Here is a 226584-nt window from a genome sequence, read left to right as displayed (position 1 = left end):
GGAATGACCACCGCAGCACCGAGCAGCAGATAATCGCCGACGCTGCCGAGCGCTGCGAAACCAGAGTGCCAGAGATCGAGGAAGAAATTCCGGACGGTGTAGAGGATACCGTACGGTGTCCAGCCGAACATGGTCATCAGGAACCCGACGATCACGGACACCACCAGGAGCTTGACGATTATCCGGCCGGGCGTATCGCCCAGAAACTTGTTCACTCCATCGGCCATAGCCTGCAATTCTCCTGTTTTTCTTCACATAGGCTGCCATGGCCGCTGCTGCAAGCCGCCAACATTGGCGACTACTCTGCCGTCAAATCGCCGCTTGCCATTTCTACACTTGCACGCGACAAGCGCATGAAGCCCAAACCGCCGGCAGGCGGCGCCTAATCGAGACCCCGGACCATGATGCTCAACCAGCTTTCCTCCGGCGATCTCATCGCCGACCGCCGCGCCGAATATGCGCATATGCTCGCCGATAGCGGCGATCATATGGATGCGGCCGATCTGATGACCCAGGCGCTGGAACTGGTGCCCGATTGGGCCGCCGGCTGGTTCCGTCTCGCCGACTATGAGGAAAAATCCGGCCGCAAAGAGGCGGCGGTCAACGCCTTGCGCAAAGTTCTCGACCTCAATCCGGAGGATATCTTCGGCGCTGGCCTGAAGCTCGCCCTTCTCGGCGGCGCTGAAACGCCCGACCAGCCATCCAGCCTCTATGTGGCGCAGCTGTTCGACGACTATGCCGACCGCTTCGACAAGGCGCTTGTCGAAAAGCTCGATTATACCGTCCCGGAAAAGCTGGCCGCCCTCATCACTGACCATACGGGTGATGCGCGGTTCACAGATGTGATCGATCTCGGTTGCGGCACCGGCTTGTTCGGCGAGCGCATCCGCGACAGAGCGGATCGCCTGGAGGGTTTCGATCTTTCCGCCAATATGCTGGCGAAGGCGCAGGATAAAGGCCTTTACGATCACCTTGCCCAGGCCGACCTTTCTCTGCTGCCGGAAACATCCGGGCTGTTCGCCGGACTGCCGGAGCGCCGGGCCGATCTCCTGAGCGCCGCCGATGTGCTGATGTATCTCGGCAATCTCGACAGCGTCTTCATCATTGCTTCAGCCCTTCTCGGCAGCAAAGGCCTGTTTGCCTTTTCGGTCGAGGATGCCGATGCAGACGGCGATTTCATTCTGCGGCCATCGCTGCGCTACGCCCATTCGGAAACCTACGTTCAGGACCTCTGCAAGCGCTTTGGGCTCGATATTCTCGCCGTCAGCAAAACCGCCATTCGCAATGATGGCGGCAAACCGGTCTTCGGCATTCTGTTCCTTACGCGCGCATCGGCCTGAGCGCAGTTTTCTTGCGAAGTTGTAATAGGTCAGTATTGCTTACATATTTTGCTTGATTGAAACAGGCAGAATCCCGATAATTGCTGCACTGCACACAGACACCGCTGTCGAAGAGACTGCCGGTGCACTTGCACCTTCATTTTTTCTTTTCATCGCCGTTCGGGCTGACCCGGGCGCTGGTATCTGGCCGTCTTCGGAGATCGTGACATGAGCATTATCAATGCCCTTGGCTTCTTGAATACCAGTGCAACGCGCCATACGCCAGTTGAAGACGTGCAGGGCATCTTTTCGGGCAGCCTCGTCGCCGCCCTTGGCCTCTATGTATTGGCCAGTGCCGGTCTTCTGACGGGCAGCACCGCCGGTGTCGCCTTCCTTCTGCACTATGCGCTCGGCATCAATTTCGGCCTGGCGTTCTTTGTGCTCAACCTGCCGTTCTTCTACCTGTCGTGGAAGCGTCTCGGCATGGCCTTCACGGTGAAGACCTTTATCGCCATCGCGATTACCTCGCTGTTGACCAACGTCCAGACACAGGTGTTCCAGATCGCCAGCATCCACCCGGCCTGGGCAGCGCTTCTTGGCGGTCTTCTCCTGGGGTATGGCGTTCTGGCGCTCTATCGCCACCGCGCCAGCCTCGGCGGCGTCGGTATTCTCGGCATCTATATGCAGGAGCGTTTCGGCATTCGCGCCGGTCTGGTGCAGCTTGCCATCGATCTCTGCGTGCTGGCCGTTGCGTTCTTCGTCACCACGCCACCGGTCGTGTTCTATTCGGTGCTCGGCGCTGTCGTGCTCAACCTGTTCTTGACCATCAACCACCGCGCCGACCGTTATATCGCTTTGTAACGACATCGGTCTCTCAGGCGGGGAGACCGATCGAGCGAAGCAAGGTGGCGAGGGGCATGCAGGTTTTTCAACGAACCTGCCGGCCACAGCATGGGCAGCACTGGCTGCCCCTCGCCCAACCTTTTCCATGGTCTGCAGGTGGTGAAAGCGGGACATCCGATCCCGCATTCTGGCGCCGCACCCTCACCGGGCGCGGCGCCATTTTTGTTTGATCAGGCGGCCTTTGCCACCTTGTCGATCGGATGCTGCGAGCGGAAGCTGACAGCCAGCCGGTTCCAGACATTGATGGCGCCGATCGCGACCGTGATGATGGTGATCTCGGTTTCCGAGAAATGCTCCTTCAGCGCATTGAAGACATCGTCCGGCACGCCCGTCTGGGCGATATTGGTCACGGCATCGACCCAGCCGAGCAGCACCCGTTCGCGGGCGTCGTAAACAGGCGATTCACGCCAGACGCACATCATGTTGATCCATTGTTCGCTCAACCCGGAATGACGCGCTTCCTTGACGTGCATGTCGACGCAATAGGCGCAGCCGTTGATTCGAGAGGCGCGCAGCTTGATCAGGTGGATGAAGCGGCGCTCCAGGCCGGAATTCTGCACGTAAGTTTCGAGAGCCAGCGCGGCCTTGAAGGCTTCCGGCGATGCTTTGGTCATATCGAGACGCGGGTGCATGGTCTTCTCCTTTGATGAGGGCTCAGCGAGCCGTTTTGCGTTCGTGGATTTCAAGGAAGGCGCAGCCTCTTGCTGCGATCGATCCGTCGTCGATTTCGGCCAATTGCACGCCGAGATCGGCAACCGTGGTCTTGGCCAGTTCCGCCCTGTAGACACGTTCTGCCCTCAGCATGGTGGCCGAGATATTGCAGGGCTTAGAAAAGAAATGATTGGCGACGGGGTTTGGACCCCGCTGGCGGATTTCGCCGCACCGGAAGGCCGGCGCGGAACCTTCGACGGCAAGCACGATATCGAGCAGCGTGATCTTCCCCGCCGGCCGTGCCAGCCGGTATCCACCCTTCGGGCCGGGTACCGTATCGAGAATGCCGGCGCCCGATAGCGACTGCAGATGCTTGAGCAGATAGCTGGTCGACACACCATGAAACTCGGCGATCGCGGCGGCGGAAAGCACACCGCCTTCAGTGAGGCCGGACAGCATGGCGACGCTGTGAATAGCCTGCTCGACCCCCTCCCCCATCTTCATGGCCTTGCCTCCTTTTTCTATCGTGGACAATTTATATCCACGATTATTCGGGACGTCAAGCGGAGAAATCCGCGACAAAGCTTGCGTTCGCAAAAGCGGCGGATAGAAAGGCAAATTATACGCGACTGGAGACTGCGACGATGATGGCAACACCTGCAAAATCAGCCCTGGCGGCATTGACGAATTCGAGCGCCGAGCGCCATTCCATCGTCGATGATGCGCAGGGCGTGATCTCCGGCAGCATGCTGGCCGTGCTTGGCATCACGCTTCTGTCGAGCGCAGGCCTCTTGACCGGCGGCACGCCGGGTATCGCTTTTCTGGTCCACTACGCAACGGGTTTCAGCTTCGGCGCCTGCTTCTTTGCCGTCAACCTGCCGTTCTACTATCTGGCCTTCCGGCGCATGGGCCTTGCCTTCACCGTGAAGACCTTCATCGCTGTCGCGCTGACATCGGCCATGTCCGAGGTTCTGCCCCGCGCTCTGGGGATCACTCATGTCGATCCGCTGATCGGCGCGCTGTTCGGTGGGCTTGTGGTCGGTGCAGGCCTGCTCGCCCTCTTCCGCCACCGCGCCAGCCTCGGCGGCGTCGGCATTTTGGCGCTTTACCTTCAAGATCGTTTCGGCTGGCGCGCCGGCTTCGTACAACTTGGTTTCGACGGCGCCATCGTCGCCTGCTCGTTCTTCCTCGCCAGCCCATTCATCATCGCCTGCTCGATCGCCGGCGCCGTCGTCATGAACGTCACGCTGGCGATGAACCACCGCAAGGATCGCTACATCGCGATGTAACCGGCTAGGGGGCTGCTACGGCAAGGCAACGGCTTGCAGAGCGGTCGCAACCACCGCATCGCCAAACTCCAGCGACACCGGGCGGTGCCCGACCAGCAGCCGGAAGAACACCGGCCCGTAGATCATGTCGAGCAGCGCCTCCAGATCGATCGGCCGGGTGATCTCGCCGCTTTCCAGAGCCTGCTCCAATATGGCCCGGCCGGCATTCCGGCTCGACAGGATCACCTGATTGCGGAATGCCCTGGTGAATTCGCTTTCCGGGTCCGCGGCGGCCAGCGCCATGGTGATCTGGCGCCCGCGCGTGCTGGCAAATGCCGTCACCAGTCCGCGCATCTGCGCACCGAGTGCTGCCTGCGCCGTCGCACCCTCCACCTCCGTATCCGGCAACGAAGTGACCAAGAGCGCGGCCATCGCCAGCTCCTGCGCATTCGCCCAGCTGCGATAGATCGTCGGTTTGCCGACGCCGGAGCGGGCCGCCACAGCCTCGATCGTCAGGCGGCCAAAACCTTCTGCCATCAGGATATCATGGGCAGCCTCGAGCGCCCGCTTCTGCGCGGCCTCGCTCGGCGGACGTCCCCGTTTTTTCGGTATCATGTTTGTATCTTGACTCATATCATTACGATACGTAACGTTAATATACGATCCAGTCAAGGAGGAGCATCCGATGCCGACAGTTGCCCGCAAAGTCAGTGCCTATTTCGTCGTGAAGAATGCCGCCCAAGCCATCGAGTTCTACAAGAAGGCCTTTGGCGCCGAGGAAATATTCCGAATGACCGACCCTGCCGATGGGCGGATCGGCCATGCCGAACTGCGCTTCGGCGAAACCGTGATGATGCTCGCGGATGAATATCCCGACTTCGGCGCCCTGTCGCCCGACACGATCGGCGGATCGCCGGTAACGTTTCATATCGACACCGGCTCGACGGATGCAGCCGTAGAGCAGGCTCTCGCGGCCGGAGCAATGCTGCTGCGCGCCGCCACCGATCAGAGCTTTGGCGAGCGTGTCGCGCAGGTGCTCGACCCCTTCGGCCATCGCTGGATGCTGTCGCAGACGATCGAGCAGGTCACACCGGAGGAAATGCAGCGGCGCTGGAACGATGGGGCATCGGCATAAAGACTGGCCGAGCTCACTTCAGCCGCGAGACATCCCGAACAGCAGGCGTGACGGCACGCATGGTCGACCGCAGACCCGTTACCCGTGCATGCTATCCGGTCCGGGATCGCCGCCCGCTGCTGCGATGGACATCCGGCGCAGATAGTGGGTCCAGCCCTTTTCGTGGTTCGCACGCTCCTTCTCGTCGGGCAGGCCGCTGTGGGAGAGACGCACCAGCGTGCCGCCGTCCTTCTCGATGAGGTCGATCTCGATCAGGCCGGAACCGGGCGGCACCGTGTCGTGTCCCTCCCAGCCAAAACTGTAGGCCAGGCGGTGCACCGGAATGACTTCGGTAAATTGGCCTCGGGCTGTCTGTTTCTCATTCATGCTGAGCAGATAGATACCGCCGGCATGCGGCTCGACCGTCGCTGAAGTCCCCATCCAGCGCAAAATCTTGTCGGGGTCAGTCAGAAACGCAAAGACCGTAGCCTGCGGCGCTGCGATCTGGATTTCACTGCGAAGTGTTTCCGTCATCGGGATGACCTTCCAGTTCTGGACATGATGGCATTCTAATGGGTTCAATCTAAGCCAAGCCGGGCGGTGTGCAAGAAGCAAAATCTCGTGACAGGAGGCTGGCACCATTGCATGATGTCCCCATGCGATTGCCGTCTGCTCTTTCCTTCCTGATTGATGAGGCAATAGATGCGCCTGATGGTGATGCGTTCCTGACGTCACTTGCCGCACGGCTGGCCGCCGATGGCTTGCCGCTCACTGGCGGCGCGCTCACCCAGGCAGCGCCCCACCCCGTCATCGAGCGGCGCATCTGGCTCTGGCGGGCGGATACCGGACGGGTGATCGAAGCGCTGGGTTTGGCCGGTCCCCTCGACCCCGGCCCTGCCCAACCAACCAATATCGCCCGCAATTGGCTGGGCAACCTTGGCGCCGGTAGCGTTCAGGAGGATTTCGCTGGCGGCCGGTCCGATGGGGCGATGCTGTCCTGGGTGGCAGACCGCCCATTCAGCGAGACAGAGACCGAACTGCTGCGCGAAGTCGCGCGCTTTGCCGCAGCCCCGCTTGCACTTCTCGCCGCCCGCTCGACCCTATCGGCACTGCTGACAACCTATCTCGGCCGGCGCAGTGCGGCACAGGTTCTGGCCGGCCGCATGCGCCGCGATCCCGGCGAAACAATCCGGGCGGTGCTGCTGTTTGCCGATCTGCGCGGCTTCACCGAATTGTCAGAAACGACTGATGGGAAAGACGTGATCGCAGCCCTCGACGCCTGGTTCGACCGTGTCGCCGGTGCCGTCCATGCGTTCGGCGGCGAGGTGTTGAAATTCATCGGCGACGGCGTGCTGGCAATCTTCCCGATCGGCGAACGTGACGCTGCTGCAGCCTGCGACGCAGCTCTACGCGCAGTTGCTGCCGCCCGCGCCGGGATGGACCATCTCCAGACCGTCCGCGCAGCACAAGGCGCTCCGCCTCTATCATTCGGCGTGGCGCTGCACCTGGGCAACATGCTTTGGGGTAATATCGGCACGGCCGACCGGCTGGACTTCACCGCCATCGGTCCCGCCGTCAACCTCGTCAGCCGGCTGGAAGGCCTGTGCCGGCCGCTCGGACACACGGTACTGGTCTCCGGCGCCTTCGCGGCAGAAACAAAACAGCCGCTAATCCCGCTCGGGGAGCACGGCCTGCGCGGCATCGCCGCTCCATGCGCGGTGTTTACGCCGCAATCGTGAGCGGCGGGACCGGCGGCATCACTGCAGGCCGTCATGCCTTTTCAGCTGATCGATCGCATTCAACGCGTCATAGGGCGACCAGCCCGCATCGACGGCTGCTTCCACCAACCTGTTTTCCACTTCCCGCTCAAGCCTCTGATAGAGCGGCTCAAGCGCCTCCTGCACTGTCAGGATGTGCTGATCTGGCGGAATGACGGTTTCACCACGTGCGGACGACGGCATGCCCCTCTCCCTTTTTGACTGGCTCTCTTTTATTTTGGCGTGAAACTCTCAACGCGGGGAGAGCGGAAACGTTCCCTTGCAGGCGCAAGATTTCTCAAACTCAGTCCGATCGTTCGTCCGGCATGGTCAGAGAAGCCCGGCATCGCAAACCCGGCTCTTCAAATCCACCATATTTGATCTACATTTGTTCGCGTGAACCAGATCGATTCCATTCTGCGCGCTGAGACGCAAATGCTCCTGCCCCCACCTTTCCTGCGCTGGTTCGCGGAAAAGGGCTGGCAACCGCGTGCGCATCAGCTGGAGCTTCTTTCCCGCGTGCAGGGCGGTGAGAGCATGCTGCTGATCGCCCCGACCGGCGCTGGCAAGACGCTGGCCGGTTTCCTGCCATCGCTGGTCTCCTTGACAGAACGCGGAAAAATTCCGCCGGGCTCCGCCTTCACCGGCATTCACACGCTCTACATCTCGCCCTTGAAGGCGTTGGCCGTCGATATCGAGCGCAACCTGATGAAACCGGTCGGAGACATGGGCCTGCCCGTGCGCATCGAAAACCGCACCGGCGATACGCCCGCCGCCAAGCGCCAGCGCCAGAAACTCAACCCGCCGGATATCCTGCTCACGACACCAGAACAGGTGGCCTTGCTGCTCGCCAATGGCGAAGCCGAGCGGTTCTTCAAAGACCTGAAATACGTGGTGCTGGACGAGCTGCACTCGCTGGTCACGTCCAAGCGCGGACATCTGCTCTCGCTCGGTCTTGCGCGCCTGCGCCAACTCGCCCCCAGCATGCAGGCCATCGGCCTGTCCGCCACCGTCGCCGACCCGATGGACCTGCAGCGCTGGCTGGCGCCGCAAAAGACCGGCGAAAATAATCATGCCGGTCTGATCACCGTCACCGGCGGTGCCCGGCCGGAAATTTCGATCATGCGCACCGACGAGCGCGTGCCTTGGGCCGGGCATTCCGCCGCCTACGCCATCGGCGATATCTACCGTGCGATCGGGGAGACGAAGACCACGCTTTTGTTCGTCAACACCCGCAGCCAGGCCGAACGCGTCTTCCAGGAGCTCTGGACCATCAACGACGATAATCTCCCGATCGCGCTGCATCACGGTTCGCTCGATGTCGGCCAGCGGCGCAAGGTCGAAGCGGCGATGTCGGAAAACAAGCTGCGCGCCGTCGTCGCCACCTCCACGCTCGACCTCGGCATCGACTGGGGCGATGTCGATATGGTCATCCATGTAGGAGCGCCGAAGGGCGCCTCGCGTCTTGCCCAGCGCATCGGCCGCGCCAATCACCGCATGGACGAACCGAGCCGCGCCATCCTGGTGCCTGCCAACCGTTTCGAGGTAATGGAATGCCAGGCGGCATTGGACGCCAACTATATCGGTGCGCAGGACACGCCGCCTGTCGGCAAGGGCGCGCTCGACGTGCTGGCCCAGCACGTGCTGGGCATGGCCTGCGCCGCCCCCTTCGATCCGCTGGTGCTCTACAGCGAAATCACCAGCGCCGCCCCTTATGCATATCTATCCTGGGAAACCTTCGAGCGGATCGTCGATTTCGTCGCCACCGGCGGCTACGCGCTGCGCGCCTATGAGCGCTACGCCAAAATCCGCAAGACACCCGAAGGTTTTTGGCGCGTGTCCAATCCGCTGATTGCCCAGCAGTACCGGCTCAATGTCGGGACGATCATCGAATCCCCCATGCTCAATGTGCGCATGGTCAAGCACAACGCCCGTGGCGCCCTTGGGCGCGGCGGCATGGCACTTGGCAAGGTCGAGGAATATTTCATCGAGATGCTGTCGCCCGGCGACACCTTCCTGTTTTCCGGCAAGGTGCTGCGCTTTGAGGGCATCCGCGAAAGCGAGTGTCTGGTCAGCCAGGGATACAAGCTCGACCCCAAGGTTCCCTCCTACAATGGCGGCAAGTTTCCGCTCTCCACCTATCTCGCCCAGCAGGTGCGCAAGATGCTGGCGGACCCGAGCCGCCATTCGAACCTGCCTGAACAGGTGCGCGACTGGCTGTCCCTGCAGAAGGACATCTCGATGCTGCCGAAGGAGGACGAGCTGCTGATCGAGACTTTCCCGCGCGGCAGCCGCCACTACATGGTGATCTACGCCTTTGAGGGGCGGCTCGCCCACCAGACGCTCGGCATGCTGCTGACCCGGCGGCTTGATCGCGCCGGGCTGAAGCCGCTCGGCTTCGTCGCCACCGATTATTCGCTGGCTATCTGGGGGCTGGAGGATCTGGGCCATGCTTTCAGCACAGCAAGTCCGCAGCTTGCCGACCTGTTCGACGAAGACATGCTGGGCGACGACCTTGAAGCCTGGCTCAACGAGAGCTTCCTGTTGAAACGCACCTTCCGCAATTGCGCCGTTATCGCCGGGCTGATCGACCAGCGCCATCCCGGCAAGGAAAAGAGCGGCCGGCAGGTGACGGTTTCCGCCGATCTCATTTACGACGTCTTGCGCAGCCATGAGCCGGATCACATCCTGCTCGAAGCCACCCGCAACGACGCATCCACCGGACTTTTGGAGATCGAACGGCTTGGCGATATGCTGTCACGAATCAAGGGCCATATCACGCACCGCCCGCTCGATCGCATTTCGCCACTGGCCGTTCCGGTCATGCTCGAAATCGGCAAGGAAGCCGTCAATGGCGATGCGCAGGACTTTTTGCTTGCCGAAGCCGCCGACGAACTGTTTGCGGATGTGACGGCCACGGCATCGCCATAAACCTTGGTCAGACACTGAAAATAACGCCGCGCCGGAACCCCTATGCACCGCATCGTCCATGCCATTTCTGCCCTTCCGGACAATCCGGCATTGTCGGCCCGCATCGTCGTCAACGGTGTCATCGGCGTCTGCGATCCGCTCGGCGGTCTCTATCTGCCTGACCTCGACACCCTCGTGGTTTCCGATCTGCATCTGGAAAAGGGCTCGGCCTTTGCCCGGCGTGGCATGATGCTGCCGCCCTACGATACACTCGCGACGCTGCGCATTCTCGATGCCGTCATTTCCCGGCATAATCCGAAAACCGTCATCAGCCTGGGCGATAATTTTCACGACCGCGTCGGCTCGGCGCTGATGCCCGAGCTGTTTCGCGCCATGATCGAAACCATGGCGCGCGGCCGGGAATGGATCTGGATCAACGGCAACCACGATCCCGACGGCACCACCGGCCTGCCCGGCTCATCCATGGACGAGCTCGACCATTCCGGCCTGGTCTTCCGCCACGAACCGGCGCTGAACGCGACCGCGGGCGAAATTGCCGGCCATCTTCATCCATCTGCTACCGTGCGCCGCCGCGAAAAATACATGCGCCGCGCCTGCTTTGCCACCGATGGCCGCCGCCTGATCATGCCCGCCTTCGGCGTCACCACCGGCGGCCTCGACCTTCGCCACCAGGCCATGCGCGGCCTCTTCGACCACCAGAGCCTTGTCGCCCATATGCTGGGACGGGACCGGATCTATTCGGTGCGGTTTGCCAATTTGCTGGGGTGACCGGCGGCTTTCACTCCAGCATCGTTTGTGATAACTATTAACAACAGTTATCATTTCGTGCCTGAGGCTCCCAATGGCAAGCTTTGCATTGAACGAACATTACGAGCGCTTTATTCAGGCGCAACTGGAATCCGGCCGTTACAACAACGCCAGCGAAGTCGTCCGCGCCGGCTTGCGGATGCTGGAAGACTTCGAAGCCGCACGTGAACGTTGGCTGCGAGAAGAAATTCCGTCACGCCTCCAGGATGTCCGCGTGAACCCAGATCAGGCAATCTCACTTGAAGATGCTTTTTCCCGGTTGAAAGCACGACATCAAGCCCACATCGCCAAGACAAAATAGGCGATGCAATACAAGGTTCTTCTCCACCCCAAAGCCGAAGAAGAGCTAAACGTGCTCTACGACACTCTTGCCGAGAAAGCCGATCCAGTTACCGCCTGGAATTTTGTCACCGGCATCCACGCTTTCTGTTCCAAACTCTCTGATTTTCCGGAGCGCGGCACAGAGCGTGTCGAACTCGCGCCGGGGCTGCGCGTCATCGGTTACAAGAGACGGGTCAGCGTCGCCTTCACAGTGCAGAATGAAAACGTGATCATTCTCGGCATTTTCTACGGTGGCAGAAATTTTACCGCCGAGATTCTGGAGGAACGCCTGTAGAAAGACGCATTCAGTTTAATCGAAACTGCGGCGCTTGCTCCATCAAGACGGCGCTACGTCATATTTCTTCGCAGTAGCACGTAGCCGGTCGGTGTGATCATAAATTTGATCAAGAGAATCGATTATCAATCGCTCCTCACTCTCCCCATCAAACAGGCCTATGTATTTGACTGAGCGATTGAACCAAAGGCGCGCGAGGGGCTTCCTGTTGTTGTTATCAAGCAATATCCCGCAATAGGTCTTCTGGTCGCGCATCACCACGCGCTTGGAACTGACGGTGTCCCGAACGATCGCTTTCACGATCATGTAACCTTCGCGCTCTTCCTCCGTGGTGACAACCTCGGGATCGTCTGCGACGGGCTCGTCAATCTTTTCGATCACCTCAACCGTGTCGGCAAGCGCGCTCGACAGGCGGTTTTTTACCGTATCCATGATGACTTCCCGGAATGCGGTACGGACCACGCCGGTAAACATTTCGCGTATCGGTGCCGTCATCCGCCCTTCATAAATTCCGCCGGCAATCATGCGCACAAATTCTTCGGAGGGTTCTTCGACAAGCTTGGAAATGACCTGCTTGACGCCAGAGGTGTATTTAAGCCGCTCTGCGGTCGCGAGAATGGCCGAAACATCGAAGGAGGCCTTCTCGAACTTTCGGAGTTCCACCACGATACTGGCGTTGAAATCGGTGATGTCGAAAACGAAGAATGGGCGTGTATCCAGCTTATTGGGTGCTTCAAGATCTGTGTAGAAATTGAATGTCCGGCCATTTGTCAGGATGGCAAATTTTGCATTGGTCACGCTGAAATATCGATAAAGCTGATCCAGATGTTTTTTCTCAAGCGCAACTGAGATCGGCTTACATTCGATAAGAATGCGAATTTCGCTATCGATCTTGATTGCGTAATCGACCTTCTCGCCTTTCTTGCCAACAGCATCTGCGGTAAATTCCGGGATGACCTCGCTAGGATCGAAAACATCGTATCCTAGCGACCGCAGGAACGGCAAAACGACGGCAGTCTTGACCGCTTCCTCCGTTACCATCGTGCTTGAATGAGATTTCACACGCTCAGAAATGGCGCGCAGACTTTCCTCGATCGAACTCATGCATCCCCCACCCGTTATTCGGGTAGAGTTGCCGAACTACAAGCCAAGGTCAAGCGCCAGAATTTATAAAAGCGGGCTCCATCATCCGTTCCGGCGGCATGCCGGCCTGCTCAAAACGCTTTAAACGCAAGCGTCTTCAATGACCGGCTGAACAGCTGAGATCTGGTGGACCGCGCAGCACCTTACGTCGTTGGGCAGTATCTCGGCGACAAGCCGATGGAGCCGCTCTACGAACTTTTCCTCGTCACCCGATCCACTTCCCCAACACCCCAAATCACCTTGAAATACCGCTTGCAATCTGCAATCGGATTATTCATCCTGAGCCAGTTTTTAACAAGACTGGGTTGGGAGGAATGACCATGGCCAAGCTGTGCATCTGGAATCTTGTGACGCTTGACGGCTATTTCGAAGGCGCTGAAAAATGGAATCTCGAATTTCACGGCCGCGCCTGGGGACCGGAACTGGACGCTCTATCGAAGACGTTCGGCACGACAACCGAGATGCTCGTCTTCGGCCGCATCACCTATGAGGGAATGAAGGCCTATTGGACGACGGCGGACGAGGACAGCGTCGTCAAGGACTTCATGAACGGCCTGCCGAAGCTCGTCGCCTCGCGGACCATCACGGAGAGCGACTGGAACAACACGACGGTCACCGCCGAGATCGTCGAGGACTTGCGGCGGCTAAAGCAGACCGCGACGAAACCGATCCGCGTCTTTGGCAGCGCCGAACTCTGCGACACCCTGCTCAAGGCGGGTCTCGTCGATGAGATCATGCTGTGCATCGTCCCCGTGCTGCTGGGCAAGGGCACGCCGTTCTTCAAGCCCGGCCGCGACAAGACAGCCTTGAAACTTGCGACCACATCGACGACCGCCGCTGGAGCGACGATCCTCACCTACGAGGTTGAAAACGGCTGAAATGTCAGAACGCGTTGAACGTCAGCGTCGTCAATGACCGGGTGATGCCAGGCACCGTGGCGATGTTGTCGTTGATGAACTTGCCGATATCCTGCTCTTCATCGACATAGACCTTGATCAGAAGGTCGTAATCGCCGCTGGTCGAATACATCTCCGAGACGATCTCTTTCTTGTAGATCACGTCGGCGACCTCATAGGTCTTGCCGGGGGCGCATTGCAGCTGGACGAAAATCGGCTTCATGGCTCAGTCTCCTGATGTTTCGATCGCAAATAGCCTGTTTTCCTGAAGAGGCAAAGCGGGATCCGGTTAATCCCTGCGGAAGACGATGCTCGCCAGCCAGCCCGTGATGACAGCGAGAAGCACCGCTACCAGACCGTAGAGAAACGGCTGTTCGTGTGCTGCGGCGGTGATCGCCTGCTCCAGACCGGTCTTGACGACACGCAGTTCCAGCGCCTTGGCGGCAACGAAAAGGCCGTCGCGGAACAGATAGGCGCGTACGATATGCGAACCGTTCGGCACGTCGGCCGGCAGGCGTAGCGACGCCTTGAACAGGCTGGAGCTGATGAACTGCACGCCGCCGGGATCACGCTGGTAGACACCGGTGGTTTCCCGTAGCCGCCGGAACGCGTCGCGGAATTCGGTGAGGTTGCTGCCGTCGCCGATAAAGCCGACCGGCGTCAGCGGCATATGATCAACGCCGATACCCATATTGTTCATGTCGCCGGGCGGCGCGATCGTCTCGATATCGCGCGTGCTCGACAGGGAATAGGATTCCGGCACCTTTTCGAAGGTCATCGAATTGGTGTTGATCCAGATGCCGAAGACGCGCTCCTTCTTGCGCACCGTCGTATTTTCCTTCGGTCCTTCCAGCGCCACGACAATGTTGTATTTGCCCTGTGCCAGTAGCCCCGGATCGGCACCATCGATGGCGCCAAAGATCGTCAGGTCGGCGCCACGGAAATCCGAGGTGATGGCGATCTCGTCGGTGGAGATGCCGATATCCAGCTTTTCGGTGAAGTCGATCGGTTCCGCCTGCACGGCAAGCGGTGCGGCAAACAGAAAACCAGCAAAAAGCGCGCGCGAGAAAATCCGCATCAGAAGCCGAGCCCCGCGGATACGATCGAATAGACTTCCTGCGGCGGGATCACCAGTTCGATGGCAAGACGGATGCCGACGGCCAGGACCAAGAGCGCCAGCAAGGCCCGCAGCTGCTCGCCGCGCAGTTTCTGACCAACGCGCACACCATACTGTGCGCCGATCACACCGGCGATCATCAACACGAAGGCAAGCACGATATCGACGGTGTAGTTGGCCGTCGCCTGGACGATGACGGTATAGGCGGAGACGAAAATGATCTGGAACAGCGAGGTGCCAACGACGACATTGGTCGGGATACGCAGGAGATAGATCATCGCCGGCACCATGATGAAGCCGCCGCCGACGCCCATCACCGATGTCAGGATACCGATACAGAAGCCCAGCACGGCGATCGGGATGACGCTGAGATAGATCTTGGACTTCTTGAACCGCATCTTCAGCGGCAGGCGGTGAACCCAGTTGTGATGGCCCGGCCGCCTCAATGTCACCTGTTCGTTCTTGGCCGCCCGGCGCAACGCCCGGATGCTCTCCCACAGCATCAGCGAACCGACCGAGCCGAGGAGCACGACATAGGCGAGCGAGATGACCAGATCGAGCTGGCCGATGCGGCGCAGTAGCGAAAACAGCCAGATGCCGACCGTCGCGCCGGCGAGACCGCCGCAGAGCAGCACCGTCCCCAGTTTGATATCGATCGTGCCGCGCCGGAAATGGGTGATGGCGCCGGAGATCGAGGATGCGACGACCTGGTTGGCACCGGTGGCAACGGCAACGACGGGTGGAATATTGTAGAAGATCAGAAGCGGCGTGATCAGGAAGCCGCCGCCGACACCGAACATGCCGGACAAAAAGCCGACGGCCGCGCCCATTCCGAGGATGATGAAAATGTTCACCGACAACTCTGCAATGGGCAGATACACCGTCACGGCCAGACCTCTAAATATGCCAATAGCCCGCAAGGCGGGCGGAAAACATCAAAGTGGCAAGTGATTCACCACGGGAGATAAGGAATGGAACAGTCTTGAAAACCAATTGTTAAAATCGTGAATTCAACGTCGTTCCGTCATGCGCCCCGGGTTATTGCCTGTCAACCTTTTGCAGGCCTTAACCCTAACGCGAAGCACGTCCCGGTGTCCGGCCGGTCTGCGGCATTATTGCGGCCGCAGACGCCGTTCTGAGCCGCGACAGATCAAATCGCCGGCCTGTGCCCGAATGGGCACAGCATACCTTAGCCGTTCCGCTTCAAAAGTTCCTTGACCAGCGCGTCGGTGATCTGCCCGGTCGGCTCCTGGTTGATCGATTTCTGGAAGGCCTTGATCGCAGAGACGGTCTTCTGACCCATCTCGCCATCCGGCTTGCCGGCGTCGAAGCCGTTATTGTTGAGGATCGCCTGGATATTGCGCAGCGCCTTCTTCATATCAACCGAGGCGGTCTTCGTGCCCTTGCCGACCCAGGTATCCGGCACGTCGACCGAGTTGGCCTTGGCGTCGAGCGGCGTCAGCTTCCAGGCGTCGAATTTCGCCTTGGCGCTTTTCAGCTGGTCGGGCTTCAGGGCCTTGCCGACTTCGTCACGCTTCTGGCCGGCATCGGCGTCGCCGTCACGGGCAGCGATCGAGAACCACTTGTAGGACTCTTCCAGATCCTGGCTCACCCCGTTGCCGCGCGCATAGAGGATGGCGAGGTTGAACTGGCTGTCACGGATACCGCGATCGGCGGCCATGGAAAACCACTTGCCGGCACCGGCGAAATCGGGAGCGGCGGCACCGCCACTGGCCAGCATCACAGCAAGATTGTGCATGGCGCTGGCATTGCCCTTTTCGGCGGCCTGCAGGTAGAGCGCCCGTGCCTTCGCCAAGTCACGGTTAACACCGGTGCCCTTTTCGTAGAGGCTGGCGAGACGATATTCCGCAGGCGTGACGCCAGCATCGGCAGCGCGCTGATACCATTTCGCCGCCTGGACGAGATCGGCCTTGACGCCACGGCCTTCGGTATAGACGGCACCGATTTCGAACAGTGCGAGCGGATCACCCTTCCTGGCAGCGTCGGCTAGTGCCTCGGGCTTGATGTCGGCGGGAACGGTCAGCGCGGCGGCGTCTGCGGCAGGCTGGGCCGCTGCCGTGCTGGCCGCGTCCTTTGCCGTATCCAGACCCGTTGCCGTTTCCGGTGTAGAACCTTCGATGAGCGGCGCCAGCATCCGGCTGTCGACCGCTCCGGTTTCCGGCATGGCCTGCGCAGCATCCGGCAGCTTGGCTTCCGGCTGTGCGGTTTCGGAGACTGAGGTTTCCGGTGGCATCGCCTGCGACGCAGGCCCCTCCAGCTGTCCTATCGTCTGGCCTTCGGCCTGCGGCTGCAACGCGGTGAGCGGCTCGACGTCGTTATCGGCGCCTTCTGTCACAGGAGCCACATTCGCCATTGCCGGTGTTTCGCCGGCCATCGGCATTTCGTTGCTTACCGGCTGCTCGATGGCGGCCACTGGCGCATCGACAGGCGCCTGTTCACCGCGGATCAGCGTGTTGACCAGCGGATAGGACATGATCGCCAGAAGCACGGCGCCGACCGCCATCAGGATGGGACGGCGATTGCGAGAAAAAGCGCCGATCGGGGATGCGCTGGCGCCGCCCTTGCCGCGGTTCATCGTATCGACTTCTTCGGCGGCCTGCTGCGCGGCGCGGCGGGCAGCAGCGATAAAGTCCGCCTTGTCCGTTTCGCTCGGCGGCGCGTTGCGGCCACTCTGGCCAGCACGAACCCGCTCAAGGATCTTCTTGACGTCCGGCACGCCGGAACCCGGCTCCAGCAGCTGGTTGGCCACATCCGGCTCGATGGCGTCAGCCGCATCGATCGACGGTGTCGGGTCGATCACCTGGCGTTCGACGGCGCGAACAGGCTCCGCCCGCTTGCCGGTAAACCGCTTGGCAATCCCGGCAAGAAGACTGGGCTTGCTGGTAGAAACCGGCGCAGTCTTGATATCGCTCGGATGCACGGCCGCCTGCTCGGCGACGACGGCAACGGCTTCCGCCACCTCTTCACGCGATGGGTTGGCAGGCTCCGCCTCGGTGGTAAGCCCGTGCATGTCGCGCTTCAGGTCTTCGTAACGGCGTCCAAAATCAGCTTCGGCGAAGGGATCGTCCTGCGTCTCGAAAACCGGTTGTGTGGCGCGGGGCATCTGCGCCTGGCTGTCTTGGCCGCGCGAACCGAAGGCGCGGGGTGCGTCCTGTTCCTGGCCACGCTCTTCCAGCCGCTCCAGCTTTTCAGCGATATGAACCAGCGTTTCGTGCAGGGCTTCGAACGTGCGCGCCGTACGCTCCTCGCTTGAGCGGCTCATGTCTTCCAGAACCTTGAGATCGTCGGCAAGCGCCGAGATCGCCGCCATGTCCGTTCCGCCGGAAGCGGTCTGGCCCATGCCGTTCTTCGAATAGGCTTCCATCACCGCTTCGGCCGCCTGGCGGGCTGCCTCGATGATGTATTCGTCGCTGGTCGCCAGGTAATCCTCGAGCGCGCTCATCCGGCCTTCGAATTCGGCAGGGACAGCAGCCGGCGCCATTTCGCGCGGCAGGCTGACAAGGCTCGACAGGTTGGCGATCTGGTCCTGCAGGCTGCGCAGGATTTCGCTGTCGTCATAGGGAGCCGCGTGGGTTTCCTCGAGGCGGATGGCGATATCCGCCAGCTGGCCTTCGAGCCGGTCGAAACGGGCATCGCCGACATAGGACGTCTGCGGCGCGTCCAGTTGGTCGATCCGGCGGGCGAGATCGTCGAGACGTTCGGCAAGCGCATCATTGACCGAGCCCTGGTCGAGCGCGTCGATCTTACGGGAAATATCGGAGAGGTATCCGGTCAGGTCGGGCTGAGCGGAAGCCTTCTGCGAGCGCTCCAGCATCAGCGACAACTGTTCAAGGCGCTCTTCAAGGCGTACGGCGGCCTCTTCGTTGGCCAGTTCCTCGACACGGGCCGTCAGAGCCTCGATGCGCGCACCGACGCCATTGTCAGCCGGCCGTTGCAAGCTGTCGATCTGGCGGGACAGGTCGGCGAGACGGCCTTCGACGCGGGTGACGCCAGCGTTGTCTGGAACCGCAGCACGGCCGCTGGCAACAATCGCGCGGCTGATTTCGTCGAGACGTGCATCCAGATCGGCAAATTGCGACGCCATCTGGCGATCGTCCGGCTGCATATGGCGGCCGATCATTTCGATCGCCTGCGCGACCGAGATCAGCTTGTCCTCCAGAGCATGAATGGCCGGGCCGCTGTTCATCGAGCCGATCTGCGACTTGATTTCGTCAAGCCGGTAGGCGAGTGCCACCAGTTCATCGTCGCGGTTGGTATCGAAGGCATTCATCCGGTCTTCGACGCCAGTCCAGCGCGTTTCCATCCGATGAACGCTGTCCTCGCGGGCAAGACCATCGATCATGACGCGCAGTTCGTCGAACTCGACCTTCAGCGCATCGGCCTGCGACGGCGATGCCTGCCGGCCGAGCTGGTTGATGCTGTCGGAAAGGCGCTGCAGATCGCTGCGGATATCCTCCGCCATCGTCTGGTCCTGCGCCGCATCTGCGGTGATGCCACGGATTTCGGCGCGCAGCGTCGTCATCTCGCGGGAAAGTCCGTCAGCAATGTCCTTCTTCAATTCCTGACGCAGGCCAACCAGCGCCTGAGCAATCTCGGCCATGGCCGGATCAGGGCGCTGCGGTTCACTGCGGTATTGTTCAGAGCGCAGCGGCTCGCTGCGAACAGGCTCCGGACGCTGGCGAACGGTTTCCTGGCGCAGGCTCTCTGGGCGCAGGCCTTCCGGGCGGATCGGCTCACGGCGGAACGGCTCGCTGCGATAAACCTCGTTGCGCAACTGTTCGCTGAGCGGTGGGGCAACCGGCAGCTCGCGGCGGGGCTGGACTGGTGGCTGGAACGCCGGAACACTGCGCTCTTCATAGGCGCGTAGTTCCGGACGTTGCTGGACGCGGTCTCGGATGACGTCGCGCTCCCGCACAGGGTCGCGTTCGCGAACGACGTCACGGTCACGAACGGCATCGCGTTCCCGCGTGGCCGTCAGTGTCCGCTGCCGCTGCATGATTTCGGTGATCGGATCGGCAACCGCGGCTGGACCATCGGTCAGGTCACGGCCCCGCGGATCACGCCCAGCCGTTCCCATCAATCCTTCGATACGCGCTTCCAACCCCTCGATCGTGCGGTTCAACGCGTCGAGGGACGACCTGTCGCCATAAGACTGGGCGCCGGGACGTGGAGTATTTGATCGCGATCCGTTCATCGTACTTCGCCTCTTTCATCGGCCTTGATCGGAATCCGGGCTTCAGAAAGGCAAATCCCCGCCTTCCGGGAGTTCCGGTACCGATCCGGACAGAGCTACAACGACGCGAGAACAAAACTATTGCAACTGTGACCATCTCAACACGCACTTTCACGAAACGTGGTAAATAACCCGTTAACCTGACTGAAAATTTTTTAACGATTTGCGCGCATGCTGGCGCCGGGAGGCTTCCACATCACAGTTTCGGTACACCTGGGTCAGCGGACCCGGCGATCGATCAAATTTTGCCGCCCCGCAAACTTTGACGTTTACGCGCACGTCAAAGTTTTGTAGCATGATGGAAATTACATGGAGCGACCCAGGAGACGCTGCTCCATGACACGGTTACAGGTGAGGAACACGAGACATGCCCAGCTACAAGGCTCCGGTCGAAGACACGCTTTTCATTCTCAACGACGTTCTCGGTATCGAGCGCTACAACAACCTGCCCGGTTTTGCCGATGCAACGCCCGACATGATCGAGGCGATCGTCGGGGAAGCCGCCAAGCTTGCCGAGGAAGTGCTATTCCCGGTCAATCTTTCGGGCGATCAGGAAGGCTGCAAGCGCAGCGATGATGCGACGGTGACGACCCCGAAGGGCTTCAAGCAGGCCTTCGACCAGTACCGCGAGGGCGGCTGGCTCGGCCTGGCTGTTCCCGAAGAGTTTGGTGGCCAAGGCCTGCCCTATACGCTCCACACCGCAATCGGCGAATATATGTCTTCGGCCAATATGGCGCTGACCATGTATCCGGGCCTGACCCAGGGTGCCATCGCCGCCATCCTCGTGCACGGCACCGACGCGCAGAAGGCAACCTATCTGCCGAAGATGGTCGCCGGCGACTGGACCGGCACGATGAACCTGACGGAGCCCCATTGCGGCACCGATCTTGGCCTGCTCCGTTCCAAGGCCGTGCCGCAGGGCGATGGCTCCTACAAGATTTCCGGCCAGAAGATCTTTATCTCGGCCGGCGAACACGACATGGCCGACAACATCATCCATCTGGTGATTGCCCGTATCGAAGGCGCGCCGGAAGGGGTGAAGGGCATTTCGCTGTTCATCGTGCCGAAATTCCATGTCGAGGCAGACGGCTCCGTCGGTGCGCGCAACACCGTTTCCTGCGGTGCGATCGAGCACAAAATGGGCATCCACGGCAATTCGACCTGCGTCATGAACTATGACGATGCTGTCGGCTATCTCATCGGCACGGAGAACAAGGGCCTCAACGCCATGTTCGTGATGATGAACGAAGCCCGCCTCGGCGTCGGCCTGCAGGGACTGTCGGTCGCTGAAGTCGCCTATCAGAACGCCGCCAACTATGCGCGCGACCGTATCCAGGGCCGCTCGCTCTCCGGCGTCAAATCGCCGGACAAGAAGGCCGACCCGATCATCGTCCATCCCGACGTGCGCCGCACCCTGATGACCATCCGGGCTTTCAACGAAGCCGGCCGCGCCTTCACGTTGTGGACGGCACTGAAATCCGACATCGCCCATCGCGGCGACAACGACGCCGATCGCCAGGCAGCCGACGATATCCTCGGCCTGATGACCCCGATCCTCAAGGGCGTGTTGACAGACAAGGGTTTTGACCACGCCGTCATGGCGCAACAGGTCTTCGGTGGCCACGGCTATATCGAAGAACACGGCATGAGCCAGTATGTCCGCGATGCCCGCATCGCGATGATCTACGAAGGCGCCAACGGCATTCAGGCGCTCGACCTTGTCGGCCGCAAGCTGGCGCTGAACGGCGGCCGGGCCATTGCCGCCCTGTTCAAGGAAATCGGCGATTTCTGCGAGGAAAACCGGTCTGACGAAAAGCTGGTCGTCTACACCAAGGGCCTGAAGAAGGGCTTGAACGACCTGCAGGCGGCCACCATGTGGTTCATGAGCAATGCCATGGCCAAGCCCGACAATGCCGGCGCTGGCTCGACCGACTACATGCACCTCTTCGGCCTCGTCGTTCTCGGCTACATGTGGGCGAAGATCGCCAAGACGGCAGAGGAGAAGCTGGCTGAAGGCGCCGGCGACCGCGAGGCCTATTTGAAGAACAAGCTCATCACCGCGACATTCTTCATGGAACGCATCATGCCCGAAACCGCCTTGCGCAAAACCCGCATCGAAGCGGGTGCTGATACGACGATGGCGCTGGACGCGGCGGCGTTCTGATCATTGCTCAACCCCAGCGAAAGTTATATGTTGGTATAACTTTCGCATGGAGACGAAAATGGCTGTATCGACTTTACGCAATGTAGGCGGCTCGGTGATGATGGCCATCCCGAAACCTTTGCTGGACACTTTGGGACTTTCGGCAAACGCCAAGCTCGACGTGACCGTTGAGGACGGCAAGCTTGTGGCCGTTCCCAAGGCGCGGCCTAAGTACACATTGGAGGAATTGCTTGCCCAATGTGATCCGGATGCGACGCTTTCGATAGAAGATCAAGAATGGATGGATATCCAGCCGGTCGGCCGGGAAATCATCTGATGGAGCGCGGCGATATCTGGCATGTCGATCTGGAACCGACCAAGGGACGCGAGCAGGCCAAAGCACGGTACGTGCTGGTGTTGACACCACGCGCATTCAACCAGCTTGGCACACCGGTCGTGGCACCGATTACCAGCGGCGGTGAATTCGTCCGCATGCAGGGGTTCGCGGTGTCTCTATCGGGAGCCGGTACCAAAGCCAGCGGCGTTGTCCTTTGCAACCAGCTTCGCGCCATTGATCTGAAGGCGCGCAATGCGAAATTCTCGGAAACCGTACCAGACTTCATAACAGATGAGGTTCTGGCCCGGGTTTCGGCACTGTTTGAATAGACTTGACGAATGGAAGGGCGCTGACAAGCGCGCCCCATAGGGAGAAACAACAATGACCGACGTCTTCATTTACGACCACGTGCGCACGCCGCGCGGCCGGGGCAAGAAAGATGGCGCGCTCCACGAAGTGCCGACGCCGCGGCTCGCTGCCAAGGTTCTGCAGGCGCTGCGCGACCGCAACGGGCTCGACACATCCACCGTCGACGACATCATCATGGGCTGCGTCGATCCGGTATTCGAAGCCGGTGCCGTCATCCCGAAGGCCGCCGCCTTCGAGGCCGGGTATTCCAACAAGGCACCAGGCATGCAGATCTCGCGCTTCTGCGCCTCGGGTCTCGACGCCGTCAATTTCGCCGCCGGCAAGATCGCCGCCGGTGCCGATGACATCGTCATTGCCGGTGGCGTCGAGAGCATGTCGCGCGTCGGCATGGGCATGTCGGGCGGTGCCTGGTACATGGATCCGTCCGTCAACTTCCCCGGCTATTTCATGCCGCAGGGCGTCTCGGCCGACCTGATCGCCACCAAATACGGGTTTTCCCGCGATGACGTCGATGCCTATGCCGTCGAAAGCCAGAAGCGCGCCGGTCATTCCTGGGACAATGGCTATTTCGACAAGTCGGTCATCCCGGTCAAGGACCAGAACGGCATCGTCATCCTCGCCAAGGACGAGCACATGCGTCCGACGACGACAATGCAGAGCCTTGCCTCGCTCAACCCCTCCTTCCAGATGCCCGGCGAGATGGGCGGCTTCGACGCTGTCGGTATCCAGGCGCATCCGGAAATCGAGCGTATCAACTACGTCCACCATGCCGGCAATTCGTCCGGCATCGTCGATGGTTCGGCCGCCGTGCTGGTCGGCTCCAAGGCCGGCGGCGAGGCAATGGGCCTGAAACCCCGTGCCCGTATCAAACATTTCGCCAATATCGGCTCCGATCCGGCGCTGATGCTCACCGGTCCGGTCGATGTCACCGAGAAGTTGTTGAAGCGCGCAGGCATGACGATTGCCGATATCGACCTGTTCGAGCTCAACGAGGCGTTTGCCGCCGTCGTGCTGCGCTACATGCAAGCCTTCGACATCCCGCATGACAAGATCAACGTCAACGGCGGCGCCATCGCCATGGGCCATCCGCTCGGCGCCACCGGTGCGATGATCCTCGGAACCGTGCTCGACGAATTGGAGCGCCGTGGCCTGCAGACCGCGCTTGTGACGCTTTGCATCGGCGCCGGCATGGGCACAGCAACGATCATCGAGAGGGTCTGACGATGGCTGAGGCCACCCGTCGCACCGCACTTGGGCTGATTGGCCTCGGACTGCTGGCCATCGCCGGCTGCGTCTCCGAGGACGAAGGCGCCAGCGATCTGATCCTGACCGGCGATATCACCACTGTCGCCAATGGCCCGGTTCCGGCCGGAACCATAAAGGTCCGGCTGGAGGAGCAGGGCGTCATGGATGTCGCCGCCAAGCTGATTGCCGAAACCTCGGTATCCAGCGACGGCAGCGAGGCGCGCGTGCCCTTCGTGCTTAAAGTGTCAAAGCCGGATCTCGACAAGGCTGTCGATGCCGGTTTCAGTGTGCGCGTCGAGCGCGACGGACGGCTGATTGCCATCAATACGACCAAACAGCGTTACAGCGGCGGAGCGACCGTCTCGCTGCACATCGAACCCATTCTCTACTGAGGGGGAAAGCCATGACAACCTACACCAATTTCACCATCGAAACCGACGCCGACGGCATTGCGCTGGTTACCTGGAACATGCCCGACAAGTCGATGAACGTCTTCACCGTCGAGGTGATGAAGGAACTCGACGCCATCGTCGACCAGACCGTTGCCGACGCAGCCATCAAGGGCGTTGTCTTCACCTCGGGCAAGTCAACCTTCTCCGGCGGCGCCGATCTGTCGATGATCAAGGGCATGTTCACGTTCCAGGCCGAGCAGAAGAAGCTCGATCCCGACAATGCCGCCCAAAAGCTGTTCGACCTCACCGGCCAGATGACCGGCCTGTTTCGCAAGCTCGAAACCTCCGGCAAGCCGTGGGTGTCTGCCATCAACGGCACCTGCATGGGCGGCGCGTTTGAAATGTCGCTCGCCTGCCACGGCCGAGTCGCTGCCAATTCCAAGTCGGTGAAGCTGGCGCTGCCCGAGGTCAAGGTCGGCATCTTCCCGGGCGCCGGCGGCACGCAGCGCGTTCCGCGCCTCACCAACGCGCAGGACGCCCTGCAGATGATGACGACCGGCTCCTCGCTCACCCCGCAGCGCGCCAAGGCCATGGGCCTGATCCACGAGATCGCCGAACCGGCCGAACTGATCAATGCCGCCAAGGCGATGATCAAGAACGGCCTCAAGCCCGTCCAGCCCTGGGACGAAAAAGGCTACAAGGCTCCGGGCGGCGGCATCTGGACACCAGCTGCGGCCCAGCTCTGGCCTGCCGCATCCGCCATTCTCCGCCGCGAAACCTCCGGCAATTATCCGGGCGGTCTTGCCATCCTCAAATGCGTCTATGAAGGCCTGCAGGTTCCCTTCGATACCGGCCTGAAGATCGAGCAGCGCTACTTCACCGAAATCCTGCAGACCACCGAGGCCTTCTCGATGATCCGCTCGCTGTTCATCTCGATGCAGGAACTCGGCAAGGGCGCCCGCCGTCCGGCCGGTATTCCGAAGGCCGATTTGAAGAAGATCGGCGTCGTCGGCGCCGGTTTCATGGGGGCCTCGATCGCCTATGTCTCGGCCGCTGCCGGCATCGCCGTCACCCTGATCGACCGCGACATCGAAGCCGCCACCAAGGGCAAGACCCATTCGGAGGGCCTGGTGAAGGACTCCATCGGTAAGGGACGGCTAACGCCTGAACAGGGCGAAGCCCTGCTCGCGCTGATCACCCCATCGGCCGATTACAATGACCTCAAGGACGTCAAGCTCGTCGTCGAGGCCGTGTTCGAAGACCGCCAGGTCAAGAAGGACGTGATCGAAAAGGTCGAGGCGGTACTGGCCGAAGACGCCATCTTCGCCTCCAACACCTCGACCCTGCCGATCACCGGCCTTGCCAAGAATTCCAAGCGCCCGGCCCAGTTCATCGGCATCCACTTCTTCTCGCCGGTCGAGAAGATGATGCTGACGGAAGTCATCCTCGGCAAGGAAACCGGCGACACGGCGCTGGCCGTAGCCCTCGATTTCGTCGCGGCGATCAAGAAGACCCCGATCGTCGTCAACGACACCCGCGGCTTCTACGTCAACCGCTGCGTCTTCCGTTATATTCACGAAGCCTATGACATGCTGATCGAAGGCGTTCCGGCGCCAATGATCGAAAATGCCGCCAAGATGGCCGGCATGCCGGTTGGCCCGCTGTCGCTCAACGACGAAGTGGCGATCGACCTCAGCCAGAAGATCCTCAAGGCCTCGATCGCCGATCTCGGCGAAGGCTCCGTCGATCCGAAACACATGACGCTGATCAACACGCTGGTCGACGATCTCGACCGCCGCGGCCGCAAGAACGGCAAGGGCTTTTACGACTATCCGGCCAAACCGGCCAAGAAGTCGCTTTGGCCCGGCCTCAAGGATCTCTTCCCGCAGAAGCCGGCCGAAAGCTTCGACGTCGAGACGATCAAGCAGCGCTTCCTCGTCACCATCGCGCTGGAAGCCGCCCGCACCATCGAGGAAGGCATCGTCACCGATCCGCGCGAAGCCGATGTCGGCTCCATCCTCGGCTTCGGCTTCGCCCCTTATACCGGCGGCACGCTGAGCTATATCGACGGCATGGGCGTCAAGACCTTCGTGGCTCTCTGCGAAAAGCTGGCCGCCTCCTATGGCGATCACTTCCAGCCGACGCCGCTCCTCAAGGAGATGGCCGCAAAGGGCGAGACCTTCTACGGCCGCTTCGACCCCTACGCGGCAGCCGCCAAGGCCGCCTGACACCGGCAAACCCAAACTCACCAGACAGGCCCTCCGGGGCCTGTCTGACCTTTCCTCCGGCTCTTACGGTAAACACCGGTGGCCGCTCCGCCCCCGGCATCTGGCGTCATCCGGCCTCGTTGCCTATCTTTCCTCCATCAAAGGAGGAGACCAATGACCAGCGATACGCCCGGAAAACCGCAAAAGACCGTCAAGAAAACCGCCCCGGCCCAACAGGGCAAAACGCCGGCCGGACAATCCGGACGCGCCAAGCCTGCGGCGAAGAAACAGCCCACGGCGCCGCCCGCCGAAACCGGCACCGCATCCGCAAATCCGGTCCTCCTGTCAGGCGGCAATCCCCAGATCGCCAAGGGCGATGGCGACGCCCCCGTGCAAGCCTATATCGCCGCCATGCCCGGCTGGAAAAGCGACGTTGGTCACCGCCTCGACGCCCTGATCACCCGCACCGTCCCCGGCGTCCGCAAGGCCGTCAAATGGAACTCGCCGCTCTACGGGCTGGAAGACCAGACCTGGTTCCTCGGCCTCCATTGCTTTGCCAAATACATCAAACTCGCCTTCTTCCGCGGCACGTCGCTCACCCCCGTCCCGCCGGTCGATTCCAAGAACGCGGAGACGCGGTATTTTCATATTTATGAGGGGGATGTGCTGGATGAAGGGATGCTTGCGGATTGGGTGAGGCAGGCAAGCGCGTTGCCGGGGGAGAGGATGTAGGGGTACTGCCTTTGTTTCGCCGCCCCTTTCTTCCGTCATTCCTGTGCTTGTCACAGGTATCCAGTGCGCCGCGTCTGCGGCGCGGAAGACCTTTTTACTCGCCGCACGCATGAAGCCCTCCCACCGCGTAGACGCGCGGTGGCTGGATGCCTGTGACAGGCACAGGCATGATGGAGCTTGGGGAGGCGGTCGCGGATTAAACTGAACCCTTAGAGCGACCTTTTCCTCTCAAGGGCACCACCAGCGGCCACATCCCACCAAAACAACACGCCCTACTTGCCAGATCACCTCCCATGCCGCACCTTTTGCGCGATGAAAGGCTATGTCTACATCCTCGCCTCGAAGCGAAACGGCACGCTCTATACCGGTGTGACGAGTGATCTGCCGGGCCGGTTGTTCGAGCATCAGAAGGAACTCACCCCCGGCTTTACAAGTCGCTACGGCGTCAAGACGCTGGTGTGGTTCGAGGAATACGATCTGGTGACGACGGCGATCACCCGCGAAAAGACCATCAAGAAATGGCCACGCCAGTGGAAGCTCAACCTGATCGAGGCGATGAACCCTGGCTGGGAGGATATCGCCCATTATCTGCATGGGTTGTGAGTGGGCGCTTCGGTAGCCGAAGCAGACAGAGCAGCGCTTCCCGCAGGTGCCTCACACTCGGCTCTGTCTGTCGAGGCAACTCCCTCTCCTCCGTCATTCCTGTGCCCGTCACAGGAATCCAGTGCGCCGCGTCTGCGGCGCGCGAGACTCCCTTCGCGGAATAAGAGTCTTCCCGCCGCGCGGACGCGCGGCGGCTGGATCCCTGTGACGGGCACAGGGATGACGGAGATTGGGGGAGCTGCGCCTGCCAGGTAACCGGCCTCGAGGGGCCGCCCCTCTGCAAATGCCTGAAGCCCCCTCTAGCCAGACGCCGCACACGCGATACACTTACCGCCAAACCCAACCGGACCAACCCATGGACGCACCCACCGCCCCACACGCCTTCGCTACATCAGCCGAATGGGACATCTGGCTGGCCGCCCATCACGCCACCTCCCCCGGTATCTGGCTGCTGATCGCCAAGAAAAATGCCGCCGAGCCGCTGATCACTATCGGCGAAGCCCTTGATGCCGCGCTCTGCTACGGCTGGATCGACAGTCAGCGGAAGGGGTTTGACAAAGGGTCCTATCTGCAGCGCTATTCGCCGCGGCGGGGCAAAAGTCCGTGGTCGCGGTTGAATGTCGATCGGGTGGCGGCGTTGACCGAGGCCGGGCGGATGCAGGCGGCGGGTCTGGCGGAAGTGGCGGCGGCACAGGCTGACGGGCGCTGGGCGGTGGCCTATGAGCCGCAGCGCAACGCAGGTCTGCCGGAGGATCTGGCGGCGGCGCTCAGTGGCAATGCGAAGGCGGCTGCCGCCTTTGCAGCGCTCGACAAGACCGGCCAATACGCGCTCATCCTGCCGCTCCTGAAGGCGACGACCGCGCAGATCCGTCTCGCCCGCGTGGACAAGACGATTGCCCGGCTGACCGGGGACGAATAGCACCTGCCCCATCAGCCAAATGCCGCTGCCATCTGCACTTTCGGCAAAAATCCATCCCCGTTTATCCCCGGCCTGAAAAACCCGGCCATACTCTGTCTTGTCTCCGCCGCCGGAGTGTTTCGCGAGACGGTCGCGGGCAGGTGGAGGCCGGCGCCCTGGTTTGATCCGTAACGTGCGGCAACGGCCAGGGAGGTGAACGCCATGGTGGCTCTGTCCTTGGGCAGCACCGCCTATCAAGCCTCCCCCGGGCCGCCAGGTCCGGTTCGGTTCAGCCGTGCAAGTGGCAAGCCCGTCCCGAAAGGATGAGCGCAAATAAAGCCATGCAGCGAGGCGAGGCAACCACCTGTAGGGGCTGGACACCCCGAACGAACGCCGAAGGCCACGCGAGTGCGGAGCCACAGACTAAAACCACATATGAGGTTCCGCACTCGTGTGGGCTCTCCACGGATTTCAACACGGGCAGACATGCCGCGTGACCGCAAAAGCGTGTGCGAAGGAAAGGCGATATGAAGATCTGGACCGAGGAAGAGCGGCTTCGCTACGAGGCGGAACGGGATGCCGAGCCCTATATGCCTGGTTTCACCTGGGGCGAATATCACCGGTTGCCGGAACGCCAGCAGGAGCGCGAGAGCCAGAAAATATTCCAGATCGGCGCCAGCTCGCTTGGCTATTGGAAGACCTGCAGCCTCTCGCCCTGCCGCCGGGCAAAGGCCTGCCGGGGCTTTCTGTCGGAGGCGCAGGCGGCATCCGGCCACTATCAGCGGTACTTTCCGCCCTGCATCCGCGAAGGGACACACCGCCAGTCCGCCACCTTGAAGGAAATGCTCAGACTTGCCGGAGAGCCGGATGAGGCAGAGAACATATAAAAACCGCCGGCACCGCCGGCGGTCGAAGCTCGAAATGATGGCCGGGCGGCGGTTAGGCTCCCTGGATCGCCGAGACCTGCCAGTCGCCGCCGCGCTTGCGCAGGAACGTCCAGAGTTCGACGGTTTCCGACAGGTTGTCCGGGTCGCCCTCGACGACGCGGCCGGTGGCGCGGTCGCGGGTGACGTCGATGCTCTCGTAGCGCATCGCAACCGTGGCGTAGTCATCGCCGCCCTCGTTCCAGGATTCGGCCACGTCGCCCTGTACCAGATGCACGTCGCTGACCTCGTTCTTCAGGCCCTTGGTGGCATTGTCGCTCAGCTCTTCAGCCAGCCACGACATCGCTTCCGGCGTCGTCAGCTTGCGCAGCGTACCGTAATCTTCGGCAGCATAGGCAGCCTGAACCTGCTTCAGCATCGTCTCGAACTGGCCGAGATCGTCACCGGTAATACCAATCTCGTCCGTGGAACCATCGGCCATGCGCGGCTGTGCCGGACGGGCGGCAGCGGCGGCACCGCCACCGATCGACGGGATCTTGAAGGACGGCATGCCCGAACCAAAGCCGGAACCGGAACCCTGGCCCTGCGTGCCAAAGCCCTGCATTGGCGAGGCGCCGGCAGCGGCTTCACGCGGCGAATAGCCGGCCGGTGCGGCCGTCTGGCGGCTGCGGAAGAAGCGCATGGCAAGCATGACTGCGCCAGCAAGCAGCGCCATCTGCAGCAGCATGCCGAACATGCCGGCCATGCCGCCAAGGCCGTTGCCCATCATCATGCCGATCAGGCCGCCAAGGGCGAGACCGCCGAGCATCGAGCCCGCGAAGCCGCCGAAGAAGCCGCCCGGACGCTGCGCGCCGGGACGGGCCGCCTGGCCCATGTTCTGCTGGGCAGCGCCCGGCGTGGTCGCCTGGTTCTGCGGGGTCATCGTCCGGTTGATCGGCGTCGCATCCGCAGGCGCCGTGCGGGTCGCCGGCGGCTGGGAGAATGTGCGGGTGCCACGGCTGCCGAAGCTGCTGCCGCCACGGCGGGCCTCAGCCAGATCGACCACCGTCAGCATCACCATCGAAGCGACCGCAACGGTCGCAAGAACGCGTCCAACTCTAAACATGAAACCCAATCCTGTTGTTCACTCCCGGCCCGCAAGCGCGCGCCTCGTGGAAGACATATGGGGGCAATGGCCGGCGAATTGAAGGCTTTTGCGCTCGAGTTCACGGTAAAGCGGCCGTGCGATCAAGGATTTCGGCCCTCTCCGGCCACCGTATCATCCGGAATACAACGCTGTTGCGTGGTCGCACGGCTGTTGACGGCGCCGCACGCAAGACGGAAATGTCAACGGCGGACGAAACCGTGCGACAATGCCTTGATGACAGCATCGGCGATTGAAAGGCCAAGCGATGGGCAGCATAATTCCCGAAATTCATCTGGTCCGGCATGGGCAGACGGAATGGTCCCTGTCGGGGAAACATACCGGGCGCAGCGACATTCCGCTGACGCCGGCGGGTGAGGATGCGGCGCGGCGGATTGCCGCCCGGTTGGCCGGCCTTGCCTTTGCCGCCGTCTGGTCAAGCCCCTCGCGGCGCGCGTTCGACACCTGCACCCTTGCCGGCTTTGGCGCGAGCGCCGTCAAGAAGGCCGATCTCGCCGAATGGGACTACGGTGACTACGAAGGCATAACAACCAGGGAGATCCTTTCCGGCCACCCCGGCTGGCAGTTGTTCAGGGATGGTAGCCCGAACGGCGAAACGGCTGTTGATGCCGGTGCGCGGGCGGACCGGATCATCGGCGATATTCGCGCGGTCGATGCCCCGGTGCTGATCTTTTCCAGCGCGCATTTCCTCAGAACCCTCGCCGCCCGCTGGCTCGGCCTGCCGCCGCAGGATGGCGCCCGCTTCGTGCTGGATACGGCCAGCATCAGCGTGCTTGGCTATGAGCACGACCGGACGGAGCCTGTCATCCGCCGGTGGAACCAGACAGAGCCCGTGCCTCAGCCGATAAACGTGTCATAGAGCAGCTTGAGATTGAGCACGACGATGATCGAGGCGACGATCCAGGCGAGTGCTGCAACATATTTCGGGATGACGAAGGTACCCATCTTCTTCTTGTCCGAGACGAAGCGAACCAGCGGGATCACCGCGAAGGGCAGCTGCATCGACAGGATGACCTGGCTGAAGACCAGCAGTTCGGCTGTGCCCTTTTCGCCGTAGATCCAGGTGACGACAACCACCGGGACGATGGCGATGCTGCGGGTGATCAGACGGCGGGCCCATTGCGGAATGCGCAGCCGCAAAAAGCCTTCCATGACGATCTGACCGGCCAACGTCGCCGTCACCGTCGAGTTGAGGCCGGAGGCCAGCAGCGCCACGGCAAACAGTGTCGAAGCGATCCCGAGGCCCAGCAGCGGCGACAGCAGTTCGTAGGCCTGGCCGATCTCGGCAACGTCGGTGCGGCCATTGGCGTGGAACACCGAGGCGGCGATAATCAGGATGGCGGCGTTAATGAACAAAGCCAGCATCAGCGCGATCGTGCTGTCGGTCGTCGCCCACTTGATCGCATCGCGCTTGCCCTCGTCGGTGCGCTTGTAATTGCGGGTCTGGACGATCGAGGAATGCAGATAAAGGTTATGCGGCATGACGGTGGCGCCGATGATGCCGATGGCGATGTAGAGCATGGCCGGGTTGGTGACGACTTCGGTCGATGGCAGGAAGCCATGAAGGACGGCAGCGATCGGCGGGGCGGCGGCGGCAATCTGCACAACGAAGCAACCGGCGATGACGATCAAAAGCGCGATGACGAAGGCCTCGAGATAACGGAAACCCTTGTTCATCAGGAGCAGCAGCAGGAAAGCATCGGCTGCCGTGATCAGCGCGCCGCCAATCAGCGGGATGCCGAACAGAAGCTGAAGCGCGATCGCCGTGCCGATCACTTCCGCGAGGTCGCAGGCAATGATCGCCGCTTCGCAGGCAAGCCAGAGCATGAAGTTGACCGGCCGCGAATAGGTATCGCGGCAGGCCTGGGCCAGATCGCGGCCGGTGGCGATGCCCAGCCGGGCAGCCAGCGCCTGCAGCAGGATCGCCATCAGATTGGAGAGCAGAATGACCGTCAGCAGCGTGTAGCCGAACTGCGAACCACCGGCGATATCGGTCGCCCAGTTGCCGGGGTCCATATAACCAACCGAAACCATGTAACCCGGGCCCATGAAAGCGAGCAGGCGGCGGAACCAGACGCCGCCGGATGGCACAGGAATGCTGGCATTGACTTCGGGGAGGCTTGGCCGCGCGTCCTCCTCTGGACGGGAAAACGTCCAGCTTTTCTGCGGTGGAAGGGCGGCTTCGGAATTGGACATGCACGGTCTCCGGATGCGGAATGGGCTCTGTTGTCCAAAACCTATGCCAAGGCAAAACATTATGCAATAGGCTATATTTCATCGATTGTGCTTTTTTCAGTGAAGAAGAAGACACAAGGGACCGGAATGTGGAAGACGGGATAAATCATTATGAAAAATCCGAGCCCGTGTTATGAAACCTCAAAAGCATCGATTAAGAAACTCGAGAGGATATCACCGTTTTGCCGCGCCGCCCTGTTCCACGCACGGACCCGCTCCCAGACGCGGACATTCATTCCGAGGGCTTTCGGCAAACCCGCGAAGCACGTCGCGGTGCGCTGATCGAGGATTATGTCGAACTGATCGCCGACCTGATCGAGGATGGCAACGAGGCGCGCCAGGTGGATATCGCCGCCCGCCTCGGCGTGGCGCAGCCGACGGTTGCCAAGATGCTGGCAAGGCTTGCTTCCGAAGGACTGGTGTCGCGCAAGCCCTATCGCGGTGTGTTCCTGACCGAGGCTGGCCAGAAAATGGCACTTGAAAGCCGCGCCCGTCACCAGACGGTCGAGGCTTTTCTGCGCTGCCTCGGCGTCAGCCCGGAAACCGCCCGCATCGATGCCGAGGGCATCGAACATCATGTCAGCGTCGAGACGCTGGAAGCTTTCCGCCGCTTCATCGACAAGAAAGCCTAACCGGCCCGCAGACGCCGGCCGAAGCGTTCGCCCAGGATGATGATAATACCGGCCGAAAAGATCAGCGCCGCACCGAAGAAGACCTGGGAGGCGGGAATATCGCCCCAGATCAGGAATCCGAGCCCGAAGGCCCAGATCAGCGACGAATATTCGAACGGCGCCAGCACAGAGACCGGCGCCCGGCGCATGCCCTCGAACAAGGCATATTGCGCGATGCCGGCAATCATCCCCGTGCCCACCATCAAGGCGACATCGAGAAGGCTCGGCGGGACCCAGGTGACGACAACGGCTATGCCGGTGAACAGGATGAAGAAGCCGCTGGACAACGTCATCTGCACCAAGGTCACTTCCTGTAGCGCGGTCTTGCGCAACAGTACGGTCGAAATTGCCCAGAACACCGCTGCCTGCAACGCCAGCCAGACTGGCAGGGACAGCTTCATATTGCTCCCGAACGGATCGGTCGCCACCAGCACGCCGATAAAGCCGACAACGACGGCGATCCAGCGCAGCGGTGGCACGTGCTCCTTGAGGATCGGCACCGCCAGAATGGTGATCAGGATCGGGGCGGCATAATAGAGCGTCGTCAACTCCGCGAGGCCCAATTCGCGGGCTGCAGTATAGTAGGAAAGCCAGGCGGCCAAAAGCAGCAGATTGCGGAGCACCATTGGCTTCAGAACCGGCGAGCGCCACGAGCGGATGAGCAGCGGACCACGGCCGATCGCGGTACAGATTGCAAAGATCGTCACGCTGCGCACGAACAGGATCTGCCAGACCGGCAGCGCCACCACGAGCCATTTGACCGAGGCGTCCTGCAGCGTGAACAGGAAATAGGAAAAGATCGTCAGCAGAATGCCTGAAAGCACGGAGGTATTCACGGAGGGCTCCCGGGGTGCTGCGCAAATCGCGCGCGATCTGTGATATCGCGAGGCCAGCACACAAGGAAGAGGTTTGACAGCGCGTCGTGTGGCGAAAAATGAGGGCGCGCCGGAAAATAACGCCCGGTGAGATCGCCCGGCCTTGATTCAGACCATCTGGACCTTGAGCCTCACTGCCGTCCTGTCAAAGACCGATCACCGACAGCATGACAAAGGTGGCAAACAGCACGAAATGGGTCATGCCCTCGATGGCATTGGTTTCGCCGTCATTGAGGTTGATCGCGGCAACGATCAGGGTGATCGTCACCATCACCGTCTGCACCGGCGTCATCGCCATGATGAAGGGCTGGCCGGTATAGAGCGCGATGGCCTCCATCACCGGCACCGTCAGGATGACGGTGGAGAGCGAAGCGCCGAGCGCGATGTTGACGACGGCCTGCATCCGGTTGGCAAGGGCTGCCCGCATCGCCGTCATGATCTCAGGCGAGGCGGAAATGGCAGCGACGACGATTGCAGCCAGTACCGGCGGCGCACCGCTGCCTTTCAGGCCGGCTGTCAAAAGACCGGACATGATTTCGGCGAGCACACCGATAATGACGACACCGATGATCAGGATGGTGATGGACACCGCCACCGGTTCGTTCTCTGACGGGTGTTTTTCGCCACCTTCGCGCTTGGGATAGCTGTAGCTGAAAAAGTAGCTGTGCACGCCGACCTGCATCTTCAAAAACACCGCGTAGAGTGTGACCATAGCCACGATGGTGAAGGCGGAATAGAGGTGCCATTTTGCCTGCGGAACGAATTCCGGCACGATCATCGAGATACCCATCGCCGTCAGGATCATGACGCTGTAGGTGCGGCTGGAATCGTCATTATAGGATTGCTCGCCGTGTTTCAGGCCGCCGAGCAGCGCTGCGAGCCCGAGAATACCGTTAATGTCGAGCATGACGGCGGAATAGATCGTGTCGCGCACCAGGGTCGGCGATATTTCTTCGCCGCTCATCATGATCGCCAGGATGATCACCTCGACGAGAACAGCCGACAAGGTCAGAATCATCGTGCCATAGGGATCGCCAACCTTGGCGGCCAGCACTTCCGCATGATGAGCGACCCGCAATGATGCGAGCACGATGGCAAAGACCAGTACGGCCGCACCGGCAAGAGCCGCCATTTGCCCAGACTGAAGCAGCGCATGTTCGAACAGGAAACCTGCAGCCGCAAAAACCAGCGCTGCGCCCAGGAGAATTTCGGACTTCAAAATGGAGAACAAATGCGGCGCCTCGCAACCAGCAGGATAAGGTCTATCGGAGTATAGGCCGCATGTGGTGTATTTCAATCGGGACAGATGCAAGGGCGCCAGCGAAACGACAGGATTATTTTCCTTTCACACTTTACTCTCCGCCACATTTTGGCTAATCTGGATAGACAATCAATCGAGACAGCAAGAAGCCAGAACACCCAGGAAAGCGTCACGCTTCACCGCTCGCAGGATGCGCAACGATGTTTTCACATGACCGGATCTGGAGTGCGATCGATGCGCTCGCCGAACGGCATCAACTGTCCCCTTCGGGCCTCGCCCGGCGGGCCGGGCTCGATCCGACCTCTTTCAACAAGTCCAAGCGCCATTCCGCCGATGGGCGCGAGCGTTGGCCTTCGACGGAATCGATTGCCAAGGTTCTTGACGCCACCGGATCGACGATCAATCAGTTCATGGAATTCCTGCGGCCGGGGCCTGTTTCCAACGCCCTGCCGGAGGGCGCCTTTCCGCCGCAGACTGGCTCCATCCCCCTTCTCGGCTTTGCCCAGGCCGGGGCTGGCGGCTTCTTCGACGATGGTGGTTTCCCCGCAGGCCAAGGCTGGGACGTTGTCGAGTTTCCGGCAGCCCCCGGCACCAAGGCAGGCGTCTATGCGCTGGAAATCCAGGGCGACAGCATGTTGCCGCTCTATCGCGACGGCGATGTGCTGATTGTCGAACCCGGCGCACAGATCCGCCGCGGTGACCGCGTGGTGGTCAAGACCAACGAGGGCGAAGTCATGGCCAAAGTGCTGGTGCGCCAGACCCCGCGCAACATCGAGCTGCTTTCACTCAATCCCGAACACCCCAATCGCACATTCGAGCTCAGCGACGTCGAATGGGTCGCCCGCATCATTTGGGCAAGCCAATAGGACAGTTTTCCTGATGAAGCGGCACTTGCTTACCATCGGCGGCGGTTTGGCCGGAATTGCCCTGACCGTCGCTCTCCTGTTGACCGGTGCATCGATTATCCAGGGGCGGCAAGGTGCCGAGACCCAGGACTTCACACTTGAAACGCCCGACATCACCGATGTTCCTGATCTCGGTGGCGACGATATGAGCACCGGCGACCAAACGGTGGACAGCAGCGAACCGGCATTGGAAAATTCCGCCGGCAGTGGCGCCGTCAACGCTACGGGCGAATCCGAAAGCAAATCCGTTCGCGATATCGCTCCGGAGCAGTTCGGCCTGCCGCAGGAGGTCACGTCCCAACCACTGGAGCGCATCGAGCCCCGGACGCCTCTGTCACCGTCCATTGCAAAACCGGAATCGGCTCCCGCTGTTCTGCGCCATCCGGTGGCATTGTCGGCGGGCCTGATCCAGTTCGGCGACCGGCTGCTGCAATTGGACGGGATCGTGCCGCAAGCGTCTGACCGCATGTGCGGCGAAGCGGGCAAGACTTGGCCGTGCGGCGTCATCGCGCGAACGGCGCTGCGCAACTTCATCAGGTCTCGCGCGCTTTTGTGCAATGTCCCGGAAAAGGGGTGGCAGGGAACGCTGACCACCAGCTGCAGCCTTAACAACATCGATCCTGCCGCTTGGCTTGCCGAGCGCGGATGGGCAGAAGTGCCGGCGGGATCAGCGCTCGCCGATAAGGTGGAGGCAGCCCAAAAATCCCGTCACGGCTTTTTCGGAGACGACCCGCGCACGTTCAGTATTTATCCAGCACCACGGGAGGAAAAGACCGTGCCAGGAAGTGTGGACACAGACGCGAGCACGCTTGAACAGGGCTTGTAACCGGCAACGCCTGCCCATACCTCACATTACACCACAGCAGTACGGATATCCCATGCCTGACACCCTGAGCCATCACGAAGCCCTCATCTACGTCATGGTCATGATGTCGGCTGTCGATACCGCAATGACCGACAATGAACTCGAGCGCATTGGCAGGTTGACCAGCTTCCTGCCGGTGTTTGACGGTTTCGACCATGATCATCTGGTGCATGCGGCACGGGAATGCACAGCTCTTCTCGACGGCCCGGAGGGGCTGGACATCGCGCTTGAGGTCGTGCGTGAAGCCCTTCCCGCGCGTCTCTACGACACGGCCTATGCGCTGGCAGTCGAGATCGCCGCCGCCGATCTTTCCATCCGCCAGGAGGAAATACGGCTGCTGCAACTGTTGCGCGACCGGTTGGGGCTGGACAAACTGACGTGCGCCGCAATCGAGCGCGGTGCCATGGCCCGTTTCCGCAAGTGAACGAAGCGGGCTTCCGCTTCACGCCAAAGTGCGTTCACCTCGATCACCGTCCCGGTAGAATGGCCATCCGCGAGACGAGGATGGGGACTGCATGACGGTAGAGATATTGGGGTTCGGCGAACCTATCTGGCGCCTGACCTTCTTCGCGACACTCTTTCTGTCGCTTGCCGCACTCGAACTGCTGCATCCCCGGCTGGAACGCCCGGAGCTGATGCGCGCCCTGAAGGCCCGGCGCTGGTTCACCAATCTTTCCATCCTCGTCCTGTCATCGCTGATGCTGCGGATGATCTTCCCGGCCGCGGCCACCGGTGTCGCTCTCTACGCAGACGCCCACGGCTACGGGCTTTTGCCGATGCTCGGCTTGCCACCATTCGTCAGCGGCATCCTCGCCTTCGTCATTCTCGATTTCGCCATCTGGCTCGAGCATGTGATTTTCCACAAGGTGCCACTGTTCTGGCGCATCCACCGGGTTCACCATGCCGATACCGGACTGGACCTGACGACGGCGCTGCGCTTCCACCCGCTGGAAATCCTTTTGTCCGTCCTGTGGAAATCGGTTGTCATCCTGGCGATCGGCGCGCCACCGGTCAGCGTCCTGATTTTCGAGATCGTGCTGAATGGTGCAGCGATGTTCAATCATGCCAATCTGAAACTTCCCGCCCGCATCGATGGCATGTTGCGCCACCTGATCGTTACGCCGGACATGCACAGCATCCATCACTCCGCCGAGCCGGACGAAACCGACACGAATTACGGCTTCAATCTTTCCATCTGGGACCGGTTGTTTTCAACCTACCGGGAGCGATCGAGGCGTGCGCCCGAAGCCATGCAGATCGGGCTTTCACAATATCCCAACCCTTCGCCTGCCCGGCTCTTCTGGTCGCTGGTGCTGCCGTTTCGAAGAGAATGACCGCGCTTCAATAAATCCCGGCCGGGAAATAGCGCAGATAGATCTCGTTCAGCCGGCCCTTGCGGGACAGTTCCAGCAATGCATGGTCAATCGCCTGCGTCAGGGCCGAATCGCCCTTGCGGTTCATGATCGCCAAGCCCTCACCGAGAAAGCGTTGCGAGAAATAAGCGCCCTCGATCAGCGCGCAGCAACCGGCAGCATCGCTACCCGCCGTCCAGAAGGACAATTGCATGCCGTCTGAAAACACTGCGGCAACGCCCCCCTGCTTCAGGGCCGCCAGCATGGCGTCGCGGCTCGGAAATGAGCGCGCTTCGAGTTTTGGAAAGAACGCCTTGAACATCGCCTCATGCGTGGTACCCGTGACAATACCGACGGGCTTGCCCGCCAGTGATGCCATCGAAAGCGTGTTTCCCACCACCTGACGGTTGGCAGCAAACCGGGCCGGAAGCTTCATGAACGCCCGCGAAAAGGCAAACCGCTGGCGCAATTCCGAGCTGGTACCGATTCCGGCAATCACGGCCTCGCCTTGCCCGCCTTCCAGGGCCGGTTGTAACTCCGCGAAGGTCACGGCCTGGATCTGGCATTTGGCGGCGATGTCCAATTCCTGGCAAATCTCGCGGACCAGATCCACATGGAAGCCGGCAAGCTTGCCGGACTGGTCGATGAAATTGAACGGCGGGAAATCTACGGTTGTCAAAAACCGAAGGCGCGCCAGACCACTAAGGTCGGGCTTTGCGATGCGCTCCCGCGCGTCAAATAACATTGGCAGGTCGTGAACTCCGTCCGCAGCGCGTGACATGCGCGGGAAAAGTGCAACTGACAACACGCAAAGCGTGAAAATCCCGTAAAATTTTAGAGATGCACGGAATGCGCGTAACATTATGATTATTCCTGGGGCGAAATAGGGGGTATTGCCGCGCCGCGCGGCAATGGGGTTTCATGCGTCTGGAAGAATATCCGGACAATTCCGGAATGGCTACCAAGAATGAGCTGCCGGTCAGGCGATCACAGCCTGATGCCGCTGCGGAAAGATTCACGCCGGCGCTGAAGCAAGAGGGCCGCCTGCTCCTTCAGATGGGTATCGGCAAACCTTCGATCGCGCAGGCCATGCAACGCGCGCAAGCGCATGGCACGACCGTCGAGGAAGAGCTGCTCGCATCCGGTGAGATCGACGAAACCATCTGTTTCGAAGCGCTGGCGGAAACACTCGGGTTGGAATTCATGGCCACCATAGATTCCAGCCGGGTTCAGGACATAGAGGGGCTCGACACCCAGATCGCCCGGCCGGAGATCGTGCGGATCCACCATGCGAGCCGGCCGCCGGTCACCGTGATCGTTCCAACGCTTGGCCGGCTCGCCGAGCTTTCCGCACTTCTGCAGCGAACGCCGCTGCTGCGCCGGTCGCTCGCGGTGTCGACGCCGTCAGCGGTGCGGGAGGCCGCCTGGCGGGCCGGCAGTCAACGACGGGTTTCGGCGGTGACACGCTCGTTGTTTGAGACAGCGCCACTCCACAGTGCCCGCGTCACCTTCTGGGGCAAGCAAGGTTTTTATACCGGGATCGTTCTGTGCACCATGGTCGCGGCGGCAGTCGTCGCTCCGTTGGTCAGCATGCTGATCCTGCATATCCTGCTGACGCTGTTCTATCTTGCCAATTTCCTCGTGCGGCTCTACGCGCTCGTCTTCGCCTTGGTGCAGGAGCGCGGAGAGCGGCGGCCGGAACCACCGGACGATGCCGACCCGTTGCCGGTCTATTCCGTGCTCGTCGCGCTTTACAGGGAAGAAAACGTTGTGGCGCAGCTTGTTCACGCGCTCAACCAGCTCGAATGGCCACGCTCGCGGCTCGACATCAAGCTGATCTGCGAGGAGGACGATGCGGCAACCATCGCGGCGCTGAAAGCTTTGCGGCTGGCGCGTGAATACGAGATCGTTGTGGTGCCTGTCCACATGCCCCGCACCAAACCGAAAGCCCTGAGCTATGCCCTACCCGGGGTCCGTGGCACCTACTTAACGGTCTATGACGCCGAGGACCGGCCGCATCCAGGCCAGTTGCGCGAGGCCCATTCTGCGTTTGCGGCGGCACCACCGCGCGTGATCTGCCTGCAGGCGCCACTGATCATCACCAATGCGCGGCAATCCTGGTGGAGTGCCTTGTTTGCGCTGGAATATGCCGGGCTGTTTCGCGGATTGCTGCCGATGCTTTCCCTGACCGGCCTGCCTCTGCCGCTTGGGGGTACTTCCAATCATTTTCGCACTGCGGAACTGAGAAAGATCGGCGGTTGGGATCCCTATAACGTGACCGAAGACGCCGATCTCGGGCTCAGGCTCCATCGGCTTGGCTATCGCTCACGCGTCATCTTCAAGCCGACGCTGGAGGAAGCACCGGTTGCGCGGTCCGTGTGGCTCGGCCAGCGCACACGCTGGTTCAAGGGATGGCTGCAGACATGGCTGGTGCTGATGCGCAAGCCCGGCCAACTGGCCGGGGAGATGGGCTGGCCGGCCTTTATCGTCTTCCAGATCCTGATCGCCGGACTGCTATTGTCCGCACTCAGCCATCCCATCATCGTCGGCTTCCTCGCCTATCTGACCTGGCTGATGCTGGACGACAGCACGCATACGGAGGGGTGGCTGACCTTCTGGCTGTTTACCTGCGATATCGTCAATATTGCCGGCAGCTACGCGGTCTTCATTTCGCTCGGGCGAAACCGGATGAATACCCATGAGAAACGGGCGGTCGGCTGGCGTTGGATGTTCGTACCGCTCTACTGGCTGGCCATGTCACTCGCCGCATGGAAGGCCCTGCTGGAGTTGCGGACAAATCCGTTTTCCTGGAACAAGACACCGCATGTTCCGGTCAAAGACCACAGCGAAGAACCGTCTGCCTGAGAGACTATGGAGATTGGCTGGAAAGGCTTGAGAAAAAAGTGGAGCGGGTAGCGGGAATCGAACCCGCACGATCAGCTTGGGAAGCTGACAAGCTACCACTACATCATACCCGCCTTGCGCCCGAGGTTTCCACCAAGCACGGCTGCCTGTCAAGGCGGCAGCCGGTTTTCCGGACGGAATTTACTCCGAGCGGAAATGCTTGGAGAGTTTCAGCCCCTGCGCCTGGTAGTTGGAACCGAGACCGAGGCCATAAAGACCTTCAGGGCGCTCCATCATATGTTCATAGACCAGACGGCCGACAATCTGGCCGTGTTCAAGAATAAACGGCACTTCGTGGCTGCGAACTTCGAGAACGGCGCGGCTGCCTTTGCCACCGGCCGACACGTGGCCGAAGCCCGGATCGAAGAAGCCAGCATAATGGACGCGGAATTCGCCGACCAGCGGATCGAACGGCGTCATCTCGGCGGCATAGAGCGGCGGCACATGCACGGCTTCGCGCGAGACGAGGATGTAGAACTCGTCGGGATCGAGGATCAGTTCGTCGCGGCCGCGGCTGTAGAGCGGCTCCCAGAAATCGAAAATGCCATGTTCGGCCTTCTTGTCGACGTCAATAACTGCTGTGTGATGCTTGCCGCGATAGCCGATCAGGCCGTCGGCGCCGGTGCCCTTGAGATCGATCGACAGCGCGATACCAGCGCCCGAAACGTTCGGCTTTTCGCTAGCGACCAGCACGTCGCTCTCATGCAGCGCCAGCACTTCGGCTTCAGTCAGCAACGCATGGCCAATACGGAAGCGGATCTGCGACAGGCGCGAGCCGCGGCGGACGATGACCGGGAAGGTGCGCGGGCTGATTTCGAGATAGAGCGGGCCGGAATAGCCTGCCGGAATCTTGTCGAATTCCTGGGCGCGGTCGGTGATGACACGGGTGAAGATGTCGAGGCGGCCGGTCGAACTCTTCGGATTGGCCGAGGCCGACATTTCCGGCAGAAGATCGAGGCTTTCCATCAAGGGAACGATGTAGACGCAGCCGGTTTCGAGAACCGCACCTTCGGAGAGATCGATGACGTGCAGTTTCAGCCGGTCGAGCTTGTCGGCGACCAGATGACCGGGGCCTGGCATGAAGCTGGCGCGGACACGAAAGGCCTTGGAACCGAGACGCAGGTCGAGGCTGGCCGGCTGGATCTGGTCGGCGTCGAGCTTTGCCTCGCTTTTCAACCGTCCTGCATCAAAAAGCGCAGCAATAGCGCGATCGGCTAGAATGCCTGTGGCCCTGGTCATTTCCATCGTCCTCTTTGCCGCAACCGGCACGTCATAACCCAAATTGTCCCTGTGACATATCTTCTTGTTCACGGGAATTGACGCAAGCGCGGCTAATCAGTAAATACTGACTTATCCCGTGGTGATTTGGCCGGTCGGCTTGCAGCCACGTAAAACAAATAGCTAAAAAGGCCGGGTTTGAAACCGGCTTGCTTTACGCGGCCGGTTTTTTTGTTTTGAAAGAGACAATCGATGAGCAACAATTGGCGCCCCGCGACACAGCTCGTTCATGGCGGCACGACCCGTTCAAACCATGGTGAAACTTCCGAAGCCATCTTCATGACGCAAGGCTTTGTCTACGACAGCTCGGAAGCGGCGGAAGCGCGCTTCAAGGGCGAGACGGACGGCTTCATTTATGCGCGCTATGGCAGCCCGACCAACGACATGTTCGAAAAGCGCATGTGCATGCTGGAAGGCGCCGAAGATGCGCGCGCCACCGCATCCGGCATGGCTGCGGTCTCCGCCGCCATTCTCTGCCAGCTGAAGGCCGGCGATCACATCGTTGCTGCCCGCGCCCTGTTCGGCTCCTGCCGCTGGGTGGTGGAAACGCTGGCGCCGAAATACGGGATCGAATTCACGCTGATCGACGGGCGTTTCCTTGAAAACTGGGAAAAGGCCGTCAAGCCGAACACCAAGGTGTTCTTCCTCGAAAGCCCGACCAATCCGACGCTGGAAGTGGTCGATATCGAAGGCGTCGCCAAGATTGCCAACCAGATCGGCGCCAAGGTCATCGTCGATAACGTCTTTGCAACGCCGCTTCTGCAGAAGCCGCTGGAACTCGGCGCCCATATCGTCGTCTATTCCGCCACCAAGCATATCGACGGTCAGGGCCGTTGCCTCGGCGGTGTGATCCTTTCGGACAAGGAATGGATCAACGAGCACCTGCACGACTATTTCCGCCACACCGGCCCGGCACTGTCGCCTTTCAATGCCTGGACGTTGCTGAAGGGGATCGAGACCCTGCCGCTGCGCGTGCGCCAGCAGAGCGACAACGCTTCGCGCGTGGCCGATTTCCTCGCCGAGCAGAACCAGATCGCCAAGGTGATCTATCCGGGCCGCAAGGACCATCCGCAGGCCGACATCATCGCCCGCCAGATGAAGGGTGGATCGACACTGGTCTGCTTCGAGATGAAGGGTGGCAAGGATGCAGCCTTCGCGCTGCAGAACGCGCTGGAGACCGTGCTGATTTCCAACAATCTCGGCGACTCAAAGAGCCTGATCACGCATCCGGCAACGACCACGCACAAGAACCTTTCGGACGAAGCCCGTGCCGAGCTTGGTATTTCGCCCGGCACAGTACGCTTCTCCGCCGGAATCGAGGACAGCGAAGACCTAATCGAGGATTTCGCCCGCGCCCTGAAGTCGGTTCAGGCCTGATTTTTTTGGATTTTGTGAAACGCCCGTGTCTTTGGATGCGGGCGTTTTTCTATGCCCGCGTTTCGCCCTTGAAGCTCGCCCGCGCCAGCATGATGCGCGACAGCGCCGTATAAAAACAGACGAGCGCAAAGATAACGGCGATTTCGGAAAACCATTGTGGGAACAGACAAAACGCCAGAAAGACGGCGATGGTTTCCGTTGCCTCGGCAAGACCCGTGGTAAAATAGAGAGACTTCACGCCGCGTATATCGGTTGCGAGACCACGCTTTTCAGCCATGATCGAGAAGGCTAGAAAGCTCGCACCGTTGACATAAAACGACAGCAGCAGCAGCCCGCCGGCAAGACCGTTCTCATAGGGGTCTGCCAGAATGAAGGCGAACGGGATGAGGCCGTAGAAGGCGAAATCGAGCACAATATCAAGGAAACCGCCGAAATCGGTTTTCTGGGTCGCCCGGGCAACGGCACCGTCGAGGCCGTCACACATCCGGCTGACGCCGATGAGAATGAACCCCCAGACATAAGCGTCGAGAACGATAGCGACCGCAGCCGCCAGGCCAATCAGGAAGCCCGTAATCGTCACGGCATTCGCGCCGATACCACGCGCTGCAAAACTCCGGCCGGCGCGATCCAGCCAGGGGTCGAGCCGCTTCCTGAAATGACCGTCCAGCATGCTGTGCCCTATCCTTACAGTTTACCCTGCGCGTTATTCTTGACGAAACCATCTTGCTGTAGAATATCGCCTATAGACTAGAAAAGGGTTTGCATATGTACCGCGCGCTGACACGCGACATCGAGGTGACCGTCGAGCCTTATTATCTGGAGGAGCAATCTGATCCGGATGACAGCCGCTATGTCTGGGGTTACCGTATCCTGATCTCGAACCTCTCAGACGACACCGTGCGGCTGATGACGCGCTATTGGCACATCACTGACGAAAACGGCCAGGTGGACGAGGTCAACGGTCCGGGAGTCATCGGCGAGCAGCCGGTTCTGAACCCCGGCGATACCTACGAATATTCGTCAGGCTGCCCGCTCGACACACCCTCGGGTGTGATGTTCGGTCACTATTCGATGGAAACTGCGGAAGGCGAGTCCTTCACTGTCGATATTCCCGCCTTCTCGCTGGATTCGCCCGGCCAGAACCGGACGTTGAACTGAGGTCGCAGCTTTTTTACTGCGGCTTCACTTCTGTTGCCTCGAAGCGGTAGGTCGTCGAGCAGAACTCGCAGGTGACCGAAACCAGCCCGTCCTCAGCCGCATGATCGACATCCTCCTGGCTGAGACTTGCCAGGACATCGCGCAGCTTCTCACGCGAGCAGCTGCATTTGTCGAACACTGCCTGGGGCGGATAGACCTTGACGCCACGCTCGTGGAATAGCCGGTAAAGCAGCCGTTCCGTGCCAACGGTCGGATCGGTCAGTTCATCGGCATCGATGGTCTGAACCATGACACTGGCTTCACCCCAGAGATCATCCACCTCAAAACTATCGTCGGCGCCATCGCCGCCCGGAAGATCCCGCTGGCGCATACGCTCCAGTGTTTCCGGCAGAAACTGCGCGACCATGCCACCGGCCCGCCAGCGATGACGAGGCTTGCCGTTTTCATCGCGGTCAAGCAATTCGGCGACGCCGAGGCGCACCTTGGTCGGGATCTGTTCCGACTGGCGGAAATAGACACCGGCAATCTCTTCGAGCGAAGCGCCATCCAGCGGCACGATACCCTGGTAACGCTGCATATGCGTGCCCTGGTCGATGGTGAACGCAAGAATACCTTCGCCCAGCAGATGTTGCGGCTGGGTCAGGCCGTTCTTTTCGGCAAGCGCCAAGGCTTCCTCATTGTAACGGGCATAGGCGCGCACCCGGTCCGGCGTCGAGAAGTCGGCGACAACAAGATCGACCGGGCCATTGCTCTTGGTCTGGATGATGAGCTTGCCTTCAAACTTCAGCGAGGTTCCGAGAAGCACCGTCAGCACAACCGTTTCGGCCACGAGGCGCGCGACCGGCAAGGGATAATTATGGCGCTCGAGGATTGCGTCCAGCATCGGGCCGAGCTGGACCGCACGGCCGCGCACGTCGAGGCCCTCCACCTGAAACGGCACGACATGATCGTCGCCGGCAAAATCGAACTGGCCGAGGCCAAAGTCTGCTTCCGTCATCACTCTGCTCCTAGCCCCCGGACGTCTGCCCGCCGTATAGGCCGGGACGCTGTCCGATGCTTCTATTGATCCTGCGCAGGCCGGCTTTGTCCAGATCGTTCCTGAAAAAACGGCCGTTCGCGCCATCGCTTCCAATCAGGACAGCGACGCGGATGGATATTACTGAATACGAATGACCGGCAAAGGAGGACGTGCCACCTGCCGGTCATCAGCGTGTTGCATAGATCGTGTGCCGCTGGCCGGTTTTCAATATGCCGGGCAAGACCGCCAAAGCGCCGCGATCTTTCAGATTCGCTTTGCGCGCTTTAGGTCTTTGGTGGCGCATGCCGTTATCGCAAAACCGCTGCGCGCTTTTACGCACAGCTAGAGAGCGCCAAGGCACCACGCAAGAACGGATTTTTGCGCGTGCAGGCGGTTCTCGGCTTCATCAAAGACCACCGACTGTTTGCCGTCGATGACGTCGTCCGTCACTTCCTCGCCGCGATGGGCAGGCAGGCAGTGCATGAACAGCGCGTCCTTGTCGGCCTTCGCCATCAGCTGGGCATTGACCTGGAATGGCTGAAAAACGTTGTGGCCGCGGGCGCGGTGTTCCTGGTTCATCGACACCCAGGTGTCTGTCACCACGCAATGGGCGCCGTCTACAGCCTGATCGGCATCATGGTAGAGCTTGATCTCGCCGCCATTGTTGCGTGCCCAGTTGAGGATCTTGTCGTCCGGTTCCGAGCCGAGCGGCACAGCCATGTTCATCCGGTAGCCAAAGCGCGCCGAGCCTTCGATGAAGGAATGCAGCACATTGTTGCCGTCGCCGGTCCAGGCAATCGTCTTGCCCTTTACGGGGCCTGCATGTTCCTCGAACGTCATGATATCGGCCATGATCTGGCAGGGATGCGTCGCATCCGTCAGGCCGTTGATAACAGGCACGGTGGCGTGCTCGGCCAGTTCCAGCAGCCGGTTGTGATCGGTGGTCCGGATCATGATGGCATCGACGTAGCGGGACAGGACCTTGGCGGTATCACCGATGGTCTCGGCGCGGCCGAGCTGCATTTCGGTGCCGGACAGGAACAGTGTCTCGCCGCCGAGCTGGCGCATGCCGACATCGAAGGACACGCGGGTGCGGGTCGAGGGCTTTTCGAAGATCATCGCCAGCATCTTGCCGGCCAGCGGCTTTTCAGCTGTTCCGGCCTTGGTGGCAACCTTACGGACGCGCGCGTCCTCGATGATCGACCTCAGGTCGGCTGTCGTCATGGCAGAAAGATCGAGAAAGTGTCTGGTACCGGCCATTCTATTCAAAGTCCTGTGTTTTTTCAGCGTGTCAGTGGAGCGTCGTTCAGGCAGATGCCTGTCGTCGTTCCACGCTCAGCTGTTCGGCGGCGCGTTCAAGCCGCGCCAGGCCTTCACGGGCTTCTTCGGCCGTCGTCACCAGCGGCGGCAGCAGGCGGATGACATTTTCGCCTGCGGGCACCGCCAGCAGTTTCTCGGCGCGGATGGCCTTCAGGAGATCGGCAGACGGCACTTTGGCCTTGATGCCGAGCATCAGGCCTTCGCCGCGGATTTCCTCGATAATATCGGGGAAACGATCGGCAAGCGACGCAAGCCCCTGCCGGAACACCAGCGACACATCACGGACGTGCTGCAGGAAATCGTCAGCAAGGATGACATCGAGAACAGCATTGCCGACGGCCATCGCCAGCGGATTGCCGCCATAGGTCGAGCCATGGGTGCCGGCGACCATGCCGGAAGCCGCTTCTTCGGTCGCAAGGCAAGCACCGAGCGGAAAACCGCCGCCAATACCCTTGGCGACCGCCATGATATCAGGCGCGACGCCTGCCCACTCATGAGCAAACAGCTTGCCTGTCCGGCCGACGCCGGTCTGGACCTCGTCGAGGATGAGCAGCAGGCCGTATTCGTCGCAGAGGGCACGCAGTTCCTGCATGAATTCCTTTGGCACGGTGCGGATACCACCCTCACCCTGGATCGGCTCGATCAGGATCGCTGCGGTCTCTTCGCTGATGGCAGCCTTCAGGGCGCCCATGTCACCAAACGGCACCTGATAAAAACCGGGTGCCTTCGGGCCAAAACCTTCCAGGTATTTTGCCTGCCCACCGGCGGCGATCGTGGCCAGCGTGCGGCCATGGAAAGCGCCTTCGAAGGTGATGATGTGGAATTTCTCCGGGTTGCCTTTGGAGAAATGATAGCGGCGTGCGGTCTTGATCGCGCATTCCAGCGCCTCTGCGCCGGAGTTGGTGAAGAACACCTTGTCGGCGAACGTCGCTTCCGTCAGGCGGCGGCTGAGGCTCTCCTGTCCGGGAACTTCATAGAGGTTCGACAGATGCCAGACCTTCTCCGCCTGCTCTTTCAATGCCGACACAAGATGTGGATGCGCGTGGCCGAGCGAGTTAACGGCAACACCGGCTGCAAAATCGAGATAGCGGGTGCCGTCCTCGGCGATCAGCCAGACGCCTTCACCGCGCTCGAACCGCAGGGGGGCGCGGGCATATGTGTCATAAAGCGGCGTGGCATCGGCCATGGCGCATGTCTCCTCAAACCATCACGGCAATTGTATAATCGGCGTCGTCAACAGGGCTGTGACCAACCCATAAAAACTCAAAATGCCGCCTTGCGGCGGCAGGGGCACTATCTTCACTTCGCAGTGCGATGTCAACAAAAGCCCATGATTTCCGGCAATTCGCGTACATACAGCGCTCGCAATTTTTTTAGCCGGATACCCTTGCAAAAATGCCACGCATGGCAAGCAAGTTGGGGAAAACTCAGAAATTGATTCGGTGGGATTCCCCGGACTCTTGTCAGGGAGTCCCCCGGGCTCTACGTTAAGAAACAATTACTAGAACGCATGCGGCGGACCTAGTCACCAAAAGTGTTATCGCGTTTCAGCCTCGGATACTATCCAGGGCTCGGTGGAGGATTCGACCATCACCAACGCTGGGAATGGAGACAAGACCATGAATTGGACTGACGAGCGGGTCGAAAAACTCAAGAAATTGTGGGCCGAAGGCTTGAGCGCGAGCCAGATCGCTGCACAGCTCGGCGGCGTCAGCCGTAATGCCGTTATCGGCAAGGTCCACCGGCTCTGCCTGCCAGGCCGCGCCAAGGCCGGCGGCAGCACTGCAACGGCCCGTGCGAAACGCCCGGCACCGTCCGCTGCACCCCGCGCACCGAGCTACACCGCGTCGCGCATGACCGCTACCCGTACAGTGACACGCACCACGGGCGCGACTGTCATGAAGGAAGAAGTCGAAATCGGCGCCATCGAGGATCAGGAAACGGCACCGGCCGGCAACAACGTTGTTATTCCGATGTCGCGCCGCCTCGTCCTGACCGAACTCACCGACCGCACCTGTAAGTGGCCGATCGGCGATCCGATGAAGGAAGAGTTCCACTTCTGCGGCAACGATTCCCCGGATACATCACCTTACTGCACATTCCATGCAAAGCTGGCTTACCAGCCGTCCGGCGAGCGTCGCCGGGCACGCTGAGGCCAGTTCGGCCGTGCGTTTCGTCAACCCCATCCCGTTCGTCCGGGATATCAGCATCTCGAAAATCTTCTATTGCGAGATGCTGGAATTGGCGATCAAACAAGACTTCGGCAATTTTGTCATGTTTGAAACGGGATTTGCCATCCATGACGGCAAATCCCTGGAAACGACGGTCTGGGGACAGCCGTCAGCGGTCACCCAACCGTATGGCCGACACAATATCCTGCTCTATTTCGAACATGATAATCTGGATGGGCTTTTCGAGCGCATCGGCGGCAACGTGAACCTCATCCACCCCATCGAGACGCAAGCCTGGGGGCAGAGGGTCTTCCGCTTTTACGATCCCGACGGGCATCCCATCGAGATTGGCGAACCGCCCGGCAACGCCTGACGGTCCTTCATCATACGAAACTCAGCTTTCCAACGAATAGCCCGCGCCACGCACAGTGCGGATCACGTCCAGCATGTTGGAAAAGTTCAGCGCCTTGCGCAACCGTCCGACATGGACATCAACCGTGCGCTCATCGACATAGATATCGTGCCCCCACACACCGTCCAAAAGCTGCGAGCGCGAAAAGACACGGCCCGGCGAGGCCATGAAGAACTCCAGCAGGCGGAACTCGGTCGGTCCAAGACGGACCTCGCGGGTCTTGCGATGGACGCGATGGGTTTCGCGGTCGAGTTCGATATCGCCGCATTTCAGCAGCGTTGACAGCACTTCGGGTTTGGCCCGGCGCAACATCGCCTTGACCCGCGCCATCAATTCCGGCGTCGAGAATGGCTTGACGACATAATCGTCAGCGCCAGTGGCGAGTCCGCGTACGCGCTCACTCTCCTCGCCGCGTGCCGTCAGCATGATGATCGGCAGACGTTCGGTTTCCGGGCGCTGGCGCAGGCGACGGCACAGTTCGATGCCGGAAACGCCCGGCAGCATCCAATCGAGGATCAAGAGATCGGGAAGGCGTTCCTGCAGGCGCATTTCCGCCTCGTCGCCACGATTGATCGTATCGACTTCGAACCCTTCGGCCTCAAGATTGTATCGGAGGAGGACGCTGAGCGCCTCTTCATCTTCAACAACGGCAATTCTTGGCAACATTCAGTTCAGCTCCTTGGCTCCCGGCCGGTTGGCCGAAGGCTTGCCGAGCGGCTCCAACGGCCGCTCGCGCAATTAGTGCGTAAGAATTTACTTACTTTATCGCGCGATCAATTGCCGATCGCGCCGACCGTGTTGGCCGTGTCATCCTTCGGACGTTCACCGACGGGCTGAGCACCGGTTGCCATGTAGTAGATGGTTTCGGCGATGTTGGTGGCGTGGTCGCCGATGCGCTCGATGTTCTTGGCGCAGAACAGCAGATGCGTGCAGGGTGTGATGTTGCGCGGATCTTCCATCATGTAGGTCAGGAGCTCGCGGAACAGCGACGTGTAGATCGCATCGATCTCGTTGTCGCGCTCGCGGATGCTGTTGGCCTTTTCCGGCGAACGGGACGCATAGACGTCAAGCACTTCCTTGAGCTGAACGAGCGCAAGCTCGGCCAGATGCTCCAGGCCGCGCGCCAGCTGACGCGGCAGGCTGGCGGTCGCGACCGCGATGACGCGCTTGGCGTTGTTCTTGCCGAGATCGCCAACCCGCTCGAGATCGGCTGCAATGCGGATCGATCCCATGATTTCGCGCAGGTCGGCCGCCATCGGCTGACGCTTGGCGATGGTGACGATCGCCTTTTCGCCGATCTGGCGCTCGGCCTCGTCGAGAATGGCGTCGTCGGAAATGACCTTCTGGGCAAGCGCCAGGTCGGAATTGACCAGAGCGCGCACGGATTCGGCCACCATCTGTTCGGCCAGGCCGCCCATCTCGGAGATGCGCCGGGTCAGGTACTTCAGATCTTCGTCGTAGACGGAAGCAATGTGCGTAGACATGATTGTTTTTCCTTGCGATCACAATCCGGGTTGGAAGACTGCCACCCTGCCCTCATGGGAGGGTGGCGAAAGCGTCCTCAGCCGAAGCGGCCCATGATGTAGTCCTGGGTCCGCTGGTCATCCGGATTGGTGAACATCTTGTCGGTGTCGTTTTCCTCGACGAGATTGCCGAGGTGGAACATGGCGGTGCGCTGCGACACACGAGCAGCCTGCTGCATCGAGTGCGTAACGATGACGATCGTGTAGTTTGTGCGCAGTTCGTGGATCAGTTCCTCGACCTTGGCGGTCGCGATTGGATCCAGTGCCGAGCACGGTTCGTCCATCAGGATGACTTCCGGGCTGACGGCAACGGCGCGTGCAATGCACAGGCGTTGCTGCTGACCACCGGAAAGACCGGTGCCGGATTCATGCAGGCGATCCTTGACCTCGTTCCAGAGACCAGCCTTCTGCAGGCTCGACTCGACGATCTGGTCCAGCTCTGCCTTGGTGCGGGCGAGACCGTGGATCTTCGGACCGTAGGTGACGTTCTCGTAGATCGACTTCGGGAACGGGTTCGGCTTCTGGAACACCATGCCGACGCGGGCGCGGAGTTCGACGACGTCGATGCTCGGGTCGTAGATATCACCTTCGTCCAGCGTGATCTTGCCGGTCACCCGGCAGCTGTCGATCGTGTCGTTCATACGGTTGAGTGTCCGCAGGAACGTCGACTTGCCGCAACCCGACGGGCCGATCAGCGCGGTTACGGTGTTTTCACGAACGTTGAGGTTAACATCGAAAAGCGCGCGCTTCTCGCCGTAATAAACCGAAACGTCCTTTCCGATCATCTTGAAGGGAACAGTGTTCATTTTCTGGTCCAGCGCCTTTTCAACTGCTGCTTCTGACATCATGTTCATGTTTCTACCTCACTACCAGCGCCGCTCAAAGCGACGCCGCAACAGGATTGCGCCAAGGTTCATGACGACGAGGAAGATCAAGAGGATCATGATCGCACCCGAGGTCCGTTCGACAAATGCACGTTCGGCTTCGTTGGCCCACATGTAGATCTGGACCGGCAGAGCAGTGGAAGGGTCCATCGGCGAGCCCGGGTAATCGACTACGAAGGCCACCATGCCGATCAGGAGCAGCGGCGCCGTTTCACCGAGTGCATGCGCCAGACCGATAATGGTGCCGGTCAGGACGCCCGGCATAGCGAGCGGCAGGACATGGTGGAAGATTGTCTGCATCTTCGAAGCACCCAGGCCAAGAGCGGCCGAGCGGATCGACGGCGGAACCGCCTTCAGCGCTGCACGGGTGGCGATGATGATCGTTGGAAGCGTCATCAATGTCAGCACGAGGCCACCAACAACAGCAGCCGAACGGGGCATGCCGGCAAAGTTGATGAAGATCGACAGACCAAGCAGACCGTAGACGATAGAGGGAACCGCCGCGAGGTTGTTGATATTGACCTCGATGAGATCGGTCAGCCTGTTCTTCGGCGCGAACTCTTCCAGATAGATCGATGCCGCGACACCGATCGGCAGGGCAAGCACCAGGACGATCAGCATCATGTAGAGCGAACCGAGGGCGGCAACACCGATACCTGCAGCTTCAGGCCGGCTCGAAGCACCATAGGTGAACAGGCCGGTGTTGAACTGCTTGGCCATCGCGCCGGTCTCAGTCAGCTTTTTCATCCATTCGAGCTGCTGATCCTTCACCTTGCGGTTGGTCTCAGCAACGGTCAGGTCGATCTGGCCCTTGTTGGCGCTGTCGATATTGCCTTCCGCCAGAAGAGTGACGTTGGCGGTCGTGCCGATGATAGCCTGATCGGCAACGACCAGATCGCGCAGCTGGGTGCGGGCGCTGGCCGAAACCATGTCCGTCGCCTGTTTGACGAGCGGCTTGTTGGCCGGATCGATACCGAGCTCCTTGACCAGCGCATCACGCACCAGAAGCGGATAATTCGCCGTCATCAGCTTGGCGGGATTGGCGCCACGCTCGTTCTTCGGATCGATGATCTTCTCCGAAAACTCGATCGGCAAGGTGATCGCGGTCTGCTGGAAGGCCGTGTAGCCTTTGGAAACGACGGTCCATAGCAGCACGAACAGAAAGAACAGGCCGATCAGAATGGCCGTCAGGCCATAGGCCTTGAAGCGGCGTTCAGCAGCATAGCGCTTCTTGATGCCGATATCGCGTCTTGGCTGCGCTGCGCGCACGTAGGTGGACTGTACGGAGGATGTCATGTCGGTCATTCGTACTGTTCCCGATACTTGCGCACGATATAGAGTGCATAGATGTTGAGGCAGAGCGTGATGGCAAACAGGGTGATGCCGAGAGCAAACGCCACCAGGGTCTGTGGCGAGTTGAACTCGAGGTCGCCCGTGAGCTGATTGACGATCTTGACGGTGACCGTGGTCATCGCTTCGAACGGGTTGAGCTGCATGCGGGCTGCAACACCGGCAGCCAGCACCACGATCATGGTTTCACCGACAGCACGCGAGGCCGTCAGAAGCAGAGCACCGACGATGCCCGGCAGTGCTGCCGGCAGGATGACACGCTTGATGGTTTCGGAGCGTGTCGCACCGAGCCCAAGCGAGCCGTCGCGCAGCGAACGCGGGACCTGTGTGATGATGTCATCCGACAGCGAGGACACGAACGGGATCAACATGATGCCCATGACGAGACCGGCCGTGAGAACGCTCTGCGCCTGGATGAAGTTGACGTAGTTTCCGGTCACAAGACCATTTAACTGAGCGGAAATATCGCGCAGGAAAGGCCCGACCGTCACCAGCGCGAAGAAGCCGTAGACGATGGTCGGGATGCCGGCGAGAATTTCCAGCAGCGGCTTGGCAATGCCACGCACGACAGGCCTTGCATACTCGGCCATGTAGATGGCGGCGAACAGACCGACCGGCACGGCAAACAGCATGGCGACAAAAGCGATATAGAGCGTGCCGGCCAGAAGCGGCAACAGACCGAACTGCCCTTCCGTACCGCCGCTGCCGGCCGCCGAAAAGCGCGGGTCCCAGACCGTGCCGAAGAAGAACGTGCTCGGAGATACCGACTGGAAGAAGCGGATAGCCTCCGACAGCATCGAGCCGACGATCCCCACCGTTGTCAGGATCGCGATCGAAGAGGCCAGCAACAGCGTACCGAGCATGACCCGTTCAACACGGTTTCTGGCCCGGAACGGCGCACTGATACCGCGAATGGCAAAAACAGCGCCGGCAATAGCAATGATCAGCACGACCGCACTCATCATCCACCGGCTGCCATCCCTCAGGGAATTATAATGCTGCGCCGATTCAACCATATAGGGCTCGCCGGCATTTGCCATCGGCACACCCTTGGCGGCCAATGCATCCCGAAGATTGCTGGAGCCGCTGGTGACGGCCGCAAGTTCATCGGCATTCAAGAGCCTCAAACCGTTGGCAACCTGCATGACCTGACCGAGCATCAGTTCGGTTGTCGCAGCGCCTTGGCTCTGTACCGATTCCGGCAGAGCAGTGCGAACAGAATTTTCAACGAAGAACGGACTGGCGAGAAGCCAGAGGGCCAGAACGAACGCTGCCGGCAAAACTGCCCAGATGGCAACATAGACGCCGTGATAGCCCGGAAGAGAATGCAGGGCGGAAAGCTTGCCTTTGGAGCTGGCCATCGCCCGTGTACGTCCGGCAAAATATGCCGCAAGGCCAACGATCAAAATGATCAAAAGAATAAGAGAAGTGCTCATCGATATGTCCCCCCGGCTTTTCACTCATTGAAAGCCGGCAAATCCGCATACTCGGGATGTCCGGCACGGCAAAGCTGCCGTGCCGGGTTTTGCACTATATTAGAGCATGTTACCGTCGGTGAAGGCCTTGCGGTCGGCGTCGCGCTCAGCGTCGGGAGCAGGTACGAGACCATAGGCAGCCAGCGGGCTGTCCGGGCCGACCATCTGGTCGTCGAGGAAGAATTCAACATATTCCTTCAGGCCCGGGATAACGCCGAGGTGAGCCTTCTTGACGTAGAAGAACAGCGGGCGGGAAACCGGATATTCGCCGGAAGCGATCGTTTCGGTCGACGGAACGATACCGCTGACGGTCGCAACCTTCAGCTTGTCAGCGTTGTTTTCATAGAAGGACAGACCGAACACACCGATACCGTTCTTGTTGGAAGCGATACGAGCGAGCGTTTCCGTGTAGTCACCATCGATATCGATCGCCAGACCGTCCTTGCGAACGGCGATGCACTTCTTGGCAGCTTCCTTTTCGTCGGCAACCAGAGCCTTGATGGCAACGTCAGCGCCGGAGTCCTTGCAGCCGTGAGCCAGCATCTTCTCGTCGAAGACTTCGCGTGTGCCGTGCTTTTCGCCCGGGATGTAAGCGGCGATTTCAACGTCCGGCAGGTCCTTGTTGACTTCCGACCACTTCTTGTAAGGGTTGGCAACGAGCTTGCCGTCGATGACGAGTTCAGCGGCGAGAGCCAGGTAGATGTCCTTCGGAACGAGCTTCAGGTCAGCATTGCTGCTGTCCGTTGCGAAGACGATGCCGTCATAACCGATCTTGACTTCCTGAACTTCAGTAACGCCTGCCGCCTTGCAGGTTTCCAGCTCGCTGTCCTTGATCTTGCGCGATGCGTTGGCGATATCGATCGTGTCCGGGCCAACGCCCTTGCAGAATTCCTTGAGGCCGGCACCGGTGCCGCCGGATTCAACAACCGGGGTCTTGAAATCAGGGAAGGTTTCGCCGAACGTTTCGGCAACAATCTTTGCGTAAGGCAGAACGGTCGAGGAGCCGGCAACCTGGATCTGGTCGCGAGCAATGGCGACGCCTGCAAATGCGGCGGATGCAACCAGAGCTGCAACAGTAAGTTTCAAGGACTTCATCAGAATACTCCCATAATGGGCTTGTGTGGGTGCGCTTTTCACCAGCGCTCGCTTTCGCCGTGTCGATCGGCCGCCCTAGTTAGCGCCCGATGCCCACACCTTTTATGTCAACTTGACGAAACATTTGTGACAAGCCAACGATTTGAAATATTTCACTATTTTTGAAAAATGACTTTTCAGGCGACAGGTTTATGTCAAAACCTCACGGTAAAGACCGTGCCCTTGCCGACTTCGGACTGAACAAGCAGTCTGGCGCGATGCCTTGTGAGGATATGCTTGACGATTGCAAGCCCGAGACCCGTGCCTTTTTTCGATCGGCTGGCTTCCACATTAACCCGGTAGAATCGTTCGGTAATACGGGGAACGTGTTCTGCCGGAATGCCAGGCCCGTGATCGCGGACGGAGACTTCGGCCGGCGTACCTCCGCCGCCCGAAAGCGTAACCTCAACCTTTTTGCCCTCCTGGCCATATTTGCAGGCGTTTTCGATCAGGTTCTCGAAGACCTCCGTCAGCTCGTCACGGTCTCCCTGCACGATCACCGGATCATCGGGCACAATCAGCGAAATCTCCACACCGACGTCCTCGGCAAGCGGCCCGAGCGCATCGCGAACATGGCCAAGCAGCGGCGCCAGATTGATCGCCTCATCCGGTGCGATATGGGATTTAAGCTCCAGCCGCGATAGAGACAGGAGATCATCGACGAGCCGGCTCATCCGCGTCGCCTGCTCGTGCATGATACCGAGAAATTTTTCGTGCGCCTTCTGGTCGTTGCGCGCAGGCCCTTGCAGCGTCTCGATAAAACCGCGCAACGAGGCAAGCGGTGTTCTCAGTTCATGGCTTGCATTGGCAACAAAATCGGAGCGCATCCGATCGATCCGGCGCGCTTGGGAAATATCGCGGTACGACAGGATATAGAGCCGCTCGCCGGTCTTTTGACCGACTTCGGCCGGCGCGACCCGAACGATATAGACCGCATCAGACGGGAAGCGTTCCGAATGCTCGATCTGGTTGACCTTACCGGTAACAATGGTCTCGCGAACCATGTCGAGTATGCCGGGTGAACGGACGCGGGCCGACAGGTCCGTGTTTGGTGGGATGGTCCCGAAGGCCTTTTCTGCGGCCTGATTCTGCAACAGCACCGTTTCATCGGGCGCGATCACCAAAATCGGCGTGTCGAGCGCGTTGAAGACTGTCGCGAGCATATCGAGATCGGTTTCCTCCACAACAGACGGTGCAACCACGACCACAGGAACCGGCGGCTTAGGATCTGCGGAACGATTGAACAGGACGATCACCCACACGAGCCAGAACAGCAGCACGGCGGCCATATGGATACCGAAAAAAACAAGACCTCCGGCTGCGGCAATGGACAAGCCAATGCCCCATATCTCCGACCTGGCTGTCTGCTTCAGTCGTTCCCAGACTTTTATTGTATCTTTCAAGATCATCTCACGTGCACGGTGCAATTGACCGGTGATAGCGGAGGTTCATGACATGATTTTCACGGCATGCTTGAATTCGCAATGCAATTGTGGCCTCCTCCCGTGAAATCGGCGACCGGCCGTACAATATATTCAGCGAGGATACGTCATGACGGATATTCAGGAGAACAAGCCGGTCGAACTGGTGGTCAACGGCAAAAACCGGGTTTTCGACATCGACAATCCGAAGCTACCCGGCTGGATCGATGACAACGCACTGGCTTCCGGCGATTATCCTTATGAGAAAAAATTCGACGGCGACGAGTACGACGATCTGCTGGAGAAACTTCAGATCGAACTGGTGAAGGTTCAGTTCTGGCTGCAGGCAACCGGCAAGCGCGTGGTTGCACTGTTCGAGGGACGCGATGCCGCCGGCAAAGGCGGGTCCATTTATGCCATCCGATCCTACATGAACCCCCGCTCCGCCCGCGTCGTCGCACTGACCAAACCGACCGAAACCGAGCAGGGACAGTGGTATTATCAGCGTTACATCTCGCATTTCCCGACGGCTGGGGAATTCGTGATGTTTGACCGCTCCTGGTACAACCGCGGCGGCGTTGAACCGGTCATGGGCTTCTGCTCGCCGGAACAGCACAAGAAGTTCCTCGCGCAGACGCCACGGCTGGAAAAACTGATCACCGGTGACGACATTTATTTCTTCAAGTTCTGGCTGGATATTGGCCGCGAGATGCAATTGAAGCGGTTCCACGACCGGCGGCATGACCCGTTGAAGGTGTGGAAGCTTTCGCCGATGGATATTGCCGCATTGACGAAATGGGATGACTATACCGAGGCGCGCGACAGCATGCTGCGGGAAACCCATACCGACCATGCACCCTGGACCGTTGTTCGCGCCAACGACAAGAAGCGGGCGCACCTGAACCTGATCCGTCACCTTCTGAATTCGCTCGACTATGACGGCAAAGATGAGAAGGCAATCGGTAAGATTGACGACAAGATCCTCGGCTTCGGCCACGGCTTCGTGAAATAGCCGTGGCATTCGCCTGACAATCTGGTGACCGGCTTACTGACCGGGAAGAACCCGAACAGCATAGACACTGAGGCTGTTGCCGGCGCCGGTCACGTCGCTGTTGATCAGGATACGTCCCGGTGAACTCGGCGCAAGGCTGCGATCGAACGTCACCTGGAACAGCATGTCGTTCTTTTCCTCGTTCACCGTGAACCGGTGGCGGCCGCAATCGCCGAGCGAGGAAAAATCGCATTCGATGGAAAACTGCGTCTGCTTGCCGGTATCGGCCTGGACACTGAGCGCCACGGTCGATGTCTTGCCGGAAATCTGACCGAGCACTGACGCTGGAATCTCGATCGCCACGCTGCCATCGGCGTCCGCCGTCGCCGATGTGATGCGAAGACGCTGGCCACGCTCGTCGCTGACAGGGTCGGCTGCAGCCCGGCTGCCTGGCTTGACATTGCTCGCATCGGCAGGCGTGAAGACATCAACCCAATCGCCGGAAAACCCCGACTGCGGGCCGAGCGTCTTCAACCCCGCTGCACCGTCGAAATCCTCCGATTGTACCGTCGAAGGCGGATTGGCGACACGGGTATCGCGCTCCGCCGCCGTTTTCAAAAGCCCGCTGGTTTCAACCCACCAGGCCCCCATGACGACAGCGGCGACCAGGGTCGTGACGACCATGACAAACGAAAGAAAGCTGCCGCGCTTGCGCCGCCGGGGTTTTGCAGCCGCGGTTTCAGCCTTGGCTGCCTTTCCGCGCTTGCCGGCAGCCGGTTCAATGGGCGCTGCTTCGGCAACACGCGGTCCCTCGCGGCGCTCCGGACGCAAGCCCGCGAGCCCGCCGTCGGCGACGGGGCCGCTCGCTCGATCTGGGTTTCGTTCAGACGGCATGTGGATGTCGTGATCAAGCTCGGCTGACGGCACCGGGGTGCTGATGGTCTCAACGCGAACCGGTGGCGGCACGGATGCAGCTGCCTTCAGACTGGCGCGCTCCTTCAGTTCGATGGCGTGGATAACACCTTCAAGCCGGTGACGCTGCTGGGCGATCACGTCGGGATCGTGCACATCCTGCTTTTTGAGGCCGGCCTCCAGCGCGTTGCGCGCCGATTGATAGATGCGCGCGCGCGTTTCGGAATTCGCCCTCTCGGAGCGTTCCAGCGCCTGTCGGATAGCAGTTTCCAGTCCGCTCACTCTTCGTCCTTCGTGGTGCAGGCATCAGCGGCCTTGCAATCAATCATTCCTCACGGCCAACATCACTTACGAAACACGGCACGCTTTTGAATGTGTTAACAATTGGGTAACGGTTGACGCCTCGATCTGCAAGCCTTCAGCATCAAACGGGCGATCAGCGCCGGGGAAAACCCGATCGTTTTGGCCGAACCATGAGCACTGGCCACGGCAAAACGGCCTTGCAAAACACGAAGCCGCTGCTAAAGTTCTTACGTTTACGGAAACGTCAAAGTTATAACCGGGAGTGAACCTTGTCCCTGCCAGCCATTCTCAACGGCACGACGCGCCTGCCTGTCATCGCAGCGCCGCTCTTCATCATCTCGAATCCGGCCCTGACGCTGGCCCAGTGCAAGGCCGGCGTCGTCGGCTCGTTTCCAGCCCTGAACGCGCGGCCGGAAGCCCAGCTGGACGAATGGCTGGCCGAGATCACGGAGGACCTTGCGGCTTACAATGCGCGCAACCCCAGCAAGCCGGCAGCCCCCTTCGCAGTCAACCAGATCGTCCACAAGTCCAACAAGCGGCTCGAACACGACCTAATGCTCTGCGTCAAACACAAGGTCCCGATCGTCATTTCCTCGCTTGGCGCCGTGCCGGAGGTCAATGCCGCGATACACTCCTATGGTGGCATCGTGCTGCATGACGTGATCAACAACCGCCATGCCAATTCGGCCATTCGCAAAGGTGCCGACGGGCTGATCGCGGTTGCGGCCGGTGCCGGTGGCCACGCGGGCACGCTCTCCCCTTTCGCTCTCATCCAGGAGATCCGCACGTGGTTCGATGGACCACTGCTGCTGTCCGGCGCGATCTCAACCGGCGGCGCAGTTTTGGCGGCGCAAGCGATGGGGGCCGACATGGCCTATATCGGCTCGCCCTTCATCGCCACCACCGAGGCGCGCGCCAGCGATGCCTACAAGCAGATGATCGTCGACAGCAGTGCCAGCGACATCGTCTATTCCAACTCATTCACCGGCATTCACGGCAACTACCTCAAGCCCTCGATTGTCGCTGCCGGCCTGGATCCCGATCACCTGCCGGAAGCCGACCCGTCCAAGATGGACTTCGAGACGGCGACAACCGGCGCCAAGGCTTGGAAGGACATATGGGGCTGCGGCCAGGGCATTGGGGCCGTCACGGAAATTGCCCCGACAGCCAAACTCGTTGACCGGTTGGCCCACGAATATGGGGTAGCAAGGCAAAGGCTGGCGCTGTAAAAGGCGCCAATCCGGCTGTCCTGCGCTTTTTTCCTGTTCTGGAAACTGATGGCTTGAAATCCCCTCCGTTTGCAGGTATCAGCCCCTCACACATCGTTTCGCAGCTTTGCGCAACGCATGCTGGCCGCTTTAGCTCAGGTGGTAGAGCACATCATTCGTAATGATGGGGTCAGAGGTTCGAGTCCTCTAAGCGGCACCATTTCTTCTCCAAGACATAGCGAACACAAAACTGTGCGAAAGCTCCTTGGATTTCATATCGCGCTTGAACCGAGCTTTTAGGGTGTAACCGACGCGCTACGATCCGTTGGGCAGTTGGTAATAGGGATCTTCCCTATAGGTCGCACCGACATAACAATTTGTCCCGAAGCATCGAGGGCTTCTGCGGTCTCCTGTTTGAAGGTAGATCGGTTGGGGCCTGCCGCGATGATAATAGCGCGCGCCTTGCCCAACGTAATAAGCACGCCGTTCTACGACCACTTGCTCGCGATAAACGATCGGCGCGCGGGCTTCGTAATAGCTGTATGCGCCATCGTCAACGCAACCGGACAAGGTCGCGATGGATACTCCGAGGGCACCGAGAATCGTAACGAGCTTGCGTTTCATGCTTCCTCCAGAATGGAGAGATGGCGTGACCATGAAACATGGCAAGCCTTTCTGCCCAGCTATTTTCAGATTGCCTGTTTATCTTGAGATCGCAAACCACGCACAGATGTGAGGCGCGAAGTTCACGCAGCCAGCCAAAAAGGCACCGCCTCGCCCTTAAGAAACCGGGCGACACCTTTCCGTGTAGCGACACCCGCCCACATCTTTACATCCATCCCCTCATGCCCGCCAATCTCGCGGCCTCGTTTTCACCGCCAGGGCTGTTCAAATCGTTAATCTAAGGTTAATGCGGGGCGTAGCACTCAACCGGGATGTTCAAGCCCGGCACAAGCGACGCAACATATCTTGCCCTCACCTCCGGCATGATGCCGGGCAGCAGAGGACAATGACATGTCGAACATCATCGAATATTCAGCCGATTCCAATGACGCAGCCATCGCTCTTTTTCTGCAGGACGAGAATGGCGACAAGCTGACTGATATTCTGGTAGACGCCCTGGACGAGGCCTTCCGGATTTTGCGCGACGAACTGGTCTCGGGGCAGCTGAACTAGGCTTTCCGGCCAATCCCGGTTTTTCAGAACGCGCCCGATTTTTTCAAGAACGCGACTGACTCACGAATGTCTTACGTCACCTGTAGAGTGATCTCCTGGCACGCAGAGCATCAGCGACCGCAGCTCCATCGTCGAACATGGTTAATTTTTTAACTATTTTTCGGCTATGAGCGGAACGGTTCGGCGGAACAACCGTTGAAGCGAAAACCGGGAGGACCTTCGATGATCTTCAATCTGCTCATGACAAAGCGGGACACCGCCGAAGATACCGGCACCTATGCCGATGGCGCTTTCGAACGTCCGGCGATCGACGTGACGGCCACGCCACGCCGCATTCGTGGGCACGCCGCCCATCAGCGCGATTATGGCCGCGACCGGACGATTGAACCAATCCCCGCCGGATTTGCCTGAGGCTTACCCGGCAGGAGAGGCGTTTATTAGGAGGCCGCTCAGCCGCGTGGCTTGAGCTTCATGTGGCGGTTAACGTCCTTGTAGAGCAGGTAGCGGAATTTGCCTGGGCCACCAGCGTAGCAGGCTTGCGGGCAAAACGCGCGCAGCCACATATAGTCGCCAGCCTCGACCTCGACCCAATCCTGATTGAGCCTGTAGACCGCCTTGCCTTCCAAAACATAGAGACCATGCTCCATGACATGGGTTTCGGCAAACGGGATCACCGCGCCGGGCTCGAAGGTCACGATGGTCACATGCATGTCGTGGCGCAGGTCGTTGGGATCGACAAAACGCGTCGTCGCCCACTTGCCCTCGGTGCCTGCCATTGGCGATGGAGCGATATCGGCTTCGTTGAGGAAGAGCGGCGTTGGAACATCAAGCCCCTCGACGAATTCATAGGCCTTGCGGACCCAGTGGAACCGCACCGTCTGGCTGCTTGTATTGCGCACCGACCATTGGCTCGCAGGCGGGATGAAGGCATAACCGCCCGGACGCATCTGATGGGCTTGCCCATCCAGCGTCACCGTCAGTTCGCCCTCGACGACAAACAACACGCCTTCGGCGCTATCATCGAGTTCGGGCCGATCGCTGCCGCCGCCCGGTGCGACTTCCATGATATATTGCGAAAACGTCTCGGCAAACCCGGAGAGCGGACGGGACAGCACCCACAGCCGGGTGTTTTCCCAGAACGGCAGGAAGCTGGTGACGATGTCCATCATCACGCCCTTGGGAATGATGGCATAGGCTTCGGTAAAGACGGCGCGATCCGTCAACAGCTGCGTTTGCGCGGGCGTGCCGCCCTGCGGGGCGTAATAAGTGCGATTCATCTGCTTCCCTGAACTTTCGAATGGATCAGCCATGATGGCGGCGGGATGCCATCAGGCACAGTCAATCATTAGCGCAACGCGGCACGCAGATCACGCAGCAATTCCCTCCGATCTCTGGATTCACTTTCACGCAAGAGAAGGCAATCGCGTCGCTCGGACGCAGGTTGATGCCGGAGCGTGGATCATTCCGACTTTCTTGACAGCGGTGGCGAGAAGACCTGTTGTCCTCGGCGTTGCGCCCTCTATGCTGCAGAAGATCGATGGCCGGGATGGTAACATGGTGGAACGATGGGGAACGGTGGCTGAACTCTGGCGCTACCCCGTCAGTTCCTTGCGAGGCGAACGCATCGGGACAGCGCCGCTCGATACGCACGGCGTTCTCCATGATCGCGGTTGGGGTCTGATTGATGAGACCGGCAGCGTGGCGGCACCGGAAACCGAGCGGCGCTGGCGGTTCGTGCCCGATATGCTGGCCCGTATTGGCAAGACCGGCGTCGAGATCAGCACAGACGGTACCGAATGGCTGGCGGTCGCCTCCAAAGCAGCGACCGCTGCGGCTTCGGAACGTGCAGGTTTCCCGGTGACGTTCCGCCCCCTGGCGATCACGACGGAAACCACGAGCGCCGCGCAGGCAGCCCCGCGTTATGACCGTGGCCACCTGCATATCCTGACCACCGCGTCGCTCCGGAGCCTGGCAGACCTGTTATCGCCGGAAGCGCTGGTAGATGTCAGGCGTTTCCGGCCAAACATCGTCATCGATATGGATAGGGCCGAGGCGGGTTTTCCCGACCGGCAATTGATCGGCAAGCAACTGCGGATCGGCGACGCGCTGGTTGCAGTCAAGGAGCCCTGCGAGCGCTGCAGTTTCACGGCGCTGGCCCAAGGCGAATTGCCCTTTGCCAAGGACGTTCTGCATGCAATTGCCCGCCACGGCGGCGGCGGTTTTGGCGTTCTTGCCAGCGTGATCGAAACGGCGCCGATAAGGGACGGCGATCCGGTCCGTCTTATTTGATCATCTTGCTTTTTGGTGTCGGGATCGCCTGTGTCGGGGTTGTGACCTCGCGCAGCCATTCCCGCCAGATCGACACGAGCAGCGCCATCAGCACCGGCCCGACGAACAGACCGAGGAAACCCATGGTCTTGACGCCGCCGACAAGCCCGAAGAACGTCGGCAGGAACGGCAGCTTGATAGGCCCGCCGACCAGTCTCGGGCGAAGCGTCTTGTCGACGATGAACAGTTCGACGGTTCCCCATACGAACAGCGCCGCACCGGCCACGGGCGACCCGCTGGCAACGAGATAGACCGATACGAGCGTGAAACACAGCGGGGCACCGCCGGGAACCAGCGCCATCATGCCGGTGATGATACCAAGCGTGACTGGCGACGGAACGCCCGCCATCCAGTAAGCGATCCCCAGCACGATACCTTCGCCGATGGCGATGATGCCCATGCCAGTCACCGTCGAGCTGATGGTCAGGGGCACGATGCGCGAGACGCGCTCCCAGCGCATCGGCAGGATGCGTTCGCCGAGGTGATCAAGTTGGGCGACGAGTTTCTCGCCGTCGCGATAGACGAAGAAAAGCGTGATCAGCATGAAGAGAAGCGTCAGGATGGACTGAAACGCCGATGCGCCGACGACGAGCACGCCACGATAGATGTTGCCGATATTGGAGCCGCTGACGAGTTGCACCAATTCGCCGAGCGCACCGGGATGACCGACATATTTTGCCCATTGGACGCCCAACCAGACACCCAAACCCGGGACCTGCGTCAGCCACGCCGGCACCGCTGCCCCGGCAGCGTTGGTCTCGATCGCCCAGACAGCCCAGGTGTGGACTTCATCGACTGCATAGACCGCCGCAAGCGAGATCGGCGCGACAATGAATGAAATCACCGCGATGATGGCAATCGTCGCCCCAACGGTCCGATTGCCGCCGATGGCTCCGAGAAGACGGCGGTAGATCGGCCAGCTGGCAAAGCCAATGACCAGTGCCGCCAGCACCGGCACGAGAAAACCGTTAAAGAAATAGACGCCTGCCAGAAGGACAAAGACCAGCAGCCAGCGCGCGGCCGCAATCGGGCCGACAAGCGCCGAGCGCTCAGAGGCCGCGCGTCCAATCAGCCGCGGTTCCGACGACAGTTCGTCCCGTTCACGATTACTCAGTTGCAAAGAGTGTTCCTCCAGATGTCATCAAGATGACAGCAAAACTCACGGCTTGCCAGCATGTTTCCATTTGTTTCCGGCAGGCCGAGAAACATGCGGCATAGGTAAGTATGGGAGGATGGTCAACACAAGCGGATGACAAACGAATTTCATCCGCGGGGAACAGCGGCCAAATGCGACAAATTTACACGCGGCATTTACCGGGGAACGGCTGTTGCCGCCTTCGATCGATCCAGTGAGACGGACGACAGGAAGATACCGATACCGGCCACCGACATCATCGCCCCCACCAGGCCAGTCGACGTCCAGCCATAGCCGGCGGCAATGGACAGGCCGCCGAGCCAGGCACCGAGCGCATTGGCCAGATTGAAGGCGGAATGGCTGGCCGCAGCCGCCAATGTCTGCGCCTCGCCTGCCACGTCCATCAGCCGCATCTGGATGCCGGGCACCACGGCAAAGCCGCAGCCAATCAGGAAGACGTTGATCACGGCCATCCACGGCGTCGTCATGGTGAAATAGAACAGCACATAGGCGATGAGGTTGAAAACCAGCGCAATGCCGATGGCCGGCATCAGCTTCCAGTCGGCAAGGCGTGAGCCGACGATATTGCCAAGGATCATGCCGGCGCCGAAGACCGAAAGCATGATCGGGACGGTGCCAAGAGATATGCCGGCCACTTCGGTGAGGGCCGGAGTGATATAGCTGAAGACTGAGAACATGCCGCCGCAGCCGATGGCGCAAATGCCAAGCGTCAGCCAGACTTGGCTTTTGCCGAGAGCACCGAGTTCCTTCAGCGGCGTCGCGAGCGGATTGGCCTTGTCCTTTGGAACGAATATCCATGTCAGGATAACCGTCAGCACACTGATGGCGCCGACAATGGCAAAGGCTGCGCGCCAGCCAAGGGCCTGGCCAAACCAGGCCGCGAGCGGCGTGCCAAGCAGCGTAGCGACCGTCAGACCCATCATGACGCGGCCGATGGCACGCGCCCGCTGGTGCGGCGGCGCCATGCCGGCGGCAACCAAGGCCGCGACACCGAAAAAGGCGCCATGCGGCAGGCCGGCGAGAAAGCGGGCGGCAACCAAGAGACCAAAACTATCGGCGGCAGCGCTTGCAATATTGCCAAGCGCAAACAGACTCATCAATGCAAGCAGCACATTGTGTCTCGAAAACCGCGCGGCAAGGACCGCCAGCAACGGTGCGCCGACGACAACGCCGATCGCATAGGCACTGATGACATGGCCGGCAAAAGGTACTGAAACGGCAAAATCGCCAGCTACCTGTGGCAAAAGCCCCATAATGGCGAATTCACCGGTACCGATACCGAAACCGCCGACAGCCAGTGCCAGTTCTGCGCTGGACATGCCGCCCCAACGGGCAGCCGGAATGGAAGAAAGAGCGTCGTCTGACATAGGAAGACCTGCCTGGAGCCGCATTGGCTCGAAGGATTTTCGTTCTGAAATGGGAAGCCGAGGCAAAAAACGGGAGGAAGGCCTTGGCGCTATTGCACTGCAATATACGCTTTTACGCCTGCTCGCAAAGGGATTGATGCGGATAGGTACCGCGAAAACTGGCCTGACACACGCCGCTTATTGACGTTTACGTTAAGGTTATATAATTCGGAAGGCTCTTGATGGAGTACAATAAAAACTCCATCTTGATTGGGCGGAGAATCTGGAGGGATTTTTTCGCCCATACGCAACAGGCTTGCCGGAGACATTTTCGGACAGGTTTGCGCATGGAAAAGGGAGAGACGGCGCGCTTCGCCTTTGTAGCGCGGCGACGGATCGATGAGGGAGAGAGATGATGCCTGACACATTGATGCAGACCCCGGGCCCGCAAGCGGCCAAACCCTGGTTGCAATCCTACCCCCCTGGAATGCCGGCAGATATTTCTCCCCTGCCCTATAATTCGATCGGCGACCTTTTCGCGCAATCCTGCAAGAAATATGCTGATCGCGCCGCCTTTACCTGCATGGGCAAGACGCTGACATTCGGCGACCTCGATGCGCAGAGCAAAAAGATCGGTGCCTGGCTGCAATCGACAGGCCTTGCCAAGGGCGACCGCGTTGCGGTGATGATGCCGAACGTTCTGCAGAACCCTGTCATTGTTTTCGGCATTCTTCGGGCCGGCTATACGGTCGTCAACGTCAATCCGCTCTATACGCCGCGCGAACTCCAACACCAGTTGAAGGATTCCGGCGCCAAGGCGATCTTCGTTTTGGAAAACTTTGCTCATACCGTCGAGCAGGTGGCAGCACACACGGACCTGAAACACACCGTCGTCGCCACGATGGGCGATCTTCTCGGTCTCAAGGGCCTGATCGTCAACATCGTCGTGCGCAAGGTGAAGAAACTGGTGCCCGCCTGGTCGCTGCCGGGACATCTGTCCTTCAAGACCGTTCTCGCAAAGGGTGCCGGCCAAACACTCAAAACTGTCGACGTCAAACCGAGCGACGTCGCCTTCCTGCAATATACCGGCGGCACGACAGGCGTCTCCAAGGGTGCGACGCTGACCCATTCCAACCTTCTGTCCAACATGTCCCAGATGGGGCTATGGCTGGAAACAGCATTTCTGGACAAGAAGCGGCCAGATCGCCTGGTCTTTCTCTGCGCCCTGCCGCTCTACCATATCTTCGCCTTGACAGTGAATTCGCTAATGGGCCTAAGCACTGGCGGCGAGAACATCCTGATCCCCAATCCGCGTGACATCCCGGCTTTCGTCAAGGAAATCGCCAAGTACAAGATCAATATCTTCCCGGGCCTCAATACCCTTTTCAACGCGTTGATGAACAATGCCGAGTTTCAGAAGCTGGACTTCTCCGACCTGGCACTGACCTTCGGCGGCGGCATGGCCGTGCAACGCCCCGTTGCCGAACGCTGGGAAAAGATGACGGGATCGCCGATCAAGGAAGGCTATGGTCTTTCGGAGACCTCTCCGGTCGCCACCGCCAACCGGCTCGACGGCAAGGAGTTTACCGGCACGATCGGCCTGCCGCTGCCTTCGACCGATGTCGAGATCCGCGATGAGGATGGCAACACCTTGCCATCTGGCGAAATCGGCGAAATCTGCATCCGCGGCCCGCAGGTGATGGCCGGTTACTGGCAGCGGCCTGATGAAACCGAAAAGGCCATCTCGGCCGACGGCTTTTTCCGCTCGGGCGATATCGGATTCATGAACCCGGAAGGGCTGGTCAAGATCGTCGACCGCAAGAAGGACATGATTCTTGTCTCCGGCTTCAATGTCTACCCCAACGAGATCGAAGAAGTGGCGATGACCCTTGCCGGCATTCTCGAATGCGCGGCAATCGGCGTGCCGGATGAACATTCCGGCGAGGCCGTAAAGCTGTTCGTCGTCAAGAAGGACCCCAACCTGACGGAAGCGGAGGTCAAGGCGCATTGCGCTGCGAACCTCACCAACTACAAGCGTCCAAGGTTTGTCGAGTTTCGTACCGAACTGCCGAAGTCAAACGTCGGCAAGATCTTGCGCAAGGATCTGCGCGGGTAAAAGACCGCATCGACTTGCCAGAATGCTGCATAACCTCTATTTTAGCGGAGTGGTGGCCGGAGCGCTAACTCCAGCCACCGTTTGTTTATCTTAAGAAGTGGACCCGCACGGTCAATGACCAGCTCGTGCGGGTTTTTCTTATGCCAAACGTGATGCTAAATGGTCGAAACCACATAGATCACCTCCACATTCGAGGACAGGGCTGTGTCCTGCTACAGTCCGGGAAGCCCATCCGCCCGGATGCGCCAGCTGGCGTGACGTTGCTGCTTTCGCCCTCGAATGCGTTGAAGATTATTGCAATCTGACAATTTTACAACCTAAAGATGCCGCCATCCACGCGCGTTAAAAATGGGCGCAGCGGCTTTTTATAAGCGCGCTCTTGATTTGCCAGGGGCAAAGCGACTAGCTATCGCAACCTTTCCGCAATGCAAGGAACCCTGCCATGAGCGCGCTTGTCGAACAGCTGAAATCCACCGTTTCCGACACTAACGCAACAGACATTAGGGCTGCTTTCGCCAGAGATCCCAAGCGTTTCGCCAAATATAGCGTCACGCTTGACGACATGTTGTTCGATTACTCCAAATGCGCCGTCAACGAGAAGGTGCTGGACGGATTGGAAGCCATCGCCAAGGTCGCCAAGGTCGCTGAAAAGCGTGATGCTATGTTTGCCGGCGATATCATCAACATCACCGAAGGCCGCGCCGTACTGCATACCGCGCTGCGCAACCGTTCCAACACGCCTGTTCTGGTTGATGGTAAGGACGTGATGCCGGATGTGAACGCTGTTCTGGCGGCCATGGGCGTGTTTTCCGACGGCATCCGCTCCGGAACACTTAAGGGCGCGACCGGCAAGAAGATCACCGATGTCATCAATATCGGCATCGGCGGCTCCGACCTCGGCCCGGTCATGGCGACACTGGCGCTGGCGCCCGATCATGATGGCCCGCGCCTGCATTTCGTCTCCAATATAGACGGCGCGCATATCGCCGATACGCTGAAGCTGCTCGACGCGGAAACCTCGCTGTTCATCGTCGCCTCCAAGACCTTCACCACCATCGAGACGATGACCAATGCCGCGACCGCGCGCGCCTTCATTGCTGAAAAGCTCGGCGAACAGGCTGTCGGCCATCATTTCTGCGCCGTCTCGACAGCGCTCGACAAGGTCGCCGCCTTCGGCATCGATAGCGACCGCATTTTCGGGTTCTGGGATTGGGTCGGCGGGCGCTACTCGATCTGGTCGGCCATTGGCCTCCCGTTGATGATTGCCATCGGCAAGGACAAGTTCGGTGAATTCCTTGCAGGCGCGCATGCGATCGATACCCATTTCCGCACGGCCCCCTTGCGCGAAAACATTCCGATGCTGCTCGGCCTTCTCGGCTTCTACCACCGCAACGTGCTGGGCTACGCCACGCGCGCCATCCTGCCCTACGATCAGCGCCTCTCGCGCTTCCCGGCCTACCTGCAGCAGCTCGACATGGAATCGAACGGCAAGGGCGTGACGCTCGACGGTACGCCGGTCGACGGCAATTCCGGTCCGGTCGTCTGGGGCGAGCCCGGCACCAACGGCCAGCACGCTTTCTACCAGCTGATCCATCAGGGCACGAGCATCATCCCGGCCGAGTTCATGATCGCGGCCAACGGCCACGAACCGAACCTGCGCCACCAGCATCAACTGTTGATGGCTAATTGCCTCGCCCAGTCGGAAGCCCTGATGAAGGGCCGCACGCTGGAGGAAGCCAAGGCCCAGATGGCCTCGAAAGGCCTGGACAAGGACTTCATCGAGCGCATCGCGCCACACCGCGTGTTCAACGGCAACCGCCCGTCGCTGACCTTGGTCTATGACCAGATGACGGCTTTCACCTTCGGCCGCCTGATCGCACTCTACGAACACCGCGTCTTTGTCGAAGGCGCCCTGTTCAATATCAATTCCTTCGACCAGTGGGGCGTCGAACTCGGCAAGGAACTGGCGACGGGCCTGCTGCCGGTCGTCGAAGGCAAGGAAAGCGCTGCAGGCCATGACAGCTCGACCGCGGGGCTGGTTGCGGCCCTGTTGAAGGCTGGAAAGTAAAGCCGGCAATTCCGGCAGAACCGATGAATGCAGGCTGAACGCACAATTCAGCCTGCATTCGGACACAATGCGATATCCCTGACACTGCATCCTCAAGCCAGAGAAATCTCCGGCGGCGCACGGGTTCGGGGCTTAACGTGGAACACTATTTCTTCGATCTGCATTTCGGTAACGAACAGGTTGTCGATGAAGAAGGCGTCGACCATTTCGACGTCGGATCCGCCGTCTACTATGGCCAGACAATTGCCGACAAGATCGGCCGCGACAGCGATTATCGTTCGCTCACTGTCCATGTTCGTACTTACGAAGGCTCTCTTCTCGCCATTGTTGCCGCCTCGGCCGGACGCGGTTTCGAGCAGATGGCGCTGATGGGGCGATAGACGCCTAAAACTTCCCTTTTGCTGCGCTAGTCCTGGGCTCGTCCTCCCCAAAGGCGCGCTGCCATGTTTGTCAACATGGCCGATCATCCGCCTGTCATCGGAGCATGATCAAACGGCTGCAATGCAGCAGCCACCTGATTCGACGATCAGCCGGTGCTTCACGGCAGGTGACACAGCCACGTCGGGGCCTTTATGGAAAAAACCGTTCTCGTTGTTACCGATGCCTGGCACCCGCAGGTGAACGGCGTCGTGCGCACGCTTGATGAACTCGCCCGGTCCCTCAAGGAACAGGGGATCGCCATTCATTTCCTGACGCCCGAGCGTTTCGCCACTTTCCCTTTACCATTCTATTCCGACATCCGGCTGGCGCTGCCGACGCGGCGGCAGGTGGCTGACGAGATTGATGCGGTGGCGCCGGACTATATCCACATCGCCACAGAAGGCCCGCTCGGTCTTGTCGCACGCGGCATCTGCTTACGCCGGAAGCTGCCGTTCACGACGAGCTACCACACCCGGTTTCCGGAGTTCGTCAGCGCCCGGCTGCCGATCCCGGAAAGCTGGAGCTACTGGTGGCTGCGCCAGTTTCATAATTCCGGCGACGGCATGATGGTCGCGACCGCTTCGCTCGGAACGGAAATGGCCGCCCACGGCTTTCACAACATCAAGCGCTGGACACGCGGCATCGACACCACATTGTTCGATCCGGCACGCCGTCAGAACCTGCCATTCCCCCGCCCGATCTTCCTCAATGTCGGACGGGTGGCCGTGGAGAAGAACCTGCCCGCCTTTCTCGATCTCGACCTGCCGGGCAGCAAGATCGTCGTTGGAGATGGGCCTGACCTTGCTCTCCTGCGGCAAAAGTATCCGGACGTATATTTCCTCGGTAAGCGCCTGTGTACGGAACTGGCGACGATCTATGCGTCGGCTGATGTGTTCGTCTTCCCAAGCCGGGTCGATACATTCGGCAATGTCATTCTGGAGGCGCTCGCCAGCGGCTGTCCGGTTGCGGCTTTTCCGGTGACGGCACCGAAGGATATTCTGAGCGATGGCGGCGGCGCACTTTCCGGCGATCTCAGGCAGGCTGCCCTTGCCGCATTGACCCTGTCGCGAGAGGACGCGCGTAAAAAGGCGCTGACATACAGCTGGAGCGAATGCGCACGCCAGTTTTTGTCAAATCTCGCCAGTGTGCCGCATAGCGCTTTTGCCGGGCGCGGACGGAAGCTGAGCCAACAGCCAGAGAATTACAGCCCGATCTCGTAGCTCCACGGCGGGTTTGCCCCGGCGCGAGAAACGGTGACAGCGGCTGCTTTTGCACCGAGCGCCAGCGCGTCGCGGACAGCGCTTTCGCTGAGTGTGGCAACCTGCGCCTTAGTCAGGAGATTGTTCATCTTCAGCGATGCCAGAATGCCAGCATCGAATGTGTCGCCAGCACCAACCGTATCAACAACATCAACTTTTTCGCCGGGCACAGAAACCTTGCCGCGCGTCGTGTAGCCATCCGCGCCGTCGGCGCCCTTGGTGATGACGACGAGTTTGGGGCCACGCTGCAGCCACTTGGCCACCAACTCGTCATGCGTACCCTCTTCGCCGAACCAGTCGAGGTCTTCGTCGGAGAACTTGACGATGTCGGACATGGCCGCCATCCGCAGCATGCGAGCCTTGTGGGCCTCGGCATCCTTGATGAAGCCGGGGCGGATGTTCGGATCGAAGGAAATCACCCGCTTCTGATATTCGCGGGTCATCAGCGCTTCGTAAGTCGAGCCGCACGGTTCTGGAATAAGACTGATCGCACCAAAATGCAGCGCCTCGCAGAAATCACCGAGCGCTGGCAGGTGGTCCTTGGTGATCATCCGGCCAGCGGTATTCTCGTCGAAGAAGGCGTAGGTCGCTGAGCCATTGACCAGTTTGACGAAGGCAACGGTGGTGTGCAGCGACAACGTTGCGCAGGGGGCGAAATCGACATTGCTGGATTTCAGCGTCTCGCGCAGCATGTCGCCGAACATATCGTCGGAGAGACCAGTGAAGAAGCCGGTGGGGATGCCAAGACGTCCAAGCGCGATGGCCGTGTTGAAGATCGCCCCGCCGGAATAGGGAGCAAACGCCGTTTCGCCCGCCGTCGTCTGGCGTGGCAGCATGTCGATCAGGGCTTCCCCACAGCAAACGATCACGGCGACGTCCCTCCCATCATGGATGTTATTTCAATCGATTTAAGCCAAACGGCGCCGGATTTCCAGCACCGTTTTCAAGCGGTCGCGAGTTCGCTGACACCACCGTTGCGGCCGGACCATTCGAGCGGCGCATTGAGGAAGGCCTCGACCTCCGACAGCGTCTTTTCGTCGAACAGTTTCTGCTGCTTGGCAACCGCCAGCACATCGCGCCAGGTGGCGATATTGAGCAACGTTACGCCCTTGTCCTGCATCTCGCCGCGGGCTTGTGGGAAGATGTCGTAGTAGAACAAAGCAATCCCGTGATCGACCACACCACCGGCTGCGCGGATGGCGTCGATGAACTTGAACATCGAGCCACCGGCCGTCGTCAGATCCTCGATGACGAGAACCCGGGCGCCTTCCGGCATATGGCCTTCAATCTGGGCGTTCCGGCCGTGGCCCTTCGGCGCCTTGCGGACATAGATCATCGGCAATGCCAGGCGCTCGGCCAGCATCGCCGCGAAGGGGATGCCCGCCGTCTCGCCGCCGGCAATGACGTCGAACTGTTCGAAACCGGCTTCGCGCAACACGGTGGCTGCGGCGAAATCCATCACCGCTGAGCGGATGCGCGGATAGGAGATCAGCTTGCGGCAATCGATATAGACCGGGCTCGCCATACCGGATGCCAGCTTGTAGGGCTTGTCGGCACTGAAATGCACCGCCTTGATTTCCCACAGCATCTTGGCGACGAGTTCGGCCATCACGGCCTTGTCGGGAAAGGATGTCTGGATCATCGGCGGGGCTCCTGCAGTTCGGGATTTTTATCACCCGCCGCATAGCAGGTCAGGCCACGCAATGCCAGAGGCGGAGGGCGCAGCAGAGGCTACCGCGCCACCAAATTCAACCGTCCTGGCTCTCGCCCTGCTGCTGGCAGAAAGTGATGCGGTTGTTGAAAGGATCGATCACCCCGACCTCCAGCCCCCAGGGGGCCTTTGTTACACCCGGCTTCATGTAACGGTAATCCTTAGCGGCCAGCTCCGCCTGCAAAGCGGCCGCATCTCGGACACGGACGAAGACGCGCGCGCCGGGGCTTGCATCACCGGCGTGCTCGCTCAGATGCAGGATCATGTTTTCTCTGGTGACCTGGCAGTAGAGCGGGAAATTATCGCCGAAACGATGCTCCCAATCGAGCGTGAAACCGAGGAAGCCACAGTAGAATTCCATCGCCTTGGCCACATCGAAAATGCGGAAGATCGGGATCGGCGGCTCGATGCCGACGTGACCCTCCAGCGTCTGCGCTGGCCTGTCGGCCGTGTCGATCTTCGCCGACAGGATATTCCATTGATCATAGCCAAACTGGCTGGCGACAATCTCAAGGGCTTCGCTGTGGGAAAGGCTCGTGTTGCGGTCTGCAAAGGCCTGCTTGAGCACCTTTGCCATCAGTTTTGCATCGCGAAAATCGCGCATGGTTCATCCTCCATATGGTGGCAAACAGGAAGATCAGTGCCCGCTCTGCTGACCCGTTCGCCATCAACGCCAAACGGCAAGGATGAGGAAGGTTTGGGTGGATGCATTCACCATCGTGCCAAGGCACTGCGGGACGGCTGGCCGCATCCGGCCGAGCTCATTGTTAGGTGAAGTTTTTCCCGCGATCAAGCCTGTCCCTTCGCCGATCGCAAACCACTCTGCCATCGCTCCGATCATGGCACTGCACGACAGGCGAGACCGGCCAGATTAATTCTTGGTAAGCTTAAGCTACATTAGAAATAAGGACCATGATCCGGACACAAACCGGACACATACCTGTAGTTGAGGCGGACGTTCAACGCGTCGCTGAACGCCTGATGCCCTCCTATCATGAGGTTATCCGATGAAGATTATCAGCCTTGCCACCCTCGCCGCTCTTTCCCTTGCCCCCTTCGTCCTGTCATCCGCTGCAAATGCCATGAGCATGACGGATTGCAGCGCGAAATACAAAACAGCCCAGACGGCCGGTACGCTCAATGGGATGAAGTGGAACGACTTCCGCAAAGCCCAATGCGGGACCGATGCCGCCGCGTCCACCACGACACCGGCTTCCACAAAAATGGCTGCCAAACCGGCCGCGATGAATACCGACCAGGAACCTTCGATGGCCAATACGGAGAATATACCTGAACCGGCCAAGACCACAGCAAAGGCGCCGAAGGGCGTTGTGTTCCCGACCAAGGTCGATTCGAAATATTCGACCGAGTCTGCCGGCAAAGCCCGCATGCACACGTGCCTCGATCAATACAAGGCCGACAAAGCCGACAATTCACTCAATGGCCTCGCCTGGATCCAGAAGGGCGGCGGCTTCTACAGCATCTGCAATTCGAAGCTCAAGTCCTGACATGACCATGCCGGGTTCCTGGGGGCGGGCCTGCCTGCCTTCAGGAAACGGCCCAATGCAACGGGAACATCGGATCGAACACGGTAACCGTGCCGGCCTCGGTCTCGATCTTTTCCGGGAATGTGACAGCCTCTGCCTGCTTGCGCAGCGTGATCGTCTCGTCATTGACCGGCAAACCATACCACGCCGGACCATTCAGCGAGGTGAAGGCCTCCAGCTTGTCCAGCGCATCGTCCTGCTCGAACACATGGGCAAGGCAGCTCATGGTGTTGATCGAGGTGTAGATCCCGGCACAGCCACAAGCGCATTCCTTCAGCGGATCGACATGTGGGGCTGAATCGGTACCGAGGAAGAAACGGCCGTCGCCGGATGTCGCAGCAGCCCGCAGGGCAAGCCTATGCAACTCGCGCTTGGCGACCGGCAGGCAGTAGTAATGCGGACGGATGCCGCCGACCAGGATGGCATTGCGGTTGATGATCAGGTGATGAGTGGTGATCGACCCGGCAAGATTGGCCTTCGACGATTTGATGTAGTCGATGCCGTCCTTGGTCGTGACGTGCTCCATCGTCACCTTCAATTCCGGCAGGCGTGCACGCAATGGCTCGAGCACGGTCTCGATGAAGACCGCTTCCCGATCGAAAATATCGACTTCCGGTGTGGTGACCTCGCCGTGGACGCAGAGCGGCAGGCCGATCTTCGCCATACGTTCCAGCACCGGCATGGCATTTTCGAAATTGCGCACGCCGCCATGCGAATTGGTGGTGGCACCGGCTGGATAGAGTTTGACGGCCTTGATCAGGCCACTGGCATGACCGGCTTCGACATCATCCGGATTGGTACCCTCGGTGAGATAGAGCGTCATCAGCGGCTCGAAACGATCGCCCTTCGGCAGCACTGCCAGGATGCGCTCACGATAGGCCGTCGCATCGGCGGTGGTGACCACCGGCGGTACGAGGTTCGGCATGATGATGGCGCGGGCGAAGTGGCGGCTGGTATCGCCGATGACGCCCTTGAGCATTCCGCCATCGCGCAGATGCAGGTGCCAGTCGTCAGGACGGCGGATCGTCAGTTCGGTGACGGGCTGTGGGCTCATGACGGATTCTCCAGACGCAATCGTATTGCGCATGGGTTCGGGGCATGCGCTGACCGAAGGCTCCGATAGCATCATTGTGTGGCGGAAAACAATGATCGATTGACCGGATCAGGCCGTTTCGAAAATCTCGATGGCAATATCGGCAGGCCGGGAATTGTCGATGATCCGTTTGCCGTTCGGCAGATCGTTGCCGTAGAGCTTCCATTCGATGCCCGCCGCATCCAGCCCATAGTGAATCCAGCGCTGCCGCAGACGCTCTTCCAGAACCTCATAGGAGGGGCCGACGAAGATCGACAGATCGAACATGCCGTCGAGCCGCGACCACGGTGCCTCCTCGAGCAGCAGATAGTTACCCTCTGCCAGAATGATGCGCGTTTCCGGTGCGACCGGCCGCGCAGACGCGATGGCGATTTCCCGCGAGCGGTCGAACACCGGCACCAGTACCTCTTCGTCCGCCTTGCGCACCGCCGAAACGATATCGATAAAGGCGCGGACGTCGAAGGTCTCCGGCGCGCCCTTCCGCTTCAGCAAGCCACGCTCTTCGAGAATGCCGTTGTCCATGTGGAAGCCGTCCATCGGCAGCACGGCTGATTTTTCACCCCGGCGCGTCAATTCTTCCTGCAGCGCATCGGCAAGCGTGGACTTGCCGGCCCCGGGAGGGCCGGCAATGGCGACGATGAAACGGGACGACGTGCCCGCCTTCTCGACGATGCTATCCGCGATGGCGGCAAGCGTCATGGTCATGCGGCGATGGCCTCCGGCGGCACCTTGGCGCCGGTCATGAAGGCAACGGCATCCGACATCGTATAGTCCTTCGGATTGATGACGCAGAGACGTTTGCCAAGCCGATGAATATGGATGCGGTCGGCCACCTCGAACACATGCGGCATGTTGTGCGAGATCAGCACGATCGGCAGGCCGCGGGAGCGCACGTCGAGGATCAGTTCGAGAACTTTGCGTGATTCCTTGACGCCGAGCGCCGCTGTCGGCTCGTCGAGAATGATAACCTTGGAGCCGAAAGCTGCCGCACGTGCGACGGCGACGCCCTGGCGCTGGCCGCCGGACAGCGTCTCCACCGCCTGGTTGATGTTCTGGATCGTCATCAGGCCGAGCTCCGAAAGCTTGTCTCGGGCGATCTTGGCCATTTTCGGCCGGTCGAGCATGCGGAAGATCGACCCCATCGGCCCGGTTTTGCGAATTTCGCGGCCAAGGAACATATTATCGGCAATCGACAGCGCCGGCGAAAGCGCCAGGTTCTGGTAGACGGTTTCGATACCAGCTTCGCGCGCCTCCAGCGGAGACCGGAAGTTGACGACCTTGCCGTCAAGCCGGATTTCACCCTCGTCGGGATGAATCGCCCCCGAAATTGCCTTGATCAGCGAGGATTTACCGGCACCGTTGTCACCGATCACGGCGAGGATTTCGCCGGGATAGAGATCGAAATCGGACTGGTCCAGCGCAGTGACGCGGCCATAGCGCTTGACGATACCACGCGCCGTCAAGAGGGGTGCGGTGAGAAGAGGTTCCATCAGCCTGCTACCTTTCTGATCCACTGGTCGACGCCAACAGCCGTAATGATGAGGACACCGGTCAACAGGACTTTCCACTGCGGATCGGCGCCGAGCATGTTGAGGCCCATCGACACTACACCGACGATGAGAGCACCGAAGAGCGTACCGAGGATCGAGCCGCGCCCGCCGAACAGCGAGATGCCGCCGATAACCGCCGCCGTAATGGCCTGCAGATTGTAATCCGTGACAGCCCAGGACGGGGAAATCGAACCGTTGCGGCCAATCGAGACCCAGGCAGCAAGGGCTGCGATGGCCCCGGCAAGGCCGTAGACACCGAGAAGCACGCCCTTGACCCGGATACCCGACAGTTCCGCCGCTTCCGGATCGTCTCCAACTGCATAAACGTGGCGTCCCCAGGCGGTGTGGTTGAGTGCATACCAGAGCGCGATCACGGTGATCACCATCATGATCACACCAAAGGTGAACACGGCCGAGCCGAGCTTGAAGCTGGCGCCGAAGAGACCCAGCAGGGGTGCTGAGGCTTCGATATCGGCACGGCGAATGGTCTCGTTGGCCGAATAGATATAGTTGATTGCCGCGATGATATTCCAGGTGCCCAGCGTGACGATGAAGGGCGGCAGTTTCATTCTGGAGACCAGGAAACCGTTGGCCATGCCGCAGACGGTGCCGGTCACGAAACCGGCCAGAATGGCCAGCGGCGCAGGCATACCGTAGGTCACGGCGCAATTGCCCATGACAACGGCCGAAAGCACCATGATCACGCCGATCGACAGGTCGATGCCCGCCGTCAGGATGATCAGCGTTTGTGCAGCGCCGAGAATGCCGACAACGGCGATCTGCTGCAGGATCAATGTCAGAGTTCCCGCGGTGAAGAACCGCTCACCCTTGAGGACGCCGAACACGATGATGGAAAAGATCAGCACGATCGCCGGAATGGCGGCCGGTGTCGAATGCAGAAAATGTTGGATGCGCCGCAGAGGCGAACGATCTTCGAATGAAGCGACATTCTTGTCGCTCTGATCCAGTGTTTTTTCGAATTCCTGGACGCTTGTCATGACAACGCCTCCCTCCCAAGAGACCGGCCTACCAACCGGTTGTTGAAAAGGGCGGCCCTGAAACCGCCCTTCCATATTCATTCTGTGCCGAAAGCCCTAGGGCATCAACCCCAGCACTTGTCCGTGCCGGCCTTGACGTCGATCGATTCAACGCCCTTGGCAGGCTTGTCGGTGACGAGCGCTACACCGGTATCGAAGAAGTCCTTGCCCGCAGTCGGCTTCGGCTTGGTGCCGTCCTTGGCGTACTGCGCAATGGCTTCGATGCCGAGCGATGCCATCAGCAGCGGATATTGCTGTGATGTCGCACCGATGACGCCTTCAGCCACGGATTTAACACCCGGGCAACCGCCGTCAACGGAAACGATCAGAACGTCCTTTTCCTTGCCGACAGCCTTCAGGGCTTCATAGGCGCCAACTGCGGCCGGTTCGTTGATCGTGTGGATGACGTTGATGTCCGGGTCCTTCTGGAGAAGGTTTTCCATGGCGGTACGGCCGCCTTCTTCATTGCCGTTGGTCACGTCATGGCCAACGATGCGCGGATCATCCTCATCACCGATCTTGTTCGGGTCCTTCGGGTCGATGCCGAAGCCGATCATGAAGCCCTGATCGCGCAGAACATCGACCGTCGGCTGCGACGGAACGAGATCGAGGAAGCCGATCTTGGCATCCTTGGCCTTGTCGCCGAGCGTTGCAGCAGCCCAGGCGCCGATCAGCTTACCGGCCTGCAGGTTGTCCGTCGCAAAGGTTGCGTCGGCAGAGCCGGGCGGATCGAGCGGGGTATCGAGAGCGATGACAAGCAGGCCGGCATCCTGCGCCTTCTTGACCTGGTCGACGATTGCCTTGGTATCGGAAGCGGCAATCAGGATACCCTTGGCACCATCGGCGATGCAGGATTCAATCGCTGCAACCTGGCTGTCATGGTCGCCGTCGACCTTGCCGGCGTACGACTTCAGGTCAACGCCGAGTTCCTTGGCCTTGGCTTCAGCACCTTCCTTCATCTTGACGAAAAATGGATTGGTATCGGTCTTGGTGATCAGGCAGGCCGAAACACCGGCGGCCTGGGCGGGGGCTGAAAATACGACGCCAAGCGCCAGCGCGCCGAGAGCGGCGGAAACAATAGTCTTCTTCATGAAATCCTCCCAAGGATTGAAAAATGGCACCGGCGAGCCGGCCCTTCAGGCTTCGCCCACCGCAACATCTCCTCTGAGCGGGTGGCGCTTCCAGACACAAAACAAACATCAAAATGAAATGCTGTCAATAAATAAATCAAATTGAATTATTAAAAATCTATGCCATTCTCTGCGCAGAAAATGGGCATGCGCCTCTCGTGGTTGCAGCGCCCGCAAGCAACAAAATGAAAGGCGTGATCAGGAGGCCTGTCCGGAACAACCCAATCCGGATAGGAGATCACGCTTTAGGGAGGTAACGGGCATGACATCACAGGCCGGTTCTGGCGGTGCATCGACCGTCCCGGACGTCTTCGACCCCGGCGGTGGCGCCAATCTCACCCGCGTGCGCGCCTATAACGAGAGACTGGTGATGTCGCTGGTACGGCGTCACGGCAGCCTGTCGAAAGCCGATATTGCCCGGCGCTCCGGCCTGTCGGCGCAGACAGTCACCGTCATCATGCGGGCGCTCGAGAAGGACGACCTGCTGATCCGTGGTGAACCGGTGCGGGGCCGCGTTGGCCAGCCGTCAATCCCGATGCGGCTCAACCCGGACGCCGTTTACTCCTACGGCGTCAAGATCGGCCGCCGTAGCTGCGATCTCGTGCTGATGGATTTCGTCGGCAACATCCGCCTGCAACTGCACCAGACCCACGCCTATCCCATGCCGGACGATATTCTCTCCTTCATCGTCGAGGGCATACCGAAGCTCGAAAAGATGCTGACCGAGGAGCAGCGCGAGCGTATTGCCGGTGTCGGCATCGCCACGCCTTTCCAGCTGTGGAGCTGGGCCGAGGAGACCGGCGCGCCGCGTGAGGCGATGAACAGCTGGCGCGGCTTTGACCTGCGTGACGAAGTGGCAGCGCGGACCCATCACCCGGTGCTGATGCAGAACGACGCCACCAGCGCCTGCGGCGCAGAACTGATCTTCGGGGTCGGCTCCTCCTACCCGGACTTCATCTATTTCTATATCGGATCGTTCATCGGCGGCGGGATCGTGCTTAACTCCGCGTTGTTTTCCGGGCGCACCGGAACCGCGGGCGCCGTCGGCCCATTGCAGGTTTCCGACAAGAACGGCAAACCGCAGCAGCTGTTGAAGATCGCCTCGATCTTCGTGCTCGAAAATCTCCTTCGTGAAAAAGGCATCGACCCGAAACCGCTCTGGTACTCCGCCGATGAATGGATCGACTTTGGCGAACCGCTCGAAACCTGGATCCAGCTGACGGCCGCAGCGCTGGCGCAGGCCATCGTCTCCTCCGCTTCGATCATCGATTTCGGCGCGGCGGTGATCGATGGCGGCTTTCCCGGCTGGGTGCGGCAACGCATCGTTGCGGCGATCCGCAAAGCGGCCGGCGACCTCGATCTTGAGGGCGTCATCCTGCCTGACATCATCGAGGGTGCGGTTGGCGCCCAGGCCCGCGCCATCGGCGGCGCCAGCCTGCCGCTGTTCTCGCGTTATCTCATCGATACCAACGTTCTATTCAAGGAAACAGCCTGATGCTGAAAGGTCTGAACCCGCTTTTAAGCCCCGAGCTTTTGAGCACTTTGCGTGCCATGGGCCATGGCGACGAAATCGCCCTGGTCGATGGCAACTACCCTGGACAGGAACACGGCCGCCGGCTGATCCGGCTCGACGGTCATCATCTGATCCCGGTTCTCGACGCGATCCTGAGCGTCATGCCAATCGATGATTTCGTCCCTGAGGCCATCTTCCGCGCCACGGTCAAGCAGGATCGCGATGCACTTGATCCGGTGCACAAGGACATTATCGCCTGCTGTGCAAAATACGAGCCCAACCGGGCGGTGACACCACTTCTGGGACCCGACTTCTATCCAAGGGTCCGCGCTGCGCATACCGTCGTCCAGACCAGCGAACCACGGCTCTATGGCAATGTCATCCTGCGCAAGGGCGTGATCTATTCCTGACCAATCCTTCAACGACAGGCACAAAAAAGCCCGCCGATTTCTCAATCGGCGGGCTTTTCATTGTCAGGAACCAGCGGTCAATCAGGCGCGCTTGGCATCAACCGAGAGGGCACCGGCACCGAACGTGGCGACGAAGAGGAAGCCACCAGCCATTGCGAGGTTCTTCATGAAGTGGATGTCGTTGCCGGCGACCGAGAAATCACCGTGACCGATGAAAGCCGTGGCAACGCAGAAGAGCGCCAGAATGTAGGCGGCCGGGCGGGTGAAGAGGCCGAGGAGGATGGCGAGACCGCCGAGCAGTTCGACAGCGGTGACGATGATCGCCGTGACCATCGGGAGGGGCAGGCCCATGCTGCCGAAATAGCCGGCGGTGCCGCCGAGTGCCGTGAGCTTGCCGTAACCGGCGACGATGAAGAGGATGGACATAAGGATACGGGCGACGAGGAGGACTGCATTCTGCTGCATTGGGAGAGACTCCGGTTTGGGTTCGTTGTTGGCGACAGATTTATCAGCAATTCCAAATTCATCCAGCCCATTGGCCGGAGACAGATCGTTCACAATAAGTAGACGATCCATGTAGATCGTCAACCGAGCACGATTGGACGAGCATACCTTGCCCAGAGCATCATCAATTCCGACAGACTATTAACCGCAGATGCCCGGCATTCCTGGTTTTACGGTGTTTTTTGTTGCAACATCGGGAAGACTGCGAGAAGAATTTCAACGGGGTCGCAATGAATACGTGGATGGGGATTCAGTATGGGCGAAGTCAACAAAAGTCCCGCCTTCTGGCGTTCCTTTCCGATTTTCGAGGAATTCGACAAGGAGACGATTTCTGCGATCGCAGCACTTGCAACCTATCGTAAATGGACCTCGGGAACGGTTATTTTCCAGCGCGGCGATGAAGGCAATTACATGATTGCCGTTCTGTCCGGCCGCATCAAGCTGTCACTCATCACGCCGCAGGGCCGCGAACTCCTGCTGCGCCATATCGAGGCTGGCGCCGTCTTTGGCGAAATGGCCATTCTCGACAACCAGCCCCGCTCTGCCGATGCGACCGCGATCACGGCGACAGAGGGCTATGTCATCAGCAAGAAAGCCTTCCTCGATTTCATCACCCACACGCCGAACGCAGCTGAAGCGATCATACGTTATCTCTGCCTGCAGTTGCGCGATACCACGGACCGGCTGGAAACGATCGCGCTGTACGATCTGCATGCGCGCGTGGCGCGCTTCTTTCTGGCAACGCTCAGACAGATCCACGGCAACGACCTGCCGGAAAGCGCCAATCTGCGCATCGCTCTCAGCCAGTCCGAAATTGCCGGTATACTCGGCGCCAGCCGTCCGAAGGTGAACCGGGCCATTCTGGCACTGGAGGAAAGCAGTGCAATCAAACGGCTCGACGGCGTCATCGCCTGTCATATCGGCCGCCTGCAGAAGATCGCGGAACCGGAGGAGGAGTAACCCGTTGAAGAGTTTCCGCCTGTCCCGGATCAGGCCGCTTTTAGCGGGAGCGGTGGCCAGCGTGCTCGGTGCATTGCTGCTGTTCTTCTACGGTGGCCCGGCGCTCGAAACGCAGCGGGAACAGTTCTTCGATTCCCTCACCCAATGGGTCTCCGCACCGCAGTCCGATCAGATCGTCGTCATCGACGTCGATAGAAAATCGATGCAGCAGGTGCCGGACAAGAACTGGGGCCGGACGCAGACGGCCGATCTTCTGTCACGATTGGCAAAGGCTGGCGCCAAGGCCGCCGCCGTCGATTTCATCTTCAGCACGGCCTGCGATCCGGCAGAACCATCCAATGTCGCGCTGACACAGGCAATTTCCAGCATGCCTGTCATTCTCGGCTTCCTGATCGCCGATGGCGGGCCGGAACATCCAGCACCCGTGCCGCCGGTTGCGGTCAGAAAACCGGTGGCCATCCCCGAACTCTGGTTCATCAATGGCGCAGAAGCCTCCTGCAGCTTCCTGCAGACCGCGTCACATTCGGCAGCAGCTGCGTTTCTGGTCGGCGACGAGGATGCCAGAATCCGCCGCGTCCAGGCCTTCTCGATCATCGGCAACGATGCCTATCCCGCGCTGGGGCTTGAGGCGGCCCGTCTGGCAGCGGGAGGACGCACACCCATTCTCGGCGGACAACCCGTCTGGCTGAAACTCGAAAGCCGGCTGATCGAACTGGACGAGGATGGCAGCCTGCGTTTTGCGGCCAGTCCGATTGCCGCCATTGAGGCACGCACGGTGTCGGCAGGCGATGTACTGAGCGGCGACGTTGATGACGGGCGTTTCAAGGACAAGACAGTGTTGATCGGCAGCAGCCTACCCAATCTCGGCGGGCTGCGCTCCACCGCCTCCATGCCGCTCGAACCATCGGTGCAGATCCATGCCGATATCGCCAATGCCGTGCTGACCGGATTCATTCCCGAAAGGCTGGCAAAACTTCCCCTGTTCGAGGCGGCATTGGCCCTGATCGGTGGGCTTCTGGTGGCCTTCGTCGCCACCCGTCTGCGGCCGGTCACCTCGGTTGCCCTCGGTCTGCTGGCCATCTCCGGCACGATCGGCGCGGCCGCTGCCATCTATGCCGGTTCGGCCCTGCTGGTCGATGCCGTCGGCATCAGCCTTGCGCTGGTCTTCGTTCTGGTTGTCACCAGCACGCTGCAATTTGCCCGCGTCCGGCGGGCGGAATCCACGGCACGCAGCAAGTTCTCGCAATATCTGCCGCAATCCGTCGTCGCCCGCTACATCGACAATCCCGATGACGAGCGCGTGGCGGGGGAGGAACGCCCCGTGACCGCGCTGTTTACCGATATCGAGGGCTTTTCGACGCTATCCCAGAAGCTTCCGCCACGCGATCTCGTCACTCTGCTCGACATCTACTACGCCGAGGTCAACGGCCTGGTGGCCCAGTATGGCGGCATGGTCGACAAGGTGGTCGGAGATGCCGTGCACGCCTTCTTCAACGCACCGGAGGATCTGGACGATCACGTCAACAAGGCGATTGACTGCGCCGAAGCGATCCGGGCTCTGACGGAGGAGATACGCCGGCGGCAGGGTTTCGTCGACCATCAGTTCGGCCGCACCCGGATCGGCATCGAAACAGGGATCGCCGTGTTGGGTGAGGTCGGCGCCGGCGGCAAGCTGGATTATACGGCACATGGCGACTGCATCAATCTGGCGGCCCGGCTTCAGGAGGCCAACAAGTTCCTCGGCACCGCAATCTGCATCGGCCCGGAAGCAGCCGTCCAGAGCGGTCGCACGCTGCGCTCCGTCGGCATGCACGAAATCCGCGGTTTTGGCGAAATGGAACTTTTCACCAACGGCGCTTGAGGACGCTCAGCGCTTCAGGCCGACGCTGGCATAGGCCTCGACAATGCGGGGTTCCTTCCATTTCACGATTTCGTTCGGTGCATCTCCGGGTTTGGCTATTTCGATGCCTTCACCGGCACCGACCAGCCGCTGCACACCACCGGCATCCACCGCCACCTGGCCATGTTCGACGAAAACGGCAAAGACACCGCGATTGGGGCCTGCGAAAAACTTCGTCCCCCGCACGCCAATCATGCCGAACGTTGTGCGAAGTGCCAGATCGATCTTCGGCAGACCTTCCGGCCGGTCGAATACCATCTGCCCCATGCCGAGTTCCATCGTGCCGCCCTGGCCGGCAATGAAACTGTCGAGCAGAAGCTCCGTCTTGCTGCCGAGCAGGATGCGTGTGTCGCCGACGAGCGCCAGATCGGCAAAACTGTCGCTGCCGGTTGCGACAAAATCATTGTCCATGATCTGCCCGCCGGTCGCCAACCCCTCCTGCTTTTCCGCCCGTTTCAGATTGACCTTGCCGCGCACATCCGATGCCTTGCCGATCACCGTGCTTGCCTGGGTTGGTATGGCAGCAAGGCCGCCTGCGACCAGCGCGCAGCCGGCGATGAATGTCCGTCGTCCGATCAGGCCTTGCCGCAGCAGTTGAATGTCTGGCGTCATTGTCCTTGCTCCTTGTTCAAACAATCCGGTGCTCCGGCGAAAAAAGCGCGTCTGCGCGTGGAACGTCTCGCATCTGCGCTCGGATTTCGCTCTTCCCGGCGTTGTCCCCATCCTCCGATCCGGCGGCCCCAGGCGCTGTTTCCCGGGGAACAGCCGCAGACCGGCGCGCGCCATAAGGTGACACAAACGCCAAGGAGAACGCCATGAAAAACGGACCCAGCAAGCGCATTTCAGCGGTCAATGCCATCCTGCTCACAGCCGTCAGCTTGATTTCAGTCGCGGCCATCGCCATTCCCTCAGCCCGCGCCGCCTCTTCACTATTGCCCGCTGACCAATGCGACGCGGAAGCCGGCAGCGAACACGACCTGCAACGCAACTTCGTCTTTCGGCCGGTGGCGACCGAAGACCTGCGCATCGGCATTGCCCTCTCAGCCTGCCGCGAGGCCTACAATCAGGGCAGCGGCCCGAGGCAGACCTTTGAACTTGCCCGGGTGCTCCACGCCGCCGGCCAGCACGGTCAAGCCATGGCGATGCTGGAAAAGGCGGCCGAAGGCAACCATGCGATCGCGATGGTGAATTATGCCGTCATGCTCGGTGATCGCGGCGATCATGCATCGGAATTCGCGCTCTATCAGAAGGCCGCCGCCAGCGGAAATATCCTCGCCGCCTACAATCTCGGCGTTGCCTATCGCGATGGCATCGGCACATCCGCCAGCGGCGCACTCGCCACCCAATGGTTCGAGCGGGCGTCGGTGGCCAAGGACAATCTGGGCGCTTTCAACCTTGCCGTCATGCTGGACGAAGGCACGCAAATCCCGGAAGACAACCGCAGGGCCGCACAGTTTTACATGCTGGCTGCCGATCGCGGCAATGTCGATGCGATGATCAATCTCGGCATCATGCTGGAGAGCGGCGAAGGCATGCCTGCGGATACCGCCGCCGCCACGGCGATATTTGCAAGAGCCGCCGAAAAGGGTGACGCATTCGCCATGTCGAAGATCACCCAGCCGCAGATCGACACGGCAACAACCGCCAGCCTCAAGCCAAGCGAACAGGCCGCCCTTGTTTCGGCAAAGACCAGTCGCCTGAAGTGAGAAAGACTCACCGCGGAAGCGGCAAGTTGCCGTCTCATACCCCAGGCAGCAATGGCAGCCTGGAAGTTTAGCAATCCGCTGACGCCGCCGCGACAGCGGATCTTTCGTGCGAATGCCGCTAATCAGCGCAGCGCGCCTCGCCAATGGATCGAGCGGTTCAAAACCTGCTTGAATTCACGCCCTGATGAACCCTCCCAATTATGTTGCTTGACGGTCGCATGCCGCGCGGACACGGTAATGGTATTAATTAGCAAATTCTTTTTAATCGGATTTCCGGCAATGACGAAATTTATTGTGTTTACGGATCTGCATATGGTCCCGGAAGGCCAATCCATCATCGGGCTCGATCCCTTCCAGCGGCTCGCCGCCGGGATAGATCATGTCAACCGCTATCATGCCGATGCGGACCGGGTGATTGTCATGGGGGATCTCGCCCACCGCGCCGACCGGCCATCCTACGAGCGGTTGAAGGGCCTCTTGGAACAACTGGTTCCGCCACTCGCCATCACCATCGGCAATCATGACAACCGCGAAACGTTTCTCGATGTCTTTCCAAATGTCACGCCGGATGAGAATGGCTTCATTCAGGAAGTCATCGATTTTCCCGACTGCCGCACGGTGTTGCTCGACACGCTGTTTGCGCCGCCCTACGACTATCCGCGCAGCCATGCCGGTTTTCTGTGTACCCGGCGGCTGGCCTGGCTCGACCATCAACTGGAAAGCGCCGGTGATCTGCCGGTGCTGCTGTTCATGCACCATCCACCGCACGCCACCGGCTTTTCCGGCATGGACCTGATACGGCTGATCAATGAAGTAGACTTTTACGACGTGGTGAAACGCCGGGGCAATGTGCTGCACATTTTCGCCGGCCATGTGCACCGGACGATCTCGGGTTCCAGTCGCGGTATCCCGTTCTCGGTCTTCAAAAGCCCGGTCCACCAGCAACCGATGCCCTTCGATGCTCCCGATGCCTCGCTTTCCGTCGACGAACCCGCCGGCTATGGCATTGCCGTGCTGACCGATACAGGCATCCTGGTGCACACGGAAGACTATGAGATCGCGGTACGGGAAGCGACTGTGGCGTGACGGCCTGCCCCCCTTCTATTTCTCCCCTGCCTGCAAAGGAGGCCAACCGCGTATGACGCAGCCTTCCGCCCCTCCCCAATTCCATGCTAGGCTGGCTGCATGACCCTTGCCGTTCCCACCGATGATTTCGACTGCCAGAGTTGTGGCGCCTGCTGCAGCTATTCCGAGGATTGGCCGCGGTTCTCGCTGGAGACAGACGAGGAACTGGACCTTATCCCCACTGAATATGTGTCTGCTGATCTCGGCGGCATGCGCTGCGAGGACAATCGCTGTTCGGCGCTCGATGGCAAGCTTGGCGTCCATGTCGGCTGCAAGATCTATGCAGTGCGCCCGATCGTCTGCCGCACCTGCATGCCGGGCGACGACGAATGCCTGATGGCGCGTCACAAACTGTCGCAGAAGGTCCTGCTCTGACCCCGGATCATCCGGCTCGATTTCGATATGGCCGCACAGTGCGCGGTTTATGCGACTATATTCGGTGAAACATCCGGCATTGAACTCACTTTCCCGGATAGCTATCCGGAGATCTCTACCCTATTTTGCGCCCATGAATTCCGGGCCACGCAATGTGAGCCTGACAGCTTCGAAAAGGGACGATTTCGATGAGCCTGCCGCAGCCACACAAGACCTCCGAAACCCTGACTGCTCCCTTTGCCGATTTCGCGCCACCCATCGCCGAGCAGACAGCGCTGCGCCAGGCAATCACCGCCGCTTACCGCCGCCCCGAAACCGAATGCCTGCCGCCGCTGGTCGAAGCCGCGACGCTCTCCGATGACATTCGCACCCGCGCCAAGACGACCGCCCGCAAGCTGATCAGCGCGTTGCGCGCCAAGCACAAGGGCTCCGGCGTCGAGGGTCTGGTGCATGAATATTCGCTGTCGAGCCAGGAAGGCGTGGCGCTGATGTGCCTTGCCGAAGCGCTGCTGCGTATTCCCGACACAGCCACCCGCGATGCGCTGATCCGCGACAAGATCGCCGATGGCGACTGGCGTTCGCATATTGGCGGCGGCCGCTCCCTGTTCGTCAATGCTGCGACCTGGGGCCTCGTCGTCACCGGCAAGCTGACGTCGACCGTCAACGACCGCAGCCTGTCGGCCGCGCTGACCCGCCTGATCGCCCGTGCAGGCGAACCGGTGATCCGCCGTGGCGTCGACATGGCGATGCGCATGATGGGTGAGCAGTTCGTCACCGGCGAAACCATCGACGAGGCGCTAAAGCGCTCACGTCCGCTGGAAGCCAAGGGCTTCCGCTATTCCTACGACATGCTGGGCGAAGCCGCGACCACGGCTGCCGACGCCAAGCGCTATTATGCCGACTATGAAAACGCCATCCATGCGATCGGCAAGGCGTCCGCTGGCCGCGGCATCTACGAAGGTCCCGGCATCTCGATCAAGCTATCGGCGCTGCATCCGCGCTATGTCCGCGCCCAGACCGCGCGCGTCATGGCCGAACTACTCCCGAAGGTGAAGGCACTGGCGCTGATCGCCAAGAACTATGATATCGGCCTCAATATCGATGCCGAAGAGGCAGACCGCCTCGAACTGTCGCTGGACCTCTTGGAAGCGCTGCGCCTCGATCCGGCCCTTTCCGGCTGGAACGGCGTCGGCTTCGTCGTCCAGGCCTATGGCAAGCGCTGCCCGTTCGTTCTGGATTTCATCATCGATCTCGCCCGCCGCTCCGGTCACCGGATGATGGTGCGCCTCGTCAAGGGCGCCTATTGGGATGCAGAGATCAAGCGCGCCCAGATCGACGGGCTCGACGGCTTCCCGGTCTATACCCGCAAGATTTATACGGACGTCTCCTATATCGCCTGCGCGAAAAAGCTGCTGGGTGCCAAGGATGTGATCTTCCCGCAGTTTGCCACCCACAATGCCCAGTCACTGGCGACGATCTATGAAATGGCCGGCCCCGGCTTCAAAGTCGGCGATTACGAATTCCAGTGCCTGCATGGCATGGGCGAACCACTCTATGACGAGGTGGTCGGCAAGGCCAATCTCGACCGCCCGGCCCGCATCTATGCGCCGGTCGGAACGCACGAAACACTGCTCGCCTATCTCGTCCGCCGTCTCTTGGAAAACGGCGCCAACTCCTCCTTCGTCAACCGCATCGCCGATCCGGCCGTGTCGATCGACGACCTGATTGCCGATCCCGTCGATACCGTTCGCGCCATGCCGGTGATGGGCGCCCAGCACGAGCAGATCAAGGCGCCTGCCGATCTGTATGCCGGGCGCGCGAATTCCGCCGGTTTTGACCTTTCCAACGAGGCGTCGCTTTCAATGCTGTCGGACGCCCTGAAAGCCAGCGCGGCAATTGACTGGACCGCCGCTCCGCATCTCTGCGCCGAAGCAATCCGCGGCGAAAGCCGCCCCGTGCTTAACCCCGGCGATCACCGCGATGTCGTCGGCTCTGTCATCGAGACCGCCGAGGACGATGCCCGCCGCGCCGTCGAGATCGCCCGTGCCGAGGGCGCCAAGTGGAGTGCGGTATCGCCCACCGAGCGCGCCCAATGCCTCGTGCGTGCCGCCGATCTGATGCAGGCGCGCATGCCGACCCTGCTCGGCCTGATCGTCCGAGAGGCCGGCAAATCTCTGCCGAACGCCATTGCCGAGGTCCGCGAAGCCATCGACTTCCTGCGCTATTACGCCGAACAGGCAACCCGCACGCTCGGACCGGCGCATCAGGCACTCGGCCCGATTGTTTGCATCAGCCCCTGGAACTTCCCGCTCGCCATCTTTGCCGGCCAGATTGCCGCCGCCCTCGTCGCCGGCAATCCGGTGCTCGCCAAGCCTGCCGAAGAAACCCCGTTGATCGCGGCAGAAGGTGTCCGCATCCTCCATGAAGCCGGAATTCCGGCGGAAGCGCTGCAGCTGCTTCCGGGCGACGGCCGCGTTGGGGCCGCCCTTGTCGGCGCTCCGAACATTGCCGGTGTGATGTTCACCGGCTCGACCGAAGTCGCCCGGCTGATCCAGGCCCAGCTTGCCGACCGCCTGTCCACGTCTGGCCATCCGATCCCGCTGATTGCCGAAACCGGCGGCCAGAACGCCATGATCGTCGATAGTTCGGCCCTTGCCGAACAGGTCGTCGGCGACGTCATCGCCTCCGCCTTTGACAGCGCCGGTCAGCGTTGCTCGGCGCTAAGGGTGCTCTGCCTGCAGAATGATGTCGCCGATCGCGTGCTGACCATGCTGAAGGGCGCGCTGCACGAGCTGGATATCGGCCGCACCGACCGTCTCGCCGTCGACGTTGGACCGGTCATCACTGCGGAAGCCAAGGGCCTCATCGAAAAGCATGTCGAAACCATGCGCGGTATCGGCGCCAAGGTCGAGCAGATCGCGCTACCGCCTGTAACGGCGGAGGGCACATTCGTGCCGCCGACGATCATCGAACTGAAGCAACTCTCCGACCTCAAGCGCGAAGTCTTCGGCCCGGTGCTGCACGTGCTGCGCTACGAGCGCGACGATCTCGACCGGTTGATCGACGATATCAACGCCACCGGCTATGGCCTGACCTTCGGCCTGCATACCCGTCTCGACGAGACCATTGCCCATGTCACCAGCCGCGTGAAGGCCGGTAATCTCTACGTCAACCGCAACATCATCGGCGCGGTCGTCGGCGTCCAGCCGTTTGGCGGACGCGGCCTGTCAGGCACCGGGCCGAAAGCCGGCGGCCCTCTCTATCTTGGCCGCCTCGTCACCACGCCGCCGGTTCCACCGCAGCACAGCTCGGTGCATACCGATCCGGTCTTGCTCGATTTTGCCAAGTGGCTGGACAGCAAGGGCCTGAGAACCCAGGCACAGGATGCGCGGGAAACCGGCAGTCAGTCGGCGCTCGGCCTCACCATCGAGCTTGCCGGCCCGGTCGGCGAGATCAACCTCTACGCCCTGCATCCGCGCGGAAAAATCTTGCTCGTGCCGCAGACTGCCGATGGCCTTTACCGTCAGCTTGCTGCTGTCTTTTCCACCGGCAACACCGCCGTGGTCGACACAGTGTCCGGCCTCAAGGAGGCGCTGGCATCGCTACCGGCCACGGTCGCCGCCCGCGTCTCCTTCACTGCCGACTGGAGAATGGACGTGCCCTTCGCCGGTGCCCTGATCGAAGGCGAGGCGGAACGCATCCGCTCCGCCAACAAGCAGATCGCCGGCCTTCCCGGTCCGCTGGTTCTGGTCCAGGCAGCATCGACGGCCGAACTTTCCATAAACCCGGACGTCTATTGCCTCAACTGGCTTTTGGAAGAAGTCTCCACCAGCATCAACACGGCGGCCGCAGGCGGCAATGCGAGCCTGATGTCGATCGGGTGAAGATACTTACTGTCCGGATGGAAGCCAGCGAAGCTTCCATCCCAGAAGGTTCGTTGGGTTGCCGCCCTTCTCCCTCCGTCCTCCCCGCCCTTGTGGCGGGGAGGACGGAGATGAAGTCGTCACCCGTCCCCAACGTGCCCTCCAGAGCAATGTCCCTGTTGGCACCAAGCCACCCGATGCGCTATCACCGCGCAAACGGACCGGACAGATGTTCACGCTTCAACGTATCGAGACCCATACGCAGGAAATCAAGAAAAGCCGGTTTCACGCCGTCTGTGGCCCCGTGTCCAGCGAGCAAGCGGCCAGGGACTTCATCGCTGAACAATCCGACCTGACGGCCAGCCACAATTGCTGGGCCTTCCGCGTCGGCCAGACCTATCGCTTCAACGATGACGGCGAGCCAAGCGGCACCGCGGGAAAACCCATCCTGCAGGCCATTGATGGCCAATCGCTTGATCACATCGCCGTTGTCGTCATCCGTTGGTTCGGCGGCACCCTGCTTGGCAGCGGTGGCCTGATCCGCGCCTATGGCGGCACAGCGGCCATCTGCCTGCGGGCGGCGGAGAAGGTTGAGGTCATCGAGACTGTGTCCGGAACGGTCAATTGCGAATTTTCCGATCTGGCGCTGATCAAGGCTCGGCTAGCCGGGTTGGACGTGGGGATCAACACAGAAACTTTTACGGACACCGGCGCCGCTCTCACCCTGCTGATCCCCAAGAATGCGGCTCAGACGGCTGCCGCCATGATCCTCGACCTTAGCCGCGGCAGGGCAGTCCTTAGCTTGGACGATTGACGGATATCCCTCCAGTGTCCTTTCAATAAGGCTTTGAAAACAAGAATGCTTTTCCCCTTGTCGCATCGTCTTGAAAGATCGGCCGCTGGCCAGCCTGTCATATTCGGAATAGAAACGGCGGGTAAACAGAATTTTCCCACTCGAATGGGGCGGGATTGACGGAGCAACACGCTCCGTCCGGCGAGGATAACACCATGAAAAACAGAACTCTTGGCCGCACAGGTGCTGCCATTTCCGAAATCGGCTTCGGCGCCTGGCAGATCGGCGGCGCCTGGGGCGATGTTTCGGAGGAAGACGGCAAGCGCGCACTGAACGCTGCTCTCGATGCTGGCGTTACCTTCATTGACACGGCCGATGTCTATGGCGACGGCCGCTCGGAAAAGATCATTGCATCCGTGCTGAAGGAACGCGGCGGCGAAAAGCCCTTCGTTGCCACCAAGGCCGGCCGCCGGCTGAACCCACATGTGGCCGAGGGCTACACCGCTGCCAATATCGAAGCCTTCATCGACCGCAGCCTGACCAATCTCGGCGTTGAGACGCTCGACCTCGTGCAGCTTCACTGCCCGCCGACCGAAGTGTTCTACCGGCCGGAGATGTTTGGCGCGCTGGACGATCTCACCGTCAAGGGAAAGATCCGCAATTACGGCGTGTCGGTCTCCAATGTCGAGGAGGCGCTGAAGGCGATCGAATATCCGGGCGTCGCAACCATCCAGATCATCTACAACATCTTCCGCCAGCGTCCGCATGACCTGTTTTTCGCGCAGGCGCAAAAGAAGAATGTCGGTATCATCGTGCGCGTGCCGCTGGCTTCCGGCCTTCTGTCCGGCAAGATCACCGCCGACACCAAATTCGCCGATGACGACCACCGCAAATTCAACCGCAACGGCGAATTCTTCGATGTCGGCGAAACCTTTGCCGGCGTGCCGCTGGATGTTGCGCTGGAAGCCGTCGAACAGGTACGGCCGCTTGTGCCACAGGGCGCCTCGATGGCGCAGTTCGCGCTTGCCTGGATCCTCCAGAGCGAAGCCGTCTCCGTCGTCATCCCCGGGGCTCGCAACGAGGCGCAGGCCAAGGCCAATGCCGCCGCGAGCGAACTGGCCGCAATCCCGGCCGAAACGTTGGCAGCACTCGCCGATGTCTACGAACGCCTGATCAAGGTTCACGTTCACCAGAAGTGGTAAAACCGCAAGCCGCGCCGGTCTCCCGGCGCGGCTATACCAAGGGCACGCATAGTCCCTGTATCGTGTATGATTGACGACGGGCGCGCGGCGGGAGACGCAACGGATTTTTCCGGCTATAGCGACGCAGCCGAGGCGTTTCGTCACCGGTTGAACATTGACCTAACCGCCGGAGAAAAAAATGGCGTTTGATCCCATCAAAGCACTCACCAATTGTTCGGACGCGGAGTGCACGGTGCAGTTCTTGGTTGCCGGAAGTGCTGCTTCGGTGTTTCCGTCGCTGGAAGCAGCGGTAATCTTTGCCCGTGACAACGGCGGCGGCTGGAAAGACGTCGAGATCACCGTGCATCTCGACCGCGAAGACATCGTCTATGCCACAGGAAAAACCCGCACCCTGATCGAAGCTTTGCGGAAGAGCAGATAAACTCGATTTCCCGGTACGCAGCCTTGCGGCGATTTCCATCCGGCGGATATCGAGATTAGGCAGGAACGTAAGTCAACCTGATCACATCCTCGCCAATCCGGTCATTTGTCATAAGCCGGAGCCGCGGCCGCGGTCCGGCGAAATAGGGCTTGCCGTGGCCGAGCACGACAGGGTGCAGGTAAATTCGATACTCATCGATCAGGCCAAGTTCGGTGAGGCTTCGCGCCAAGTTTGGGCCGGCAACTTCGATCTCCCCGTCGCGCTCGGCCTTCAGCGCGCGGATCGCACCCTCAAGATCCCCCTCAACAAGCCTGGCATTGGGGCCGACCGACCTCAACGAGCGCGAGACGACCCATTTCGGCTGGTTCCGCCACGCCGCCGCGAAGGCGCGCTCCTCTGTGCCCCATTCAGGATGATCGTCGTCCCAGTAGCGCATGACCTCATATATTTGGCGACCGTACACACTGCCCGCCTGCCCCTGAGCCTCCTCGATGAAGTGGCGGAAGAGCGCAGCGCTTGGCCCGAACGCCGTGTGATCGACGTAGCCGTCCAGGGATTGATTCATTCCAAACACGAGCTTAGCCATACGCACCGCCCTTTTTGACGCGGCAACTCCCGCGCATCCTGATTGCGTTATGCAATCAGTTTAAGATAGATCGACTGATTTGATATCGCAATTGGTTTTTGGAATGCACAGGAATGCCTGATGCTCGGGCTGCCCGAGTTCATGATTAATTGCAGCGCCGTCGTCTGGAAGCGTCGGCCGGAAAAGACAATGAGATTGCGCGCATATCGACCGCGAAGATATTGTCGATGCCATAGGGGAATTCGCTCGCTGATCGAAGCGTTTGCGGCCGACGAGATAATCCGGATTTATCGGGCGCGCCGGAGTGCTGACAAGCTAAGGCAGCGTTTCGCCGTTAAGCGAAAACCATCTTGTCTTACCGATAAGTCGTTGAAAAGAAATGGTGCACCCGGAACGATTCGAACGTCCGACCCTCAGATTCGTAGTCTGATGCTCTATCCAGCTGAGCTACGGGTGCTTTGCGTTGCGGCGTTAACCGCTTGCGTGGCGATCCTCTAAAACGTCCAACAGGGGAATGCAAGCGAATTTCGGCAGAAATTTTCTTTTTTGATAAAACTACTCACTTATATCCTTGAAACTGTGGATAGATTTCAGCCGCAAAGCCTTTCCACAGCGCCACTTCACCCGAGTTGGGGCGGGAATTAAAAAATGTGCGGTCAGTGCCTGGCCTTTGAGCGGAAAGCATCGAGAGGCACAGGACGATCGGGCAATTCGATTCTGAACAGGGTTCCCGGCGTCGGCTTTTCCACCAGCGCGATGGTGCCGCCATGCGCGAGCACCAGTTCGCGGGCGATGGCCAGCCCCAGACCGGTGCCACCCGAGCGGGCGGAGCCCCTGAAGGCGGTAAACAGGTGTTCGCGCGCCTTGGGCGGCATGCCGGGGCCAGTGTCATCGACGGAGATGCTGACGACGCTGCCGGTGCGCAGCGCCGATACGCTGATCAGGCGTGGAGCCCCAACGTCGGCCGGGTCGTTCATCAGCGCCTGTACGGCGTTGCGGCAGATATTGTGGACGACGCGAAACAGCTGCTCGCTATCGGCATCGACCTGCAGGCCGTCGGGGATCTGGATCTGAAACTCGATCCCGGCATTCGGGTCTATCGCCAGCATCTCGCCGACATCGCTGACCAACGGCCGCAACTCGACGAACTTCCGATGCGGCTCCGGCTCGGTGGTGCGGCCATAAGACAGGACCTCGGTCGTGTAACCGACCGCACGGTCGATGGTGCGCAGCAGCGTTGGGGCAAAGCGCTTGACGATCGGGTCATCGACATCGGCGAGACGGTCCGAGATCAGCTGCGCCGACGCGAGGATATTGCGCATGTCGTGATTGATCTTCGACACGGCGAGCCCGAGATCGGCAAGGTTCTTCTGCTGCTTCAACGTCTTCTGCAATTGCTGCTGCATCGCCGACAGGTGCTGGCCAGCGATGGAAAGCTCGTCGCGGCCTGGTGAAGGCTCAAGCACGCGGGCCGGGTCGGCAGGTTCCGCCGCGAAATCCTGCATATTGGTGGTCATCCTGCGGATCGGCACGATCATCAGACGGTTGATGGCGAGAAAGATCAGCGCCGCCGTAAACAGCGAGATGACCAGCGACAGGAAAAAAACATTGCGCGAATAGACCAGCATCGCCTTGCGCAGGCTCGCGTCCTCCATCACCACCTCGATGATTGCATCGCTCTCGCCGACAGGACCATAGATGCGAATGATCTTGTCACCGCCGAACAACAGCGTGTCGAAGGCATCGCAGATGGCAGAGATCGGGGTCATCGCCGCGACATCATACTGCGCGTCGATTTCCGGTGGCATGTCCACCGCCGCGATCAGCCGCGATTCGTCCTTGCGCCTGAGAACGATGGCCTTGGTGCCGGTCGCCATCAGGGTTTCTTCTTGCACCGGCCGCGACAGCGTCACGCCCTGCATGCCATCGACCACCACGCCAGCCGCTGCCGCCGTGTTCAGCCTGTCTTCCATCCAGCGGATGCGCATATTGGCGACAGACGGCACGAAGATCAGAACTTCGGCCAGCATGACGAAGACGACGGTCAGAAACAGAAGCCTGCCGGAAAGGCCGCGAAAAAAGCCAACGCGGGCCGGTTGCCCCTGAAGGGCCGTGGTTGCTGTAATCTCTGCCGTCATGTCGTAGAATTCCATCGTCTCAGCCGAAACGTCTGAGCATGCGAATGATGGCCCGGACGAACGGCGTGCGTGTCAGGGGCGTATAATAGGCGATGACGGCCCGTTTTCCAATCTCCGTCATGGTCGGATAGGGCACGATGGCGTTGCGCACGTGCGACAGGCCCTGACCGTTGGCAATGATGACCGACCACATGTTGATCATCTCGGCCGCTCCGGCTCCGGTTATGCCGACGCCGAGAATCTTTCCACTCTTGCCGGTGATGATCTTGATCAGCCCTTCCGTGGCACGCTCCGCTTGCGCCCGGTCGTTCTCGGCATAGGGCCAGCGCAGAACATTTACCTGGCCATAGCGTGCCCGAGCCTCCTCCTCCCCGAGACCGACGGAGGCAATCTCCGGATCGGTAAAAGTCGCGCGGGGAACGATATCGCGGTTTTCGCGTGCTGGCAGCCGGAACAGGATTTCGCGCAGCACCAGCGACGCGTGATAATTGGCGGCATGGGTGAATTGCAGCCCGCCGGCCACATCGCCAATCGCATAGACCCGCCGATTTTGCGTTCGCAGGCTGCTGTTGACCGCAATGCCGGTTGCCGTAACGGCAATCCCCGCTGCCTCGAGGCCCAGCCCGGCGGTATTGCCTCGTTTCCCGGTCGCGACAAGCAGGGCGCTGCCGTCGATGGTGACCGCGCCAGCCTGCGTCTCGCATTGCAAGCGCAGACCCGATGCCGTCTTCTCGACAGACAGAGCCCGGCTGTTTTCAAAGATATCGATGCCCTCGCCGCGTAGCCGGTCGAGGGCGATGCCCGCCAGTTCGGGATCCTCCTTGGCAAGCGCCCTGCCCGCAGTGACAACCGTCACCTTCGCCCCCAGCCGCCGATGCGCCTGCGCCATCTCCAGCCCGACAGGCCCAGCGCCGATGATGACGAGATGCTGTGGAAGGCTCTTGAGGTCGAACAGGGTTTCGTTGGTGAGGTAATCGACATCGGCAAGGCCGGGGATCGGCGGAATGAATGTCGAGGAACCGGTGGCGATGACGAAACGGCGGGCGCGGATGGTCAATCCTCCAGCGGCGACAGCATCCCCGTCGATAAACCGCGCATCGGCCCTGATCACCCTCACGCCCATGGCGGTGAACCGCTCGGCCGAATCATTCGGTGCGATCGCATCGATCACCGAACGCACATGCGCCTGCACCTTTTGGAAATCGATCACCGGCTCTCCGGCGATGACACCGAATTCGGCCGCCTTTCGCACCGCATACGCGTGCTTTGCTGCGGCGATCAGCGCCTTGGAGGGCACGCAGCCGGTGTTCAGGCATTCACCGCCCATCCGCCCGCGCTCGATCAACACGACCGGCACGCCGAAGGCGGCAGCGCCTGCTGCAACAGAAAGCCCCGCGGAGCCCGCGCCGATCACGCAGATATCGGGGGAAAGAACCGTAGTCACGCCGTCAGTCTTTTCCACGATCGCCCGCCGCCTGCCGTTTTTCACGGGCAAATTGCACGAGAAGCGGTAACGCGGCAATGACAGCGAGCGCCATGAAGGCAAAGGTCAGCTCGGGTGTCAGAAAATCGGACAATTGCACGGGCCTGCCGTGTTCTGCCGCATCGCCGATCGCCTGCTCGAAACCGCAGCCAAGCCACGTATAAACGAACGTACCCGGAATGATGCCAACCAAGGTGGCCAGCGCAAAGGTACGCAGGCTGACGGCGAAGAAGGCGGGTGCGATATTGACCACGAAAAAGGGAAACACCGGCGCAAGACGCAGCACCAGCAGATAGCTGAAGGCATTGCGGCTGAAGCCGGCCGAAAACCGGTTGAGAAACGGCCCGGCCCGCCGCCGGAGAACATCGCCAAACACCGTGCGAGCGCCAGCAAAGAGCAGGCACGAACCGATCGTGGCTGCGATGACGACGATAACCCCGCCAGTCAGCCAGCCGAACAGGAAACCGGCAAAAATGGACAGCACCGAGGCCGCCGGAACCGACAACGCCACGACGGCGGCGTAGACGACGAAAAATAGTGAAACAGCCCGTAACGGATGACGGGCAACCATATCCAGCAGCATCTCGCGCTGATCCGCCAGCCAGTCGAATGTCACGTAGCGGTGCCATCCCAGCCCGTAGGCAAGGGTGAGGCCTGCAGCCAGCACGAGAAGCGGGGCAATGCGCAGCACCAGCGGCGGCCCTGCCGGCTCTCCCTGCCCTGTTGTGGTTTCACGGCCGCCGTCCACTGTCAGATGCTGCCTCTCGTGCTCGCTGTGTTCCATCGCTCAGCAATAGAAGGAAAGCACAGCCCGAACCAATAACGAATGATCAAGGTAAAAAACGTCGCCGTGATCGCAACGTAAAATCCCGCGGCGATACTGGATCGCCGCGGGATTGCTGTTCAAGTCCGATTGTATCCGACGGATCAGAATTCTTCCCAATTGTCCTTCGATACGGCAGCGCTGGCCGAACCGCCGCCAAAGGCGCGGGCGACGGTGCCCATCATCTTGCGGGCAGGCGAAGCGACCGGCCGGGTGTTTTCGCGCACCGGCGCGGCGACGACACGCAACGGCGCGCTGTCATCAAGCTTGAAGTGCGAGATCAGCCGCGCCAGGCTGTCGGCTTCCGCCGAAAGCTTGTGGGTTGCTGCGTTGGCTTCCTCCACCATGGCGGCGTTCTGCTGGGTCACCTGGTCCATCTGGTTGACGGCGGTGCTGACTTCGCCGAGACCGGTCGACTGTTCGCGCGCTGCCGTGGCAATCGAGTGGATATGGTCGTTGATGCTCAACACCCGTGTCTCGATCCGGCCGAGGACCTCTCCGGTCTCCTGTACCAGCTTGACGCCGGTTGCGACTTCCGAGCCTGATTTGGCAATCAGACCCTTGATGTCCTTGGCGGCGCTTGCGGCGCGCTGTGCCAGTTCGCGGACTTCCTGGGCGACGACCGCAAAGCCCTTGCCTGCATCGCCGGCACGCGCGGCTTCGACACCGGCGTTCAGCGCCAGAAGATTGGTCTGGAAGGCGATCTCGTCGATCACATTGGTGATCTGGCCGATTTCGCTGGAAGCCTGCTCGATCCGGCCCATGGCATCGACTGCCTTGCGCACGACTTCACCGGACTGGGCTGCACTCTGCTTGGCCTCGGTGACCATGACGGTCGCTTCCTGAGCGCGGTCGGTCGAGTTGCGCACGGCGGCGGTGATCTGTTCCAGCGCCGCAGAGGTTTCTTCAAGCGCTGCGGCCTGCTGTTCGGTGCGCTTGGACAGATCGTCGGCTGCGGAGCGCAGCTCCGACGAGTTGCCGTTGATCGAGTCCGTCGTGGTGCGAACTTCACGCAAGGTATTCTGCAGCGTCGACAGCGAGTCGTTGACGTTCTGCTGCAACTCGGCAAAAGCGCCCTGGAATTTGCCGTTCATAGTCTGGGTGAGATCGCCATTCGAAAGGCTGGCGATGACCCGTCGGGTCTCGTTGACGCCACTGTTGACGCCATCGACCAGTTCATTGACGCTCGCGGCAAAGCGGTTGAGGTCAGCGTTGCCGTAATCCTTGCTGATGCGCTGGGTGAAATCGCCAGCAGCGGCGGCCGACACCACGACTGCGATGCTGGACTGCAGATCGGCGCTCTTTTCACGCAGCGCGCTTTCCTGTGAATTCAGTTCGCGCACAGCCAAGCCATTGCGCTTGAACACTTCGACGGCACCGGCCATTTCGCCGATCTCATCCTTGCGGCCGGCAAACGGCACATTGGCATTGAGGTCGCCGTCAGCAAGCTGCTTCATCGTTCCCGTCAGTTGCAGGATCGGCTGGCTCAGCTGCTTGGTGCCGATGTAGAAGGCCGTTCCCGCACCGATAACAAGACCGAAACCGGCGGTGAGCAGAACCAGGAGGACCATGCGGCTCTCGATTGCATTGACCTCGTTCTGGATCGTATCCAAAGCCGCGCGGTCGGTATCGACGATCGCGTCGATCTCGGCCTGGAATGCCTTACGGTTGGCACGGTTGAGATCGTTATTGCCCTGCTCGTTGGCAGCCTGCGGCGAGACTTCCTGGCTGAGGCGGGCGGTTTCCGTGCGGAATGTGCGGAATTCGGCGGCGCGCTTGACGACAGCGTCGAAGGCCGGAACTTCCTCGGCAGGAACGGCCGGCTTCCACTCTGTAAGAAGAGCGTCGATCTTGTCGAGGTTCTTTACCAGGCCTTCAGCGAAGGGCTTTGATTTTTCCACCGTCGGCGCTGCGTAGATACCGCGCGCTTCCATGACGACGGCCGTCACCAGCCGGTTGAGATGCTCGCCGTTGAGGGCACGATCCGAGGCATTGTCGAACTGGACGAGCCTTGCGTTGTATTGTGTGATCACGGTCAACGCTATGCCCGTCACGACCACTGCGATCAAACTCATCACCCCAACGATGAGATAGATCTTGCCTCGAATTTTCATGGAATGCCTCTCCTCTGAACCGGCCACAGACCTGAAAAGGCAAGCGTACGGGCTCTTGTATTAAATGAGAGACTAAGACAGCGATGGTTAATGAAGCTCTGCGCAGGCCTGTATAATTCTACTAATCAGCCTTTAGCGGTTTGTTTATGCATCTACATTACCATATGCTAACTTTCAATTAAAAGTTGCTTTAAATAATTTAACGCAACCCGTTTCCAAATATGGAAAAGGCGCAAAACCCGGCCTCGGAGCAGCTTTTCAGCCCCGGCAATTGACTTTCGCGGCCCTTTGCTCTTATAAGCCGCCCACGTCCGGACAAGTCCCCTTGCCCTGTGCAGTGCTATGTCTGGAACGTAACGCTCCCTTGCTAAGAAGCAAACCCAAGAAGGGCCGCACACCGCGGTATTAAAATAAATGACGAAGCGTACCTATCAACCGTCCAAGCTTGTTCGCAAGCGCCGTCACGGCTTCCGTGCACGTATCGCCACAAAGGGTGGCCGCAAGGTTATCGTTGCCCGCCGGGCACGTGGCCGTAAGCGTCTGTCGGCTTAAGGCCGTCTGGCGCGTGCCGCGTCTTCGCGCACTAACCTTCGCGAAACCTGCATGCGCGGCTTCATGGTGCCGGAGCATCCTGCAAACGTTCGTCTGGACGATGGATGCTCCCACTCCAGGAAGGAGCGCGGGCGAATGACATCACCCAAGCCTAAATCAACTGCCGGGCGGCTGAAAAGCCGGCCGCAGTTTCTTGCTGTGCGCAAGGGAGAGCAGCGGAAGGGACCGTTGTTTCTTCTGGAAGTTCTCGATCGCGACGAGCCTGACACCGGGCCGCGCGTCGGCTTCACCGTCACCAAGAAGCATGGCAATGCCGTCGAACGCAACCGGATGCGCCGGCGCCTGAAGGAAGCCGTGCGGCTTTCCGCCGGATTTGCAATGAAGCCCGGACATGACTATGTGATTGTCGCCAGACGCGACCTTTTGAAAGCGCCCTTTGAGCGGATCGGCAAGACCCTCTGCGAGCGTATCGAAAGCAAGCAAAAATATTCACGGCCACCGGCCGGCTCCAGGAAAGAATGATGGAAAAAAACCGCAACTACTTCGTGGCGATCGGGCTGTCAGTGCTCATCCTGATTGCCTGGCAATTTCTCTACGTGAATCCGAAGATAGAGAAAGAACGGATTGCGGCGGAAGCCCATCAGAAGCTGACCCAGCAGAACCAGCCGGCCGCAACGCCTGCCGTTCCAGGCCAGGCACAGCCGGCCCAGGGCGCAGTCCCGGGCGCCGTTGAAACCCGCGACCAGTCGATCGCCAAATCCGCCCGTGTTTCCATCGACACGGCAGCGCTCAGCGGCTCGATCAACCTGACCGGCGCACGCTTCGATGACCTGAAGCTGAAGGAATACCACGAGACCGTCGACGACAAGAGCCCGCTGATCACCCTGTTCAGCCCCTCCGACACGCCGGACGGCTACTTTACCGAACTCGGCTTTATCGGCAACGAAGCATCCGGTACGGTTCCAGGCCCAACGACGGTCTGGACGGTCAAGAGCGGCGACAAGCTGACGACGACGACGCCTGTTGTTCTGACCTTTACCAACGAGAAAGGCGTGGTTTTCACCCGCACGATCTCGATCGACGAACACTTCATGTTCCAGGTCGCTGACACGATCACCAACGGCAGCGGCGCTCCGGTGTCGCTCTCCACCTATGGCCGCGTCACCCGCTTCAACAAGCCGACGACCCCCAGCGTCTACGTTCTGCATGAAGGCTTCATCGGCGTCATCGGCCAGCACGGCCTGAACGAAATCGCCTATAGCAAGGTGGAGAACGACGTTCCCGTTAAGCACGAAAAGGCAACGACCGGCTGGCTCGGCATTACCGACAAGTATTGGGCAGCAACCATCGTGCCGCCGCAGAACCTGGCCTATGAATCCAAGTACGAGCACTTCACAGATGGCCGCCCACGCTTCCAGGCGGATTACAAACAGGACGCCGTCACCGTCGCACCTGGCCAGTCCACAGAGCTGAAGACCCTGGTTTTCGCCGGTGCCAAACAGGTTCCGCTGGTTGATGGCTACGAGAAGTCATACTCCATTCCGCAGTTCGACCTTCTGATCGACTGGGGCTGGTTCTACTTCATCACCAAGCCGATGTTCAAACTGATGGACTTCTTCTTCCGTTATTTTGGCAATTTCGGCGTTGCGATCCTTCTGACCACCATCGTCGTCAAGGGCCTGTTCTTCCCGCTCGCCAGCAAGCAGTACGCTTCGATGGCGAACATGAAGAAGGTTCAGCCGAAGATGGAAGAGCTGAAGAAGAAGCACGGCGACGACCGCATGGCGTTGCAGCAGGGCATGATGGCCCTCTACAAGGAAGAGAAGATCAACCCGATCGCCGGTTGCTGGCCGATCCTGTTGCAGATTCCAGTGTTCTTCGCGCTCTACAAGGTGATCTACGTCACCATCGAAATGCGCCACGCACCGTTCTTCGGCTGGATCCAGGACCTTTCGGCGCCGGATCCGACCTCGCTGTTCAACCTGTTCGGCCTCCTGCCCTACGACGTACCGCATGCGCTGATGATCGGCGTCTGGCCGCTGATCATGGGTATCACCATGTTCCTGCAGATGCGCATGAACCCGACGCCGCCGGATCCGACCCAGGCGATGCTGTTCACCTGGATGCCACTGGTCTTCACCTTCATGCTGGCCAGCTTCCCGGCCGGTCTGGTGATCTACTGGGCCTGGAACAACACGCTCTCGATCACCCAGCAGGCTTTCATCATGAAGCGCCAGGGTGCCAAAGTCGAACTGATCGACAATCTCAAGGGATTGTTCACAAAGAAACCGAAACCGGCCAAATAGGCCGGAACGAGGCGAAAATAACAAACCCCGGATCGGCTGATCCGGGGTTTTTTCTTGGCCCAAAAGGCAGTCCCTTCATCGAACGCTACGCGGCTAGACCATGCGCTGCATTTCCTCACCCAGCCATTTGCGGAATTTCCGGGTCATCCGGTTCTCGTGACGCTGAAAGACAACCCGGTAGTGGCCGAGATCGACAGGACCGAAGCCCGGCAATACCACCAGCCCGCCTGACCGGATTTCACGCTCCGTCAAGAATGCCGGTGCCAGAACCATCCCCAATCCGGCAGTCGCCGCGTGCAAGGCCGCATCGTCTGTGTCGAACACATGCTGGATCTGGATGGCGCTGTGCTCGACGCCAAGTGTGCGGGTCCATAATGCCCAGTCCCAATTGTCCTGCGCACACTGAAGGGCTGGAACCTTCGAAAGATCACCGATCCCCTTATACCCTACAGCCACCAGCAGCGCCGGCGATGCGACGGGGCGGCTCATGTCGGCGGCAAGCCACTCCCCTTCCGCAGGGTTCGTGCCCGCGCGATGGTAGGAAATCGCAAGATCGCCGGAGCCAAGCGAGATGTTGGAACCGGTTTTCGTCTCGATGCGGACACGGGCTGCCGGATTCAGTGCCTTGAACCGCTCCAGCGCCGGGATCAGCCACCGAACGGCCAGCGAGATCGAGACGCGAACGACGATTTCGTTCTCATCGCGGCTCAGCGCCTCCGCTGATCGGTCTATGGCCGCGATTGCGGCGGCGGCATCGTCATGGAAGCGGCGGCCTGCATCGGTCAGAACGAGAAAATTGTGGCTGCGCTTGAAAAGCGCCAGGCCCAGTTCACCTTCCAGCTTCTTGATCTGATGACTGACAGCACTCGGGGTTACCCCGATTTCTCCTGCGGCTTGAACAATACTGAGATGGCGGGCTGTCAGCACGAAAGCCCGCACCGCATTCAACGAGATGTTTCGTTTGTTCTGCATCGAAAATACTCATTCAGAGCTCAAAAATCGAATTTGCGTTACCCCGTCGCCATTTGGCAAGAGTTTAGAGAGAAGCCATTGAAAGTTAAAGCCTTGCGGAAAAACGTGTTGAACTCGAATGCCGAAGCGATGATCTGGGTGGTTCTTGGCACGGCATTATTTTCTTTGATCTTTGCATCCGGGAAATTCGGCGGCGACAGCATGTCCGTGCTGCAGATTCAGTTCCTGCGTTATCTCAGCGGTTTTGCCACATTGCTTGCTGTCGTCGCCTGCAAACGCGACAGCTTGCGCGCCTATCGCAGCGCCCGGCCGTTTTCGCATGCCATGCGCGCGGCGTTCGGTGTTTCCGCCGGCTTCGCGCTGATCTACTCCTCGGCAGCCATGCCGATTGTCGATGCGACGGCGCTTGGCCTTCTCTATGTGGTTTTCATCATCCCGCTCGCCGTTCTCGTCCTCAAGGAGACCGTGACCAGGCAGCATATGCTCGGCATTACCCTCAGTTTCGCCGGTGCGGGTTTTATCATGGTGTCGCGCGGCGCTTTCACCCAGTTCGAGCCGGCCTATCTCGTGCCCGCAGCAATTGCCGTTCTCGGCGCCGCCCTGCTTGCCATTGAGGGCTTGATGATCCGCGTCCTGTCCCACGCCGACCGGCCGCTGACAGTGCTGCTTTATGTCAACGGCTTCGGCATCCTCTTCCTGGCTCTGCCTGCAGTGTTGACATGGAAAGCCGCATCCCTGTCCGCCATGGCACCGTTTCTGTTACTCGGCCCCATCGCGGTGGCGGCGCAATATTGCGTGGTGCGCGGATACCGGCTGGCGTCGCTGGCGATTGTCGGACCGGTGGATTATGCGTGGCTGGTCTTTGCCGCCCTCATCGGGTTTCTGTTTTTCAACGAAATCCCGACCACCGGCGTACTCGCCGGAACCGTAATCATCGCCCTCGGCGGCGTCGTGCTCGCCGTGATCAAACCCGAACAGGAAACCGCCCGCGCCGAAGATCGGTAATCATCCTCCCATCACAAGGCCCCAGATTTGCATCCGGGGCCTTTGTCTTGTTCTGGAGGCTGGCCGACGCTCAGGCGGCACGCGCGGCTTCCGCAACGGCGGCCTGAGCCCGCAACAGACGGCGCTCTTCCTGGGTCACGCCATCATAGCCCCAGGCGTCGGCCTCGATCTCGTCGACGACGACATAAGTGGCAATTGGCAGGTCCGGCCCAAGCACCTCTCTGAACATCGCTGCCACGGCGGCGACGAAACGCGCCTTTTCTTCATGCGTATTGGTGCCGCGGGTCACCTTGACGTCGAGATGGGCGGCAACCAGCACCGGCTCGCCCCCAACCGTCCAGCTACCCGGCTCAGCCACATCAACCCGGACGGCGGTGACTTCCGGCCGCTTGCGCATGATATCCACCATAAAGCCGGTGGCTTGCTTCTGGAGCTGCTGCATTTCACGTGCACCGACATGGGCTCCGGCAACCTGAATATGAAGGAAGGGCATGTGCGTTTTCCTTTGTTGGATTGTGTTGACGATCAGAGATTACTGCCGCACATTAGTTTTGAAAAATTGGATCTTCTAAACAATCAGTTTGGGAAAACAGAATGGTTTTACCGGTCAATCTCGACATGGACGTGCTGCGCACCTTCGTTGCGGGCGTCAATCTCGGCAGCTTTGCCAAGGCCGCCGATCGCCTCGGACGCTCCCCTTCGGCCATCAGCCTGCAATTGCGCAAGCTTGAGGAACAGGCGGGTCAGACGCTGTTCCAGAAGCAGGCGCGCGGGCTGGCGCTGACGGAAGCGGGCGACATTCTGATCGGCTATGCCCGGCGCATCCTAGAACTCAACGACGAGGCCCGCAGCGCCATGACCGGGCTATCGGCCATGCAGGGCTGGGTGCGGATCGGCCTGCCGCAGGATTTCGCCGAGACGTGGTTTCCGGGCCTGCTCGGCCGCTTTGCCCGGGCGCACCCGAAGGTGCGGGTTGAGGCCCGCGTCGATCGCGGTTCGGCACTGGCACAAGGCGTGGAACGCGGCGACCTCGACCTCGCCTTGACCTGGGGCCGCACGGGAGACGCCCATGCGCAGATCATTGCCACACGGCCTGTCGTCTGGATCGGGACTGAAGGGTTCAAGCGTGACGAAAGCGAACCCTTGCCGCTGATTGCCTTCGATTCCCCATGCACGTTTCGCAGCGCCGGTCTTCAAGCGCTCGACAGTGAAAAGATCGAATGGCGGCACGTCTTTGCCAGCCCCAGCCTTGGCGGCCTGTGGGCCGCGGTGACGGCCGGGCTCGGTGTTACCGTTCGCACCGCCGAGGGCGTTCCGCCCAGTCTGCGGGTGCTCGATCCCGCCATATCCGGCCTGCCCGCCCTCGGCGGCATCGAGCTTGCCCTGCACCGATCCGGCAGCGAACAGAGCCCGGCAATCGCGCAATTGCAGACCTTGCTCATCGAGGCGGTCACCGCCGGTTAAACATGCAGCACATCCAAACGGCGCAGTTTCCGTCGTGCGAAAAAGTTTGCGACAGGGCCTTGTCGCGAATGTTGGCGCATAGAGCACCCTTCGCTCCTACACTATCCGCATCGCCACCGGACATCCGCCATGTCGCAGCCTTCGTCCCTGCAGCAATCCGCAACCATCGGCCGGCAAAGCGCCACACAGGGCGCCGCACTGGTCCTCGGTTCCGCCATCGTCTGGAGCTTTGGCGGCACGCTCGCCCGCTTCCTGTCGATCGAGGACGGCTGGACCATCGTCTTCTGGCGTTCGTTCTTTGCCGCCGTCTTTCTGATCGGCTTCATGCTTCTGCGCGACGGGCCGCGCGGCACCGTCACGCTGTTTCGCAACATGGGTGTGCCGGGCATCGCCGTCGGGCTGTGTTTTGCCATCGCCTCGACCTCGTTCATCCTGGCGCTTGCCTATACCACTGTCGCCAATATCGTTCTTATCCAGGCTGGTGTGCCGCTGATCGCCGCGCTGATCAGCTGGATCGTTTTTCGCGAACGTGTCTCGCTCATCACCTGGCTTGCCATCGCCGCCGTGATATCCGGTGTGGCCATCATGGTCTCGGACTCCATGAACGGAACCGTCTCCCCGGTCGGCGATGCGCTGGCCATCCTGATCGCCTTCGTCTTTGCCCTCGCCACCGTCATCACCCGCCGCTACGCCCATGTACGCATGACGCCGGCCGCCTGCTTCGGCACCATTGTCGCTGGCACCGTCGCGGCAATCATGGCGTCGGGCCTCAGCGTCACCTTGCCGGAACTCGGTATCCTCGTCACGTTCGGCGCGCTCAACTTCGGCCTTGGCCTTGCATTCTTCGTCACCGGTGCCCGGCTGATCCCGTCCGCCCTCGCGGCCCTGCTCGGCACCGCCGAGACGATCCTCGCGCCGCTCTGGGTCGCCCTGATCCACGGCGAGATCCCGAACCTCAACACGATCCTCGGCGGAATCATCGTGCTGATTGCGCTTCTTTCCTATCTCGGCATCGAGATGTGGCGTCAGCAGCGCGCCTTAAACTGAGCAAATTCGTGAAAATCGCGAGTTTTCTTGACATGGCGGCCCAAAACCGTGAAGTCCTGAACAAAAGCAAGGACAGGACCGCCATGACAGACGCCACGCCGCAGGACGACAAGCCCCTTTTCGGGCGGCCATGGGTATTTATCCGCGGCGTGCCGTCGATGAAGTTCCTGCCACCGGAAGGTCCGCTGGAGATCGCCTTTGCCGGCCGCTCCAATGTCGGCAAGTCGTCGTTGATCAATGGGCTGGTCGGCCAGAAGGGTCTGGCACGGACGTCGAACACGCCGGGCCGCACCCAGGAGCTGAACTATTTCGTTCCGGACGGCTATTCCGGCCAACCCGGTGACATGCCGCCGATGGCGCTGGTCGATATGCCGGGATATGGCTATGCCCAGGCGCCGAAGGAACATGTCGATGCCTGGACCAAGCTGGTGTTCGACTATTTGCGCGGCCGCTCGACGCTGAAGCGCGTCTACGTGCTGATCGACAGCCGTCACGGCATCAAAAAGAATGACGACGACGTGCTGGACCTGCTCGACAAGGCTGCCGTGTCCTATCAGGTCATCCTCACCAAGACCGACAAGATCAAAGACCCGGCGGTTCCGCGGCTGATTGCTGAGACGCTGGAAAAGATCAAGAAGCGGCCCGCAGCCTTCCCGGAAGTCCTTTCGACGTCGTCCGAGAAGGGCCTCGGCATGGAAGAGCTGCGCGCCGCCATCCGGGTTGCCATCTCGACCTGACCGGCATCCCGAACCTTCAGGTTCGCTTGAAGCACACTTCCGGTGTTTAATTTTCAGCATGCCGCTGAGGGGAACCGCTGCGCACTTTTGCGCGGCATGCTTTAATTGCAGCTGTCACACTACCCTGACATGACATGTGCTCTATCTCCTCGGGCGGGGCGGCCTTCCGGCGACCTCCAATGCGTTAAGCGTTCAAGGAGAAAACGACATGTCCGATCTGATTGTGGTGGGTTTTGACAGCACCGAAGAAGCCGACAAGGTGCTTCTGAAGCTGAACACGCTGAAGAAGGAATACCTGATCGATCTCGAGGATGCCGTCGTCGTCGTGCGCGACGAGAGCGGCAAGGTCCATCTGAAGCAAAGCATGAACCTCACCGCCATCGGTGCCACGTCGGGGCTCTTGAGCGGTTCGCTATGGGGCGGCCTGGTCGGCCTGCTATTCCTCAATCCGCTCGCAGGCTTTGCCATCGGCGGCGCGATTGGTGCTGGCACCGGCGCGCTTTCGGGGTCGCTCGCCGATTACGGCATCGACGATGACTTCATCAAGTCGCTCGGCGAAACCATTCCCAATAACTCCTCGGCCCTCTTCGTGCTGGTCCGCAAGGTCCAGCCGGAAAAGGTTCTCGCTGAGCTGTCCGGCCTGCGTGGCAAGGTGCTGAAGACCTCGCTGTCACCGGACCAGGAAGCCAAACTCCAGGCTGCACTGTCGAATACCCAACCGGCCGCTCCGGCCCCGGGCAGCCTCTAAAAGCGATCAGGCAGCCGATGCGGGCGTGAACGTCATTGCCATCCCGTTGATGCAATGGCGCATGCCGGTCGGCTGCGGACCGTCGTCGAAAATATGACCGAGATGGCCGCCGCACCGGCTGCAATGACATTCGGTGCGGGTCATGAACAGCGACGTGTCCTCGCGCTTGCCAACCGCCTTGGGGAGCGATTCCCAGAAGCTGGGCCAGCCGGTGCCGCTGTCATATTTGGTTTCCGACGAATAGACCGGCAGATCGCAGCCGGCACAATGAAATGTGCCCTTGCGCTTCTCGGTGTTGAGCGCGCTGGTGAAAGGACGTTCGGTGTCCTCATGACGCAGGATCTGATACTGCTCGTCGTTGAGCAGCGCCTTCCATTCCGCATCGGTTTTCGTCACTTCGAACGTTTCGGCAGCGATTGCCTCGAACCTGAACCCGCGAAATGCAGCGGTAGCGGCAATGGCTACTCCGGAAAGAAGAAAGAAGCGTCGGCTTACCATGATACTCTCCCGTTTGCCGGATGGTGCCGGCATTTCCCGACCAAACTAGAGCGGCGACGGTTCGGCCGCAAAACAAATACTGATCAATCCCGCGTGAGCAAAAGCTTGAATACGATGCAAAAAGGCCACCGGTCAGTGAAAAACCGGTGGCCTTGAGGACGGAGAGGACTTGGTCTCCGGCCCGGAGCCGAAAATGCGTTGAGGATGCATCCGGCCCCCAAACCACAAGGGCGTGGGTTATGACTTCGGTAGCAGAACCTTGTCGATCACGTGGATGACGCCGTTCGACTGATTGACGTCGGCGATGGTCACCGTCGCGACACCGCCGGTTTCGTCGGTCAGGGTGATCTTGCCACCCTTGTCCTTGGCTTTCAGGATGCAGCCGCCAACCGTCTTGACGTCATGGGTGCCGCCATCGTCCTTGACCATCTTGGCGATCGTCTTGGACATCGCATCGGCAGCAACAACATGGCATGTCAGAACCTTGGTCAGCATCGCCTTGTTTTCAGGCTTCAGCAGGGTTTCGACCGTGCCGGCCGGAAGCGCAGCGAAGGCTTCGTTGGTTGGCGCGAAAACCGTGAACGGACCCTTGCCCTGCAGTGTTTCAACGAGGCCAGCAGCCTTGACGGCGGCGACCAAGGTCGTGTGATCCTTGGAATTGACAGCATTTTCGACGATGTTCTTGTTTTCATACATCGGTGCGCCGCCGACCATCGGATTTTCAGCGTGGGCAGCAAAAGTGCCAGCGGCCAGTATCGAAGCGACGGTGACCGTGCGCAGCATGGACTTGAACATTTCTATTCCTTCCTGTTGATCTCGCGGACCCGCGAAAGCGGGCCTCTCCCAAGTTTTTCTGGAATTCGTGTTCTCTGCGCAGAGGACAAAACAAGAAACGGAAGGTTGTCCGAAAGAGTTTCAGGAAAATTCTGAATTCTTCAAATATTTGATTTTTATGTTTTTATGACAGCCATATGAAACCATGACGCGAAACGCCATGCCCCTTCGGGCACGGCGTTCGGTAAGAGATGACGTACATCACGATACTTTAGGGAAGACGCGTCTTTCCCACGGCGACCACTGGACCGGTCGCTGTGCCGGTGGGCGAACCACCGAAGGGCTCGACGCTGACGGCGAGCGTGACGCCTGCGCCGAACTTGGAACGAAGCTCCGCCGGGATAATGATCTCGCCTTCACCCGTCTGCGGCAGGATGCCCAGCGACTTGGCCGGATTGTCACCCTCGATCAGCCAGAGTTCCAGCGACTTGGCCTCCGTCTGTTTTGCCGCGACCGGTGTGATTTTCAGCGCGCCGTTGCCAGCATCGTATTGCGCCAAAAGATTGATCGTCGTGCTCGCGTCGCCGGTCAGTTCTGCCACCAGTGGTTTGGTCTGGCTGACGGGCGCCAACATGCCGCTAGCGAAGGTCGCGACCGTCACAAGACCCGCCACAGATGCCAGCGTCAACACGCGCCACAGTGCCAGCGAGTTCCAGAACCCGCCTGCGGCAACAACCGGCCTCGCCTGCTCTGCAAACAACCGGCGCTCGACGGCGACCAGCACCTGCGGTGGCGGCGCGATCGGCTCGTAGGCGTCATCGAAGGAAGTGAGATTGCTCTGCCAGTGGTTGACCATCGCCGCAAACGCTCCATCGAGCACCATGCGCGCCTCGACCTTGCGACGGTCGTCGGCAGACAGAACACCCAGCACATACTCTCCCGCAATCACCTGGTCGCGGCGGGAATCTCCGCTTTGTGGGTTCTGTGTGGTCATCGCTCCATGCACTCTCTGAGTTTCAACAGGCTGCGGCGCAGCCATGTTCGCATCGTATTCAGCGGCGTGCCGAAAAGTTCGGCCAATTCCTGGTAGCTCAGCCCCTCGACATAAGCCTTGCGCACGGCGTCGGCGCGGTCTGCCTCGAGTTCGTTCATGCAATTGTCGATCCGGCGGCCCTCCGCCGTATTGATGGCGGTTTTCTCCGGGTCCGGCGCAGAGTCTGCCAGATCATAAGCTTCGTCAATCGTGTTTGCCACCGGCTTTCGCGCCCGCAGATGATCGATCGCATGATTGCGCGCAATCGCCGAAAGCCATGACATCGGATTGGTGTCGCCGCTGGCATAACGGTCGGCCCGCTGCCATATCTTGATGTAGATTTCCTGCAACGCTTCTTCCGCTTCCGTCCTATCCCGCAAGATACGGACGCAAATGGCAAAAAGTTTCGGGCTCGTCTGCCGGTAGAGAGCGGAGAACGCGGCGCGGTCCCTGAGCGAGACCCGGCCGATCAGCGTGGAGATGTCGTCTGTGGTCATTGATGCTTCCGGTCCTCGTCCGTCAGCGGCGAACATAGAGCACAAGGTCGGGGATAAAAAGGGGAGTTGCAGCAGATAAAAACGGTTGTGGCGAGGGATGTCACACCGGCTTTATCTTTGCCACGGATCATTCCCTCCACCGGAAACTTGCGCTAAACAGCAACCGGCTAATTTCGAGGTATTTCCATGTCCGCATCCGAAAGCGAAATCCAGGCAAATCTTCTCGCCAAGGCGCTGCCCTATATGCAGCGTTACGAGAACAAGACGATCGTCGTCAAATATGGCGGCCACGCTATGGGCAATGCCGAGCTTGGCAAGGCTTTTGCGGCGGATATCGCCCTTCTGAAACAGTCAGGCGTCAACCCGATCGTCGTTCATGGCGGCGGCCCGCAGATCGGCGCGATGTTGACCAAGATGGGTATCGAATCGAAATTCGAAGGCGGCCTGCGCGTCACCGACCAGAAGACGGTCGAAATCGTCGAGATGGTTCTGGCCGGTTCGATCAACAAGGAAATCGTTGCGCTGATCAACCAGACCGGCGAATGGGCGATCGGCCTTTGCGGCAAGGACGGCAACATGGTCTTCGCCCAGAAGGCCCGCAAGACCGTTGTTGATCCGGACAGCAATATCGAACGTGTACTCGACCTCGGTTTCGTCGGCGAAGTGACGGAAGTCGACCGCACCCTGCTCGATCTTCTCGCCAAGTCGGAAATGATCCCGGTCATCGCCCCGGTTGCCCCCGGCCGCGACGGCGCGACCTACAACATCAATGCCGACACCTTCGCTGGCGCCATTGCCGGTGCGCTCAATGCCACCCGCCTGCTGTTCCTCACCGATGTTCCGGGCGTCCTCGACAAGAAGGGCGAACTGATCAAGGAACTCTCGGTCGCCGAAGCGCATGCGCTGATCAAGGACGGCACCATTTCCGGCGGCATGATCCCGAAGGTCGAAACCTGCATCGAAGCCCTCGCCCGCGGCGTCGAAGGCGTCGTCATCCTCAACGGCAAGACGGCACACTCGGTCCTGCTCGAAATCTTCACCGAGCACGGTGCGGGAACGCTGATCGTTCCTTGAGGAATGGCAGCGCCGGAGGGCGCGCTTTTGCGCCGCTATGAGGCCCGTGTTGGTGACTTCGTTTGTTGGTGATTCGTTTGCTTTGGCACGGCAGGCTTTAGCCTAACGGCCCTCTCTCCTACCGTCATTCCTGTGCTTGTCACAGGAATCCAGCCACGCGACGTCCGTCGCGTGAAAGGAGTCCTTCAGCGACGCAGACGCGCCGCTGCTGGATCCCCGCCACAGGGGCAGGGATGACGGAAAGTGGGTTTCCGCCGATCTAAGGGACGCTAGCGCAAGGCAACTCTGCGGTCTCGCTCTCCGAACGCCTTATCAGCGCGCCTGATAAACCTCACTCGCTTCTGCCTTCAGCCACTCGATCATCGCCCGATACGGCCCCGGCCCGTAGCTGATACGCGCAACGCCGAGCCCCGCCAGAGTTTTCACATCCATGCCCGGCCGCATCATGATGTTGACAGGTAACGCCACAGCCTCGCAAACACGGCCGATCAGGTCGCGGTTCGACAATCCCGGCACGAAGAAGCCGCTGGCACCAGCCTGGGCGTACGCCGCAGCACGCTCGATGGCCTCGTCCACCAGTGGCGCGTGGCGCACCGGGTCGGAGAGTTTCAGGAAAAGGTCGGTGCGGGCATTGATGAAGAAGGGAATCCCCTTTTCATCCGCCTTGGCCCGGATCGCCTTGATCCGCGCAGCCTGCGCCTCGATCGTATGCAGCCCGCTGCCGCCAACGACCTGGTCCTCGAAATTGATACCGACAGCGCCGATATCGATCACCGCGCCGACATTCTCAGCGGTGGCGTCAGCGTCCTCGGCATAACCACCCTCGAAATCGATCGACACCGGCAGATCGGTTGCCGCCACAATGCTGCGGGCGATATCGATCAGGTGCAACATCGGGATTTCCTGACCGTCGCCATAACCGTTGGCATCGGCCACCGACCAGCTTCCGGTCGCCAGCGCCTTGGCGCCGGACGCTGCCACAGCCTTGGCCGTTCCCGCATCCCAGATATTGTAGAGCACCACCGGATCGCCCTTGCGATGCAGGTTGGCGAACGCCTTTGCCTTGTCCGTCTGGTTCATCGTCTTTCCTCCGAAAACAATCCTGTTGGACTCATCCTGCCTTCATGCCGCAAAAGCCACTGCTTGCGCCAGAGCCCGCCGCCATATCCCGTCAGCGAACCGTCTGAACCAATGCAGCGGTGGCAGGGAATGACAATCGAAATCTGGTTGGCACCATTGGCTTTGGCAACGGCCCGGACCGCTTTCATTGTATCCACTTCGCAGGCAATATCGCCATAGGAACGCGTCTCGCCGGGCGGAATATCCTGCAACTTCGCCCAGACCTGCCGTTCGAACGCAGTGCCATTAAGGGCCAGCGGCGTCTGGAATGCGCCTGTCTTGCCGGCGAAATAGCCGGAAAGCTCGGTCCCGATCTGTTCAATCGGCGGCGTCTTTCCAGGGGCAACGGATGAGCGTGTCTGACGCTTCAGCTTTTCCATCTCGGCAGGCAACCCCTTGCGGTCATGGAATTCAAGCAGGTGCAGGCGTGTTTCGTCGCCAACCGCGACCATCGGACCGAGCGGCGTCTCCATCCAGTCGGCATAGAGCAATGTACGCCCCTGCGACATCGCCGGCGCTCCCCCGATCAGCCGGGCAAAGGCCGCGCGAAATCCGCTCGGGGATTCGTAGCCTGCATCGATCTGGGCATCGATGACCCGCCCGCCGTCAGCCAGGCTCCGGGCTGCTGCTCCAAGCCTGCGATGCCGCGCAAGATCGAGGAAAGTGATACCGAGATGACGCTTGAAGGCGCGGCGCACGGTCGATGGGTCATAGCCGCGCCGGATGAGATCAGTCTCCGTCCAGCGCCGTTCCGGATCGGCGTCGAGCGCCTGCATCAGGCCGTCGACGATCGCATCCTTGCCGCCAGCGGTCTCCAGGGGCCGGCAGCGCAGGCAAGGCCGAAAACCCGCCTCCAGACAGGTGCCGATCGAATCGACGAAGATGGTATTTTCTCGCCTCGGCTTTCGCGCCGGGCATGACAGCCGGCAGAAGATGCCGGTGGTCTTGACGCAGACGAAGGCCGAGCCTTCGTAATTGGTGCTGCGCGCCAAAAGCGCGTCATAAAGGATGTCTTCAGGGGGCAGATCGAAAAGCATGTTCCCTTCTACCACCGGAGCATTTTTGACGCCGCCGAAAATCGGGCGCCTATTTTTTAAAGGATCAGCAGCATCACCACGCCGAGCACGATCAGCAGGCAGCCGAGGACTTCCAGCTTGTTGATCCATTCACGGAAGATGAACACCGCCGAGGCAAAGGTGAACAGCATTTCCACCTGCGCCACCACCTTGACGATCGCCGCCTGCTGCAGCGTCATTGCCATGAACCAGCCGAAGGACGCCGATGCGCCGGCAAAGCCCACCAACAGGCCCGGCCGCCACGCCTTGATGACGCGTTTCAACTCGTCCGGCTCGCGGATCAGGATCCAGACCAGCATTGTCACGGTCTGCAACAGGATGACGAAGCCGAGCGTGAAACTCGCCTGCATGACGAAATCCGGCTGCGGCAGGCTGGGGGCCAGCGCCAGCGAGGCCGAGCGGTAGGACACCGCCGACAGGCCGAAGAACGTGCCGGACAAGAGCCCGATGCCTGCCGTTTGGGTAAAAACAGACGTTACCAGCGATTTGACGCTGAGTGGCGTCCGCGCCACCGAGATGATCATCACCCCGACGACCGAGATGGCGATGGCCACCAGCGTTCCCCTGCTTGCGGCTTCACCCAGAAAGATCAGCCCGAACAACGCCGCCTGCGCCGGCTCGGTGCGCGAATAGGCGGTTCCAACTGCGAAGTTGCGGAAGGAAAACAGGTGCACGAGCAAGAAGGTCGCAGCGATCTGCGAGAGACCACCAATCACCGCCCAGAGGAAGAAATGTGCATCCGGAACCGGCAGCGGCCGGTCAAACCCGCGCCAGAGAACCGCCAGATAAAGCAGCGCGAACGGCACGCCATAACCGAAGCGCACGAACGTCGCTCCGGTCGTGCCCATGACGCCCTTGAGGTGCTTCTGCATGGCGGAGCGGATGTTTTGCAAAAACGCCGCGACGATGGTGATAACGATCCAGGTTTGCATGATGCCGGGCTAACATGCAGGTCAAGGCTCTGCCAAGTGCGCGAGCCCGCGAAAATCGGATCAGACCGACTTTTCCTGAGCCTCCGGCGATTGCCGGAATGTGAGCGACGGCGCTTCGTCCTCGAACGTCTTCACGCGCTGATCGTAATCCGGCGAAACCGTGCCGAGAACGCGGTCCCAGAACGAAAAATAGTTGCCGTAATTATAGCGGAAACCCGAATGGTGCTGGTCATGGAACGTCGTGCACAACATCGGTGAGGGATAACGCGACGTCGAGGACGCAAAATACTCGAAACCGCAATGGCCGAACATGCCGTTGAAATGCTCGAACACGCGCTGCCCGATCAGGATTGCCGGTGGAAACGGCACGATGAAGACGATGACCGCGGTAAACCCCTGCAGCAGGAAATTGTCGAGAACATCCTCGGAATAGGTACTCCACACCGTCGGCGCGACGCTTTTGTGATGCAGCGCATGCAGCGGATAGAGCCACTTCGTATGCAGCAGCCGGTGCATGAAATAGAACCACGTATCATAGAGGAACATGATCAGCAGGAAGAGCGGCAGCGCCGTCCACCAGCTGAATTCCCAAGGCATCAGTGCCCAGCCTTTCGCCTGCGCGTAAAGGCCGATCGTCAGCGGCAGGCAAGCGCTGAACATGGAGGCCAGGCTCTGGCGGATTTCTGCATTGCGCCGTTTTCCAGGCCCGCGCCCCTTTTGAATCTTCCGTTCCGGATTGCGTTCGTTGACCCAGGTGACCATGAAGCCAAAGGCAAAATAGGTAACAACGGATGCGGCATAAAAGCCGAGCAGAAACAGACTGTAGAAGAGTTCATCCGACATCGATATTTGCCGCTCCGGGGCCAAACTGCACGGTCCGGAACCTGCCACACCGGCTTGGCAATTCAAAGGGAAATGCGCATCTGGCTGACAAAGCCCGTTTCCGTGACCGGCCGGTCATGCCACAAAGCTCCATCCATTTCGAAGACGAACCCGTTCCAGGATGCTGTCATGGCAGATCTGCACTATGAAGAGCCATTGCTGGCGGCACTCTACGATCTCGACAGTGGCTGGTCGGAGGACCGGGATTTCTATCTGGCGCTGGCTGGCAGAACACCGAAGTGCGTTCTCGATCTCGGCTGCGGCACCGGGCTGCTCTGCGACGCCTATGCAGCACTTGGTCACGCGGTAACCGGCGTCGATCCTGCCAAAGCCATGCTCGATATCGCCCGGCAAAAGCCGCACGGTTCGCAGATCGAATGGGTGCAAGCATCGGCCCAGACCTTTCGCTTACCGCAAAAGTTCGACGTGATCATCATGACCGGCCACGCCTTCCAGGTCTTTCTCGACGACAGCGATATCCTCGCGGTCTTTACGACGATGCGGGAACAGCTCGCGCCGGGGGGTACGATTGCGTTCGAGAGCCGCAACCCTGAGATCGACTGGGCCACACGCTGGAACACTGATGCCGATCTTGATGCCGGCGGACACCACATTCATCAATCGCGCCAGGTGACGAGGAGCAGGGACAAGCGCATCGCGTTTGAAACCCGCTACACGCTCGACGGCCGGACACTCGTCTCATTGAGCGAACTGCTGTTCCTGTCGCTGGGGGACATCGAAGAGCGTCTCAAGGCGGCAGGTCTTCGCGCTGACGCCGTCTATGGAGATTGGCAGTCGCAGCCGTTTGACACGCCTCTCTCCGAGGAAATGATCTTCATCGTCAAACCAGCCTGACCACCGCGACATATTTCCCGTTTGCCTCTGCCGAGACCCGTGGCATAAGAGCGCCCATGACACAGCTTGACCGCCTGCCGACCAAAGCCGATTTCTCCCATGTCACCGACTGGGTGTTCGATCTCGACAACACGCTCTATCCGCATCACGTCAATCTGTTCTCGCAGATCGACCGCAACATGACGGCCTATGTCGCAGCGTTGCTGACGCTGGATCCGGTGGCGGCCAAGGCGTTGCAGAAAGAATATTACCGCGACCATGGCACCACGCTGCAGGGCCTGATGATCCATCATGGCATCGACCCCAACGACTTCCTGCAGAAGGCGCATGCGATCGACTATTCCGTCGTTCCGGCCGATCCGGCACTCGGCGAAGCCATCAAGGCGCTGCCAGGCCGCAAGTTCATCTTCACCAATGGCAGCGTCAAGCATGCCGAGATGACAGCCCGCGCGCTCGGCATCCTTGATCATTTCGATGATATCTTCGATATCGTTGCCGCCGAATATGTGCCGAAGCCAGCCGGTGACACCTATGACAAGTTCATGAGCCTGCACCGGGTTGATACCAAGCATGCTGCCATGTTCGAGGACCTGCCGCGCAATCTAGTGGTGCCGAAAGCACTCGGCATGAAAACGGTTCTGCTGGTTCCGCGCAATTTCGAATACGAGTTTGCTGAAGCCTGGGAAAAGCAAGGCGATGGCGATGTGCAGGCCGATTACGTCACCGAGGACCTGACGGGCTTTCTTAACCGGCTTTTATCCGAAGGCTGACACTGGCCGCTGAAACACAGTTTCGACACGGAAAAACCCCTTTTCCGTCAAAGACTTACATTACGAAAGTTTAACTGGTCATCCGCGCCCCGCCGTCTATCTTTTCCTCAGACACTTCGTTCAAGGAAAGGAATTCGACATGCGGAAGAACACACTCATTCTCGGCGCCGTCGCCGCCAGCCTGGCTCTGACCGGCTTCGTCGCCCCCACCTTCGCAGCGCGGCAGAAGCCAACCCCGGAGCAGCGTGCTGAATGGATGATCAAGCGCCTCGATACCAATGGCGACAGCAAGGTCTCGCTGGACGAGGTCAACGCTAAAACCGCGGAAGCCTTCAAATCCTTCGATGCCGATGGCAACGGTCAGGTGACCCGCGACGAGATCAAGGCCAAGCGCACGGCCTTCCGCGAGGCCCGCAAGGAATGGCGCGCCGCCAAGGACAAGACCGGCGATGAAAAGACGGTAGCCATGGAAAAGCTGAAAGAAATGCGCCCGGCAATGCTGCCCGGCATGCGGCCGAAAGCTTTCAAGCACGTCGATACCGACAAGAACGGTTCGTTGAGCCTCGCCGAGGTGACCGCGCGCGCCGACAAGATGTTCAAGCGCCGCGACACCAATGGCGACGGAGTCATCGACGCCTCGGACTTCACCAAGACCAAGAAGATCTGATTGTAATCGCGCCCCGGCCTATCAAAGGCCGGGGCGTTTTTCTTGCAGCTTGATCAGGCGCCGGACTGCGGAGAAAAGCGGATCGCGCGCCGGAAGTGCGGATAGCTCCAGTCCAGCACCAGCATCACCACAAGCGAGAGACCGACCAGCGGAAACAGAATGCCGCCGATTGCCAAAAGTGCGATCAGGCCGCGAAACACGCGCTTGTCCGCTGGCATTGGCGGTACACCGAGAGAACCCTTCGGCCGGCGCTTCCACCACATGATCGCAGCCGAAACCGCCAAAAGCACGATGGTGATACACGCGGCCAGCAGGACGAGCTGGTTCACGAGCCCGAATTCCTGCCCCATGTGAACATTGATCCCCCATTCCAGCGCCTTGCCGAGCGGGCCGTAATCCGCATAGCTCATGTCGATCAGCGGCTTGCCGCTATACTGGTCGAGATGCACCACCCGCTGCTGCGCGACATCGTCCGGATAGACGGAGCCGGTATAGACGCCTTGTGGCTTCATCGGAATATTCACCGCATAACCGTGATGCAGGCCAAGCGTGTCAAAGATGGCCACAGCCTGATCGAGACCGATCGCCGCTGCGCCATCGCCGGTGGACTGTGGCACCTGCGCCTGTTCCAGAGACCACGTCGTCTTGGCAATATGGTCGAGATGCTCGCCCGACATTGGCACGGATGTGCGCACGCCAGCCGGATAGCCGAAATTGCTGCCGTTTGCCCATTCATTGACCTTCTCGCCCCAGACGCCGGACCAGGGCATGCCGGTCACCGCCAGAAAAACGATGAAGAAGCCGACGAAAATACCGCTGACCGCATGGGTATCACGCCAGAATACCCGCCGTTTCGGCGTGCCGCGAACGCTCAACACCCCGCCCGTCTGGGTACGCGGCCACCAGAGATAGATGCCGGTGGCGACCAGAAGGATCGACCAGCCCGCGGCGATCTCGATCAGCGTCCGCGCAAACGAGCCGAAATATTTCAGGCTGTGCAGGGTGCGGATGGTCCACATGATGGTACCGCGATCGGGAAGCGCGCCTAGCACATTGCCGTCATAGGGATTGACGTAAACCGCCAGCCTCCCGGCCGCGGGTGTATTGACGGTGATCTCGACGGGTTCCACCGGCGATGGCGGATCAGTGTATTTGACGGCCGTGCCGGGATAGGCGGCCAGCGCCGCGGCGACCATGGCCGATGGGGCGGCCGTCTCGACGTTTTCCTGGATCTCGACGCGCTTCAGATCGGCGTAAACAAGCCCATCGATCTCGTCGCGGAACAGGTAGAGCGCGCCGGTAACGGCAAGGGTGATCAGAAAGGGCAGAACGAGCAGGCCTGCGTAGAAATGCCAGCGCCAGACGGCGCGGTAAAGGTCGGACGGCGAACGCACCGCAACAGCGGTCTCCGCGCGGCCGATGGTGAAATCGGACATGGGGTATCTCCAGATGAGCAAAATTGTCGGCCGCCGCCTTTGCTGCGGAGCCTTGATTCAAAACGTCATGCAGAGTTGGAAGGGGGAGCCCTGGCTTCGGCAAAAAAGCTGCGAAGAACGACGCGTGGCACAGGCTTTGCCGCGAAATCAATTTCGGCCGCGTGGCTGAGCACGGGAACTGCGATATCGATCGAACGACCGGGCAAAGCAGGCGTATAGCCCGCTGCCAGCTGACACAGCGTGGCGCACAGATCGTGGGCGGCCTTGGCCGGGCCGCCGTCGGGCAAGGTCTGCTGCGGCCCATCCTCATGCGCAATGCAGAGAATGTTGAACGGATCGACGGCGGCGCTCGCCATCGTTCCATGCGCAACACCGGACAGAAGCCCCTGCATCAAAAGCATAGCAGCGAACAGCACGGCGATCGCGCCGGCCGACACTCTATCTCTCAAGACAAGCCGCAAGGTTTTCATGACGGCTCATTGCCACAGCCGCGACCTGCTGTCACTGCGACACAAAGCGTATGCAGGCCAAACAGTTTTCAATGAGCCCGCTTGGCGTCTTTCAGCTTCACTTCGCCTTCATCCTCGCCGTCCCAGTAATGCGCCCGCGTCGCACTGATCTTGATCATCACCATGCCTTTGGTGTCGATGCCATCCTTGAACCAGTCGTCCAGATCCGGCGTCCAGTGTTTCTTGAAGATGGCCTTGTCCTTGATGAGGTCGGCTTCGCCTTCCACGGCCACCGAAAAGGCCTTCTTGCCCTGGAAGGCGAGGCCCACTTCGGATTGCGCTTGATGTCGTCGACCATGCGCGAATTTTCCCAAGTGAAATAAAAGGAATCACCGTCATATTCGACCTCGCCATTGTTGCTCATCGGCCGGCCGGCAATGGCGCCGCCATCCGTATGGGTCGACAGCATGGCGATATCGATATCGCGCATTTTGGCGGCTATTTCGGAAAGGGTCTTTGAAGGCATGATCATCTCCCGTTTCAATGAATGACGGAAGAACGCAGCCCGCGCCGTTTGGTTCAGACGCGGGCCGGGTAATGAGTGATCGTGATCCTTTTTATCGCGCGCCGGATGCCATCGGCACCGTTGCCGGATCGACCGTCTCGTAGAATTTCGAGATGATGTCCCAGGCTTCCTCGGCGGTTTCGACGAACTGGATAAGATCGAGATCGTCGGGCGAGATGGTGCCGAAATCAGCCAGCGCCTCGAAATTGATGACGCTGCGCCAGAACTTTTCGCCAAAAAGGATGAGCGGCACCAGCGCCATGCGGCCCGTCTGCATCAGCGTGATCGTTTCGAACAATTCGTCGAACGTGCCAAAGCCACCCGGGAAAACCGTGACGGCCTTGGCGCGCACCAGGAAGTGCATTTTCCGGATGGCGAAGTAATGGAAGTTGAACGACAGCTCCGGTGTCACGTAACGATTGGGCGCCTGCTCGTGCGGAAGCACGATGTTCAGCCCGATCGACGGCGCGCCAATGTCGTCGGCACCGCGATTGCCGGCCTCCATCACACCCGGCCCACCACCGGTGGTCACCACATATTCCTTGTAGTCCGACTGGGCCGAATGCAGCGAGCAAAGACGGGCAAACTTGCGCGCTTCTTCGTAATAGACCGAGGCGGCCGTCAGGTTCTGGCGCTGGGTCTCGTTCTTGGCGGCCCAGGCGTCACCGCCCGGTTCCGGGATGCGGGCGCCGCCGAACATCACCACCGTCGAGTTGATACCGCGCTCGGCCATGATCATTTCGGGTTTTAGCAATTCCAGCTGCAGCCGCACGGGGCGCAGTTCTTCCCGGGCCAGGAAATCGTCATCCGTATAGGCGAGCCTGTAGGAGGGAGACATCGATTGCGGTGTCTGCGGAACGCCCGCCGCGCGCTGGCGGGTCTGCTGGCTATCGACCAGAGGATCCCAGACCCCGTCCTTGCGCCGCAGATTCCGCTTTTTCATTCTTGCCATGTCAAACTTTCCTGCCGCAAACCGGCAGCAAATCATCGCTACCGGATGCTCCTTACAATCCATCGGGCGCTACGGATCAAATCACCCGCAGCCATTCCGGGACTTACACCTTCATCCAGCCTCGACCGCAACCGAAAACCACTTCAATTTTTCGGGATCATGCTCTAGAGCAGATTACGATAGCCGCCGAAGTTTAAGGAATTCCGATGACGACCCATGATCTCGCCTCCCTGTCGCAGACCATCGACACCGCTTTCGACAACCGCGATAGCGTCACCATCAACACCAAGGGCGAGATCCGCGATGCGGTGGATACCGCGCTTGACCTGCTCGACGGCGGCAAGGTGCGCGTCGCCGAACGCGGCGCCGATGGCAACTGGACGGTCAATCAATGGCTGAAAAAGGCCGTTCTTCTGTCGTTCCGGCTGAATGACATGGAAGTCGTCAAGGGTGGTTCGGGCCAGTCGACCTGGTGGGACAAGGTTCCCTCGAAGTTCGAAGGCTGGGGTGAAAACCAGTTCCGCGAAGCCGGTTTTCGCGCCGTACCGAATGCGGTCGTTCGCCGCTCCGCCTACATTGCCCCCAACGCCATCCTGATGCCGTCCTTCGTCAATCTCGGCGCCTATGTCGGCGAAGGCACGATGGTCGACACCTGGGCGACCGTTGGTTCCTGCGCCCAGATCGGCAAGCATGTGCATCTGTCCGGCGGCGTCGGCATTGGCGGCGTGCTGGAGCCGATGCAGGCAGGCCCGACGATCATCGAGGACAATTGCTTCATCGGCGCCCGCTCGGAAGTCGTTGAAGGCTGCATCGTGCGCGAAGGCTCGGTGCTCGGCATGGGTGTCTTCATCGGTAAATCGACCAAGATTGTCGACCGTGCCACCGGCGAAGTCACCTATGGCGAAGTCCCGCCCTATTCCGTCGTCGTTGCAGGTTCGATGGGCTCCGGCGCCATCATGCCGAACGGTGTCGTTACGCCGAACCTCTATTGCGCCGTTATCGTCAAGCGCGTCGATGAAAAGACCCGCTCCAAGACCGGCATCAACGAACTTCTGCGAGACTGATCCATCATGCGCACGGAGGGGCAGCAGAGCATGTCCTGGCTGTTCTTCAGCCCCTCCGGCCGCGTCAGCCGCCTGCCCTATTTCCTCGGCTGGCTATTCTGGGCTGCAATCAGCGGCCTTGTTCTCACCCGCGTGTTCGCCCATCAGGGAAACGACATTGCGCAGGCACTCTGGACCCTGATCGTGGTGGTCACAGCGCTTGTCTCCACCGCGTCGATCGCGCTGATGACCATCAAGCGGCTGCACGATATCGGCTATCCCGGCCACCTCGCAATCTGCCTGTTCATCCCCGTGCTCAGCCCTGTTCTCTTCCTCGCGCTCTGCCTGTGGCCGGGCACCGAAGGGTCAAACGACTACGGCCGCTGAATCAACGGACAGGATCAGACTGCCGGGATGGTGGCTCTGCTATTGCTGCGGCATCTGGAAAGTGAAACGGGTCTCTTCCGGCGATGATGTCACCTGAAGCGTGCCCTTGTGCGCCTTGGCGATTTCCGAGGCGATATAGAGCCCGAGACCCAGCCCCTGCAGGTTCGCCTTGGCCGAGGCGCGCACGAACGGCTTGAACAGGTCCCTGACCACAGCTTCCGGGATCGGTTCGCCGCCATTGCTGACAGCAAGCTCGAAACGGCCGCCGATTATACCCGAGCGCACCGTGATCGGCGCCTCGGGATCGCCGTGCGTCAGCGCATTGGCCAGCAGGTTCGACAGCAATTGCCCGATCCGGCCTTCGTCGCACCGGACCATCCCGTCCATCAGGTCCGCGTCGATCCGCCGCCCGGGATTGGCCAACCTCAGCTCGGCGATCACCTGCTCCATCACCGGACGCAGCGGCACACGGTCGGCCTGCTCGATGGAAATACCGCCGCCCAGCCGGCCGCGGGCGAAATCGAGCACATTGTCGATCAGGCCCGACATGCGCGAAATGCTGTTCTGCATCAGCCCGAGCACAGTCTTGCCCTTGTCGTCGGTCACCGAGCGCTGCAGCATCCGGGTGCCGGCATCAAGCGAGGCCAGCGGATTGCGCAAATCGTGGCCCAGCACCGCGATGAACTGCTCACGCAGCTCGCTGCCCTGCCGCTCCTGGTCGATCCGGTCATGCGCATCGAGATGGAATGCGATCAGGTTGGCAAACAGCTGGAACATGCCGACGATTTCCGGCGTGTTCAGTGCGCGCGGCACCGTGTCGATGGCGCAAAGCGTGCCGAAGAAGGAACCATCACCCAGCATGATCGGCATCGAGATGTAACTCTGCAAGCCATACATCGCCGGCGTATGATGGGTAGAATAGGTGGGATCTTCCGCCACATTGTCGATGATGACAGGCTGGCGGTGATCCCTGATCTCATTGCAGATCGTCGTTTCGATCTTCAGCTCGCCGCCCGGCTCCAGTCCAAAGGCCAGATTGTCCTGAACGCCGCAGGCAATCCACCGGTCGGCGGTGACCCTTGCCACCGCCGCAAAACGCATGCCGGTCGTCCTGCAGACCACATCGAGAATGGTCGGCACGGCGCTGATCTGGGCGATTGCGTCAACGGCGGCGGCAGGGTTGTCGTTCAATGCACTACTTTCGATAGGAGGTGGTCAAAGCACTAACCTCTTTTTCGGTGTAATGCAGCTCAGATGCAAGTCTGATGATGGCAAGGGCACCGTAAACGGCGCTGCTGTGGCATCATGCCTTGGCTTCGAACGGCTGCGGCCGGCGCGCTCCCCCCTGCCGCTCCAGCATCCAGCCCGGATATTCCGGCGGCAATGCACTGACATCATTCAGCTTGGCCATATCGTCGGCATCGAGCGTCAGCTTCACCGCCTTCAGGTTTTCCTCCAGCTGCTCCACCCGCTTGGCGCCAATGATGACGCTGGTGACAAAGGGTTTGGCAAGGATGAAGGCAAGCGCCACTTCGGCGACGCTGGCACCGTGCTTTTCCGCAACTTCGCGCATGGCGGCAACGCAGGCCCAGGCCCTATCCTTGTCAACCGGCGGGAAATCGAAGTTTGCCCGGCGGCCCTCGCCATTGCCCGGCGCGCCCGGTCCATACTTGCCCGAGAGAAGCCCGCCAGCGAGCGGCGACCAGACCATCAGCCCCATCTTTTCCTCGGTCAGCAGCGGCACTATCTCGCGCTCCAGATCACGGCCGGCGATCGAGTAATAGGCCTGCAGCGTCTCGAACCGGGCAAACCCCTTGCGCTCCGACACACCCAGCGCCTTGGCGATCTTCCAGGCCTGCCAGTTGGACATGCCGACATAACGAACCAGTCCGCCCGAAACCAGATCGTCCAGCGCCCTGAGCGTCTCGTCGATCGGCGTCACCGTATCGGTTCCATGGATCTGGTAGAGATCGATATGGTCCATCTGCAGCCGGTCGAGGCTCTCCTCGACCGAGTCCATGATATGGCCGCGCGAAGCGCCCCGGTCGTTTGGGCCGTCGCCCATCTGACCATAGACCTTGGTGGCGATCACCACGTCCTTGCGCGCAACGCCGAGATTGATCAGCGACTGCCCGAGCAAACGCTCGGATTCGCCAGCCGAATAGACATCGGCAGTGTCGATGAAGTTGACGCCGGCGGCCAGCGACCGTTCAACGATCCGGTCGGCGGCATCCTGGCCGACACCGGCGATCCCGCCCCAGAAGGCGCCTTCGGCCGATCCGAAGGTCATCGTCCCCAGGCAGATTTCCGAAACGAACAGGCCGGTATTGCCAAGCTGATTGTAACGCATGGGTAGCTCCATAGTTCTGTGAATAGAAGTGCGGAAGGGCCCGGCAGCGCGGGCGGGGTTCTTCAGGGATGTAGGGCGCAACGGCTGCGTTGCCACCCCGGGGTTTTTCGAACGCCTGTCTGCGCGTTCAAAACGGTTGGTTATTCGGCCGCCACCTGCGTGCGCAGCGTCGCGACATCGCGCAGCGGCGACTGGCCGTAAAGACGGGTATATTCCAGTCCGAACTGCGACGGGCTCTGGTAGCCGACGGTATGCCCGGCCGTTCCGGCGTCCATGTTGTCGACCAGCATCAGGCGGCGCGCCTCGTTCAGCCGCAGCTGCTTCTGGTACTGCATCGGGGTCATCGCCGCGACAGCCTTGAAGTGATGGTGCAGCGACGAAACGCTCATACCGCAATGCTCCGCCAGGTCCTCGATCCGAAGCGGCCTGACGTAATGTTCGCGCAGCCAGGCGATGGCCTTGGCGACCCGGTTTCCCGGGCTGTCGGCCGTGGCAATCTGGATCAATCGTGGTCCGTAAGGGCCTGTCAGAAGGCGATAGAGAATTTCCTGTTCGACGAGCGGTGCCACCCCGGCAATGTCGCTTGGAGTATCAAGGAGCCTCAGGTACCGGAGCGTTGCATCCACAAGGCCGGGCGAGGCCTTGTGGACGGCAAGGCCCCGCATGCCATCCGCCGTTGCCGCGACAGATGGAACCGCAATCCGCTGCAGCACTTCGCGCAGCCGGTCGGGATTGATCACCATGCCAAGCCCCAGATGCGGCTCTTGCGGACTGGCCACGCTGACCTGGGAGATCACCGGCAGGTCGAACGACACAACGACACAATCGCCAACCCCATAATGATAGACATCCTGCCCGAGCGTGACACTTTTCTGACCTTGGGCAATCAGCGCGAAGGCCGGGCGATGGGCGAGATGTACTGGGTTTGTCGGCGCGGTCTGGCGCCCCAGGAGCAGATTCTCGATCGCGGTCGGAAACATGCCCGATCCCGAGGTATGCCGCGAAATGATCTCAGCGATTTCACCGAAACGTTCTGTCTGGTTCTGCATGGAGCGCAAACGATACCCTGATGTCCGACTGATCCGACGCTACTCCTGATTTTTGGCCCGGGAAATGTCTCGTTATCCAGTTTTGCAGGATCGCATAGAAATCTCGGAGTATCGTTGTAACGCTAAAGCATGGGTCTGCGGCATGCTTGGTTCATCGGATGAACGAATCCGAAAATTCAAGGAAATTGCCATGACCAGATTGACCGGAAAAACCGCCGTCGTCACCGGTGCTGCCAATGGACCGGCGGCCCGGATCGCCGCTCGCCTTGCCGCCGAGGGTGCAGCCGTCATCATCAATGATGCAACCGATAGCGAAGGCGCCTCCCGTGTTGCCGCCGATATTGTCCGGTGTGGCGGCCGGGCTGTCGCCGTTGAAGGTGATGTCTCGAAGTCGCAGGATGTAAAACGCATTTTCCGGACTGCGGTCGAGATCTTCGGCCGGCCCGATATCGTCGTCAACAATGCCGGCATTGTCCGAACCGACCCACAGCAGCCGGAGACCGACGCCAACCGCACATTTGCAGTCAACGTTTTCGGCACCTTCCTGATGTGCCAGGAGGCCGCACGCCAGTTCGCCGGCAAGGGCGGCCTCATCATCAACATGAGCGCGATGACCGATGCCACAGCGGAGGCCGGAAAGCCGGATGCGGACAAGCAGTCCACCATCAGGAGCGCCATCGATATGCTGACGCTCGGCCTTGCCCGCGAATTCGCAGAGCGCGGCATCCGCGTCGTCTCGGTCGATCCGGCGAATTTTGATGCGGAAGACCTCTACGAACCTGTTCGCCGCGAGAAGACCGCGCACCGCATCCCCGCGCTGAAATCCCTGCGCCGTGGCCGTCTCCCGGGCGCCGGAACCCTTGCAGCCTCCGATGATATCGCCTTTATCCGCAACGACCTCGTGGCCTCGGCCGGCTGGCGCGGGTGGTAGAGGCCAGCCCGTAACGGCCATCAAAGCCGGGCCTGCATTCAGCCAAATGTACAGCCCGGCGCGAGTGCTGCTTCAGCCACGCCGGGCTGCTTCGATCGCCCCGACATCGATCTTCTTCATAGTCATCATCGCTTCAAAGGCGCGCTTTGCCTGATCGCCACCTGCTGCCATCGCTTCGGTCAGCACACGCGGCGTAATCTGCCAGGACACGCCCCACTTATCCTTGCACCAGCCACATTCGCTTTCCTGGCCGCCATTGCCGACAACGGCGTTCCAATAACGGTCGGTCTCTTCCTGATCATCCGTTGCGATCTGAAATGAAAAAGCTTCGTTGTGTTTGATGCCGGAACCGCCATTCAGTCCGATACAGGGGATACCCGCAACGGTGAATTCAACAACCAGTACGTCTCCCTGCTGCCCCGATGGATAGTCTCCGGGTGCACGGATCACGGCACCAACAGTGCTGTCGGGGAAGGTCTTGGCGTAGAAACGGGCGGCTTCCTCGGCGTCCTTGTCATACCATACGCAGATCGTATTCTTTGCCATTGCAGTGTCCTCTCGCTTTTCATTCTCCAATTCCGGCTGGAATTTAAGAGTCAAACCGAACTTTTCCAGCCCATCAAGCCATTTCAAGAACAGTATCCAAGGGGCGGCGAATGGGTATTCTATGCGATCGCGATGATCTCGAGTTCCTGATCGCCGGTGCCGACGACATCGCCGGCGGCCTTGCCCGTCAGAAGCCGTGCGACCGGTGAAACATAAGAAATCGATCCGGCTTTTGGATCCGCCTCATCCTCCCCGACGATGCGGTACGTCTGGACGCGCCCGTCATTGCGGCTGAAGGTCACCGTACTGCCGAAGGAAACCTTGCCGGTCGATGTAGGGGCAGGAACAACCTGCGCAGTGTGAACCCGTGCCGCAAAGTAGCGCGTGTCGCGCAGGGGATTTGTCATCTGCCTGCGGCGTTCATTGACATCGTCAATCGTGCTTGCAGCATCGCAAGCCGCGCGCGCCTGTTGAAGCTGAAGTTCCAGCGCTTTCAATCCGGCCTCCGTCACGCGGTTCGGATGCGGGGAAATCGGCCGCTCGGGCAGATGGGTTTCCGCAGCCGTTTCAGCACTGTCGTCCTTGGCAAAAGCAACACTCAATTTCAAAACTCCATCTCGGCGCGATGCGCGCTTGCAGGCATACGGTGCAATTGCGCCGATGTTTGCCAGAACTGCGCATCGGATGACAAGGGATGCCCCGCCAATCTTACACCATCGGTATTCACAGCCGATTCATGATCCAGCCACAGGAATGAACCGCCCGCTCCCTGCGCGCCCGTCCTCAGGTCAAGCGCGAAGATGGCGGAGAATTTGGTAGGTCTATCCATACCTTAAAATCCCTCCCCCTTCAAAAAAATCATCCCCGCAAATCCCCGCCCCAAAAAACTGTGTCATCCTTACCTGGTCCTGTCATCGGCTAGACTGCTAGGCGTAGCAGTGAGGCGGGATCGGTGCCGGGTGCGGGAGAGACGTAAGCCTTCATCCGGTGGGCGGGCAGAAAATGGTTTCCCTCCGCAGACTATACGGCGCTGCGGGCGTGCCTGTGCGGCACATAGAGCCGGCGCCAATGCCGGCCTCAGAGAAACTGGAGTTGCCTGTCGACCAACACTGAACGGTGCGCTGGAAGGCGTCATATACATTACTTAGTCAGCGGCACTTTCCAGCGCCCCGGCCAAGTCAATCATCACGCAAGCCACGGCGGATTCTTCGCGCGTGGTTACGGGCATTGAGGCAATCCTGGATGACCCGGCTAACCGCGTGACAGCCCCGCGTGGATCGGCTAAACCAAGCCCCGCGAAACAACAGGCTTTCTTGATGACCGCTACCGATCCCGTCGCCAATCTCTCCACCCTGATCCGTTGCCCGTCCGTGACCCCTGCCGAAGGTGGCGCGCTGACTGCTCTCGAAGCGATACTGAAGCCGCTCGGCTTTGCCGTCGACCGGGTGACCGCGACCGAGGACGGCACGCCGGATATCGAAAATCTCTATGCCCGGCTTGGCACCGGCGGCCCGCACCTGATGTTTGCCGGCCATACCGATGTCGTGCCTGTTGGCGACGAAGCCGCCTGGACGCACGGGCCGTTTTCGGCCGATATCGCCGGTGGCGAAATGTACGGCCGCGGCGCCGTCGACATGAAGGGCGGCATCGCCTGTTTTGCCGCCGCCATTGCCCGTCATATCGAAAAACATGGCAACCCTGCCGGTTCCATCTCGTTTCTGATCACCGGCGACGAGGAAGGACCGGCGATCAACGGTACCCCCAAGCTGCTCGAATGGGCCGCGGCCAGAGGCGAGCGCTGGGATGCCTGCCTGGTTGGCGAGCCGACCAACCCGGACCAGCTTGGCGACATGATCAAGATCGGCCGTCGCGGCTCGCTGTCGGGCACCATCACCGTGCACGGCGTGCAGGGCCACGCCGCCTATCCGCATCTGGCCGATAGCCCGGTGCGTGGCATTCTCTCCCTGACGCAGGCGCTGATGGACCCGCCCTTCGATGGCGGCACCGACAATTTCCAGCCGTCCAATCTCGAGGTGACGACGATCGACGTGGCCAACAAGGCAGTCAATGTCATTCCGTCGAAGGCATCGGCAAGCTTCAACATCCGCTTCAACGACACCTGGGAGGCCGACAGCCTGAAGGCCGAGATCATCGCCCGGCTCGACAAGGCGGCGTCGAACAGCCCGCTTCGTCCCGGCCGCCCGCCGGTCCGCTACGATCTGGTCTGGAGCGAGCGCCCGAGCCACGTCTTCATCACCCGCAACAATGCCTTGATCGCTTCGCTGTCCGGCGCCGTCGAGGCCGTCACGGGACGCGAGCCGAAGCTCTCGACCACCGGCGGCACTTCGGATGCACGCTTCATCAAGGATTATTGCCCGGTGGTCGAGTTCGGTCTCGTCGGGCAGACCATGCACATGGTCGACGAGCGCGTCGCGGTCGCTGATCTCGAGACCCTGACCCAGATCTACGAAACCTTCATCAGCCGCTGGTTTGGCCATGCCGCAGATTGAAGAAATCGGAGGTTATCTGAAGGGTGTGTGGCTGCTGATTCTGGGCGATAAGAACGGCTTTGGCTGGCTCGACATCACCGCTAGTGGTGTCTGGCGCTCGTTTGCCGCTTTCCTCTGGTGCCTTCCGGCCATGGCCGTCGGCTGGGCGGCCTGGCGCCTGTTTTATCTGGAACAAATGCCGACAGGCACCGAAACCGGGATCGGCTTCATTGTGAAGCTGTTTCTGGTCGATATGACGATGTGGATCGTGCCCCTGATCCTGGTGTCTGTGCTGGCAAAGCCGCTCGGCTATGCCGACATGCTGGCCTCGATCATCATCAGCACCAACTGGCTGGCCGTCCCCACGGTCTATGCGATGGCTGTTCCATTGGCGATCAGGCTTGTCATTCCAGGCGGCCAGGGGCTGGCCTACCTGTTGTCGCTGATCCTGCTCCTGACCAATTTCACGGTGATTTTCAGGCTGGTGAAAACGATAACCAACAACCAGCTGCTGCTCGCCTCGGCAATCTCAGCCCTGTTGATCCTGCCGTCTCTGATGTTGAGCGAGGCCCTGCCACCCATGCTCGGCCTGATGCCGATCTATGGCACCACCCTTCAATAATCGACCTGCATGAAATAAAGCCCCTCCGGTGGCGCAACGGGACCGCAGGCCTTGCGGTCCTTCGCCTCCAGCGCTGCTCCCACGTCGTCCGGCGTCCAGCGCCCGTCACCCACCATTTTCAGCGTGCCCGCGAACGAACGGATCTGGTTGTGCAGAAAGCTCTGCGCCGTCGCCCGGATTTCGATGACATCGCCATCCCGCGTCACATCGAGCCGGTCGAGTGTCCGCCACGGGCTGTTTGCCTGGCAATGGGTGGAGCGGAACGTGGTGAAATCATGATAACCGACCAACCTCTGGGCCGCGGCGTGCATGGCTTCATGATCGAGCGGCTTCGATACCCACCAGGCACGCTTCGCCTCCAGCGCCAAAGGCGATGGCCGGGAAATGATCCGGTAAAGGTAATGGCGCCGGAGCGCTGAAAACCGGGCGTCGAAATCATCCGGCGCTTCGGCCGCCTCAATGATCGACACCTGCTGCCCGGCGCGCCCGAGATAGGCATTCAGCGCATTGCGCAGCGTCTCCGGCTTCCAGGCCCGCGACAAGTCGACATGCGCCACCTGCCCTCTGGCATGCACACCGGAATCGGTTCGCCCTGCCCCACGGATCAAAGCGGGCTCACGAGTCAGCGCCAGCACGGCCTTTTCGACGGCCCCCTGCACCGATGGCCCATTGTTCTGCCGCTGCCAGCCGACATAGTTGGAACCGTCATATTCAATCACCATGCGGAAACGCGGCATCAGGAAAGCCTTGTGCCCGCAGGAATGGCCGTGCCGCGCCGGAAATCCTCGGCGCCTAGCACCTTGCCGCCGGCCTTTTGCAGCCGGGTCAATCGCACCGATCCCTCGCCGCAGGCAATCGTCAGGTCGTCGAATAACGCCGTGCCCGTCTCACCGCCTGCAGTTTCGACCACGGAAGACAAAACCTTGATCCGCTCCGGCTTGCCGCCAATCTCCAGCTCGAACCAGGCACCAGGAAAGGGCGACAGCCCGCGAATGTGATTGTGAACCTCGGCGGCGGTCCTCGAAAAATCGATGCGCGTCTCGGCCTTGCTGATCTTGGCGGCATAAATGACGCCTTGATCTTGCTGTGGCGTCAATGCCAGGTCGCCGCCATCGAGCTTGTCCATGGCTTCCTTCATTAGACCGGCACCGGCCAACATCAGCTTGTCATGCAGCTCGCCGGCCGTCATGTCGTTGCCGATAGCCACGACCTTGGTCAGCGCCACGTCGCCGGTATCAAGCCCCTTGTCCATCTTCATCACCATCATGCCGGTCTCATGATCACCGGCCATGATCGCCCGCTGAATGGGGGCAGCACCACGCCAGCGCGGCAAAAGTGACGCGTGGCCATTGTAGCAGCCAAGTCTTGTGCCGCTCAGAATCTCCTCCGGTAAAAGCAGCCCGTAAGCCACCACGACGGCGACATCGGCATCGAATTCGCGGAAGGTCTGGCGGTCTGCGGCATCCTTGAAATTGACCGGCGTCAGAACCTCGATACCGAGCAATTCGGCGGCCTGATGGACCGGCGATTTTTGCAGGTCGAGACCGCGGCGGCCACCGGGACGCGGTGGTTGGGTGTAGACGGCAACGATCTTGTGACCGGCCTCTGCCAGCGCCGCCAATGTCGGTACCGAAAACTCCGGCGTTCCCATGAAGATGATGCGAAGCGGCATGGCGCGCGGTTCCCCGTTCTGATCAGGCCTCTTCAAACGGGTTTACAAGCTTCAAATCAAGCCCCTCGAAGTCTTTTGTGTTGCGCGTCGCCAGTGTCGCGTCATGCGACAGGCAAATCGCAGCGATCATGGCATCCTTGGTTTCCATCGGCCGCCCGTCCTTCTGGCGCTGTGCCGCAAGGTATCCGTAACGCGCCGCTACCGAGTGCGAAAAACTCAGGATTCGCCCAGAAAACTCTGTCTCAATCCGCGTAAATGTTTCGCTCAAACTGTTGCGCCTGGCTCCCGCTGGAAGCAATGCAATACCAAAATGGATTTCGCCCATAGCAATTGCGGTTAGAAAGACCGCTTCGCTATCATAGCGATCCAGCCACCGAAGGATTGTTTCGCTGTGCAGTCTTCCCTGAAGCTCTGAAATGACATTGGTATCAAGAACGATCATCGAATTATTTGAAATCCGGCGGCGAACGACCGGGCTGACTGCGAAACGCATCAATGGCGCGCAATTCGTCGTCTTCGAACTTTGCATCGCCCACGACTAAACGCAGGCGCTGTCCCGCCGTTTGTCCGTTTCGCTGTTCCCTTTCCAAGGCAGATCGAATTTGCACGATAGCTTCATCGGAAAGGCTGCGACCGTTACGGCGCGCACTTTCCTGCAGTTCAATTTTTAAAGCATCGTCAATTCCACGAAGGAGCAGATCGCCCATGCGCAACCTCCACTATGATATCACTGATATCATAGTCCCGAAGGCTCCAATCTTCAATGGAAGCGTCAGATCGCCTTGGCGCCGCGGGTCTTGGCGGCTTTGGTGAATTTGCGGATGACGATTTCGCGCTTGAGCTTGGAAATGTGATCGATGAACAGCACGCCGTTCAGGTGGTCGATCTCGTGCTGCAGGCAGGTCGCCAACAGGCCGTCGACCTTGGCCGTCAGCTGCTTTCCCTCAAGATCGATATACTCGACCGTGACAACAGCTGGCCGCTCGACCTCGGCATAATAATCGGGGATCGACAGGCAGCCTTCTTCATACACGGACATCTCGTCCGACGTCGTCAGGATCTTCGGGTTGATGAAGACCAGCGGCTGCTTGTCTTCGCCTTCCTTCGCCACGTCGATCACCAGCATCCGGCGCGGAACACCGATCTGGATCGCAGCGAGGCCGATGCCTGGCGCATCATACATCGTGTCCAGCATGTCATCCGCCAGACGGCGGACATCGGCATTGACCGTTTCCACCGGCTGGGACAGCTGGCGCAGCACGGGATCGGGAAGAATGATGAGCGGCTTGATAGTCATCTGGCTCCCTTAACCGATCTTTTGCGCCGATGGAATTCTCGTTTTCAAGATTTTTGCAGCAAATGCAGCAGTTTGTATCGATCGATTCACTAACGTTCTTGTTTTGATCTAGTCAGCCAACCCGAATCCACCTAGGCTGCAAGGATGGAACCGACAATTCTCACGCTCGATCAGCCGCTTTTCATTCTTGGCTCCTATACGATCACGCTTGGCATGTGCCTGTTCGGCGCCGTCGCAATCATGCTTTTCGCCGGCATCCCGGCGGTTCTCGGCAGGCGAAGAGACAGACAATCGGCCATCGATGCCGAACAGCGCATGACGGCGCTTCTCGCCGCGCAGACCGAGATGCAGGGCCGTATCGCTGCGATGGCCGATGTGTTTGGTGCGCGCCAGTCCGAACTCAACCAGTCAATCAGTCAGCGGATCGACGGCATGACGCACCGGCTCGGCACCTCGATTACCGAGCAGACGAAAGCAACGCACGAAAACCTGCGACGGCTGCAGGAGCGGCTGGCAGTCATCGACACGGCGCAGACCAATATCCAGTCTCTCGCCAAGGACATGGCCGGGCTGCAGAGCATTCTGTCCAACAAGCAGACACGCGGCGCCTTTGGCCAGTCGCGCATGGAAACCATCATCGCCGACGGCCTGCCGATGGGCGCCTATGCCTTTCAGGCAACCCTGTCGAACGGATCACGGCCGGATTGCACCGTCCGCATGCCGAACGGCCAGCCGGCTCTGGTGATCGATGCGAAATTTCCGCTTGAAGGCTGGAACGCGATCCGCAGCGCCGAGAACCCGGACATGGTCCGCCAGGCGCAACAACAGTTCCGCCGCGACATGGAGGTGCATATCCGGGATATTTCGGGAAAATACCTGATCCCCGGCGAAACCCAGGAGACGGCCTTCCTCTTCGTTCCCTCCGAATCGATCTTTGCCGAAATCCATGAGCATTTCGAAGGGATCGTCCAGAAGGCGCACCGCTCGCGGATCGTCATCGTTTCGCCATCGCTGCTGATGCTGTCGATCCAGGTCATTCAGGCCATCCTGCGGGATGCTCGGATGCGTGAACAGGCACACCTGATCCAGGGCGAGGTGATCCGGCTGATGGAGGACCTGACCCGGCTTGACGACAGAGTTCGCAAACTGCACGGCCACTTCCTCACCACCCAGAAGGATGTCGACGACATTCTGGTATCCTCGGAAAGGCTCAAGCGCCGGGGCACGCGCATCGAGGCGCTGGACCTCGAAACCACCAGCACAGCAGCAGACGGCAAGCCCGATCAGAAACCCTTCGACACGCGCGTCGGGCAATTGAAGCTGCGGGTGGTTGACGAGGACTGACCCTCTCGGGCACTGTCCCGCAAAAATCGCCTGCCCCGGGAGACACTTCAGATGATTACAGTTTTCGGCTCGATCAACATGGACTTGATCGCCACCACCGCACGCCTGCCGAAGCCCGGCGAGACCGTGACAGGCACAGGCTTTTCGACTGCCGCCGGCGGCAAGGGCGCCAATCAGGCTCTCGCAGCCCGCCGGGCTGGAGCGAGCGTTCGCATGGCTGGCGCTGTCGGATCCGACAGTTTTGCCGATGGCGCGCTCGCGCTTTTGAAACAGGCCGGCACCGATCTGTCGCTGACCAAAACCGTCAGTGAACCGACAGGCACGGCGCATATTCTCGTTGGTGGCGATGGCGAAAATGTCATCGTCGTGGTGGCGAGTGCCAATGGCACGGTCGGCACGGATGATGCGCAGTCCGCCGTCGAGACGATGAAATCCGGCGATACGCTGATGCTGCAGCTCGAAATTCCGGCCTCCTCGGTGGAAAAGGCGCTCGTTGCAGCAAAGACCAAGGGCATCACCTCGATTATCAACATTGCCCCTCTGACTGCAGATGCCGCACGCCTCGGCCGGATGGCGGATATCGTTGTGGCCAACGAGACGGAATTCGAGCTGCTCGCCGGACGTGAGGGGCTTTCGGCAACTGAGCGTGAAGACGCCATGCGGAGACTTTCTGCGGAAACGGGCCAGACCGTCATCGTGACACTGGGCGCCGAGGGCGTCGTCGCGGTGCGTAGCGGCAATGTCCATCGCGCCAAGGGCCTGAAAATCGAGCCGGTCGATACCGTCGGCGCTGGTGATACCTTCTGCGGCTATCTTGCTGCCAGCCTTGATGCCGGGCTGAATTTTGACGCGGCGCTGCGCCGTGCCGCCGTTGCAGGTTCGCTGGCCTGCCTCAACCCTGGTGCCCAGCCGGCCATCCCGCAGGCCGCCGAGGTTGACGCCAAGATCTGACCGGCAATGCCAAACCAGCCATTGCGCAATCAGGACAGCCTAAGTCGCCGACGCGGCACTCTGACCGAAATCCCATAAAAACTACGGGATTTCGGTTTCCAACGTTGTTCTAATTTTAATAAATACAGCGCTATCAAACACCTGCAAAGGCTGCCTTCCCAGGATCAAAGGCGGCCTCACGATGTCGGTCGGCATCTGGCGCTCCATGAGGGGGCATCTCCCACCCAAAGATCGCGTCATTCCGCGGCTTGAAACCCGCGGACCTCTCACAATGCGGGGATAGTCATGTTCAAGTTCCAGGCCAAATCGCTGGCGACAAAACTTATCGCGGTAACGGGCGGCACCATTGCACTCGTTCTTCTCGCCTCCAATTATGTGCTCATCTCCCAGACACAGGATCGTGTCGAAACACTGGTCCTCGACCAGGCACGTACTGAAGCAAAATCCATTGCATCCGACATCGCCAGCAACATCGCCGAACTGGCCGGTGCTGCCCGCTCGACGGCCGGCATCCTCGGACGTGGTCAGGAAGGCGGCTATCTCGACCGCAAGGCCGTCGTCGACCTGCTGAAGGCCAATGTCGAAAAGAACACATTCGCGTTTGGCAGCTGGTTTGCCGAAGAACCGAATGCCTTCGACGGCAAGTCCAAGGATTTTGCCGGGCAGAAGGATTTCGGCGCCAGCAAGGATGGAACGCTGAACCCCTACTGGACGAAGAGCAAGACCGGCATCGCCTTCTCGACCTTTGATTCCGACTACCCGGCCGACTGGTATGCTCTGGCGGCCAAGAGCCTCAAGGGCGCGATGTCGCCGCCCTATACCGAAAGCACAACAGGCGACAGCAACTCGATGTCCTCGATCGCCTATCCGGTCATCTCCAACGGCAAGCTGATCGGCGTCAGCGGCGTCGATGTTTCGCTGTCCTCGCTTGCCAACAAGGTGAAGGATATCCGCCCCTTCGGTACCGGCCGCGTGACACTGCTCTCGCAGAGCGGCAAATGGCTGGTGGCGCCGATCCCCGATCTGCTGATGAAGGAATATGACGGCGTCGGCGCGGATATCGTCAAGACCGCGCTGTCCACCGCAAAGCCGGGCATGATCCATGACCTGACCTATGACGGCAACGAAACCTTCGAGCGTGTTGTCTATCCCTTCAGCCTGCCTGACGTGAACACCACCTGGGTCGTGCTCGTCGACGTTCCGCAGACTGCGATCAACGCACCGGTCGTCGATCAAACCTATATGATGATCGTCGGTGGCCTGATCGTGCTGGGCGCCGTGCTTCTCGGCCTCTACCTCTCCGTCCGCAGCTTCGTTCAGAAGCCCCTGGCAGGACTGGTCAGCGATGTCGAGAACCTCAGCAAGGGCGTCTATGCCAATGCTGTTTCCGGTCAGGATCGCACCGACGAAACTGGCTCGGTCGCCAAGGCTCTTGAAGGCTTCCGCCACCGGTTGGCCGACACCAAGCGCCTGGAAGCAGAGGCACAGCAGGAGCGCCAGTCCTCCGAACAGCAGCGCAACCAATCCGAAGCCGAACGCGCCCAGTCGAACGCTACCCAGCGCGAGATCGTCGCCAAGCTTGCCAAGGGCCTGTCGCAGCTCTCCTCGGGTGACCTCGCCTACCGCATCACCGACGACTTCCCCGGCGAATATGCGCAGCTGAAGACGGACTTCAACTCCGCCATGGACAGCCTTGAAGAAACGATCCAGACGGTCAACTCCTCCGTCGTCAACATCGGCACCGGCACCAGCGAAATCAGCAATGCCGCCAATGATCTGTCGCACCGCACCGAACAGCAGGCCGCAAGCCTGGAAGAAACAGCGGCGGCGCTCGACCAGCTGACCTCGCAGGTCAATGCCAGCGCCGACAACGCCAAGGTTGCGGCGAAATCCGTCGAAACCGCCAGCAGCGATGCCGAACAGTCCGGCGAAGTGGTGCAGAAAGCGATTGCCGCGATGAAGGGCATCGAGCAGTCATCGGGCGAAGTTAGCCGCATCATCGGCGTCATCGACGAAATCGCCTTCCAGACCAACCTGCTGGCGCTCAACGCCGGTGTCGAAGCCGCCCGCGCTGGCGATGCCGGCAAGGGATTTGCGGTCGTTGCCCAGGAAGTGCGCGAACTCGCCCAGCGCTCGGCCAATGCTGCCAAGGAGATCAAGCAGTTGATCAACACCTCGGCCGGCCAGGTTCGCGATGGCGTCGATCTCGTCGGACGCGCCGGTGGCGCGCTCCAGAAGATCGCCGACCAGGTGGTCCAGATCAACGGCCTGATCCGCCAGATTTCGGGCTCGGCCTCCGAACAGGCCGTTGGCCTCAAGGAGATCAACACGGCGGTCAACCAGATGGATCAGGTGACCCAGCAGAACGCTGCGATGGTGGAAGAAACCACAGCAGCCAGCATGGCGCTGAACGAAGAAGCCCGTGCGCTAAGCACGCTGGTCTCCCGGTTCCATGTGGCACGCCAGAGCCTGTCCTCTGCCGACATGCTGCGCGGCACCGCGGACAAGATGCGGGCACCTGCCCGGACATCGGCGCCGAGCTACAGCGCACCTGCGAAGTCGGCTCCAGCCCGCTACAGTGCGCCAGCACCAAGGGCAGTGCCGCAGGTTTCCGGCAACACCGCGCTCGCCCAGGATAACTGGGAAGAGTTCTGAGCCAATAGGCATCACACATGGGAAACGGCGCCCTTGCGGCGCCGTTTTTGTTTCATTCGGGGGACTGATCAGAGGCGGGCGAGCCGCTCCGTCAGGAGATCGAAGAAGCCCTGATCATCCACCTCGCGCATAACCTTGGCATTGTGCTTGCGGCCGGTGACCTGCCACCAGTCGACCACTGTCATGCCAACGGTAAGTTCCGATTTGGTCTCGATCTCGACATTGCAATCGCGGCCTTTGAAAAGCTCGGGACGCAGGAGATAGGCGATAACGGTCGGATCATGCAGCGGGCCGCCATCGGAACCGTATTTCTCGATATCGAAGCGTTCGAAAAATTCCAGCATTTCGGCCATGGCAACCGCGGCCGGCGAGCCGATCGCCTTGATCTTTTCGACGCGGGCCTTGTAAGTCAGGACCCGGTGGGTGACATCCAGCGGCATCATGACGATGGGGATGCCCGACTTGAAGACGATATCGGCAGCATCCGGATCAACATAGATATTGAATTCAGCGGCGGGCGTGATGTTGCCGCCCTCGAAGAAACCGCCGCCCATCATGACAATTTCTCGCACACGTGGAGCGATCTGCGGTGCCTTGTTGAGGGCCAGCGCGATGTTGGTGAGCGCACCCAGCGTGCAGAGCGTCACCGTGCCCACCTCTTCGGCAAGCAGGGTCTCGATGATGAAATCGACGGCATGCTGTGTCTGCATCGGCATGGTCGGCTCTTCGACCACGGGACCATCAAGGCCGGTCTTGCCGTGCACATGTTCAGCGGTCACCAATTGCCGGACCAGCGGCCGGTCGGCTCCGGCATAGACCTTCACGTCGCGGCGATTGCACAGCTCGCAGATCACCCGAATGTTGCGGGAGGTCAACGCCACCGGCACATTACCGGCGACAGCGGTAATACCCAATACATCGAGTTCGCCAGGGCTGCCGAGCGCCAGCATGATCGCGGCGGCATCGTCCTGCCCCGGATCGGTATCGATGATAATCTTTCTCGGCACGGCCATGCGGGTCTCCTCCAAATCAGCGAGCGGGACTATGATTTGCCTCTTGGTCCGGCGCAAGCGCCTTGCACTCGCTACGCACAGCTACCATATTGAAGCCTCGCGGATGCTGCCTCGCAGGTCCGTCAAAACAGTCGCTTGAGCTGCAAGGACTAGATATGACCCGGATCACGCCCTTTACGAGCCCGCTTCTGCTCGGTTTCGACGCGATGGAAAAGACCCTTGAGCGTATCGCCAAGGGCAATGACGGCTATCCCCCCTACAATATCGAACGTGTGCGCCGTGACGAAACGTCGGATGAGCCGGACAGTTTGCGAATCACCTTGGCAGTCGCCGGGTTTTCGGAAGATGATCTCGACGTCACGACTGAGGAAAATCAGCTGATCATCCGCGGACGGCAGACCGAAACCGGCGAACGCGATTATCTGCATCGCGGGATTGCCGCCCGCCAGTTCCAGCGCATGTTCGTACTGGCCGAGGGAATGCAGGTTTCCAAGGCCGAGTTGAAGAACGGTCTTCTCTCCGTCGACCTCATTCGTCCGGAACCTGTCCGCATGGTAAAGAAAATTAATATTTTGGTCCCAGAGTAGGATAACCGGCAACTCAAGCCGGCTGCACCAAGGACCCGGCCGCTCCCAATGGCCCCGAACTTCGTACAGTAAAATCAATGTGTTGCGGATTTCTCCTGTCTCCCGGACGCGGAAATCGGCAAAGCTACGGAGTACGAATCATGGGATTGAAACACGTCAGCTCGCATCTGTCGAAAAATGACCTGGCCCATCTCGGCGCGGGTGAAGTCGGCTATATCCGCAAGATACGCTCGGAGGAAGTGTCCCGCGTCTTCCCGGAAGCCCCCAGCATGGACCCGGATCTTGACCTGTGGGCCCTGTTCGGCGCCGACGGCACGCCGATCCTTCTCACCGACAACCGCTCCAGCACCTTCTTCAAGGCGGCAGAAGACGACCTGCGCACCGTCAGCCTGCATTAGGCCAATTGCTATTGCGTGACATTCCGGCTTAGACGCGCCGGAATGTCAGATAGGCGGATTTGCGGCCCTCGCGGCGTGCCTTGGCCTCGTAGCGCGTGCTCGGCCAGCCGGCATAGGGCGTCAGCCAGTCTGAGGCATTCTCCGCCGTCCACTCGAACGCCGCGTGATCGCGGCAATGTTCCAGCGTCCAATTAACATAGGTGTCAATATCCGAGGCGAAGCAGAAGATGCCGCCGGGCTTCATCACGCGTGCGAACCGGTCGAGATTGACTGCTGATACGAAGCGGCGCTTCCAGTGTTTCCGCTTTGGCCACGGATCCGGATAGAGAAGATCGATCTGGTCGATTGAGTTTTCCGGCAACCAATCCAGCACCTGTGTCGCATCGTCATCGTGAAGGCGGATATTTTTCGCGCCGCGTTCCTCGATATATCCCACCAGCTTCGCCATGGAGTTGACGAAGGGCTCGACGCCGATGAAGCCGGTCTCAGCGTTTTCGACAGCGCGGTGAATCAGGTGCTCGCCACCGCCAAAGCCGATCTCAAGCCTGACACGTTCGACGGGATGACTGAACAGTTCCTTCACATCCGCCGGTGCTGGCGATGCCAGATCCAGCCGGAGCAAGGGCAGAACAGTATCAAGGTGCGTCGCCTGCAACGCGCGCAGGGGCTTGCCCTTGCGGCGGCCGAAGAAAGCTTCGGTCGAGCGGCTTCGATGCTGGTCGGTCATGGCAATGGTCTTTCACGATAAAAGCGGACGTCTCCGTCAGGAAACATCCGCTTTACAGTTTTATCAGTCGATCCGTAAAGAGCCGGATCAGGCTGCCTTCAGCGCGTCTTCCTTCAGAGCGTCCTTGAGCGGCTTGACGAGATCAAGCTTTTCCCAGGAGAACGAGCCGTCGCGGCCAGCCTTGCGGCCGAAATGGCCGTAGGCGGAGGTCTTGGCATAGATCGGCTTGTTGAGATCCAGATGACGGCGGATGCCCGACGGGGACAGGTCCATCGTCTTGCGGATCGCGCCTTCGACCTGGTCTTCCGTGACCTTGCCGGTGCCGTGCAGATCGACATAGATCGACAGCGGCTGAGCGACACCGATCGCATAGGCGATCTGGATCGTGCAACGGTCTGCAAGACCAGCGGCAACGACGTTCTTGGCGAGGTAGCGCGCAGCATAAGCGGCAGAACGGTCGACCTTGGTCGTATCCTTGCCGGAGAACGCGCCGCCGCCATGCGGGGCCGCGCCGCCATAGGTATCGACGATGATTTTGCGGCCGGTGAGGCCCGCATCACCATCTGGTCCGCCGATAACGAACTTACCGGTCGGGTTGATGTACCAGTTGCAGTCATCGGCAATGCTGATGTCGTGCAGCGCTTCGCGGATGTAGGGCTCGACGACACTGCGAACCTTTGCCGAATCCCAGCTCTCGTCGAGATGCTGAGTGGACAGAACGATCGAAGTCACTTCGGAAGGCTTGCCGTCGATGTAACGAACGGTGACCTGGCTCTTGGCATCAGGACCAAGACGGCCGGCCTCATCGGCGCCCTTCTTGCGGGCTGTTGCCAGGATATCGAGGATACGGTGCGAATAATAGATCGGCGCCGGCATCAGTTCTGCCGTTTCCTTGCAAGCGTAACCAAACATGATGCCCTGGTCGCCGGCACCTTCGTCGCCCTGCTTGTCGGCGGCGCTATCGACGCCCTGGGCGATATCGGCAGACTGCGGATGCAAGAGCACGTCGATCTTGGCAGTCTTCCAGTGGAAGCCGGCCTGCTCGTAACCGATTTCCCGGATGGCCTTGCGGGCAGCGGCCTTGAACTTCGCAGGATTGATAACCGGATGACCGGCGGCGTCTTTCAGGACGTTGCCGTCCTTGTCCTTCTTCAGAAGGGTATCCGGCACCCGGACTTCACCGGCGATGATCACACGGTTGGTGGTTGCCAGCGTTTCGCAGGCGATGCGAACACCCCAAGGGTCAACGCCAGTCCTGGCGGCTTCACGATACACAAGATCGACAATTTCATCCGAGATCCGGTCGCAGACCTTGTCAGGATGGCCTTCTGCCACGGATTCACTCGTAAACAGGTAGTTTGCGCGCATGCGGGAAGTCCCCTCAAAGAAAAAAAACGGCTTCAGATGTGTTAGTGATTTTGCCACAAAAAAACAAGCACACAAGGACATAAATATATCTTTATATGAGCAAGGCAGAAACGTTTTTCCGGTCATTTGGTGCTTTAATGCAGCATTTTACGTAAGATAGCCGCCTTCGACCCAAGCCGCCGACCGATCCGAGCCTTGCGTCAAGGCACAAAAAAAGCGGCACTGACCGGCCGCTTTCTTTCATTCTCGGTCTTCACGTCAGCCTTATTCGGCTTCCGCTTCTGCTGCCAAAGCCTTGACGAGGTCCACAAGCTTGCGGCGCACCTTGGGATCGCCAATCTTGACGAATGCGCGGTTAAGCTGAAGGCCCTCCGAGGACGACAGGAAATCGACCACGTAGTTTGAGCTCGATGCTTCTGCCATGCCAGACGCACCGGTTGAAGAATCGCCCGGTGCATCTTCGAAAAAGAAAGATACCGGAACATTCAAGATGTTTGAGATGTTCTGAAGGCGGCTGGCGCCGACCCGGTTCGTGCCTTTTTCATATTTCTGGATTTGCTGGAAGGTGATCCCGAGAGCCTCTCCGAGTTTCTCCTGGCTCATGCCCAGCATGGTGCGGCGAAGACGAATCCGGCTACCGACATGAATGTCGATAGGATTCGGCTTCTTTTTGTTTTCTATCATAGCGGTTTCCTAATAAGCGAAGTTTCAGTTGCTCCATAACCTGGACACTTGCCGAGAGCAGACTACACGTCACGTTGTGTAGCCGGGGCGGAAACCCCCCGAACATAGGTGAAGATCGATGGTGAATACCACTATGCAATTTTAGGGGTTTTTGGTCAATTCTCTCGCAGAATAAAACTTGTGCGGGAAATAACGGCGAATCCGAGAAGAAGACACGCGAGTAGCATCCCGTTTCGCCGCTGCTCACGTGGTTCCATTAGCAAAGCAAGCTTTCCCGGCAAAAGTGTGTCCACGAAGCCTTGGGTGCCGAACGGAAATCCAGTCACAACTTCACCGCGGGCGTTGACGACAGCGGAAATACCGCTGTTGGCATCACGGATCAACGGCAAGCCGGTTTCAACAGAACGAAGCTGGGCCTGCTGGAAGTGCTGATAGGGGCCGGGCGTATTGCCGAACCATGCGTCATTGGTGAGGTTCAACAACGCATTTGCCTGCAGCGCATCATTGCCAATTTCGGCTGGAAAGATCGCCTCGTAGCAGATCAGCGGATAAAACGTCTTTCCGCCAGGCAAAGTCAGCAGCGATCGCGTCGCAGCAGCCGAGAAGCCACCGGGCATAGCCACCGTATCCAGCCCCGCTGCCGACAGGAGGCTTTCCAGTGGTAGATATTCGCCAAAGGGGACAAGGTGAACCTTATCGGACGCACCGACGATCTGGCCGCGGTCATCAATGACGTAGATCGAATTGTAGTAGCGTGGCGGCTGCCCCGCGCCGGCATCCTCGGCCCGAACAGCACCAGCGATCAGAATCTGGCCATCATGGAGGACATCGGCAATCCGCAGCAATGCGTCCGGATTCTCCGTCAGGATGAACGGAACGGCGGTTTCAGGCCAGATGATGATGTCCGGCCGCTTGCCCCCATTTTCGGCCGGCGCCTGCGTTAGCTTGAGATGTTCTTCAAAAATCGCCATCCGCTCATTGTCATCGAATTTCTTCGATTGGTCGATCAGCGGCTGAACGAGGCGAAACGTGACCGCCGGATCGACCGGCGGCGGCAAAGGCTGGCCAAGGCGATAATATCCATAGCCGAAATGAGCGGCAATCAGCAGCACCGCGACGCTGAGCCCGAACCGCATGCCCTTGCGCGTGCCGATCAGTGCTGGGGCTGCAAAAACGAAAACGGCAAGCAACGTCACGCCGCCGAGGCCAATGATGGACGCCGACTGCATCATCAGCGGAACGGGCATGGCCGCATAACCGATCGCATTCCAAGGAAAGCCGGTCAGCACGAAGCTCCGCAGCCATTCAAACAGACCGAAAGCAAAGGCAAGGGCAGCGATCCGGCCGAGGCCATCCGACCACAAGATGCGGGCGATTGCCGTTGCGAAGGCATAGAAGAATGCGAGGAACGCTGGGACGCCGATCACCGCAAGCGGCACAGCCCAGGCAAAATCATCCGCTTCGACAAGAAGCGCATTGCCCAGCCACCACAGACCGCCGAGGAAATAGCCGAAGCCGAAACACCAGCCTATCCAAAATGCCGGGACGCTGCGCCTGAACAATCCATGGTCGGGATTTCCCGACGCGCCATCGATCAGCCAGACGAGAATGGGAAATGACAGAAACGGCGCCGCGAAAATACCGAAGGGCGGCAACGCAAAAACGGCAATCAAACCGGCGACGAAGGCGACAAGAGCCCGGCGGGCTCCCGACAACAGCATGATCCTGCCCGCAAGCCACTCCATTCACTTCCCCCAATCGGCGCAAAACGCCACCCGGCCATCTGCACAGCAAAAGGCGTGCGCAAAAACCGTCAATCCGAATCAACGTGGGGCAGTGTTCCAAAAAAGCGGCTGCTTGTCCCGTCCGGAAAGGCGTTTTAGCCCTCCGAGCGTCGGGCCTAGCCGGTTTCGCGCAGTGATTTTTCCGGTTCCGCGGCTGGCGTAGCCTCAAATCCCACATCCTCTTCGCCCTTTGACGGGCGGCGGCGGGCCGGTGGGCGCTTGCGAACAATCCGAACGCGCTTCACACGGCGCGGATCGGCATCAAGAACCTGGAATTCGAAGCCGGGGATTGCCTGAACCACCTCGCCCCGTGCCGGAATGCGGCCAAGTGCAGCAAAGACCAGTCCGCCAAGCGTATCGACATCTTCAAGCTGTTCGCGCACATCGAAATCCGGGCCGATTGCCGCAGCAATCTCTTCCAGTTCGACACGGGCATCGGCAACGAAAACGTCGTCAGAGGTTTTTGCAAACATGACCTCTTCATCGTCATGCTCGTCTTCGATATCGCCGACAACCATTTCGACGATATCTTCAAGTGAGGCGAGGCCATCGGTTCCGCCGTATTCGTCGATCACCAGCGCCATCTGAATACGGGCGGCCTGCATGCGCTGCATCAGATCCGAGGCATGCATGGACGGCGGCACGAACAGGACCTGGCGGATGATGCCGGCCTCTTCGACCGTCTTTGACAGATCGATACGGCCGAGATCGAAACTTGGCTTCAACTGGCGAACCGGCTTCTCGGGCTTTTCCGCCGCACCAACCGTTGTACTCGCGGTTGAACGGCTACCGTTGCGCCGCTTGTTGCGAGCCTGTTTGGTGACATAGGCAAGCAGGTCGCGGATATGGACCATGCCGCGTGGATCATCAAGGCTTTCGCTGTAAACCGGCATGCGTGAGCGGCCGGATTCTTCGAAGATGACCATCAACTCGCCAATGGTGATGCTGAGATCCACTGCCTCGATATCGGCCCGCGGGACCATGACATCCTCGACACGTATTTCGCGGAACCGCAGGATATTGTTGAGCATGGCGCGTTCGGCCGGCGAAAAGGCCGTATCGCCATCGGCAGCACCCGTCATCAACGCATCGGTAAGATCGTCACGAAGGCTGGAGGCATTGCCCGCACGCCAGATCCTGGCTGCACGGCTCCAGAAGGAGGAGCCTGACTTGCCGTTCTCAGGTTTCTGGGCGGTGCTACTACTGCCCGCTTCGTCCTGACTGGAGGCTTCCGCCTCGTCTCTTGCAACCGGGGCCGGCTGCGCTCTAAAATCGCTCATTGTTCCAAACTATCAAACGGGATCACTGTCCCCATAGGGATCAGATAAACCAAGACCGGCTAAAATGCGAGTCTCCAGGCTCTCCATTCTTTCGGCATCACTCTCAACGAGGTGATCATAGCCGAAAAGATGCAGAAATCCATGCACCAGGAGGTGGGTCAGGTGCTCATCGAAAGGCTTGCCGAGATCATCGGCCTCCCGAACCAGCGTCTCATGGGCAAGAATGATATCGCCGAGCATGGGTCCCGGCATCTTGCCGGGTAAGAGCGGAAAAGCAGGGAAAGACAGGACGTTGGTCGGCTTGTCCTGGCTGCGCCATTCCGCGTTGATCGCCCGGATGGAGGTATCGTCAGTGAAAACCAGCGACACTTCTGGGGATACTTTCGGGAACGGCTGCTTTTCTTCACGCTTCAAGAAATCTGCGCTCGCGCCAAGAACACGCTCGCTGAGCACGAGAAGGTCATCTTCGGAGGGCCAAGGGCCCTCCTCTACACTGATCTGAATATCAAGGATCGTCATGATTGGCTTGCTGCCGCCTTAGCGGTCGCTCTGCTCGCTTTCGTCATGCACCGCCGTCGTTGCCTCATAGGCGCGAACGATGCGGGCAACCATTGGATGGCGGACAACATCGACGTCCTTGAAGCGGACGACCGACACGCCTTCGACACCCTTAAGGATCTGCAGAGCCTCGACAAGGCCGGACTTGACACCGCGCGGCAGGTCGACCTGGCTTGGGTCACCCGTCACGATCATCCGGCCGTTCTCGCCAAGACGCGTCAGAAACATCTTCATCTGCATCGCCGTGGTGTTCTGCGCCTCATCAAGGATGACGGCGGCATTGGCCAGCGTGCGTCCGCGCATAAAGGCGAGAGGCGCAATTTCGATCACGCCGGCGGTGATCGCCCGCTCGACCTTGTCGCCGGGCATCATGTCGTAGAGTGCGTCATAAAGCGGCCGAAGGTAAGGATCGACCTTGTCCTTCATATCGCCGGGCAGGAAGCCAAGGCGTTCGCCCGCTTCGACGGCGGGGCGCGAAAGCACGATGCGATCGACGGCACCGCGCTCCAGAAGCTGGGCGGCATGGGCGACAGCAAGGTAGGTCTTACCGGTACCGGCCGGGCCAACACCGAACACCAGTTCGGACCGCTCCAGCGCGCGCATATAGGCGTCCTGCGTCGGCGTGCGGGCCGCGACGGTCTTCTTGCGCGTCGAAATCTGCGCGAGGTTCAGTTTGGCTTTCTTTTCCATGGTCGGCAACTGTAGCTGGTCGTCAGCAGCGACGGCCATACGAATGGCGCCCTCGACATCGGATGTCTCAACGGTGCTGCCGTTCTGCAGGCGCCCGTAGAGATAATCGAGTGCCCGCCGGGCCTGATTGGTGGCGATCACTTCGCCTGAGATCGAAACGGAATTGCCGCGCGGCCGAGCATCGATATGCAGCCGCTGTTCGATCAACTTGAGGTTCTGGTCGAACTGGCCAAAGAGTTCGCTGGCGAACCGGTTGTTTTCGAATGTAAGCACAAAGTGATTGACGTCTGTCGCGGATGTTTTCGACTGGCGCGGCGAAGATGAAACCAATTCGTGTCCGTTCAAGCGGTCAGGCTCCTTGAGTTAGCGGACCTCAGCTTACCACTTCGGCAAACAGACTGTTAGGCCCCGCACCAGTGATTCGTACAGAAACAATGTCACCGATTTGCGATGAGTTTGCATCAACATTCACGGACTGCAGCCAGGGCGAGCGGCCGATCAACTGCCCCGGCATGCGGCCGGGCTTCTCCAGAAGCAGGTCGATCGTCTTGCCGATACACTGTTGAGCAAACTCGTTTTGCTGTTTTAGCAACAAAGCTTGCAATCTTTCCAATCGCTTGGCTTTAACGTCTTCCGGCACCTGATCTTCGAGGTCCGCGCCCGGCGTTCCCGGACGGGTCGAATACTTGAATGAAAATGCCTGTGCATAACCAACCGTCTCGACCAGACGAAGCGTATCTTCGAAATCCTCGTCGGTCTCACCGGGAAAACCGACGATGAAATCGCCCGACAGCGCAAGATCGGGACGTGCCGCCTTGATGCGGGCGATCAGTGCGATGTACTCGGCCGTCGTATGGCGCCGGTTCATTGCCTTCAGGATGCGGTTGGAGCCGGACTGGATCGGCAGATGCAGATAGGGCATCAACTGCTTCAGGTCGCGATGAGCTTCGATCAGGCTGTCTTCCATGTCGCGCGGATGGCTGGTGGTGTAGCGCAGGCGGGCAAGGCCCTCGATCCGCGCCAGACGATGCAGAAGCTGCCCGAGACCCCATTTTTCGCCGTCTGCGCCAAGGCCGTGCCAAGCGTTGACGTTCTGGCCAAGCAAGGTGATCTCGCGCACGCCGGCATCGACCAGCTTCTGGGCTTCGGTGACGATCTGGGCCACCGGCCGGGAGACCTCGGAGCCGCGCGTGTACGGCACGACGCAGAAGGTACAGAACTTGTCGCAGCCTTCCTGCACGGTGAGGAAGGCTGTCACGCCCCTCGCCTTGGTCTTGGCCTTGTCCGGCGCCGGCAGGTGCTCGAACTTGTCCTCGATGGCATAATCGGTTTCCAGCACGCGCTCGCCACGCTGGACGCGCTTCAGTGCTTCGGGCAGCCGGTGATAGGTTTGCGGGCCGATGACGAGATCGACGGCAGGCGCGCGGCGCAGGATTTCGTCGCCCTCGGCCTGCGCGACGCAACCGGCAACACCGATCATCATTTCGCGGCCTTCGCTGGCTTTTTTCTTCTTCAGGTCACGCAGCCGCCCGAGCGCCGAGTAGACTTTCTCGGCGGCTTTCTCGCGGATGTGACAGGTGTTCAAGAGAACGAGATCGGCGTCTTCCATGACGTCGGTCGAAACGTAGCCATCCTTGGCCAGCGCATCCGTCATCCGGTCGGAATCGTACACGTTCATCTGACAGCCGTAGGTCTTCACGAAGACCTTGCGGACCGGCGGGCTTTCGAGAGCCATGTCAGGCTTTACGGATAAAACGGCGATTTCCTGTGTCATGCCCGGTTCCATAGAGCATAGAGGGGCCAAATTGAAGCCCCATCCCATTCCAAACGATCTCTTACTCGCTCAGCGGCCACGCAGCTTGAGCGCCAGCATCTCGCGGATGCTCTTCTCCACCTGACGGCTGACGACCTTGCGGTTGCTGTCTGCCGTGTAGGTGATCTGTTCGCCGTAGATCACATCGACATCGACCGCGCCCTCATGGAGGATACCGAGCAGATGCGGTCCAAGGGGAATATCGCCCGGCCAGGCGGCGACCGGGCGGTGATAGCGGCCCATCGGCATGCCGTGAATGCCTGTATAGGCAATGGCGACGGGCTGCACATGGACGGCACCGGTCGGCGACATCGGCACGGCGGCGGCGGCGGCGCCAAACAGCGACGTCTTGATCTCCAGCAGCCGGTTGCCATCCGAAGTCGTGCCTTCGGGAAACAGAACGACGATCTCGCCATTGGCCAGCCGCTTGCCGATCTCGTTGACCTGATTGCCAGTCGTGCGCTTCTGATCACGCGTGATGAAGATCGTCGCCTGCAGCCGCGCGAGAAGGCCAAATACCGGCCAGGCCTTGACGTCGGACTTGGCGACGAACACGACATCGGCGATCGAGCCGAGAACGAGAATATCCTTCCAGCTGGCGTGGTTCGACACCAGCATCAGCGGCCGCTGCCGGTCCGGCGTGCCATGGACACGAACGCGGATACCGACCAGGCGGCAGGCCATGCGGTGCCACAGGCGCGGCAGCGTGCGGCGTTGCGGCGTGTCCAGCCAGAGAAAAAGAATCTGCACCGGTGCCATGACGAGCGTGGCAACCACCAGAACCGTCATGCAGAGCGCGACGCGCAACCAGTTGATCACGCGCGGCTTCCCAGCACGATGTTTGGCATCACCATCTGCGGCGGGACGCCGCGTCTATCGTGATCTCTGCATGGTCTGTTGGGATTGCGGTGCAAGCGCGTTTTCTCTTCCAGGTCCGCTTCAAATCAGTCGGTTCAAGGCGGGTACGGCTAGCCAAGATCGAGGCGCATGACAAGGGCGCCGGTTTTAGCGCCGTTAACATCTTGATAATATGCACGTCTCTCACCGACCTTGGCAAAGCCGAGCTTCCGGTAAAGAGCGATGGCGGCGATATTGGTCTCGTCGACTTCGAGGAAAACAGCTTCGGCAGCCTGATCGCGTGCCTCACGCAATGCTGCCCGCATCAACCGCCAACCGAGGCCCAGGCGCGAAAACCGCGGATCGATGCCGATGGTCAGGATTTCCGCTTCCCCGCCCGCAACACGCGACAGGACAAAGCCGCCGGCAAGCGGTTGCGTGATAAACGGCCGCGTATAAGCGTTGCTCTGGCGGGCGATGAAGCCGAAAACGGTATCCTGGATCAGCAGCGAATGCAGTTCCCCATCGCTCCAGGCATGGGTGAAGCGCGATTTGTGGATAGCGGCGGCCTGCGGCAGGTCTGCCGTTTCCAGGGCGAAGATTTCGAATTCCGGTTTGCGGACGAAATAGTCGGTCAGCGACATCTTATGCTCGCGCCACCGCAAAACCGGCCTGCGACTTGACGTCTGGGCCTCGCAGATAAAGCGGGCTCGGCTTGCCCTGCGAAGGATCAGCGGCGGCTCCGAGCCGGCCGACGAGACGGATATCCGTGAGGTCCGTTTGCGCAGCGTTTTCGAGCGGAGGGTCGGTCAGATGTTTGGCGGCGGTACCGCAGATGAGACCGTCGAAATCGGCAAACAGTCTCTGCGCCTCCGGAATTTCAAGCATCAGTGCTTCGCTGCGCGGCGTGCCGTCTGCCTCGAAACTTTGGCAATAAAGCTCTTCGCGCTTGGCATCGATCGTCGCCAGTATGGCGCGCTCCGGATGCGCTTCGCGGGCAGCTTCTGCAATGGCGGCAAGTGTTGTGATGCCGGCGGCAGGCACATTCAGCGCCAGCGCAAAACCACGGGCTGCGGCCACGCCGACGCGGATGCCGGTGAACGAACCAGGGCCGACAGTGACGGCGATGCGATCGATATCCGCAAGCACCTTGCCAGCTGCCGCCAGCGCTTCATCGATAAAGCCCATAAGCTGCTCGGCATGGCCACGGCCAATATCCGCGCCAGCGGAAGCCACTACCGTATCAGTGGCGCTGTCATAGACTGCAGCAAAGCAGCCCGTCCCAGCCGTATCAATGGCCAGGACGATCATGCTTTTTCAACTGTGATGGATAGTCGCTGCACGGAGGAACGCTCGCTCAGACGGCTTCGACCGCCTGCACTTCAGGGATGAAATGGTGAAGCAGGTTCTGCACGCCGTGCTTCAACGTTGCCGTCGAGGACGGGCAGCCGGCGCAGGCGCCCTTCATGTTGAGGAAGACGGTGCCATCGCGAAAACCCTTGAAGGTGATGTCACCACCATCCTGGGCAACAGCCGGGCGAACGCGGGTTTCCAGCAATTCCTTGATGGTCGCGACGATCGTTTCGTCGCCTTCCTCAAAGAACTCGCCGTCCTGATCGCTTTCTTCAGCGCGCGTGTGGACTGCCATGACCGGCTGGCCGGACATGAAATGCTCCATGATCGAACCGAGGATCGCAGGCTTCAGGTGCTGCCATTCCTGCGCATCCTTGGTAACGGTGATGAAATCATAACCGAAATAGACGCCGGTGACGCCGGGGATCATGAACAGGCGCGCAGCAAGAGCGGAGCCGGCTGCGGCTTCTTCCTCATCACGGAATTCCGCCGTGCCGTTTTCCATCACCACCTTGCCAGGCAGGAATTTCAGCGTGGCGGGGTTCGGCGTGGCTTCGGTCTGGATGAACATGTCTTTGCTCCGCGTCGGCCGGGATCGGGTTCAACCAGCCTGTTTAGAATTATTCAAAAGAATATAAGCGGTTTGGTCGCTGGCTTCAAGATGCATGGACCAGCGTTTCGGCCGCCCCAGGATCAATTCCGTTGATCCTGCCACCCATGGCCGGTCTCAACTTAGCGCGTCGATTTCCTCGTCCGTCAGCAAATCCGGTATGACCGTAACCGGAATCGGGAATGCTGCGGTCTTGCCGGCGATTGAAGAGACCAGCGGACCCGGCCCATCCTTGGCCGAACCGGCGGCCAGCACGAGGATGGCGATATCGCGATCTTCCTCGATCAGGCTGTAGATCTGGTCCGTCGCGCCACCTTCACGAATGACCATTTCCGGTTCGATACCGATTGTCTCGCGCACCGTCTGGGCAATCTTGGCAAGCGTTGCCTCAGCCTCGGCGCGGGCTTCCGCCCGCATGATGCCCTCGACACCCAGCCATTGCTGGAAGTCGGCATCGGCGATGACATAGAGCAGAACCAGACCGCCATTGGAGTTTTTGGCGCGCATGCCGGCATAGTGGACGGCGCGGCCGCATTCCGGCGTATCGTCGATCACCGCCATGAATTTGCGGCGGTGACCTTCCAGTCTTGAGAGTCGTGTTGAAACCATGAGGCGACTCTTACACCCGATATTTCTGGCTGCAAGGACTCATTTGCGGCGAATTATTGCAAGAAGCCGACGATTTCACGGACCTGTTTCATCGTCACTTCTGCCCGTGCACGAGCCCGTTCGCCGCCATCACGCAGGATACCGTCAATATGGGTGGTGTCGCCCATCAGACGGCGCATTTCGCCCGAGATCGGGGCAAGAACGGTCACGGCCAGATCAACCAGCGCCGGCTTGAAGACCGAGAACTGCTGGCCGCCAAACTCACCGAGAACCTCCTGTTTGGTCTTGTCCGACAAAGCCGCGTAGATGCCGACGAGATTGTCGGCTTCGGGACGGCCCTTCAGTCCATCGACTTCGCTTGGCAAGGCATCCGGATCGGTCTTCGCCTTGCGGATCTTCTTCGAGATCATGTCGGCATCGTCCATCAGGTTGATGCGTGACAGGTCGGACGCATCCGACTTCGACATCTTCTTGGTGCCGTCACGCAGGGACATGACGCGCGGCGCCGGACCGCCGATCAGTGGCTCGACCATCGGGAAATAGGCATGCACCGGCTCTTCGCCGACCTTGATATCGATGCCGTAATCGGTCCGGCGGATATGGTCGCCGAAGTCGATGTTGAACTTCTGGGCAATATCGCGGGCAAGCTCCAGATGCTGCTTCTGGTCATCGCCGACAGGCACATGGGTGGCGCGGTAGACGAGAATGTCGGCGGCCATCAGGCTCGGATAGGCCAAGAGCCCGAGTGACATCTGCTCGGCATTCTTGCCGCCAGACTTGTCCTTGAACTGGGTCATGCGTTCCATCCAGCCGATGCGGGCGACGCAATTGAAGATCCAGGCCAGCTCGGCATGCTGCGGCACGGCCGACTGGTTGAAGACGATGTGCTTTGACGGATCGATGCCCGAGGCGATGAAGGCGGCGGCGATCGAGCGGATCTGGCCGGGCATGTCCTCATGCACCAGCTGCGCGGTGATCGCGTGCAGATCGACGACGCAATAGATGCAGTCATTGTTTTCCTGCAGCGCCACGAACTTGCGGATCGCGCCGAGATAATTGCCGAGGTGGAGATTGCCTGTCGGCTGGACGCCGGAAAAAACGAGCGGCTTGAATTCTGACATCGTGTCCTCATTCGGGCTTGTGGAGGGCCCGGCCTCTGTTGCTGTTGGCGGGCTTATGCACACTGGAATAGCGGCGATCAAGAGGCGCACGCTCTACGCTGGCAGCAAATTCCACCCATGGCGAAGGAACGGGCCGCCAAAGGCTTTGAATCCAAAGACCTGAATTGGAATTTTTTCCTCTAATGTTCCGCTTGCATTAACGAAGAAGGCGGCAATACGGCATAGCTAATTAGAGCTACAAGAAGAAAATTTCATAAAATTGCTTTATTTCGGATGAATTTGCCAATCCGCGACTACACCCAGGTTCCCAGCCGAGTTCATTCCGCTGTACCGCGCGCAAAAGGGCGCGTCGAACCGACATTTGCATGTGCCCCGATCCAGCACCGGATGCTGAAGGGGGCATGCCAAAGGATTGTCATGCGTAACCTATTATCCCTCGCTCTTGCGTGCCTGCTCGCCGTTTCCAATTTCGCTATCGCCGAGGCCACGGACGACCGCCCGCGCAAAGCGAAACTGCCCGTGCATACCAGAACCACGGCCTATGCCGTCCAGACCGTATCGGTCAGAACCGGCTGCTTTTCACCGCGTCTCGAGGGCATTTTGGCGCATATCGCTGCGAAAACCGGCCGCCGGCCGCTGGTGACCTCTGGTCATCGGCCGCGCTCCCATCGTTCCGGCTCAATGCACCGGTTTTGTCAGGCGGCCGATATCCGCGTGCCCGGTGTTTCGGAAAGCGCTATACTCGCGGCAGCACGAACCGCCCCGGGCATCGGCGGCATCGGCCGCTATTGCAATGGTATCGTCCATGTCGATACCGGAGCCCGGCGTCAATGGGCCTATTGCGGCAAGTCGAAGCGCCACTTCCTCAGCGCCAAGCGCCGTTCGGGAAAGCGCGCGTAACGGCTGTTTCTTTAGCTATCTGCTGGCGGCGGTGCAGCCGCAGCACCCTTGCGTTTGATGTTGCGCCGGATCATCGACAGATCCGCTCCACCGATCAGGAAAGCGACGGCGAAGTATACGACCATCGAGACGCTGATCAGAATTCCAAGCGCGCCCAGCTTCGTCCAGAACGGCGACCCTGATGCCAGCGAGACGGCAAAGACACTGCGCAGATAATAGAGAACGCCGCCCATGATCGACGCGGCAACGATCAAAAGTACCGTACGGCGCAAGAGCGCCCATTCCCACGTGAGATGACCGCGCCACAGCAGCGTGCTGAAAAGCAGAACCGTACTGATCCAGCCAGCCGTGGCTTCGGCAACCGCGATGCCCGGCGCACCGAGGCGCGGAAACAACGTGATTGCCAGAGCGCAATTGGCGGCAACGGCAACGGCCGAGAACCGCATCGGCGTCTTGGTGTCCTCGCGGGCGTAGAAACCCGGCTGCAGCGCCTTGATCAGAACAAAGGCCGGCAGGCCAATGCCGTAAATGGCAAGGATCGAGCCGACGACAGCAGTATTCCCCGCATGGAAGGCGCCGCGCTCAAACAGCACCCGAATGATCTCATCAGAGAGTATCCAGAGGGCAAAAGCAGCCGGAATGGTCAGGAATAGCACGAATTCGATCGACCGGTTCTGCAGATATCCAGCTTCGCGCAGATGGCCGCCCTTCAGCGCGCGCGACAATTCCGGCAGCAGCACGACACCGACAGCGACGCCGACGACACCCAGCGGAAGCTGATAGATGCGGTCGGCATATTGCAGGGCGGCGATGGCGCCATCCTGTGCCGAGGCGATCGCCTGGCCGATCAACTGGTTGATCTGGGTGATACCGCCGGTGATGGCGGCGGGGACCGCCAGGATCAGCAGGCGTTTGACGTTGGGCGTAAAGCGGGGAAACTTGAGGCCGATGCTCATGCCGGCATGCCGGACGCCGAGATAGACGACCCCAAGCTGCAGCACGCCTGCCACCATGACGCCCCAGGACAGATACCAGGCAGTCGTGAGCGGATCGGCGCCAGTGTAGAGCGCATAAAACAGGGCACCGATCATCACGACATTGAGGAAAATCGGCGCGACGGCGGCAGCGAAGAAGTGATGCAGCGAATTGAGCATGCCGCTCATCATCGCGGTCAACGACATGCACATGAGATAGGGGAACATCACCATCGCCATACGCACGGTGAGGCTCGATTTCTCGACATCATCGGCAAAACCGGGCGCGATGACGAAGCGCACCAGAAGCGGCATCGACAGTTCCATCGCCATGGTGATCAGCAAAAGCACCGTGAACAGCACGCCGAACACTTCTTCGGAGAAACGCTTGGCGCCATCCGTGCCGTTGGCTTCGATCTCCTTGGAAAACAGCGGCACGAAGGCTGCGTTGAAGGCACCTTCGGCAAACAACCGGCGGAACAGATTGGGGAACCGGAACGCTGCATAAAAGACGTCAGCCATCGGGCCAGTGCCAAGTGCCGCCGCCATCAGCATTTCACGGGCGAAACCGAAGATGCGGCTGCCGAGCGTGGCGCCGCCGACGGTCATGAATTTCTTGACGAGGCTCATGATTCTGCCTTGGTTTTTTTGGCACCGGTAACAGAGCGCGTGTGTTGCGGCGCGATCATGCCGGAGGGCATGCGGTCGCGCATCTCGTCCGCTTCGTCCGACATCACGGCCTTCAGCCGCGCAATGATATTGCTCTGCCGGGCCTCGTTGGTGATCTTCTGGCCGACGAGGTCGGTGACATAAAACGTGTCGATGACCTTCTCGCCGAAAGTGGTGATGTGCGCCGAGGCAATGTCGAGCGACAGATCGGACAATACGGCGGTGACTTCCGACAACAGGCCGGTGCGATCAAGGCACTCGACCTCGATGACGGTGAACTTGTTTGACAGGCTGTTGCTGATGGTGACGGCCGGCGGCACCGTGAAGGCCTTGTTGCGCTTGCGGTGTTTCGTGCGGCTGGCGATTACCTCCGGCAGGCGCTTCTTGCCCGACAGGACATCCTCGATCATCTTGCCGATATTCGCCGCCCGGCGCATCTCGTCATCATCGACCGGAAACTCGCGGGTAATCAGAATCGTATCCAGCGCCCGGCCGTCCGAGGTCGTGAAAATCTGCGCATCGACAATGTTGGCGCCAGCGGCGGCACAGGCGCCTGCGATGACGGCCAGCAGACGCGGATGGTCCGGCGACAGGATGGTGATCTCGGTGATGGCGTGGAACTGGTGCGTGCGCACCATCGTCGCCAGCGCGCGGCCAGTCTTGTCAGCCTCGCGAATGAAGCGGGCGTGGCGCAACTGGTCTTCGAGCGGCACGGACAACAAATAGGGCTGGTAGTGCAGCTTGGTATAGGTCTTGCGGTCCTTCTGGCTCCAATCCGCCAAAGCCTCGAACAGCACATCGGCCGCATGCGCCGCACGCTCCTTGCGCGGCAGATCGGAAAAGCCGCCTGATAACAGCAGTTCGGTCTCGTAATAAAGCGTCCGTAGCAGCTGGCCCTTCCAGCCGTTCCAGACACCTGGACCGACGGCGCGGATATCGGCGATCGTCAGGATCAAGAGCATTTTCAGACGGTCGAGCGATTGCACCTTTTCGGTGAAGTCGATGATCGTCTTGCGGTCGTTCAGATCGCGCGTCTGCGCCACCATCGACATGGTCAGATGCTCTTCGATCAGCCATGCCACCGTTTCGGTCTGCTTGGGCGTCATGCCGAAGCGCGGGCAAAGCTTGCGGGCGACCTTGGCGCCGGCGGTCGAGTGATCTTCCGGGCGGCCCTTTGCGACGTCATGCAGAAGGACGGCGACGAACAGCGCAGTGCGATCCTCGACGCCCGGCATCAGCTTGACGGCGAGCGGATGCAGCTCCTCGTCGCGGCCCTGATCGATCCTGGCCAGCACATCGACCGCACGCAGCAGGTGCTCGTCCACGGTATAGTGGTGATACATGTTGAACTGCATCAGCGAGACGATCTTGCCGAACTCCGGGATAAAGCGGCCAAGCACACCCGCCTCGTTCATCCGCCTCAAAATCAGCTCAGGATCGCGGCGCGAGGTCAGCATCGACATGAAGAGACGGTTGGCCTCCTCGTTATCACGCACGGCAGGCGTGATCAGTCCGAGCGATCGGGTGACCTGCTTCAGGGCAGCAGGATGGAACTCCAGCCCATTGATATCTGCCACATGAAAAATGCGGATCAGGTTGATCGGGTCGCGCTTGAAGATATCCGGGGTGGCCAGCGCAATGCGGCCGCCGTCATCGACGAATTCAAGGGTGCCAGCGATCTTGCGGATGCGGTGGGTGAAGCGGCTGAGCGCAGCGGTGAACCCCGGAAGCTGCTTGGCCTGCTGGTCCTCAAGGGCTGCGCAGAAGATGCGGGTGAGATCGCCGACACTCTTGGCGACCAGGAAGTAGTGCTTCATGAAGCGCTCGACGGCGGTCATGCCGGGGTGGTCGTGATAGCCGAGGCTTTCGGCGATCTCGCGCTGGATATCGAAGGATAGCCGCTCTTCCGCCTTTCCGGTCAGGAAGTGCATGTGGCAGCGCACCGCCCAGAGGAAATCGTCGGCTTTCTGGAACAGCGCGTATTCCTGCCGCGACAATACCCCGAGCTTGATGAGATCGGCCGAATCCTTCACCCGGTAGAAATATTTGGCGATCCAGAACAGCGTGTGGATGTCGCGCAGGCCGCCCTTGCCTTCCTTGACGTTCGGCTCGACGAGATAGCGCGTATCGCCGGCCTTGCGGTGGCGTTCATCGCGCTCGGCAAGTTTGGCAGCAATGAAATCGGGGCCGGTATTCTTGACGATTTCGCTATCGAAACGGATTTCCAGCTCGTCGGCCAGCTCCCTTGAACCGCAGATGAAGCGCGTTTCGAGAATGGCCGTGCGGATCGTCATGTCGCCGCGCGACAGCCGGATGCACTCCTCGATCGTGCGCGTGGCATGGCCGACCTTGAAGCCAAGGTCCCACAGGATATAGAGCATGAACTCGATGGCGGGCTCGGCCCAGACAGCCTTCTTCAACGGCAGCAGGAAAAGAAGATCGATATCGGAGCCAGGCGCCAGTGTACCACGGCCATAACCGCCGACGGCGGTGACGGCGATGCGGGTCCAAGGCTGTGCATTGGCAGCGTTGAAAACTTCGTTCAGCACGAAATCATGAAGAACGGTGATCAGCTGGTCCTGCAGCCAGGAAATCCGTTCGGCGCATTTCAACCCGCTGCCATCCTGGAGCAACAGTTCATGGGCCTTTTCGCGGCCGGCTAGATTGGCCTGCTTGAAGGCTGCGAGCAGTGCCTGGCGCATCATGTCGCGGTGTTCCGCATGCGCAGAAGCGATGAAACTGCACTTGGCCCTGAGTGCCGCAACATTCAGGATATCGGGAAATGACGTCTCATGTATGGTCATCAAAGGCCGACCGTCTTCCTGTCCGGCAGGCTCTGCGAGCCGCTGCTTGTGCATGCGCTATAGCCTTTTTGCCCGAGAATGGACAAGACTTTAGCGATCAAGAATTACCAAGCTGCTTCTTCAGCGCGTAAAGCGCATCCATGGCCTCTCGTGGCGTCATATCATCGGGATTGAGGCTTTTCAAAGCCTCTTCAACCTTCGATGGACCAGCCTTTACCTTCTCCTCGCGGCGGATGGCCACCTGGAACAGCGGCAGATCGTCAATCAGCTGGCTGGCCGGGTTCTTGCGGTCAGCATCCTCAAGCTTTGCCAGCACATCCTTGGCACGCGAAACGACCGAAGCGGGCAATCCGGCGAGACGAGCGACCTGGATACCGTAGGAGCGATCGGCAGCGCCCGGTCCAACCTCGTGCAGGAAGATGACCTCGCCGTCCCATTCCTTGACGCGCATGGTGGCGTTCGACAGGCGCTCGAGCTTTTCGGACAGCACCGTCAATTCATGGAAATGCGTGGCGAACAATCCGCGGCAGCGGTTGCCCTCGTGCAGGTGCTCGACCGAAGCCCAGGCGATCGACAAACCATCGAACGTTGCGGTGCCACGGCCAATTTCATCTAGGATGACGAGAGAGCGATCGGTCGCCTGATTGAGGATCGCCGCCGTCTCGACCATTTCGACCATGAAGGTGGAGCGGCCGCGGGCAAGGTCATCGGATGCGCCGACGCGGGAAAACAGCCGGTCGACAATGCCGATATGGGCAGATGCCGCGGGCACGAACGACCCCATCTGCGCCATGATGGCGATCAGCGCGTTTTGCCGCAGGAAGGTCGATTTACCGCCCATGTTGGGACCAGTCAGCAACCAGATTGCGCCATCACCCTCGCCTTCGTGCGGCGACAAATCGCAGACATTGGCGACGAAGGCAGCGCCGGACTGGCGCCGCAGAGCCTGTTCAACGACCGGATGACGGCCGCCGTCGATGGAAAACATTTTCGACGTATCGACCAGCGGACGGCAATAGGCCTGTTCCTCGGCAAGCGTTGCGAGCCCTGCGGACACGTCGACAACGGCAAGCGCCTGGGCCGCGGCCTTGATGGCTTCCGCTTCCATCACGACTACAGCAGAAAGACGGTCGAAGGCTTCCAGCTCGATGGTCAGCGCGCGGTCGGCGGCGTTGGCAATCTTGGTTTCCAGCGCCGCCAGCTCAGTCGTGGTGAACCGCATGGCATTGGCCATGGTCTGGCGATGAATGAACCGGGATTTTGCCTCCGGGCTATCGGTCATCGGCCCGGCATTGCCCTGCGTCACCTCAATGAAATAACCGAGCACATTGTTGTACTTGATCTTCAATGACTTGATGCCAGTCTCTTCGGCATAATCGAGCTGCAGGCCGGCGATCACCCGGCGGGACTGGTCGCGCAGCGCCCGCATCTCGTCGAGTTCCGGGTTCGCGCCATCCCTCAGGAAACCGCCGTCACGTTTCAGCAACGGCAGTTCATCGCCAAGAATAGAAGCAAGTTGCAGGACCATGTCGTCTGGTAGTGCCTTCACCGCCTGCAATGCGACACCGAGTTCTGCGGAGAGATCACCGCGTCCAAGCAGGCCGGCAACTTCGACGGCGGACTGGCACCCGGCAAGAATGCTGCCGAGATCACGCGGACCGCCACGGCCGAGCGACAGGCGCGATAGGGCGCGCGGCATGTCCGGCACGTGTTTCAATGCGGCGCGCAGATCGCCGCAAAACGATGGCTGGTCGGCAAGTGCGGTGATGGAGTCGAGTCGGGCAGTGATCCGCTCCGGATCCGTCAGCGGCGACATCAACCGCTCGGCAAGCAGGCGGGCGCCACCGCCGGTCACGGTCCGGTCCAGTGCCTTCAAAAGCGTGCCATTACGGTCGCCGGACTGTGTCTTGACCAGTTCGAGATTAGTGCGGGTAGCCGGATCGATGAACAGTGTCGAAGCCGCACTTTCGCGCTCCGGCGCGCCCAACGGCGGACGTTCGGCAAGCTGGGTCTTTTCGACATAGGAAATCGCGGCCGATGCGGCGGCGAGTTCGGCGCGCGAAAAGCTGCCGAAGCCATCGAGCGTCTTGACGCCATAATAGCGCGTGACGCGGTTTTCTGCCGTGGCACTATCGAACAGCACCGCAGGTTGCGGAACGGCGACACGTCCGAGAATATCGATGACCGGGCGCATCTCCGGATCGTGAAAAACCGTATCGGCAAGGATCAGTTCGCGCGGTTCGATGCGCAGGATATCGGCCAGCAGCCGTGTTTCGGTGGTTTCAGATAGCCGGAAGACGCCGGTGGAAATGTCGATCCAGGCGAGCGCGATGGCAGGCTCGGAACCGCTGCGAATCCGGGCGAGTGCCATCAGGTAGTTGGATTCCGATGGCGAGAGCAGCTTGTCTTCGGTGATCGTGCCCGGCGTGACAAGACGCACGACATCGCGTTTGACCACCGACTTGCCGCCGCGCTTCTTCGCTTCCGCCGGATCCTCGACCTGTTCGCAGACGGCGACGCGAAAACCGAGACCGATCAGCTTCTGCAGATAATCATCGGCAGCGTGCACCGGTACGCCGCACATCGGAATGTCCTGACCGAGATGCTGACCGCGTCTCGTCAGCGTGATTCCGAGCGCCCGCGATGCCTCGACGGCATCCTGGAAGAACAGTTCATAGAAATCGCCCATCCGGTAGAACAGGATCGAATCCGGATTGTTCGCCTTGATCTCGATGAACTGTTCCATCATCGGCGTGGCCGTGGCGCGGCTCTCCTCCGTCGCCAATTGGGCGGTGGTGAGAACCTCGGGAGGGCGGGTGATTGGCGCGGCTACAAAAGTCATGCTGGTTCCAAAAAAGTGGTGCCACACTATCCATGCGCGTTTATAGAAGACAACACCAAAGCGGCTGAGGAGAGCCGTCGCCCACAAAAGGTTGGAGGACTTATGCCCGCAAACGACAAACCCGGTCGCAGCACGACCAGCGTCACGGATCAGGAAGCGTTGGATTTCCATTCCCAGGGACGGCCCGGGAAACTGGAGATTTCGCCGACCAAACCGATGGCGACGCAGCGCGACCTGTCGCTTGCCTATTCGCCCGGCGTCGCGGTGCCGGTGAAAGCGATCGCCGCCGATCCTTCCAAGGCCTATGACTATACGACCCGCGGCAACATGGTTGCGGTTATCTCCAACGGTACGGCCATCCTTGGCCTCGGCAATCTCGGCGCGCTGGCCTCCAAGCCAGTGATGGAGGGCAAGTCCGTGCTCTTCAAGCGCTTTGCCGATGTCGATTCGATCGACCTGGAAGTCGACACCGAAAATGTCGACGAGTTCATCAACTGCGTGCGCTTTCTCGGCCCCTCCTTCGGTGGCATCAATCTCGAGGATATCAAGGCGCCGGAATGTTTCATCATCGAGCAGAAGCTGCGCGAGATCATGGACATCCCGGTGTTCCATGACGACCAGCACGGCACCGCCATCATCGCGGCTGCCGGCCTGATCAACGCGCTGACGCTCACCGGCCGTGATTTCAAGACGACCAAGCTCGTCTGTAACGGCGCCGGTGCAGCGGCGATCGCCTGCATTGAGCTGATCAAATCGATGGGCTTCACCCCGGCCAACATTATTCTCTGTGATACCAAGGGCGTGATCTACCAAGGCCGCACCGAAGGCATGAATCAGTGGAAATCCGCGCATGCAGTGAAGACCGACCTCCGCACGCTGACGGAAGCCATGGACGGTGCCGACGTCGTTTTCGGTCTTTCACAGAAGGGTGCGCTGTCGGAGGAGATGATCCGCTCAATGGCCGCCCGGCCGATCATCTTTGCGATGGCCAATCCCGATCCGGAAATCACCCCGGAAGAAGTCGCCCGCATTCGCGATGACGCGATCATGGCGACCGGGCGGTCCGACTATCCGAATCAGGTCAACAACGTCCTCGGCTTCCCCTACATCTTCCGTGGCGCGCTCGACGTGCACGCCTCGACCATCAACGAAGAGATGAAGATCGCCGCCGCGCAGGCGCTGGCAAGCCTTGCCAAGGAAGACGTTCCCGATGACGTCGCGGCCGCGTATCAGGGCAACCGCCCGCGCTTCGGTCCACAATACATCATCCCCGTTCCCTTCGATCCGCGCCTGATCTCGGCCATTCCGGTTGCCGTCGCCAAGGCCGCGATGGAGAGCGGTGTTGCCCGCAAGCAGATCCCGGATCTTGCCGCCTATGGCCGCCAGCTGTCTGCCCGACGCGACCCGATCGCCTCAACGCTGCAGCGCATCTATGAGCGCGTCCGCCGCCAGCCCAAGCGTATCGTCTTTGCCGAAGGCGAAGAAGTGCAGATGATGCGGTCGGCCGTTGCCTATGCCAATCAGGAACTCGGCACCGCCATGCTTCTCGGCCGCGAGGACCGGATGCGCGAAACGGCGGCGCGTGAAGGCATAGATCTCGACCGGCCGGGCATCCAGCTTGTCAATGCCCGTATATCGAAGCGCACTGGCGCGTATACCGACTATCTTTATGCCCGGCTGCAGCGGAAGGGCTACCTGTTTCGCGATGCACAGCGCCTGATCAACAACGACCGCAACCACTTCGCTGCGTGCATGGTGGCGCTGGGCGATGCCGACGGCATGGTGACGGGCATCACCCGCAATTACTCCACCGCGCTCGAGGATGTGCGCCGTTGTATCGACGAAAAGCCCGGCCACCGGGTGATCGGCGTGTCGCTGGCGCTGTGCCGCGGCCGCACCGTGCTGGTTGCCGATACCGCAGTTCACGACATGCCGTCGGCGGATGAACTGGCCGATATCGCCGAAGAGGCTGCAGGCCTTGCCCGCCGTCTCGGCTACGTGCCGCGCGTCGCACTTCTCGCCTATTCGACATTCGGCCATCCTTCCGGAGAACGTTCAGAGCGCGTGCGCGAGGCGGTCAAACTGCTCGACAAGCGCAGGGTCGATTTCGAGTATGATGGCGAGATGGCGGCTGATGTCGCGTTGAATGCCAAGGTGATGGAGCAGTATCCCTTCTGCCGCCTCACCGGCCCGGCGAACGTCTTGGTCATGCCGGCGTTCCATTCGGCATCGATATCGACAAAGATGCTTCAGGAACTGGGCGGCTCGACCGTCATCGGCCCACTGCTCGTTGGCCTCGACAAATCGGTCCAGATTGTTTCGATGTCCGCGAAAGACTCCGACATCGTAAACATGGCAGCCCTTGCGGCGCATAACGCCAACAGTTGAGCAAGCGACTGAAACGCAAAGAACCCGCCCGGAAAATTCCGCGGCGGGTTCCATTTCTCACAAAATCAGACTTGATAAAAAATACCCAAGTTCAATACTCGATACGCAACATGGGAGCACTTATCAAAAAACGTCCATCAACGGGCAATTTGTATTAACTAACACTAAATCATGTCAAATTAACTTACCGTAATCTTAATTTCCGAAGCATTCAGCTCGCGAAACGTCCGGCGTCCGCACCGTAGTAGTTGAGGTACCGACCGGAAATATTGGTGATCGGTAAAACGATCAGCACATCGGTGGTGCGAAAAGCGTGATCGACCACGGCGCCATTGCCGACCATGGCGCCCAGACGCATGTATCCCTTGATCAACGGCGGCAAAGCGGAAAGCGCCTTGCGCATATTGATGGCTTCCACCGGCATCAGGTCCATTGTCCGGTACAGCTCGGGGCGGGCGGACACATCCCACTCGCCGCGCACGACCATGTTGTGATGCAGGAAGGACAGCGCCAACGCGTGCTCTTCGGGAATAACGCCTGGAAACGAGCCGCAGCCGAACATGGCATCGACGCCGTATTTCAGCGCATAGGCCCAATTGCCCTGCCACAGGAGCTCGACGGTACGCTTGGTACGGTATTCCGGCAGGACGCAGGAACGGCCGAGCTCCATGAACGTCTTGTCGGGATGACGCTCCAACAACGATCCGACCGAAAATTCCGAAGCCGAATAAAAACCGCCCGTACGGGCAGCGACGTCCTGGCGAAGCAGGCGATAGGTTCCGACGATCTGGTCTTCCGGATCCCCCTCGATCGACGTATCGAGCACCAGAAGGTGATCACAGACCAGATCCCAGGCATCGGCGTCGCGCTTGCGGCGGTCGGCATCCTGCGGAATCTGCGCCTTCATCTCCTCGACGAAAACCTTGTAGCGAACAGCCTGCGCGGCATCAATTTCTGACGCGTTTCGAGCAAGCCGGGTCTCAAGGGTGCCGATGCGGCCGAGTATGTCCTGCGCCGGGGCGTTGACGCCCCGGACACGGGTCTGTGGCAGTTCAACTCCCACAACCATATCCAGAGTTTCGAGTGTCATCGTACGTCATCCTAGTCGCTTTAATCCTGTCCGGCTTAAACCATGTTTCTGCGACAGGATAGTGACATCGGAGAGGCAAGAAAACCGTCAAAATCATTGAGCAAGCAGGCGATTAATCTCGACGGTCAGCGCTTTCGGATCGGCAGGTTTGGCCAACACAGCGCTTGCTCCGGCCATCAGAAGTTTCTGTCGTGTGTCGGGTTGCGTATCGGACGTTAGAATGATGACCGGGACGGGCCTGCTGCCGGATTGACGCTCATGCAGACGCAAACGCTCCAGCATCGACAACCCGTCACCGCCCGGCATGTTCAGGTCGCTGACGATCAGTTCCGGCGCAATGCGGGTGGCAGCCGGTGCATCGAACAGAGTGACGGCAAGCGCTGCGAAATCCGTGACGACGCGAACAGTGTGGCCGGCCCGCTCCAGAACGGAACGCACCATGAGGGCATTGATTGGATCATCCTCGGCCAGAAGCACGCCGCCTTCGGCGGGTCTGTCACGCAAGGCCGGAACCTCGCGCAGGATCGGCCGATTGTCGTTGATTGCGTCTCGCACTTCCATTCCCTTCATGCGGCCACGCAACACCTCGACCAGAGACTTCTCCCGCAGCGGCCTGATCAACCAGGCATGGTAACCGTCCATTTGATTGATCTGCCGGCCGTTACGCTCTTCGGGATTGATGAGATAGGTCTTGCGGAGCTTCTGCTGCTCCAAGCTGGGCATCTGCGCCAGCAGGCGGCGGAACTGCGCGGCGTGACGATGATCGACAATGATATCGGTCAGCAGCTTTCCCGTCGACAGCGCCCGGACGGCAGCGGCCTGCGCATCCTCAATTGTTTCGGCGCGTTCGCAGACGCCGCCGAGCGTTCGGATCGTTGCGGAAAGCGCTGTTGAAGCCGGACCGGCCGGCGCCATCACCAGCACGCGGGACATTCGGAGCACATCTTTTCTGGCAAAGGAGGCGGTCGCGACATCGCACCCGAGGGCTGGGAAGCGGATTTCAAACGTGCTGCCCGTGCCGGGAACACTGGAGAGCGTCAGGGAACCGCCAAACTCCTCCATGATCCGCCGGGAGATAGCAAGACCGAGGCCCGCGCCACCGGCGCGCTGAGCATTGGTGCCTGCCTGCTCGAACTCGTCGAACACCCGGGCCTGCTCGCGAGCATTCATCCCTGGACCGCTGTCTTCAATGCTGACGACCATCATGTCACCATCCAGCGAAGCGCTGACGAGCACACCGCCTTTATGGGTGAACTTGACCGCATTGCCAATGACGTTGAACAGAACCTGACGAAGGCGGGCTGCATCGAAATCCATCAGGCCCGGCACATCCGCAGCGATGGTGGCGCCGATCTCGATGCCTTTTTCATGCGCCCGGTGAGACAGCATCTCGACAACGCTCTCGATCGTTTCGCGCAATGGCTCCGGCGCCGGGCGCAATTGGAACCGGCCGACCTCGATCGAGGAGAAGTCGAGCAGATCGTCGACCAACTGCACCAGCGCATGACCCGATTGACGCATCCCGGCGAGATAATTCTTCTGCTCGCTGGTCAGCCTTGTCTGGCTGATCAGATGGCTCATGCCGAGAATACCCGACAAGGGCGTGCGGATTTCGTGGCTGACCGTCGCAAGCAGTCGCGACTTCGCCTGGCTCGCATGTTCGGCGCGGCGGCGCGCTTCCTCGGTTTCGCGGGCGATCCGGCTTTCCTCGGTGATGTCGCGGGCGATGCTGTGCAGCATGAAGGCACCGCTTGCGGGCTCGCGGGCAATCACATCATGCCAGTCGAATATTTTTGTCCCAGCATCGGTTGTGATGCGAACGCGGTAGCGATTGGGGCCTGACGCCGGTTCGAATTCGATCCCGAGCGCCTCACAGGTCCGGCCTTCCGGCTTCAACCATCCGGTCAACCGGCAAAACACCGAATTGGCCTGGACGATCTTGCCGCCCGGTTCGCGAATGACGGCGATATCGCCGAGCGCATCATGGATGGTGGAGAGGAGCTGCGATGTTTCGCTGCGCTCCCAACGGCTATCACTGGCCTTTTCGTCCCTGATGCGCCCCTTCGTGGCAGCGGGCCTTGCGCTGGAAACGTACCAATCCCTGAGCAGCAGGGCAGCGCCGGTGACGCCTGCGACAGCCAGACCAGCCGACAACAAGTAGAAGCCGGCATCGATACCGGTGCCGAGAATGGCGGCGGAGCCCAGAAGCCCGGCGCCTGCCAAGGCCGGTTTCAGCGCCGGATAACGCTCCTTGGCTCCATTGAAGCTGTCCTCCGGCTCCAGCGAATGCGGATCGTCGGCCAGAGGCGTATCGGATGCGCTCCTGTTGGTCAGCGCGCGCTTCGGCGCACTGAATTCGGTGGCAATCCGTTTTCTAAGGTTTGACAGGTCGCTCATGACGCTTGCCCTAGCATGGCAAGCGTTTTGATTGGCTTCAGCCGGTCTCTAAGATTTTAGCGATCCTGCTTTTTCATGTGCAGGATCTCATCGAGAATGATCGCACCAGCGCCGATCGTGATGAAACTGTCGGCAAGGTTGAAGACGGCGAAGGACCAATTCGGCAGGTGAAACAGCACGTAATCGATGACATAGCCAAAGATCAGGCCATCGATCACATTGCCAATGGCGCCCGCGATGATCAGTGCGTAGCCGAGATGCGTGAAAAACCGATCGGCCGGCGTCTTGCGCCAGAGCCAGATGACGAAAGCCACGACGACAATTCTCAGGCCGATGATAGCCCAGCGCTCGACACCCGAAAAAAGCGAGAACGCGACGCCATAATTGTAGACACGGTGCAGAGCCAGGAACGGCAGGACAGCGACGCTTTCGCCGTAGGGCAGCCAAAGTTCGACGGCAGCCTTGATTGCCTGGTCGAGCAGGACAGCAACGACAATCAGAACCGCGACCGGTACCGGGCGAGAAAAAAGAGCAGTCTTTTGCATCAGGTTCTATCGTCCAGCGTCAGCAGGTGGCGGCGTGCCTCAAACAGCATGATGCCGGTGGCAATGGCCAGATTGAGTGAATCGGCCCGGCCTTGCTGCGGAATACGGGCAAGTGCCGTCGCCTCCCTGGCAAGTTCTTCCGGCAACCCGGCCTGTTCATTGCCCATCAGGAGAACGACGGGCTTCTTGCGATAGTCGATGGTGCGGTAGTCGACGGCCCCGGCCAGATGGGTGGCAGCAAGCTGCACGCCGGCCGCCTTCTGCCATTTGACGAACTCGGCAACAGTGGCACGCATAATCGGCATGGCGAACACCGAGCCCATGGTGGCACGCACCGTTTCCAGCGAAAACGGATCCGTGGTCTCACCGACAAGGATGACGCCGGAAGCGCCTGCGGCATCAGCTGTGCGGATAATCGTGCCGAGATTGCCGGGATCGCGGACGCGATCGAGCGCAACATACGTCTCGCCAACAACCGGCTTCATATCGCGCAGATTGGCGTAACGCTGCTCGAAGACGCCGACGACCATTTGCGGGTTGTCGCGGCGGGTGATGGAAGAGAGCACCTTCTCGCTGACTTCGAGAACCAAGCCGCCGGTGGCGACCGTCTTCAGCGCGACCTGTTCGACCTGCGTCTTGCCCTTGGCCGCCTTGGCATAGACCAGCGTCTTGATGGTCCAGCCGAGGTCCAGCGCGTCGATGACCAGCTTCAGGCCTTCGGCGATGAAGGAACGGGTTTCGTCGCGCTCCTTCTTGTTGGCGAGTGCCTTGATATCCTTGATTATCGGATTGGCAAGGCTGGTGACTTCCTTCACCTGGCCAACGCGGCGGGGACCACTGTCGCGGTTATAGTCGTTCATTTCGGCACCCAACGGGAAAAGAGAGAGGTCGAAAGCGCACGGCCCGGCTCGTTGCCGTCAAGACCGCCTTCGCGCAAGATCAGCTCGCCCGATTCCACCGCGCCGCCGCGCCCGCGCATCGTCTCGCGCATGAGTTCGTGGATGGAATAGAAGCTTGCGCGGATCGAATAGGCCGTCAGCACCAGCCCTTTGGCGTCCGGCGACAGGATCTCGCGGCAGATATCCAGCATCAGCGCGAGGTGATCGAACAGCTGCCAGACTTCGCCATTCGGGCCGCGGCCGAATTTCGGCGGATCGGTCAGAATGATGTCATAGCGGCTACCGCGGCGCTCTTCGCGCTGGATGAACTTCATCGCGTCTTCGCAGATCCAGCGGATCGGCAGATGGTCGGCACGGCCAAGCGCCTGATTTTCGCGCGCCCAGCCGATCGCCTTCTTCGAGGCATCGACATGCGTGACCTCGGCGCCCGCCTTTGCGGCGATCAGCGAGGCGACACCGGTGTAACCAAACAGGTTCAACACCTTCAGCGGCCGGCCTGCCGTCTCGATCTGTTCCTTCATCCAGCTCCAGTGCGCCAGCTGTTCGGGGAAAACGCCGACATGGCGAAACGCGGTGAAGCGGCCGTAGAATTCGGCATCGAGGATCTGCATCGGCCAGGTCTCACCGAGAGCCTGCCTTGGGAAGCGCCAGCGCCCCATGCCGTCCTCATCGGTATCGCCGGTGAAAATCGAGTCGGCATTCTCCCAGACATGCGAGGGCAACGTTTTCGGCCAGAGCGCCTGCGCCTCGGGCCGGACGATCCGGTAGGGACCGTATTGCTCAAGCTTCAGGCCATCACCACTATCGATCAGGTGATAGTCACGCGCGCCCTTGGTTTCGAGAATGATCGGGATGCGCTCGTCCGGCTTGGCGCCGGTGCGGATACGCACTTCTGCGCGCGGTGCTGGCTCCGATGCGGCAGATTTCGGTGACGTCTTTTCGACGAATGCCTTGGCAGGAGGCCGCGTTTCGCCGCTGCGTACCGTCTGAGGTTTGGATTGCTGGGGCTTGGATTGTGGCCCTCGGCTGACCGGTGCCTGTACGGCACGGCCCTGCACGCCGCGCGACGACGTTGCCGGTGCGGCTTTGCCCTTTGGCCGTCTATCTTTATCTTTCACGCCGTTTCGTCCGTCAGCTGCTGAGGTTCAAAGGCTGCAAATAGCACCGCTCTTTCTCTTGGCAAAGCTGTTTCCGATCTGCGATACATTTGGGTGGACCTGATCAGGGAGGATCATCATGGAAATGCAGGGCGAAGAACGCATTGCTGCCCGCCGCGATATCGTCTGGGCGGCACTGAACGACCCCGAAATCTTGCGTCAGTGTCTTCCCGGCTGTCAGTCGCTGGAACTGAAATCGCCGACCGAACTTTCCGCCAGCGTCAAGATCAAGATCGGGCCGGTCTCGGCCTCTTTTTCCGGCGATGTCGTGCTGTCGAACATCAACGCACCCGAAAGCTATACGATTTCCGGCGAGGGCAAGGGGGGCATTGCCGGCTTTGCCAAGGGCGGCGCGGATGTTGTTCTCAAAGAGGATGGCGACGAGACCATTCTGGCCTATGAGGCCAAGGCCGAGATCGGCGGCAAGCTGGCCCAACTCGGCTCTCGGCTGGTAGGCTCCAGCGCCAAAAAACTTGCCCAGCAATTCTTTGCCGACTTCAACGCCGCAGTCACCGCGCAGGCGGCAGCAAACAGCTGAACGAAATTATTTGGAGGAGGCTGGAAGCAACGTCTGCGAGGCGATGGTTTCGGCGCGGGTCCGGTGTTTTTCGGCTTCCGCGTGCCATTTCACTGCTTCATGCGCCTCGTTGCGCGCACGCTTGCGGTACTTGCCCTGCGTGAACCACGTGGTGAGCGAGCCGACGATCATGCCGAAGATCACCGCGAGAAACAAAAATACGAAAAACGGCGCCGAAGCCGACAGAACGCTATCGGCCGGGTTGAACGGATTGAGTGCCAGCGTCACCATCTGCCGGTTGGCGACAGACAGCACGATCAGGATGATGGCGACCGGCACCAGCACCACGATATTCATCAGCTTCTTCATCATCATTCCGTGTCTCCGTCATGCTGCCTGCCCGACGCATTCAAGCACCGGGCGGTTCACCACGGCTCATTCATCATCTTCGTCATCGGCGCCAGGATTAAGGCGCTCGCGCAATTCCTTGCCGGTTTTGAAGAAGGGAACCCATTTTTCCTCGACGAACACGCTGTCGCCGGTGCGTGGATTACGGCCAGAACGCGAAGGCCGGTTTTTTACCGAAAATGCGCCGAAACCACGCAATTCGACCCGATTTCCACCCGCCAGGGCATCTGTAATCTCATCGAGAACCGCATTGACGATATTTTCGACGTCACGGTGATAGAGATGCGGGTTGCGTGCCGCAACAATCTGCACCAGTTCTGACTTGATCACTGTCGCCCCCTGTTGTGAATTTGCATGTGATCTTAAAGCGTTAAGCCCATCGGACGGCCTTGTCCACCTCTTGTGCGGGGTAGCATGCCGTTTTCAAGCCTCCAAAAGCGGCATGCAAAAGGTCATCGTGTCTTTTCAGTCGCCGCCAACCTGCCAAACGGAAACCAGACCGTCAAGAAACAACTTCTCGCGACCCAATTTTTCGAGAGCACCGAAAGACGGAAAAGCGTCATATCCCAAGGATTTGGCCACAGCAGCAGCGGCCGATCCGAGCCCGAATGGCAGTGACGAACTCGGTGCTTTCCACTCGATAACGTCCAGTTCCTTGCCAACCTTGCGGCTATCAAGGAAAGCGCGGATTTCGTCATCGCCGCCGAGCTCATCGATCAGCTTCAGCTTCAGCGCTTGGCGGCCGGTAAAGATGCGTCCATCGGCAAGCTTGAGCGCCTCTTCCCGCGGCAGCTTGCGGCGATCGGCGACGAGATCGACGAACCAGTTGAAGCTGTCATCGATCATTGCCTGGATCACCGCCTTGGCGTCGTCGCTCGGCGGGTGGAACGGTGAAGGCTCGGCCTTCAACGGGGCGGATTTGATTTCCTCCAGCGATACGCCGATCTTGTCCATCAGGTTTTTGAACTGCGGATACTGGAAGATCACGCCGATGGAGCCGGTGATCGAGCTATCCCCGGCCACGATGCGGTCGCCGGCAAGTGCGATCATATAGCCGGCCGAGGCGGCCAGCGTGCGCACGTCGGAAACGACCGGCTTCTTCGCCGCGACCTTGCGGATGGCCTTGAACAGCACTTCGCCGCCGTAAGTGGTGCCGCCGGGCGACGAAATGGTGACGACCAGCGCCTTGACCGCGTCGGTCTCGGCAATGGTGTTCAGCCGCTCCAACAGTTCGCGGTCATCCTGGATAATGCCGGAAATATTGACGCGGGCGATATGCGGCTGGCTGAGGCCACCCATCCGGCCCGCACCGGAATAGACATAAGCCGCTATACCCGCACAAAGCACCAGAGCAATGGACACGAGCCGCCAGAAACCGAGCTTCCGCCGAAGTTGGCGCCGGTCGGCGATGGCAAGCTGATCCATGATCTTTCCTCCAGTTCTAAGGGCGCAGGGACACTTCACCCCCGCGAGAAACGCACAACTCAATAACCGCAGCACAGTCCTGTTGTCACCCGGCTTGAACAAAATTCGCGCCTCACATTGTGGTTGAACAAAAAAATCTCCATATTCGCGTTCACTCACATCAGTTGACGGGCAGGGCCTAGGCGCATTTGCGCCGCGATGTATTTTGAATAACGGGTTTATTTGATGCTGAATGACGTGCAATTTACCGGCGCCTTGCCGCATTCGGGCCCGGCCCTTACCGACGCGTATACGGTTGCAGCACGTCACTCGCGGCGAGTCCGGCGGTTGAAAATCGTGCTTCCCCTGGTCGCGGTGCTGATCGGCGTCATCTTCGTTGCGGTTTCCGTGGTGCGGGCCTTTCTGCCCGAGAACGTCACCATCGAGAACGCGACGATCGAGAACGGCAAGATCGTCATGCAGAACCCGGCGATTTCCGGGCGCAACAAGCAGGACATCAGCTATTCGATGAAGGCGAAGCGGGCGCTGCAGGATATCGCCAATCCGGACATCATCACGCTCGAAACCATCCACGCGGAAATGCCCGTCAACGACACGCTGATGGCCACCGTTGAAGCTCTCAGCGGCATCTACGACCGGGGCCGCAACACGCTGGATATGAACGCGCCCTTCACGATCACCATGAACAATGGACTGATCGCCGACTTCGAAGCGGCCTATCTCGATATCAATGCCGGCGAGATGGAAACCAAGAAGCCGATTGCAATCAGCATGAAGGGCGGTTCCATTGTTGCACAGACGCTGAGAATGACGGATAAGGGACGCATTGTTACTTTTGAAGGCATGGTGAAGGTCGTTGTCGATCCCAAAACCATCCGTAAAACCGCCAACTAGAAAACCGGGGCACATATGTCGGCCACTTCAGCCTTTTCCTTTCGGCTTGCCGGAACAGTTATTCTCTTGAGCCTTTTCACCAGCGCCTCCCTTTCTCCTGCCGCCGCCCAGGCGACGACGAGCAAGATGAAGGGCATGCAGCTTTCCAACGATGCGCCGATCCAGATCGAAAGCGACAAGCTGGAAATCAAGGATGCGGAAAGCAAGGCCATGTTCACCGGCAATGTGAAAGTCGTTCAGGGAACGACGACATTGCAGGCCGGCAATATGGTGGTTTTCTACAAGAAGGGCGGCGGCTCGATTTCCGGCGGCAATGCCGAGATCGATCGCATCGAGGTCGATCAGAAGGTGTTCCTGCAATCGGGAACCCAGCAGGCGACGGCCGACACCGGCGAATTCAACATGACGGCCCAGACACTGGTCCTGAAGGGCAAGCAGGTCGTTCTGTCGGAAGGCAAGAACGTCTTTAGCGGCTGCCAGTTGAACGTTCAGATGGATACCGGCGAGGCACAGCTCGAGGCCTGCGGCGGCCGCGTCCAGATTCAACTCGACCCGAAGTCCCAGAAAACGAATTGATGCAGACGCCCACGTGAACATTCCCTTTCTTCACAAACGCAAACGGGGCGCCAAAGCTGAAGCCGCCGCACCTGCCCGCGCCGTCGACAAGGCGCGCTATGAAGGCACGCTGATCGCGCGCGGATTGACGAAGGCCTATCGCGGGCGCCGGGTGGTGGACGGTGTGTCGCTTGTCGTGCGGCGCGGTGAGGCCGTCGGCCTGCTTGGGCCCAACGGCGCAGGCAAGACCACCTGTTTCTATATGATCACCGGCCTTGTGCCGGTCGATGAAGGTTCGATCGAGATCAACGGCAACGATGTCACGTCAATGCCAATGTATCGCCGCGCCCGCCTCGGCGTCGGTTACCTGCCGCAGGAAGCCTCGATCTTTCGCGGCCTCACGGTGGAAGAGAATATTCGAGCCGTCCTTGAGCTTCACGACAAGAACAGCGAGCGGCGCGAAAGCAAGCTCAATGAATTGCTCGGCGAATTCAACATTTCCCACCTGCGCAAATCGCCGGCTGTCGCGCTTTCCGGCGGCGAACGGCGGCGTCTGGAAATTGCCCGGGCGCTGGCAACCGACCCCACCTTCATGCTGCTCGACGAACCCTTTGCTGGCGTCGATCCGATTTCGGTCGCCGACATCCAGGCGCTGGTGCGCCACCTGACCTCGCGTGGCATCGGCGTTTTGATCACCGACCACAATGTCCGCGAAACACTGGGCCTGATCGACCGCGCTTACATCATCCATGCCGGCGAAGTTCTGACGCATGGGCGGGCCAACGATATCGTCACCAACCCGGACGTCCGCCGCCTCTATCTCGGCGACAATTTCAGCCTTTAACGGCCGCATTTCAGTGGCATCGTAAACGAGCCCGGCGGCGGCAGGCAAAAACTTGCCGCTTCTGAGACAGGTTTCTCTTGACCGGCAAACGGAATTAGGCAAGTTTTTGATGCCGGGAAACGCGGTACTCTTTCCGAGCTGTTGGAGCCCCTTGCCCTTCGCGGTCAAGCGCCTTCGATCAGGCCAGATGCGCGCACCTCGATCACATTAGGCGTTCCTTGCATAAAAAACGCGCTCCGTTTTCAATATTCACCTTATTTCCCGCTGCCGCTTGACCAAACCCCATTAATAAGCAATTTTTGGGCCAGTTGACGAACTGGTATTTTCACCCCTTCAAAAGATGAGAGCCGGCTCCGATCATCAAGGGGAGTTTTGCGTCAGAATGGCACTTTCAGCCAGCCTCTTCCTGCGTCAAAGCCAGACTCTGGCGATGACGCCGCAACTGATGCAGTCCATTCAGCTGCTGCAGATGACGAATTTCGAACTGAACCAGTTCATCGAGCTGGAAGTCGAGAAAAACCCCCTCTTGGAATTCGCCGCCAATGACGACGCGCCCTCCGGTCCGGAGCGTTATGGCAAGGATGACCTGCATATCACCCAGGACGAGCGCAGCGACCGCAACAATGCAGAGGGCGCCGAATTCGATCCGCTGGGCGACGTCTACGACAGCACGACGTCTTCGACCGGCGAACGGATGAGCGAGCAGCTCGACGCCAATTTCGAAAATGTCTTTCCCGACGATACTGCGCCGCATCGCGCCGATGCGCCGGAACTGCTCAGCCAATGGAAATCCATGCCGGGCGGCGGCGAAGGCGAGAGCAGCGACGGTTACGACCTCGATGATTTCGTCGCCAACCGCGTGACGCTGCGCGATTTCCTCAACGAACAGGTTCCCTTCAGCGTGCATGGCGCCGCCGACTTGCTGATCGCCCAGCATCTGATCGACCAGCTCGACGAAGCCGGCTACCTTCATGCCGACATCACGGAAATGGCCGAACGCCTTGGCTGTGCAACAGTCGATGTGGCGCGGGTGCTCGACAGCTTGCAGCAGTTCGACCCGCCGGGCGTTTTTGCCCGCACGCTCAGCGAATGCCTAGCCATCCAGCTACGCGCGCGCAACCGGCTCGACCCGGCCATGGCGGCGCTACTCGACAATCTGGAACTGCTTGCGCGGCGCGATTTCGCCAGCCTGAAGCGGATTTGCGGCGTCGATGAGGAAGATCTGCTTGATATGCTTGCTGAAATCCGCAAGCTCGATCCCAAACCCGGCACCGGTTTCGAGGCAAGCCCTTCGGAAGCGATCATGCCGGATATCGTCGTGCGGCCGGCGCAGGACGGTAGCTGGGCGGTCGAACTCAATCCTGATGCCTTGCCGCGCGTTCTCGTCAACCAGACCTATTATGCCACGGTCTCGCGTCATGCACCGAAGAACAGCGCCGACCATGCCTTCCTGACCGAATGCCTGCAGACCGCCAACTGGCTGACCCGCAGTCTCGACCAGCGCGCCAAGACGATCATGAAGGTGGCGACGGAGATTGTGCGCCAGCAGGATGCCTTCCTGATCAACGGCGTCGATCAGCTGAGGCCACTGAACCTCAAGACCGTCGCCGATGCGATCAAGATGCATGAATCGACCGTCAGCCGCGTCACCTCGAACAAATACATGCTGACACCACGCGGGCTGTTCGAGCTGAAATATTTCTTCACCGTCTCGATCGGATCGGCAGAAGGCGGCGACAGCCACTCAGCGGAATCCGTGCGCCACCGCATCCGCAACATGATCGTACTGGAAAGCCCGAACGCTGTTCTTTCGGATGATGATATCGTCGATCTCCTGAAAAAAGGCGGCGTCGACCTTGCCCGCAGGACTGTGGCGAAATACCGCGAAGCGATGAATATCGCCTCCTCCGTTCAGCGCCGAAGAGAGAAAAAGGCGATGGCCAAGGTCTCCGCCTGACCGTTTGCCATGCTTGACCACAACCGGACGAATTGCCGATATTTATCCCCGATATCCCAGTAAACAGCGGGCTTCCGGCCTCATATTTGGATTTTCTTAACTGTTTCGTTGACTCCACCAACAACCGGTAGTATGAGGCGGCCGCAATGGGTACGGCATAGCGCCTGCCTTAAGCAGATCCCTCCAAATCCAGGCTGTTCTGACGCAATTTTCTTTTGCGTGCGTGAAGTGCTTGGATGACGGATGCGGTTGGAATAGACTGGCTACGCAAATCACGAAAAGAGAGGAAACTCCATGAGTGTGCGTGTATCCGGTAAACATATGGAAATCGGCGAAACGTTTCGTCTGCGGATCGAAGACCAGATAGAACAAGCCGTAACCAAATATTTTGACGGAGGATATTCAAGCCAAGTCACTGTGGAAAAGTCTGGATCCCGTTTCAACGCGGACTGCAAGATTCACCTCGATTCTGGTGCGGCCTTGCAGGCGAGTGGAGAAGCGAACGACCCGCAAGCAGCGTTTGACGCAGCGTCGGAACGGATTGCCAAGCGCATCCGCCGTTACAAGCGGAAGCTCAAGGACCACCACAATGGCAATGGCCATGCTGGATTTGCTGAAGTAGCCTACACCGTTATGGACTCAGTGCCCGACGAAGACGATGAGCTTCCGGACAACTATGCACCGACGATCGTGGCGGAGAGTTCGAAACAACTGAAGACGATGTCTGTCGCAAACGCTGTCATGGCGCTCGACATGACAGACGATCCCGTTCTGATGTTCCGTAGTCCTGGCAATGAACAGTTGAATATCGTCTATCGACGCAACGATGGAAACATTGGCTGGATCGACGCAGCCAATATAAAGAGCTAAGTGGATGACGTCCGGGGCCGGTCAGCCGGCCCGGGGCGCTCTGCTTTTTTCTGGTGGTTTACGCATGGAAGACCGTTGACGGTCCGCCGGTAAAGCGCCGAGAGAAAGATGGATGGAGCCGCCGTCCGGCATTTTGCCGGGCGATGCGGTTTCTACCTGCGAACGAGGACAAAAGAATGGCATTGGCAGGCTTGCTGCAGCAGAATGCGATACTTCCGGCCATGAAGGCCAATTCGAAGAAGCAATTGCTTCAAGAGTTGGCGGCAAAAGCATCCAAGATCACTGATCTACCCGAACGTGAAATTTTCGACGTCATCCTTCAGCGCGAACGACTGGGCTCGACCGGTGTCGGCAATGGCATTGCCATTCCGCATGGCAAGCTTGGCCATCTTTCGTCGATCGTCGGCATTTTTGCGCGTCTTGAATCGCCCGTCGATTTCGAAGCGCTGGACGACCAGCCGGTCGATCTGGTCTTCCTGCTGCTCGCACCGGAAGGTGCTGGCGCTGATCATCTGAAGGCATTGTCGCGGATTGCACGCGTGTTGCGCGACCCGGAAATGGTCGCCCGGCTGCGTGCGACGGATTCCGCATCCGCCATCTACGCCTTCCTCAGCGACGATCAGGCCTCCAACGCGGCCTGATCCAATCACCTCAATACAGGTTATGCTGATTGAGGTGATCGATGAAAATGCGAAACAGCTCCGCTTGGCTGGAAATGGCCAGGCGCTTGTAGATGTTCTTGCGGTGGATACGCACCGTACCTTCCGAAATGCCGATGCTTTTCCCGATCGACGCATTGCTGTGGCCCCGCAGGATAAGCCGCACGATATTGCGCTGCTGCAGCGTCAGCCGGTCGGCACAGAGCCTGCCGAAAGCCTCCTCCATCAGATCGTCGCGCCCGGCCTGCGCAGGCATCAGCCTTTCTGCTCCGCGTCTCCAGCTTGCCCGGATCGCCGCCTGCACGATCGGCTCATAGGCGCGCAGGCTTTCCAGCTCCGTATCGCTGAACCCCGAATGGCCTTTCACGCGCATCAGCGAATAGGTAGCGGTGACGCCGCCCTCCAGCGGCACCAGAAATCCGACTTCCTCGACCAGCGATCCCGATTGCGTCGAAACGCACGGGTGGACCTCGCGTGACGTACTGAACTGCGTATCGAAAAAATCATCCGGCGCCAGATCGCGCATCCGCCACAGTCCGGCTGGATGACGATTGTTGCAGGCGACGTAGAAGGGGTCGAGCAGATAGGCGCCGCCGAGATAGGCTGTCCAGGCCTGTGGCGCCACATGCCTGGTATAGCCGTCATGCAGCAAAAACGGCCGCGCATCATAAGGAAAGACGAACACGCCGGACAGATCGAACGCCGCCGCCTGGCGCAGCATCGCGTCGAGCGCCTCGCCGAACCCCGGCGTCGAGAGACCATCTATCAGCGCGGCGATCTGGCGGGATTCGTCTGGCAGCAAAGGCGGCACCTTCATTTCTTCGGGCGAAGTATCCCCTATGGGATATCGACAGCCCCTGTCGCGTCAACAATAATCCTTGGAAAGATAAAAGCACGAGGAGAACAGCGATGGCAGGCAGACTTTCTGGAAAGACCGCATTGATCAGCGGAGGTGCCGGAGGCTGCGGCCTTGCTGCCTCCCAGCTCTTCGCCCGCGAAGGCGCCCGCGTCGGCATCGTCGACCTGCCACGCAGCAAAGGTGAAGAGGTTGCGGCCGCCATTCGCGCCGAGGGCGGTGAGGCAATCTTCGCGCCGGCAGACGTCTCCGTCTCCGCCGACGTGAAATCGGCGGTCAAAGCCGTGGAAGATGCGTTCGGGCCGATCAAGGTTCTGTTCAACCACGCCGGCATTCTGGCCGTCGGCCCGTTTCTGGAAACGGAAGAGGACGAGTGGGACCGGCTAATGGCCGTCAACGTCCGCTCGATGTTCCTGATGACCAAGGCCGTATTGCCGGGCATGCTGGCCTCGGGCGGCGGCAGTATCGTCTCGACATCCTCGATCTCGGCTGTCGCTGCGACGCCGATGGAGGTGCTCTACGACACGACCAAGGGCGCCTGCCATATGTTCGCCCGCGCCATCGCCGTCGAATTCCGTGATCGCGGCATCCGTTCCAACGCCGTCTGCCCCGGCTTCATCGCCACCGATCACGGCAAGCGCGAGTTGGTGGGCCTTGCCAAATACGGGGTCGATGTTTCCGATGCGGCGATCGCGGCCCAGCAGGGGCGGATGTGCGATCCGATGGAAGTGGCGCAGGCCGCTCTCTTCCTGGCGAGCGACGAATCCAGCTTCGTCAACGGCACGCATCTGTTCGTCGATAATTGTTTTACGGCGATGTGAAGAACAAACGGGAGAACGGGACCATGATGGAAGCAGGCGGCCACTGGCGCAACTGGGTGGGAAATCAATCATGCATCGTGCGGCACCGGGGGGCGCCGGATAGCGAAGCGGCTCTGGCGCATATGGTGCGCGAGGCAACCGCGAAAGGATTGAACGTGCGATGCGCCGGTTCGGGGCACTCGTTCACCCCGGTGGCTTTGACCAGCGGGCTGCACCTGACCCTATCCCGCCTGCAGGGCATCAGCCATATCGATACGGCGCGCAAGCGCGTCTCCGTGCATGCCGGCACCACAATCAACACGTTGGGCAAGGCTTTGAAACGCAGTGGCCTGTCGATGATCAACCAGGGCGACATCGACAGCCAGGCGCTGGCGGGCGCGCTGACCACCGGTACTCACGGCACCGGACTTGCACTGGGCAATATGGCCTCGCAGATCGTCGGCATGCGGCTGGTACAGCCGGACGGCAGTATCCTTGCCATCGACGACAGCGAGCCCGATATGCTGAACGCTGCCCGCGTCTCCATCGGCATGCTGGGCGTCATCTCCGAAATCACCCTGCAGGTGATGGACAGCTACAATCTGCATGAAAAGCTGTGGCGCTGCACCTTCGACGAATGCATGGAGCAGCACGACGATCTCGCCGCCAACCACCGGCATTTCGGCTTTTTCTGGTGCCCCGTTCCGGAAAGCCGTCATTGCTATTGCCTGCCGGATACGTCCTCGGTTTCGACCACGACCAACCTCTCCGACGTCTGCGAGATGAAGACGATCGACATCACCGATGCACCGCCGATGGAAAGTGCTTTCGAGAAGATCGCCTACTCCTCGGAAATCTACCCGATAGAATATGTGCCGAACTTCCATGAACTGGAATATGCCGTGCCGGTCAAATACGGCAAGCAGGCCTGCACCGAAGTGCGCAAGCTGATGCTGGAGAAACATCCGACCTGCATCTACCCGATCGAATACCGCTTCACCGCCGGTGACGGCGGCTGGATCAGCCCGTTCTTCGAACAGGATTCGATCACCCTCTCGGTCTCGGGCCAGCCGGGCACGGACTACTGGAACTATCTGAAGGATGTCGACAATATCCTGCGCCAGTTCGGCTCACGTCCGCATTGGGGCAAGCTGCATTTTCTCGGCGCCGAGGACGTGACGGCGCTTTATCCGCGCGCCGGAGATTTCCGGGCTCTGCGGAACAAGCTCGATCCTGAGGGGCGGTTCTTGAACGATCACCTGAAGCAGTTGTTCGGGTGATATCGTGCAGTTTGGAGGCTGAGCGAGGCGACGCGCAGGCATTGCGTGTCGCCGGGAGACCGTGTGTGGTAGAAACAGCCGGCGTTCATCGTTCTTGAGCGCTCACGCGGCAATGCGCGCGACAATGAGGGCGGGAGGCTAGCCATGAACGGTGCTGATATTCTTTGCGATGTGCTTTTGGCCAATGACGTCAATATCTGCCTCGCCAATCCCGGCACGTCGGAGATGCATTTCGTCGCGGCGCTCGATCGTCGGCCTGACATGCGCTGCGTGCTTGGGCTTTTCGAGGGCGTGGTGACTGGCGCCGCCGATGGTTATGCGCGGATGACAAACCGGCCGGCCGCAACCTTGCTTCACACGGGGCCAGGATTGGCAAACGGGCTCGCCAACCTTCACAATGCCCGGCGTGCCCGCGTTCCCATGATCAATGTCGTCGGTGACCATGCCTCCTATCACCTTCCTTTCGATGCGCCCCTGACGAGCGACATCGAGAGCTTGGCCGCGCCGATGTCCAACTGGGTGCGGCGGATAGAAGGGCCAGACGACGTTGCCACGGCGACAAAGGCAGCAATTCATGCCTCGCTATCGCCTCCGGGCATCACAACCCTGATCCTGCCCGCCGATGCGGCATGGGGCGAGGCAAGGCGTCCCTCGTCGGTCGCGAGCGACCGTCCGCAACCCGCCGTCGCCAACCGCGCCGCAATACGCGGCGTCGCGGACGCGATCCGCAAAGCCCGCGGCCGGGCTGGAATTCTGGTGCGCGGATTGGCAGCATCCGCCGATTCCCTGGAGATCGCCGGGCAAATCTCGGCGGCGCTTGAGGTGCGCCTGTTCAGCGAAGTGCAGGTGGCGCATATGCAGCGTGGTCGGGGACGCGTCGCGACAACCCGCATCCCCTACCCGATCGACGCGGCATTGGAGACGCTGGCCGACATTGACGTGCTGGTTCTCGTTGGCGCGACTGAGCCGGTTGCATTCTTCGCATATCCGGGCAAGCCGGGACGGCTTGTCCACGAAGGCTGCCAGGTTCTGACTTTGGCTGATCATGGCGAGGACCTGAAAACGGCGCTGGAAGAGCTTCGCGATGAATTGGGGATCAAAAGTTCGCAGCCAGTACCGCTGGTAAAAACGATCTCCGGCGAAGGACGACCCAGCGGACCGCTCACAGAAGACGCGATAGCAGTGATCGTGGCGCAAAAACTTCCGGACAACGCCATCGTTTGTGATGAAGGGATCACCTCCGCCCGACGGTTCTATTCATTGTCCGAACAGTCTGCGCCGCACGACTTCATGATGAACACCGGCGGCGCCATCGGTATCGGCATCCCCTTGTCCATCGGAGCAGCGATCGCCTGCCCCGACCGGAAGGTTTTGAACCTGCAGGCCGATGGCAGCGGGATGTATACCATTCAGGGATTGTGGACCCAGACGCGGGAAAATCTCGACATCATCACGATCGTCTTTGCCAACCGCACCTATGCGGTGCTGCATGGAGAAATGCGCAACGTCGGGGTTCAAACGATCGGGGAAAATGCGCGGCGCATGCTGGATATCGATAATCCGTCGCTGGACTGGGTGTCAATGGCAAAGGGAATGGGCGTGGACGCGGCTCGTGCCCACACGTGTGAAGAGTTCACACGTCTCCTCGATAACGCTTTGTCACGTCATGGCCCGTTTTTGATAGAAGCCGTCATCTGACGGCCAACAGCCCATCATTCGGGTCATTGGCCGTCAGATAAATCAGTTCGGCAGTTGCCCAATGCGCTGCATTGAGCGGCTTCGCCTCAAGCCTCCGGTGTTTCTTCCGTAGCAACGGCCTTCGGGCCACCCTTGGCGACGCCGACCATGGCGGGGCGCAGGACGCGTTCGCCGATGGTGTAGCCGGCCTGAACCACCTGGACGACTGTGCTGTTCGGCACTTCCGTATTCGGAACTTCGAACATCGCCTGGTGGAAGTTCGGGTCGAATTTCTGGCCGATCGGCTCGAGCTTCTGAACGCCATGACGTTCCAGCGCCGAGAGCATGGCGCGTTCGGTCATTTCGACGCCTTCGATCAGGGCATTGAAACCGGTATCGCCAGCTTCGCGGGCTTCTGCCGGAATGGCATCCAGCGCGCGGCGCAGGTTGTCCGACACGGCAAGCATGTCACGGGCAAAGCCGGCGACGGAATAGGACTTGGCGTCCTTGACGTCGCGGGCAGTGCGGCGGCGCAGGTTGTCCATTTCAGCGGCAAGGCGCAGGTAGCGGTCGCGCATGTCAGCGGCTTCGGCCTTGGCAAGCTCCAGCGGATCCGGCTCGGAAACGGCTGTATCGACCTCTTCGGCGGCGGCCTCTGCATAGGCAGCAGCAGCTTCGTCCGCGTTCGCTTCAGCACCGTGTTTGTTCATATCATCGGTCATGACCGGTCTCCGGAATGTCAATATGTCTAGGATTTGGTGTCGATATCGAGCTTTGGAGCCCAAAAATCAAGGGTACAATCGAAAGCTGCCGGAAAAACCGGCCTTCTTCCGGCCGGTTATCGCGACAAACGCGACATCAATTGCGCAGTATAGTCCACCATCGGCACGATGCGCGAATAATTCAGCCGGGTTGGGCCGATGACCCCGACAGCGCCGACGATCTTGTCGTCACCATCCTTGTAGGGGGCGACGATCAGCGACGAGCCGGACAGCGAGAACAGCTTGTTTTCCGAACCGATGAAGATCCGCACCCCCGGCCCGCTTTCGGCCAGATTGAGGATTTCGATCAGGCTGTCCTTCTTTTCCAGATCATCAAACAGCATGCGGAGACGATCGACGTCCTCGGCGCCGGCCAGCCCCTCAAGAAGATTGGCACGGCCGCGCACGATCAGCTGCGTCGGCTTGTCATCAGCCTCGCTGCCCGACCAGATGGCGAGGCCACGCTCGACCAGATCCTGGCTCAGCGTATCGAGTTCGCGCCGGACGGTTTCCTTGACCTTTTCAAGCTGGCCGCGCACCTCGGGCAAGGTCTGTCCGGCAAGATGCGCATTCAGGAAATTGGCGGCTTCCGTCAACTGTGAACTGGTCACACCGGCCGGAAGTTCGATGATCCGGTTTTCCACCTGATCATGTTCGCCGACGAGCACGGCCAGCGCCTTGGTGGGCGCGAGCCGGACGAATTCGACATGCCGCAGCACCGGATCGTTCTTGGTGGTAATGACCAGCCCTGCCCCACGCGACATGCCCGACAGCATCTGGCTGGCATCATTGAGCAGCGTTTCGACGGGCTGATCGCGGTCGGCGCGGCGCACGTGCCGGTCGATCGAGGCGCGGTCCTCGGGCGAAAGGTCGCCCACCTGCATGAAAGCATCGACAAAAAAGCGCAGGCCATTCTGTGTCGGCAGGCGCCCGGCGCTGATATGCGGAGAATAGATCAGGCCGAGGTCTTCGAGATCGCTCATGACATTGCGCACGGAGGCCGGTGACAGCGACATCGGCAGAATCCGCGACAGGCTGCGCGATCCGAGCGGCTCGCCGCTTTCGAGATAGCTTTCCACAATACGACGGAAGATTTCGCCAGACCGCTCGTCAAGCGCCGAAAGCCTTTCCCGCATTGCAGATTTATCCAGTACCATTCGAACGCGAAAACCCATGCTGTTGAAGTCAATTGAAATATAGTGATCCCGGCCCGGATAGCAAAAGGGAAATTGGCCGGAAAGCCCGCCTTACAACGCCTTTTGCCGCTCCTCCACTCTTTTAGCGCAAATGATTTCCCTTCCAGCCAACATAGGCTAGAAGGCTGACAAACATCACAGGAGTTCATGATGCGGCCTTCCGGCAGAAAAACCGACCAGATGCGCAAGGTTTCCTTCGAGCGCAATGTTTCCAAACATGCAGAAGGATCCTGCCTGGTAAAGTTCGGCGACACGCATGTGCTGGTGACGGCGAGCCTGGAAGAAAAGACGCCGCCATGGCTGCGCAACAGCGGCAAGGGTTGGGTCACCGCCGAATACGGCATGCTGCCGCGCGCCACTGGCGAACGCATGAAGCGCGAAGCCGCCGCCGGCAAGCAGAGCGGCCGCACCCAGGAAATCCAGCGCCTGATCGGCCGGTCGCTGCGCGCGGTGGTCGATCTGAAGGAACTCGGCGAGCGCCAGATCTCAATCGACTGCGACGTCATCCAGGCCGATGGCGGCACCCGTACCGCCTCCATCACCGGCGCCTGGATCGCACTGCACGATTGCCTGAAATGGATGGAAGCGCGCAATATGATCAAGGTCGAGAAGGTCCTGAAGGACCATATCGCTGCGATCTCATGCGGTATCTTCGCCAACCAGCCGGTGATCGACCTCGACTACCTCGAAGACTCCGCCGCTGAAACCGACGCCAATTTCGTCATGACTGGCTCGGGCGGTATCGTCGAAATCCAGGGCACGGCGGAAGGCAAGCCGTTCTCGGAAGAAGAATTCGGCACGCTGCTCGGCCTTGCCAAGAACGGCATTGCCGAACTGGTCGGCATGCAGAAGCAGGCAATCGAGGGCTGAACCATGGCCGCACCGTTCGAAGGCATTCTGGAGACGGCGCTTTACGTCGACGATCTCGACAAGGCGGAGGCGTTCTACGGCTCCGTTCTCGGTCTCGAGAAAATCAGCCGCGCTGGCAACCGGCATATCTTCTTTCGCTGCGGCCCCGGCGTTCTCCTGATCTTCAATCCGGCGGAGACGATCAAGCCGCCGCTGCCGCATGGCACCACTGGCGCAGGGCATATGTGTTTCCAGGTGACAGCCGGGGATCTGGATGCCTGGCAGGCGAAACTGTCGGCATCGGGGATTGCCATCGAATCCGAGGTGCTTTGGCCATCGGGTGCACGGTCCCTCTATTTTCGCGATCCAGCCGGAAACAGCCTGGAATGCGCCGAAGCCAGCCTCTGGGCTATCGACTGACACGAATGGGCGGCGCCTGTCCGCTGGATGAGAAAGACGCAAATGCGCAAGCTTGAAGACAAGACCCTGATCGTTGCCAGTCACAATGCCGGCAAGATCCGTGAAATCCGCGACCTGATCGGGCCGATGGGCTTTGAAGCCAAGTCGGCGGCCGACCTCAATTTCGTCGAACCGGACGAGACCGGCACGACCTTCGAGGAAAACGCTACGATCAAGGCACTGGCCTCGGCAAAGGCCTCCGGCCTTCCGGCGCTCTCGGACGATTCCGGCCTTGTCGTCGATGCGCTGAACGGTGATCCGGGCGTCTACACTGCCAACTGGGCCGAGACCCCCGACGGCACCCGTGATTTCGCCATGGCGATGCACAAGGTCGAGGTGGCTATTCAGGAAGCCGGCGCGGCAGAATTCGACAAGCGCAGCGGACGCTTCGTCTCGGTGCTCTGCCTTGCCTGGCCGGATGGTCATGTCGAGCTGTTCCGCGGCGAAGTGGAAGGCCATATCGTCTGGCCACCGCGCGGGTCACAGGGCTTCGGGTACGACCCGGTTTTTCAACCGCTCGGCTACGACACGACATTCGGCGAAATGAGCGCGGATGAAAAGCACGGCTGGAAGCCAGGTGATGCCGAGGCGTTGTCGCACCGGGCGCGCGCGTTCAAGCTTTTTGCCGAGACGTGCCTGAGTGCATAAGATTAAAGGTGGCGGAGATGTCCCCGTGACCTTCTGCTGACCGCTGCAAGTGGTTAGATTGAGGTTGACCGAATATCTCTCCTCCGTCATCCCTGTGCTTGTCACAGGGATCCAGTTGCGTCGCGTCTGCGACGCTAGAGACTCTTTCACGCGATAGACATCGCGTGGCTGGATTCCTGTGACGAGCACAGGAATGACGGTGTGGTAAAATTCCGCGCCAACCAGACCTCTTAACACTCGATCTTGATTACACCGCGCCAGAGCGCCTGAAAGACCCTAACCAGAATGGCCACTTTTTCTTCCATCGGCGACAGCAAGGAGCCCGGTTTCGGGATCTATGTGCATTGGCCGTTCTGTGCTGCCAAATGTCCCTATTGCGATTTCAACAGCCATGTCCGCCACCAGCCGGTCGACCAGCCGCGTTTCGTAAGCGCTTTTCTGACCGAAATGGCGGCGATGCGGCATATGTCCGGCCCTCGCACGGTGACCAGCATCTTCATGGGCGGTGGCACGCCATCGCTGATGAACCCGACGACAGTCGAGGCCATCCTGGATGGCATCGCCAATCTCTGGCATGTGCCTGACGGTATCGAAATCACCATGGAGGCCAATCCTTCCAGCGTTGAGGCGACCCGTTTCCGCGGTTATCGCGCCGCCGGTGTCAATCGCGTCTCGCTCGGCGTGCAGGCGCTGAACGACAAGGATCTCAAATTCCTCGGCCGACTACACAATGTCGAGGACGCGCTGAAGGCGATCGGCCTGGCGCGCGATATCTTTCCGCGGATGTCCTTCGACCTGATTTACGCCCGCCCGAAACAGACCGTAGAGGAATGGGAAAAGGAGCTGAAACAGGCCGTCTCCTATGCCGTCGATCACCTGTCGCTCTACCAGCTGACGATCGAGGAAGGCACGCCTTTCTATGGCCTGCACAAGGCAGGCAAGCTGATCGTGCCGGACGGCGAGCATTCCGCCGTGCTCTACGAGGCGACGCAGGAGATCACCGAAGGGTTCGGCATGCCGGCCTACGAGGTTTCCAACCATGCAGCGCCCGGCGCCGAGAGCCGCCATAACCTCACCTATTGGCGCTATGGCGACTATGCCGGCATTGGTCCCGGCGCCCATGGCCGCCTGACGCGCGGCCGCAACAAGATTGCGACGGCGACAGAACGCAAGCCGGAAACCTGGCTGCAACTGGTCGAGGAACATGGCCACGGCATGGTCGATCAGGAAGTGCTCGGTTATGACGAACAGGCCGACGAGCTTTTGCTGATGGGCCTGAGGCTGAAGGAAGGCATCGACCTCGTGCGCTGGCAAGACCTGTCCGGCCGCGAGCCCGATCCCGATCGCGAGCAGTTCCTGATCGAACATGGCTTCATCGAACGGCTGGGCAATTCCCGCCTGCGCTGCACGCCGGCAGGCATGCTGATCCTCGATGCAGTGGTTGCCGATCTCGCCTGCTGAGGCTTACTCGAAAGCTGCGAGATACTTTTTCGCGATCCTATCCAATGCCGCCCTCTCTTCAGGCTCCAGCAGAGCCGTCAGCCGGTGCTGGTTGGCGACATGGGCGGTGACGGCGCGCTCAACCAGAGCGAGCCCCTCCGGCTTCAGCGCGATCAGCACACTGCGGCGATCCTCCGGGTTGGTCAGCCGCTCAACAAGACCCGCTTTTTCCAGTTGATCGATGCGATTGGTCATCGTCCCCGACGTGATCATCGTCGTCGCCAGCAGATCGCCCGGCGATAGCCGGTAGGGCTTGCCGGAACGGCGCAGGGCCGCCAGCACGTCGAAGCTGGCTGACGACAGTCCAAACTCCGAAAATGTCTTCTCGACCTCACGGCCGAGATAGGTCGAGAGCCGCGCCAGCCTGCCGAAAAGGCCCATGGGCTCGACGTCGAGATCGGGCCGTTCGCGGCGCCACTGTGCCAGAATTCTATCGACGTGATCTTCATCCATGGTTTTCTGGTACGTAGAATTCATCTTGACGTCAAGATAATCGATGTTATCCTGATTTTATCTTGAACTCGAGATACTTCAAATGAAGATAAAATCCGCTTCCCTCACCGACATCGGCCTGACCGCCATCGCCCCCGCCATCTGGGGCAGCACCTATGTGGTCACCACCGAATTCCTGCCGCATGGCTATCCCCTAACCGTCGCGATGCTGCGCGCCCTGCCGGCGGGTCTCATCTTGCTGCTGATTGTCCGGCAACTGCCGCACGGCATCTGGTGGGCGCGCAGCTTCATTCTCGGTGCGCTCAACTTCTCGTTCTTCTGGGCGATGCTGTTCGTCTCGGCCTACCGCCTGCCCGGTGGCGTCGCCGCGACCGTCGGCGCCATCCAGCCGCTGATCGTCGTCATGCTGGCACGTATGCTGATCGGCACGCCGATCAAGACGCAGGCCATCGTGGCGGGCATTGTCGGTATGGCCGGTGTCAGCCTGCTGGTTCTGACGCCCGGAGCAGCGCTCGATCCGATCGGCATCCTTGCCGGGCTAGCCGGCGCAGTGTCCATGGCGTTTGGCACCGTTTTGACACGCCACTGGGCACCGCCTGTGTCGAGCTTGACCTTTACGGCGTGGCAACTGACCGCAGGCGGCCTGTTGCTGCTGCCGGTGGCTCTGCTGCTCGAACCGGCCCTGCCGATGCCGACCATGGCCAATGTGCTCGGCATGGCCTGGCTTGGACTGATCGGTGCAGCCTTCACCTATCTGTTGTGGTTTCGCGGCCTGTCCAAGCTTGAACCGGCGGCCGTCGCCTCGCTCGGGTTCCTCAGCCCACTGGTTGCAACCCTGCTCGGGTGGGGCGTGCTGAACCAGAACCTGACGCCGCTGCAGATTATCGGTATGGCCGCCGTGCTGGTCAGCGTATGGCTCGGGCAGCGGGCTCAGATGGCGCTACGTCCTGCAGCGCCGGTCACCGCGAAAACCGTCAGCCCCTAGCGGCCTTATCCTTCGCAGCCGCAAGCCCCTTGGAGATTGGCCCTGCGATATCGGCTGACAGCATCGCCGTCAGGCCGGCGGCGGTGGTTCCACCATATTCGGTGAAGATCCGAACGGTATCGGCCGGTGTTTCCGAAGCACCGGCCAACCAAGTTCCAGCACCGAGAAAGAGCTGGCGGACAGCCGCATCCGCAATATCCGGGGCGACACCGTTTTCAATGGCATCGCGGATCATCGTATCAGCAAAGGCGGCGATGAAAGCGGGACCGGAACCGGTCAGGGCGGTGAAATAATCCAGTTCGCTTTCCGTGGACAATCTGGTCGTCTTACCAGAACAGGCAAAGAAGCTATCGGCGAAGTCCGCATCTGCATCGGTTGCGTCCGGTGTCGAGAGCCAGGGGGTGAAGGACAGTCCCTGTTCGGCGCAGGCATTCGGCATAGCGCGAATGATGCGCCTGCTTTTGAAGCGGGCGAGAAGCGCCGCAGCGGAAACCCGGGCCATGACCGAGATGACCAGCTTGCCCGACAGATCAAGATCCAGCGTATCAAGGTCTTCCGGCCGCACCGACAGAATGACGATATCCGACTGGGCCGCCAGCATTACATTGTCAGTGACGAACCGGATGCCCGGCCAGCCCTCGAAACCTGCCGTCTTGCCGCTGCGCGACGACAGGATGAGATCGGCGGGATCAACGAAACCCTTGGCAAGCGCCGGGCGAAGCAAAGCTCCGCCCAACCAGCCGGTTCCGCCGATGACGCCGAGCGTCGTCAAGCCCACTCGCCCTTGCGCATCACCGGAACCTTGGCGCCATCAGGGCGAACACCGTCGATATCGACTTCGCCGGAACCGATCATCCAGTCGATGTGGATCAGGCTGGAATTGCCGCCCTGCGCCGTGATCTGTTCCTGGCTGAGCGATGCGCCATCGAGGAAGCACTTCGAATAGCACTGGCCGAGCGCGATATGGCAGGAGGCGTTTTCATCGAACAGCGTGTTGTAGAACAGCACGCCGCTGGCCGAGATCGGCGAGGAATGCGGCACCAGCGCCACTTCGCCGAGCCGCCGGGCGCCCTCGTCCGTATCCAGTACCTTGTTCAGCACCTCTTCGCCCTTGATGGCCTTCGCCTCGACGATCCGGCCGCCTTCGAAGCGGACCCGGATATTGTCGATCAGCGTGCCCTGATGTGACAGCGGCTTGGTGCTCGACACATGGCCCTCGACACGCAGCGCATGCGGCGTCGTGAAGACTTCCTCGGTCGGGATATTCGGATTGCAGGTTATACCATTCTTCGCCGTCGAGGCGCCGCCATGCCATTCGTGACCATCGGCGAGCCCGACTGTCAGATCGGTGCCCGGGCCGGTGAAATGCAGGGCGGAAAAACGCTCACCGTTCAGCCACGACGAACGCTTGGCCAGATTGGCATTATGCTCGGCCCAGGCGGCGATCGGATCGGCAACATCGACGCGGGAGGCAGCAAAGATCGCGTTGGCAAGCTTTTCGATGGCGACGTCTTCGGCGTCGTGCGGGAACATCTGCCTGGCCCAGGCTGGGTTGGGATAGGAGACGATATTCCAGTTGATGTCGAAATTGGAAATCTTTTCGAGCGCCGGCTTGTAGGCCATCGACATCGCCTTGTTGGCACGCGCCACCTTGGACGGATCCTGCGCGGCAAGCATCATCGGGTTATCGCCGGAAATCGCCAGACGCGCCGTGTTGCCGCCGAAAGCCTTGGACATGCCATCGTAAAGCCAGCCGCTCGCCTTGTCGAAGCTCTCGTCGGGGGCGTGGGCGTAGCGGGCGAGCGTCGTTTCCTCGTCGGAATAGAACGTCGTCACCAGTCCGGCGCCGGCAATATAGGCATGCTTGGTGATCAGCCGCACCAGCGGCAGCGCGGCGATCGGCGCTGTGATCAGGAGATCCTGCCCGCGCTCCAATCGAAGCCCAACCTTGATGGCGACTTCGGCGAGCTTGTCCAGTTTGACGGGATCGACGGCTTGATGGGCGGGATGTGTCATGGTGTGCCTGTCTGCTGAATTTACATCAAGCGACAGACTTAGTGCGCTTTGCGGCGAAATTGAAGGTGCATTTGCGTGACAGCGCTCATCATCGCAGCGCAGCGGTAACGGCTGCGACATTGCTCTGGTGAACGTCCTCATAGGGCGGGAAATAGAGGATGGCGCCCGATGCGATGTCGGTAGCGGCGAAATCCCTCAGCGATGGGAGCACAGTCTCTCCTTGCGCAATCGCGGCTGACAGACGCTCCAGATAGCGCAGGTTCGCATCGACCAGCGACGGCGCATATCCGCCTTCGGCAATCCGGACCCGATCGCCGTGGCTCGGCAGGATCTTTTCAATCGGCCAGGTCCGCAGGCGCGAGAGTTCACCAATATGCGTGGCGATCTGCCTGGGCTCGGCAATGTAGGTGACGGTATCTTCCAGGGTATCGCCGGCCAGGAGCAGCTTCTCGTCCGGCAACCAGATGACATTGCCGTCCGCACTGTGGATCGCGAAATGATGCAGTTCGACGCGGCGCTGACCGACAGTGAGCTCGAGTTTTTGATCAAACAGCCGTGTCGGCATAATCAGCGGCGATATCGGCGGGTTGGCCGCTTCGATCCTGTCGCAGTTCTCCTGCAGCTTCTGCGCCGTCAGAGCGAGGGCGATGATCTCGCAATCGGCAAAGACGGCGTTGCCGGCAATATGATCCTTGTGCCAGTGGCTGAGCACGACGCGGATCATGCGGACGCCAAGGCTTTCGAGATGCGCGCGGATCGCAGCCGCATGTGCCAAGGAGATATGGGTATCATAGACCAGCGCCTCGTCACCATCGACGATGGCATAGGAGGCAACGCCGAGCGAATAAGCGCCATCGTCCAGCCAGTTCGGGCCTTCGGCATGCAACCGCTTGCCCTCAACACGCCCGTCATAATAGGCGAAGATGCCGGGATAGGGTTCAAGGATCGAAAGCGTCTCAGTCATCTCGGACATTGTGTTTCCCTCAGGCAATCAGGGGTGCAGCGACCGCGTTCAGCGCTTTGCGCGCATCCTCGGGGGCGAGCCGCACCTGCAAGCCGCGCTGGCCGCCATTGATATAGACCAGCGGCTCGGCAAGAGCAGCCTCCTCGATCGCCGTCGGCACCGGTTTCTTCTGGCCGAACGGGCTGATGCCGCCGACATGATAGCCGGTCAGCCGCTCGGCCTCGGCCGGCTTCATCATATTGGCCGATTTGCCATGAAAGGCAGCCGCCAGCCTCTTCATGCTGACCTCGCGATCGGACGGCACGACGACACAGACCGGTTTTCCATCGACCTCCGCCATCAACGTCTTCAGCACGCGGCAAGGCTCTTCACCCAGCGCCTCGGCCGCCGCCATACCGATCCGGTCGGCAGAGGGATCGTAGTCATACGTATGAACCGTGAAGGCCGCTCCAGCCTTTGTCAGCGCAAGCGTGGCACGGGTGCTCTTCGACATGGTCTACCCCTGAAAAAGGCCGCCGTAGATTTCCGGCTTGAAGCCGGCAGTCAGTTTGCCATCATGGTCGAGCATCGGGCGTTTGATCATCGACGGCTGGGCAAGCATCAGGGCGATCGCCTTGTCTGCGTCGAGGTCCTGCTTGTCCGCATCTGGAAGCGCGCGAAACGTCGTACCGGCACGGTTCAGAACCGTTTCCCAACCAAGAGCAGCCGTCCAGCGCTCAAGCGCTTCGCGAGAAATGCCGGAGGCCTTGTAGTCGTGGAAATCATAGGCGATGCCCTGGCTTTCCAGCCAGGTCCGCGCCTTCTTTATCGTGTCGCAATTCTTGATGCCGTAGACAGTCACGCTCATGCTCAATCCCTTTTTTCCAAGGATCGGGATAGCATGAAGACATCGGGCTGAGAATATGCCGATCCGGCCGGATCAGCGCTCCAGCATGTCGATCAGTTGCGGCAGGTCGGCGACGGTTTCGATGATGTGATCGGCACCGGCGGCCTTGAGCTTGGCACCGACCTTTTCATGCAACGCCGCGCGTTCGTTTGGAGACAGTGCTGCCAGTTCGTCCCGCGTCAGGCCGGCCTCGTTGCCCGAAAGCGTCAGGCCAACCGTGATGCAACCGGCGGCCACGCCTTCGGCAATGCCCGGCTCGGTATCATCGACCTTGATGACCGCGCCGGCCGGATAAACCATCAGGTCGAGGAAACATTTGTACATCCCAATTGGCGTCGGGCGGCCGAGCGGCAGGTCGTCGGCGCAGATCAGGTTTTCAGGCGCATACCCCTGCTCGGCCGCGAGCGGCAGGACCCGTTCCATGATCGAACGGGTATAGCCGGTGGTCGAGCCGATCTTGATGCCCTTGGCCCGCAGATAGGCGACCGTTTCCAACGTGCCGGGAACCAGAGTGCAGTAGTCGCTAACCACCTCTTCGTTCAGAGGCACGAAGAGATCATAGACCTTGTCGATGGCACTTTCGTCCGGTGCTACACCCTGCGCTGCGGTCCAGCGCGCGGCAATATGCGGCTCGGACAACATGGCGCTGATATGCGCGCGCTTCGGCAGGCCCATCGGCTTGCGCGCATCGGCAATGGTCACATGGACGCCAAATTTGGCAAAGGTTTCGACAAAGGCACCCATCGGCGCGAAGGAGCCGAAATCGATGACGGTGCCGGCCCAATCGAATATAACGGCCTTGAACTTGCTCATGCGGCACTCCCATAGAGGTCATTGATGGTTTCTTCGCCGATGCCGAACGCCGTCGAAGCGCCGCATCCGGCGGTGACGACGACGAGGCGGACGCTGTCGGACGGTTTGTCGGTAAAACGCCAGCGATCCGGCGAGGATGCATAGGTTCCGAGCCAGCGCTCGGCAATCACGCGGCCCGGTAGATCGAGCACCCTGTCGAACTCCCCGAGGATCAAGTCATCGACCGCATCGGCGGCAAAGGGATCGGGCGTCGTGGAATAATGATGGCTATCCCCGACGATCAGTGAGCCATCGGCCGACTGGGTGACGATCAGATGGATACCGTTGTCCCGTTCTGACTTCAGTTCCGTATCGAGGCGCTTTTTCAGCGGTTCGGCCTCCGGCACGGCAGCATAACCGAGATAACGGCCGAGCCCGAGATCGGACATGACGGCAGTCTTGAAATGGACCGGCTGCTGCGGCCGCACGCGCAGCATCTGCAGCTTGCAGCGGGTAACATTATAGGCAGCAATACGCTCTGCAAAAAGGCCAGTGAAATCATCTCCGGGGCAAACGACCACCGCCTCGGCCTCGATCACGCCATCCGCCGTTTCGACGCGCGGCGGCTCGACAGAGGTAACCGTCGTGTTGCGCAGAAATGTGATGCCAAGCTGCTCTTCGAGAAACCGGGCAAGCAGCGGGATTGCGGTTCGGGATTCGACACGAATTTCGTGCGGGCTATAGAGCGAGGCACGGGCGGCGTCCGTGCGCAGGCAAGACACATATTCCTGGGCCTCGCGCACCGTGATCTTGATGCAGCCCTCCGCCATCTCCGTGCGCAGGAAAGCATCGATCACCGCCTCGGACTCGTCGAACCGTGAGGCCAGCACCATACCGCGCTGGACGACAGCGATACCGGCCTTATCAACCGTTTCCGTCCAGATATCGCGTGCCCGCCGCGCCATGGTCCAGCAATCACCGGCGCCCTGACCGGTGACGGTGACAAACCCGAAATTGCGGACCGAGGCGCCATTGGCCTGCGCATCGCGGTCGATGACGACAACTCTTTTACCGCGTTTCGCCGCCGCATACGCATGGGCGAGACCAACGATACCGGCGCCGGCAACGGCGAGATCATAGATGGGCATGCGTTCCCTCCAGCGTGCCTACGCCGGGCAAGGCCCGGTTTGGCTGGCGGCTAAAGAACGCAAGTTCATAAAGGGAATATGACAACCGCCAGCAGTGCGGCGATTGTCCACTCTAATTCACGCCCCAGGCTCACGCCGCCGGATTTTCACCGCACGCGGCGTGAGGGCGATAACCGTAGATCAGGCCTCCAGCGCACCCGGCTTGCGGACTGCCTTCGTGCGTTCGTCGCAGGCGATTTTCATCAGGTTGTCCCGGCGGCGGGCGAAACGCTGCGAGGTGCGCGTTGCGACAAGGCCTGCCTGGGGTGCGTGGATATCGATCGCACCGCCTTCCATGCCTGGAGCGGTAATGATCGTCGCCAGCAGATCACCGGCCGCGACAGTATCGCCAATGTCACGATGGAACAGTACGGCGCCGGCCTGTGGCGCGCGGATCATCTCGATGTTATCCAACGGCGTCACCCGTCCCTTGTACGGCTCAAGAGGAGTGACATTGCTGCTAACGGCGCCGCGCGCAGCGAGGAAGCGCCAGAGCCCATCGGCATCCTTACGGGCCATACCCGGATAGACATCACGCGTGCCGCGAAGCTCGACTGTGACGGCGAGGCGGCCGGGCAGTTGCTTGGCTTTTTTCTCCGTTGCATGTTTCCAGGCATAACCGACAGCCTCCTCGAAAGCGCTGCTTTCGCCGTCAGCGAGAAACACGGCTTCCATATCGAGCGCCGATGCCAGATCGGCCGCTTCAGGCCAGAAGGCTCCATCGACATAGGTATATTGCACGGACTCATCGTCGCAATGTAGATCGAGCATGAGATCGGCACCCAGCGCCATATGCAGCAGCTGCCGCTTCAGTTGCTCGACTGCGGGATAGCGCTCGAGATCATCAACCAGCGTCTGACGCTCGGAAAGCGGGATCAGCGGGAACTCGCGGTTAAAATTGGTGCGTGAGCCGAGATCGAAGCGCCCCTGCATATCCCCGAAATGCGATTGCGCCGTGCCGATCGGATTGGCCTGCGGCACTATGGTGATATCGCTGAGAATTGTGCCATCGGCATCCGCCTGACGCAGCTTTTCGCACAGGAAGTGCAGCAGTGCAGTGCCGGGAAGCTCGTTGGCATGCAGCGCTGCCTGGATATAGATTTTTGGCGCCTTGTCGTCGCTGCCCTTGAACCGGATGACCGGTAGCCGCCATTCAACACCGGGCGTATCTCCCTTGATGACGATTTCAGAAATATCCATGACGTCCTCCCTTTTGCAATTTCAGGCGCTTATGCGGGTTCGGGCGAATGCGCGCAAGACGCCAAAAATTGCGGCCCAAACACAATCGGCGCGTGGACAGACCACGCGCCGATCAAATGTAAAAGTGCTGGCCGCAGAAAACCCTACTTCTTGTCGAGGAAGGACCGGATCGCCGCGACTGTTGGCTCCGGCTGTTCTTCCATCAACCAATGGCCGGACGCCGGGATGACAACTTCGGTGACATTATCGGCGGCAGCGCGAGCAACCACCGCCATGGTCGGGCCGAACGATTTTTCACCGCCGATGGCAAGGACCGGCATGGGCAGCTTACCCTTGGCCAAAAATTCCTTGTTGTCGATGACATCCTGATCGAAGGCTGCAAACTGGGCAAACCCAGCGTGCATCGCGCCCGGTTGGGCGTAGAGAGCGGCGTAATGCTGGCGCGATGCTTCATCCCATTTCTTCGGATCGGCGGAGAACTCATTCCAGAAGCGATCGAGATAGATGCGTTCACGGCCAGCGACGAGGCGCTCCATATCCGGTCCGCCAAAGCGGAAATGCCACAGCAGCGGATGCTTGAGAATCTCCTCCCACGGGCCAACGCCCGGGATTGGCGCATCCATCAGGACGAATTTGGTGACTGCCTGCGGATATTGCGCAACGAAAGCATAACCCACCATGTTGCCGATATCATGGGCGGCGACATCGGTCTTTTCGACGTTCAACGCCTTCAGCACGCCGGCAATATCTTGCCCTTGCGTCTTCTTGTCGTATCCTTCAGCAGGTTTGGCCGAGAGGCCCATGCCGCGCAGATCCGGTACAATCACCATATGATCCCGAACGAGATTAACCGCGAGCGGCTCCCACATGTCGCCGGTTTCGCCATAGCCATGCAGCAGAACCACAGCCGGCCCCTTGCCGCCAACCCGCACATGCAGCGTCGTGCCATTGGTGGCGATTTCCTTTGTGGCGAATTCTGCGGGATATTGCGCAACGCCATCTGCAAGAGCAGGAGCGGCAAAAGCGATAACGGCACTTGCAATCAACGAACGAAGCATGACGGCATTCCTGCGTTTTCGACAGGCCGGATTGGCTGTCTGATGCGGCCAACATCGCATTGGTTTTGGGTTCGGACTAGCCGCTCAACTCCGGAACTGACGTTCGGAAATACCGAACAATAAAGAATACGCGGAGCCCGCAATCTGCAGGCTCCGAACCACCGATTACCGTCAGTCCAGGAGCGGCCAGCGATCGACATATTCATATTCGCCCTTGCCGACCAAACTGCGGATAAGAACGAACTCACGCGCAATCCACTGGACCGGCTCAGCAAGCATATGCTCGGGAACCGGCGTTTCGTCGTAAAGAAGCGTCATATGCGGCGTGAAGTTCGGATTGTAGGTGAAGTTCAGTCCAACGGCCCACATTTCCTTTGCCAGTTGAACATGCAGATCCATCATCTCTTCGCTGCGCACCGCATTGCCAAGCACGACCGCTCTGGCGTTGGCGAAATGCATGACGCGATCAAACACCACTTCGAACGGCGCGGCCTTGACGGTCGCCATCGCCGCAGCGACAGCAAAGATGATCTCGTCCGGAGAGCCCTGATATTTCCCGATCCCATTCAAAGACACATGCAAGAGCTCACGGGGTCGCGGATACGCCGACAGACCGTGACGCCGGATAACATCCCGGCCGGCATCAAGGGCGATTAGAGACACATCCCGCTCCGGCATGATAGCGAGAAACAGGTTGCTCTTTCCGCGATCATCGACATGTCTGTGATGGGGCCTGAGCGCCTTCCCGCCTCCTCCTTGGCCGAATGAAAAAGACTTCTGTTCACTGCGCAAAACTGCATTCCCGGCTTTTCCAAGCATTGCAGACCTCATCTCTTTTTGGATGGCGCCAGTATACGCGACTCCGAAAAGAGATCAAGAACAAAACAGGAACATTGTGAATTTATTCCCACACTTCGGCGGTAACTCGGCCAGGCCGTTGTTCCAATTTGGCTATTGACCGGCATTTGAATGTCGCCGTGCGCTATGACGCGCGAATGCAAGAAACGGGTGGCGATGACAACAAAACTGAGCGACAGTCACAGCATGGTTTACGTCTGCAAAATGATCCCTTCGCCTGTCGGCCGGCTTGAGCTTGTTGCTCGCGGAGACGGTCTGTCCGCTATTCTTTGGGAGAACGATGATCCGAAACGCGTTCGGCTCGGCAAACGAATGGAGCATGCGAGCCACCCCGTTCTGCTTGAGACGGAACGGCAGCTGGGTGAATATTTTTCGGGCGAGCGGACGGATTTCACCGTAGCCCTGGATTTGGAAGGCACCGCGTTCCAGAAGAAGGTTTGGGAAGCGCTGCTGACGATCCCTTTCGGTGAGACCAGAACCTATGCCGATATTGCCCGGCAGATCGGCAGCCCCAAGGCATATCGCGCCATGGGCGCAGCCAACGGCCGCAACCCGGTGTCGATCATGATACCCTGCCATCGCGCCATCGGGTCCGATGGAAAATTGCACGGCTTTGCCGGCGGGCTGGACGCCAAGCAATATCTGCTGGCGATGGAGAACAGCCGCTTGAAAGCGGCGGCTTGACGAACACGGATCATTCATCGCTCGCCGCTACGGCGCGATAGAAGGGAGCTGAAAATGGCAGAGAGAGCACAGACCTATCATGTTTTCGAAACGGCCGGCGGCTATTGCGGCATTGCCTGGAACGATATCGGCATCACCCGGTTTCAGTTGCCGACCAAAAGTGCTGAAGCCACCGAGCGCAACATTCTGCGACGTGTTCCCGGTGCCGACCCCGGCGTCCCGACACCCGCGGTGACCGAGATCATTGCCGCCGTCAGGCGCTACTTCAACGGCGAGAACATCGACTTTTCCGGCGTGGCGCTCGATCTCGCCGGACAGGAAGAATTCTTCCTGCAGATCTACAATGCGCTCCGCCGGGTCGGCTGGGGCCATACCACCACCTATGGCACGCTGGCAAAAGAACTCGGCGCGGGCCCGAAGGCTGCGCGCGATGTCGGCCAGGCGATGGCCAAAAACCCGGTGCCGTTGATCATCCCCTGCCACCGCGTGCTGGCGGCTGGCGGCAAGGTTGGCGGCTTTTCCGCACCTGGCGGGGCAACAGCCAAGGTGCACATGCTCGAGCTGGAGGGCGTCAACCTCGTCCCGCCGGAACCGGCACAGCAATCGCTCCTGCTTTGAACGATAGGATCGTTGCGGCCGGAGCTGCGACGATCCTTCAAACCGTGACGACAATCTTGCCGAACTGTTCGTTCGATTCCAGAAAGCGATGCGCCTCGATGATCTGCTCGAACGGGAAAGTCCGGGCGATCACCGGGCGTAGCGAACCGGATTCCAACCCCTCCAGAATGAACGCCTTGGCCGCGTCCAACCGTGCCGGGTCGCGCAAAATCTCGTGCACGAGATAGCCGCGCAATGTCAGGGTCTTTGCGAGAACGGCGAAGAGAGGAAACGGCGTCGGCTCGGGACTCAACCCGCCGAATTCGATGAGAATGCCGCCCGTGGACATCGCAGCTGTCAGAGGACCGAAAATCGGGCCGCCGATGGGATCGAGCACGACGCGAACGCCCTGCGGACCAGCAATCTCTTTCAACCGGATTTCCAGATCCTCCTCTGCCGAAGCGACGACATGGGCGGCGCCCATATCGAGCAAGGCCTGCCTTTTTGCGGACGTCCTCGTCACGGCGATCGGGGTTGCGCCGACCATCTTGGCAATCTGGAGGGCTGCAAGCCCGACGCTGCTTGACGCCGCTGTTACGACGACGAAATCCCCGGCCTGAAGCCTGGCAATGTCAATCAACGCGCCGTAGGCTGTCAGATATTGCATCCAGACGGCTGCCGCCTCTTCGAAGCTCAGCGATGACGGATGCCTGACAACAGACCCTGCGGGATAGGTAACGAGTTCGCCATAGGCAGGCCAGCGCACCATGGATACCGGTGGCACGACACTGACAGCATCGCCGCACGCCAAACCGCCAACGCCTTCTCCAACCGCCTCAACGACACCCGCCGCCTCAAGCCCGAGGCCAGACGGCAAAACCGGCGTCTCTATATAGGTGCCAGCACGCAGCAACGTCTCCGCCCGGTTGAGGCCCAGCGCTTTGACGCGGATCTGAACCTCTCCCCACCCCGGGGCTGGAACATCGACGTGCTCGATCCGTAAAACCTCCGGCCCGCCATGCTCATGAAAACGAACGACACGTGACATCCGATAACTCCAAATGAATTGACCTGAATGATCTATGTCACCGGCATTTTTTCCGATAAATTGCACTCTTGGCATAACAGTCGAAACCAGGAGTTTGGAATATGGATCGCCTGACCAGCATGGCCGTGTTCGTCAAGGCCACCGACCTCGGCTCGTTCGCTGCCGCGGCAGAAGCGCTGGAGCTGTCCGGTCCGATGGTCGGCAAGCATGTGCGATTTCTCGAGGATCGTCTGGGCGTGCGGCTGATCAACCGGACGACGCGCCGCCAGAGCCTGACGGATTTTGGCCAGGCCTATTATGACCGTTGCCGGGTGATCCTTGCCGAAACTCAAGCGGCGGATGCATTGGCGGCCGATCAATTTTCAGAGCCGCGCGGAAAACTGCGCGTCACCATGCCGGCCCTACTCGGCAAACACTGCGTGACCCCGATCCTGATGACGCTTGCCCAACAATATCCGATGCTGGAGCTCGACCTGTCACTTGGGGACCGCATCACCGACCTTGCGGAGGGCGGCTATGATCTCGCCATCCGCACCGGAGACCTTGAGGACAAGGCGGGGATCGTCGCCCGCCGCATCGCGCGCCACTGCATGATCGTCTGCGCTTCGCCGGCCTATCTCGACAAGCACGGGCCGCCGCTGCGGATTGAGGATCTCGCTGATCATCAGGCCATCCTCTATACAAGACCGGGCTGGATCCACCCCTGGCTGTTTCCACGCAATGGTCAGCCTGCAATCGAGATCACGCCGCCCAACCGGTTGCGGCTCGATGACCTCGACGCCATCGCCGATGCGGCGACAGCTGGAATGGGAGTGGCATGGCTTCCCTCGTGGCTAATCCGCGAGCGCGTGGCGACCGGTCTACTCGTGCCAGTACTAACGGATCAACAGGCGCATGTTTTCGACAATTATGCGCTCTGGCTGCGCACGCCGCATCTGCCGCTGAAGGTTCGCGTCGCGATTGATGCGCTGGCGGCAGCTTTGCCGAAGGTCATGGATTGAAATGCCTTGTGGAGAACCGGCGACGCGCGCGTAAACGGTCCGTAAAACGCCGTGCCGATTGATGCTATCTGAGAATTGCCCGCTGTGATCAAATACTGGGGCCTGGCAGGCTTCCAACGATCAGTTATGGAACCAGCCGAGTGGACCTCACACCAAACAGCAGCGTACGGACGCTGGCAGCATCATCCGCGTCCCTCCCATAAATATTCGAGCTGGAGTGCAACGAGCCGTGCGGTGCCCGCGCCGTGACGGGCGGCGATACCGGACAATGCGGTATCGAGGCTTTGCGCCGGATGATTTTTCCCAAGAACGGGCAGCGCGAAATCCACTGGCCGCCCTTGCGCCTTGCGGTCGACCTGCAATGTCAGCCCATCGCGCGTGGTGACGAACTCTTCCTCGCCCGTGGTCACAGCCTTCGAGCGATAGGTTCGCGACCAGGCATCCGCCGTCAGGGCCAGCGCAATATCGTCGATACCATTCGAGACGGGCAGGCCGATCGTCTCATGGCCCCAGAAGGCCAGACTATTGCCTGCGACCAGCGATACCCACCCGGCATTGAGGCCGAACCGGTTGCTGTCATGTGCCGCATCATGGTCGTCACTACCGAGATGCTCAGCAAGCCTGGCCGCTGCCCCTGCCCCGGCAATCGCTTCGACCAAGGCAAGCGACACGGGAATGGAAGCGCTGACGCCCGTCGTGGTAACGACACCACGATCGGCGACATAGCGGCGGTCCCTTACCCACTCCATCGCCGGATGAGCACGCCGAAGGCTGCTGGCAGCGTACCAGTGCGTCGTCGCACGCTTGCCATCGAGCAGTCCGGCCCGGCCAAGCACTCTTGCGCCCTCGCAGATGCCGATCACCGTCGACCCTGACGCTGCCTGCCTGCGCAACCAGTCAAGGATCGGCCCCTTGCGATCATCATGGTGAAAGGCCGGCACGATCACGTAATCCGCGCCATCCGGATGCGCCTTGTCGACGGCAGCCAGTGTTGATTGGGGCCGTATGGTCAAGGCTGGCATCAGGGATATCGGCGACGCATCCGGAGCAACGACGGTGACGTCAGCGATACCCGACCGGGTGAGCACCGAATAGGGAACCATCAGGTCGGTGGTTTCCGAGCCGCGATTGTCAGCCAGAATTGCTATCAACGGACGCTGGCGTTTTGGCGGCTTCAGAGCAGCAATCGTGGCGCGTTGCTCTTTCGCCGATGGCGATGGCAAGGCCACGTTTCCGGTGCCGGAACGGCTGCTGCAGGCGACCACGATACCACTGCCAAGAAGGCCCATCAGAAACAATCGTCTTTCCATTTCCCGCCCTTCAGCCATTCCGTTTTCACAAGACCGAGAATAGCCATTCGTGCTATTGGCGGATATGACACAGATATCGGATATTCGGCCAAACCCGCCGCTGCGAAAGCCGCGTGACATCGTCCTCGTCGGATTTCCGGGTGTCGAGCCGCTCGACATTGCCGGACCCATGGCGGTGTTCACGCGCGCCGCGGCCCTGGTTCCGGACGCCTACACGATCCGCCTCGTTGCCCCGCAAGGCGGCACACTTGTCACCGCATCCGGCCTGTCGCTCGCCGATGTTTTGCCGCTCGACGCAATCAGCGCCCCTGTCGATACGATCCTGATCGCCGGTGGCAGCGAGCCGGCCATCCGCGACGCCGCGATGAACCCGGTCATCGTCGGCTGGGTTGCCGAGCGCAGCAAAAATACCCGCCGCATTGGCAGCATCTGCACTGGCGCCTTCATTCTCGGTGCGGCAGGCCTGCTCCACGGACGGGCGGCCACGACACATTGGGCGGCGACAGGCATTCTGCAGGGGTACTTCCCGACGGCGCGGGTCGATCCGGATGCCATTTACCTGATCGATGGGCCGGTCTGTACCTCTGCCGGTGTCACGGCGGGCATCGATCTGGCACTTGCCCTTGTCGAGGCCGATCTTGGCCATAAGGTCGTGGCCGAGATCGCCCGCGACCTCGTCCTGTTCCTGCACCGGCCCGGTGGCCAACGGCAGTTCAGCGCGACATTGGCGGCGCAAGCGCGCAGTGGCGATCGATTTGCGGAACTGCTGCCCTGGATCTTCGATAACCCCGAGGCGGATTTGAGCGTATCGGCGCTGGCCGACCGCGCCGCCATGAGCGAGCGAAGCTTTGCCCGCCGTTTCACCCATGATGTCGGGCGGACGCCTGCCCGCTATGTGCTGGACATGCGCCTCGACCATGCCCGCCGGTTTCTCGAAACAACCGCCTGGACGCTGGATCGCATTGCCGCCCGCTGCGGCTTTGGTACGACCGACACACTTCACCGGTTGTTCCGGCGCGAAATCGGTTCGACACCCTCAGCCTATCGCGAACGGTTTTCGGCAGCTCAGCAGGCGGGATAACCAGACAGGTGATGTCGGAATAACGGATGGTCACGCGATACACATTGCACTATGCCGCTCGCTTCATCTCCGGTGAGTTTCATCGGCATCAGGGGGACAGTTCCCCCCAATCTCTGGGCCTTATGATCGAGGATATTGTCGATTGGCCAAGCGCAGCCCACCCCGTAGATATCAATGAAATCCCGCTTCGCGCTCCCGCGCCGATTCCTCCTTCAGGAGCGCGCCAAGCCACCGGGCGCCCGGGCCTGCCCCATCCGGATCAGGATAGACCAGATACAGGGCACCCCAGCGTTCGGCTCCAGCGATCATCGGCAAGGCTCGCAGCTCACCACTCGCCAGTTCGTCGCGGATCCAGTCTTCGGCATACCAAGCGAAGCCGAGGCCCAGACAAGCGGCGCGCACGGAGGTCGATTTGTGGCTGACCGTGAGGCGCTGCTCGGCAACGTTCCAGACGCTGGCGCGCTGCCGCTGCTGCCCGCTATCACGGATCACCAGGTGGCGGTGCCCTCGCAAATCCTCCACCGAGAGATCGCGCTGCAGTTGATGCAGCGGGTGTGACGGTGCGGCAACGGCCAGCGCCCGATATCTCAACAGCACGTCGCCCGTGTACCCCTGCGGCACGCCATCGGCAAAGATCGCGAGATCGACGTGGCCGCCAAGCAGAAGCTCGTCGGTGCCTCCAACCACCGATTCGAACAGCTCGACACGCGTTTCCGGAAACACGTCAGCGAAGCGCTGCAGGCAACGCAGCAGCAGATCCATGGGAAAGAGGCTTTCCACCGCCAGGCGTAGCTCCTTCTCATGCCCGCGCGCCAGGTTGTCCGCAGCCCGCTCCAGCCGAGCGGATTCGTTCACCAGCGACTTGCCGCGCCGGTACAGGACCTGCCCCGCCTCGGTGAGCTGCGCCTTGCGGCCCTGGACTTCAAAGACACCGACGCAGAGACGCTCCTCGATCTGGCGCACCGCATAGCTGATGGTGGATTGCGTCTTGTTGAGGTGATCTGCCGCCCGGGCATAACCGCCCTGCTCCACCACGGCCACCAGGGCCTGCCATTGCTCCAGGGATATGCGCATGCGGCCTCCAAAACATTCAATAAATCGATCATTAGCGTCGAAAAATTGAGATTTTTATCTGATGAATTCGAACATACCATCCAATCATTCGATACAGAAGCATCCCAACCAGAGAAGATCGTTATGCCCAGCCCAGTCACCCGCGCCCTCGAAATCCATCTAAAGAGCCGTCCCGCAGGCCTCCCCAACCTCGGCAATTTTGAACGGGTCGAAACCCGCCTCGATCCGCCCCAGCCGGGACAGGCGCTGGTCCGCAATCTGTGGATCTCGGTCGATCCCTATATGCGTGGCCGGATGGTGGATCGTGAAAGTTACATCCCGCCTTTCCAGCTCGGGCAGGCGCTCGATGGTGCCGCTGTCGGAATCGTCGAACAATCGGCCGATCCAGCCCTGAAGGCTGGTGACCTGGTGGTGCATTTTTCCAGTTGGCGCTCACATGCACTGATCGACGCCGCCACGGCCATGAAGATCGAGGCCGATGCCATGGGCAAGATCCCGGTACAGGCCTATCTCGGCGCCTTGGGCTTTCCGGGCCTCACCGCCTATGCCGGCCTCAGGAGGATTGCCAAGCTGCAGCATGGCGAAACGATGTTTGTCTCCGCCGCCAGTGGTGCGGTCGGCAGCCTGGTCGCACAGATCGCCAAGCTCATGGGCGCCCGCGTCATCGCTACCGCCGGCTCGGACGACAAGGTTCGCTGGCTAACGAACGAACTCTGCATCGATGCGGCCATCAACTACCGCGACAATCCGGACCTCGGCGCGGCACTGGCGGCAGTTGCACCTGAGGGCATCGACGTCTATTTCGACAATGCCGGTGGCAACCATCTGGAGGCCGCGCTGGCGGCTGCCAATCCGAAGGCAAGGTTCATCCTTTGCGGCATGATTTCCGGATACAACACCGGCAGCGCACCAGCCGGTCCGGCCAATATCTTCCTTGCCGTGGAGAAGCGCATCACCCTGCAGGGCATGCTGGTATCCGATCATGTCGATCTGATGCCGGACTTCCTGCGAGACATGTCCGGCTGGATCAGCGACGGCCACATCAAGTTGCGCGATACCGTTGTGCATGGCCTGGAGAAGGCGCCTGAAGCGTTTATCGGTCTCTTCGAGGGCGCGAATGTCGGCAAGATGCTGGTTCGCCTCGGTTGACTCCCCCAAAGCCTTGCCCGCACGCAGCTATGCGACTGACTGAAGCATCAGATCAAGAAAATTGGCTTGAACGTTTTCCAGAAACCCGCGAATTGACCCAGCCTTTTCAATCGATAGGAACCCCAATGACGTCCTTTGCAGTGATCATCAAGCACCAGACCCAACCCGGAAAACGGGACGCAGTCCAAAAAGTATGGGAAACCCACATGGCGCCCGCCATTGCCGCCAATCCGGGCCATATCGCCTACTTTTATTGCTTCGACAACGGCGATCCGGATTCGATCTGTGCATTCCAGCAATACACCAGCGCCGAAGCTGCCCAGGTATTCCTGAAGACAGACAGCTATGCGGCCTACCTGAAGGACGCCGAGCCTCTCCTGTCCGGCCCACCACAGGTGACGGCATTGACCCCGATGTGGTCGAAAGGCACCTAGCCGTTCGGTCCGGAGAGACTTGGCCTGAACCGATGTTCGATGCCGTTTTTGTCGCAGACCCGGTCGAAAATGTGGTGAAAAACGTGAAAATTGCGGCATCTACCGGTGAACTGGTTACCACTGCCCGTCAGAGCGCAGCAGGATCGAAGCCGGATACGCCGTGCTAACTCTTGACCTATCCTATGCCCCCCAGGACTTCACCGAAACGGGCCGCGCGACCGGCGCGGCACTCGGGGACGTGAAGACCGTAGCGCATGACACCGTTGGCTTCCGGTATTGTTTGGGCGACGGCGGGCAGGTGGCGGTGATGCCTGCAACCATGGCATCGGTGCCAAGCGGCAATCCGTATCTAACAGCCTCCCCCAGGCTAGCTTCCCATTCGCCCCTTATCCTTTACGCCAATCATCCAGCCTTTGCGGCCGCCGCAATATCGTGGAACATTCCTTCCCACTCTTCGTGGCCGATATCCATCAGACCGAAGAAACGCAGCATGAATGCACCCTCGGTGGCCAGAAACGCCAATCGTGCCTGACGGCCCTCGCGGGTCGAAAGATCGAGACCGGCGATGCGGCTTCGATACCAGTCACGGGTAGAGCCAAGATGCTCCGGGGTCTGGAGCAGCGCAGCCATCATGCTGGCCGCCTTGGCGTTTGCTGCGTCGTCCAATCGAAGTGTGGTTTCGACATGGGCTGAAACGGCCGCAACCGGTTTGGGATCGTCCCCGGCGATTGATTGAAACAGGTCGTCGTAGGCCTTGCCCCAACGCTCGAACATCGCCTCGATCAATGCGTCCTTCGTCGAAAAACTGTACTGAACACCACCCTTTGTGATGCCCACCGCCTTGGCGACCGCATCGATGGTTAACCCTCCAGCACCCCGCTTGGTTACGATCTGCTCGGCCGCGTCCAGAATCTGGTCGCGATCGATCGTCTTGCGTCGACCCATACCACTTGCCTTTATTTGATCCAATACGTATGTATTTATATTCAATCAACTCGCCCAGCAAGCAAATATAACGAGAACAGAAGCCAAAGGGCTTCGCATGGTGACAATAATGTACCCCCAAAACCGCTGGCTGGTCCTGGCCATCGTGTCCAGCGCGCTCTTCCTGATCGTCATCGACATGACGGTTCTTTATACGGCACTGCCGCGCCTCACCCATGATCTCGCTGCTTCGGCATCCGAAAAGCTCTGGATCGTCAACGCATATGCCCTGGTCGTGGCAGGCCTCCTGCCCGGCATGGGCGCGCTGGGCGACCGCCTTGGCCACAAGCCCCTGTTCATCGCCGGTCTTATCGTGTTCGGCATTGCGTCGCTCGCCGCCGCATTCTCGCCAGCACCGCTGGTGCTGATCGGCGCCCGTGCACTGCTCGCGGTCGGTGCCGCTATGATGATGCCGGCAACCCTGTCGATCATCCGCCACACCTTTGAGGACGAACGGGAACGGTCGCTCGCCATCGGCATCTGGGCCGCCGTCGCGTCCGGCGGCGCAGCCTTTGGCCCGGTGGTCGGTGGCATCCTTCTCGAATTCTTCTGGTGGGGCTCGGTGTTCCTGATCAACGTGCCGATCGTCATCGCTGCGCTGGTTTTGGCCATAACCATCATTCCCAGCCGCAAGGGCAACGCTGATAGTCCTTGGGATATGATCGGCTCTGTCCAGATCATGATCGGACTGATCGGTATCGCCTATGCGGTCAAGGAAATCAGCAAGCGGCTACCGTCCTATGAGACCGCTGCACTCGCGGCTGCGATCGGCCTCGTTTTTATCATCCTGTTCGTTCGCCGCCAGCGCCGCTCGGTCGCGCCGTTGATCGATTTCGCACTGTTTCGCAATCGCCGCTTCACTTCCGGCGTCGTTGCCGCGCTCGTCGCATCGGCAGCCGTGGTGGGCCTGGAACTGGTGTTTAGCCAGCGGCTGCAACTCGTGGCCGGCCTGACGCCCTTGCAGGCAGGCCTGTTCATTCTCCCCATCCCCTTGGCCGCCTTTGTCGCCGGCCCACTGGCCGGTCTGGCCGTACCCCGGTTTGGCGGTGAACGGGTGATGTGGATATCTTTGCTCCTATCGAGTGCGGGCATAGCCGCCTACCTGTTCACCTATCAGACAGGATCGCTGACGCAGATCGCCGCTTTTGTCGCCCTCGGCTTTGGCGTCGGCGCCGCCATGACGGCGGCATCGACATCGATCATGCTCAACGCACCGGAAGATCGCGCCGGCATGGCGGCATCGATCGAGGAAGTGTCCTTCGAACTCGGCGGGGCCATCGGCATCGCCGTACTCGGCAGCCTCATGTCCGCCGTCTACACCGCCTCGTTCATCCCACCGGCCGGGTTGACGATCTCCGACAAAGCCCGCGACGGCATCGACGAAGCCCTGCTCGCCGCCGAAACACTGCCCGCTGAGGCTGCCTCAAGCCTCCTCCATCTGGCCAATACCGCCTTCGACCACGCCTTTGTCATCGTCCTGATCGCCGCGAGTGGAGCACTTTGCGCAGCGGCATTTGCGATCGCGATCGCTGCGCGGCGGGAAAGTGGCGGCAGACGGGAACTTTGAAAAATAGGTGCGGGTGGCCTGTCAGAAAGCCGGTGACTTGACACCTCAGTGGGCGAAAATCGCGGGTTTCAGGCGTGAGGATGTTGCCCCACGCTCTTCGCCACCTGAGGACCACGTCCTAAGTGACGTTTCCGGCCGGAAGTAAGCATCAGCGCGCGTGTCCGGTTCGGGAGGTAAGATTGCAAATGGCTCCAGAAATGGAGCTGCGATGCCGGTTCGACAGCCGGTGCCATATCGCGCACATCATCGTGACCATTTGAACGGCCACACCGGCAACGCGTGGCCATGCTATCAAACAATTGCCGGCACATCCGGCAAGACGCTCAAGACCGTTGCGTGCTTTTTGTACAACGCTGACGTACCTGTCAGCCGTGTCTGCAGGAACAGATCTTGGTATGCCCCACCTTTACGGAGCCAGACGGCAGTGCAAGGGCACTGCCGTCCGTTTCGACGCGCCCGTGTCAGAATTGTTTGGCGGCTTTGACGCGTGCACCTGCAGATGTTTCGCCGCCGTCGGCGACATTAAGGAGGAGGCTTGCGTCCAGCATCCACCAGGAGTTGGTTTGCACCGTCACGCCGGCGGCGAGCGAGCCGAATGCGCCGGATCCATCCATGCCGGAGAAGCCCGCGGTCACGCCCAGCTTCGGCGTCAACGTCGCGCCACTTTCAAGCGTGAAGGACCGGGCGATCTCGGCGCCAAGACTGACACGGAATTGCTCTTCATCGAACCCGTCGATATCGATTGACCCACCCGCACCGTTCTTGACGCTATAATCGTCCACGCTTTCCGAGAAATAGACAATGCGCATGTTGGGCGTGAAGACCGTGTTCTCGTCGAGATTCCACTGCCCCTCGATCGACGTGTCAGCCATCCAGCGGGTCGTATCGAACGTCCCATCCCAGAACTGGGTATCGATATCGTTGGACGAACCACCGTACCGCAGGCTGGCATTCCAGAAGATATTGCGGGAGAGTTCAAGCGAGGCATACGGGCCGACCAGCCAGCCATTGCCGGTCAGTTCTGCATCCTTGTCGGTCGGATCGGTCATCCGATCATAATGGAAGGAGAGACCGACAAGCGCCTTTTCTGTCAGCAGGTAGTCTGCCCCGGTATTGATCATCGCGAAACTGCCCCAGCGGCCGTCATTTTCATCCCGATTGTGCGCGAGGAAGACGCCGTCGATCCAGATATTGAATGGCGGCGCAACCACTCCGTTCAGGCCGTCGGCATTGTCCCGGGCGGCTTCCATTTGAGCAAGGCTGGTCGAGAAGCTTGCAGTCATGCCCTCTTCCGACGGCATCATGCGCGCAGTGATGGAATCGGTCGCCTGCATCATCTGCCTGCGTTCCAGCAATCCTGGAACCTTGATCGACGACGAGATCATGTTCTGCCGCGTTTGGACGAAATCATGCACGAGCGCATCGATCTCTCCGGCAACCTTGTCGGCGTCATATGCCAGCCTGTAGGTGACGAAGCCGGTGTCCGAAGCACCAAGTCCGCTGATGAGCCGGTATGCGACCCGCACGTCCCCGGAATAGGCCGGGTCTGGCACGAATTTCAGATACCATCCGGCTGGCGCGCTGACAGCACCGGCCTGTGCGAGCTCTCCGCGGATGATGCTGGCCGTTCCCGCATTGGCCGGTTCGACGGAGACCAGATCGGCACCGGTGAACGGGCCGCCCGTTGCGCCACGGTTGAGATAGACGTTACCTGGCGTGGAACCGGCCGGCACCTCGATGACCAGGTCGGAAACCGTAACTGTCCGCGGCTTGACCATCAACGTGAAGGCCGCCGTTCCGGTTGCACCGTTGCGATCGGATACCTGAATGGTGAAGGCATGCTCACCGACGTCGGCATCCGCCCCAAGCGGGCCGGTCAGTTGACCCGTCGAGATGTTCAGCACGATCCCCTTCGGCAGCGTGCCGGAGGCGATGCTGTAGAGCAGAGGTGCGACCCCACCGTTTGCCGTGATGGATTGGCTGTAATCCTCTCCAGCCATCGCTGCGGCCAAAGCGCCGCCGGCAGGCGTGAACGCGAATGTCACGACCGACGCCTTGATCTTCAAGGCATAGATGGCAGAAGCCGTTGCCCCATTCGCATCAGTCGCCGTGATGGTAACGTTGGCGGTGACCGCCGTAGTGGGCGTACCGGTGATTGCACCGCTGGACCCGCCGATCGCCAGGCCCGCCGGGAGCGTTCCGGCGGTCATGGCGTAGGTATAGGGAGCGGTACCGCCCGAGGCCGTGATCGTCTGGCTATAGCCGACGCCTACGGTCCCCTCAGGCAGCGCACCGGCCGCCGGCGACAGGGAAACAACAACCGCCGCCGCAGCGCGGGTGACGGTCACCGTATAGGTCTTCGTCGTCGTGCCGTCCTGGGCTGTCACTACTGTCGTGATGGTATTGTTGCCGACAGCAAGGCTGATTGTTGCAGAGGCCGAGCCGGAGACGACTGCGGTGCCATTGACCTTCACCGTAGCAGTGGCGTCCGCCATCATCGGTGTTGCGGTGATCGATGTGACGCTGTTGGCGACCGAAGCCGTGTAGCTCGTCGTCCCAGCGGCGAAAGAAGGGCTCAATGTGCCACCCGACAACGAAAAAGCCGACATGTCTGCATTCGTGGCAAGCGCCGCAGCGCGGGTGACGGTCACCGTATAGGTCTTCGTCGTCGTGCCGTCCTGCGCCGTCACCACCGTCGTGATCGTGTTGCTGCCGACAGCAAGGCTGATTGCTGCAGAGGCCGAGCCTGAGACGACTGCGTTGCCATTGACCTTCACCGTCGCGGTGGCCTCCGCCACCATCGGTGTTGCGGTGATCGATGTGACGCTGTTGGCGACGGAGGCCGTGTAGCTCGTCGTCCCAGCTGCGAAAGACGGGTTCAGCGTACCGCTGGACAGCGAAAGGCCCGACATATCCGCATTCGTTGATGCGGGTGCGGCACGAGTGACGGCGACCGTATAGGTTTTCGTCGTGCTGTCGGCGGCGGTTATCACCGTCGTGACCGTGTTGCTGCCGACAGCAAGAGTGATCGCCGCAGATGGAGAGCCTGAGGAGACCGGTGTGCCGTTCACTGTTACCGTGGCAGTGGCATCCGCGACCGTCGGGGTGACCGTGATCGACGAAACGCTGTTGGCGACCGGGGCTGTATAGCTCGTCGTGCCGGCATGGAAGGACGGGCTGAGCGAGCCACTCGACAGGCTAAGGCCGGCAAGATCAGCGTTCGACGATAGGGGGCGGGTAACCGTCACCGTATAGGTCTTCGTCGTCGTGCCGTCCTGCGCCGTCACCACCGTCGTGATCGTGTTGCTGCCGATGGTAAGCGGGATCGCCGTAGAGGCCGAACCGGAGGTCACCGTCGTACCGTTCACCTTCACCGTCGCGGTCGGGTCTGCTGACGTCGGTCTTACGGTGATGGTCGCGGCACTGTTCGGGACGGAGGCGGTGTAGCTTGCCGTACCGGCGGCGAAGGATGGGCTGAGCGAACCACTCGACAGGCTGAGGCCCGCGAGTTCTGCATTCGCGGATGGTGCGCGATTGATGGTAACCGTGTAGGTCTGCGTCACGGAGCCATCGGGAGCGGTCACCACGATGGTGGCCGGATTATTGCCTACAGCAAGGACTATTGGAGCCGACCTCGCACCGGAGGCCACCGATATCCCATTCACCGTTATCGCCGCAGCGGCGTCCGATGCGTAAGGCGTAACCCTGGTCTCCGGAATATTGTTTGCGACCGACGATGTGTAGCTTGTCGTGGCCGATGCGAACGAAGGGCTGATACGGCTGTTCGACAAGCCGATCCCAGCAAGGGTCGCATCAGACGACGGCGGTGGCGGCGCCGAGCGCGTGATCGTCATCGTATAGGTTCGCGTGGTCACCCCGTCTGCCGCCGTTACCACCGTGGTGATGGTGTTGGCTCCTTCAGCGAGATTGATCGCGCTGGAAGGCGAGCCGGAGGTTACCGGCGTGCTGTTCACAGTGACCGTTGCGGTCGGATCCGCGACGAGCGGTGTTACCGTGGTCGATGTGACGCTGTTGACGACGGTCGCCGTGTAACTCGTCGTGACCGACGAGAAAGACGGGCTGAGGGACGTGCCTGGCACGGTAAGGTTGGCGAGGGCGGCATTCGAGGATACAGCCCGGTTGACCGTGATTGTGTAGCTCCGTGTCGTGTTGCCATCTTCCGCCAGGACCACAATAGTAACGGTGCTGCTCCCGACGACAAGGGGGATCTGGCTGGATGCCACTCCGGACCCCACCGATACGCCATTCACCTTTATCCTCGCATTGGCATTCGACGTGTAAGGTGTGACCCTGATCGACGGAATGCTGTTGGGAACGGATAGCGTGTAGCTAATCGCGCTAGCGGAGAAGGTGGGACCCTCCCCCAAACTGGCCGTAAGCCATTGATTTCCCGTAATAGCGAGGCCTCGCCGGGTGCGTGCATGGGTACACGCTTTTGAGCCTCACGTCAAAGACCCTTAAGGGGATTTTTCGATGCTCGCAAGGTCAAGCATTTTGTCTTCAACCCTCTCGGAACGTTGAACCCTTGCATTCGCTGTGGACAGCACGAAATCCAAGCCCCTCAAAACCATGTCCGGCCTTTCCTCCATGATGAGGCGGGCTTCCTCCAGGACCGCCAACATTGATCGAGCACCCTTCTGCTTCTGCACAATGTCTGTGACGGTCGCGACATGGCTTTCCTTGGCCGCTTTCTCCTCCAGAACCTCCTTACGACGGCAAACGGAGACTGCCATTTCCTTTCGACGGATTTCCCTTTCAAGCGCGTCCAGCACGTTCTCCAGTTCCTTCTTCTTCTGCCGTCGTCGCGCTGCCGAACCGGTGAACTTCGACCACCAGCGGAGGGGCGGAATATCTGCAATCTGTCTTTGCAGGTCAGAGCGTCGTATCACCTCGCGCGATAGATCGTCCCTCGCGGCGCGGCTGGCTCCATTCGCCTGACGCATTTCTGTCGTCGGCTTGAAATCCGGGATGGTCCGGTTCAACGCCCTTGAGGCATATTGCTCCAACTCCGCCAACTTTGCCGCTACGCCCTGAACGACGGCCGCTGGTTCGAAATCTTGTTCATGGGTGCCCGGTTCACGGTCCTGCGCTGGTAAACCTTGACGCCGCGACGCAACTTGGGTCGCGCCTCGCTTGTCTTGTCTTTCCGGCTGTACGGTTCTATCCATAAACAAGTTGATTTCGGATTTTCGTAGGCCCGCGAGCCGATGCAGAGCACCGATCAGCGCTCCAGCGTCCTTTTCGACGACAATCCATGTTTCAGGTTTCTGACCGGCAACAACCTTCAGTCCAACTTTTGCCAACCTACGGTGCATGTCGTCCGGGGTGCTTGCTTCGCTGACAGCAAGGCTTACCACTCGCCTCAAAGCAGGCAGGTCGTGGCCTTTGCGCTTCGTTTCCTGGTGCTGCGAATGGGTAAAAGGCTCGGCTGGGACGGGAGCTGACGTGTCAAGGAATTGTTCAAGCCTATTCGCGATGTGATGCAGGTTTCGCTTGCGCAAACCCTTGACGACCGTGTCTGTGTGCTTTCCCGGGACGAAGGTATGGCCGAAGGAAAATTCGGCTATTCGTGCAATAAGTTCGTGTTTGATCCTATCGTAGGATGTCGCAAGGATGCGACCGGTCGCAGGGTCTACTTCCCCGACGAGAACATGCCAATGAATATCGGTCGCATCCGCCGTCACCCGTCTTTTTTGATGCTCCACAACCACGGCACGGCCTGGATCGAAAGCAAATTCTTTCGCCAGGTGACCAAGTACAGCGCCCATTTGCTCTCGGGTGGTGAGCCTATGAGGTGCAATGATCCAGTGTCGAACGGCGTATTTCGACCCGGCTGAAATAGCATCGCGATGCATATCCCGAATGTCCTCTGGCGTCCCGTTGACGAAGTGAACGGCGTCGTTATCGTCGCCATTCTGAAGATGGCGGACCGTCCGACCAACGCCTGACGAGGAGCGCAAACGAATTCCTTTGACAATCATCGGCACAGCACCAACTCGCGAACCGATATACGGAGATCGGCAACGGCCGAACGCAGGTATTCGAGTTCGACAGGTTTTGTGTCGAGGATGGAGAGGACGTGATTAGACGAACGTCGAACGGCCGTTGCCGCGCGACGCTCTTTTGCTCCTGGAACCTCTCCCCGAACGGCTGAGGCGGCGGCCTGGCGAAGGATTTCGGAGATAGACAAGTTCATACGTTCCGCGAACAGCTCGATCCTTGCCTTGTCCTCCTCCGCAATGCGTATCCTGATCGATGATGTCTTCATTTCGTTCCTGTATGGGGTTCCACAGGGGCAAGGCCCCTTGGTATGCTGTCTCCGTGGTCACGGAGACATGACTGGCATCAGGCGAAGCCCTCGGCACACGTTTCCACATATCATTGGGCAATAATCCGTCGGCCACAACTGCGACTGTTGCCAAGTAACGATAAGATGTGATTCAAAACCTGTGGTAGATAAACGCCGCATCGCGAGAGGGACAGAAATATGCGACCAAGTGCTTTGATGTTTGGACGCTATCGGGCTTTCAAGGACGAGGTTCGAGTCGAACTGAAACGTCTCAACGTTGTCATAGGCAAGAACGGTGGGGGAAAAAGCCTTATAACTCGACTGCCCCTTCTAATATCTGGCGGTCTTTCTGGAGATTCAGAGCACTTTCTGGACTTGAATTTTGGTGGAATAACGCACGGATACCGGTATGAAGACCTAGTATATCAGAGGTCATCACAACCGTTCATGCTAGGATTAGAAATATCAGATGGTACAAACATAATATCATTCAAGACAACGCTTAGACATATTGTTGAAAAATATGCGTTCGGAGCAGAATCGTTCGAATTGACTAAAAACGGAGAGACAATTATTGAATTTTCTGCAGCAACCCCAGAGGATATCAGTTCATCGAACGCTTCATTTCTGGTGAAAGACAGAAAAGGCAATATTATTACCTCAAGCGTTAAGTTCGCGGGGCTATTTCCTAGCTTCGTGTCTGAAAGCGAGGAACTTTCGAGGCAATTGGCTGAGTATCGAGATTTGTTCGAAATCTCCCTCAAAAATCCTGGGTATTTGGGTCCATTTAGGTCAGCAGAGGGTTCGCTGGCGAGATTGCCACGCCAAGGCGTCCGGACACTCGGACCGAAGGGGGAATTGGCGCTCGATTTCCTTGGAGACAATTCGCTTCGCGGTGACGGTGTTGTTGCCGACCAGGTAAGGAAATGGTTTGAAACCTTTATGTACGGCAATGGCGTCGTCATTCAGATGGCCGGTGGCATCCCTCGCCTAATGGTACACGACAACCTGCGCGGCGTGGATGTCGAATTGTCGGAAACCGGAGCAGGCTTTGCGCAGGTTCTCCCTGTCGTTGCTCAAATATACGGTATTAAGTCCGGCCTAATCAAGAATTCCATATCGATGGTAGAGCAGCCAGAACTGCACTTGCATCCAGCCGCCCATGGCCCCGTAGCCGATCTTTTCGTTGAGCTTGCGAGTCAAACGTCTGAGGTCGTCCAAATTTGCGAAACGCATTCCGAACAGGTCATCACCAGGATAAGGAGAAGAATTGCGGAAAGGACATTAAATGCCTCTGACGTTCAGCTGATATCAATCGGTCACCAAGCCGACGAAGGCGAGGAAATCGAGCCGATCCGTTCGATTTCTTTTGACAAGTATGGCTCACCAGATGCTTGGCCATCGGGGGTATTCAATGAAGCTTTTGACGATCTTGTTCTATTGAAGGCTGCTGCGTCCAATCTTGATAGAACAAAGCAAGAGGGCTGACGTGCAGATAAGGATCAATCCGACCGTTCTCTCCAACACCATTTGGCATTCCTACCTGGATGTCGTCTTCGATTTTGTTCAACATCATTCGGAGTTTTTGACATTCGATCTAAGTGAGTTGAATGCCGTCATTCGGAGTGCATGGCTAAGAAATGCCGAGGGTACTAGAGCGCTCGTTCCTGACATGCTTCGTGCTTCCGCCTTGGCGGCAAGCAGATCGGTGCCAAGTGACAAGATCACTGTTCACATCGACGATTCTGCTCCTCACGAAGGAATTATTGAAGCTTCCAATGCTGTAAGAATTCATCCCTTCGGGGCCTTGATAATCTTGGCCCAACCCTTCCATTTGATCGTCGAGGACGAAAGCTCAGATGGCAGTTTCATCCTTTGGATGGCACGATTGCTTGGTAAAGACAAAATCAGAAAGGCTTACAATTCAGGACGTCTTTTGTTCCGCCACGCAGGAGGCAAAGGCCAAATTACAAAGTCTGCGAGAGCACTTTCGTATGGCGTATGGCCCAGGGACAATAAACCTATCAGAACAATGAATATTAGGGCTGGTGTGATCTTGGACAGCGATGCAAAGTTCAATGGTCATTCGCCAAATTCTCAAGTAACATCAAGCGTAGCTGAGTATGTCGCCTTCTCACATATTCTGATTGGAAGAACGATTGAGAACTACGTTCCGCGAAAATACATGGAGCGACGGCTGGCGGCCGACGGGCTCGCTTCAATGGCCACCAGTTTCTTTTCGCTCAGTAACGATGAGCGAACCTATTTTCCAATGAAGAAAGGGTTCAGAGACGAAAACGACAGCCCTCAACCGCACGCTGCATTCTTGGTTGACGCAAAGCGCCCCCAACAGGAAAGGGACCTGTACCGGAATGTGTCCCCAGCCGTGTGGAATGTGGTTCATGCCGGATTTGGAGAACGGTTGTCATCTATTTATATGGAGAATGGATATAGATGCGGGCCGGGTGAGACCGGCCAACTTACATCGACTCAAAAGAACGAAATCAATGACTTGCTCGTGAAAATAATCTATCACCTTTAGCCGAGTTCGAGGAGACAAACGAGATGCAAAACACTAGTCAGGCCCCGGCAGCAAGTGCGCGACCTGATATTATCTCGCTCGACGTGATGCTCCGGGATATCGATGAGGGGCGCATTCGCATTCCGAAGTTTCAGCGGCCCTACGTTTGGACGCCACAAATGATGCGAGAGCTGTTTCAGAGCGTTTTGAGCGGGTATCCTATCGGCTCACTGCTTTTGTGGGAGCCTAGAGATGCCGACGTCCCATCTCTCGGCAAGATCGGCCCCATCCAGACGCCGGAAAAAGTTGGAAACGCTGGCGTATCGTTTGTATTGGATGGCCATCAGCGCCTGGCAACGCTCTATGGTGTTCTACGTCTACCAGATATTTCAAACATGGATGCGAACACCCGTTCTGACCGGCTGGCGTGGAATATTGCGTTCGATCTCGAAAAAGATGAAACGCGCCAGATGCGGTTTCCTGATGACGTAGACAATCCCGCAATACTACCTCTGAGAGCGGTTTTGAGAACCTCAGAATTCATAAGGTTCGCCAGGCGCATCGACGAGAGTGAACATTTCACGAGTGATCAGAAAGCGCTGTTCTTAGATCGTGCTGACAACGTGCAGCGTGCTATCCGAGATTACCGTATTCCCTTGACGATAATGAAAGATGGTACGGTCGATGACGCCGTGGCGATTTTCTCAAGAGTGAACAGGACTGGGCGCAAGATTAGCGCTGACGAGATGGCATCCGCTCTGACATTCCATGAAGGTTTCGATCTTGAGGAAAAGATCGACGAGATACTAGGAAGCCTGGATGAGTTTGGCTTTGGCGACATCAATCGGAACATAATTCTTCAGAGTCTCCTTCACGCTGCCAAACAGAATTTTACGAAGCCGAATTTCGATAATCTGGCGACTCCGAGCACCAGGGATGCGATCAAGGCAGCCGTGGTACCAGTCCGCGAGTCTTTAAGACTTGGGGCGCAGTTTCTTAATAGTCAGATCGGTTTCAGGACCGGACGCCTGCTGCCATACGCATTTCAGCTGTTTCTGTTGGGAGTTTTTTTTCGAACGTTCAAAGATATTGGCAAACCCGATCTCAAAACGGTTCAGCATAATCTTAAGCGATGGTTTTGGGCAACGTCCTTCGAGGGCTGGTTTGCTTCCGCCAATTCCTCGGACATTGAAAAGGCGGTACGCGCATTCGAAGCGTTTGCGGACCAACCAAGCGATCAAAATGCCCTTCAATATTTCGAAAAGGTATTCATTGATCGACCACTGAAACCCTTTCCCAAGACGTTTGATAGGCGGTCTGCACGTATTCGAGCGATGCTTCTTGTTCAAATCGTTAGAGGTCAGGTGATTGATCCTATCACCGGCCAGGAGATTGACGGCTCCGAGCTAATGGCCGACCCTGACCGGCGCGACTTACCCTACGTGTTTAGGCCTGAGGGAGTTGCCGAGAGCCGTAGTCCGGCAAATCGAATACTCCTACCGCGCTCTCATGGGGCATCAGTCCGTGATCAGCTAGCAAACGTCACGGGCAACAACTTGGCATTGGAGAGCCACGCCATTGATGTCGTTGGCGCTCAAGCCTTGAGGGACAGGAATGTGGTCGCGTTCGTTTCCGCCCGCGAGGCCGAACTTGCGCGACAGGAAGCTGAATTCCTCCAGGAATTCGATCTTCACATCGGTGAGCAGACCGAGCGGTCAGAGGATGAGGTTGATATCGAAGAGTAGGCTACCGTTTACGATACATAGAAAACCTGACGGCCTATGGAACATCTTGCGGCCCAGACCACCAGCCTTCAACATGAGTCACACAAACGACCGTTTTGGTGACATGGGGAATTGCATTATGGGTGAGCTGGTTGGATATGTTCGGGTATCCAAAGCTGATGGGTCTCAGGTTCTTGATCTTCAGAAGGACGCACTGCTGAGCGCTGGCGTACAACCGAGTATGATCTACGAGGATTTCGCATCAGGAAAGCAGGATGACAGGCCGGGATTGAATTCCTGCGTGAAAGCGTTGCGGCCAAGCGACATCTTGGTAGTTTGGAAATTAGACAGGTTGGGCCGTGATCTTCGGCATCTCGTGAACACGGTCGATGACCTCTCAAAACGTGGTGTAGGTCTTCGTGTTCTCGCGGGACAATCCCCCATTGATACGTCGTCCGCTCAGGGCAAATTGCTCTTTGGGATTTTTGCTTCCCTGGCAGAGTATGAGCGAGAATTAATCCGTGAGCGAACGATTGCCGGGCTGCAGTCTGCCCGTTCGCGCGGTCGTGTTGGTGGCCGAAAGCCCAGGATGACTGCCGCCAAGGTTCGCCTCGCTCAAGCCGCCATGGGTCAACCCGAGACCGTAGTCGCCGATCTATGCGATGAACTACGGGTGTCGAGGCAAACTCTGTACAGGCACGTTTCCCCCGACGGCGAACTTCGGCCCGACGGGATAAAGGTATTAGGGCATTCCGGAGTGTACCTTCCAAAATCACCATAAACTCCACCTGAGAAGCCGATTTCCGACCTCATGAATTTTTCGTGTCCATGATAAAACCGGCTCCATGATCCGAGTTATCAGCATCCTAAGGTGATACCAGGGCGGGACAATACTGCTCGACCAATCCAACGGCATCGCCATTTGTCGATCAATCTCCGTGTCCTGACTTACGATATTAGTCGCTGAAGAATACCCCTCCTCGGTGCTTTGATGGATCGTGTCCCAGCGAGTGGTGTAGCTGGGTTTCGTAGCCATCGGTGATTTCCGGTAGGGTCGGGTTGCTTAGAACCAACCTGAAGGACACCACCGATGACCGACGATATGATGAACCTGCGT

At 60.0% G+C, this 226584-nt stretch carries 221 protein-coding genes, 3 tRNA genes, 3 pseudogenes and 1 riboswitch (1 of these 228 only partly in view); of the genes and pseudogenes, 104 read left to right on the top strand and 123 right to left on the bottom strand.

Features of this window, described 5'->3' with window-relative positions:
- Positions 1-227: the 5' portion of a DUF6460 domain-containing protein gene (locus R6X40_RS14315; RefSeq protein WP_318414464.1), read on the bottom strand. It extends 40 nt beyond the left edge of the window; only the first 227 of its 267 coding nucleotides appear in the window; it begins with the start codon at positions 225-227; its stop codon lies off the left edge, out of view.
- Between the two features lie 174 nt (positions 228-401).
- Here R6X40_RS14315 and R6X40_RS14310 point away from each other — a divergent pair, with 174 nt between their 5' ends.
- Entirely contained in the window at positions 402-1340 is a 939-nt protein-coding gene (locus tag R6X40_RS14310; protein ID WP_318414463.1) for a methyltransferase domain-containing protein, read from the top strand.
- Between the two features lie 207 nt (positions 1341-1547).
- Positions 1548-2180 (top strand): YitT family protein, encoded by a 633-nt coding sequence (locus R6X40_RS14305; protein ID WP_318414462.1) that lies wholly within the window; start codon positions 1548-1550, stop codon positions 2178-2180.
- A gap of 212 nt (positions 2181-2392) precedes the next feature.
- Here R6X40_RS14305 and R6X40_RS14300 read toward each other — a convergent pair whose 3' ends face one another.
- Entirely contained in the window at positions 2393-2854 is a 462-nt protein-coding gene (locus R6X40_RS14300) for a carboxymuconolactone decarboxylase family protein (RefSeq protein ID WP_318414461.1), read from the bottom strand.
- Positions 2855-2876: 22 nt separating this feature from the next.
- Positions 2877-3377, bottom strand: a complete 501-nt coding sequence (locus R6X40_RS14295; RefSeq protein ID WP_318414460.1) for an Rrf2 family transcriptional regulator — start codon at positions 3375-3377, stop codon at positions 2877-2879.
- Positions 3378-3520: 143 nt separating this feature from the next.
- Between R6X40_RS14295 and R6X40_RS14290 the strand changes: the two genes are divergently transcribed.
- Entirely contained in the window at positions 3521-4162 is a 642-nt protein-coding gene (locus R6X40_RS14290; RefSeq protein ID WP_318414649.1) for a YitT family protein, read from the top strand.
- A 15-nt stretch (positions 4163-4177) separates the two neighbouring features.
- Here R6X40_RS14290 and R6X40_RS14285 read toward each other — a convergent pair whose 3' ends face one another.
- Complete coding sequence (locus R6X40_RS14285) at positions 4178-4774, bottom strand: TetR/AcrR family transcriptional regulator (RefSeq protein WP_318414459.1); 597 nt, start codon at positions 4772-4774, stop codon at positions 4178-4180.
- A 52-nt stretch (positions 4775-4826) separates the two neighbouring features.
- Between R6X40_RS14285 and R6X40_RS14280 the strand changes: the two genes are divergently transcribed.
- Positions 4827-5276 (top strand): VOC family protein, encoded by a 450-nt coding sequence (locus R6X40_RS14280; RefSeq protein ID WP_318414458.1) that lies wholly within the window; start codon positions 4827-4829, stop codon positions 5274-5276.
- 78 nt (positions 5277-5354) lie between these two features.
- Here the strand turns inward: R6X40_RS14280 and R6X40_RS14275 are convergent, their stop codons facing one another.
- Positions 5355-5789 carry an SRPBCC family protein gene (locus R6X40_RS14275; RefSeq protein ID WP_318414457.1) on the bottom strand — a complete coding sequence of 145 codons (435 nt, stop codon included), beginning with the start codon at positions 5787-5789 and terminating at the stop codon, positions 5355-5357.
- A 122-nt stretch (positions 5790-5911) separates the two neighbouring features.
- Here R6X40_RS14275 and R6X40_RS14270 point away from each other — a divergent pair, with 122 nt between their 5' ends.
- Complete coding sequence (locus R6X40_RS14270; protein WP_318414456.1) at positions 5912-6994, top strand: adenylate/guanylate cyclase domain-containing protein; 1083 nt, start codon at positions 5912-5914, stop codon at positions 6992-6994.
- Between the two features lie 18 nt (positions 6995-7012).
- Here the strand turns inward: R6X40_RS14270 and R6X40_RS14265 are convergent, their stop codons facing one another.
- Entirely contained in the window at positions 7013-7216 is a 204-nt protein-coding gene (locus tag R6X40_RS14265) for a hypothetical protein (protein ID WP_318414455.1), read from the bottom strand.
- 231 nt (positions 7217-7447) lie between these two features.
- On the opposite strand from R6X40_RS14265, the gene R6X40_RS14260 reads away from it, so the two are divergent.
- From R6X40_RS14260 to R6X40_RS14245, 4 genes are all read left to right on the top strand, one after another.
- Positions 7448-9943, top strand: coding sequence for a ligase-associated DNA damage response DEXH box helicase (locus tag R6X40_RS14260; protein ID WP_318414454.1), 2496 nt, complete (start codon positions 7448-7450; stop codon positions 9941-9943).
- 42 nt (positions 9944-9985) lie between these two features.
- On the top strand, positions 9986-10711 hold the full coding sequence (gene pdeM / locus R6X40_RS14255; RefSeq protein ID WP_318414453.1) for a ligase-associated DNA damage response endonuclease PdeM: 726 nt from the start codon (positions 9986-9988) through the stop codon (positions 10709-10711).
- 73 nt (positions 10712-10784) lie between these two features.
- Entirely contained in the window at positions 10785-11051 is a 267-nt protein-coding gene (locus tag R6X40_RS14250) for a type II toxin-antitoxin system ParD family antitoxin (protein WP_318414452.1), read from the top strand.
- A gap of 3 nt (positions 11052-11054) precedes the next feature.
- On the top strand, positions 11055-11366 hold the full coding sequence (locus R6X40_RS14245; protein ID WP_318414451.1) for a type II toxin-antitoxin system RelE/ParE family toxin: 312 nt from the start codon (positions 11055-11057) through the stop codon (positions 11364-11366).
- A 42-nt stretch (positions 11367-11408) separates the two neighbouring features.
- Here the strand turns inward: R6X40_RS14245 and R6X40_RS14240 are convergent, their stop codons facing one another.
- Positions 11409-12470, bottom strand: coding sequence for a type I restriction endonuclease (locus R6X40_RS14240; protein WP_318414450.1), 1062 nt, complete (start codon positions 12468-12470; stop codon positions 11409-11411).
- 165 nt (positions 12471-12635) lie between these two features.
- Between R6X40_RS14240 and R6X40_RS14235 the strand changes: the two genes are divergently transcribed.
- Together R6X40_RS14235 and R6X40_RS14230 are read left to right on the top strand one after the other, a co-directional pair.
- The gene (locus R6X40_RS14235) at positions 12636-12827 is read left to right on the top strand and encodes a hypothetical protein (RefSeq protein WP_318414449.1); all 192 of its coding nucleotides are present in this window, start codon (positions 12636-12638) and stop codon (positions 12825-12827) included.
- 2 nt (positions 12828-12829) lie between these two features.
- Positions 12830-13387, top strand: a complete 558-nt coding sequence (locus R6X40_RS14230) for a dihydrofolate reductase family protein (RefSeq protein ID WP_318414448.1) — start codon at positions 12830-12832, stop codon at positions 13385-13387.
- A gap of 4 nt (positions 13388-13391) precedes the next feature.
- On the opposite strand, the gene R6X40_RS14225 is transcribed toward R6X40_RS14230, so the two are convergent.
- The 4 genes from R6X40_RS14225 to R6X40_RS14210 all read right to left on the bottom strand — a co-directional run bounded on the left by R6X40_RS14225 (position 13392) and on the right by R6X40_RS14210 (position 19737).
- Positions 13392-13628, bottom strand: a complete 237-nt coding sequence (locus R6X40_RS14225; RefSeq protein WP_318414447.1) for an Lrp/AsnC ligand binding domain-containing protein — start codon at positions 13626-13628, stop codon at positions 13392-13394.
- 66 nt (positions 13629-13694) lie between these two features.
- Positions 13695-14483 carry a TIGR02186 family protein gene (locus R6X40_RS14220; protein WP_318414446.1) on the bottom strand — a complete coding sequence of 263 codons (789 nt, stop codon included), beginning with the start codon at positions 14481-14483 and terminating at the stop codon, positions 13695-13697.
- Positions 14483-15409, bottom strand: coding sequence for a sulfite exporter TauE/SafE family protein (locus tag R6X40_RS14215; protein WP_318414445.1), 927 nt, complete (start codon positions 15407-15409; stop codon positions 14483-14485). Before R6X40_RS14215 ends, R6X40_RS14220 begins: the two co-directional genes overlap by 1 nt.
- Before the next feature lie 302 nt (positions 15410-15711).
- Positions 15712-19737, bottom strand: a complete 4026-nt coding sequence (locus R6X40_RS14210; RefSeq protein ID WP_318414444.1) for a peptidoglycan-binding protein — start codon at positions 19735-19737, stop codon at positions 15712-15714.
- A 406-nt stretch (positions 19738-20143) separates the two neighbouring features.
- On the opposite strand from R6X40_RS14210, the gene R6X40_RS14205 reads away from it, so the two are divergent.
- The 10 genes from R6X40_RS14205 (at position 20144) to R6X40_RS14160 (ending at position 29589) form a co-directional block, all read left to right on the top strand.
- Positions 20144-21940 carry an acyl-CoA dehydrogenase C-terminal domain-containing protein gene (locus tag R6X40_RS14205; protein ID WP_318414443.1) on the top strand — a complete coding sequence of 599 codons (1797 nt, stop codon included), beginning with the start codon at positions 20144-20146 and terminating at the stop codon, positions 21938-21940.
- A 58-nt stretch (positions 21941-21998) separates the two neighbouring features.
- Positions 21999-22256 (top strand): AbrB/MazE/SpoVT family DNA-binding domain-containing protein, encoded by a 258-nt coding sequence (locus R6X40_RS14200; protein ID WP_318414442.1) that lies wholly within the window; start codon positions 21999-22001, stop codon positions 22254-22256.
- Entirely contained in the window at positions 22256-22585 is a 330-nt protein-coding gene (locus tag R6X40_RS14195; protein ID WP_318414441.1) for a type II toxin-antitoxin system PemK/MazF family toxin, read from the top strand. The genes R6X40_RS14200 and R6X40_RS14195 overlap by 1 nt, the downstream gene beginning before the upstream one ends.
- Before the next feature lie 52 nt (positions 22586-22637).
- Positions 22638-23846, top strand: a complete 1209-nt coding sequence (locus R6X40_RS14190) for an acetyl-CoA C-acetyltransferase (RefSeq protein WP_318414440.1) — start codon at positions 22638-22640, stop codon at positions 23844-23846.
- Between the two features lie 2 nt (positions 23847-23848).
- Entirely contained in the window at positions 23849-24262 is a 414-nt protein-coding gene (locus tag R6X40_RS14185) for a YbaY family lipoprotein (RefSeq protein ID WP_318414439.1), read from the top strand.
- Between the two features lie 11 nt (positions 24263-24273).
- Positions 24274-26490 carry a 3-hydroxyacyl-CoA dehydrogenase NAD-binding domain-containing protein gene (locus tag R6X40_RS14180; protein ID WP_318414438.1) on the top strand — a complete coding sequence of 739 codons (2217 nt, stop codon included), beginning with the start codon at positions 24274-24276 and terminating at the stop codon, positions 26488-26490.
- A 153-nt stretch (positions 26491-26643) separates the two neighbouring features.
- Positions 26644-27201, top strand: a complete 558-nt coding sequence (locus R6X40_RS14175; RefSeq protein WP_318414437.1) for a DUF1801 domain-containing protein — start codon at positions 26644-26646, stop codon at positions 27199-27201.
- Positions 27202-27513: 312 nt separating this feature from the next.
- Positions 27514-27804, top strand: a complete 291-nt coding sequence (locus tag R6X40_RS14170) for a GIY-YIG nuclease family protein (protein WP_318414436.1) — start codon at positions 27514-27516, stop codon at positions 27802-27804.
- Between the two features lie 355 nt (positions 27805-28159).
- Complete coding sequence (locus tag R6X40_RS14165; protein ID WP_318414435.1) at positions 28160-28723, top strand: YdeI/OmpD-associated family protein; 564 nt, start codon at positions 28160-28162, stop codon at positions 28721-28723.
- A 506-nt stretch (positions 28724-29229) separates the two neighbouring features.
- A complete protein-coding gene (locus tag R6X40_RS14160) occupies positions 29230-29589 on the top strand; it encodes a hypothetical protein (protein WP_318414434.1) in 360 nt (119 codons plus the stop codon).
- Between the two features lie 52 nt (positions 29590-29641).
- Here R6X40_RS14160 and R6X40_RS14155 read toward each other — a convergent pair whose 3' ends face one another.
- A complete protein-coding gene (locus R6X40_RS14155; RefSeq protein WP_318414433.1) occupies positions 29642-30691 on the bottom strand; it encodes a Tim44 domain-containing protein in 1050 nt (349 codons plus the stop codon).
- Positions 30692-30977: 286 nt separating this feature from the next.
- On the opposite strand from R6X40_RS14155, the gene R6X40_RS14150 reads away from it, so the two are divergent.
- A complete protein-coding gene (locus R6X40_RS14150; RefSeq protein WP_318414432.1) occupies positions 30978-31589 on the top strand; it encodes a histidine phosphatase family protein in 612 nt (203 codons plus the stop codon).
- Here the strand turns inward: R6X40_RS14150 and R6X40_RS14145 are convergent.
- Positions 31568-32926, bottom strand: coding sequence for an Nramp family divalent metal transporter (locus R6X40_RS14145; RefSeq protein WP_318414431.1), 1359 nt, complete (start codon positions 32924-32926; stop codon positions 31568-31570). The genes R6X40_RS14150 and R6X40_RS14145 overlap by 22 nt on opposite strands.
- Before the next feature lie 221 nt (positions 32927-33147).
- On the opposite strand from R6X40_RS14145, the gene mntR reads away from it, so the two are divergent.
- On the top strand, positions 33148-33597 hold the full coding sequence (gene mntR, locus R6X40_RS14140) for a manganese-binding transcriptional regulator MntR (protein WP_318414430.1): 450 nt from the start codon (positions 33148-33150) through the stop codon (positions 33595-33597).
- Here the strand turns inward: mntR and R6X40_RS14135 are convergent.
- Both R6X40_RS14135 and R6X40_RS14130 read right to left on the bottom strand, forming a co-directional pair.
- On the bottom strand, positions 33594-34472 hold the full coding sequence (locus R6X40_RS14135) for a DMT family transporter (protein ID WP_318414429.1): 879 nt from the start codon (positions 34470-34472) through the stop codon (positions 33594-33596). The two genes, mntR and R6X40_RS14135, sit on opposite strands and share 4 nt — an antisense overlap.
- 184 nt (positions 34473-34656) lie before the next feature.
- The gene (locus R6X40_RS14130) at positions 34657-35742 is read right to left on the bottom strand and encodes a calcium:proton antiporter (protein ID WP_318414428.1); all 1086 of its coding nucleotides are present in this window, start codon (positions 35740-35742) and stop codon (positions 34657-34659) included.
- Between the two features lie 230 nt (positions 35743-35972).
- On the opposite strand from R6X40_RS14130, the gene R6X40_RS14125 reads away from it, so the two are divergent.
- The 4 genes from R6X40_RS14125 to R6X40_RS14110 all read left to right on the top strand — a co-directional run bounded on the left by R6X40_RS14125 (position 35973) and on the right by R6X40_RS14110 (position 38876).
- The gene (locus R6X40_RS14125) at positions 35973-36638 is read left to right on the top strand and encodes a helix-turn-helix transcriptional regulator (protein ID WP_318414427.1); all 666 of its coding nucleotides are present in this window, start codon (positions 35973-35975) and stop codon (positions 36636-36638) included.
- 13 nt (positions 36639-36651) lie between these two features.
- Positions 36652-37503 (top strand): thermonuclease family protein, encoded by an 852-nt coding sequence (locus R6X40_RS14120; protein WP_318414426.1) that lies wholly within the window; start codon positions 36652-36654, stop codon positions 37501-37503.
- A 52-nt stretch (positions 37504-37555) separates the two neighbouring features.
- Positions 37556-37966, top strand: coding sequence for a tellurite resistance TerB family protein (locus R6X40_RS14115; RefSeq protein ID WP_318414425.1), 411 nt, complete (start codon positions 37556-37558; stop codon positions 37964-37966).
- Between the two features lie 91 nt (positions 37967-38057).
- Positions 38058-38876 carry a sterol desaturase family protein gene (locus R6X40_RS14110; protein WP_318414424.1) on the top strand — a complete coding sequence of 273 codons (819 nt, stop codon included), beginning with the start codon at positions 38058-38060 and terminating at the stop codon, positions 38874-38876.
- 7 nt (positions 38877-38883) lie between these two features.
- On the opposite strand, the gene R6X40_RS14105 is transcribed toward R6X40_RS14110, so the two are convergent.
- Positions 38884-39756: a transporter substrate-binding domain-containing protein gene (locus R6X40_RS14105; RefSeq protein ID WP_412178381.1), complete on the bottom strand. Its 873-nt coding sequence runs from the start codon at positions 39754-39756 to the stop codon at positions 38884-38886.
- A gap of 92 nt (positions 39757-39848) precedes the next feature.
- On the opposite strand from R6X40_RS14105, the gene R6X40_RS14100 reads away from it, so the two are divergent.
- Positions 39849-41759, top strand: coding sequence for a glycosyltransferase family 2 protein (locus R6X40_RS14100; RefSeq protein WP_318414423.1), 1911 nt, complete (start codon positions 39849-39851; stop codon positions 41757-41759).
- Positions 41760-41798: 39 nt separating this feature from the next.
- Here R6X40_RS14100 and R6X40_RS14095 read toward each other — a convergent pair.
- Together R6X40_RS14095 and R6X40_RS14090 are read right to left on the bottom strand one after the other, a co-directional pair.
- Positions 41799-41872: transfer RNA gene (locus R6X40_RS14095), tRNA-Gly, on the bottom strand.
- Between the two features lie 67 nt (positions 41873-41939).
- Positions 41940-43037, bottom strand: a complete 1098-nt coding sequence (locus tag R6X40_RS14090; protein ID WP_318414422.1) for a 2'-deoxycytidine 5'-triphosphate deaminase — start codon at positions 43035-43037, stop codon at positions 41940-41942.
- Between the two features lie 108 nt (positions 43038-43145).
- Positions 43146-43224: riboswitch (SAM riboswitch) on the top strand.
- 44 nt (positions 43225-43268) lie between these two features.
- Here R6X40_RS14090 and R6X40_RS14085 point away from each other — a divergent pair.
- Complete coding sequence (locus R6X40_RS14085; RefSeq protein WP_318414421.1) at positions 43269-44453, top strand: O-succinylhomoserine sulfhydrylase; 1185 nt, start codon at positions 43269-43271, stop codon at positions 44451-44453.
- 49 nt (positions 44454-44502) lie between these two features.
- On the opposite strand, the gene R6X40_RS14080 is transcribed toward R6X40_RS14085, so the two are convergent.
- Complete coding sequence (locus R6X40_RS14080) at positions 44503-45123, bottom strand: CDP-alcohol phosphatidyltransferase family protein (protein WP_318414420.1); 621 nt, start codon at positions 45121-45123, stop codon at positions 44503-44505.
- A gap of 95 nt (positions 45124-45218) precedes the next feature.
- Here R6X40_RS14080 and apaG point away from each other — a divergent pair, with 95 nt between their 5' ends.
- The gene (gene apaG, locus R6X40_RS14075) at positions 45219-45611 is read left to right on the top strand and encodes a Co2+/Mg2+ efflux protein ApaG (protein ID WP_318414419.1); all 393 of its coding nucleotides are present in this window, start codon (positions 45219-45221) and stop codon (positions 45609-45611) included.
- A gap of 13 nt (positions 45612-45624) precedes the next feature.
- Here apaG and R6X40_RS14070 read toward each other — a convergent pair whose 3' ends face one another.
- The 3 genes from R6X40_RS14070 to R6X40_RS14060 form a co-directional block, all read right to left on the bottom strand.
- Complete coding sequence (locus tag R6X40_RS14070; RefSeq protein WP_318414418.1) at positions 45625-46608, bottom strand: Hsp33 family molecular chaperone; 984 nt, start codon at positions 46606-46608, stop codon at positions 45625-45627.
- A gap of 363 nt (positions 46609-46971) precedes the next feature.
- Positions 46972-47889: an ornithine carbamoyltransferase gene (gene argF, locus R6X40_RS14065; RefSeq protein ID WP_318414417.1), complete on the bottom strand. Its 918-nt coding sequence runs from the start codon at positions 47887-47889 to the stop codon at positions 46972-46974.
- Between the two features lie 46 nt (positions 47890-47935).
- A complete protein-coding gene (locus R6X40_RS14060) occupies positions 47936-49135 on the bottom strand; it encodes an aspartate aminotransferase family protein (RefSeq protein ID WP_318414416.1) in 1200 nt (399 codons plus the stop codon).
- Positions 49136-49568: 433 nt separating this feature from the next.
- Here R6X40_RS14060 and R6X40_RS14055 point away from each other — a divergent pair, with 433 nt between their 5' ends.
- On the top strand, positions 49569-50102 hold the full coding sequence (locus R6X40_RS14055; protein ID WP_318414415.1) for a GcrA family cell cycle regulator: 534 nt from the start codon (positions 49569-49571) through the stop codon (positions 50100-50102).
- A 13-nt stretch (positions 50103-50115) separates the two neighbouring features.
- On the top strand, positions 50116-50493 hold the full coding sequence (locus R6X40_RS14050; RefSeq protein ID WP_318414414.1) for a VOC family protein: 378 nt from the start codon (positions 50116-50118) through the stop codon (positions 50491-50493).
- A 21-nt stretch (positions 50494-50514) separates the two neighbouring features.
- On the opposite strand, the gene phoB is transcribed toward R6X40_RS14050, so the two are convergent.
- The 7 genes from phoB to phoR form a co-directional block, all read right to left on the bottom strand.
- Positions 50515-51198 (bottom strand): phosphate regulon transcriptional regulator PhoB, encoded by a 684-nt coding sequence (gene phoB, locus R6X40_RS14045; protein WP_037104885.1) that lies wholly within the window; start codon positions 51196-51198, stop codon positions 50515-50517.
- A gap of 107 nt (positions 51199-51305) precedes the next feature.
- Positions 51306-52016, bottom strand: coding sequence for a phosphate signaling complex protein PhoU (gene phoU, locus R6X40_RS14040; RefSeq protein ID WP_412178380.1), 711 nt, complete (start codon positions 52014-52016; stop codon positions 51306-51308).
- Positions 52017-52093: 77 nt separating this feature from the next.
- Positions 52094-52909, bottom strand: a complete 816-nt coding sequence (gene pstB, locus R6X40_RS14035; protein ID WP_113313720.1) for a phosphate ABC transporter ATP-binding protein PstB — start codon at positions 52907-52909, stop codon at positions 52094-52096.
- Between the two features lie 12 nt (positions 52910-52921).
- Positions 52922-54244: a phosphate ABC transporter permease PstA gene (gene pstA, locus R6X40_RS14030; protein ID WP_318414413.1), complete on the bottom strand. Its 1323-nt coding sequence runs from the start codon at positions 54242-54244 to the stop codon at positions 52922-52924.
- A complete protein-coding gene (pstC, locus tag R6X40_RS14025; RefSeq protein WP_318414412.1) occupies positions 54241-55725 on the bottom strand; it encodes a phosphate ABC transporter permease subunit PstC in 1485 nt (494 codons plus the stop codon). Before pstC ends, pstA begins: the two co-directional genes overlap by 4 nt.
- Before the next feature lie 99 nt (positions 55726-55824).
- Positions 55825-56859 (bottom strand): substrate-binding domain-containing protein, encoded by a 1035-nt coding sequence (locus tag R6X40_RS14020; RefSeq protein ID WP_318414411.1) that lies wholly within the window; start codon positions 56857-56859, stop codon positions 55825-55827.
- 194 nt (positions 56860-57053) lie between these two features.
- Positions 57054-58307 carry a phosphate regulon sensor histidine kinase PhoR gene (phoR, locus tag R6X40_RS14015; RefSeq protein WP_318414410.1) on the bottom strand — a complete coding sequence of 418 codons (1254 nt, stop codon included), beginning with the start codon at positions 58305-58307 and terminating at the stop codon, positions 57054-57056.
- Between the two features lie 142 nt (positions 58308-58449).
- On the opposite strand from phoR, the gene ppk2 reads away from it, so the two are divergent.
- On the top strand, positions 58450-59331 hold the full coding sequence (gene ppk2, locus R6X40_RS14010; protein ID WP_318414409.1) for a polyphosphate kinase 2: 882 nt from the start codon (positions 58450-58452) through the stop codon (positions 59329-59331).
- Between the two features lie 33 nt (positions 59332-59364).
- Here the strand turns inward: ppk2 and R6X40_RS14005 are convergent, their stop codons facing one another.
- Positions 59365-60504 (bottom strand): biotin transporter BioY, encoded by a 1140-nt coding sequence (locus R6X40_RS14005; protein ID WP_318414408.1) that lies wholly within the window; start codon positions 60502-60504, stop codon positions 59365-59367.
- A gap of 290 nt (positions 60505-60794) precedes the next feature.
- On the opposite strand from R6X40_RS14005, the gene R6X40_RS14000 reads away from it, so the two are divergent.
- On the top strand, positions 60795-61754 hold the full coding sequence (locus tag R6X40_RS14000) for a nitronate monooxygenase family protein (protein ID WP_318414407.1): 960 nt from the start codon (positions 60795-60797) through the stop codon (positions 61752-61754).
- A 123-nt stretch (positions 61755-61877) separates the two neighbouring features.
- A tRNA-Thr gene (locus R6X40_RS13995) sits at positions 61878-61953 on the top strand.
- A 95-nt stretch (positions 61954-62048) separates the two neighbouring features.
- On the opposite strand, the gene R6X40_RS13990 is transcribed toward R6X40_RS13995, so the two are convergent.
- On the bottom strand, positions 62049-62357 hold the full coding sequence (locus R6X40_RS13990; protein ID WP_318414406.1) for a hypothetical protein: 309 nt from the start codon (positions 62355-62357) through the stop codon (positions 62049-62051).
- Positions 62358-62747: 390 nt separating this feature from the next.
- Between R6X40_RS13990 and R6X40_RS13985 the strand changes: the two genes are divergently transcribed.
- Both R6X40_RS13985 and R6X40_RS13980 read left to right on the top strand, forming a co-directional pair.
- A complete protein-coding gene (locus R6X40_RS13985) occupies positions 62748-62909 on the top strand; it encodes a hypothetical protein (RefSeq protein WP_318414405.1) in 162 nt (53 codons plus the stop codon).
- Positions 62910-63131: 222 nt separating this feature from the next.
- Positions 63132-63320 carry a hypothetical protein gene (locus R6X40_RS13980; RefSeq protein ID WP_318414404.1) on the top strand — a complete coding sequence of 63 codons (189 nt, stop codon included), beginning with the start codon at positions 63132-63134 and terminating at the stop codon, positions 63318-63320.
- A 38-nt stretch (positions 63321-63358) separates the two neighbouring features.
- Here the strand turns inward: R6X40_RS13980 and R6X40_RS13975 are convergent, their stop codons facing one another.
- Positions 63359-64186 carry a bifunctional allantoicase/(S)-ureidoglycine aminohydrolase gene (locus R6X40_RS13975; RefSeq protein WP_318414403.1) on the bottom strand — a complete coding sequence of 276 codons (828 nt, stop codon included), beginning with the start codon at positions 64184-64186 and terminating at the stop codon, positions 63359-63361.
- A gap of 244 nt (positions 64187-64430) precedes the next feature.
- On the opposite strand from R6X40_RS13975, the gene R6X40_RS13970 reads away from it, so the two are divergent.
- Positions 64431-65198 carry an MOSC domain-containing protein gene (locus R6X40_RS13970; protein WP_318414402.1) on the top strand — a complete coding sequence of 256 codons (768 nt, stop codon included), beginning with the start codon at positions 64431-64433 and terminating at the stop codon, positions 65196-65198.
- Here R6X40_RS13970 and R6X40_RS13965 read toward each other — a convergent pair.
- Together R6X40_RS13965 and R6X40_RS13960 are read right to left on the bottom strand one after the other, a co-directional pair.
- Positions 65191-66357: an AI-2E family transporter gene (locus R6X40_RS13965; RefSeq protein ID WP_318414401.1), complete on the bottom strand. Its 1167-nt coding sequence runs from the start codon at positions 66355-66357 to the stop codon at positions 65191-65193. The two genes, R6X40_RS13970 and R6X40_RS13965, sit on opposite strands and share 8 nt — an antisense overlap.
- A gap of 191 nt (positions 66358-66548) precedes the next feature.
- Complete coding sequence (locus R6X40_RS13960; RefSeq protein ID WP_318414400.1) at positions 66549-67760, bottom strand: MFS transporter; 1212 nt, start codon at positions 67758-67760, stop codon at positions 66549-66551.
- Between the two features lie 394 nt (positions 67761-68154).
- Here R6X40_RS13960 and R6X40_RS13955 point away from each other — a divergent pair, with 394 nt between their 5' ends.
- From R6X40_RS13955 to R6X40_RS13940, 4 genes are all read left to right on the top strand, one after another.
- Positions 68155-69855 carry a long-chain fatty acid--CoA ligase gene (locus R6X40_RS13955; protein WP_318414399.1) on the top strand — a complete coding sequence of 567 codons (1701 nt, stop codon included), beginning with the start codon at positions 68155-68157 and terminating at the stop codon, positions 69853-69855.
- A gap of 442 nt (positions 69856-70297) precedes the next feature.
- Positions 70298-71923, top strand: coding sequence for a glucose-6-phosphate isomerase (pgi, locus tag R6X40_RS13950; RefSeq protein ID WP_318414398.1), 1626 nt, complete (start codon positions 70298-70300; stop codon positions 71921-71923).
- Between the two features lie 137 nt (positions 71924-72060).
- Positions 72061-72303, top strand: a complete 243-nt coding sequence (locus R6X40_RS13945) for a DUF6894 family protein (RefSeq protein WP_318414397.1) — start codon at positions 72061-72063, stop codon at positions 72301-72303.
- A 192-nt stretch (positions 72304-72495) separates the two neighbouring features.
- Positions 72496-73563, top strand: a complete 1068-nt coding sequence (locus tag R6X40_RS13940; protein ID WP_318414396.1) for a glycosyltransferase family 1 protein — start codon at positions 72496-72498, stop codon at positions 73561-73563.
- Here the strand turns inward: R6X40_RS13940 and R6X40_RS13935 are convergent.
- From R6X40_RS13935 to R6X40_RS13925, 3 genes are all read right to left on the bottom strand, one after another.
- Positions 73545-74471 carry a carbohydrate kinase gene (locus R6X40_RS13935; RefSeq protein WP_318414395.1) on the bottom strand — a complete coding sequence of 309 codons (927 nt, stop codon included), beginning with the start codon at positions 74469-74471 and terminating at the stop codon, positions 73545-73547. The genes R6X40_RS13940 and R6X40_RS13935 overlap by 19 nt on opposite strands.
- Before the next feature lie 74 nt (positions 74472-74545).
- Entirely contained in the window at positions 74546-75244 is a 699-nt protein-coding gene (locus R6X40_RS13930; RefSeq protein ID WP_318414394.1) for an orotate phosphoribosyltransferase, read from the bottom strand.
- Positions 75245-75350: 106 nt separating this feature from the next.
- A complete protein-coding gene (locus R6X40_RS13925) occupies positions 75351-75917 on the bottom strand; it encodes a glyoxalase superfamily protein (RefSeq protein ID WP_318414393.1) in 567 nt (188 codons plus the stop codon).
- A gap of 403 nt (positions 75918-76320) precedes the next feature.
- Here R6X40_RS13925 and R6X40_RS13920 point away from each other — a divergent pair, with 403 nt between their 5' ends.
- Positions 76321-76821, top strand: a complete 501-nt coding sequence (locus R6X40_RS13920; protein WP_318414392.1) for a hypothetical protein — start codon at positions 76321-76323, stop codon at positions 76819-76821.
- Between the two features lie 40 nt (positions 76822-76861).
- Here R6X40_RS13920 and pyrC read toward each other — a convergent pair whose 3' ends face one another.
- The 5 genes from pyrC to R6X40_RS13895 all read right to left on the bottom strand — a co-directional run bounded on the left by pyrC (position 76862) and on the right by R6X40_RS13895 (position 81631).
- Entirely contained in the window at positions 76862-77914 is a 1053-nt protein-coding gene (pyrC, locus tag R6X40_RS13915; protein WP_318414391.1) for a dihydroorotase, read from the bottom strand.
- Positions 77915-78022: 108 nt separating this feature from the next.
- Complete coding sequence (locus tag R6X40_RS13910; RefSeq protein ID WP_412178387.1) at positions 78023-78652, bottom strand: nucleoside triphosphate hydrolase; 630 nt, start codon at positions 78650-78652, stop codon at positions 78023-78025.
- A 2-nt stretch (positions 78653-78654) separates the two neighbouring features.
- Complete coding sequence (locus tag R6X40_RS13905; protein ID WP_318414389.1) at positions 78655-79443, bottom strand: ATP-binding cassette domain-containing protein; 789 nt, start codon at positions 79441-79443, stop codon at positions 78655-78657.
- A complete protein-coding gene (locus R6X40_RS13900) occupies positions 79443-80501 on the bottom strand; it encodes an ABC transporter permease (protein ID WP_318414388.1) in 1059 nt (352 codons plus the stop codon). Before R6X40_RS13900 ends, R6X40_RS13905 begins: the two co-directional genes overlap by 1 nt.
- Before the next feature lie 104 nt (positions 80502-80605).
- Positions 80606-81631, bottom strand: coding sequence for a sugar ABC transporter substrate-binding protein (locus R6X40_RS13895; RefSeq protein WP_318414387.1), 1026 nt, complete (start codon positions 81629-81631; stop codon positions 80606-80608).
- Between the two features lie 301 nt (positions 81632-81932).
- On the opposite strand from R6X40_RS13895, the gene R6X40_RS13890 reads away from it, so the two are divergent.
- A complete protein-coding gene (locus tag R6X40_RS13890; RefSeq protein WP_318414386.1) occupies positions 81933-83165 on the top strand; it encodes an ROK family transcriptional regulator in 1233 nt (410 codons plus the stop codon).
- Positions 83165-83593 (top strand): RbsD/FucU family protein, encoded by a 429-nt coding sequence (locus tag R6X40_RS13885; RefSeq protein ID WP_318414385.1) that lies wholly within the window; start codon positions 83165-83167, stop codon positions 83591-83593. Before R6X40_RS13890 ends, R6X40_RS13885 begins: the two co-directional genes overlap by 1 nt.
- Before the next feature lie 81 nt (positions 83594-83674).
- Here the strand turns inward: R6X40_RS13885 and R6X40_RS13880 are convergent, their stop codons facing one another.
- The gene (locus R6X40_RS13880) at positions 83675-84058 is read right to left on the bottom strand and encodes a DoxX family protein (protein WP_318414384.1); all 384 of its coding nucleotides are present in this window, start codon (positions 84056-84058) and stop codon (positions 83675-83677) included.
- Positions 84059-84352: 294 nt separating this feature from the next.
- Here R6X40_RS13880 and R6X40_RS13875 point away from each other — a divergent pair, with 294 nt between their 5' ends.
- Positions 84353-85057 (top strand): Crp/Fnr family transcriptional regulator, encoded by a 705-nt coding sequence (locus tag R6X40_RS13875; RefSeq protein WP_318414383.1) that lies wholly within the window; start codon positions 84353-84355, stop codon positions 85055-85057.
- A 4-nt stretch (positions 85058-85061) separates the two neighbouring features.
- The gene (locus R6X40_RS13870; protein ID WP_318414382.1) at positions 85062-86918 is read left to right on the top strand and encodes an adenylate/guanylate cyclase domain-containing protein; all 1857 of its coding nucleotides are present in this window, start codon (positions 85062-85064) and stop codon (positions 86916-86918) included.
- Between the two features lie 6 nt (positions 86919-86924).
- Here the strand turns inward: R6X40_RS13870 and R6X40_RS13865 are convergent, their stop codons facing one another.
- Complete coding sequence (locus R6X40_RS13865; protein WP_318414646.1) at positions 86925-87548, bottom strand: FecR family protein; 624 nt, start codon at positions 87546-87548, stop codon at positions 86925-86927.
- A 224-nt stretch (positions 87549-87772) separates the two neighbouring features.
- Here R6X40_RS13865 and R6X40_RS13860 point away from each other — a divergent pair, with 224 nt between their 5' ends.
- The 7 genes from R6X40_RS13860 (at position 87773) to R6X40_RS13830 (ending at position 96442) form a co-directional block, all read left to right on the top strand.
- Positions 87773-88663, top strand: coding sequence for a tetratricopeptide repeat protein (locus R6X40_RS13860; RefSeq protein WP_318414381.1), 891 nt, complete (start codon positions 87773-87775; stop codon positions 88661-88663).
- A gap of 279 nt (positions 88664-88942) precedes the next feature.
- On the top strand, positions 88943-89749 hold the full coding sequence (locus R6X40_RS13855; RefSeq protein WP_318414380.1) for a phosphodiesterase: 807 nt from the start codon (positions 88943-88945) through the stop codon (positions 89747-89749).
- Positions 89750-89848: 99 nt separating this feature from the next.
- Entirely contained in the window at positions 89849-90163 is a 315-nt protein-coding gene (locus tag R6X40_RS13850; RefSeq protein WP_318414379.1) for a YkgJ family cysteine cluster protein, read from the top strand.
- 188 nt (positions 90164-90351) lie between these two features.
- Complete coding sequence (gene putA / locus R6X40_RS13845; protein ID WP_318414378.1) at positions 90352-94047, top strand: trifunctional transcriptional regulator/proline dehydrogenase/L-glutamate gamma-semialdehyde dehydrogenase; 3696 nt, start codon at positions 90352-90354, stop codon at positions 94045-94047.
- A 208-nt stretch (positions 94048-94255) separates the two neighbouring features.
- On the top strand, positions 94256-94840 hold the full coding sequence (locus R6X40_RS13840) for a YigZ family protein (RefSeq protein ID WP_318414377.1): 585 nt from the start codon (positions 94256-94258) through the stop codon (positions 94838-94840).
- A 194-nt stretch (positions 94841-95034) separates the two neighbouring features.
- On the top strand, positions 95035-96021 hold the full coding sequence (locus R6X40_RS13835; protein ID WP_318414376.1) for an aldo/keto reductase: 987 nt from the start codon (positions 95035-95037) through the stop codon (positions 96019-96021).
- 178 nt (positions 96022-96199) lie between these two features.
- Positions 96200-96442, top strand: coding sequence for a hypothetical protein (locus R6X40_RS13830; protein ID WP_318414375.1), 243 nt, complete (start codon positions 96200-96202; stop codon positions 96440-96442).
- 55 nt (positions 96443-96497) lie between these two features.
- Here the strand turns inward: R6X40_RS13830 and R6X40_RS13825 are convergent, their stop codons facing one another.
- The 6 genes from R6X40_RS13825 to R6X40_RS13800 form a co-directional block, all read right to left on the bottom strand.
- Positions 96498-97028 carry a dihydrofolate reductase family protein gene (locus tag R6X40_RS13825; RefSeq protein ID WP_318414374.1) on the bottom strand — a complete coding sequence of 177 codons (531 nt, stop codon included), beginning with the start codon at positions 97026-97028 and terminating at the stop codon, positions 96498-96500.
- Between the two features lie 380 nt (positions 97029-97408).
- A tRNA-Arg gene (locus R6X40_RS13820) sits at positions 97409-97485 on the bottom strand.
- A 199-nt stretch (positions 97486-97684) separates the two neighbouring features.
- The gene (locus R6X40_RS13815; RefSeq protein ID WP_318414373.1) at positions 97685-99166 is read right to left on the bottom strand and encodes a HAMP domain-containing sensor histidine kinase; all 1482 of its coding nucleotides are present in this window, start codon (positions 99164-99166) and stop codon (positions 97685-97687) included.
- 19 nt (positions 99167-99185) lie between these two features.
- Entirely contained in the window at positions 99186-100610 is a 1425-nt protein-coding gene (locus R6X40_RS13810; protein WP_318414645.1) for a dihydrolipoyl dehydrogenase family protein, read from the bottom strand.
- A gap of 4 nt (positions 100611-100614) precedes the next feature.
- Entirely contained in the window at positions 100615-101433 is an 819-nt protein-coding gene (locus R6X40_RS13805; RefSeq protein WP_318414372.1) for a TVP38/TMEM64 family protein, read from the bottom strand.
- A gap of 143 nt (positions 101434-101576) precedes the next feature.
- Positions 101577-103586, bottom strand: a complete 2010-nt coding sequence (locus tag R6X40_RS13800; protein WP_318414371.1) for a methyl-accepting chemotaxis protein — start codon at positions 103584-103586, stop codon at positions 101577-101579.
- Positions 103587-104000: 414 nt separating this feature from the next.
- Between R6X40_RS13800 and rpmH the strand changes: the two genes are divergently transcribed.
- From rpmH to yidC, 3 genes are all read left to right on the top strand, one after another.
- Complete coding sequence (rpmH, locus tag R6X40_RS13795; protein WP_037104763.1) at positions 104001-104138, top strand: 50S ribosomal protein L34; 138 nt, start codon at positions 104001-104003, stop codon at positions 104136-104138.
- A gap of 135 nt (positions 104139-104273) precedes the next feature.
- Positions 104274-104660 (top strand): ribonuclease P protein component, encoded by a 387-nt coding sequence (rnpA, locus tag R6X40_RS13790; protein ID WP_318414370.1) that lies wholly within the window; start codon positions 104274-104276, stop codon positions 104658-104660.
- On the top strand, positions 104660-106444 hold the full coding sequence (gene yidC / locus R6X40_RS13785; RefSeq protein WP_318414644.1) for a membrane protein insertase YidC: 1785 nt from the start codon (positions 104660-104662) through the stop codon (positions 106442-106444). The genes rnpA and yidC overlap by 1 nt, the downstream gene beginning before the upstream one ends.
- Positions 106445-106537: 93 nt before the next feature.
- Here the strand turns inward: yidC and R6X40_RS13780 are convergent, their stop codons facing one another.
- Complete coding sequence (locus R6X40_RS13780) at positions 106538-107416, bottom strand: LysR substrate-binding domain-containing protein (RefSeq protein ID WP_318414369.1); 879 nt, start codon at positions 107414-107416, stop codon at positions 106538-106540.
- Between the two features lie 108 nt (positions 107417-107524).
- Here R6X40_RS13780 and R6X40_RS13775 point away from each other — a divergent pair, with 108 nt between their 5' ends.
- Entirely contained in the window at positions 107525-108421 is an 897-nt protein-coding gene (locus tag R6X40_RS13775) for a DMT family transporter (protein ID WP_318414368.1), read from the top strand.
- A 70-nt stretch (positions 108422-108491) separates the two neighbouring features.
- On the opposite strand, the gene R6X40_RS13770 is transcribed toward R6X40_RS13775, so the two are convergent.
- Positions 108492-108914, bottom strand: coding sequence for a tautomerase family protein (locus R6X40_RS13770; protein WP_318414367.1), 423 nt, complete (start codon positions 108912-108914; stop codon positions 108492-108494).
- Positions 108915-109015: 101 nt separating this feature from the next.
- Here R6X40_RS13770 and R6X40_RS13765 point away from each other — a divergent pair, with 101 nt between their 5' ends.
- The 4 genes from R6X40_RS13765 (at position 109016) to R6X40_RS13750 (ending at position 112417) form a co-directional block, all read left to right on the top strand.
- The gene (locus R6X40_RS13765) at positions 109016-109885 is read left to right on the top strand and encodes a LysR substrate-binding domain-containing protein (protein WP_318414366.1); all 870 of its coding nucleotides are present in this window, start codon (positions 109016-109018) and stop codon (positions 109883-109885) included.
- Positions 109886-110014: 129 nt separating this feature from the next.
- Entirely contained in the window at positions 110015-110932 is a 918-nt protein-coding gene (locus R6X40_RS13760) for a DMT family transporter (protein WP_318414365.1), read from the top strand.
- Between the two features lie 83 nt (positions 110933-111015).
- Positions 111016-111669, top strand: a complete 654-nt coding sequence (yihA, locus tag R6X40_RS13755; protein WP_318414364.1) for a ribosome biogenesis GTP-binding protein YihA/YsxC — start codon at positions 111016-111018, stop codon at positions 111667-111669.
- Between the two features lie 208 nt (positions 111670-111877).
- Entirely contained in the window at positions 111878-112417 is a 540-nt protein-coding gene (locus R6X40_RS13750; protein WP_318414363.1) for a DUF1269 domain-containing protein, read from the top strand.
- Between the two features lie 6 nt (positions 112418-112423).
- On the opposite strand, the gene msrB is transcribed toward R6X40_RS13750, so the two are convergent.
- The 4 genes from msrB to R6X40_RS13730 form a co-directional block, all read right to left on the bottom strand.
- On the bottom strand, positions 112424-112915 hold the full coding sequence (gene msrB, locus R6X40_RS13745) for a peptide-methionine (R)-S-oxide reductase MsrB (protein ID WP_318414362.1): 492 nt from the start codon (positions 112913-112915) through the stop codon (positions 112424-112426).
- 237 nt (positions 112916-113152) lie between these two features.
- Positions 113153-113710, bottom strand: a complete 558-nt coding sequence (locus R6X40_RS13740) for a fasciclin domain-containing protein (protein ID WP_318414361.1) — start codon at positions 113708-113710, stop codon at positions 113153-113155.
- A 250-nt stretch (positions 113711-113960) separates the two neighbouring features.
- Positions 113961-114683 (bottom strand): anti-sigma factor domain-containing protein, encoded by a 723-nt coding sequence (locus tag R6X40_RS13735; RefSeq protein WP_318414360.1) that lies wholly within the window; start codon positions 114681-114683, stop codon positions 113961-113963.
- Entirely contained in the window at positions 114680-115219 is a 540-nt protein-coding gene (locus tag R6X40_RS13730) for a sigma-70 family RNA polymerase sigma factor (protein ID WP_318414359.1), read from the bottom strand. The genes R6X40_RS13735 and R6X40_RS13730 overlap by 4 nt, the downstream gene beginning before the upstream one ends.
- 186 nt (positions 115220-115405) lie before the next feature.
- On the opposite strand from R6X40_RS13730, the gene argB reads away from it, so the two are divergent.
- Complete coding sequence (gene argB, locus R6X40_RS13725; protein WP_318414358.1) at positions 115406-116293, top strand: acetylglutamate kinase; 888 nt, start codon at positions 115406-115408, stop codon at positions 116291-116293.
- A gap of 312 nt (positions 116294-116605) precedes the next feature.
- On the opposite strand, the gene R6X40_RS13720 is transcribed toward argB, so the two are convergent.
- Genes R6X40_RS13720 through R6X40_RS13705 form a run of 4 tightly spaced genes read right to left on the bottom strand, consistent with a single transcriptional unit; the run spans position 116606 to position 120263 of the window.
- The gene (locus tag R6X40_RS13720; RefSeq protein WP_318414357.1) at positions 116606-117373 is read right to left on the bottom strand and encodes an isocitrate lyase/phosphoenolpyruvate mutase family protein; all 768 of its coding nucleotides are present in this window, start codon (positions 117371-117373) and stop codon (positions 116606-116608) included.
- The gene (locus R6X40_RS13715) at positions 117370-118449 is read right to left on the bottom strand and encodes a trifunctional transcriptional activator/DNA repair protein Ada/methylated-DNA--[protein]-cysteine S-methyltransferase (protein ID WP_318414356.1); all 1080 of its coding nucleotides are present in this window, start codon (positions 118447-118449) and stop codon (positions 117370-117372) included. The genes R6X40_RS13720 and R6X40_RS13715 overlap by 4 nt, the downstream gene beginning before the upstream one ends.
- A 56-nt stretch (positions 118450-118505) precedes the next feature.
- A complete protein-coding gene (locus R6X40_RS13710) occupies positions 118506-119420 on the bottom strand; it encodes a DMT family transporter (RefSeq protein ID WP_318414355.1) in 915 nt (304 codons plus the stop codon).
- Positions 119421-119480: 60 nt separating this feature from the next.
- Positions 119481-120263, bottom strand: coding sequence for a sterol desaturase family protein (locus tag R6X40_RS13705; RefSeq protein ID WP_318414354.1), 783 nt, complete (start codon positions 120261-120263; stop codon positions 119481-119483).
- Between the two features lie 168 nt (positions 120264-120431).
- On the opposite strand from R6X40_RS13705, the gene R6X40_RS13700 reads away from it, so the two are divergent.
- The 3 genes from R6X40_RS13700 to R6X40_RS13690 all read left to right on the top strand — a co-directional run bounded on the left by R6X40_RS13700 (position 120432) and on the right by R6X40_RS13690 (position 122594).
- On the top strand, positions 120432-121157 hold the full coding sequence (locus R6X40_RS13700; protein ID WP_318414353.1) for a class I SAM-dependent methyltransferase: 726 nt from the start codon (positions 120432-120434) through the stop codon (positions 121155-121157).
- A gap of 56 nt (positions 121158-121213) precedes the next feature.
- Positions 121214-121927 carry a pyrimidine 5'-nucleotidase gene (locus R6X40_RS13695; protein ID WP_318414352.1) on the top strand — a complete coding sequence of 238 codons (714 nt, stop codon included), beginning with the start codon at positions 121214-121216 and terminating at the stop codon, positions 121925-121927.
- A gap of 139 nt (positions 121928-122066) precedes the next feature.
- A complete protein-coding gene (locus R6X40_RS13690) occupies positions 122067-122594 on the top strand; it encodes a hypothetical protein (protein ID WP_318414351.1) in 528 nt (175 codons plus the stop codon).
- Positions 122595-122647: 53 nt separating this feature from the next.
- On the opposite strand, the gene R6X40_RS13685 is transcribed toward R6X40_RS13690, so the two are convergent.
- From R6X40_RS13685 to R6X40_RS13670, 4 genes and pseudogenes are all read right to left on the bottom strand, one after another.
- The gene (locus R6X40_RS13685; protein ID WP_318414350.1) at positions 122648-124030 is read right to left on the bottom strand and encodes a PepSY domain-containing protein; all 1383 of its coding nucleotides are present in this window, start codon (positions 124028-124030) and stop codon (positions 122648-122650) included.
- Positions 124031-124095: 65 nt separating this feature from the next.
- Positions 124096-124500, bottom strand: a complete 405-nt coding sequence (locus R6X40_RS13680; protein ID WP_318414349.1) for a hypothetical protein — start codon at positions 124498-124500, stop codon at positions 124096-124098.
- Positions 124501-124568: 68 nt separating this feature from the next.
- Positions 124569-125005: pseudogene (locus R6X40_RS13675) on the bottom strand (pyridoxamine 5'-phosphate oxidase family protein).
- A gap of 91 nt (positions 125006-125096) precedes the next feature.
- Positions 125097-125996: an LOG family protein gene (locus R6X40_RS13670; RefSeq protein WP_318414348.1), complete on the bottom strand. Its 900-nt coding sequence runs from the start codon at positions 125994-125996 to the stop codon at positions 125097-125099.
- A 206-nt stretch (positions 125997-126202) separates the two neighbouring features.
- Here R6X40_RS13670 and dapD point away from each other — a divergent pair, with 206 nt between their 5' ends.
- Together dapD and R6X40_RS13660 are read left to right on the top strand one after the other, a co-directional pair.
- Positions 126203-127060, top strand: coding sequence for a 2,3,4,5-tetrahydropyridine-2,6-dicarboxylate N-succinyltransferase (gene dapD, locus R6X40_RS13665; protein WP_318414347.1), 858 nt, complete (start codon positions 126203-126205; stop codon positions 127058-127060).
- A 6-nt stretch (positions 127061-127066) separates the two neighbouring features.
- Positions 127067-127426: a DUF805 domain-containing protein gene (locus tag R6X40_RS13660; protein WP_318414346.1), complete on the top strand. Its 360-nt coding sequence runs from the start codon at positions 127067-127069 to the stop codon at positions 127424-127426.
- 39 nt (positions 127427-127465) lie between these two features.
- Here the strand turns inward: R6X40_RS13660 and R6X40_RS13655 are convergent, their stop codons facing one another.
- From R6X40_RS13655 to R6X40_RS13645, 3 genes are all read right to left on the bottom strand, one after another.
- The gene (locus tag R6X40_RS13655; RefSeq protein WP_318414345.1) at positions 127466-128617 is read right to left on the bottom strand and encodes a GAF domain-containing sensor histidine kinase; all 1152 of its coding nucleotides are present in this window, start codon (positions 128615-128617) and stop codon (positions 127466-127468) included.
- Positions 128618-128729: 112 nt separating this feature from the next.
- Positions 128730-129776, bottom strand: a complete 1047-nt coding sequence (locus tag R6X40_RS13650) for an aldo/keto reductase (RefSeq protein WP_318414344.1) — start codon at positions 129774-129776, stop codon at positions 128730-128732.
- 140 nt (positions 129777-129916) lie between these two features.
- Positions 129917-130825, bottom strand: a complete 909-nt coding sequence (locus tag R6X40_RS13645; protein WP_318414343.1) for an AraC family transcriptional regulator — start codon at positions 130823-130825, stop codon at positions 129917-129919.
- 190 nt (positions 130826-131015) lie between these two features.
- Between R6X40_RS13645 and R6X40_RS13640 the strand changes: the two genes are divergently transcribed.
- The gene (locus tag R6X40_RS13640) at positions 131016-131756 is read left to right on the top strand and encodes an SDR family NAD(P)-dependent oxidoreductase (protein WP_318414342.1); all 741 of its coding nucleotides are present in this window, start codon (positions 131016-131018) and stop codon (positions 131754-131756) included.
- 72 nt (positions 131757-131828) lie between these two features.
- Here R6X40_RS13640 and R6X40_RS13635 read toward each other — a convergent pair whose 3' ends face one another.
- The 3 genes from R6X40_RS13635 to R6X40_RS13625 all read right to left on the bottom strand — a co-directional run bounded on the left by R6X40_RS13635 (position 131829) and on the right by R6X40_RS13625 (position 133131).
- Positions 131829-132302, bottom strand: a complete 474-nt coding sequence (locus tag R6X40_RS13635; protein ID WP_318414341.1) for a VOC family protein — start codon at positions 132300-132302, stop codon at positions 131829-131831.
- A 119-nt stretch (positions 132303-132421) separates the two neighbouring features.
- Positions 132422-132904: a transcription elongation factor GreA gene (gene greA / locus R6X40_RS13630; RefSeq protein WP_318414340.1), complete on the bottom strand. Its 483-nt coding sequence runs from the start codon at positions 132902-132904 to the stop codon at positions 132422-132424.
- A 2-nt stretch (positions 132905-132906) separates the two neighbouring features.
- Complete coding sequence (locus R6X40_RS13625; RefSeq protein WP_318414339.1) at positions 132907-133131, bottom strand: hypothetical protein; 225 nt, start codon at positions 133129-133131, stop codon at positions 132907-132909.
- A 487-nt stretch (positions 133132-133618) separates the two neighbouring features.
- Between R6X40_RS13625 and dapE the strand changes: the two genes are divergently transcribed.
- Both dapE and R6X40_RS13615 read left to right on the top strand, forming a co-directional pair.
- Positions 133619-134812, top strand: coding sequence for a succinyl-diaminopimelate desuccinylase (dapE, locus tag R6X40_RS13620; protein ID WP_318414338.1), 1194 nt, complete (start codon positions 133619-133621; stop codon positions 134810-134812).
- Positions 134799-135413, top strand: a complete 615-nt coding sequence (locus tag R6X40_RS13615) for a hypothetical protein (RefSeq protein ID WP_318414337.1) — start codon at positions 134799-134801, stop codon at positions 135411-135413. The genes dapE and R6X40_RS13615 overlap by 14 nt, the downstream gene beginning before the upstream one ends.
- Here the strand turns inward: R6X40_RS13615 and truA are convergent.
- From truA to def, 5 genes are all read right to left on the bottom strand, one after another.
- Entirely contained in the window at positions 135407-136150 is a 744-nt protein-coding gene (gene truA, locus R6X40_RS13610; RefSeq protein WP_318414336.1) for a tRNA pseudouridine(38-40) synthase TruA, read from the bottom strand. The genes R6X40_RS13615 and truA overlap by 7 nt on opposite strands.
- Positions 136150-137085: a methionyl-tRNA formyltransferase gene (gene fmt, locus R6X40_RS13605; protein WP_318414335.1), complete on the bottom strand. Its 936-nt coding sequence runs from the start codon at positions 137083-137085 to the stop codon at positions 136150-136152. Before fmt ends, truA begins: the two co-directional genes overlap by 1 nt.
- A gap of 22 nt (positions 137086-137107) precedes the next feature.
- Positions 137108-137527: a type II toxin-antitoxin system VapC family toxin gene (locus R6X40_RS13600; RefSeq protein WP_318414334.1), complete on the bottom strand. Its 420-nt coding sequence runs from the start codon at positions 137525-137527 to the stop codon at positions 137108-137110.
- 4 nt (positions 137528-137531) lie between these two features.
- Positions 137532-137792: a FitA-like ribbon-helix-helix domain-containing protein gene (locus R6X40_RS13595; protein WP_318414333.1), complete on the bottom strand. Its 261-nt coding sequence runs from the start codon at positions 137790-137792 to the stop codon at positions 137532-137534.
- A gap of 65 nt (positions 137793-137857) precedes the next feature.
- A complete protein-coding gene (gene def / locus R6X40_RS13590; RefSeq protein ID WP_318414332.1) occupies positions 137858-138382 on the bottom strand; it encodes a peptide deformylase in 525 nt (174 codons plus the stop codon).
- 144 nt (positions 138383-138526) lie between these two features.
- Here def and R6X40_RS13585 point away from each other — a divergent pair, with 144 nt between their 5' ends.
- The 3 genes from R6X40_RS13585 (at position 138527) to R6X40_RS13575 (ending at position 143332) form a co-directional block, all read left to right on the top strand.
- On the top strand, positions 138527-139726 hold the full coding sequence (locus R6X40_RS13585) for a DNA recombination protein RmuC (RefSeq protein WP_318414331.1): 1200 nt from the start codon (positions 138527-138529) through the stop codon (positions 139724-139726).
- A 51-nt stretch (positions 139727-139777) separates the two neighbouring features.
- Entirely contained in the window at positions 139778-140677 is a 900-nt protein-coding gene (locus R6X40_RS13580; protein ID WP_318414330.1) for a ribokinase, read from the top strand.
- A gap of 285 nt (positions 140678-140962) precedes the next feature.
- The gene (locus R6X40_RS13575) at positions 140963-143332 is read left to right on the top strand and encodes a methyl-accepting chemotaxis protein (RefSeq protein WP_318414329.1); all 2370 of its coding nucleotides are present in this window, start codon (positions 140963-140965) and stop codon (positions 143330-143332) included.
- A gap of 68 nt (positions 143333-143400) precedes the next feature.
- Here the strand turns inward: R6X40_RS13575 and R6X40_RS13570 are convergent, their stop codons facing one another.
- Complete coding sequence (locus R6X40_RS13570; protein ID WP_318414328.1) at positions 143401-144345, bottom strand: nucleoside hydrolase; 945 nt, start codon at positions 144343-144345, stop codon at positions 143401-143403.
- Between the two features lie 155 nt (positions 144346-144500).
- Here R6X40_RS13570 and R6X40_RS13565 point away from each other — a divergent pair, with 155 nt between their 5' ends.
- Both R6X40_RS13565 and R6X40_RS13560 read left to right on the top strand, forming a co-directional pair.
- Complete coding sequence (locus R6X40_RS13565; protein ID WP_318414327.1) at positions 144501-144932, top strand: Hsp20 family protein; 432 nt, start codon at positions 144501-144503, stop codon at positions 144930-144932.
- A gap of 140 nt (positions 144933-145072) precedes the next feature.
- Positions 145073-145330, top strand: coding sequence for a DUF1150 family protein (locus R6X40_RS13560; protein WP_318414326.1), 258 nt, complete (start codon positions 145073-145075; stop codon positions 145328-145330).
- Positions 145331-145358: 28 nt separating this feature from the next.
- Here the strand turns inward: R6X40_RS13560 and trmB are convergent, their stop codons facing one another.
- The 14 genes from trmB to trpS form a co-directional block, all read right to left on the bottom strand.
- Complete coding sequence (trmB, locus tag R6X40_RS13555; RefSeq protein WP_318414325.1) at positions 145359-146057, bottom strand: tRNA (guanosine(46)-N7)-methyltransferase TrmB; 699 nt, start codon at positions 146055-146057, stop codon at positions 145359-145361.
- A gap of 87 nt (positions 146058-146144) precedes the next feature.
- Positions 146145-147425 (bottom strand): methionine adenosyltransferase, encoded by a 1281-nt coding sequence (metK, locus tag R6X40_RS13550; RefSeq protein WP_318414324.1) that lies wholly within the window; start codon positions 147423-147425, stop codon positions 146145-146147.
- 264 nt (positions 147426-147689) lie between these two features.
- On the bottom strand, positions 147690-148109 hold the full coding sequence (locus R6X40_RS13545) for a helix-turn-helix domain-containing protein (protein WP_318414323.1): 420 nt from the start codon (positions 148107-148109) through the stop codon (positions 147690-147692).
- A gap of 155 nt (positions 148110-148264) precedes the next feature.
- Complete coding sequence (lnt, locus tag R6X40_RS13540; RefSeq protein WP_318414322.1) at positions 148265-149854, bottom strand: apolipoprotein N-acyltransferase; 1590 nt, start codon at positions 149852-149854, stop codon at positions 148265-148267.
- Positions 149855-150009: 155 nt separating this feature from the next.
- A complete protein-coding gene (locus tag R6X40_RS13535) occupies positions 150010-151173 on the bottom strand; it encodes a hemolysin family protein (RefSeq protein ID WP_318414321.1) in 1164 nt (387 codons plus the stop codon).
- A gap of 12 nt (positions 151174-151185) precedes the next feature.
- Positions 151186-151692 carry an rRNA maturation RNase YbeY gene (gene ybeY, locus R6X40_RS13530; protein WP_318414320.1) on the bottom strand — a complete coding sequence of 169 codons (507 nt, stop codon included), beginning with the start codon at positions 151690-151692 and terminating at the stop codon, positions 151186-151188.
- Between the two features lie 18 nt (positions 151693-151710).
- Positions 151711-152766 carry a PhoH family protein gene (locus tag R6X40_RS13525; RefSeq protein WP_318414319.1) on the bottom strand — a complete coding sequence of 352 codons (1056 nt, stop codon included), beginning with the start codon at positions 152764-152766 and terminating at the stop codon, positions 151711-151713.
- Positions 152767-152794: 28 nt separating this feature from the next.
- Positions 152795-154195 (bottom strand): tRNA (N6-isopentenyl adenosine(37)-C2)-methylthiotransferase MiaB, encoded by a 1401-nt coding sequence (gene miaB / locus R6X40_RS13520; RefSeq protein WP_318414318.1) that lies wholly within the window; start codon positions 154193-154195, stop codon positions 152795-152797.
- A gap of 69 nt (positions 154196-154264) precedes the next feature.
- Entirely contained in the window at positions 154265-155053 is a 789-nt protein-coding gene (locus R6X40_RS13515) for a lysophospholipid acyltransferase family protein (RefSeq protein ID WP_318414317.1), read from the bottom strand.
- A 149-nt stretch (positions 155054-155202) separates the two neighbouring features.
- Positions 155203-155715 carry an N-acetyltransferase gene (locus R6X40_RS13510; protein ID WP_318414316.1) on the bottom strand — a complete coding sequence of 171 codons (513 nt, stop codon included), beginning with the start codon at positions 155713-155715 and terminating at the stop codon, positions 155203-155205.
- A 1-nt stretch (position 155716) separates the two neighbouring features.
- On the bottom strand, positions 155717-156382 hold the full coding sequence (gene tsaB, locus R6X40_RS13505) for a tRNA (adenosine(37)-N6)-threonylcarbamoyltransferase complex dimerization subunit type 1 TsaB (RefSeq protein WP_318414315.1): 666 nt from the start codon (positions 156380-156382) through the stop codon (positions 155717-155719).
- Positions 156383-156428: 46 nt separating this feature from the next.
- Positions 156429-156995: a NifU family protein gene (locus tag R6X40_RS13500; RefSeq protein WP_318414314.1), complete on the bottom strand. Its 567-nt coding sequence runs from the start codon at positions 156993-156995 to the stop codon at positions 156429-156431.
- Between the two features lie 156 nt (positions 156996-157151).
- A complete protein-coding gene (locus tag R6X40_RS13495) occupies positions 157152-157643 on the bottom strand; it encodes a universal stress protein (RefSeq protein ID WP_037104521.1) in 492 nt (163 codons plus the stop codon).
- 53 nt (positions 157644-157696) lie between these two features.
- Positions 157697-158764, bottom strand: a complete 1068-nt coding sequence (trpS, locus tag R6X40_RS13490) for a tryptophan--tRNA ligase (protein WP_318414313.1) — start codon at positions 158762-158764, stop codon at positions 157697-157699.
- A 417-nt stretch (positions 158765-159181) separates the two neighbouring features.
- Here trpS and R6X40_RS13485 point away from each other — a divergent pair, with 417 nt between their 5' ends.
- The gene (locus tag R6X40_RS13485; RefSeq protein WP_318414312.1) at positions 159182-159664 is read left to right on the top strand and encodes a YcbK family protein; all 483 of its coding nucleotides are present in this window, start codon (positions 159182-159184) and stop codon (positions 159662-159664) included.
- Between the two features lie 11 nt (positions 159665-159675).
- Here R6X40_RS13485 and murJ read toward each other — a convergent pair whose 3' ends face one another.
- The 3 genes from murJ to mutS form a co-directional block, all read right to left on the bottom strand.
- A complete protein-coding gene (gene murJ / locus R6X40_RS13480; protein ID WP_318414311.1) occupies positions 159676-161268 on the bottom strand; it encodes a murein biosynthesis integral membrane protein MurJ in 1593 nt (530 codons plus the stop codon).
- Positions 161265-164111 (bottom strand): [protein-PII] uridylyltransferase, encoded by a 2847-nt coding sequence (locus R6X40_RS13475; RefSeq protein WP_318414310.1) that lies wholly within the window; start codon positions 164109-164111, stop codon positions 161265-161267. Before R6X40_RS13475 ends, murJ begins: the two co-directional genes overlap by 4 nt.
- Before the next feature lie 97 nt (positions 164112-164208).
- Positions 164209-166953, bottom strand: coding sequence for a DNA mismatch repair protein MutS (mutS, locus tag R6X40_RS13470; protein ID WP_318414309.1), 2745 nt, complete (start codon positions 166951-166953; stop codon positions 164209-164211).
- Positions 166954-167055: 102 nt separating this feature from the next.
- Here mutS and R6X40_RS13465 point away from each other — a divergent pair, with 102 nt between their 5' ends.
- Positions 167056-169341 (top strand): NADP-dependent malic enzyme, encoded by a 2286-nt coding sequence (locus R6X40_RS13465; RefSeq protein WP_318414308.1) that lies wholly within the window; start codon positions 167056-167058, stop codon positions 169339-169341.
- A gap of 211 nt (positions 169342-169552) precedes the next feature.
- On the opposite strand, the gene R6X40_RS13460 is transcribed toward R6X40_RS13465, so the two are convergent.
- The 5 genes from R6X40_RS13460 to R6X40_RS13440 form a co-directional block, all read right to left on the bottom strand.
- Positions 169553-170431, bottom strand: coding sequence for a GNAT family N-acetyltransferase (locus tag R6X40_RS13460; RefSeq protein WP_318414307.1), 879 nt, complete (start codon positions 170429-170431; stop codon positions 169553-169555).
- Positions 170432-170524: 93 nt separating this feature from the next.
- Positions 170525-172828 carry an ATP-binding protein gene (locus R6X40_RS13455; RefSeq protein ID WP_318414306.1) on the bottom strand — a complete coding sequence of 768 codons (2304 nt, stop codon included), beginning with the start codon at positions 172826-172828 and terminating at the stop codon, positions 170525-170527.
- A 56-nt stretch (positions 172829-172884) separates the two neighbouring features.
- The gene (gene lspA, locus R6X40_RS13450; protein WP_412178379.1) at positions 172885-173373 is read right to left on the bottom strand and encodes a signal peptidase II; all 489 of its coding nucleotides are present in this window, start codon (positions 173371-173373) and stop codon (positions 172885-172887) included.
- Complete coding sequence (locus tag R6X40_RS13445) at positions 173373-174233, bottom strand: RNA methyltransferase (RefSeq protein WP_318414305.1); 861 nt, start codon at positions 174231-174233, stop codon at positions 173373-173375. The genes lspA and R6X40_RS13445 overlap by 1 nt, the downstream gene beginning before the upstream one ends.
- Positions 174230-175390, bottom strand: coding sequence for a class I SAM-dependent methyltransferase (locus R6X40_RS13440; protein WP_318414304.1), 1161 nt, complete (start codon positions 175388-175390; stop codon positions 174230-174232). The genes R6X40_RS13445 and R6X40_RS13440 overlap by 4 nt, the downstream gene beginning before the upstream one ends.
- Before the next feature lie 118 nt (positions 175391-175508).
- Here R6X40_RS13440 and R6X40_RS13435 point away from each other — a divergent pair, with 118 nt between their 5' ends.
- On the top strand, positions 175509-175967 hold the full coding sequence (locus R6X40_RS13435; protein ID WP_318414302.1) for a carbon monoxide dehydrogenase subunit G: 459 nt from the start codon (positions 175509-175511) through the stop codon (positions 175965-175967).
- 6 nt (positions 175968-175973) lie between these two features.
- On the opposite strand, the gene R6X40_RS13430 is transcribed toward R6X40_RS13435, so the two are convergent.
- The 3 genes and pseudogenes from R6X40_RS13430 to sppA form a co-directional block, all read right to left on the bottom strand.
- Positions 175974-176318, bottom strand: coding sequence for a DUF1049 domain-containing protein (locus R6X40_RS13430; RefSeq protein ID WP_318414642.1), 345 nt, complete (start codon positions 176316-176318; stop codon positions 175974-175976).
- A gap of 63 nt (positions 176319-176381) precedes the next feature.
- A pseudogene (locus tag R6X40_RS13425) lies at positions 176382-176708 on the bottom strand (integration host factor subunit beta); the annotation flags it as partial.
- A gap of 111 nt (positions 176709-176819) precedes the next feature.
- A complete protein-coding gene (gene sppA, locus R6X40_RS13420) occupies positions 176820-177779 on the bottom strand; it encodes a signal peptide peptidase SppA (protein WP_318414301.1) in 960 nt (319 codons plus the stop codon).
- A 225-nt stretch (positions 177780-178004) separates the two neighbouring features.
- Between sppA and lptC the strand changes: the two genes are divergently transcribed.
- The 6 genes from lptC to ptsN all read left to right on the top strand — a co-directional run bounded on the left by lptC (position 178005) and on the right by ptsN (position 183540).
- On the top strand, positions 178005-178673 hold the full coding sequence (gene lptC / locus R6X40_RS13415) for an LPS export ABC transporter periplasmic protein LptC (protein WP_318414300.1): 669 nt from the start codon (positions 178005-178007) through the stop codon (positions 178671-178673).
- 15 nt (positions 178674-178688) lie between these two features.
- On the top strand, positions 178689-179249 hold the full coding sequence (locus tag R6X40_RS13410; protein ID WP_318414298.1) for an LptA/OstA family protein: 561 nt from the start codon (positions 178689-178691) through the stop codon (positions 179247-179249).
- 13 nt (positions 179250-179262) lie between these two features.
- The gene (lptB, locus tag R6X40_RS13405; protein ID WP_318414296.1) at positions 179263-180072 is read left to right on the top strand and encodes an LPS export ABC transporter ATP-binding protein; all 810 of its coding nucleotides are present in this window, start codon (positions 179263-179265) and stop codon (positions 180070-180072) included.
- A gap of 382 nt (positions 180073-180454) precedes the next feature.
- Positions 180455-182029, top strand: a complete 1575-nt coding sequence (gene rpoN / locus R6X40_RS13400; RefSeq protein WP_318414295.1) for an RNA polymerase factor sigma-54 — start codon at positions 180455-180457, stop codon at positions 182027-182029.
- 294 nt (positions 182030-182323) lie between these two features.
- A complete protein-coding gene (gene hpf / locus R6X40_RS13395) occupies positions 182324-182899 on the top strand; it encodes a ribosome hibernation-promoting factor, HPF/YfiA family (RefSeq protein WP_318414293.1) in 576 nt (191 codons plus the stop codon).
- 176 nt (positions 182900-183075) lie between these two features.
- Positions 183076-183540, top strand: a complete 465-nt coding sequence (ptsN, locus tag R6X40_RS13390; protein ID WP_113246702.1) for a PTS IIA-like nitrogen regulatory protein PtsN — start codon at positions 183076-183078, stop codon at positions 183538-183540.
- Positions 183541-183550: 10 nt separating this feature from the next.
- Here the strand turns inward: ptsN and R6X40_RS13385 are convergent, their stop codons facing one another.
- A complete protein-coding gene (locus R6X40_RS13385) occupies positions 183551-184360 on the bottom strand; it encodes a helix-turn-helix transcriptional regulator (protein WP_318414290.1) in 810 nt (269 codons plus the stop codon).
- Between the two features lie 107 nt (positions 184361-184467).
- On the opposite strand from R6X40_RS13385, the gene R6X40_RS13380 reads away from it, so the two are divergent.
- The 3 genes from R6X40_RS13380 to R6X40_RS13370 all read left to right on the top strand — a co-directional run bounded on the left by R6X40_RS13380 (position 184468) and on the right by R6X40_RS13370 (position 188192).
- Positions 184468-185235 carry an SDR family NAD(P)-dependent oxidoreductase gene (locus R6X40_RS13380; RefSeq protein ID WP_318414288.1) on the top strand — a complete coding sequence of 256 codons (768 nt, stop codon included), beginning with the start codon at positions 184468-184470 and terminating at the stop codon, positions 185233-185235.
- Positions 185236-185258: 23 nt separating this feature from the next.
- Positions 185259-186494 (top strand): D-arabinono-1,4-lactone oxidase, encoded by a 1236-nt coding sequence (locus R6X40_RS13375; RefSeq protein WP_318414287.1) that lies wholly within the window; start codon positions 185259-185261, stop codon positions 186492-186494.
- A 144-nt stretch (positions 186495-186638) separates the two neighbouring features.
- Entirely contained in the window at positions 186639-188192 is a 1554-nt protein-coding gene (locus tag R6X40_RS13370; RefSeq protein ID WP_318414285.1) for an acetolactate synthase large subunit, read from the top strand.
- A gap of 86 nt (positions 188193-188278) precedes the next feature.
- Here R6X40_RS13370 and grpE read toward each other — a convergent pair whose 3' ends face one another.
- Positions 188279-188893, bottom strand: coding sequence for a nucleotide exchange factor GrpE (gene grpE, locus R6X40_RS13365; protein WP_318414284.1), 615 nt, complete (start codon positions 188891-188893; stop codon positions 188279-188281).
- 116 nt (positions 188894-189009) lie between these two features.
- Positions 189010-190068 carry a heat-inducible transcriptional repressor HrcA gene (gene hrcA / locus R6X40_RS13360; RefSeq protein WP_412178378.1) on the bottom strand — a complete coding sequence of 353 codons (1059 nt, stop codon included), beginning with the start codon at positions 190066-190068 and terminating at the stop codon, positions 189010-189012.
- A gap of 210 nt (positions 190069-190278) precedes the next feature.
- Between hrcA and rph the strand changes: the two genes are divergently transcribed.
- The 4 genes from rph to hemW all read left to right on the top strand — a co-directional run bounded on the left by rph (position 190279) and on the right by hemW (position 193545).
- Positions 190279-190998 carry a ribonuclease PH gene (rph, locus tag R6X40_RS13355; RefSeq protein ID WP_318414641.1) on the top strand — a complete coding sequence of 240 codons (720 nt, stop codon included), beginning with the start codon at positions 190279-190281 and terminating at the stop codon, positions 190996-190998.
- Between the two features lie 3 nt (positions 190999-191001).
- A complete protein-coding gene (locus tag R6X40_RS13350; protein ID WP_318414282.1) occupies positions 191002-191397 on the top strand; it encodes a VOC family protein in 396 nt (131 codons plus the stop codon).
- A gap of 42 nt (positions 191398-191439) precedes the next feature.
- Positions 191440-192084: an RdgB/HAM1 family non-canonical purine NTP pyrophosphatase gene (gene rdgB / locus R6X40_RS13345; RefSeq protein WP_318414280.1), complete on the top strand. Its 645-nt coding sequence runs from the start codon at positions 191440-191442 to the stop codon at positions 192082-192084.
- A gap of 285 nt (positions 192085-192369) precedes the next feature.
- The gene (gene hemW / locus R6X40_RS13340; RefSeq protein WP_318414278.1) at positions 192370-193545 is read left to right on the top strand and encodes a radical SAM family heme chaperone HemW; all 1176 of its coding nucleotides are present in this window, start codon (positions 192370-192372) and stop codon (positions 193543-193545) included.
- Between the two features lie 3 nt (positions 193546-193548).
- On the opposite strand, the gene R6X40_RS13335 is transcribed toward hemW, so the two are convergent.
- On the bottom strand, positions 193549-194061 hold the full coding sequence (locus R6X40_RS13335; protein WP_412178377.1) for a MarR family winged helix-turn-helix transcriptional regulator: 513 nt from the start codon (positions 194059-194061) through the stop codon (positions 193549-193551).
- A 58-nt stretch (positions 194062-194119) separates the two neighbouring features.
- On the opposite strand from R6X40_RS13335, the gene R6X40_RS13330 reads away from it, so the two are divergent.
- A complete protein-coding gene (locus tag R6X40_RS13330) occupies positions 194120-195022 on the top strand; it encodes an EamA family transporter (protein ID WP_318414277.1) in 903 nt (300 codons plus the stop codon).
- On the opposite strand, the gene R6X40_RS13325 is transcribed toward R6X40_RS13330, so the two are convergent.
- The 10 genes from R6X40_RS13325 to R6X40_RS13280 form a co-directional block, all read right to left on the bottom strand.
- On the bottom strand, positions 195012-195794 hold the full coding sequence (locus tag R6X40_RS13325) for a pyrroline-5-carboxylate reductase family protein (protein ID WP_318414275.1): 783 nt from the start codon (positions 195792-195794) through the stop codon (positions 195012-195014). The two genes, R6X40_RS13330 and R6X40_RS13325, sit on opposite strands and share 11 nt — an antisense overlap.
- Positions 195791-197038 carry an aminopeptidase gene (locus tag R6X40_RS13320; protein ID WP_318414274.1) on the bottom strand — a complete coding sequence of 416 codons (1248 nt, stop codon included), beginning with the start codon at positions 197036-197038 and terminating at the stop codon, positions 195791-195793. Before R6X40_RS13320 ends, R6X40_RS13325 begins: the two co-directional genes overlap by 4 nt.
- A gap of 88 nt (positions 197039-197126) precedes the next feature.
- On the bottom strand, positions 197127-198011 hold the full coding sequence (locus R6X40_RS13315) for an MBL fold metallo-hydrolase (protein WP_318414273.1): 885 nt from the start codon (positions 198009-198011) through the stop codon (positions 197127-197129).
- A 10-nt stretch (positions 198012-198021) separates the two neighbouring features.
- Positions 198022-198495 (bottom strand): Cys-tRNA(Pro) deacylase, encoded by a 474-nt coding sequence (gene ybaK / locus R6X40_RS13310; RefSeq protein WP_318414271.1) that lies wholly within the window; start codon positions 198493-198495, stop codon positions 198022-198024.
- A gap of 3 nt (positions 198496-198498) precedes the next feature.
- On the bottom strand, positions 198499-198849 hold the full coding sequence (locus R6X40_RS13305; RefSeq protein ID WP_318414270.1) for an ArsC family reductase: 351 nt from the start codon (positions 198847-198849) through the stop codon (positions 198499-198501).
- A gap of 72 nt (positions 198850-198921) precedes the next feature.
- Positions 198922-199701, bottom strand: a complete 780-nt coding sequence (gene phnX, locus R6X40_RS13300) for a phosphonoacetaldehyde hydrolase (RefSeq protein ID WP_318414268.1) — start codon at positions 199699-199701, stop codon at positions 198922-198924.
- Positions 199698-200828: a TIGR03364 family FAD-dependent oxidoreductase gene (locus R6X40_RS13295; protein ID WP_318414266.1), complete on the bottom strand. Its 1131-nt coding sequence runs from the start codon at positions 200826-200828 to the stop codon at positions 199698-199700. The genes phnX and R6X40_RS13295 overlap by 4 nt, the downstream gene beginning before the upstream one ends.
- Positions 200829-201008: 180 nt before the next feature.
- Positions 201009-202067 (bottom strand): succinylglutamate desuccinylase/aspartoacylase family protein, encoded by a 1059-nt coding sequence (locus R6X40_RS13290; protein ID WP_318414265.1) that lies wholly within the window; start codon positions 202065-202067, stop codon positions 201009-201011.
- A gap of 143 nt (positions 202068-202210) precedes the next feature.
- The gene (locus R6X40_RS13285) at positions 202211-203125 is read right to left on the bottom strand and encodes an alpha/beta hydrolase (protein ID WP_318414264.1); all 915 of its coding nucleotides are present in this window, start codon (positions 203123-203125) and stop codon (positions 202211-202213) included.
- A gap of 171 nt (positions 203126-203296) precedes the next feature.
- On the bottom strand, positions 203297-203788 hold the full coding sequence (locus R6X40_RS13280; protein WP_318414262.1) for a 2'-5' RNA ligase family protein: 492 nt from the start codon (positions 203786-203788) through the stop codon (positions 203297-203299).
- 351 nt (positions 203789-204139) lie between these two features.
- Between R6X40_RS13280 and R6X40_RS13275 the strand changes: the two genes are divergently transcribed.
- A complete protein-coding gene (locus R6X40_RS13275) occupies positions 204140-204667 on the top strand; it encodes a methylated-DNA--[protein]-cysteine S-methyltransferase (RefSeq protein ID WP_318414261.1) in 528 nt (175 codons plus the stop codon).
- Between the two features lie 54 nt (positions 204668-204721).
- Complete coding sequence (locus tag R6X40_RS13270) at positions 204722-205285, top strand: methylated-DNA--[protein]-cysteine S-methyltransferase (RefSeq protein WP_318414260.1); 564 nt, start codon at positions 204722-204724, stop codon at positions 205283-205285.
- A gap of 37 nt (positions 205286-205322) precedes the next feature.
- Here R6X40_RS13270 and R6X40_RS13265 read toward each other — a convergent pair whose 3' ends face one another.
- Positions 205323-206312 (bottom strand): zinc-dependent alcohol dehydrogenase family protein, encoded by a 990-nt coding sequence (locus R6X40_RS13265; RefSeq protein WP_318414259.1) that lies wholly within the window; start codon positions 206310-206312, stop codon positions 205323-205325.
- 101 nt (positions 206313-206413) lie between these two features.
- Between R6X40_RS13265 and R6X40_RS13260 the strand changes: the two genes are divergently transcribed.
- The gene (locus tag R6X40_RS13260; protein ID WP_318414257.1) at positions 206414-207313 is read left to right on the top strand and encodes a LysR family transcriptional regulator; all 900 of its coding nucleotides are present in this window, start codon (positions 206414-206416) and stop codon (positions 207311-207313) included.
- Positions 207314-207495: 182 nt separating this feature from the next.
- Here R6X40_RS13260 and R6X40_RS13255 read toward each other — a convergent pair whose 3' ends face one another.
- Positions 207496-208623, bottom strand: a complete 1128-nt coding sequence (locus R6X40_RS13255) for a DJ-1/PfpI family protein (protein ID WP_318414256.1) — start codon at positions 208621-208623, stop codon at positions 207496-207498.
- A 64-nt stretch (positions 208624-208687) separates the two neighbouring features.
- On the opposite strand from R6X40_RS13255, the gene R6X40_RS13250 reads away from it, so the two are divergent.
- Positions 208688-209704 carry a GlxA family transcriptional regulator gene (locus tag R6X40_RS13250; protein ID WP_318414254.1) on the top strand — a complete coding sequence of 339 codons (1017 nt, stop codon included), beginning with the start codon at positions 208688-208690 and terminating at the stop codon, positions 209702-209704.
- A 171-nt stretch (positions 209705-209875) separates the two neighbouring features.
- Here R6X40_RS13250 and R6X40_RS13245 read toward each other — a convergent pair whose 3' ends face one another.
- Positions 209876-210778, bottom strand: a complete 903-nt coding sequence (locus R6X40_RS13245) for a LysR family transcriptional regulator (protein WP_318414252.1) — start codon at positions 210776-210778, stop codon at positions 209876-209878.
- Positions 210779-210901: 123 nt separating this feature from the next.
- Between R6X40_RS13245 and R6X40_RS13240 the strand changes: the two genes are divergently transcribed.
- The gene (locus R6X40_RS13240; RefSeq protein ID WP_318414251.1) at positions 210902-211927 is read left to right on the top strand and encodes an NADP-dependent oxidoreductase; all 1026 of its coding nucleotides are present in this window, start codon (positions 210902-210904) and stop codon (positions 211925-211927) included.
- Positions 211928-212052: 125 nt separating this feature from the next.
- Complete coding sequence (locus R6X40_RS13235) at positions 212053-212361, top strand: putative quinol monooxygenase (RefSeq protein WP_318414250.1); 309 nt, start codon at positions 212053-212055, stop codon at positions 212359-212361.
- A 29-nt stretch (positions 212362-212390) separates the two neighbouring features.
- On the opposite strand, the pseudogene R6X40_RS13230 reads toward R6X40_RS13235, so the two are convergent.
- A pseudogene (locus tag R6X40_RS13230) lies at positions 212391-212492 on the bottom strand (IS481 family transposase); the annotation flags it as partial.
- Between the two features lie 271 nt (positions 212493-212763).
- A complete protein-coding gene (locus R6X40_RS13225; protein ID WP_318414249.1) occupies positions 212764-213306 on the bottom strand; it encodes a TetR/AcrR family transcriptional regulator in 543 nt (180 codons plus the stop codon).
- Positions 213307-213415: 109 nt separating this feature from the next.
- Between R6X40_RS13225 and R6X40_RS13220 the strand changes: the two genes are divergently transcribed.
- Positions 213416-214912: an MFS transporter gene (locus tag R6X40_RS13220; RefSeq protein WP_318414248.1), complete on the top strand. Its 1497-nt coding sequence runs from the start codon at positions 213416-213418 to the stop codon at positions 214910-214912.
- A gap of 461 nt (positions 214913-215373) precedes the next feature.
- Here the strand turns inward: R6X40_RS13220 and R6X40_RS13215 are convergent, their stop codons facing one another.
- The 3 genes from R6X40_RS13215 to R6X40_RS13205 form a co-directional block, all read right to left on the bottom strand.
- Entirely contained in the window at positions 215374-219300 is a 3927-nt protein-coding gene (locus R6X40_RS13215; protein ID WP_318414246.1) for a cadherin-like beta sandwich domain-containing protein, read from the bottom strand.
- A 90-nt stretch (positions 219301-219390) separates the two neighbouring features.
- Entirely contained in the window at positions 219391-220914 is a 1524-nt protein-coding gene (locus R6X40_RS13210; protein WP_318414244.1) for a hypothetical protein, read from the bottom strand.
- Positions 220911-221201, bottom strand: a complete 291-nt coding sequence (locus R6X40_RS13205) for a ribbon-helix-helix protein, CopG family (RefSeq protein WP_318414242.1) — start codon at positions 221199-221201, stop codon at positions 220911-220913. The genes R6X40_RS13210 and R6X40_RS13205 overlap by 4 nt, the downstream gene beginning before the upstream one ends.
- 219 nt (positions 221202-221420) lie before the next feature.
- Between R6X40_RS13205 and R6X40_RS13200 the strand changes: the two genes are divergently transcribed.
- The 4 genes from R6X40_RS13200 to R6X40_RS13185 all read left to right on the top strand — a co-directional run bounded on the left by R6X40_RS13200 (position 221421) and on the right by R6X40_RS13185 (position 226248).
- Positions 221421-222710: an AAA family ATPase gene (locus R6X40_RS13200; RefSeq protein WP_318414241.1), complete on the top strand. Its 1290-nt coding sequence runs from the start codon at positions 221421-221423 to the stop codon at positions 222708-222710.
- Between the two features lies 1 nt (position 222711).
- Positions 222712-223764: a hypothetical protein gene (locus R6X40_RS13195; protein WP_318414239.1), complete on the top strand. Its 1053-nt coding sequence runs from the start codon at positions 222712-222714 to the stop codon at positions 223762-223764.
- Between the two features lie 23 nt (positions 223765-223787).
- Complete coding sequence (locus tag R6X40_RS13190) at positions 223788-225488, top strand: DUF262 domain-containing protein (RefSeq protein WP_318414237.1); 1701 nt, start codon at positions 223788-223790, stop codon at positions 225486-225488.
- 118 nt (positions 225489-225606) lie between these two features.
- Positions 225607-226248, top strand: a complete 642-nt coding sequence (locus tag R6X40_RS13185; protein WP_318414235.1) for a recombinase family protein — start codon at positions 225607-225609, stop codon at positions 226246-226248.
- Positions 226249-226584: the final 336 nt, after the last annotated feature.

Origin of the sequence: Rhizobium sp. PL01 (assembly GCF_033447125.1) — a bacterium.
Taxonomy (GTDB): domain Bacteria; phylum Pseudomonadota; class Alphaproteobacteria; order Rhizobiales; family Rhizobiaceae; genus Pararhizobium.
This window is presented reverse-complemented; position numbering and strand designations above follow the sequence as displayed.

Excerpts from the sequence above, each read along its gene's own strand:
- R6X40_RS14310 (WP_318414463.1), top strand. The coding sequence starts at position 402 with ATGATGCTCAACCAGCTTTCCTCCGGCGATCTCATCGCCGACCGCCGC.
- R6X40_RS14305 (WP_318414462.1), top strand. The coding sequence starts at position 1,548 with ATGAGCATTATCAATGCCCTTGGCTTCTTGAATACCAGTGCAACGCGC.
- R6X40_RS14300 (WP_318414461.1), bottom strand. The coding sequence starts at position 2,854 with ATGCACCCGCGTCTCGATATGACCAAAGCATCGCCGGAAGCCTTCAAG.
- R6X40_RS14295 (WP_318414460.1), bottom strand. The coding sequence starts at position 3,377 with ATGAAGATGGGGGAGGGGGTCGAGCAGGCTATTCACAGCGTCGCCATG.
- R6X40_RS14290 (WP_318414649.1), top strand. The coding sequence starts at position 3,521 with ATGGCAACACCTGCAAAATCAGCCCTGGCGGCATTGACGAATTCGAGC.
- R6X40_RS14285 (WP_318414459.1), bottom strand. The coding sequence starts at position 4,774 with ATGAGTCAAGATACAAACATGATACCGAAAAAACGGGGACGTCCGCCG.
- R6X40_RS14280 (WP_318414458.1), top strand. The coding sequence starts at position 4,827 with ATGCCGACAGTTGCCCGCAAAGTCAGTGCCTATTTCGTCGTGAAGAAT.
- R6X40_RS14275 (WP_318414457.1), bottom strand. The coding sequence starts at position 5,789 with ATGACGGAAACACTTCGCAGTGAAATCCAGATCGCAGCGCCGCAGGCT.
- R6X40_RS14270 (WP_318414456.1), top strand. The coding sequence starts at position 5,912 with ATGCGATTGCCGTCTGCTCTTTCCTTCCTGATTGATGAGGCAATAGAT.
- R6X40_RS14265 (WP_318414455.1), bottom strand. The coding sequence starts at position 7,216 with ATGCCGTCGTCCGCACGTGGTGAAACCGTCATTCCGCCAGATCAGCAC.
- R6X40_RS14260 (WP_318414454.1), top strand. The coding sequence starts at position 7,448 with ATGCTCCTGCCCCCACCTTTCCTGCGCTGGTTCGCGGAAAAGGGCTGG.
- pdeM (WP_318414453.1), top strand. The coding sequence starts at position 9,986 with ATGCACCGCATCGTCCATGCCATTTCTGCCCTTCCGGACAATCCGGCA.
- R6X40_RS14250 (WP_318414452.1), top strand. The coding sequence starts at position 10,785 with ATGGCAAGCTTTGCATTGAACGAACATTACGAGCGCTTTATTCAGGCG.
- R6X40_RS14245 (WP_318414451.1), top strand. The coding sequence starts at position 11,055 with ATGCAATACAAGGTTCTTCTCCACCCCAAAGCCGAAGAAGAGCTAAAC.
- R6X40_RS14240 (WP_318414450.1), bottom strand. The coding sequence starts at position 12,470 with ATGAGTTCGATCGAGGAAAGTCTGCGCGCCATTTCTGAGCGTGTGAAA.
- R6X40_RS14230 (WP_318414448.1), top strand. The coding sequence starts at position 12,830 with ATGGCCAAGCTGTGCATCTGGAATCTTGTGACGCTTGACGGCTATTTC.
- R6X40_RS14225 (WP_318414447.1), bottom strand. The coding sequence starts at position 13,628 with ATGAAGCCGATTTTCGTCCAGCTGCAATGCGCCCCCGGCAAGACCTAT.
- R6X40_RS14220 (WP_318414446.1), bottom strand. The coding sequence starts at position 14,483 with ATGCGGATTTTCTCGCGCGCGCTTTTTGCTGGTTTTCTGTTTGCCGCA.
- R6X40_RS14210 (WP_318414444.1), bottom strand. The coding sequence starts at position 19,737 with ATGAACGGATCGCGATCAAATACTCCACGTCCCGGCGCCCAGTCTTAT.
- R6X40_RS14205 (WP_318414443.1), top strand. The coding sequence starts at position 20,144 with ATGCCCAGCTACAAGGCTCCGGTCGAAGACACGCTTTTCATTCTCAAC.
- R6X40_RS14200 (WP_318414442.1), top strand. The coding sequence starts at position 21,999 with ATGGCTGTATCGACTTTACGCAATGTAGGCGGCTCGGTGATGATGGCC.
- R6X40_RS14195 (WP_318414441.1), top strand. The coding sequence starts at position 22,256 with ATGGAGCGCGGCGATATCTGGCATGTCGATCTGGAACCGACCAAGGGA.
- R6X40_RS14190 (WP_318414440.1), top strand. The coding sequence starts at position 22,638 with ATGACCGACGTCTTCATTTACGACCACGTGCGCACGCCGCGCGGCCGG.
- R6X40_RS14185 (WP_318414439.1), top strand. The coding sequence starts at position 23,849 with ATGGCTGAGGCCACCCGTCGCACCGCACTTGGGCTGATTGGCCTCGGA.
- R6X40_RS14180 (WP_318414438.1), top strand. The coding sequence starts at position 24,274 with ATGACAACCTACACCAATTTCACCATCGAAACCGACGCCGACGGCATT.
- R6X40_RS14175 (WP_318414437.1), top strand. The coding sequence starts at position 26,644 with ATGACCAGCGATACGCCCGGAAAACCGCAAAAGACCGTCAAGAAAACC.
- R6X40_RS14170 (WP_318414436.1), top strand. The coding sequence starts at position 27,514 with ATGAAAGGCTATGTCTACATCCTCGCCTCGAAGCGAAACGGCACGCTC.
- R6X40_RS14165 (WP_318414435.1), top strand. The coding sequence starts at position 28,160 with ATGGACGCACCCACCGCCCCACACGCCTTCGCTACATCAGCCGAATGG.
- R6X40_RS14160 (WP_318414434.1), top strand. The coding sequence starts at position 29,230 with ATGAAGATCTGGACCGAGGAAGAGCGGCTTCGCTACGAGGCGGAACGG.
- R6X40_RS14155 (WP_318414433.1), bottom strand. The coding sequence starts at position 30,691 with ATGTTTAGAGTTGGACGCGTTCTTGCGACCGTTGCGGTCGCTTCGATG.
- R6X40_RS14150 (WP_318414432.1), top strand. The coding sequence starts at position 30,978 with ATGGGCAGCATAATTCCCGAAATTCATCTGGTCCGGCATGGGCAGACG.
- R6X40_RS14145 (WP_318414431.1), bottom strand. The coding sequence starts at position 32,926 with ATGTCCAATTCCGAAGCCGCCCTTCCACCGCAGAAAAGCTGGACGTTT.
- R6X40_RS14125 (WP_318414427.1), top strand. The coding sequence starts at position 35,973 with ATGTTTTCACATGACCGGATCTGGAGTGCGATCGATGCGCTCGCCGAA.
- R6X40_RS14120 (WP_318414426.1), top strand. The coding sequence starts at position 36,652 with ATGAAGCGGCACTTGCTTACCATCGGCGGCGGTTTGGCCGGAATTGCC.
- R6X40_RS14115 (WP_318414425.1), top strand. The coding sequence starts at position 37,556 with ATGCCTGACACCCTGAGCCATCACGAAGCCCTCATCTACGTCATGGTC.
- R6X40_RS14110 (WP_318414424.1), top strand. The coding sequence starts at position 38,058 with ATGACGGTAGAGATATTGGGGTTCGGCGAACCTATCTGGCGCCTGACC.
- R6X40_RS14105 (WP_412178381.1), bottom strand. The coding sequence starts at position 39,756 with ATGTTACGCGCATTCCGTGCATCTCTAAAATTTTACGGGATTTTCACG.
- R6X40_RS14100 (WP_318414423.1), top strand. The coding sequence starts at position 39,849 with ATGGCTACCAAGAATGAGCTGCCGGTCAGGCGATCACAGCCTGATGCC.
- R6X40_RS14090 (WP_318414422.1), bottom strand. The coding sequence starts at position 43,037 with ATGACCAGGGCCACAGGCATTCTAGCCGATCGCGCTATTGCTGCGCTT.
- R6X40_RS14085 (WP_318414421.1), top strand. The coding sequence starts at position 43,269 with ATGAGCAACAATTGGCGCCCCGCGACACAGCTCGTTCATGGCGGCACG.
- R6X40_RS14080 (WP_318414420.1), bottom strand. The coding sequence starts at position 45,123 with ATGCTGGACGGTCATTTCAGGAAGCGGCTCGACCCCTGGCTGGATCGC.
- apaG (WP_318414419.1), top strand. The coding sequence starts at position 45,219 with ATGTACCGCGCGCTGACACGCGACATCGAGGTGACCGTCGAGCCTTAT.
- R6X40_RS14070 (WP_318414418.1), bottom strand. The coding sequence starts at position 46,608 with ATGACGGAAGCAGACTTTGGCCTCGGCCAGTTCGATTTTGCCGGCGAC.
- argF (WP_318414417.1), bottom strand. The coding sequence starts at position 47,889 with ATGGCCGGTACCAGACACTTTCTCGATCTTTCTGCCATGACGACAGCC.
- R6X40_RS14060 (WP_318414416.1), bottom strand. The coding sequence starts at position 49,135 with ATGGCCGATGCCACGCCGCTTTATGACACATATGCCCGCGCCCCCCTG.
- R6X40_RS14055 (WP_318414415.1), top strand. The coding sequence starts at position 49,569 with ATGAATTGGACTGACGAGCGGGTCGAAAAACTCAAGAAATTGTGGGCC.
- phoB (WP_037104885.1), bottom strand. The coding sequence starts at position 51,198 with ATGTTGCCAAGAATTGCCGTTGTTGAAGATGAAGAGGCGCTCAGCGTC.
- phoU (WP_412178380.1), bottom strand. The coding sequence starts at position 52,016 with ATGTCTACGCACATTGCTTCCGTCTACGACGAAGATCTGAAGTACCTG.
- pstB (WP_113313720.1), bottom strand. The coding sequence starts at position 52,909 with ATGAACATGATGTCAGAAGCAGCAGTTGAAAAGGCGCTGGACCAGAAA.
- pstA (WP_318414413.1), bottom strand. The coding sequence starts at position 54,244 with ATGACCGACATGACATCCTCCGTACAGTCCACCTACGTGCGCGCAGCG.
- pstC (WP_318414412.1), bottom strand. The coding sequence starts at position 55,725 with ATGAGCACTTCTCTTATTCTTTTGATCATTTTGATCGTTGGCCTTGCG.
- R6X40_RS14020 (WP_318414411.1), bottom strand. The coding sequence starts at position 56,859 with ATGAAGTCCTTGAAACTTACTGTTGCAGCTCTGGTTGCATCCGCCGCA.
- phoR (WP_318414410.1), bottom strand. The coding sequence starts at position 58,307 with ATGATCTTGAAAGATACAATAAAAGTCTGGGAACGACTGAAGCAGACA.
- ppk2 (WP_318414409.1), top strand. The coding sequence starts at position 58,450 with ATGACGGATATTCAGGAGAACAAGCCGGTCGAACTGGTGGTCAACGGC.
- R6X40_RS13990 (WP_318414406.1), bottom strand. The coding sequence starts at position 62,357 with ATGAAACGCAAGCTCGTTACGATTCTCGGTGCCCTCGGAGTATCCATC.
- R6X40_RS13985 (WP_318414405.1), top strand. The coding sequence starts at position 62,748 with ATGTCGAACATCATCGAATATTCAGCCGATTCCAATGACGCAGCCATC.
- R6X40_RS13980 (WP_318414404.1), top strand. The coding sequence starts at position 63,132 with ATGATCTTCAATCTGCTCATGACAAAGCGGGACACCGCCGAAGATACC.
- R6X40_RS13975 (WP_318414403.1), bottom strand. The coding sequence starts at position 64,186 with ATGAATCGCACTTATTACGCCCCGCAGGGCGGCACGCCCGCGCAAACG.
- R6X40_RS13970 (WP_318414402.1), top strand. The coding sequence starts at position 64,431 with ATGCTGCAGAAGATCGATGGCCGGGATGGTAACATGGTGGAACGATGG.
- R6X40_RS13960 (WP_318414400.1), bottom strand. The coding sequence starts at position 67,760 with ATGTCAGACGACGCTCTTTCTTCCATTCCGGCTGCCCGTTGGGGCGGC.
- R6X40_RS13955 (WP_318414399.1), top strand. The coding sequence starts at position 68,155 with ATGCCTGACACATTGATGCAGACCCCGGGCCCGCAAGCGGCCAAACCC.
- pgi (WP_318414398.1), top strand. The coding sequence starts at position 70,298 with ATGAGCGCGCTTGTCGAACAGCTGAAATCCACCGTTTCCGACACTAAC.
- R6X40_RS13940 (WP_318414396.1), top strand. The coding sequence starts at position 72,496 with ATGGAAAAAACCGTTCTCGTTGTTACCGATGCCTGGCACCCGCAGGTG.
- R6X40_RS13930 (WP_318414394.1), bottom strand. The coding sequence starts at position 75,244 with ATGATCCAGACATCCTTTCCCGACAAGGCCGTGATGGCCGAACTCGTC.
- R6X40_RS13925 (WP_318414393.1), bottom strand. The coding sequence starts at position 75,917 with ATGCGCGATTTTCGCGATGCAAAACTGATGGCAAAGGTGCTCAAGCAG.
- R6X40_RS13920 (WP_318414392.1), top strand. The coding sequence starts at position 76,321 with ATGAAGATTATCAGCCTTGCCACCCTCGCCGCTCTTTCCCTTGCCCCC.
- pyrC (WP_318414391.1), bottom strand. The coding sequence starts at position 77,914 with ATGAGCCCACAGCCCGTCACCGAACTGACGATCCGCCGTCCTGACGAC.
- R6X40_RS13910 (WP_412178387.1), bottom strand. The coding sequence starts at position 78,652 with ATGACGCTTGCCGCCATCGCGGATAGCATCGTCGAGAAGGCGGGCACG.
- R6X40_RS13905 (WP_318414389.1), bottom strand. The coding sequence starts at position 79,443 with ATGGAACCTCTTCTCACCGCACCCCTCTTGACGGCGCGTGGTATCGTC.
- R6X40_RS13900 (WP_318414388.1), bottom strand. The coding sequence starts at position 80,501 with ATGACAAGCGTCCAGGAATTCGAAAAAACACTGGATCAGAGCGACAAG.
- R6X40_RS13895 (WP_318414387.1), bottom strand. The coding sequence starts at position 81,631 with ATGAAGAAGACTATTGTTTCCGCCGCTCTCGGCGCGCTGGCGCTTGGC.
- R6X40_RS13890 (WP_318414386.1), top strand. The coding sequence starts at position 81,933 with ATGACATCACAGGCCGGTTCTGGCGGTGCATCGACCGTCCCGGACGTC.
- R6X40_RS13885 (WP_318414385.1), top strand. The coding sequence starts at position 83,165 with ATGCTGAAAGGTCTGAACCCGCTTTTAAGCCCCGAGCTTTTGAGCACT.
- R6X40_RS13880 (WP_318414384.1), bottom strand. The coding sequence starts at position 84,058 with ATGCAGCAGAATGCAGTCCTCCTCGTCGCCCGTATCCTTATGTCCATC.
- R6X40_RS13875 (WP_318414383.1), top strand. The coding sequence starts at position 84,353 with ATGGGCGAAGTCAACAAAAGTCCCGCCTTCTGGCGTTCCTTTCCGATT.
- R6X40_RS13860 (WP_318414381.1), top strand. The coding sequence starts at position 87,773 with ATGAAAAACGGACCCAGCAAGCGCATTTCAGCGGTCAATGCCATCCTG.
- R6X40_RS13855 (WP_318414380.1), top strand. The coding sequence starts at position 88,943 with ATGACGAAATTTATTGTGTTTACGGATCTGCATATGGTCCCGGAAGGC.
- R6X40_RS13850 (WP_318414379.1), top strand. The coding sequence starts at position 89,849 with ATGACCCTTGCCGTTCCCACCGATGATTTCGACTGCCAGAGTTGTGGC.
- putA (WP_318414378.1), top strand. The coding sequence starts at position 90,352 with ATGAGCCTGCCGCAGCCACACAAGACCTCCGAAACCCTGACTGCTCCC.
- R6X40_RS13840 (WP_318414377.1), top strand. The coding sequence starts at position 94,256 with ATGTTCACGCTTCAACGTATCGAGACCCATACGCAGGAAATCAAGAAA.
- R6X40_RS13835 (WP_318414376.1), top strand. The coding sequence starts at position 95,035 with ATGAAAAACAGAACTCTTGGCCGCACAGGTGCTGCCATTTCCGAAATC.
- R6X40_RS13830 (WP_318414375.1), top strand. The coding sequence starts at position 96,200 with ATGGCGTTTGATCCCATCAAAGCACTCACCAATTGTTCGGACGCGGAG.
- R6X40_RS13825 (WP_318414374.1), bottom strand. The coding sequence starts at position 97,028 with ATGGCTAAGCTCGTGTTTGGAATGAATCAATCCCTGGACGGCTACGTC.
- R6X40_RS13815 (WP_318414373.1), bottom strand. The coding sequence starts at position 99,166 with ATGACGGCAGAGATTACAGCAACCACGGCCCTTCAGGGGCAACCGGCC.
- R6X40_RS13805 (WP_318414372.1), bottom strand. The coding sequence starts at position 101,433 with ATGGAACACAGCGAGCACGAGAGGCAGCATCTGACAGTGGACGGCGGC.
- R6X40_RS13800 (WP_318414371.1), bottom strand. The coding sequence starts at position 103,586 with ATGAAAATTCGAGGCAAGATCTATCTCATCGTTGGGGTGATGAGTTTG.
- rpmH (WP_037104763.1), top strand. The coding sequence starts at position 104,001 with ATGACGAAGCGTACCTATCAACCGTCCAAGCTTGTTCGCAAGCGCCGT.
- rnpA (WP_318414370.1), top strand. The coding sequence starts at position 104,274 with ATGACATCACCCAAGCCTAAATCAACTGCCGGGCGGCTGAAAAGCCGG.
- yidC (WP_318414644.1), top strand. The coding sequence starts at position 104,660 with ATGGAAAAAAACCGCAACTACTTCGTGGCGATCGGGCTGTCAGTGCTC.
- R6X40_RS13780 (WP_318414369.1), bottom strand. The coding sequence starts at position 107,416 with ATGCAGAACAAACGAAACATCTCGTTGAATGCGGTGCGGGCTTTCGTG.
- R6X40_RS13770 (WP_318414367.1), bottom strand. The coding sequence starts at position 108,914 with ATGCCCTTCCTTCATATTCAGGTTGCCGGAGCCCATGTCGGTGCACGT.
- R6X40_RS13765 (WP_318414366.1), top strand. The coding sequence starts at position 109,016 with ATGGTTTTACCGGTCAATCTCGACATGGACGTGCTGCGCACCTTCGTT.
- R6X40_RS13760 (WP_318414365.1), top strand. The coding sequence starts at position 110,015 with ATGTCGCAGCCTTCGTCCCTGCAGCAATCCGCAACCATCGGCCGGCAA.
- yihA (WP_318414364.1), top strand. The coding sequence starts at position 111,016 with ATGACAGACGCCACGCCGCAGGACGACAAGCCCCTTTTCGGGCGGCCA.
- R6X40_RS13750 (WP_318414363.1), top strand. The coding sequence starts at position 111,878 with ATGTCCGATCTGATTGTGGTGGGTTTTGACAGCACCGAAGAAGCCGAC.
- msrB (WP_318414362.1), bottom strand. The coding sequence starts at position 112,915 with ATGGTAAGCCGACGCTTCTTTCTTCTTTCCGGAGTAGCCATTGCCGCT.
- R6X40_RS13740 (WP_318414361.1), bottom strand. The coding sequence starts at position 113,710 with ATGTTCAAGTCCATGCTGCGCACGGTCACCGTCGCTTCGATACTGGCC.
- R6X40_RS13735 (WP_318414360.1), bottom strand. The coding sequence starts at position 114,683 with ATGACCACACAGAACCCACAAAGCGGAGATTCCCGCCGCGACCAGGTG.
- R6X40_RS13730 (WP_318414359.1), bottom strand. The coding sequence starts at position 115,219 with ATGACCACAGACGACATCTCCACGCTGATCGGCCGGGTCTCGCTCAGG.
- argB (WP_318414358.1), top strand. The coding sequence starts at position 115,406 with ATGTCCGCATCCGAAAGCGAAATCCAGGCAAATCTTCTCGCCAAGGCG.
- R6X40_RS13720 (WP_318414357.1), bottom strand. The coding sequence starts at position 117,373 with ATGAACCAGACGGACAAGGCAAAGGCGTTCGCCAACCTGCATCGCAAG.
- R6X40_RS13715 (WP_318414356.1), bottom strand. The coding sequence starts at position 118,449 with ATGCTTTTCGATCTGCCCCCTGAAGACATCCTTTATGACGCGCTTTTG.
- R6X40_RS13710 (WP_318414355.1), bottom strand. The coding sequence starts at position 119,420 with ATGCAAACCTGGATCGTTATCACCATCGTCGCGGCGTTTTTGCAAAAC.
- R6X40_RS13705 (WP_318414354.1), bottom strand. The coding sequence starts at position 120,263 with ATGTCGGATGAACTCTTCTACAGTCTGTTTCTGCTCGGCTTTTATGCC.
- R6X40_RS13700 (WP_318414353.1), top strand. The coding sequence starts at position 120,432 with ATGGCAGATCTGCACTATGAAGAGCCATTGCTGGCGGCACTCTACGAT.
- R6X40_RS13695 (WP_318414352.1), top strand. The coding sequence starts at position 121,214 with ATGACACAGCTTGACCGCCTGCCGACCAAAGCCGATTTCTCCCATGTC.
- R6X40_RS13690 (WP_318414351.1), top strand. The coding sequence starts at position 122,067 with ATGCGGAAGAACACACTCATTCTCGGCGCCGTCGCCGCCAGCCTGGCT.
- R6X40_RS13685 (WP_318414350.1), bottom strand. The coding sequence starts at position 124,030 with ATGTCCGATTTCACCATCGGCCGCGCGGAGACCGCTGTTGCGGTGCGT.
- R6X40_RS13680 (WP_318414349.1), bottom strand. The coding sequence starts at position 124,500 with ATGAAAACCTTGCGGCTTGTCTTGAGAGATAGAGTGTCGGCCGGCGCG.
- R6X40_RS13670 (WP_318414348.1), bottom strand. The coding sequence starts at position 125,996 with ATGGCAAGAATGAAAAAGCGGAATCTGCGGCGCAAGGACGGGGTCTGG.
- dapD (WP_318414347.1), top strand. The coding sequence starts at position 126,203 with ATGACGACCCATGATCTCGCCTCCCTGTCGCAGACCATCGACACCGCT.
- R6X40_RS13660 (WP_318414346.1), top strand. The coding sequence starts at position 127,067 with ATGCGCACGGAGGGGCAGCAGAGCATGTCCTGGCTGTTCTTCAGCCCC.
- R6X40_RS13650 (WP_318414344.1), bottom strand. The coding sequence starts at position 129,776 with ATGCGTTACAATCAGCTTGGCAATACCGGCCTGTTCGTTTCGGAAATC.
- R6X40_RS13645 (WP_318414343.1), bottom strand. The coding sequence starts at position 130,825 with ATGCAGAACCAGACAGAACGTTTCGGTGAAATCGCTGAGATCATTTCG.
- R6X40_RS13640 (WP_318414342.1), top strand. The coding sequence starts at position 131,016 with ATGACCAGATTGACCGGAAAAACCGCCGTCGTCACCGGTGCTGCCAAT.
- R6X40_RS13635 (WP_318414341.1), bottom strand. The coding sequence starts at position 132,302 with ATGGCAAAGAATACGATCTGCGTATGGTATGACAAGGACGCCGAGGAA.
- R6X40_RS13625 (WP_318414339.1), bottom strand. The coding sequence starts at position 133,131 with ATGGATAGACCTACCAAATTCTCCGCCATCTTCGCGCTTGACCTGAGG.
- dapE (WP_318414338.1), top strand. The coding sequence starts at position 133,619 with ATGACCGCTACCGATCCCGTCGCCAATCTCTCCACCCTGATCCGTTGC.
- R6X40_RS13615 (WP_318414337.1), top strand. The coding sequence starts at position 134,799 with ATGCCGCAGATTGAAGAAATCGGAGGTTATCTGAAGGGTGTGTGGCTG.
- truA (WP_318414336.1), bottom strand. The coding sequence starts at position 136,150 with ATGCCGCGTTTCCGCATGGTGATTGAATATGACGGTTCCAACTATGTC.
- fmt (WP_318414335.1), bottom strand. The coding sequence starts at position 137,085 with ATGCCGCTTCGCATCATCTTCATGGGAACGCCGGAGTTTTCGGTACCG.
- R6X40_RS13600 (WP_318414334.1), bottom strand. The coding sequence starts at position 137,527 with ATGATCGTTCTTGATACCAATGTCATTTCAGAGCTTCAGGGAAGACTG.
- R6X40_RS13595 (WP_318414333.1), bottom strand. The coding sequence starts at position 137,792 with ATGGGCGATCTGCTCCTTCGTGGAATTGACGATGCTTTAAAAATTGAA.
- def (WP_318414332.1), bottom strand. The coding sequence starts at position 138,382 with ATGACTATCAAGCCGCTCATCATTCTTCCCGATCCCGTGCTGCGCCAG.
- R6X40_RS13585 (WP_318414331.1), top strand. The coding sequence starts at position 138,527 with ATGGAACCGACAATTCTCACGCTCGATCAGCCGCTTTTCATTCTTGGC.
- R6X40_RS13580 (WP_318414330.1), top strand. The coding sequence starts at position 139,778 with ATGATTACAGTTTTCGGCTCGATCAACATGGACTTGATCGCCACCACC.
- R6X40_RS13575 (WP_318414329.1), top strand. The coding sequence starts at position 140,963 with ATGTTCAAGTTCCAGGCCAAATCGCTGGCGACAAAACTTATCGCGGTA.
- R6X40_RS13570 (WP_318414328.1), bottom strand. The coding sequence starts at position 144,345 with ATGGCCGTGCCGAGAAAGATTATCATCGATACCGATCCGGGGCAGGAC.
- R6X40_RS13565 (WP_318414327.1), top strand. The coding sequence starts at position 144,501 with ATGACCCGGATCACGCCCTTTACGAGCCCGCTTCTGCTCGGTTTCGAC.
- R6X40_RS13560 (WP_318414326.1), top strand. The coding sequence starts at position 145,073 with ATGGGATTGAAACACGTCAGCTCGCATCTGTCGAAAAATGACCTGGCC.
- trmB (WP_318414325.1), bottom strand. The coding sequence starts at position 146,057 with ATGACCGACCAGCATCGAAGCCGCTCGACCGAAGCTTTCTTCGGCCGC.
- metK (WP_318414324.1), bottom strand. The coding sequence starts at position 147,425 with ATGCGCGCAAACTACCTGTTTACGAGTGAATCCGTGGCAGAAGGCCAT.
- R6X40_RS13545 (WP_318414323.1), bottom strand. The coding sequence starts at position 148,109 with ATGATAGAAAACAAAAAGAAGCCGAATCCTATCGACATTCATGTCGGT.
- lnt (WP_318414322.1), bottom strand. The coding sequence starts at position 149,854 with ATGGAGTGGCTTGCGGGCAGGATCATGCTGTTGTCGGGAGCCCGCCGG.
- R6X40_RS13535 (WP_318414321.1), bottom strand. The coding sequence starts at position 151,173 with ATGAGCGATTTTAGAGCGCAGCCGGCCCCGGTTGCAAGAGACGAGGCG.
- ybeY (WP_318414320.1), bottom strand. The coding sequence starts at position 151,692 with ATGACGATCCTTGATATTCAGATCAGTGTAGAGGAGGGCCCTTGGCCC.
- miaB (WP_318414318.1), bottom strand. The coding sequence starts at position 154,195 with ATGACACAGGAAATCGCCGTTTTATCCGTAAAGCCTGACATGGCTCTC.
- R6X40_RS13510 (WP_318414316.1), bottom strand. The coding sequence starts at position 155,715 with ATGTCGCTGACCGACTATTTCGTCCGCAAACCGGAATTCGAAATCTTC.
- tsaB (WP_318414315.1), bottom strand. The coding sequence starts at position 156,382 with ATGATCGTCCTGGCCATTGATACGGCTGGGACGGGCTGCTTTGCTGCA.
- R6X40_RS13500 (WP_318414314.1), bottom strand. The coding sequence starts at position 156,995 with ATGTTCATCCAGACCGAAGCCACGCCGAACCCCGCCACGCTGAAATTC.
- R6X40_RS13495 (WP_037104521.1), bottom strand. The coding sequence starts at position 157,643 with ATGGTTTCAACACGACTCTCAAGACTGGAAGGTCACCGCCGCAAATTC.
- trpS (WP_318414313.1), bottom strand. The coding sequence starts at position 158,764 with ATGTCAGAATTCAAGCCGCTCGTTTTTTCCGGCGTCCAGCCGACAGGC.
- R6X40_RS13485 (WP_318414312.1), top strand. The coding sequence starts at position 159,182 with ATGCGTAACCTATTATCCCTCGCTCTTGCGTGCCTGCTCGCCGTTTCC.
- murJ (WP_318414311.1), bottom strand. The coding sequence starts at position 161,268 with ATGAGCCTCGTCAAGAAATTCATGACCGTCGGCGGCGCCACGCTCGGC.
- R6X40_RS13475 (WP_318414310.1), bottom strand. The coding sequence starts at position 164,111 with ATGACCATACATGAGACGTCATTTCCCGATATCCTGAATGTTGCGGCA.
- mutS (WP_318414309.1), bottom strand. The coding sequence starts at position 166,953 with ATGACTTTTGTAGCCGCGCCAATCACCCGCCCTCCCGAGGTTCTCACC.
- R6X40_RS13465 (WP_318414308.1), top strand. The coding sequence starts at position 167,056 with ATGCCCGCAAACGACAAACCCGGTCGCAGCACGACCAGCGTCACGGAT.
- R6X40_RS13460 (WP_318414307.1), bottom strand. The coding sequence starts at position 170,431 with ATGACACTCGAAACTCTGGATATGGTTGTGGGAGTTGAACTGCCACAG.
- R6X40_RS13455 (WP_318414306.1), bottom strand. The coding sequence starts at position 172,828 with ATGAGCGACCTGTCAAACCTTAGAAAACGGATTGCCACCGAATTCAGT.
- lspA (WP_412178379.1), bottom strand. The coding sequence starts at position 173,373 with ATGCAAAAGACTGCTCTTTTTTCTCGCCCGGTACCGGTCGCGGTTCTG.
- R6X40_RS13445 (WP_318414305.1), bottom strand. The coding sequence starts at position 174,233 with ATGAACGACTATAACCGCGACAGTGGTCCCCGCCGCGTTGGCCAGGTG.
- R6X40_RS13435 (WP_318414302.1), top strand. The coding sequence starts at position 175,509 with ATGGAAATGCAGGGCGAAGAACGCATTGCTGCCCGCCGCGATATCGTC.
- R6X40_RS13430 (WP_318414642.1), bottom strand. The coding sequence starts at position 176,318 with ATGATGAAGAAGCTGATGAATATCGTGGTGCTGGTGCCGGTCGCCATC.
- sppA (WP_318414301.1), bottom strand. The coding sequence starts at position 177,779 with ATGGATCAGCTTGCCATCGCCGACCGGCGCCAACTTCGGCGGAAGCTC.
- lptC (WP_318414300.1), top strand. The coding sequence starts at position 178,005 with ATGCTGAATGACGTGCAATTTACCGGCGCCTTGCCGCATTCGGGCCCG.
- R6X40_RS13410 (WP_318414298.1), top strand. The coding sequence starts at position 178,689 with ATGTCGGCCACTTCAGCCTTTTCCTTTCGGCTTGCCGGAACAGTTATT.
- rpoN (WP_318414295.1), top strand. The coding sequence starts at position 180,455 with ATGGCACTTTCAGCCAGCCTCTTCCTGCGTCAAAGCCAGACTCTGGCG.
- hpf (WP_318414293.1), top strand. The coding sequence starts at position 182,324 with ATGAGTGTGCGTGTATCCGGTAAACATATGGAAATCGGCGAAACGTTT.
- ptsN (WP_113246702.1), top strand. The coding sequence starts at position 183,076 with ATGGCATTGGCAGGCTTGCTGCAGCAGAATGCGATACTTCCGGCCATG.
- R6X40_RS13380 (WP_318414288.1), top strand. The coding sequence starts at position 184,468 with ATGGCAGGCAGACTTTCTGGAAAGACCGCATTGATCAGCGGAGGTGCC.
- R6X40_RS13375 (WP_318414287.1), top strand. The coding sequence starts at position 185,259 with ATGATGGAAGCAGGCGGCCACTGGCGCAACTGGGTGGGAAATCAATCA.
- R6X40_RS13370 (WP_318414285.1), top strand. The coding sequence starts at position 186,639 with ATGAACGGTGCTGATATTCTTTGCGATGTGCTTTTGGCCAATGACGTC.
- grpE (WP_318414284.1), bottom strand. The coding sequence starts at position 188,893 with ATGACCGATGATATGAACAAACACGGTGCTGAAGCGAACGCGGACGAA.
- hrcA (WP_412178378.1), bottom strand. The coding sequence starts at position 190,068 with ATGCGGGAAAGGCTTTCGGCGCTTGACGAGCGGTCTGGCGAAATCTTC.
- rph (WP_318414641.1), top strand. The coding sequence starts at position 190,279 with ATGCGGCCTTCCGGCAGAAAAACCGACCAGATGCGCAAGGTTTCCTTC.
- R6X40_RS13350 (WP_318414282.1), top strand. The coding sequence starts at position 191,002 with ATGGCCGCACCGTTCGAAGGCATTCTGGAGACGGCGCTTTACGTCGAC.
- rdgB (WP_318414280.1), top strand. The coding sequence starts at position 191,440 with ATGCGCAAGCTTGAAGACAAGACCCTGATCGTTGCCAGTCACAATGCC.
- hemW (WP_318414278.1), top strand. The coding sequence starts at position 192,370 with ATGGCCACTTTTTCTTCCATCGGCGACAGCAAGGAGCCCGGTTTCGGG.
- R6X40_RS13335 (WP_412178377.1), bottom strand. The coding sequence starts at position 194,061 with ATGAATTCTACGTACCAGAAAACCATGGATGAAGATCACGTCGATAGA.
- R6X40_RS13330 (WP_318414277.1), top strand. The coding sequence starts at position 194,120 with ATGAAGATAAAATCCGCTTCCCTCACCGACATCGGCCTGACCGCCATC.
- R6X40_RS13320 (WP_318414274.1), bottom strand. The coding sequence starts at position 197,038 with ATGACACATCCCGCCCATCAAGCCGTCGATCCCGTCAAACTGGACAAG.
- R6X40_RS13315 (WP_318414273.1), bottom strand. The coding sequence starts at position 198,011 with ATGTCCGAGATGACTGAGACGCTTTCGATCCTTGAACCCTATCCCGGC.
- ybaK (WP_318414271.1), bottom strand. The coding sequence starts at position 198,495 with ATGTCGAAGAGCACCCGTGCCACGCTTGCGCTGACAAAGGCTGGAGCG.
- R6X40_RS13305 (WP_318414270.1), bottom strand. The coding sequence starts at position 198,849 with ATGAGCGTGACTGTCTACGGCATCAAGAATTGCGACACGATAAAGAAG.
- phnX (WP_318414268.1), bottom strand. The coding sequence starts at position 199,701 with ATGAGCAAGTTCAAGGCCGTTATATTCGATTGGGCCGGCACCGTCATC.
- R6X40_RS13295 (WP_318414266.1), bottom strand. The coding sequence starts at position 200,828 with ATGCCCATCTATGATCTCGCCGTTGCCGGCGCCGGTATCGTTGGTCTC.
- R6X40_RS13290 (WP_318414265.1), bottom strand. The coding sequence starts at position 202,067 with ATGGATATTTCTGAAATCGTCATCAAGGGAGATACGCCCGGTGTTGAA.
- R6X40_RS13285 (WP_318414264.1), bottom strand. The coding sequence starts at position 203,125 with ATGCTTCGTTCGTTGATTGCAAGTGCCGTTATCGCTTTTGCCGCTCCT.
- R6X40_RS13275 (WP_318414261.1), top strand. The coding sequence starts at position 204,140 with ATGACAACAAAACTGAGCGACAGTCACAGCATGGTTTACGTCTGCAAA.
- R6X40_RS13270 (WP_318414260.1), top strand. The coding sequence starts at position 204,722 with ATGGCAGAGAGAGCACAGACCTATCATGTTTTCGAAACGGCCGGCGGC.
- R6X40_RS13265 (WP_318414259.1), bottom strand. The coding sequence starts at position 206,312 with ATGTCACGTGTCGTTCGTTTTCATGAGCATGGCGGGCCGGAGGTTTTA.
- R6X40_RS13260 (WP_318414257.1), top strand. The coding sequence starts at position 206,414 with ATGGATCGCCTGACCAGCATGGCCGTGTTCGTCAAGGCCACCGACCTC.
- R6X40_RS13255 (WP_318414256.1), bottom strand. The coding sequence starts at position 208,623 with ATGGAAAGACGATTGTTTCTGATGGGCCTTCTTGGCAGTGGTATCGTG.
- R6X40_RS13250 (WP_318414254.1), top strand. The coding sequence starts at position 208,688 with ATGACACAGATATCGGATATTCGGCCAAACCCGCCGCTGCGAAAGCCG.
- R6X40_RS13245 (WP_318414252.1), bottom strand. The coding sequence starts at position 210,778 with ATGCGCATATCCCTGGAGCAATGGCAGGCCCTGGTGGCCGTGGTGGAG.
- R6X40_RS13240 (WP_318414251.1), top strand. The coding sequence starts at position 210,902 with ATGCCCAGCCCAGTCACCCGCGCCCTCGAAATCCATCTAAAGAGCCGT.
- R6X40_RS13235 (WP_318414250.1), top strand. The coding sequence starts at position 212,053 with ATGACGTCCTTTGCAGTGATCATCAAGCACCAGACCCAACCCGGAAAA.
- R6X40_RS13225 (WP_318414249.1), bottom strand. The coding sequence starts at position 213,306 with ATGGGTCGACGCAAGACGATCGATCGCGACCAGATTCTGGACGCGGCC.
- R6X40_RS13220 (WP_318414248.1), top strand. The coding sequence starts at position 213,416 with ATGTACCCCCAAAACCGCTGGCTGGTCCTGGCCATCGTGTCCAGCGCG.
- R6X40_RS13210 (WP_318414244.1), bottom strand. The coding sequence starts at position 220,914 with ATGATTGTCAAAGGAATTCGTTTGCGCTCCTCGTCAGGCGTTGGTCGG.
- R6X40_RS13205 (WP_318414242.1), bottom strand. The coding sequence starts at position 221,201 with ATGAAGACATCATCGATCAGGATACGCATTGCGGAGGAGGACAAGGCA.
- R6X40_RS13200 (WP_318414241.1), top strand. The coding sequence starts at position 221,421 with ATGCGACCAAGTGCTTTGATGTTTGGACGCTATCGGGCTTTCAAGGAC.
- R6X40_RS13190 (WP_318414237.1), top strand. The coding sequence starts at position 223,788 with ATGCAAAACACTAGTCAGGCCCCGGCAGCAAGTGCGCGACCTGATATT.
- R6X40_RS13185 (WP_318414235.1), top strand. The coding sequence starts at position 225,607 with ATGGGTGAGCTGGTTGGATATGTTCGGGTATCCAAAGCTGATGGGTCT.